Here is a 230,686-nt window from a genome sequence, read left to right as displayed (position 1 = left end):
CGCGTGTGATCGGCGATGGCGACCGCAGCACGCTGTTCAACATGCAGACGAATCTGCGATTCGGGTGTTCCATCCTGCGCATGTATCTGGACATGGAGAAGGGCAATCTGTTCATGGCGCTGGGCCGCTATAACGGCAGTCGCGGTCGTTCCGAATATCCGAATGCCGTGCTGGCGGCATGGCGCAAGTGGGAACATAAGCCGGAGCGCAAGCCTGAACTCGGACCAATACCCAAGCCGATACTCGAACAGGAGCCCGTGCAGAATGTCCGGTCGGACAGTACGGTGCAAAAGCAGGCGGTAGCGATGCCGCTGGATGTGCGGTGATTTCTGATTAAGAAACAGGGACGGCAGAAACAAAAACGCCCGCGCGATGCGGGCGTTTTTGTTTGGCACAATGGAAGAAGATTATTTCAGGTGGCCGGAGATGAGTTTGGTCATCTCGAACATGGACACTTGCTTCTTGCCGCCAAAGACAGCTTTCAGTTTGTCGTCTGCATCGATCATGCGCTTGTTGGTCGCATTCTGCAGCTTGAACTTCTTGATGTAATCCCAGACTTTCTTCGTGATTTCCGTACGCGGAGCCGGATTGCCACCGATCACAGCGGCCAACACTGCGGACGGGGTGACAGGTTTCATGAAGGCGGCGTTTGGCTTGCGCGGAGCGGCTTTCTTCTTGGCGACTGCTTTTTTAGCGACGACTTTCTTGGCAGGCGCTTTTTTCGCTACGGCTTTTTTAGCGACGGCTTTCTTGGCCGGTGCCTTCTTGGCGGCGGCTTTCTTGGCAGGCGCTTTTTTCGCTACGGGTTTCTTTGCTGCGGCTTTCTTGGCGGCCGGTTTCTTGGCTGCTGGTTTCTTGGCTGTTGCCATTTCAAAACCTCCTTCACATTGTTTGGGAAATTGCGTCAATTCACGCAACGCTAATAGTGGTGCGGTTTTCCCCGCCGTGCAAGTGTTTTTGTGCGGTTTTCCCCACGTGTGTATGCTGCCCGCCACGCGGTGTCGTCAGAGGGGAAAACGGTGAATTCGCAAGGTGAGTGAGTTCGCGTTTCGTAGACCTGTCGTTCCGACTGCCGAAGCGGCAGCGAAATTCGCTTGCGGTCGACGGCGCCGGCGACGTTTACGGAGTGCGGCGAGAGAGGGAAATCCCGCTTCGAGCCGGGAAGCGCACGCAATAAAAAAGCCGGGAATATCCCGGCTTTTTCGTCTCGCGCATGCGTTTGGCGCAGCGAAGCGTCTAGCGCATTCCCGGCAGCATGCCTTTCATGCCGCGCATCATCTTCGCCATGCCGCCGCCCTTGAGCTTCTTCATCATCGATTGCATCTGCTCGAACTGCGCCAGCATGCGGTTGACTTCCTGTACCTGTACGCCGGCACCGGTGGCGATGCGGCGCTTGCGGGACGCCTTGATCAGCTCCGGCTTGGCGCGCTCGGCCGGCGTCATCGAATTGATGATGCCTTCCATGCGGGCGACCTGCTTGTCGGCCATGCCCATGTTGGCGTTGCCGGCCGCCATCTGCATCTGGGCCGGCAGCTTGTCCATCAGGCTAGCCATGCCGCCCATTTTCTTCATCTGCGTGAGCTGAGACTTGAAGTCGTTCAGGTCGAACTTGCCGCCGCCCTTGATCTTCTGCGCCAGATCCTGCGCGGCTTCCATATCCACGCCTTTGCGCGCTTCCTCGACCAGCGCCAGGATGTCGCCCATGCCGAGGATACGGTCTGCCATGCGCGCCGGGTCGAAGGCTTCCAGCCCGTCCATCTTTTCGGCCACGCCGGCGAACTTGATCGGCTTGCCGGTGACGTGGCGTACCGACAGCGCCGCACCGCCGCGCGAATCGCCGTCCAGCTTGGTCAGCACGACGCCGGTCAGCGGCAGCGCGTCGCTGAAGGCCTTGGCGGTATTGATCGCATCCTGGCCGAGCATGGCGTCGACGACGAACAGCGTCTCGATCGGTTTGACGGCGGCATGCAGCGCGGAGATTTCCTGCATCATCGCCTCGTCGATGCCGAGACGACCGGCGGTATCGATGATCAGCACGTCGTGGTAGTGGCGCTTCGCATGGTCGACGGCGGCCAGTGCGATATCGACCGGCTTGTCGGTCGGCTTGGACGGGAAGAAATCGGCGCCGACCTGCTCGGTCACCGTCTGCAACTGGCCGATCGCGGCCGGACGGTAGACGTCGGCGGAAACGGTCAGCACTTTCTTTTTCTTCTGTTCGCGCAGATATTTGGCCAGCTTGCCGACGGTGGTCGTTTTACCCGCGCCCTGCAGGCCGGCCATCAGGATGATCGCCGGCGGTTGCGTAGCGAAATTCAGCTGTGCAGCTTCGGGGCCGAGATCGGCGCCCATCAGCAACGCCAGTTCGCGCTGGACGACGCCGACCAGTGCCTGGCCCGGCGTCAGCGAACCGATGACGTCCTGGCCCATTGCCCTTTCCTTGACCCGCGCGATGAACTCGCGCACGGCAGGCAAGGCGACGTCGGCTTCGAGCAGCGCGAGCCGTACTTCGCGCAGCATTTCGGCGGTATTGGATTCCGTCAGGCGCGCTTCTCCGCGCATGGTCTTGACGGCCTTGGCTAGGCGTTGGGTGAGGTTGTCGAGCATGTTGGAAGGAAAAATCGGGGTGGGCCGCAAACGTTTGCGCGTCATTGACGTCATTGTCATGAGGCAGCGGCGAAATATCCGCCATTTTACCCGATGCGCGCGGCGGGATTCGCAGCCGAGCAGAGGAGAGGTTTGCGGGGTGGCAAGTGCGAAAATCGATGGGCCGGATGCCGTTCAGTCATGGAAAAATCGACCACAGCGAGGCGCAGAAGACCGCGATCTGAGCTGTTCATGCCCGCGGGCGTGAAAGACAGTTGGTGTAAACTCGAACGATGGAAATTTATTTCTTTGTCTTGGCTGCGCTGTGCTACCTGTGTTGCGCTTTCCTGCCGTCGAAAAACAGGCTGGCGATCTCGCTTGGCACGCTGATCGGCTGGTTGCTGCACGGCGGTGCGTTGTGGGCCGATGTCGCCGCGGCACCCGATTCGCTGCGGCTGGGATTCGCCATCATGCTGTCGGCGACGCTGTGGATTTCGGTTGCGGCCTATTGGCTCGAGAATCGCAATTTCTCCCTGGACGGCATGCGTATCTTGGTGCTGCCCTGCGCGGCGCTGGCGGTACTGCTGCCACCGATTTTTCCCGGCAGCGTCATTCCGCTGCAAGGCAAGACGGCGTTGTTTCCCTGGCATATCGCGATTGCCACGCTGGCCTATGCGACACTGACGATCGCGGCTTTTCACGCGGTGCTGATGGCGTTGCAGGAATCCAAGCTGCACGCGTTGAGTGCGCAGAAGAAGGGATGGTTCGCGCTGGCGATCGAACGTCTGCCCGCCTTGCTGACGATGGAGAAACTGCTGTTCCGCCTGATCGGCTTCGGGTTCCTGCTGCTGACGCTGACCGTGGTTTCCGGTGTAGTTTTTTCCGAGGAATTGTTCGGCAGGGCATTCACCTGGGATCACAAGACGATCTTCACCATACTGTCGTGGGTGCTGTTCGGCGTGCTGCTGGCAGGGCGCCGCTGGCAGGGATGGCGCGGCCGGACCGCACTCGGATTCACGCTGGCCGGTTTTGCCTTGCTGCTGCTGGCCTATGTCGGCAGCCGTTTTGTACTGGAAGTCGTCCTACACCGGAGCTTCATATGAAATTCCTGCTGTGGGCGATTCTGATCTTCGCCGTCATCTGGGTGTTGCGTAACAAGGCACAGGCGCAATCCCGAGCGCAATCCCAATCTCGGCCGCAATCACCTTTTCCAAGCCAACCCTCCGCGCCCGGCGGCGAAATTGAAACCATGCTGAGCTGCGCGCATTGCGGCACGCATTTCCCGGCATCGGAAGCGGTGTTCGACGCCGCACATGCGGCTTTCTGCTGCAGCGAACACCGGCAGCGGCATGCCGGGCGCTGACAACTGCTGATCCGATTCATGGCGCGTTCCCGATCCGTCTACGCAGATACGCGCGAAACCTTCTGGCGTACGCTGCAAACCTTTGCCTTTACGCGCATGGTGATCATCGCCGTGCTGCTCGGTTATTTCGGCTGGGCCGGCAGCAAGGTGATGCGCTACCAGCAGGAATTCTGGACGGCCTGCATCGTGTACCTGTTGCTGGCAATGGGCTTCGTGCTGCTAGCGACCTATCTGCGGCGGCGCTTCCTGTTGCAGGTTGCGGTGCAGATTTCGGTGGACCTGGCCGCGATCACGCTGCTGTATCTGTCGGCGGGCGGTATCAAGAGCGGGCTGGCCATCCTGTACCTGTTCCCGCTCGCTGGCAGTGCGATCCTGGCGCCGCTGGTGCTGGCATTGTTCTTCGTCTCGGTGGTGACGCTGGTGATGCTGGCGGAGAACGGCTACCAGATCCTGAACGCCGGTTCGGACATTTCATCGACGCAAGCCGGGCTGTACGGCGCGGCATTCTTCATCGTCATCTTTGCGATCAATCGTCTGGCTGATCGCCTGATCAAGCAGGAATCGCTGGCGCAAGGGCGGGGCAAGGCGCTGCACATCCAGCAGGCGATCAACCGGCTGGTAATTGCGGACATGGACGACGGCGTGCTGGTGCTGGATCGCAAGGGACGCGTGCTGACCAGCAATCCGGCGGCAGCGCGCATGCTGGGATTGACGTTCCCGCATGAAAAGGCCTACGGCAAACTGTCGGACATGCTCTGGCTGGCGCCGATCGCCGAAGCCTACGTCGCATGGAGCACCAATGCCGGATTGCGGGCGACGACGCAGGGCGGCGCGCAGGGCCGGCCGACGTTCGTGCATATCAAGCACAGCGAGGAAAGCACGCTGCAGGGCGGCACCACGATCTGGGGCGGCCGGCGCGAACTGGCGACGCATCTGCGGTTGCGCTTCGTGCGTGTCGATACCAGCGGCATGCAGGACGAACGCGTGGTGGCGTTCCTGCAGGACGTGACCGAAATCGAGAACCAGGCGCAGCAGCTGAAGCTGGCGTCGATGGGACGGCTGACGGCCAGTATCGCGCACGAAGTGCGTAATCCCCTGTCCGCCATCGGCCATGCGGCCTCGTTGCTGAACGAAGACGAAACCGACGCCGCGCGCCAGCGCATGCTGAAGATCATTGCCGACAATGTCGCGCGGCTGAACCGGATGATCGAAGATATCCTGAAACTGTCGCGCAAGGCGCATCAGCATCCGGAGCCGATCGCGCTGAAGCCGCTGCTGGATGAATTGCTGACGGAATTGCATGAAACGCATGCAGTGAAGGACGGCGTGATTGTGGCTCTCGACACGCGGACGTACAGGGTGCGTTTCGATCCGTTGCATTTGCGTGAAATCATCTTGAACTTGCTGACAAATGCGTTACGCTACGCAAGCGGCGCGCCGGGCAGCATCCAGATTCGTGTCGTGGCCGGCATCGGACATCGGCTCGAACTGCATGTGAAGGACGACGGACCGCAAATCAGTTCCACCGTGCGTGCCCATCTGTTTGAACCGTTCTACACGACGTCGAGCAAGGGAACCGGTTTGGGACTGTATCTGGCACGTGAACTGTGCCTGAACAATGGCGCGATGCTGAACTACGAATACCGCAGCGACGGAGAGAACAGTTCTCCGTCGGGACGCTTCGTCATTACCTTTGCCGCTGACGAAGCGGCATGATGGCCAGCGCATCCGCCCAACTATTGATGAACCGAATATTCTGCAAGCAATGACTGCACCTCGCATCCTGATAGTCGACGACGAAGCCGATCTGCGTGAATTGCTCGAAATCACGCTGGTCAAGATGGGGCTGGACGTCGATAGCGCGCAGAACCTGTCTACCGCCCGCGAGCATCTGGAGCGTACCGAGTATGCGCTGGTGCTGACCGACATGCGATTGCCGGACGGCCTTGGCATCGATCTGGTGCAGGAAATCAATACACAATACAAAAATACGCCGGTGGCCGTCATTACGGCATTCGGCAGCGCCGAAAATGCGGTGGCAGCATTGAAGGCTGGCGCGTTCGATTATCTGTCCAAGCCGGTCGGACTGGAACAGTTGCGCGTCATGGTGCGTTCCGCATTGCGTATCAGTCAAACCGGGCAAACCGGCGGAGCCGGCGAAGCCAGTGAGAGCGCGGTGTGTGGAGAGAAGAGCACGGCAGAGTTATCGTTGCCGCGCCTGATCGGACAATCGGAAGCGATGCAGGCGCTGCGCGCGCAGATCGCACGGTTGGCGCGCAGCATGGCGCCAGTCGCCATCAGCGGCGAATCGGGCAGCGGCAAGGAACTGGCCGCGCGCGATATCCATGCGTTGAGCGCGCGCAGCGACAAGCCCTTCATCGCCGTCAATTGCGGCGCAATTCCGGAAGCGCTGATGGAGGCAGAGTTCTTTGGCTACCGCAAGGGCGCTTTCACTGGTGCGAACGACGACCGCGACGGTTTCTTTCAGGCAGCCAACGGCGGCACGCTGATGCTGGACGAAGTCGCCGATCTGCCGCTGGCAATGCAAGTCAAGCTGCTGCGCGCGATTCAGGAGCGGCGCGTGCGCAAGGTCGGTGCGACGACGGAAGAGCCGGTCGACGTGCGCATCATCAGCGCCACACACCAGAATCTGCACGATTGCGTCGGCAAGGGCGCTTTCCGTCAGGATCTCTATTACCGGTTGAACGTGATCGAGCTGCATCTGCCGCCGTTGCGTGAACGGCTGGACGATATCGGCTTGCTGGCGGACGTCATCCTGGCGCGCCTGGGCGGCGGTCAGACGGCGGCGCTGACGCCGGAAGCACTGGAGGCACTGCGTACTTATCCGTTCCCCGGCAACGTACGGGAACTGGAAAACATCCTGGAACGCGCGCTTGCATTTGCCAACGATGGTGTGATCGAAGTCGGCGATCTGGTGTTGAAGGCGTCGCTGCCGGTAACGTCCGTCTCGGAAGAGGTCATCGTCGCGCCGACGGATACAGTGGCGCCGACGACAACTGCCGTACAGGCTGCGTCGGCATCGACCGATGCCGACTTGCCCGAATCGCTGCCCGATCATCTGGACGACGTCGAGCGCGAAATCATCCGCCGTGCGCTGGCGAAGACGCATTTCAACCGGACGCAGGCGGCGGAACTGCTGGGCATCAGCTTCCGGCAGTTGCGTTACCGGATGCAGCGATTGGATATCCATGCACCGGACTGAGGCGACGGCCAGCGCACCGGTTTTCCATATCGGTGTCGATGGCTGGGCGAAAGGGGCGCAGCACGAACCGTCGCCGAACTGCGATTCGCGCGCCGACGGCACGGCCGTCGACTTGCTGGTCATTCACAACATCAGCCTGCCGCCCGGTCGTTTCGGCGGCCCATACATTGCCGACCTGTTTCTGAACCGGCTCGATTACACGGCCGATCCATATTTCGAGCAGTTGCGACCATTGCGGGTGTCTGCTCACTTTCTGATTCGGCGCGACGGCGCAGTTGTCCAGTTCGTTTCGGCCAACGATCGGGCCTGGCATGCGGGAGCATCGAACTTCTGCGGACGCGAGCGCTGCAACGATTTCTCGATCGGTATCGAGCTGGAAGGAACGGATCATGAACCGTTCGAAGCAGCGCAGTATGCAGCGCTGGCTGCGCTGACTCTTGCATTGCGGCAAGCCTATCCACTCAAAAGCGTCACCGGGCACGAGCACATCGCGCCGGGGCGCAAGACCGATCCCGGCCCTTTTTTCGACTGGGCGCTGTATCGCGAGCGGTATTGTCGCGCTGCCGGAACCGGTACAAAAAAAAGCAAAATCGCTGCAGATCTCGCTTTTTGTCCCATGTAAAAGAATCTATATCGCCGGTGCCGGATTTGTTAAAAAAATATATCTCAAAGCGGTGATAAAACGATTGCATGTCCCGAATCGAGCTACTAGAATTAGGTGCAAATCCTGGTTTCCTTACTAGATGTAGTAGGTTATCAAAAAGTGATTTCTCCCCCGGCTTTGTCCGGCAGCCATCGCAATGTAAGTGTGTATACATATATAGTGGGGACGCCGAATAAACGCACTTCTGCGGGATCGGCATGAAGTTTGCAGTAATGCAATCCTGCGCATCATCAGAATTTTCGCGAAACCGGCACGACCCGGTTTCCCTTTAAAAAACAAGGCAAGTATTGCCGGCAACCGTCACAAAGGAGCCTTCTTCATGCACTCTGCACAAGAAATCCCAGCCAAGTCATCATCGGCCGACATCGGTAACATCGCGTCTCACTCGGTTGCCTCTTCGACCTCCGCACCGGCCGCTTCCGGCCTGGGTGACTATCGCATCATTCGCCGTAACGGCGCCGTCGTCGGTTTCGAACCGTCGAAAATCTCGATCGCCGTCACCAAGGCCTTCCTCGCCGTCAACGGCGGACAGGGGGCGGCTTCCGCGCGCGTGCGCGAACTGGTCGAGAATCTGACCAACAGCGTCGTCAATGCGCTGGTACGTCGCCAGCCGGCGGGCGGCACCTTCCATATCGAAGACGTGCAGGATCAGGTCGAACTGTCGCTGATGCGTTCGGGCGAGCACGACGTCGCGCGCGCCTATGTGCTGTATCGCGCCAAGCGCAATGAAGAGCGTGCGCAGCAGCAGGCCGCCAAGCCGGCCGCGCAGGAGCATCAACTGCACGTGGTGGAAAACGGTCAGCGCCGTCCGCTGGATTTGGACGAAGTGCGCAGCCTGATCAACGCAGCCTGCGAAGGTCTGGAGCAGCACGTCGATGCGTCGGCCATCATCAACGAAACGATCAAGAACCTGTACGACGGCGTGCCGGTCGAGGAACTGCACAAGTCCGCCATCCTGGCTGCGCGCGCACTGATGGAAAAGGACCCGGCCTACAGCACCGTGACTGCCCGCCTGCTGATGCACACAATCCGCAAGGAAGTGTTCGGTCAGGAAGTCGCGCAGGCCGATGCGCCGACGCACTATCTCGAATACTTCCCGAAATTCATCAAGAAGGGCATCGAAGCCGAACTGCTGGATGCCAAGCTCGGCCAGTTCGATTTGAAGAAACTTGCTGATGCGCTGGTGCCGGAACGCGATCTGCAGTTCGGCTACCTCGGTCTGCAGACGCTGTACGACCGTTACTTCCTGCACATTCGCGACGTACGCATCGAAATGCCGCAGGCGTTCTACATGCGCGTGGCGATGGGCCTGGCGCTGAACGAGATCGACCGCGAAGCGCGCGCCATCGAGTTCTACAATCTGCTGTCGACTTTCGATTTCATGAGCTCGACGCCGACGCTGTTCAACTCCGGCACACAACGTTCGCAGCTGTCGTCCTGCTATCTGACGACGGTAGCCGATGACCTCGACGGCATCTACGAAGCGATCAAGGAAAACGCGCTGCTGGCCAAGTACGCCGGCGGCCTCGGCAACGACTGGACGCCGGTGCGCGCGCTGGGCTCGCACATCAAGGGCACGAACGGCAAGTCGCAAGGCGTGGTGCCGTTCCTGAAAGTGGTCAACGACACCGCCGTTGCGGTCAACCAGGGCGGCAAGCGCAAGGGTGCGGTCTGCGCCTACCTGGAAACCTGGCACATGGACATCGAGGAATTTCTCGACCTGCGCAAGAACACCGGCGACGATCGCCGTCGTACGCACGACATGAACACGGCGAACTGGATTCCCGATCTGTTCATGAAGCGCGTGATGGAAAAGGGCGAATGGACGCTGTTCTCGCCTGCCGATTGCCCGGACCTGCACGACAAGGTCGGCAAGGCTTTCGAGGAAGCCTATCTCGGTTACGAGTCCAAGGCTGCACGCGGCGAATTGCGCCTGTTCAAGAAAATCCAGGCGCTGGACCTGTGGCGCAAGATGCTGTCGATGCTGTTCGAAACCGGCCATCCGTGGATCACGTTCAAGGATCCGTGCAACATCCGTTCGCCGCAGCAGCACGTCGGCGTCGTCCACAGCTCGAACCTGTGCACGGAAATCACGCTGAACACCAACGATTCCGAAATCGCGGTCTGCAATCTGGGCTCGGTCAACATGCCGGCCCACATGAAGGACGGCAAGCTCGACCACGCCAAGCTGCAGAAAACCGTCCGCACCGCGATGCGCATGCTGGACAACGTGATCGACATCAACTACTACGCAGTCAAGAAAGCGCGCGATTCCAACCTGCGCCACCGTCCGGTCGGCATGGGCATCATGGGTTTCCAGGACTGCCTGCACATGATGCGCGTGCCGTACGCATCGGATGAAGCGGTGAAATTCGCCGATACGTCGATGGAAGCGGTCTGCTATTACGCCTACCTGGCGTCGACCGAGCTGGCTGAAGAGCGCGGCCGTTACAGCTCCTACCGCGGTTCGCTGTGGGATCGCGGCATCCTGCCGCAGGATTCGCTGAAGCTGCTGGCCGAGGAGCGCGGCGGTTATCTGGAAGTCGATACGTCCGAAACGATGGATTGGCCGGCATTGCGCGCACGCATCAAGGAACACGGCATGCGTAATTCCAACTGCGTGGCGATCGCGCCGACGGCGACGATCTCCAACATCATCGGCGTGTCGGCCTGCATCGAGCCGACGTACCAGAACCTGTACGTCAAATCGAACCTGTCCGGCGAATTTACCGAGATCAACGAATACCTGGTGCGCGACCTGAAGGCACGCGGTCTGTGGGATGAAGTGATGATCTCCGATCTGAAATACTTCGACGGCAGCCTGGCCAAGATCGACCGCATTCCGCAGGACTTGCGCGACATCTATGCCACCGCCTTCGAAGTCGAGCCGAAGTGGCTGGTTGAAGCCGCATCGCGCCGTCAGAAGTGGATCGATCAGGCGCAGTCGTTGAACATCTACATGGCAGGCGCGTCCGGCAAGAAGCTGGACGAAACCTACAAGCTGGCCTGGCTGCGCGGCCTGAAAACCACGTATTACCTGCGCACGATCGGTGCTACCCACACCGAGAAGTCGACGACCAAGGCCGGTGCGCTGAATGCCGTCGATGCGAATGCCGTTTCGTCCGCCGCGTCTGCAGCGCCGCAACAGGATGGTCCGGCGTGCATGCTGCGTCCAGGCGATCCGGGCTTCGAGGAATGCGAAGCCTGCCAGTAAAGCTGAAATGCCGGCCAAATGAAGGCTGGCATCAATCAGAAAACAACCCATCCGTGGTGCTGCACTGAACTTGAACCGATAAATGCGGACAAAGTGAAAGAAGGCAGTGCCGCGGAGATGAAAGAGGAATTGAATATGCTAAGTTGGGATGAAGACCAGACGCCGAAGGCCGTGCCGCAACCAGCGTTGCAGCCGGTGCGCGATGCGCACGCGGACGTCGCCCTGAATCCGGCACTGGTGGCTAAACCTGCGGCCGCTGCCAATCCGGCACATCGCATGGATGCTGCCGACAAACGCGTCATCAACGGCCAGACCGACGTCAACCAGCTGGTCCCGTTCAAGTACAAATGGGCTTGGGACAAATACCTGGCCGGCTGCGCCAACCACTGGATGCCGCAGGAAATCAACATGCAGCGCGACATCGAGCTGTGGAAGAACCCGAACGGCCTGACCGAAGACGAGCGCCGCATCGTCAAGCGCAACCTCGGCTTCTTCGTGACCGCCGATTCGCTGGCCGCCAACAACATCGTGCTCGGCACCTATCGCCACATCACGGCACCGGAATGCCGCCAGTACCTGCTGCGCCAGGCGTTCGAGGAAGCGATCCACACGCATGCCTACCAGTACATCGTCGAATCGCTCGGCCTGGACGAAGGCGAGATCTTCAACGCCTACAACGAGGTCGCCTCGATCCGCGACAAGGATCAGTTCCTGATCCCGTTCATCGAGACGCTGACCGATCCGGAATTCAAGACCGGTACGCTCGAGACCGATCAAAAACTGCTGCGCTCTCTGATCGTGTTCGCCTGCCTGATGGAAGGTTTGTTCTTCTACGTCGGCTTCGCGCAGATCCTTGCGCTCGGTCGTCAGAACAAGATGATGGGTGCGGCAGAACAGTATCAGTACATCCTGCGTGACGAGTCCATGCACTGCAACTTCGGCATCGATCTGATCAACACGATCAAGATGGAGAACCCGCATCTGTGGACACCACAATTCCGCGAAGAGATCAAAGCGTTGTTTTTACGTGCAGTAGAGTTGGAATATCGCTACGCTGAGGATACAATGCCGCGAGGCGTGCTTGGTTTGAATGCACCGATGTTCAAGAGCTATCTCAGGTTCATCGCTAATCGTCGAGCACAGCAAATCGGTTTGGAACCGATGTTCGAACAAGAGGAAAATCCCTTCCCTTGGATGAGCGAGATGATCGATCTGAAAAAGGAACGCAACTTTTTCGAGACGCGGGTCATCGAATACCAGACAGGTGGTGCGCTCAACTGGGAGTAAAAGTTTGGACGTGCGATCTGCCTAAAAATAAGGCAGTCGCATTTGGCAGCCGGGGATAGAAAAAATGCCTGCCCGGCTTGCAGAAAAAATGAAAGGCAACAATCCAAATTAATGAACAGTAGACGACCGACAAGTTCTCTCCTGGCCGAACCGCTTTATCCGATTCAATCGGGTAAGGCGGTTTTTTCTTTGGAAAAAGGTTTGTCCTTTCAGAAACAAGTTTCCGACGCCGGCCCGAAGGCTGGCGTCATTTAGACGGTCGATCGCTGCAGAAGCGGCGAAAACGTACCGGGAGTTTGGCTGAAGTGCTGCATAAGTGAGGGGATGCAGCAGTTCAGCTGGTGCCGAATTCATTAGCGCAAGCGCCGCTTCAAGCTTGCGCCGATGAATAATCCGCCTGCTTCATCGCGCGCGATGGGCAGGAGGGTTTCCAATTAGCTTGTATTTTTCCATCACGTGAAGGAGAAAAGAAATGGCAACAGCAAAGAAAGCAGCAAAGAAACCCGCTGCAAAGAAAAAAGTCGCATCCAAGAAGCCGGTCGCTAAAAAAGCAGCTGCCAAGAAAACCGTAGCGAAGAAAGCTACGGCGAAGAAGGCAGTCAAGCGTCCAGTCGCCAAGAAAGCTGCCAAGAAATCGGTAGCGAAGAAGGCCGTCAAGAAAACCGTAGCGAAAAAAGCTGTCAAGAAAACGGTCGCCAAAAAAGCTGCGAAGAAAACCGTAGCGAAAAAAGCCGCCAAGAAAACGGTCGCTAAAAAAGCTGCGAAGAAAACCGTAGCCAAGAAAGCTGCCAAGAAGTCGGTAGCTAAAAAGGCCGCCAAGAAGCCGGTAGCGAAGAAAGCAGCCAAGAAAGCAGCCAAGAAACCGGCCGCTAAAAAAGCTGCTAAGAAGCCGGCTGCCAAGAAAGCTGCCAAGAAACCGGCTGCTAAAAAAGCTGCTCCGAAAAAGGCCGCTGCCAAGAAACCGGCTGCCAAGCCTGCTGCCGTTGCAGCGCCTGCAGTGAAGACGGTTCTGAATCCGGCAGCGGCATGGCCGTTTCCGACGGGTTCTCGCCCGTAAATCCAGCGCTGACTGGATGGGCCTGACGAAAGTCGGGCACAATCCCGCTGTGCGGCTTGCGTCGCACAGCGTTTTTTTTTAAGGAAAGACAGTGGATAGCATATTCGTCCTGATCATCGATACGGCCGCCGTGGTGCTGGCCGGCGCCTTGCTGCTCAGATTCTGGATGCAGGCCGTGCGCGTGCGCCCGCCGATGGAGATCGCGCAATTCATCTATCAATTGACGGATTGGCTGGTGCGGCCGCTACGTCGCGTGCTGCCTGGCGCTGGAGGATATGACTGGGCGAGCCTGATCGGCGCCTATCTCGTTGCGCTGATCGCGACCGTGTTCGATATATGGTTGAGCGGTTTGTTGGCGCCGCATGCTGCCTTGCTGCTGGCGTTGCTGCGGGTTTGTCAGTGGGCGTTATACGGCCTGATCGGCTTGATCCTGATCGAAGTGGTCTTCAGCTGGGTCAATCCGCATGCGCCGCTGGCGCCTTTCGTGCGTGCGCTTAACGATCCGTTGATGCGCCCGTTGCGCCGCGTTGTTCCGCTGATCGGTACCATCGATCTGTCGCCGCTGGTCGCGCTGATTCTGTTGCAGATCGCGATCCGGCTGGTGACGATGGTCATCACGTCTTTCCTGTAACGGCAGGCCGGCCCGAAGGCCGCCTTGCCGTCACATCGGTACCCCAAAACTCAGAAGCGATAACCGAAAGCCTGCTGGAATCGATCCTCGATTTCCGCACGGCTTGGCGCGTGGTTCTGCGGTCCTTGCGAAGCAATCTTGATGGAACCCATCAGGCTCGACAGGCGTCCGGTAGTGGCCCAGTCGAAGCCGTTCGTCAGGCCGTACAGCAGGCCGGCGCGGAAGGCGTCGCCGCAACCGGTAGGATCGACGACTTTCTCGGCTTTAACGCACGGAATTTCCAGGCGTTCGTTGCCGGTGAAAATTTCCGCGCCCTGTTCGCCACGCGTGACGATCAGCGCCGAAACGCGATCGGCGATATCGCCCAGCGTCAGGCCGGTACGCGAGGTCAGCAGCTCGGCCTCGTAGTCGTTGACGGCGACATAGGTGGCTTGCTCGATGAAATTCTTCAGGTCATTGCCATCGAACATCGGCAGCCCCTGACCCGGATCGAAGATGAACGGCACGCCGAGCTCGGCGCAGTCTTTCGCGTGCTGCAGCATGCCGTCGCGGCCGTCCGGCGCGACGATGGCGATCTTGACTTCGCCTGCGTCGGCCACCTTGTTTTCATGCGCAAACGACATGGCACCCGGATGGAAGGCGTTGATCTGGTTGCCGCCTACATCGGTCGTGATGAATGCCTGGCCGGTGTACGACTGAGGAATCGTCTTGATGCATTGCTGCGAAATGCCCAGCTGCGTCAGACGTTCGCGATACGGTTGATCGTCCTGGCCGATGGTTGCCATGATCAACGGTTCACCGCCGAGCAGTTTCAGGTTGTAGGCGATGTTGCCGGCGCAGCCGCCGAATTCGCGGCGCAGGCTGGGAACGAGAAAGGAGACGTTGATCTTGTGCAGCTGGTCGGCCAGCAGGGATTCGGAAAAGCGGCCCTCGAACAGCATGATCGTATCGAAGGCAAGCGAACCGCAGATGAGTGATTTCATGAGTGGAAGTCGATGATGAAAGTTGGCCGCCATGATACACGCATCGGCGCGGGCAGCGGCAAAGCGTCGACCGGGACGGTGAGGCAGGGAACGGTTACGGATAGAACAGATAAACGCGGTAGCCGGATGCCTTGATCTGCTGCAGCTGGAAGGCAAGTCGCGCGGTTCGTTCGCTGCTCGGTCCGAACCCCTGGCGAATCTCCTCGCCGGCGACATAGTCGGACGGCCGGAACACGCGGCGCAGCAGCGGCTTCTCGTTGCCGTCGTTGAGCGTCAGTTCGATGTGTGGCCATTCCTGCGGCGTCGTGCTGTTGTTGCGCAGCAGCGTAGTGAGTACAAACATGTCGCCATTGTTCGCGACTGTCTGCAACTCGCTGGACTCGATCGAGACGGCGGAAATTTGCGCCGGCAGGCTGATATGGCAACCGACCAGGTTGCAGGCTTGCGTCAGCAGAGGTTTGGCCTGCGGGAACAGACCGCCAAGCTGATTGCGGAAAACATAGATGCCCTGCAGTACGGCGGCGGCGAACAGGATGCATGATCCTGTGATCAGAAAATTGCGTAATTTCCGGCCGATTCGTTGCCTGCGGCGGCCATGTCGGATGAAGCTGGGCTCTTCTTCCACAGCGTCGGGCGTTTCCTCTTCATCCAGTTCATCGTCCTTTTCTTCGCGCCGGGCCTTGCTTTTGTTTCGCGCGGAACGTCGCCAGGGTTTACGCTGCAGATCCTCGATGGCTTCGTCCAGCTCGTCGGGCGCATGTGGATCGAAAGCCGTCGCACCGCCTTCGGCGCGGCTGTATCGCTGTTCGCCATCGATCTCTTCGTCTTCGTTCGTATCGATGGCAAAATCCATCAATGTCATGCGCTGCAGCGGATCGACCGGTGTGTCGTCTTTTGTATCGTCCTCTCTATCGTTCTTTATCGGGGCAGGAAATTCACGTTCGAAGTGAGAGGGAATCTCGAAAGCCAGCCGGCTGGCGGGAACAGGCGGATCGACGGCGTCGTTTTCTTCTTCCGATGCGGATGCTTCTTGTTGTTGCGCATCGTCTTCAGCGGGTTCGTGCGCTTTGTCGATGTCGTCCTGCGTAGATGTGTCAGATGTTTGCTCTGTCGTCACCTGCGGCGAAACGTCGGCGAGCGATGCGGGAGGTGCCGCAATAGGAGATGCAGAAGGAGGCGCAGCTTCGGTTTTGGCACCGGGTTTTTCGGGCGGCAGCAAATGCTCGATACCGTTGAAGATTTCCTTGCAGTGGCCGCAACGCACGAGGCCGGCACGCAGTTTCAACTGATCATGAGCGACGCGAAACGTCGTCTGACAGTGCGGGCATTTCGTTGCGAGCGCCATGATGCGGATTATCCGGTGACGGTCAAGCTGCCGGCCAGCGCGACCCAGCCTTCCTGTTCACGCCATACGTTCAGCTTGATGAAGGGCGCATAGGTCGCGATCACGTCGTCGGCTTGCGTTGCCAGTACGCCGGAGAGCAGCAGCGTGCCGCCAGGTCCAACACGTCCCGACAGCATCGGCGCCATCATTTTCAGCGGATTGGCGAGGATGTTGGCGACGACCGCATCGAATGTTTGCGATTGTCCGGTCGCGGCAAAATCGTCCGGCACGTAATAGTCGACCTCGCAGCGATTGCGCGCGGTATTGGCCTGTGCGGCTTCGACTGCCTGCGGATCGATGTCGATGCCGATGACATGAGCGGCGCCGACTTTCTTCGCGACCATCGCCAGAATGCCTGAGCCGCAGCCGTAATCGAGTACTGTTTTGCCGATCGGCGGATGTGCTTCCAGCCATTCCATGCACAGCCGCGTGGTTGGATGGCTGCCGGTGCCGAAGGCGAGGCCGGGATCGAGTTCGAGGACCAGTGCCGAAGGATCGGGCGCATCATGCCAGCTCGGTACGACCCAGATGTTCTTGCCGATGTGCATCGGTTCGAATTGCGATTGCGTCAGGCGGACCCAATCCTGTTCGGCGACGGGACGCAGCGCATATTTCAGTTTTGCGGATTGCAGGCCGACGGCTTGGGCGGCTTCATCGATCATTGCTGCCTGATCGGCATCCTCGGCGGTCAGCGCGACGACACGACTGTTTTCCCAGGCTGTCTCCGTCGGCTCCATGCCGGGTTCACCGAACAGCGGCTGTTCGGCGTCAGTGCCGAGATCGGCATCTTCGACCGAGACGGATAGCGCGCCGGCATCGATCAGCGCATCGGACAGAGCCTCCGCATGCGTACGTGCAACTTCGATGACGATTTCGGTCCAGCTCATGCATACCTCGGTTGGTTAGATTGCGCAGCCCGGCAAGTATCGCCGATTTGTCTGGCGCAAGGAAGAGATGATAATGCCGTCACGGCAGGCTTGCTGCGGTGACGGCATCGGATGGTTGAAACGAGAGAATAGCCGGTCAGTTGTTTACAGGTTTTTCCGCCAGTTTCTGTTCCAGGTAATGAATGTTGGTGCCGCCTTCGATGAAGCGCGCATCGACCATCAGTTCGCGATGTAGCGGAATGTTTGTTGAAATGCCTTCGACCACCATTTCCGACAACGCGATCTGCATGCGGCGGATTGCCTGTTCGCGCGTCGCGCCGTATGCGATGACCTTACCGACCATCGAATCGTAGTGCGGCGGCACGAAGTAGCCGGCATAAGCGTGCGAATCGACGCGGATGCCCGGACCGCCCGGTGCGTGCCACGCATTGATCTTGCCCGGCGACGGCGTGAACTTGAACGGATCTTCTGCATTGATGCGGCATTCGATCGCGTGGCCGCTCAGGATCACGTCGCGCTGGCGGAAGCGCAGTTTCTCGCCGCAAGCGATACGGATCTGTTCCTGCACGATGTCGATGCCGGTGATCATCTCGGTGACCGGATGTTCGACCTGCACGCGTGTGTTCATCTCGATGAAGTAGAACTCGCCGTTCTCGTACAGGAATTCGAACGTGCCGGCGCCACGGTAGCCCATCTTGCGGCAGGCTTCGGCGCAGCGGTCGCCGATGCGTTCGATGGTCTTGCGCGGAATGCCTGGCGCCGGCGCTTCTTCCAGCACCTTCTGGTGGCGGCGCTGCATCGAGCAGTCGCGCTCGCCCAGCCAGACCGCATTGCCGTGTTCGTCGGCCAGGATCTGGATTTCCACGTGGCGCGGATTCTCCAGATACTTCTCCATATAGACTTCGGGATTGCCGAAGGCCGAGCCGGCCTCCGTCTTGGTCATCGTGACCGCATTCAGCAATGGCGCTTCGGTATGCACGACGCGCATGCCGCGCCCGCCGCCGCCGCCCGCTGCCTTGATGATGACCGGATAGCCGATACGGCGCGCAATCTGCACGATTTCCTTTGGATCATCCGGCAATGCGCCGTCCGAACCCGGCACGCAAGGCACGCCGGCCTTGATCATGGCCTGCTTGGCCGAAACCTTGTCGCCCATCATGCGGATCGATTCCGGACGTGGGCCGATGAAGACGAAGCCCGATTGTTCGACGCGTTCGGCGAAGTCGGCGTTTTCGGAGAGGAAACCGTAGCCCGGATGAATCGCTTCAGCGTCGGTGACTTCGGCTGCGCTGATGATGGCCGGCATGTTCAGATAGCTCAGCGACGAAGGTGCCGGCCCGATGCAGACCGATTCGTCGGCCAGCTTGACGTACTTCGCATCGCGGTCCGCTTCGGAGTGGACGACGACGGTCTTGATGCCCAATTCGCGGCAGGCGCGCTGAATGCGGAGCGCGATCTCGCCGCGGTTGGCAATGAGAATTTTTTCAAACATAGTGAAAGCGGTGCTCGTCGTGATGAGGAAGAGGCCGGTCTGGCGACAGGGGCGGCCGGCTGCATTGCAGCGTCGGCACAGCCCCTCTCATCAGCCGATGATGAACAGCGGCTGGCCGAATTCGACCGGCTGGCCGTTTTCGACCAGGATTTCCTTGATGACGCCGGCCGTGTCTGCATCGATTTCGTTGAGCAACTTCATCGCTTCGATGATGCACAGCGTATCGCCTTCCTTGACGCTGGCGCCGACTTCCACGAATGCCGGGGCGCCCGGAGCGGACGAACGGTAGAAAGTGCCCACCATCGGCGACTTGACGACATGGCCCTGGATTTCCGGGGCTGCGGCGGCAGGTGCAGCGGCGGCGGCTGCTACCGGGGCGGCAGCTGGCGCAGCGGTATATTGCGGCGCGCTCGGCGGCATCATCACGACCTGATTTTGCGGAGCTGCGCCAGATTTGACGATGCGTACCTTGCTTTCGCCTTCGGTCACTTCCAGTTCGGCGATATCCGATTCGGCAACGAGGTCGATCAGTGTCTTGAGTTTGCGTAAATCCATGTGAATTCCTTGGAAGGTCTTATTTTTAAGAATGAGAATTGGCGGCAATTATACGATTTTTGCCGTTAAATGGAAGAAATTAAAGCTTTTTGAGTGCGAAGGCGATGGCGGCTGCGTATCCCTCGGTTCCCAGTCCGCAGACGACGCCGATGGCAATGGCGGACAGGTAGGAGTGATGACGGAAAGCTTCGCGCTGGTGGATATTCGAAATATGAACCTCAATGAACGGGATGTCGACGGAGGCCAGCGCGTCGCGCAATGATACGCTGGTATGCGTCAGGCCACCCGGATTGATCACGATCGCATCGACACCTTCCTTCTTGGCCGCCTGAATGCGGTCGATCAAGGCCCCTTCATGATTGCTCTGAAACGCGTTCAGGCGGGCACCAGCCTGACTGGCCTGTTCGATGGCAGCGCGTTCGACGTCGGCAAGTGTTGTGGTCCCGTAGACCTCTGGCTCGCGCGTGCCGAGCAGGTTCAGGTTCGGGCCGTTCAACAGAAGAAGGTTTCTTGCCATGGAGATAAAACTCCGTTTGCCGATGATCGCGGCATTTTGCCGCTGAATGGCGTGGATTGGCAAGAAAAATCCATTGCCTCGCTTTTATCCGGCGTTTCCCGCGACGGCCGGCAGCAAGCCAAGGTCCGTGCGCAGTTGTTCCATTTTCAGCCTGCCCAGATAGGTTTTACGGACGTCGCCTTCCGGGCCGATGACGACGGTGAACGGCAGGCCGCCGGTCTTGTTGCCCAGATTGCGCGAGAGATCGGTGCCTGCCATGCCGCCCATGAAGAGCGGATAGGCGATCTTGTACTTGGCGGCAAACTCCCGGATATTGCTCGGCGAATCGATGCCGATACCGATGATCTGGATGTTTCGGGATGAGACTTCCTGTTGTAATGCTGTTAACTCAGGTATTTCTTCGACGCAGGGCGCACACCAGGTAGCCCAGAAATTGACGATGAGCGTCTTGCCATGAAAATGAGATAACGCTTGCGTCTTGCCGTCGACATCTTCAAGTTGCTGGGTGAACAACGCGGCAACAGCCGGCGATTCCGGCACGGCGGGTGTGTGATGGCGAACGCCGAACCAGATGCCGATGCCGGCGAAGATCAGTGCGATGAGGCCGAATAGAAGAGGACGTTTCATTGAAGTCGGAGGTAGAGTTTGCGATCAGGTGTCGGGGGTGCCGGCATCGGCTTCGATCAACATGCGTACGGCCTGCAGCGGCGCACGATCCGGCTTGCCGTCCGCGCCTTTCCGGCCACTGCGTAAATCCGACGGATCGTAGAGTGCCAGATGGATGCCTTCGTTCTGCCAGACGAAGCTGACGGTTTCGATCGCATCGCCGCGGTCGTCGAAATGCGCGCTTTCCGATACGTCGAAGTCAATGCCCTTGTTCAGCAGATAGATTTCGACATCCTTGGCGCTTTCCGTAAATAGCTGCAAATAGATATCGGAATGGTCGCCGGCGGTGCCATTCAGCACGGCGCCGGTCAGATATGGCTGGAACGGTTGCAGCTCTTCCATCACGCGCAGCGCCAGCTTGCGCAGGTGCAGCAGACGGGCCGGCTGGGTATCGGCGAAAAACAGTTCGTTATAGATACGGACTTCGTCCTCGATCTGCTGATTGTCCGGCAGGATATCGCCGCGCACGCGGTTGTTGCCGAGAATCTGTTTGGCTGCCTTGCGCTTGGCGGTGGCGTAGTCGACGCCGTCCTCGGCGATCATGCGCGCGGCGGCTGCCGCGATTTCGGCACGCAACTGTTCGGTATCGGAAGAGAAGAATGAAGGCATGGCGCGAATGATACTCCGCCGTCAATCGGGCGCGGTCGGGTAAAATCCCGGCATTGCAAACCGAAATTCTACAATGCACATCCATATCCTCGGCGTCTGCGGCACCTTCATGGGCGGACTGGCCGTGCTGGCGAAAGCCGCCGGCCATACGGTGACCGGTTGCGATGCCAACGTCTATCCGCCGATGAGCACGCAGCTCGAGACGCAGGGCATCCAGTTGATCGAAGGCTATGGCCCCGAACAGATCGCCCTGAATCCCGACCTGTACGTGATCGGCAACGTCGTCTCGCGCGGCAATCCGCTGATGGAGGAAATCCTCAATCGTGGTCTGCCGTATACGTCCGGCCCTCAGTGGATGGGCGAGCACATCCTGCGTAGCCGCTGGGTGCTGGCAGTGGCCGGCACGCATGGCAAGACGACCACCTCGTCGATGCTGGCGTGGATACTGGAAGACGCCGGCTACAACCCGGGCTTTCTGATCGGCGGCGTGCCGATGAATTTCGGCATCTCGGCACGGCTGTCAGGCAACGGCAAGGATTCGCCGTTCTTCGTCATCGAGGCCGACGAATACGACACGGCCTTCTTTGACAAGCGCAGCAAGTTCGTGCATTACCACGCGAAGACGGCGATCCTGAACAACCTCGAATACGACCACGCCGATATCTTCCCCGATCTGGCGGCGATCGAGACGCAGTTCCATCATCTGGTACGCACGGTGCCGGGCGTCGGGCGCGTCGTCGCTAATGCACGCGAGGCGTCACTGCAGCGCGTGATTCAGCGCGGCTGCTGGAGCGAACAGGAATGGTTCGGCGTTGATGACGAACGCGGCTGGTCACTGCGCGAGCGCAGCGATGGCAGTTTCGATGTGCTGTTCTACGGCGACGTGCAGGGATCGGTGCAATGGTCGCTGACCGGTGAACACAACCGCATGAATGCGCTCGCTGCGATTGCTGCTGCGCGCCACGTCGGCGTGCCGCCGGCACAGGCGATCGAATCGCTCGGCCGTTTCATCAACGTCAAGCGCCGCATGGAATTGCGCGGCGTGGTCAACGACATCGCGGTGATCGACGATTTCGCGCATCATCCGACGGCGATTGCGACCACGGTGGAAGGCTTGCGCAAAAAGGTCGGCGACGCGCGCATCCTCGCCGTGCTGGAACCGCGTTCGAACACGATGAAGCTGGGCACGATGAAGGAAGCGCTGCCCGGCAGTCTGCGGGACGCCGATCTGGTATTCGGCTACGGCGCGCCGAATGGCAAGGATGCGCTGGGCTGGGATCTGGGTGAAGCGCTGGCGCCGTTGGGCGGCAAGGCAAGCGCCTATGACGATCTGACCAAGCTGGTGGCGGCGATCACCGCTGCCGCGCGTCCCGGTGACCACGTTCTGGTGATGAGCAACGGCGGTTTCGGCGGCGTGCATCAGAAAATCCTGGATGCGCTTGCGAAATGATTCTGTATCTGCACGGTTTTCGTTCGTCGCCGCTGTCGTTCAAGACTGGTTTGCTGGCGCAGCGTATGCAGCAGCTAGGGCGTGGCGACGAATACATTTGCCCGCAATTGCCGGCCTCGCCGCGTGAGGCGGTGGAACTGGCGATGAATATCGCGCGTCGCATAGATCCGTCGGAACTGACTTTGATCGGTTCGTCGCTCGGCGGTTATTACGCGACGTGGATGGCGGAGCAGCTCGGCTGCCGCGCCGCAATGCTGAATCCCGCTGTGCACGCGGCGCGCGATCTGGCGAGTCAGGTCGGCGTGAAAACGCAATACCATTCGAACGAACCGTTCGAGTTCAAGGCCGAATACATCGATGAATTGCAGGCGCTGGTGGTCGAACGCATCACGCGGCCGGAGCGGTATTTCCTGATTGCGGCCACCGGCGACGAATTGCTGGACTGGCGCGAGATGGTGGAGCAGTTCGCCGGTGCACGGCACAAGGTGATCGACGGCAGCGATCATGGCCTGTCGGATTTTGCCGATTACGCGGATGAAGTGCTGGCTTTCTGCGGCGTGGATGCCGGCAAGCCGGCGTGAGTGATGAATGAGCGGTAGAGAGAGCAAGGAATTCTCGATGTGCGGATTGGCGACGGCGCGCTGGTTCTCGCACGTCAATCATGTCGATGCGCCACAGGCGATGCGGCACTGGCTGACCGACCAGCGTTCGCTGACGCTGAAGCTGAAGGAGCGCTGCCATCATTTCCGCGTGCAGCCGCTGGCGCAGCGTCCGGCGATGCCGCTGGCGGATGAGTACGGCGAAATCGATTTGCCGCGCCGCACGCTGGTGCAGGAGCGCGACGTATTTCTGCGCTGCGACGAACGGCCGATGGTATTCGGTCATACGATCGTGCCGTTGACGGCAACGACGACCGACTGGCCGTTCTTCAGCAGTCTCGGTTCGCGTTCGCTGGGCACGACGTTGTTCGGCGATCCGCGCGTGTGGCGCGGCCAACTGGAATATGCGCGGCTCGGATCGCGGCATCCGCTGGTATTGCGTGCTTCTGCTGCATTGCAGGGCGAATCGCAAAAGGAATCGCCAAAGGAATGGCAAAAAGAATTGAAGGGCCCGCTGTTTGCGCGGCGGTGCCTGTATCGACGACACAAGGGTTTGCTTCTGGTGACGGAAGTGTTCCTGCCGGGGATAGAGACGATCTGAACGGCAGCGGTGGAAGACGAACCGATTGATGAACAACGCGCGCAAGCGCATGTGCCGCACGATGCCGGATGACACAAGGCAGCGGCGGACGACCAAGACAAGGCAGCATGAATCTCTTTTTTGATGAATCCGGCGAGTTCAAGGCCGGCGTGGCGATGTCGCAGCAGGGCGAGGCGTATCAGGTCGAACTGCCGTCGGGCAAGCGGACCAAGGTGCGCGCACGCGACGTGCTGCTGCAATTCAATGCTCCGGAGCCGGTCGCCTTCATGGCGGAAGCGCAGGCGATCGCCGACGACATCGACGCCGATTTCCTATGGGAAGTGGCAGGGCAGGATGAGTTCGGTTTTGCCGATCTGGGCAGCGAATACTTCGGCCACGAACCCAAGCCGCACGAAGCGGCCGGCCTGGTGCTGAAGCTGCATTCGGCGCCGATGTATTTCTATCGCAAGGGCAAGGGCCGCTACAAGGCGGCGCCGGAAGAATCGCTGAAGGCCGCGCTGGCCGGCATGGAGAAGAAGCGCCAGCAGGCGCTGGTGCAGGCGCAGTACGTCGAGGAACTGAAGGCGCATCGTCTGCCCGATGCGATGCGTCCGCTGGTGCAGCAGTTGCTGTTCAAGCCGGACAAGAACAGCATCGAATACAAGGCACTGGATGCAGCCTGCAGCGAGATGCAAATCGCGCCGCAGCGCCTGATGCTGGCGACCGGCGGCATCCGTTCCGCCAAGGAACTGCACTTCTCGAAATTCCTGTTCGAATCCTTCCCGAAAGGCATCGGCTTCCCGAACGTGCAATTGCCCGCTCTGCCGGATTTGCCGGTGGCCGATGTGCAGGCATTCTCGATCGACGATGTGACGACGACCGAGATCGACGATGCGATGTCGGTCACGCGCCTGCCGGACGGCAAGGTGCGCATCGGCATCCATATCGCGGCGCCGGCGTTGGGCATCAAGCGCGACGATGCGCTTGATGTGATCGCGCGCCAGCGCATGTCCACCGTCTATATGCCGGGCGACAAGATCACGATGCTGCCGGACGAACTGGTCGATGTGTTTACGCTGGCCGAAGGCGATGCGCGGCCGGCGGTGTCGCTGTACGCGACGCTGGAGCCGAGCGACTGGTCGGTCGTCTCCACCGAGACACGCGCCGAACGTGTGCCGATCACGGCCAACCTGCGGCACAACGATCTCGACATGCTGGTGACGGAAGAGAATCTGGCCACCAATGCTGGCGACTATCCGCACAAGGAAGACATCGCCCTGCTGTGGCAATGGGTGCAGGTGCTGGAAAAAGGCCGCATGGCCAAGCGCGAAGCCTTCGGCTTGCGGCCGGAGCAGACCAACCGCGTCGATTTCAACTTCTATGTGGAAGACGACGTCGTCACCATCCTGCGTCGCAAGCGCGGCGCGCCGCTCGACAAGATCGTGGCCGAACTGGCGATCTTCGCCAACAGCAGCTGGGGCAAGCTGCTGCACGATCACGGCGTGCCGGGCATCTACCGTGCGCAGGGTGCGTCCGGCAACGGCTGGGCGGCAAAGATGCAGGTACGCATGCTGACGCACGCCGCGCCGCATCAAGGACTGGGTGTCGATCAATACGTCTGGGGCACATCGCCGCTGCGCCGCTATACCGATCTCGTCAATCAATGGCAGATTCTGGCCTGCGTCGAGCATGGCGTGACAGCGCCGCTGGCCGCACCGTTCAAGCCGCGCGATGCCGATCTGTTCGCGATCGTTTCCGCTTTCGACGCCGCCTACAGCGCCTACGCTTCCTTCCAGTCCGACATGGAACGCTACTGGTGCCTGCGCTGGCTGGTGCAGGAAAAAGGCGAGGCGGAAACGATAAAGGTCGAGGCGACCGTCCTGAAGGACGAGATCGTGCGACTGGCAGACATCCCGCTCGTCATCAAGCTGCCGGGCATGCCGCAGATCGCGCGCGGTGCGCAGGTGCGGCTCGATCTGCTGCGCTGGGATGAAGTCGATCTGACGGTTGAGGCACGTCTGCTCGACGTGACGCAACATGCCGATGCTGGCGCAGAACAGGCGCTGGATGCACTGGACGAGGAGGATATGTCCGACGATCTGCAGGAAGGCGATGCCGAACCGGTGCCTGAGGCTGAAGCCGGAAGCGAAGCTGCTGCCGAATCCGACAAGAATCCTGCGTCTGCCGAAAATCCTGCTTCGGAATGACGCATGCGCATTAAATTCGGACATCCTTTGCCGTAGAATGCAGCCATCCGAAACTTGCCATCCGTCATCCCGCGCGTGAAGTCCATTCTTCAGAACCGTACGTTGAGCATCGCCATCACGATTTCCGTGCTGGCGCATGCGGTTCTGCTGGCGATCCGTTTTACTGCGCCGGAAGCTTTCAAGTTCAAGCCTGCCGATCCCGGGCTCGAAGTCATCCTCGTCAACGCCAAGCATGACAGGAAGCCGCTGAAGGCCGATGCGCTGGCGCAGGCCAATCTCGACGGCGGCGGCAATGCCGATGCCGGCCGCGCCAAATCGCCGCTACCCGATATGCGCAGGAGCGAGGATGGCGACAGCGCCAAGACGGCGCGCCGCAAGGTCCAGGAGCTGGAACAGCAGCAGCGCCAGTTGCTGGCGCAGATGAAGAGCGACAGCCAGTTCCGCGCCGCGAAGACGAACGACGTCGAACGGAAGGAGCCGCCACAGCCGAGCGCGACCGACATGCTCGACAGTGCCAAGGCATTGCTGCGCCGCGAAGCGGAAATTGCGCGCAGCATCGAGGATTACAACAAGCGGCCGAAGAAAACGCAGGTGACGCCGAGCACACGCGAAGTCGGCTACGCCGCCTATTACAAGGCGCTGCAGGATCGTATCGAACGCTTCGGTACGCTGAATTTCCCGCAGAAGGACGGCAAGAAGCTCTATGGCCAGATGGTCATCTATATCCCTATTTATCAGGATGGCACGCTATATATGAAGGAAGGCGGCCCACGCGTCGAACGCACATCCGGCAATCCTGATCTGGATGCGGCAGCGCTGTCGATCGTGCGCCGTTCTGCACCGTTCGGACGTTTCCCGGACAATATGCGCTCGACCGGCCGTGACGACGTGTGGGAAGTCATTACGCGCTTCAGCTTCACGCGCGACAATGCGCTCGAAACCGAAACCAGGGGGCAGTAAGTGACGAAACCGGATCAGTATGCAGTGATCGGCAATCCGATCGCCCATAGCAAATCGCCCGACATCCATGCGCGCTTTGCCGCCCAGACGAAGCAGAGCATGACGTACGACAGATTGCTGGCGCCGCTGGACGGTTTTGCCGAAGCGGTGCATTCGTTCGTTCAGGCGGGCGGCAAGGGATTGAACGTGACGGTGCCGTTCAAGCTGGAAGCCTTTGCGATGGCGACGACGCTGACGCCGCGCGCGCGTGCGGCGGGTGCCGTCAATACACTGAAATTCGAGAACGGCGGCATGCTGGGCGACAACACGGACGGGTTCGGTCTGGTAACCGATATCGTGCGTAATGCGGGTGTCGCGATCGCCGGCAAGTCGGTGCTGCTGCTTGGTGCCGGTGGCGCGGCGCGCGGTGCGTTGCTGCCTTTGCTGGACGAGCGGCCAGCGCGCCTCGTGGTTGCCAATCGCACGCATGCGAAGGCGGTCGAGCTGGTGCATCGTTTCGATAACAATCCTTTCCTGCATGCCGGCGATTTCGGCGAGCTGGAAGATGTCTTCGATATCGTCATCAATGCGACGGCAGCCAGCCTGTCGTCCGAAGTGCCGCCGGTTTCTCCGCGCGTCTTCGGTCCGCACACGCTGGCCTACGACATGATGTATGCCAGCGAACCGACCGCTTTCATGCGCTTTGCGACACAACATGGCGCGAAGGCACGCGACGGACTTGGCATGCTGGTCGAGCAGGCGGCCGAATCGTTCAACCTGTGGCGTGGCGTGCGACCGGAAACGGCTGCCGTCTTTGCTGAATTGCGGGCGCGCATGGAAGCTACCTGAGTGCACGCCATCGCTCCCTTTATTCGTCTTTATCCGTCTTCATCGTTTTTCCGTAACAGCATATGAAAACCCTGCGCAGGCTGCTGCTCTGGCTGATTCTGGTGCCGGTCGCCCTGATCGTGCTGGTGCAGCTGTATTTTTTCCTGCAGATCGGCTGGTGGGTCAATCACGATCCGGAATCGACCAGCTTCATGCGGCATCAGCTATCCGTCATGCAGGAAAAGAATCCGAACGCGAAGCTGAAGCAGAAATGGGTGCCGTACAACCGGATTTCCAAGAACTTGAAGCGCGCGATCATCGCGTCGGAGGATGCGAATTTTTCCGATCATGAAGGCATCGACTGGACTGCCCTGGAGAAGGCATACGAAAAGAATCTGAAGAAGGGCAGGGTGGTTGCCGGCGGCTCGACGATCACGCAGCAACTGGCGAAGAATCTGTTCCTGTCGGGCGATCGCAGTTATCTGCGCAAGGGACAGGAAGTCGTCATCACCTACATGCTCGAATTCTGGATGGACAAGGAACGCATCTTTGAAATCTATCTGAACGTGGTCGAATGGGGCGTCGGCGTCTACGGCGCCGAGGCGGCAGCACGGCATTATTACGGCGTGTCGGCAGTGCAGCTCGACGCGGTGCAGGCGGCGCGGCTGGCTGTCATGCTGCCCAACCCACGCTACTACGATACGCATCGCGGTTCGGCCTATCTGGCGCGTCGTACCGATTTGATCCTGCGCCGCATGAGTTCGGCGGCCTTGCCGTGATCCAGCCTTCGGGCGTTTGGTTGTCTGTCGGTTATCCGTTTCATCTGTTCGTCATATTTCGTTCCGCATGTATTCCGGCGTGGCTTCGTGTCAACGAACCCTGCCTCAAGGCGTTGAATGGGCAGATGCGGCTTGCGGGTATGGTGACTTATCAGTAAACTTGCGCTGTTTTTATTAACGGAGACCCGACTTGGGTAGTCCAACTTCATGTTGTCAGCCGTTTCTTGACGGTCGATCCGCGAGATAGCGCTTTTGCGCTTGTTCCAAAGCGTCTCTCGCCGATCCGGGTGGGAGGTCGCGTCTAGGCTGCTTGTCGGCCGCGTTCCCCTGAAAAATTCGATATGCCTGCAGCAGAAACTGCAGGACGGGTTGTGTGTGTCATCAGCAAAGGTTGGTGTCTCTAACGCGGCTGGGAGAGCTTATGATCAACGTATTCGTATTACAAAATGGCCGCCTGAACCAGGTCAATATCGAGAGTCGCGCCGATCTTGAAAAGAGCCGGCCGATCTGGGTAGACCTGACCGATCCGAACGAAGAAGAGCGCAGCTGGGTGAGCAGCATCTACGGTGTCACGCTGCCCGGTGAGGACGAGGTCAAGGACATCGAGGCGTCGGCCCGCTACTACGAGGCGGAAAACGGCGATCTGCATCTGCGCACCGACTTCCTGCTGGAAGAGGGCGACGGACCGTCGAGTGTCGTCACGGTCGCTTTCATCCTGACAACAGACATGCTGTTCTCCGTGCATTCGGACGATCTGCCGATCTTCCGGTTGGTGCGCATGCGTGCACGTTCGCGTCCCGGTTCCATCAACGACTATAAAGACGTGCTGCTGGATCTGTATGCGACCGATGCCGAATATTCAGCGGATTCGCTGGAAGGTATTTACCAGACGCTGGAAGAAGTCAGTCATCGTGTGCTGCAGAAGGACGTGACCGACCAGGACGCGGCATCGATCCTGAACGCGATCGCGCACGAGGAAGACTTGAACGGCCGCATCCGCCGCAACATGATGGATACGCGGCGCGCGGTCAGCTTCCTGATGCGTGGCCGCCTTCTGAACCCGGAACAGTTCGACGAAGCGCGCCAGATCATGCGCGATATCGAATCGCTGGATGGTCACACCGCATTCCTGTTCGAGAAGATCAACTTCCTGATGGATGCGACGGTTGGTTTCATCAATATCAACCAGAACAAGATCATCAAGATCTTCTCGGTCGCCAGCGTGGCGTTGCTGCCGCCGACGCTGATCGCCAGCGTATATGGCATGAACATGAACGTGGGCTTTCCGGAGCTGAAGTTCTTCGGCAACTTCGAGTATCCGTATACGCTGATGCTGATGCTCGCCAGCGCACTGGTGCCGATGTGGTACTTCCGCCGTCGCGGCTGGCTGCGGTAATACGGGGAGTGTAGGCAATGCGTTGCGCCGCCGGAACCGGCGGCGCATGAGGTCAGATCAGCCTGCTTTCAGTTGCGCGAAGGCGCGGCGTGCTGTCTGAATCGTTGCGTCGATGACGGCATCGTCATGTTGCGCAGAGACGAATCCTGCTTCGAAAGCAGAAGGCGCCAGATAGACGCCACCATCCAGCATCGCATGGAAGAAGGCGTTGAAGCGCGTCTTGTCGCATTCCATCATCGTCGCGTACGACACCGGCAGTTCTTTCGCAAAATACAGGCCGAACATGCCGCCGACCGCGTCGGCGCAGAAGTCGACGCCGGCTTCGCGTGCGGCTTCCGCCATTCCCTGTGTCAGCTTCGCCGTTTGCGCGGTCAACTGTTGATAGAAGCCAGGAGCCTGAATCAGCTGCAGCGTCGCCATGCCGGCAGCGACCGTAACCGGATTGCCGGACAGCGTGCCTGCCTGATAGACGCCGCCTAGCGGTGCCAGATGCTTCATCAGATCGGCACGACCGCCGAATGCCGCCACCGGCAGGCCGCCACCGATCACTTTGCCTAGCACCGTCAAGTCCGGTGTGATGCCGTACAGCGACTGCGCACCACCGAGTGCGACGCGGAATCCCGACATCACTTCGTCGAAAATCAGCACGGCGCCATGCTGCGTGCACAGGCGGCGCATCGCCTGCAGGAATTCCGGCGTGGCGCGCAGCAGGTTCATGTTGCCAGCGACCGGCTCGACGATCACGCAGGCGATGCGGTCGCCCATCTCGCGGAATGCATCTTCCAGTTTCTGCACATCGTTGTAGTCGAGCACCAGCGTGTGCTTGGCGAAATCCTCCGGCACGCCGGCTGACGTCGGATTGCCGAAGGTCAGCAAGCCGCTGCCGGCCTTCACCAACAGTGAGTCGGCATGGCCGTGATAGCAACCTTCGAACTTGACGATCATGTCGCGTCCTGTTGCACCGCGCGCCAGGCGCAATGCGCTCATCGCCGCTTCGGTGCCGCTGGAGACGAGCCGTACCTGTTCGATCGACGGCACCAGCTTGCAGATCAGTTCCGCCATCTCGATCTCGCCTGCGGTCGGCGCGCCGAACGACAGGCCGCGCGCGGCCGCTTCCTGCACGGCCTGCACGACTTTCGGATGCGCATGGCCGACGATGGCCGGGCCCCACGAGCCGATGTAGTCGATGTAGCGCTTGTCGTCGGCATCCCAGAAGTATGGGCCTTCGGCGCGCGTGATGAAACGCGGCGTGCCGCCGACCGAACGGAAAGCGCGCACTGGCGAGTTGACGCCGCCCGGCGTGCTCAATTGCGCGCGGGCGAACAGGGTATCGTTGTTGGATGTCATGCGGTAATCGTGAGCGGAGAAGTAAAGGGCATTACTGGATGGGCGGATCGACATCGCCGACCGAGCCATCCGATTCGCGCGCCCAGAAATAGCGATCGGGCACGAGCTTGCCCATGCCGAGGCGCTGGGCGTTGGCAATCGCGGCGATGGTGAATTCCTGCGCCTCGAAGGCAGCTTCCGGGACATCGATGCCGTTGGCCAGCAGTGCGGCGATGGTCGCAGCCAGCGTCGAGCCGGCGCCGCTGTACGAGCCGGAAATGCGTTGCCAGTTGTCGTGGCGCACGATGCCGTTCTCGTCGAACAGCGTATTGGCGACATCAGTCAGGTCGGACGGTGTGCCGGTGACGAATACATATTCGCAACCCATTTCGATCAGTCGCATCGCATCGATCGCCATCATGTCTTCGTCGGAAGGCTCGCGCCAGGTTTCGGCCAGGCGCGACAGTTCCACCGCCGACAGCACGAGCAGCGTGGTCTGCGGAATCAGCAGTTCGCGTGTTGCCATCAGCAAGTCTTCGCCTTCGGGCCCTTGGTCGGGCAGCGAGGACAGGAAAGGATCGAAAACCAGCGGAATGTCCGGATAGTCGGAGACGATTTCGGCAATCGCCGAGACGTTCTCGATGCTGCCGACGGCGCTGATCTTGAAGGCCGCGACGGGCATGTCTTCCAGCACGACGCGCGCCTGGTCGATCACCCAGTCCGAATCGACCACCTGCGCATCTTCGATGCGCGCGGTATCGCCAATGAACAGCGATGTCACGACCGACAGGCCGTGGCAGCCCATCGCGGCAAAGGCCGCCAGATCGGCCTGGATGCCAACCGCGCCGACCGGATCGGTCGGCCCGAAAGTGAGAATCAGCGGTGAAGTTTGGTTTTGCACGACGGGTATATTAAGATAGCTGACTGTGCATTTTAACTTGAAGGACTCTCTGCCGTGAGTAATAACGAAGCATCAACTGAACCGTTCAAAACGTGGATGTGCCTGATCTGCGGATGGATTTACGACGAAGCTGCCGGCCTGCCGGAAGAAGGCATTGCGCCGGGGACACGCTGGGCCGACGTGCCGATGAACTGGACCTGTCCGGAATGCGGCGCGCGCAAGGAAGACTTCGAAATGGTCGTGGTCTGATTGCCGTTTGATGGTGCTGTGATGGCGTTGATGCCGTCAAATTTCTGCATTATGAGTTTGGCAATTTTTGGTTGAAAAACCACGACGCATACATTCACATCGTCGGCGCTCGTCTGAAGAATCTTGCTTTTTGTTACTGATGGGCCGTATATTGTGGACACAGTTTAATCAGGAATCATGACGACAATGGCACCAGATAATGCTGATATGAAAATCATGGTGATCGACGACAGCAGCACGATTCGTCGGTCGGCAGAGATTTTTCTGGGCCAGGCCGGCTACAAGGTTGTACTCGCGGACGACGGCTTTGATGCCCTCGCCAAAATGAACGACCATAAGCCGGCGCTGATCTTCTGCGACATCCTGATGCCGCGTCTCGATGGTTACCAGACCTGCGCGCTGATCAAGAAAAGCGCCAAATTTCATTCCACGCCGGTGGTCATGCTGTCGTCCAAGGACGGCCTGTTTGACCGGGCGCGTGGTGCCATGGTGGGTTCCGATGCCTACCTGACCAAGCCGTTTACCAAGGACAGCCTGCTAAAGACCGTGCGCGAATACACGGCGGCGGAAGCCCTTGCAAAATAATTTCGATTCAAAGGTTTTAGATGGCCATTCAGAAAATCCTTATCGTTGACGATTCCCCGACCGAACGCTATTTCCTTACCGATATCCTCGTCAAGAAAGGCTACTCCGTTTCCACCGCGGAAAACGGCGAAGAAGCGCTGCAGAAAATCAAGGCGGACAAACCGCAACTGATCCTGATGGATATCGTGATGCCGGGCCAGAACGGCTTCCAGGTTACGCGCGCCATCACCCGCGATCCGGAAACGCAGGACGTGCCTATCATCATCTGCACCAGCAAGGGCCAGGAAACCGATCGTATCTGGGGCCTGCGCCAGGGAGCGCGCGACTACATCGTCAAGCCGGTCGATCCGGCCGAGCTGCTCTCCAAGATCGCGGCGCTCGGATAACACGCCAGCTGACCATGAGCCAGCCTTCGTCGGATTCTCAAGCTCTCCAGAAGCCGGAGATCACCACGCGGCGTACTCGTCTGCGGGAGTTCCAGGCGCAATTGGTCGAGCGCATGCACACCGCGCGCAGCGAAGGCGCGCATGCTAATCTGCTCGGCGTGATGATGGGCGACAGCCGCTGGCTGCTTGATTTGCAGTCAGCCGGCGAAATCGTGCCGATCGGCACGATCACACAAGTTCCGCTGACCCAGCCGTGGTTTCTCGGATTGACCAACATCCGCGGCAACCTGATCAGCGTCATCGATTTTCCCTGCTTCGAAGGCGGCCGTTCCACTACGGTGGACAAGGACAGCCGCATCGTCGCCTTCGGTTCCGCACTGTCGTTCAACAGCGGCCTGTTGGTGTCGCGCGTGCTCGGTCTGCGCAATGTCGACGACATGCAGCCGTATGACGGCGACGACAATAACGGAGGTGGGGAGAAGCCGGCATGGGCCGGTCGGCGCTATCTGGATCGGGATTCACAGGTATGGACGGAACTCGATCTTTCCTCGGTCATTCAACATCCCAGGTTTCTGCAGGTCGGTCTGTAACACACAGCGACCATCGATGAACCCGGACGCATTATAAAAACAGAGTCAGGAGAATCAGTATGGCGTTTAAATTACCGCTCTTTTCGCGTAACGAAAAGGATGCAGCGGATCAGGGAGGCAACGCCAGCAACGACATTCAAGCCGTTGCACCGAATACGCAGGCGCGTGTGGAAGCTGCCGTCCGTACGATCAATCCGAACGCGACCTATATCGGTGACGTTCTGGAAAAAAGCGGCGACATCCGTCTTCCGCTGATCGGCAATCTTCCGCTGCAAACGCAGGTCCGTATCCTGCTCGCCGCGCTCGGCGGTTCGCTGATACTGAGTGCCGTATTCGTCTGGCTCAACGCCGATTACTCCGAACTGACTTCCACGCAGACCCAGATTGCCGGTGACGCGCTGATGCACTCGCAGCGTGTCGGTAAGGCGACGCCGAACGCGATTCAGGGTAACAAGGAAGCGTTCAAGCAACTGGCCGACAGCCGCAAGGAATTCAACAACGATCTGGCCGTGCTGTCCAAGGGCGGCGTCTATCGGGGCCGCAAGATCAGTCCGCCAGACGCGAAGATGGACGCGATGCTGAAGGAAACGCAGAAGTTGTGGACCGGTTCCGACAAGGCTGCTGCATCGATCCTGAAGCTGGAAAAGGAACTGACCGGTTTCGGCTCCACGCTGGAAGTCATGAACGGCATTTCGCCGAATCTGCTGGAACTGTCCGAACAGATCGCCAACCTGAAGGCGCAGGGCGGCGCGTCGCCGCGCGAGATCGCGGCAGCCGGTACGCTGGTGATGCTGACGCAGCGTCTGGCGCGTAGCGCGAACGAATTCCTGAGTTCCGAAGGTGTGGACCCGGAAACCGCCTTCCTGTTGGGCAAGGACACCAATACTTTCCGCGAAATCACCGATGGCTTCCTGAACGGTAGCGAATCGCTGCGTCTGTCGAAGACGACCGAACCGGATACGCGCGACAAGTTGCTGGAACTGCAAACGGCTTTCGGCGAATACCAGAAATCGATTGCGCAGATTCTCGGCAACCTGCAGAACTTCATTGCGGCAAAACAGGCCGAGGAACTGATCTTCAAGGAAAACGAGGCATTGAAGCAGCGTCTGTCCGACGTGCAGCAGGCCTATCGTACCGAACAGGATTCGCTGACGCTGCCGTTCTGGCTGATGCTGGCTAGCGTGCTGGCTGCGCTGTTGTCCGCGGCGGGCATTGCACTGGTTCTGCTGCAGGACAGCCGCAACAGGACGAAGGAAGCGGATGCGCGACGGATGGAAGCGGAAGGCCAGCGTCTGGAAGCGCAACGCCAGGAAGAAGAAGCCAAGAAGGCAAACGATCAGAACCAGGCCGCAATTCTGCGCCTGATGAACGAACTGCAGGAAGTGGCAGACGGTGACTTGACCGTGCAGGCGACGGTGTCGGAAGACGTCACCGGCGCGATCGCCGACTCGGTCAACTACACGGTGGAAGAACTGCGCGGCCTGGTCGGACGCGTGACGCGTACTGCGGAACAGGTGACCTCGGCATCCAATCAGGCGCAGAACATTTCCACCGAACTGCTGGAAGCATCGCAGAAGCAATCGCGGGACATTCAGGAAACCGGTCAGGCGGTGCTCAGCATGGCGACGCAGATTACCGACGTTTCCAAATCGGCCAACGAATCCGCTGCGGTTGCAAGGCAGTCGGTGACGGCGGCGGAACAGGGCGCGCGCGCGGTGGAAAACGCGATCAAGGGCATGAACGAGATTCGTGAACAGATCCAGGAAACCTCGAAACGAATCAAGCGTCTCGGCGAATCGTCGCAGGAGATTGGCGAGATCACCGAACTGATTTCCGACATTACCGAACAGACCAACGTGCTGGCACTGAACGCGGCAATTCAGGCAGCATCGGCCGGCGAAGCAGGGCGCGGTTTCTCGGTGGTTGCGGAAGAGGTGCAGCGTCTGGCGGAACGCTCCGGCGAAGCGACGAAGCAGATCGGCGCACTGGTGCGCACCATTCAGACCGATACGCACGATGCGGTCGCCGCTATGGAAAAGTCGACGCAGGGTGTGGTCGAAGGTGCGAAGCTGTCCGATGCGGCCGGTGCCGCACTGGCCGATATCCGCCGCGTGTCGAATCGTCTGGCGGAGCTGATTCAAAGCATTTCGTCGGCCACCGAACAGCAGGCGACATCGGCCAACGGCGTGGCGCAGAACATTCAGGGCATTCTGAACATTACCGAGCAGACGCAGCAAGGTACGCAACAGACCGCGCACTCGATTCGCGAACTGTCGAAACTGGCCGAAGAGCTGAAGAACTCGGTGTCGCGTTTCCGCGTCACGGCCTAAGTCGGTCAGGCGCCATTCAGAAGTTTGTTTGCAGGCCTGTCGACGGCAGGTCTAACAGCAATCGAAGCAGCCGATCGCTGATCGGCTGCTTCCGCACCGCGAGGCAGTCATGCATACCCCTTCCTCTCCCGCGTCGCAAGGCGGCAGGGATAACTTCGATACCGGTCCGCTGTCCTGGGTCATCGGTGAAATCCGCGAAGCGCTGACACGCTCCCGGGTAGCACTCGGTGAAGCACTGGTGCAGCCGGATGCCGAGACCCGTTCGACTACGCTGCGTCATGCCAAAGCTTATCTGCATCAGGCACATGGCGCTTTGCAGATCGTCGATGTCGACGGCGTCGTCATCATCACCGAAACGGTGGAAGACTTGTTCGACCGATTCGAAACCGGTCAGCTCGAACTTTCTGACGACAGCGTGCAGGCGATCGGCCATGCCTATCAGGCGCTGATCGAATATCTGGAGGAATTGCTGGCCGGCTTGCCGCATCAGCCGGTGCGCCTGTTCCCTTACTATCGTGCGTTGCTGCAGGTGCGCGGCGCGGAACGCATTCATCCGGCTGATCTGTTCTTCCCGAATCTGGCGATTCGCCCGCAATTGCCGCCGGGCACGCAACTTCTGGCGCGCGACGAATACGTCGCACTGCGCAAACGCTTCGAACGTGCATTGCTGCTGTTCCTGAAAGGTGGTGACGGTACTCTGGCCAGTGCAGCCGCGATGCGCGACATCGTGCAGCGCATCGAATATGCGCAGGTGACACCGCAGGTACACAGCTTCTGGTGGGTCATGCACGGCTTTGCTGATGCGGTGGCGGCGGGGCAGGTACCGGTCGAGCTGTATGTCAAACAGTTGTTCGCTCGTATCAATTTGCAGATTCGTCGCCTGAGCGAAGGCTCGTCCAGTATCGCGGAACGTCTGCTGCGTGACGCATTGTTCTTCATTGCGCGTGTCGAGCAACCGTCTGCATTGGCGCAGCAGATTCGCGCTGCCTATCAGCTGGACGGTGCAGTGCCGTCCGACTATGAAAAGAAACGCTACGGACAGGTCGATGCGCAATCGCTGACGACGGCCAAGGAAAAACTGTCGCAGGCGAAGAATCTGTGGAACCGTATCGCCGGCGGTGATGCCAGCGTGGCGCAGGCGTTCGAGAAGGAAATGGCGGCGCTGGCCGATGCCAGCAACAGGCTCAATGCGCCGTCGCTGGCGAAACTGTTGCGCGAACTGAGCGGTATTGCGCGCCACGCTGCGCATTCCCGGCCGGGCGACAGCCTGAGTCTGGAAATCGCGACCAGTCTGCTGTTCGTCGAAAATGCCCTGCAGCAGATCGGTCATCTGTCCGACGATTTTGCCGAGCGGGCCGATGCGTTGACGACGCGCCTGCTGTCCGCCGTTGCCGGCGAACCTGTCGCGCAATCGGCGCAATGGCTGGACGACATGTCGCGCGAGGCGCAGCAGCGTCAGACGATGACTGCTCTGTCGAGTGAACTGCAATCCAGCTTGCGGCAGGTCGAGAAGCTGCTGGACGAGTATTTCCGCGATCCGCAGCAGCGCGATGGCCTGGCCGATATCGACAGTGTCCTGTATCAGATCAGCGGCGCGTTGTCCGTGCTCGATCAGCAGGATGCAGTACGTGCCGTGCAGCATACGCAGCAGGCCGTGCGGCGTTTTATCGATGCGACCGAACTGCCCGACGTGAAGGAATTCGAGCAGGTGGCGCAGAACGTCGGCGCGCTGAGTTTCTTCATCGAGACGTTGCAACTGCACCCCGATGCGGCAAAAAGCCGTTTTTCATTCGATGAAGGGAGTGGCATCTTTCGTGCCAGTCTTACCGAACGTAACGACATTCCCGAAGACGGACTGAACGTCGATGTTCCGCAGATGCCGTCGGCCGATGTCGACGAAGCGTCGCTGCCGACCGTCGAGGCAGAACTGGCCTATCACCAGAAGCAGTCGGAAGAGCTGGCAATGTCGCTGATGGACGAGCCGACCAATCCGCTGTTGCAGGAACAACTGAAAGAATCGCTGGAACAGGTGCGACTGGATGCGACGCTGGTCGACAATCCGGAAGCGAACGATCGTGCACGCGCCGTGATCGATATGCTGGAAGCGCCCGATTTCGTGCCGTCGCCGCAGGCAATGGAAGACATTGCATTGGCGACTGGCGCACAGGTCAGATCCACGGAGCCGGAGATGTTCGGAACACCGGAGATGCCACAATCCGCAGCGCCTGTTTCGGAAGAGGCGATCGATGCCGAGTTGCTGGAAATCTTCCTCGGCGAAGCGGTCGAGGTGCTCGACTGCGTACGGCAGACGTTGCCGATGTCGCGCAACGCGCCACACAACCAGGAATATCTGACGACGCTGCGCCGCTCTTTCCATACATTGAAAGGCAGCGGCCGCATGGTGGGCCTGATCGCGCTGGGCGAAGCGGCATGGAGCATCGAACAGGTATTGAACCTGCGCCTGTCCGAAACGCGGGGCGGCGATGCCGATCTCTATGCGTTGCTGGAAAAGGCGGCCGACGTGCTGGAAGCTTGGGTCGATGATTTGAATACGAAGGGCAATTCGGAGCGCACTGGCCTGGCGCTGATTGCCGCGGCGGAAGGTGTGAAGAATGGCGAGCCGTTCCGCTATGACGAAAGTGCTCAGGTAGCTGCGGCTGTTGAAGAAATTGAGGCGCTCGATGCATCTGTCGGAGTTCAATCAGAAGCACAGGCCACGACACCATCCGAATCGTCGCTGATCGACAACCCCGAAGAGGAAGTGCCGGCCGCCGTGGCCGAAGCGGAAGAGGTGGAATTGAGCGACGAGGAACTTGCACAATTCCACCGTGCCGATGGCGAACCCTCGTCGGCGGAGGAAATCCCGGCCGCTGAACTGGAGGCACCTGCGGAAGCGGTTGCCGCGCCGGTTGCCGACGTCATCGACTTCCCGGGCAAGCCGGCACCGGCAGCGCGGGCCGACGACAACATCAAGCGCGTCGGCGATCTGGAAATCAGCCTCCCTCTGCACAACATCTATCTGGCGGAAACGGACGAGCTGGTGCGTCTGCTGTCACAGGATTTTGCCGAATGGCGCCATGAATCCGATCGACATGTCAGCGTGCAGGCCGTACACGCGGCGCATTCGCTGGCCGGCAGTTCCGCTACCGTCGGGTTCAAGCCGTTGCACCAGATCGCCTATGCGCTTGAAATGGTGTTGCAGTATCTGGCGCGCAAACCGGTCAAGCTGCTGCTGAGCGAATACGACACGCTGGAGCAGGCGGTCGAGCGCATCCGTTACATGCTGCAGATGTTCGCGCTGGGAGAAATGCCGGCCGAGGAACCGGATCAGGTGAAGATGCTGGAAAGCATGCCGGAAGATCTGGAAGCGCGCGCCGTGGCACGCAAGACGATGCCGGCTGCATCCATCGAAGTGCCGGTGGCTTTTGATCCGGCTGCAGGCATGACGGCAAGTATGGAAGAGTCGGCACCGGAACACGCACCTTTCGAGGAGCCGGTCTATCCACGTCATGGCGAGGAACTGGCCGATCCGGCATTGGCGATCAAGGATGAACTGGATGCCGACCTGCTGGCCGTCTTCATCGAGGAAGGGCAGGACATGCTGCCGCAGATGGGGCAGATGCTGCGCGCATGGCAACAGAATCCGTCGGACGCATCGTTGCCGCAAGGCGTGCTGCGCACGCTGCATACCATCAAGGGCAGTGCGCGCATGGCCGGTGCGATGACGCTGGGTCAGCATTTGCACGAGATGGAAACGCGTATCGAGAACATCACGCATGCGGGCCATCCTTCGGCGCTGGTACTCGACGATCTGCTGGCGCGTTACGACCACGGCCTGTATCTGTTCGAAAAGCTGCTGGCGCCGGATGCGGTTGAACAGTCGGCTTCAGAATCGGCTTCACATTCGGCATTGCAATCGCCAGCGCAATCGTTTGCAGGTAATAACGAGACAGTACAGACCGCGGCAGCAACCACCGAAACCGCGTTCGAATCCGTACCAGTGGTATCCAGCCTGATGCCGACGGCGGAGCGATCTACCGTACCTTCCGTCCCGGCAGACGCCAACACGCGCTCGCTGGCGGCGCCGTCTTCGACACCGCTGGTGCGGGTGCGCGCCGACATCCTCGATCGTCTGGTTAACCAGGCCGGTGAAGTATCGATCTCGCGTTCCAAGCTGGAAACCGAAGTTGGCACATTGAAGCAGTCGCTGGGCGAATTGTCGGAAAACGTGACGCGCCTGCGCGATCAGTTGCGCGAAATCGAGATGCAGGCCGAATCGCAGATCAGCTCGCATATGGGCAGCTCTGCCGACCGCGAATTCGATCCGCTGGAATTCGACCGCTTCACGCGTCTGCAGGAACTGACGCGCATGATGGCTGAAAGCGTCAGCGACGTCGGCACCGTGCAGCAGAACCTGAACCGTACGCTCGACAGCGCGACCACCGATCTGTCGGTGCAGGCACGGCTCACGCGCGATTTGCAGCAGGACCTGATGCGCGTGCGCATGGTGCAGTTCGCCAGCATCTCCGAACGGCTGTTCCGCGTGACGCGCCAAGCGGCAAAGGAAATGGACAAGCGCGTCAACCTCGATATTCGCGGCAGTGCGGTGGAGATCGATCGCAGCGTGCTGGAGAAGATGGCCGGCCCGTTCGAACATCTGCTGCGCAATGCGATCGTGCATGGCATCGAATCGCGCGAGCGGCGTCTGGCTGCCGGCAAGAGCGAAACCGGCGAACTGCTGGTGGAAATCCGTCAGGAAGGCAACGAAGTCGTCATTCATTTCTCCGACGATGGCCAGGGATTGAATCTGGAAGGCATACGCCGCAAGGCAATCGCGAACGGTCTGTTGACGAACGATGTGGAAGTGTCCGATGCCGAAGTCACCGATCTGATTTTCCATCCGGGCTTCTCGACGGCGGAACAAATTACCGAACTGGCTGGCCGCGGCGTTGGCATGGACGTGGTGCGTTCCGAAGCGGCATCGCTGGGGGGGCGCGTGTCGACCGTATCGGAACCGGGCAAGGGTGCGCAGTTCACGATTCACCTGCCGCTGACGCTGGCGGTGACGCAGGTCGTGCTGCTGTCCACCGGTGGCAAGACCTATGCGGTGCCGTCGGTGCTAGTCGAACAGGTGCAGCAGCTGAAGACCGGTGCGCTGGCAGCGGCCTACAACGAAAGTGCCGTGATGTGGCAATCGCAGCGTGTGCCCATGCATTATCTGTCGGCTCTGTTGGGTGACCGTGACGCGACGCCGGTCACGCAACATTATTCTCCGCTGCTGATTCTGAAGAGCGGCAACGATCGCGTGGCCCTGCACGTCGACGAAGTGATCGGCAACCGCGAAGTCGTCGTCAAGAACATCGGCCCGCAGCTGTCGCGGATGATCGGCATTGCCGGTGCGACCGTGCTCGGTTCGGGCGAGATCGTGCTGATCCTGAATCCGGTACCGCTGGCGCAGCGTGTGGCACAGGAAAACATTCGCGCGCCGCGCCTGACGCCGTCCGATGCGCCGGACAACATGGGCGCGGTGGCGGAAATGGCCTCGCCTGGACGGGCGGAGCGGCATGCCGCTCCGGTACAGGGTTTGCGCACGCAACCGATCGTGATGGTGGTCGACGATTCGCTGACCGTGCGCCGCGTCACGCAGCGTCTGTTGACTCGTGAAGGCTATCAGGTCGTGCTGGCGAAGGATGGTGTCGATGCGCTCGAACATCTGCAATCGATCACGCCGGACGTGATGCTGGTGGATATCGAAATGCCGCGCATGGACGGTTTCGATCTGACGCGTAACGTGCGCGACGACGAGCGTACCCGCGACATTCCGATCATCATGATCACATCGCGCACGGCGGCCAAGCATCGCAATTACGCGATGGAGCTGGGCGTCAACGAGTATTTGGGCAAGCCCTATCAGGAAGATGCATTGCTGGCGCTGGTAGCGGGTTTTGCTGGCAAGGCGGCTATGGTCGAGCGTTAGGCTGAGCTGGCCATTTCCCTGAAAAATCCCGCAAGCGTTGCGGGATTTTTTATGCGGGTGGCGGTGCGTTAATGTACCGGTGCACGTCGCGCGATCAGGAAGAAACCTTTTTGACGATGCCGTAGCGTTGCAGCGTACGTGCGCGTGCTTCCTCGTGCGACACGATCGGCTCCGGATAGTCCCGGCCTAGCACGATGCCGGCGTCTTCCAGTCCGGTTGCGGGGAGCTTCCATGGCGCATGGATATGCTTGTTTGACAGCCTGTCCAACTGCGGCAGATAGCGGCGGATGAACTTGCCGTCGGGATCGAACTTCTCCGATTGCGTGACCGGGTTGAAGATGCGGAAATAGGGTTGCGCATCGCAACCGGTCGAAGCCGCCCATTGCCAGCCGCCATTGTTCGCGGACAGGTCGTAATCGTTCAGCTTTTCGGCGAAATAGCGTTCGCCACGCCGCCAGTCGATGCCGAGATCCTTGACGAGAAAGGACGCCGTTACCATGCGCAGGCGGTTGTGCATGTAACCGGTTTGATTGATCTGTGCCATTGCCGCATCGACCAGCGGATAGCCGGTGCGGCCGGCACACCAGGCATCGAACAGGCGATCCGCATGCGCGCCTTTTTCCCAGGCGACGGCATCGTATTCGGGCTTGAAGCTGCGGTCGACGACATGCGGATGACGGGCAAGGATCATGAAATAGAAATCCCGCCAGATCAGTTCGTTCAGCCACGTCGCTGCGCCGCTGCCGCCCTGGCCGGTACGCATGGCCTCGATTGCATAGCGGACTAGGCCGCGAATCGACACCGTGCCGAATCGCAGGTGAACGGACAGATAGGACGGGCCTTTCACAGCCGGGAAGTCGCGCGTCCGGTCGTATTGCGGCAGACGTTCCGCAAAATCCGCGAACAGCCGTTGCGCGCCGGACATACCGATCGGCAGTTGCAGTTCCTTCAGATTGGTTGTGCTGAAACCGAGGTCGGCCAGAGTCGGCAAGCGCGCATGACGGCTTTGCGCGGGATTGGCAAAATGCGCGGCGAAGGAATCGATGTCGTACGATTGCAGAATGTCGGTGCCGGCTTGCAGCTTTTTCATCCACGCATTCCGGTACGGTGTGAAAACCGAAAACGGTGTGCCGGATTGCGTCAGTATTTCGCCTCCTTCGAAAACGACCTGATCTTTGAGGCGATGCAGAATGCGTCCGCCTTCGGCCAGTTTTTGCGCCACGTCGTCGTCGCGGGCGATCGCGGCGGGTTCGTAGTCGCGGTTGACGAAGACGGCATCGGCTTGCAATTCCTCGGCCAGCGCCGGAATGGCGGTGCGCGCATCGTCGTGCAAGACCAGCAGCCCGCCGCCGAGCTGGCGCAGGCTGGCGTCGAGTTCGGCGACGCTGTCGCGGATGAATTCGATACGGCGGTCGGCGCGTGGCAGTTCGGCGATGATGGCACGGTCGAAAACGAAGACGCAAAAGACCCGACGACTTGTCGCCAGCGCATGGTGCAGGGCGGCATGGTCGAAGCTGCGCAGGTCGCGCCGGAACCAGACCAGGGCGGTATCGGAACGGGAAAAACGGGACATCGATATTGCCATGTTGTCCATCAGAGGAATTGCCGCCACTATGCCGTAAAACCGCGCCGGCATGCGTCCGGCGGCGAAAAAAAACCGGCGAAAACGGCGGGGCAAAACTGTTAAAATAGCGGCCATGTCGAAGCAACGTAAGACCAGCAACCCTGCCAGCGATCCCGGCTCTCCCTGGGATTCACTCGATTTTTCCTCCGCTTCCGATACTCCCCAACGCGACGAACTGAGCCTCGCCGATCATTTCCTGATCGCGATGCCGTCCATGCTCGACCCCGTATTTGGCGGTACCGTCGTCTATCTGTGCGAGCACAATGCCAACGGCGCGCTGGGTGTCATCATCAACAAGCCGACCGACATGACCGTCGAGACGCTGCTCAACCGCATCGATCTGAAACTCGAAATTACGGTGACGCAGATGGAAAGCAAGCCGGTGATGTTCGGCGGTCCGGTGCAGTCGGATCGCGGCTTCGTACTGCATGCGCCGATCGGCGATTTTTCGTCGACGCTGCCGGTGACCGACCAGATTGCGCTGACGACGTCCAAGGACGTGCTGGAAGCGGTAGCGACCGGGCGCGGCCCGGAACGCATGCTGGTCAGCCTGGGTTGCGCCGGCTGGGGCGCCGGCCAGCTGGAAGAAGAAATCACGCGCAACGGCTGGCTGACGGTACGCGCCGATCCCGGCATCCTGTTCGATCTGCCGCTGGAACAGCGTTTCGTCGCCGCGCTGAAGCTGCTGGGCATCGATCCGATGATGCTGAGCGGAGAGGCAGGGCATGCCTGACGGAGCGCGGCGCTAGTGGAAACCGTACTGGGTTTCGATTTCGGCTTGAAGCGCATCGGCGTGGCAGTAGGCAATACCCTGTTGAAGCAGGCGCAGCCGCTGACCGTCATCCATGCCGCCACCAACGACGAGAAATTCGCAACGATTGCCAACTTGATGCAGCAATGGAAGCCCGCCTTGTGCGTGGTCGGTCTGCCCTTGCATCCCGATGGCGCGGAGCACGAGATGACGGCGCGCTGCCGGCGTTTTGCGAACCAGTTGCATGGCCGTTTCGATGTGGAAACGGTACTGGTGGATGAGCGCTACTCATCCGCGGTGATTTCCCACCAACGCGGCGACACGATCGACGATCGGGCCGCCGCGATCATCCTGCAGCAATATTTCGATGGTATTTCGCAATGACACTACCGAATCCTGAACTCGACGCCGAAGCGCTGTACCAGTCGCTGGCAGCGCAGGTGAAAACCGCATTGGCCAAGGCCGAGAACGTTGGCATCGTCGGCATCCATTCCGGCGGCGCCTGGCTGGCCGAACGGCTGGCGATGGAGATGCAGCTGGGCGAACGCCTCGGCTTCATCGACGTTTCCTTCTATCGCGACGATTTCGCGGAAAAAGGTTTGCGCACCGACGTCAAGCCGACGCAGATTCCGTTCGACGTCGATGGCGCGACGATCCTGCTGGTCGACGACGTGCTGTACACCGGTCGCACCACGCGCGCGGCGATCAACGAACTGTTCGACTACGGGCGCCCGGCGCGCATCCTGCTGGCGGCGCTGGTCGATCGCGGCGAGCGCGAACTGCCGATCGCCGCCGATTTCGTCGCAACCACGATTTCCATACCGGACCGGCAGCAGCTGGTTCTGCAACGGGCCGAAGACGGCCGCTTATCCCTGACGGTGGACCATGCTTAATCCGCAATTGAACAAGAACGGCGAGCTGCAGCACCTGCTCACCATCGAAGGCCTGTCGAAGGCGCACATCCTGCACATCCTCGACACCGCGTCGTCGTTCGTCAGCATCGGCGACCGCGAGGTGAAGAAGGTGCCGCTGATGCGCGGCAAGAGCGTGTTCAACCTGTTCTTCGAGAATTCGACGCGCACGCGCACGACTTTCGAGATCGCATCCAAGCGCCTGTCGGCCGACGTGATCAACCTGAACATCGCGGCTTCCAGCTCGAGCAAGGGCGAATCGCTGCTGGATACGATCGACAACCTGTCGGCGATGCACGCGGACATGTTCGTCGTACGCCATGCGCAATCGGGCGCGCCTTACCTGATCGCCAAGCACCTGAACGACACGATGCAGCCGCACGTGCACGTGGTGAACGCCGGCGACGGCCGCCACGCGCATCCGACGCAAGGCCTGCTCGACATGTACACGATCCGCCACTACAAGAAGGATTTCAGCAACCTGAAGGTGGCCATCGTCGGCGACATCCTGCACAGCCGCGTCGCGCGTTCGGACATCCACGCACTGACCACGCTGGGCGTGCCGGAAGTGCGCGCGATCGGCCCGCGCACGCTGCTGCCTAGCGGTCTGGAGCAGATGGGCGTGCGCGTCTTCACCGACATCAACAAGGGTTTGAAGGACGTCGACGTCATCATCATGCTGCGCCTGCAAAACGAGCGCATGAGCGGCGCGCTGCTGCCGTCGGCGCAGGAATTCTTCAAGAGCTACGGCCTGACGACCGAGCGTCTGGCGCTGGCGAAACCGGATGCGATCGTCATGCACCCGGGGCCGATGAACCGCGGCGTCGAGATCGAATCGGCAGTGGCGGACGGTACGCAGGCCGTGATCCTGCCGCAGGTGACCTTCGGCATCGCGGTGCGCATGGCAGTGATGAGTATTCTGGCGGGAAATTAAAAGAGATGAAAATCCACATCAAGAACGGCCATCTGGTTGATCCGGCCAACGGCGTCGATGCCAAACAGGATCTGTACATTGCTGCCGGCAAGATCGTCGGCGTCGGCAGCGCGCCGGCCGACTTCACGGCGACCAAGACCATCGATGCGAGCGGCCTCGTCGTCGCACCGGGTCTGGTCGACCTGAGCGCGCGTCTGCGCGAGCCAGGTTACGAACACAAGGCGACGCTGGAATCCGAAATGCAGGCGGCAGTGCAGGGCGGCATCACCAGCCTGGTCTGTCCACCGGATACCGATCCGGTGCTGGATGAACCGGGCCTGGTCGAGATGCTCAAGCATCGCGCGCGGCTGCTGAACCAGGCGCACGTCTATCCGCTCGGTGCGCTGACGATGAAGTTGCAGGGCGAAGCGCTGACCGAGATGGCGGAACTGACCGACGCCGGTTGCATCGGCTTCTCGCAGGCCGATCATCCGATTCTGGATACCACGGTGCTGCTGCGCGCATTGCAGTATGCGAAGACCTTCGACTACACGGTATGGCTGCGTCCGCAGGACCCGCATCTGGGCCGCAACGGCGTTGCGCACAGCGGGCCGGTCGCTTCGCGTCTGGGTTTGTCCGGCGTGCCGGTAATGTCGGAAACGATCCCGCTGTATACGATCTTCGAACTGATGCGCGTGACGGGTGCTCGTGTTCACCTGTGCCGCATGTCGTCGGCTGCCGGTCTGGAACTGGTGCGCGCGGCGAAGAAGGAAGGCTTGCCGGTCACCTGCGACGTCGGTGCGCATCACGTGCATCTGACCGAGATCGACGTCGGCTTCTTCGATGCCAATGCACGCCTGACGCCGCCGTTGCGCGGCCAGCGCGACCGCGACGCTATTCGCGCCGCGCTGCTGGACGGCACCATCGATGCGATCTGCTCTGACCATACGCCGGTTGACGACGACGAGAAACTGCTGCCGTTCGGCGAAGCGTCGCCGGGCGCAACCGGACTTGAACTGCTGTTGTCGCTGGCGCTGAAGTGGGGCGAGGAATGCGCGGAGCCGAAGCAGGCATTGTCGCGTGCGATTGCCAAGGTCACCACCGATGCGGCGCGCATCATCGGTGCGCCGGCCGGCCAACTGGCAGTCGGTGCGATTGCCGATATCTGTGTATTCGATCCGGCGGCGCGCTGGACGGTGGCTGCGCCCGTGCTGGCAAGCCAGGGCAAGCACACGCCTTTCCTCGGCTATGAGCTGGCCGGCCAGGTGAAGGCGACGGTGGTGGCAGGTCATATCGCCTTCCAGCGCTGATTGCCCGGCATTGATCGTTCATCGATGAAGCCGACGGTTTTCGAGACGGTTTCCAGCCGGGCGGCGGCATGATCGCGTGGACTTTCCTGCGTGTGCTGCTGCACCTGCTGGCCGGATTGGCGACGTCCGCTTTCGTTTTTCCTTTCCTCGACGATGCCGGACGCGAGCGCCGCATCCGCCGTTGGTCGAAAGGCCTGCTGAACATTCTGCATATCAAGGTCGAGCTGCGCGCGCACAACGGCGCGCAGTTGCAAGGACGAGAACTGATCGTCGCCAATCATGTCTCGTGGCTGGATATCTTCGTCATCAATTCGCAGCAGCCTTGCCGTTTTGTCGCAAAAGCGGATATCCGCAACTGGCCGGTGCTGGGATGGCTGTGCGCAAAGTCCGGCACCATCTTCATCGCGCGCGGCAAGCAGCGCGAGATCCGGCGCGTCTACGAAGGGCTGGTGACCAGCCTGCGCAAGGGCGAGCGCATCGCCTTCTTCCCCGAAGGGACGACCGCGGCGCAGGGCACGCTATTGCCTTTCCATCCGAATCTGTTCGAAGCCGCGATCGAGGCGCAGGTGCCGGTGCAGCCGGTCGCCTTGCGTTATGTCGATGCGGAAGGAAATCTGCATCCTGCCGCCGATTTCGTCGGCGACATGACCTTCGTCGGCAGTCTGCTGACGATCATGCGTTCATCGCCTATGCACGTGCAGTTGATGCCACTGGCGGAGATCAATTCAGATGGCGCGCACCGGCGCGAATTGTCACTGGCGGCGCATCGCGCGATCGGCGTCCGACTCGGTTACGTGAAAGAAGCCGAACGCGCTGCCTGATTCCAGACAGGTTAGCGTTTGCCCGGCTGTTGGTGCTGCGGGCAATCGACCTGAACGACGGAACGATCCTGCAGATTGACGGCCGTCAGCTTGCCGCCCCATACGCAGCCGGTATCCAGCCCGACCAGATTCGGGCGCAGCGTCAATCCCAATGTCGACCAGTGGCCGAACACGATGGTGGCGTCCTCGGTCTGCCGATTGGGCACGTCGAACCATGGCTGCAATCCGGGTGGTGCATCGGCCAGGCTTTCCGAGACTTTCAGTTCCATGCTGGTATCGGCGCGGCAGTAGCGTATGCGCGTCAATGCGTTGACAATGCAGCGCAGCCGATCCGCACCTTGCAGTGCGTCGTCCCAGCGGTCCGGCATGTTGCCGTACATCGTTTTCAGGAATTCTTTCCAGTCTGCGCTACGCAGTGCGGCTTGTACTTCCTGCGCGAGGGAAAGCGTCTGTTGCATGTTCCATTGCGGCAGCACGCCGGCATGCACGCACAGGCAGCCGTCGGCTTCCAGCGCCAGCGGCTGCTGCCGCAGCCAGTCGATCAATTCGTCGCGATCGTCTGCTGCGAGAATGTCGTCCAGCGTATCGGAAGCATGCGGCTGGCGCAGTCCGCAGAAAACGGCCAACAGGTTCAGATCGTGATTGCCAAGTACGACGCGCGCGCGGTTTCCCATCGATCGCACATGCCGCAGCGTCGCCAGCGATTGCGGACCACGATTGACGAGATCGCCGACGAAGACGAATTGCGCATCCGGCGACACGGCTTCGATTTTTTTCAACAGCGCGACAAATTGCGTGTGGCAACCTTGCAGGTCGCCGATGGCGTAGGTGGTCATGAAGAAGTTTCGGTCGGATGCGCCGCATGCGGCATAGTGCGCATTATAAAGAAGGCTAAAGAAGGCGCCTCTCGGCAAAGAGAAAGTGCCTTTCCGTAAAGCCTGCCGGCATCGCATGTAAAGCTTGCCATGGCTGAAACTTCCGTCGCCGTCGGCTGGTCATATTGGCGGCACACGATACGATGGCCTCTGCTTCTGTCGTGCAGTGAGTTGCACGGTTCGGCAGGAATTGAAGGCCAATACGAGCCATCGTCTTTCCCTGGAACAGTGGGTAAAGCGCAGAATGGCTGTTAAAGTATTTCCTTCCTGCATTTTTTGCATTCCATCGGGTCACGAATCGGATCGCTGCATGGATTGCGGTTTTGGTGAAATTCTCTGAAAGGTTCAAGGTTGCATATGGCGGCTCTCACGCAAGGCATCTTCAAGGCTTATGACATTCGCGGCATCGTCGGCAAGACGCTGGATGCCGGCATCGCGCGCGACATCGGACGGGCCTTCGGCAGCGCGGCGCGCGACAAGGGCGAAACCACAGTCGTGATCGGCCGTGACGGCCGCCTGTCCGGCCCCGAGCTGACGGCTGCGCTGGCCGAAGGCCTGCAGGCTGCCGGTGTCGACGTCATCGATCTGGGCGTGGTCGCCACGCCGGTGCTGTATTTCGCCACGCATGAACTGGATGCGCGTTCCGGCATCATGGTCACCGGCAGCCATAATCCGCCCGATTACAACGGTTTCAAGATGGTGCTGGCCGGCGAAGCGATCTATGGCGACGCAATCCAGGCGCTGCATCAGGCGATCGTCGACGGCAAACTGACCGAAGGCAAGGGCAGCTATCGCACGCACGACATTCGCGATGCCTATCTGAAGCGTATTACCGGCGACGTCAAGCTGGCGCGGCCGATGAAGGTTGCCGTCGATTGCGGCAATGGCGTGGCCGGCGCATTTGCCGGCGATCTGTATCGTGCGCTGGGTTGCGAAGTGATCGAACTGTTCTGCGACGTCGACGGCAATTTCCCCAATCACCATCCCGATCCCGCACATCCGGAAAACCTGCAGGATCTGATCAAGTGCTTGCGCGAAACCGATGCGGAAATTGGCCTCGCATTCGATGGCGATGGCGATCGTCTCGGCGTCGTCACGAAGGACGGCCAGATTATCTATCCGGACCGCCAACTGATGCTGTTCGTCAAGGATGTGCTGACGCGTCATCCAGGCGAACAGATTTTGTACGACGTCAAATGCACGCGCCATCTGTCGCCGTGGATCGAACAGTACGGCGGCAAGCCGGTGATGTGGAAGACCGGCCATTCGCTGGTCAAGGCTAAGATGCGCGAAACCGGTGCGCCGATCGGCGGCGAGATGAGCGGCCATATCTTCTTCAAGGATCGCTGGTACGGCTTCGACGACGGCCTGTATGCCGGCGCGCGCATGCTGGAACTGCTGAGCCGCGAGAAGGACCCGTCGGCCGTGCTGAATGCATTGCCGCAATCGACGTCCACGCCGGAGCTACAGCTGAAACTGGCGGAAGGCGAGAGCTTCCCGCTGATCGCCAAGCTGCAGAGCGAAGCCAAGTTCCCCGGCTCCGATCGCACGATCACGATCGACGGTCTGCGCGTCGAATATCCGGACGGCTTCGGCCTAGCGCGTTCGTCGAATACGACGCCGGTGATCGTCATGCGCTTCGAAGCGGAATCGCAACAGGCGCTGCAGCGCATCCAGGCGGAATTCAAGCGTGTGATTACCGCAGCAAAGCCGGATGCGGTGATGCCGTATTGAACGGCGCACACGTCGATTCGTTTAGACATAGCCGGCTTCATGCCGGCTGTTTTCATTTGTGCCGGCCGAAGAATTCGCCGTGACCGGTATCGGGCGACGCGGCATAATACGCGGCATGCGATGCTTCTTCCTTTCTCCTGACGCCGACTTTGTGCGCGGCCCGCTGCCATGCGTGTGATCTATTCTCTTGCCTGGTGGTTCGCCTTGCCGCTGGTGCTGTTGCGCTTGTGGTTGCGCGGACGGCAGGAGCCCGGATACCGGCAGCATGTCGCGGAACGGTTGGGTTTCTATGGCGGTGTGCGGGATGCAGGCAGCGGTCCGATGTTATGGGTGCACGCGGTATCCGTCGGTGAGACGCGTGCCGCGCAGCCGTTGATCGAGGCGTTGCTGCAGACCTATCCCTCGCACCGCATCCTGCTGACGCACATGACGCCGACCGGCCGCGCCACCGGCAAAGCGCTGTTCGGCAACGAAGCGCGCGTGACGCAGTGCTATTTTCCCTATGACACTGGCTGGATGATCGGGCGTTTTCTACGCCGTTTTCGTCCGCAATTGTGCGTGCTGATGGAAACCGAAGTGTGGCCGAATGCGATGGCACAATGCCGGCGACGCGGTGTGCCGGTTGCGCTGGTCAATGCGCGCTTGTCCGAGCGTTCGCTGGCGCGTGCGATGCGCTTTCCGGGCCTGTTCACCGAAGCGGCTGCCGCCATGTCCTGCGTAGCGGCGCAGACTGACAGTGATGCCATGCGCATCCGCCGGCTCGGCGCTCCGAATGTGCAGGTGACCGGCAGCATCAAGTTCGATGCCGTACCGCCGGAAGAAATGCTGGCGCGCGGTGCCGCGCTGCGTGCGCGCTTCGGCGCGCGCCCCGTTCTGGCATGCGCCAATACGCGCGACGGAGAGGAAGCGTTGATCCTGTCCGAACTGGCGCAGCTCGATATTCCCGACGTGTTGCTGTTGATCGTGCCGCGTCATCCGCAACGCTTCGACGAGGTTGCACGACTGGTGGAGGAATACGGTTTGCCGCTGGCGCGCCGCTCGACCAGCGGCGACGAAGCGCTGGCACCGGATGTGCGCGTTTTCCTTGGCGATACGATGGGCGAGATGTTCGCCTACTATGCGGCGGCGGATGTCGCCTTCGTCGGTGGCAGCCTGCTGCCGCTGGGTGGACAGAACCTGATCGAGGCGTGTGCGGTGGGCACGCCGGTGCTGATCGGTCTGCATACCTTCAATTTCGCCGATGCGGCGCAGAATGCGATCGAAGCGGGTGCGGTGCTGCGCGTGACCGATGCAGTGGAGTTGATGCAGCAGGCAACACGGTTGCTGTCGAACGCGAACCTGCGCAACGAGATGGGGCAGAACGCACGACGTTTCTCGCAGCAGCATCGCGGTGCTACGGCGCGTACGATGGCCTTGCTGGCTCCTTTTGTGAATGGCTGATCGGGACGAGGCAACATGAAAATCAATACCGAAGACAAGATGCAATCGTCTGGCTTGCAGGAAACCGAGGCCTGCAGCAACGCGATCGAGGAAGCAGAAAAGAATAGGAAGGAAGCGGCTGAGGATATCGCCGTCATGGCAGATGAAAAGCCGATCGATTACCGTTATGTTCGCCATGGGCAAGGGCCGTGCGATTGCTGCGGTCCGCACAGCGAATGAATGCAGATACAGAATGAAAAAATGCCGGTTATCTGACCGGCATTTTTATTGGGCGAATCGGAAAGCGATTTTTTATCGCTGCCATCGCTTTGCTGTCATTGATTCCGATTTTCTTCGATCGGAGCGACTGAGCTCATCAAAGTTCTAATCAAAGCCCTATCTTGCGCTGCCGGATTTCATCCGCATGTTCTTCGCCGGCCAGCGTGATTGCGATGCGCACGATCCAGCTTTCGGTAGGCGCCGGCTTCAGTATCAGCAACGGCAGCAGGAACAAGGTTGCAAGCGCCAACGAGCGGCGATCGAAGGTAATCGTCGGGTGATGTGTGCAAAAGCGGATGAACAGCCAGGCGACGGCAAAGCCCAGCATCCAGCCTGTCACGACTTCCGATACCGAATGCACCTGCAATACAAGTCGTGAAATGCCGATGCCAAAGGAAAACAACACACCGAACGTTACACCGGCAACCAGAACGCCGCGTGAACGGCGTTGCAGCAGCACGTGCATCAGTACCGGCGCCAGCGATGCCGCGCGCATCGCATGACCGCTGAATCCCTTGAAGTCGATGGCGGCAATACCGATGCCCCAGCCTGCATAGGCGATCTTGGTTACGGCAACGAGGAACAGTCCGCCACCGAACAGAATGCACCACAGCAGGCAGGTGCGCCATGTGCGGGCGCACAGCAGCCAGACTGTGAGGACGGCTGCGGCGGGAATTGTGAGGTTGGTGTCGGCGAGGCGGGTGAAGGCAATCCAGAAATCCATCATCCTGCCCGCTTCTCCGATGCAGGAGCCGGTGCGCGATCAGGCGCATGCACGGGGCGGCGATATGCGACGATCAGCAGCACGATGCCGAGCGCGATCAGCGGCAGCGACAGCATCTGTCCGGCCGAGATCATGAAGCCGGCGACGTGGACTTCATAGTCCGGCACGCGGAAGTATTCGGTGATGAAGCGTCCCATGCCGGACAGCAGGCAGAACATGCCGCCGACCGCCATGCGCGGGCGTTCCTTGCGCGCGAAATACCACAGCAGGATGAATTCGACCAAGCCTTCCAGCGCCTGGTACAGCGGCGACGGATGGCGCGGCAGGTTATCGACGTTCGGCCAGATCATCGCCCACGGCAGCGTCGCATCGGCGATGCGGCCCGGCAGTTCGGCGTTGATGAAATTGCCGAGGCGGCCGAAGGCATAACCGAGCGGCACCATCGGTGCGATGAAGTCCAGCACGTCCCACGCATTGCGCCGGCGCTTGTAGGCCCAGACGCTCATCGCCAGCAGCACGCCGAGAAAGCCGCCATGGAAGGACATGCCGCCGTTCCATACCTTGACGATTTCCAGCGGGTTCGCGAAATAGAATTCCGGGTGATAGAACAGCACTTCGCCGAGCCGGCCGCCGATCACCACGCCGAGCACGCCGTAGAACAGCATGTCGTCGATGTCTTCCTTCGTCCAGCCCTGCCGCGCGATCTGCGGCTGCTTGATGCGCAGACGCGCCAGCGCGACGAACTGGATGAAGGCGGCCAGATACATCAGGCCGTACCAGCGGATGTGCAGCGGACCGATCGACAGCGCGACCGGATCTGGCATCGGATGAACCCACATAACTCTATTTCTTTCGTAACAGTTCAAGAAAGGCGCGCAACACCGGCGAGGCATTGTCACGCCGCCAGGCCAATCCGGTTTCCACCAGCGGCGTCCTGTCCGCCAGCGGCCGGTAATCGACGCCGGGCCGCTTCAGGTTCGACACGGATTGTGGCACAAGCGCGATACCCATGCCGGCGGAAACGAGGCCGATGATGGTCTGCATCTGGATCGCTTCCTGCCCGATGCGCGGCGTCAGTCCTGCGTCGTGATAGCAGGCGAGGATGGCATCGTGCAGCGCCGGCGCGATACGCCGCGGGAAGATTACCAGCGGCTGGTCGGCCAGCGCCTGCAATGCGACCTTGGTCTTGCCGCGCAGCACGGACAGTCCTTTGGGTACGGCCAGGATCAAAGGTTCCGTCAGCACCGTCAGATAATCGAGCTGGCCGCGCGCACGGTCCGGCAGCGGCGGGATCAGCAGGCCGACATCGACGCGCCCCTGCAGCAGTTCCTCGATCTGCACGTCGGTGGTTGCTTCGCGCAGATCGATCTCGACATCCGGATACGCCTCGCGGAATTCACGCAGCACCGGTGGCAGCACGCTGTAGTCGGCGGTCGAGACGAAGGCCAGCGACAGCCGGCCCGAGGCGCCGGACGCCGCGCGCCGTGCCAGTTCCGGCAGGGCTGCCGTCTGCTGCAGGATGCGGCGCGCCTCCAGCAGCAGCGCTGCGCCGGCCGGCGTCAGCGCCACGCTGCGGCTGGTGCGTGCGAACAGCGGCACGCCGCCGAGCGCCGCTTCCAGCTGCTGGATCGCCTGCGACAGCGGCGGCTGCGTCATGTGCAGCCGCTGCGCCGCGCGGCCGAAATGCATCTCGTCCGCCACGGTGACGAAATAGCGCAATTGCCGCAATTCGATGTTCATTCTTCCGCCTGTCGGTTGTGCGTGATTGATATGTAATACGTATTGATTTGTATTGAATCATATATTTGACACGCAGCGCGGCGCAAGGCAATCTAGCCGCTCTTTACAGCTTTTCAAGGAATTGCCCTGTTACCGGGCAGGCAACCGCCGCAGCCTCTGTTCCGTTTTCAAATTGCGGCGCATTACCGACTTCTGGAGTCACCATGTCATTCAACCGCCGTTCCAAGAACATCACGCAGGGCGTGTCGCGCAGCCCGAACCGCTCCATGTATTACGCCATGGGCTACGAGAAGGAAGACTTCGACAAGCCGATGGTCGGCATCGCCAACGGCCACTCGACGATCACGCCGTGCAACTCCGGCCTGCAGAAACTGGCCGACATCGCGATCAAGACCATCAAGGAATCCGGCGGCAACCCGCAGGTGTTCGGCACGCCGACGATTTCGGACGGTATGTCGATGGGCACCGAAGGCATGAAGTTCTCGCTGATCTCGCGCGAAGTGATCGCCGACTGCATCGAGACCGCGGTCAACGGCCAGTGGATGGATGGCTGCGTCGTCATCGGCGGCTGCGACAAGAACATGCCGGGCGGCATGATCGCGATGCTGCGCACCAACGTGCCGAGCATCTACGTCTATGGCGGCACCATCAAGCCGGGCAACTGGAAGGGCAAGGACCTGACCATCGTCTCCGCATTCGAAGCCGTGGGTGAATTCACCGCCGGCCGTATGTCGCAGGAAGATTTCGACGGCATCGAGCGCAACGCATGCCCGTCGTCCGGCTCCTGCGGCGGCATGTACACCGCGAACACGATGTCGTCGTCGTTCGAAGCGCTCGGCATGTCGCTGCCATATTCGTCGACGATGGCAAACCCGGACGACGAGAAGGTCGGTTCCGCCGCCGAATCGGCACGCGTGCTGATCGAAGCGATCAAGAAAGACCTGAAGCCGCGCGACATCGTCACGCGCAAATCGATCGAGAATGCTGTCGCCGTCATCATGGCCACCGGCGGTTCGACCAACGCCGTGCTGCATTACCTGGCGATCACGCACGCCGCCGAAATCGACTGGACCATCGACGACTTCGAGCGCATGCGCAAGAAGATTCCGGTCATCTGCGACCTGAAGCCTTCCGGTAAATACGTCGCTACCGACCTGCACAAGGCCGGCGGTATTCCGCAAGTGATGAAGATCCTGCTGGATGCCGGCCTGCTGCATGGCGACTGCATGACGATCACTGGCAAGACCATCGCCGAAACGCTGGCCGATATCCCTTCCGTGCCGCCGGCGGACCAGGACGTGATCCGTCCGATCAAGGATGCGCTGTACGAGCAGGGCCACCTCGCGATCCTGAAGGGCAACCTCGCCACCGAAGGTTGCGTCGCCAAGATCACCGGCCTGAAGAACCCGGCCATCACCGGCCCGGCGCGCGTGTTCGACGACGAATACTCGGCAATGGACGCCATCATGGCGAACAAGATCAAGGCCGGCGACGTCGTCGTGCTGCGTTACCTCGGCCCGAAAGGCGGCCCGGGCATGCCGGAAATGCTGGCGCCGACTTCCGCACTGGTCGGCCAGGGCCTCGGTGAATCCGTCGGCCTGATCACCGACGGCCGTTTCTCCGGCGGCACCTGGGGCATGGTGGTCGGCCACGTTGCACCGGAAGCCTTCGTCGGCGGCACCATCGCATTGGTGGAAGAGGGCGATTCGATCACGATCGATGCGCACAAGCTGCTGGTGCAACTGAACGTACCGGAAGAGGAAATCGCGCGTCGCCGTGCGGCATGGAAACAGCCGGCGCCGAAGTACACGCGCGGCGTGCTGGCGAAGTTTGCGGCGCTGGCGGCACCGGCCAGCAAGGGCGCTGTGACTGGCTGACCAGATTAATTTCAAATAAAAAAGCCGGACAACGTCCGGCTTTTTTTCGAGTTGTTTCGACGCATTGATGCGTATCGCGGTTTCCTTCAGAACGAATCTGTCAAAATAATCCGCAATGAAAACATTACCTCCTGTCGAAATTGCGCAGCAGCTAGCAAATGCAAGTGCAGTACTTGAGCGTAATCTGTCCGGTACGTTGCTGGCTATTCACTTGTTCGGATCGGCAGTCGATGGCGGTCTCAAGCCGCATAGCGACATCGATTTGTTGGTAACCGTGAGTGCGCCGTTGACGGAATCTACCAGGCGCTCGCTAATGATGGACCTATTGTCGGTCTCGGCGTGGCCCGGTACGAGTGCATCGTGTCGGGCGCTTGAAGTGACAGTCGTCTTTCAAAAGGATGTCGTGCCTTGGCGATATCCGCCGCGGCGTGAAATTCAATTCGGTGAATGGCTTCGGGAAGAACTGCTGGCCGGTCGCATTGAATCTCCGACATTCGACCCCGATCTGGCGATCCTGCTGACCAAGGCCAGGCAGCACAGTGTTTGCCTATTGGGAGTTCCTGCTTCCGAGTTGTTCGAACCCGTCCCAAGAGAGCACTTCTCAAAGGCACTTTCTGACACCATTGCGCAATGGAATGAGGAATCGGATTGGCAAGGTGACGAATTAACGGTGGTGCTTGCTCTTGCGCGCATCTGGTTCAGCGTGTCTACAGGTGGAATTGCACCCAAGGATGTTGCTGCCGAATGGGCGCTTGAGCGTCTGCCGAAGGAATATCGACCGGTCCTTGAACGGGCGCGGGAAGTTTATCTGGGTAAAGCTTCGAATGATTTGGCTAATCGGACAGAACAGCTTTTCGCCTTTGTGCATTACATGAAAACAGTGATTGCATCTGCTAATCATCTCGAATGATGAAGGCATATAAAAGAATGTGCGGGAAGTTCTATTTTTTTATCTTTTGCAGATCGTTCGCTAGCGTCGCTTCCGATAACCCTCCTACATGCGTTGCCATCAACTCTCCATTCTTTGAGTAATACAAGGTAGTCGGCAACACACGCGCACCGAACATTCGCATCAATCCGAAGTCGTAATCGGCGACGATGCTTTTGGTCGACAGTTTCATCTGATCGGCAAAGAACAATGCCTCATCCGGATCGTTATCTTCGTTGACAAAAACGAAGGTGATGTTCTTGTACTTCTTCTGTGCTTCGACCAGTAGCGGCATTTCACGGCGGCAGGGCGGACACCAGCTGGCCCACAGGTTGATGACCAAGGGCTTGCCTTGGGCGAGTTCCTTGAATGTCGTGAGCTTGCCATCGAAGGTCTTGACGGCCACGGTGGGCAATGCGACTTCACCTGCAATCGAATCGGCGGAAGGAACCACAACGCTCCAGGCCAGCAGAAAGGTCAGCGTGCCGGCAGCCAGTGGCGCACGCAGCATCGGTTGACGCCAGCCGCGCCATGCGACAAGCACGCATCCGGTAGTGATGCCGGCAACGACATTGAAACCACCATCGCGAATATCCAGTATCGACAGCGGCGCCTTCCAGTATTGCTCGAACCATGTAGCAACAAAGGCGATACGCGCGATGACCATGGAGACCAGAACGATTTGCAGCGATGTATCGGCGATCCTGATCTTTCTGCGCCAGGAGACGATCAGTGCGATTGCTAATGCGGCGAGAAAGCAGAGGGCGAGAAGCAGTTGCGAAGTTTTGATCGTGAAGATTCCGAAGGAGAGACTGGACATGGCGGTGGTAGGTCGGTTGGAAAGGAGAGAAGACCTGTGTAATTCGCCGAAGATCGGGGATTGGTTACATCCTGGGTTGCATATCCGTACGGATTGCTATGACATTGGCCCGTAGTTTTCCCAAATAAAAAAGCCGGACGATTGTCCGGCTTTAATCTGATTGGCAAGCTTGCTCCAAGGGAGCGCAGTAATCGCCGTGCCGATATGGCGTGGCGTAACTCTCGTTACGGATTTACGTACAGGGAAATTGCCGAGATGGCGACGACGAAGATCGTCACGATGATTTTCCACTTCGTATTCATGTTTTCTCCATAAATGGTATGCGAGCCGGATCTTGCGACTGCCGGCTCGGTGATACTTAATACTTAGGCCATCGCGTCCAGTGCTTTTTCCAGATTCGCGACGGTGCGTTCGATGTTGTGCAGCTTGTCCAGGCCGAACAGGCCGACGCGGAAGGTTTTGAAGTCCGGACGTTCATCGCATTGCAGAGGTACGCCGGCTGCCGTCTGCAGACCGACCGCAGCGAATTTCTTCGACGACTGGATGCCGTCGTCCGTCGTGTAGCTGACGACCACGCCCGGCGCTTCGTAGCCTTTTGCGGCGACGCTCTTGAAGCCACGTTGGGCCAGCAGCTTGCGTACGCGGTCACCCAGTTCCTGCTGTTCGTCGCGCACCTTGTCGAAACCGTAGTCTTCGGTTTCTTTCATCGTGTCGCGCAGGATGGTCAGCGCGTCGGTCGGCATCGTCGTGTGATAGGCGACATTGCCTTGCTCATAGGCTTCCATGATCTGCAGCCATTTGCGCAGGTCGCAGGCGAAGCTGGTGCTTTGCGTGGAATCGATGCGTTCGCGCGCGAGCTTGCTCAGCATGATGAAGGCACAGCCGGCGGAGCCGCTCCAGCCTTTTTGCGGCGCGCTGATCAGGATGTCGGTGCCGGTCTTTTCCATGTCGACCCAGATCGTGCCGGAGGCGATGCAATCCAGCACGAACAGGCCACCGACCGAATGCACAGCATCGGATACCTGGCGCATGTAGTCGTCAGGCAGCAGGATGCCGGAAGCGGTTTCGACATGCGGCGCGAAGACGATTGCGGGCTTGGTTTCACGGATGGTGGCGACGACTTCGTCGATCGGCGCCGGCGCATAGGCAGCTTGCGCGGAATCGTCTTCCGGACGCGCCATCAGGATGGTGGTGCTGGACGGAATGCCGCCGGTTTCGAGAATCTGCGTCCAGCGGAAGCTGAACCAACCGTTGCGCAGCACGAGGCAAGGCTTGCCGGTGGCGAACTGGCGGGCGACGGCTTCCATGCCGAAGGTGCCGGAACCCGGCATGACGATGGCCGAATGCGCGTGATAGACCTGCTTCAGCGTCCGGGAGATGTCGCACATGACGCCCTGAAAGCGTTTCGACATGTGATTGACTGCGCGATCCGTGTAGACGACGGAATATTCGAGAAGGCCGTCGGGATCGACGTTGGGAAGTAGACCAGGCACAGTGGCTCCAGCAAGTGTGAAAAGTAAACCGGCCCGGCTGCGCATGCGCGGCCAGGCCCCAAAAAAGTGCAAATCTGCGAAACCGTGATTTTACCGCTTGTGCGGCAACTTGGCTTGCCTGCCGGCCGTTCAGGCGGTCTGATCGGGCACCACGCGTACCGAAAATGCCTCATCGATGTAGAAACCGTCGTCCGGGAAGCCTTTTTCGTCGCTGAAGCCGAACCAGCTGAAGTTGCCCTTTGGCTCGATGGTCAGCATGATTTTGCGTACCGTCAGCGTCTGGTCCAGCGTTTCGCTTTGTTCCCAATCCCTCAGGAGTTGCTCGATTGTCAAGAGTTGCTTGGTCCAGGCGCTGTTGATACGCAGGAAACGGTCGTACAGGTCCTGAAATGCTTCAAGCGTCAGCGTGCCGCCCGGCGACAGCAACATCAGGAAGGGCGGGATGATGCGGGCGATGTTGTCCGGTTCCGTCATCAGCACTTGCTGCAGATACGGGAAGGTATCCTTGTCGCTGTCGTGCTGGAACTGTTCGGGCGTGAAGCCGAGTGCGAGAAAGCGTGCGTAGATCTTGTGCCGCTGCAATTCGTGATTCAGCACGTTGATGAAGGTCGGCATCGCTTCCTGATCGAACACGGAAGAAATGCCGAGACGGATCGTGCGGAAGCCGGACAGGAGCAGGTCGATGGTCAGCAGTTCCTGCGCCAGCGCCGCGCTCGGATGACGGCAGCTTGCGTATTCGATGACGGCGCGTGCGTCTTCCACGCTGGAGAGCCAGTGTTCGCTGCCGGATTTTTCGAACTTGAGTCGCGTGCGCTGCTGCACGCTTTGCAACAGCGCGGCGATGCGGCGGTCGCTGCGGGCCTTGTCGATGACGCTCATGGATAGGGTAAGAACGGGAGAAGAGGAAAGCCGGCATTATGCCGCATGCCTGCATCGCTTCGTCTTCGTGCCTGCTTTCGTGTTCGTTTCAGTGTCTGATTTTCCGGCAGTATTCAGTCGCAGCGCAGCGGAATGTTGGATACCACGATCTTCTTACACGGGTGGCGCACGCCGGCACGTTCCAGCAGCGCGACGAATTCTTCCTTCAGCGGCTGCGGATCGGCGTTCGGGCCGATGATGATGCGGTTCAGCAGATGCGGCAGGCCCAGCCCGTGCAGGCCGTTCTGCGGATCGTCGCGGAACTTGATCTTCTGCACCTTCTGCGGGATGTCGCGTATGGTTTCGATGGCCGACGTGCGTACCGCGACTTCCGGCCATTGCGCGTTGGTGATGATGCGCTATTCGCGCTCTTCGTGAAATCCGGGATGCTTGATGCACAGCACGGCGAAATGCAGCATCGACAGTACGTTGTCGCGCACGCGTTCGCGGCCGAGACTGCAGAGCAGTTCGCGCGCGTCTTCCATGTTGCGCACGACGGCGCGCAATTCCTTGCGTACCTGGCTGGCCGTCATGTAGGCGATCGGACTGGAATACGCGCCCAGTGCCTGCGAGGAAATCTTCAGCATCGCTTCTGCGTTCAGGATTAGCGCGACGCCGGAGCGGCCGCCGTAGGCACGCCACATCGACAGGCGGCCGTGATGGTTCTCGCACGAGCGGTGCTTGGAGACGCAGGCGATGAAGGTATGCGTCTTCAGGTGGGGCGACCAGTTATCGAAACGCTGCAGCACTTCATCGGCAAGGTCGTCTGCGCAATCGTCGAGCACGGCCATGAAGCGGCTCTTCAGCGCGGCATCGCCGAACGCGCGGTGCAGGCAATCGAAACCGTATTCGATCTCCATTGCATCGTTCATGTCGTAAGTGTCGCGCATCCAGATTTCCTCGTTGGCGAGGATGCGGCGCGCGGTCTCGGCGTTGGTGTAGTAGGCGAAGCGGGATTTTTGGCTGACGCGCTGCAGCTGCCGGTCGGCGTAGGGGAAGAAGATGCGGTTGAGCCTGCTCTTCAGCGCGTTCGGAGAGGGCGAATCGGCGAATGTAGCGGAAAGCGGATCGGAAAAAGCATGATTGGCCGGCATGCCCCGTCATTATCCACGGCTATATGACGTGGGCATGACGGAATTGTTGCGATCACTTGAAGGTCTTGTTCACGCGTTCCTTGCGCGCCTTTTCCAGTTGCTCGTGCGCCTTGCGCTTGTCCAGTCCGAACATGCGTTCGATGAATTCGAACCAGATGAAGGCAACGCCGAACAGTCCGACGATCCACCACCAGGACAGTTTTCCCAGCGGGCCGACTTCGAAGTATTTCAGTACGGCCAGCAGGACGATCGCGATAATCAACGGCATGGCTTGCTCCCTGTTTTTTCCGGTGCAGCATAGGAGGAAACCGGGCAACGGTCAATTGTGTTGTCGCGCGTGCAAGACGCGGTTGCGCAACGAAACGGAAGGGCGAAACAGGATAGAATGGCCGCGGTCCTTTTCGGGAGAACGAGCATGAAGCGTTTGATGTTGGCGTGTCTGTTGACGATGGGCGTATCGGGCGCCGCGATGGCGAATGCCGATCTGGCGAAGGCGAAGAATTGCATGGCCTGCCATTCGGTCAACAACAAGATCGTCGGTCCGGCCTTCAAGGATGTGGCTGCGAAGTATGCCGGCCAGAAGGGCGCGGAAGACAAGCTGGTGCAGAAGGTGATGAAGGGCGGCGGCGGCGTCTGGGGCGCAGTGCCGATGCCCGCGAACACGCAGGTCAGCGAGGCCGAGGCGCGTACGCTGGTCAAGTGGATCATGACCTTGAAATAATGCGTCGCTCGCAATAAAAAAAGCGCTTCGATCGAAGCGCTTTTTTTGTGCCCGTCTGCCGGCATTATTTGGTGACGGCCAGCAGTTCGCGTTTTCCGTTGCGATAGGTATACAGCGTCAGCATGCCGTCCTTGATGTCGCCATTGGCGTCGAAGGCGATATTGCCTGTCACCCCTGGGAAATTGCTTTTCTTCAGTTCCGGCAGGTATTTGGCCGGTTCGGTGGAGTTGGCGCGCTTCATCGCATCGACCACGGTATAAGTTGCGTCGTATGCATAGGCGGCGGTGTAAACCACATCGATCCCGAAACGTTTTTTGTACTTGGCACGGAAGTCATCGACTGCCTTGCGGCGTTCTTCCGGGACGCCGCCTGCTTCGGCGCAGACGACTTGATCATTGCCGAGCCCTGAGCCTGCCAAGCCGGGCAACGAACCGGTGCAGATGCCATCGCCGCCCATGAACTTGGCGTTGATGCCGAGTTGATGCATCTGGCGCAGCATCGGGCCGCCGACTGCATCCATGCCGCCGAAGAAGATGATGTCCGGCTTCTTCGACTTGATTGAAGTCAGGATGGCATTGAAGTCGGTCGCCTTGTTGTTGGTGTACTGATTCGCGATGATCTTGCCGCCGGCTGCCTTGACGGACTTGGCGAACTGGTCAGCTACACCTTGTCCGTAGGCGGTGCGGTCGTCGATGATGGCGAAGGTCTTTCCTCCCATGGTCTTGACCGCATACTGACCGAGCGCGCCGCCCAGTTGGGCGTCATTGGCGACGAGGCGGAAGGTGGTCTTGAATTTCTGTTGCGTGTATTTGGGATTGGTGGCCGACGGCGATAGCTGCGGAATGCCGGCATTGGCATAAATGCGCGAGGCGGGAATCGTGGTGCCTGAATTCAGGTGGCCGATGACGGCAGCAACGTGTGCATCGACCAGTTTTGTGGCGGCGTTGGTCGCCTGGCGCGGATCGGCGGCATCGTCTTCGGCCATCAGTTCCAGCTTGATCTTCTTGCCGCCGATAGTCAGGCCCTTGGCATTGATTTCCTCGACCGCCAGGCGTGCGCCGTTTTCATTGTCCTTGCCCATGTGCGAATCGGAACCGGTGGTCGGCGCGACGCTGCCGATGAGCACGACCTGTTCCTGTGCCGAAGCAGTCCCTGCCAGCGCAAGCGCCATCACGCCTGCCAGTGAAATCATCTTCAACTGCATTATTTGTCTCCTGAGGATTGTAAAACCTGGACTTAGCTGCAACACTTGGACCGTGAGATCCCTAATAACGGGACCATACAACATCGGAAAACGGTAAGCCAAGCGTTTTGTTCGGTTTTTACGCCAGAGACGATTCCATGCCGAAAGCACATACCCTAGACAAAGTCGACCGCAAGCTGCTGAATCTGCTGCAGAAGGACAACCGGATGTCGACCAGCATGCTGGCCGACAAGGTGCACATTTCGCAACCGACCTGCCTGCGCCGCATTCGGGACATGCGCGAGGCCGGCATCATCAGCGCCGACGTGGCGATGATCGATCCGTTCGCGCTTGGCTATGGGATGCTGGCTTTCCTCGAGGTGTCGCTGGAAAATCAGGCGGACGAACGCATGCAGGAATTCGAGGCGCGCATGAACAAGGAGCCGGAAGTGATGCAGTGCTACTTCGTTTCCGGTGACTACGACTACTTCCTCGTCGTGCACGTGGTGGACATGGATGCCTACTATCAGTTTGTGCGGCGTGCGATTTCCGGCTCCGGCAACGTGCGGCATTTCCAGTCGCGTTTTCCGATGAAGCGTGCGAAGTTCGATACGCGCATCGCGTTCGACGAGAAGGCGGCAGAGGTGCAGGTCAAGGTCGGTAAATGATGCGTTGATTCCTGACTAGGCCTGGATGAAAAACGGCGCAGCGATGGAAGTCGCTGCGCCGTTTTTTCTGATGGGATGCTATCCGGCGATGCCGGAATGCTCAGGCCGTAATGGAACGCGGTGCGCCTGACTGGTTGGAGTTGAATTCCGGCCCGGTGAAGCGGAAATCGATTTCCGGGCGGATGCCAGACACGATGTCGGCGATCGCGCGGCCGGAGCCGCAGCCCATGGTCCAGCCCAGCGTGCCGTGGCCGGTGTTAAGGAACAGGTTGGCGTAACGCGTCCTGCCGATGTAGGGCACGTTCGATGGCGTCAGCGGACGCAGGCCGGCCCAGTAGGCAGGATTGTCGTAGTCGCAGGCGTCCGGGAATAGTTCTCGCGTGCGGCGCGTGATCGCTTCGCAACGCGTCGGATTCAGTTCGCGCGTGTAGCCGTTCAGTTCGCAGGTGCCGGCCACGCGCAGGCGATCGCCCAGGCGCGACAGCACCAGCTTGTAGCCGTCGTCGGTCAGCGAGACGGTCGGCGCGGTATCCGGATTCGTCACCTTGTAGGTGGCCGAATAGCCTTTGCCCGGATAGACCATCAGGTCGATGCCGAGCGGCTTCAGCAACTGTACGGAAAAACTGCCCATCGCCATCACGAAGGCATCTGCGTACAGGGTCTGGTGACGGCCGTGTGCATCGATGACTTCGACGCCGGTGATCTTTGCATGCGCGCCGCTGCCGGAAGTCAGCAGGCGCGTGACCGTCGTGCTGAAACGGAAATCGACACCGGCCTCTGCAGCGCGCGCGGCGAGGCCTGTGGTGAACTTGTAGACGTCGCCCGATTCGTCGGTCTGCGTGAAATCGCCGCCGACAATGCGATCGCGCATGTGCGCCAGCGCCGGTTCGATACGCACGACTTCGTCGGCCCCGATCGATTCGCGCGGACAGCCGAGTTCGCGCATCAGCTTTGCAGCCGGCAGCGAATCCTCGAACTCTTTTGCATCGGTGTAGAAATGCAGGATGCCCTGCGTCAGATGATCGTATTCGATGCCGGTTTCGGCGCGTAGCGCCTGCAGCGTCTGGCGGCTGTATTCGGCGATGGCGACGATCTGGCGGATGTTGTCGTTGGTGCGCGCTTCCGTGCATTCGCGCAGGAAACTCAGGCCCCATTTCCACTGCAGCCATTCGGGACGGAAGCGGAACAGCAGCGGCGCATCTTCCTTGCCCAGCCATTTCAGGATTTTCTTCGGCGCAGCCGGATTGGCCCACGGTTCGGCATGCGAGACGGAAATCTGGCAGCCGTTGGCGAAACTGGTTTCCTGCGCGGCGCCGGGCTGGCGCTCGATGACGGTCACGTCATGACCGGCCTTGTTCAGGAACCACGCGGACGCGGTACCGACGATGCCCGAACCCAGAACGATGACTTTCATTGGAAATCCCCAGCTTTATATTCGATACCTAGAATTTTACGGACTTCCTGCTTTGCTGAGGATTCAATCTCGCGGCGAATATTTGCGATTTGTTGAGAAAAATCGCGGTTTGCGTACAGGAATGAAAAATATGGTTGAGAAACTTAATTTTTCGAAAAACGCATGTTTTCGATTTCTTCCGCCACGGCCTCGCGCACCAGTTGTTCCAGTGTCTGCTGCAGTTGGCGGCGCAGATGGCGCTGCATGTCGGCCAGCGCCGTTTCCACCGCGACGGCCACGCTGTCGGCAATCTGCTGTTCCATGACGGGATCGATGCGCTCCTGCAACTGCGCCAGCGTGCGTGCCGCCACTTTTTGTTCGAGACGCGTCCATTCCTCGTCGAGCCAGCCGTCTATCGGTTCCGGTTCGACCGGCTGCGTCAGAACAGGCACTTCCTCGTCGAACGAGGGAGTTGCCGCCAGCGGTTCCGCTTCGGCGGGTGCCGGCGGCGGCTGAATGACTTCCGTCAGCATCGGGATGCCGGCGTCTTGTGCGGATTTGTTCATGCGTTGTCGGCCACGAAATGGGTCAGCGGATAGCCGCGCTGCTTGTAATAGCTGTAGCGCTCGCGACCGGCGGATTTATCCGTTTCGTCGGACGAGACGATTTCGAACATCCGCTCGAAGCGGGCGAAATGCTCGGGCGGCGTATCGGACAGGTTGATCAGGATCTGGTGATGCGGCGATTCCATCTTCGGATCGGCGGTCAGCAGGATGGGCGTCTGGGCGGCAAGCGCATCGTTCGCCATCACGTGCGGCAGGAAATCCTGCTCGGAGAACGTCCACAGCAGCGCATCGAGCCGCGCAAGTTGCGAACGGTCCTGCGTCAGGATCACGATGCGGAAATCGGCATTGCGCGCCTTGCGCGTCAGGCGGCAGGCGTAGGCGAGCTTGTCGGGAACGTTGCTGTGGAAATCGATGCGTGTCATTGGATGCAGCGGGATCAGAAACGGAAGCCGGGCGGCGCATTGCCTGCGGCGGGCGGGCGTTCGGCTGGCGCCTGCGGTACCGGTTCTTCGGCGGCAGGCTTCGTCTCGGTTTTCTTCGGCGCTGCGGGTTGCGGTGCCGGATTGCGATAGCTTGATGGCAATTTGCTGGCGGCCGGATAGCCGGCTGCAGTCAGCGCGGTATTCCATTCATCGGGATCTGCGCCGGTCAGCTTGCTCTTGCCGATCGTCACGAAAGGCAGCTGACGTGTGCCGCCGGCCTGTTTCAGGCGGGTGATATCTTCTTCGCTGTGGACGGTCTTCTCGGTAAACGGAATGCCGCGCGCATTCAACAGATCGCGTCCGCTGCTGCAGCCTTCGCAGTTGTTCGTGGTGTAGAGCGTGACCGGATTGTTGCGTACGGCCTCGGCGAGTTCGAACGGCAGGCCGCTGGTGGCGACGCTGCCGGTTCCGATGGATTTTTCCTCGACCTTTTTTGCCGATGCAGGCGGTGGCGTATCGCTGTAGGTAACCTTGCCGTCCGGCCCGACCCATTTATAGAGTTGGGCGTGCGCGCCGGCTGAAACCAGCAGCGACAGCAGCAGCCATGACCATCGGTTTTTCATTTCATCGTTCCCTTCAGCGCATCTTTTCAGTGGTTCCGCTATCGTCTCTTTATCGGGTGCGCATCAATACGAAAATACGAATAGGTAGTGGCTGCTACATCAAGCCGCCATGCCGCTGTGGCGCAGCAGCGCATCGATTTCCGGTTCGCGGCCGCGGAAGGCCTTGAACGATTCGATCGCCGGACGCGAGCCGCCCATCGCGAGAATCTCGCGCAGGAAACGCGCGCCGGTCGATGCCGACAGCACGTTGCCGTCCGCCTTGCCGGCTTCCTCGAATGCGCCGTAGGCGTCGGCCGACAGCACTTCCGCCCACTTGTAGCTATAGTAACCGGCCGCATAGCCGCCGGCAAAGATGTGCGAGAACGAATGCTGGAAGCGGTTGAACGCCGGCGGCGGCATGACGGAAACCTGCGCGCGCACGCTGTCCAGCACATCCTGCACCGATTGCGAACCGGCGGCGTCGTAGCCGTTGTGCAGCAGCATGTCGAACAGCGCGAACTCGACCTGGCGCAGCGTCTGCAGGCCGGACTGGAAATTCTTCGCGGCGATCATCTTGTCGTACAGCGCGCGCGGCAGCGGCTTGCCGGTCTCCGCATGCGCGGTCATGTGCTGCAGCACATCCCATTCCCAGCAGAAGTTTTCCATGAACTGCGACGGCAGTTCGACCGCATCCCATTCGACGCCGTTGATGCCGGATACGCCCAGTTCGCCGACCTGCGTCAGCATGTGATGCAGGCCGTGGCCGAATTCGTGGAACAGCGTGATGACTTCGTCGTGCGTGAACAGCGCCGGTTTCGTCTTGCCGTCGACGGTGATCGGCGAGCTGAAGTTGCAGGTCAGGTAGGCGATCGGCGTCTGCACGCGCTCGCCATCCTTGCCGGCGAAGACGCGACGGCCGCGCGCATCGTCCATCCATGCGCCGCCGCGCTTGCCGTTGCGTGCGTAGAGATCGAGATAGAACTGGCCGATTAGTGCGCCGTTCTTTTCGATGCGGAAGAATTTGACGTCCGGGTGCCAGACCGGCGCATCGTCCGGCTTGATCGAGACCGAGAACAGCGTCTCGACGGTGCGGAACAGGCCGGCGACGACTTTCGGTTCCGGGAAATACTGCTTCACTTCCTGTTCGGAAAACGCATAGCGTTGTTCGCGCAGTTTTTCCGATGCGTAGGTCGCATCCCAGGCTTCGAGTTTGGCGATGCCGAGTTCCTTGTCGGCGAAGGCGCGCAGTTCGGCCAGGTCTTTTTCCGCGAACGGGCGAGCGCGTTTGGCCAGGTCTTCGAGGAAGCCGATGACCTGTTCCGGCGTCTGCGCCATCTTCGGCACCAGCGAGACTTCGGCGAAGTTCTTGTAACCGAGCAGCTTTGCTTCCTCGTCGCGCAGCTTCAGGATGTCGACGATGTTCTGCGTGTTGTCCCATTCCGGATGGTCGGCCGCCTGATCGGATGCCTTGGTCGCGTTGGCACGGTAGATCGTCTCGCGCAGCTTGCGGTTGTCTGCGTATTGCAGGATCGGGAAATAGGACGGGAAGTGCAGCGTGAATTTCCAGCCGGGTTTGCTGTCCGCTTCGGCGGCGGCACGCGCGGCTTGTTTCACGTCGTCCGGCAGGCCGGCGAGTTCGGCTTCGTCGGCGACGAACAGTGCGTAATCGTTGGTGGCGTCGAGAATGTTTTCCGAGAACTTGGTCTGCAGCGCCGCCTGTTTTTCCTGGATTTCGGCGAAGCGCGGTTTCTTGTCCTCGCTCAGTTCGGCGCCGCCGAGGCGGAAATCGCGCACGGCGTTCTCGATGATCTTCTTGCGCGCCGGCGAATAGCTGTTGTAGTCGGGGCCGAGCTGCAGCGCCTTGTATTTGGTGAACAGCACGAGGTTCTGTGACAGCGCGGTCCAGAATTCGGTGATCTTCGGCTGGTTTTCGTTGTAGGCGGCGCGCAGTTCCGGCGTATCGACGACGGCATTCATGTGGCCGACGGCGCCCCAGGCGCGGCCGAGCTTTTCGGTGGCGTCTTCCAGCGGTTCGACGAAGTTTTCCCACGTCACCTGATCCGTGCGCGATTCGAGTTCCTTGACGACGTCGCGGCATTGCTCGAGCAGGCTGTCGATCGCCGGACCGACATGCTCTGGCTTGATGGCGTCGAAACGCGGAAGATCGGAAAAATCCAGCAACGGGTTCAGGGCGATATTCATCAGAGTTCTCTTTCCGCTGCCTCGACGGTATTGACGAGCAGCATGGTGATGGTCATGGGGCCGACGCCGCCCGGTACGGGCGTGATGTGGCCGGCCACTTCCTTCGCATTGGCAAAATCGACATCGCCGCACAGCTTGCCGTTGTCGTCGCGGTTGATGCCGACGTCGATGACGATGGCGCCCGGCTTGATCATGTCGGCCGTCAGCGTATTGCGGCGGCCGGTGGCGACGACGACGACATCCGCCTGCCGCGTGTGATGACCGATATCCGGGGTACCGCTATGGCAGATGGTGACGGTGGCGTTGGCTTGCAAGAGCAGCAGCGCCATCGGCTTGCCGACCGTGTTGCTGCGGCCGATGACGACGGCATGCTTGCCTTTCAGATTGGTGCCGGTGCTTTCGATCAGTTTCATGCAGCCGTACGGCGTGCAGGGGCGAAAACCGGGCAGGCCGGTCAGCAGTTCGCCGGCGCTCAGCACCGAATAGCCATCGACGTCCTTGCGCGGCGAGATGGCTTCGATGACCTTTTGCGGATCGATGTGCTTGGGCAAGGGCATCTGGACCAGGATGCCGTTGATCTTCGGATCGTTGTTCAGTGCATCAATGCGCGTCAGCAATTCGGCTTCGGTCAGCGTTTCTTCGTATTTTTCGAGCAGCGAGTACAGACCGTTGTCTTCGCAGGCTTTGACCTTATTACGTACATATACTTGCGAAGCCGGATCGGCGCCGACCAGGATCACGGCCAGGCCGGGCTGTTTGCCCTTGGCCGCCAGCGCGGCGGCACGTTTGGCGACGTCGGCGCGCAGTTGTTGGGAAAGCAGGTTGCCATCGATGAGTTGTGCGGTCATGGGAAGCGAAGTAAGTGAAAACGGAAAAGGCCTGATTATATAGAAGAGCCTGCAGCGGTCCGGAACGGTCGGACGGAGGGAACGAAAGAGCGCGAAGTCAGGCGGCAAATGTCTGTGAATTTCACATTATAAAAAATGATATCGTAATTTGGTAATAGTAAAAACTGCTGTTAAACTCCGTGCCGTTCACATGACAATGTGCAAATCGGATTCAAATATCGTCCGCCTTTACAAAAGGCGGCTTCAGGAAAAATCAGGAGACTTATTATGTCAGCCCAGCTCGACCAGGTATTGGCGCAAGCCGCCAACGATCCCGATGTAATGGAAACGCAGGAGTGGCTGGATGCCCTCGAAGCGGTGATCGAAACGGAAGGCCCGGACCGTGCCCATTATCTCGTCGAGCGCATGATCGATCTGGCGCGCCGTCGCGGCTCGCAGATCCCGTTCTCGCCCACCACGGCCTATGTCAACACGATTCCGGCCGACATGAGCGAGCCGTGCCCGGGCAATCTGGAATACGAAGAGCGCCTGCGTTCGTGGATGCGCTGGAATGCGATGGCGATGGTGGTCAAGGCCAACCGCGCCGACGGCGATCTGGGCGGCCACATTTCCAGCTTCGCTTCGCTGGCGAACATGCTAGGCATCGGCTTCAACCACTTCTGGCACGCGCCGACCGAAGATCACGGCGGCGACCTGCTCTATATTCAAGGCCACTCGTCGCCGGGCGTCTATGCGCGCGCTTTCCTCGAAGGCCGCCTGTCCGAAGAACAACTGGTCAACTTCCGTCGCGAAGTCGACGGCAACGGCCTGTCCTCGTATCCGCATCCGAAACTGATGCCGGAATTCTGGCAGTTCCCGACCGTCTCGATGGGCCTGGGTCCGTTGATGGCGATCTATCAGGCACGCTTCCTCAAGTACCTGCAGGCACGTGACGTTGCCAAGACTGACAACCGCAAGGTTTGGGTCTTCTGCGGCGACGGCGAGATGGACGAAGTCGAATCGATGGGCGCGATCGGCGTGGCCGGCCGCGAGGAGCTGGACAACCTGGTCATGGTTGTCAACTGCAACCTGCAGCGTCTGGACGGCCCGGTGCGCGGCAACGGCAAGATCATCCAGGAACTGGAAGGCGAATTCCGCGGTGCCGGCTGGAATGTCATCAAGATCATCTGGGGTTCCAACTGGGATCCGCTGCTGGCCAAGGACAAGGAAGGCATCCTGCAGCGCGTGATGATGGAAACGCTGGACGGCGAATACCAGAACTACAAGTCGAAGGATGGCGCTTACGTGCGCAAGCACTTCTTCGGCAAGCATCCGAAGCTGCTGGAAATGGTGTCGCGCATGTCGGACGACGACATCTGGCACCTGCTGCGCGGCGGTCACGATCCGCACAAGATCTACGCCGGCTTCAAGGCTGCGCAGGAACACAAGGGCCAGCCGACTGTGCTGCTGGTGAAAACCGTCAAGGGCTACGGCATGGGCAAGTCGGGCGAAGCCCGTAATACCGCGCACCAGACCAAGAAACTGGACGACGAAGCCGTGCGTGAAATGCGCGACCGCTTCTCGCTGCCGATCGCCGACGACAAGTTGCCGGAAGTGCCGTTCTTCAAACCGGACGAAGACACGCCGGAAATTAAATACCTGCACGAACGCCGCAAGGCGCTGGGCGGCTACCTGCCGCAACGCCGCATGCAGGCTGACGAAAAACTGCCAGTGCCGGAATTGTCCGCATTCAAGGCGATCCTCGATCCGACCGCAGAAGGCCGTGAAATCTCCACCACGCAAGCCTACGTGCGTTTCCTGACCGTGCTGCTGCGCGACGCCAACCTCGGCAAGCGCGTGGTGCCTATCCTGGTCGACGAATCGCGTACCTTCGGTATGGAAGGCCTGTTCCGCCAGATCGGCATCTACAACCACCAGGGCCAGCTGTACGAACCGGTGGACAAGGATCAGGTCAGCTATTACCGCGAAGACAAGGCCGGCCAGATTCTGCAGGAAGGCATCAACGAAGCTGGCGCAATGGCATCGTGGATTGCAGCGGCAACGTCGTATTCGACGAACAACCGCGTGATGCTGCCGTTCTACACGTTCTACTCGATGTTCGGTCTGCAGCGTATCGGCGATTTGGCATGGGCAGCAGGCGACATGCGCGCACGCGGCTTCCTGCTCGGCGGTACCGCCGGCCGTACAACGTTGAACGGCGAAGGCCTGCAGCACGAAGACGGCCACAGCCATCTGCTCGCATCGACGATCCCGAACTGCCTGCCGTACGATCCGACCTTCGCGCACGAAGTCGCCGTCATCATGCACGATGGACTGAAGCGCATGGTCGAGAATCAGGAAGACGTGTTCTATTACATCACCGTGATGAACGAGAACTACCCGCAGCCTGGCCTGAAAGCAGGGCAGGAAGCGGACATCCTGAAAGGCCTCTACCTGCTGCAGGATGGCGGAAAAAAATCGAAGCAACGCGTACAACTGATGGGCTCCGGCACCATCCTGCGCGAAGTGATCGCCGCTGCCGAACTGTTGAAGAACGACTGGGGCGTGACGGCCGACATCTGGTCTGCGCCGTCCTTCACGCTGCTGGCGCGCGACGGACAGGACGTCGAGCGCTGGAACATGCTGCATCCGACCGCGGAACCGCGCCAGGCGCACATCACCAAGTCGCTGCAAGGCACGAGCGGCCCGATCGTGGTCGCTACCGACTACATGCGTACGTTCGCCGAACAGGTGCGTGCGCACATTCCGAAAGGCCGCACGTACAAGGTGCTCGGCACCGACGGTTTCGGCCGTTCGGACAGCCGTGCGAAACTGCGCGAATTCTTCGAGGTCAATCGCTACTTCGTGACGGTTGCCGCACTGAAGTCGCTGGCCGACGAAGGAGCGATCTCGGCCGATGTCGTCGCGCAGGCGATCACGAAGTACAGCATCAATCCGGACAAAGCCAATCCGGTCACGCAGTAATTCCAGTTAGAGATTCTTCCTCTGGCTGAACGGGGAATGCAGTGCGCGTTACACGTCTGGCGCCTGCTTCCCCGCAGTCATTGATGGCAGTACGCAAACAAGCGGAGAAAAATAATGAGCATGGTGGAAGTCAAGGTCCCGGATATCGGCGACTTCAAGGAAGTCGAAATCATCGAGCTGCTGGTCAAACCTGGCGATACGGTCAAGGCCGATCAGTCGCTGATCACTGTCGAATCGGACAAGGCCAGTATGGAGATTCCGTCGAGCCACGCTGGCGTCGTCAAGGAATTGAAAGTCAAGCTGGGCGACAAGGTCGGCGAAGGTTCGTTGATCCTGCTGCTGGATGCGGCGGAAGACAAGGCAGCTGCTCCGGCAGCAGCAGCTCCGCAGGAAGCGCCAGCAGCGCCGGCCGCTCCTGAGCCGGCAGCGCCGAAAGCGGAGCCGGCGCCGCAACCTGCGCCAGCACCGGCGGCTGCACCGCAACCCGCCGCTCCTGCGTCTGCTCCTGTCGCAACAACTCCGGCACCGCAGGCAGCGCCTGCAGCCGAATGGAGCGCGGGCGCAAGCAAGGCCCACGCTTCGCCGTCGGTGCGCAAGTTCGCACGTGAACTCGGTGTCGATCTCGGCAAGGTTGCCGGTTCCGGCCCGAAAGGCCGCATCACGCAACAGGACGTGCAGAGTTATGTAAAGGGTGCGTTGGCTGCCGGTCCGGCTGCTGCAGCCCCTGCAGCAGCATCGGCAGCAAAAGTCGAGGGCGGCGGACTGGGTCTGCTGCCATGGCCATCGCTGGATTTCTCGAAGTTCGGCCCGACCACCATCGAACCGCTGTCGCGCATCAAGAAGATCAGTGGCCCGAACCTGCATCGCAACTGGGTAATGATCCCGCACGTCACGCAATACGACGAAGCGGATGTCACTGAACTGGAAGCGCTGCGCAAGGAAAGCAACGACAAGCTGGCCAAGTCCGGTGTCAAGCTGACGCTGCTGGCTTTCGTCATCAAAGCCTGCGTCGCCGCGTTGAAGAAACAGCCGGAGTTCAACTCGTCGCTCGATGAGAAGGGCGAGAACCTGATTCTCAAGCAGTACTACCACATCGGCTTTGCAGCCGACACGCCGCATGGCCTGGTAGTGCCTGTTGTGAAAGACGCCGACAAGAAATCGGTTACCGAGATCGCGCGCGAAATGGGCGAACTGTCGGCACAGGCACGTGAAGGCAAGCTGAAGCCGGCCGACATGCAGGGCGCGACCTTCACGATTTCGTCGCTGGGCGGTATCGGCGGCACCTACTTCACGCCGCTGATCAATGCGCCTGAAGTGGCGATCGTCGGCCTGTCGAAGACGCAGATGAAGCCGGTCTGGGACGGCAAGCAGTTCGTGCCGCGCCTGATCCTGCCGCTGTCGCTGTCGTACGACCATCGCGTGATCGACGGTGCGCAGGGTGCACGCTTCGTCACCTACCTGAGCGAGGTGCTGGGCGATCTGCGCAAGTCGCTTCTGTAAAGGGGTTGCGCATGACTACCTGCGTCGTCGTCAAGAAGAACAACGAGATTGCGATCGCCTGCGATTCGCTGGTCACCTTCGGCGATACGCGTCTGTCGTATGCGTACGAAGAGAACAACAAGATGTTCCAGATCGGCGATTCGTACGTCACGCTGGCAGGTACCGCTGCGCACTTTCCGGTCATGCGCAAGCTGCTGACCGGCATGGGCGAGGATTGCAAGCTTGATACGCGCGATGAAGTTTTCGATACGTTCAGCAAAGTGCACCAGATCCTGAAGGAGCAATATTTCCTGAACACGAAAGAGGAAGAAGACGACCCGTACGAATCGTCGCAGATTGCCGCACTGGTCGCCAATCCGCACGGCATCTACGGCGTCTATTCGTATCGCGAAGTCTTCAGCTTCGATCGTTTCTGGGGCATCGGCAGCGGCCGCAATTTTGCATTGGGCGCGATGTATGCAGTGTACGAAGGCAAGGCCACTGCGCGCGAAATCGCCGAGATCGGCGTGCATGCCGGCGCGGAATTCGACAAGAGTTCGGCAGGGCCGTTCCAGATCGTCAGCTTCCCGATAAAGGCCTGAGTGCCGTACGGGAAAAGAGAATCAAACAACATCAGACTGTCGGTTCGCGAGCGAAACGGCAGGACAACAACGGAGCAAAAGCGATGAGCACGATTGAAGTGAAAGTCCCCGATATCGGCGATTTCAAGGACGTGGAAGTGATCGAAGTGCTGGTCAATGTCGGCGATACCGTCAAGGCGGATCAGTCGCTGATCACCGTCGAATCCGACAAGGCCAGCCTGGAAATTCCGTCCAGCCATGCGGGCGTCGTCAAGGAACTGAAGATCAAGCTCGGCGACAAGGTTTCGGAAGGCTCGTTGCTGCTGATCCTGGAAGGCGAGGAAGCGGCAGCAACTCCGGCGGCGCCATCTGCGCCTGCTCCGACTGCTCCGACTGCTGCTGCACCGCAGGCCGCTGCCGCTGCGCCCGCAACGACACCGGCTCCCGCCCCAGCGCCCGCATCGCCTGCGGCGCCAGCACAGGCTGGCGGCACAGTCGAAGTCACGGTGCCGGACATCGGCGACTTCAAAGAAGTGGAAGTGATTGAATTGCTGGTCAACGTCGGCGATACGATCAAGGCAGATCAATCGCTGGTAACGGTTGAGTCCGACAAGGCCAGCATGGAGATTCCGTCGAGCCATGCCGGCGTCGTCAAGGCATTGAAGATCAAGTTGGGTGACAAGGTTTCCGAAGGTTCGCCATTGCTGACGCTGGAAGTCGCAGCAAGCGCGCCCGCTGCCGCTGCACCTGCGGCTGCTTCAGCCGCGCCGGCCCCGACGGCAACGCCGTCGGCTCCTGCCCCTGCACAACCGAAAGCAGCCGAAGCAGCGCCTGCGCCGGCCAATTTCAGCGGCAAGGCCGATATCGAATGCGACATGATGGTGCTCGGTGCCGGTCCTGGTGGCTATTCGGCTGCCTTCCGCTCCGCGGATCTCGGCATGTCCACTGTGCTGATCGAGCGTTACTCGACGCTGGGTGGTGTCTGCCTGAACGTCGGTTGCATCCCGTCGAAGGCATTGCTGCACGTCGCAGCCGTCATCGACGAGACGGCTTCGATGGCTGCGCACGGCGTCACCTTTGGCAAGCCGCAGATCGATATCGACAAGCTGCGCAGCTACAAGGAAAAAGTCATCGGCAAGATGACGACGGGCTTGGCCGGCATGGCGAAGATGCGTAAGGTCAACGTGCTGCAGGGCGTCGGTACCTTCGTTGGCACCAATCACATTGAAGTCGCGATGGCCGACGGCAGCAAGAAGACCGTGCAGTTCAAGCAGGCGATCATCGCTGCCGGCTCGTCGGTCGTGAACCTGCCGTTCATTCCGCAAGACCCGCGTATCGTCGATTCGACCGGTGCGCTGGAATTGCGCACCGTGCCGAAGCGCATGCTCGTCATCGGCGGCGGCATCATCGGCCTGGAAATGGCGACTGTCTATTCTACGCTGGGTGCACGCATCGACGTCGTCGAAATGATGGACGGCCTGATGCAGGGCGCGGATCGCGACATGGTCAAGGTCTGGCAGAAATTCAACGAAAAGCGTTTCGACAAGGTCATGCTGAAGACAAAGACCGTCGCTGTCGAAGCGCTGAAGGAAGGCATCAAGGTCAGCTTCGAAGCAGCCGATGCGTCCGTCACCGCGCCGGAGCCGCAACTGTACGACATGGTGCTGGTTGCAGTCGGCCGCAGCCCGAACGGCAAGAAGATCGGCGCGGAGAAGGCCGGTGTGGCAGTCACCGATCGTGGTTTCATCGAGGTCGACGCGCAGATGCGTACCAACATCCACCACATCTACGCGATCGGCGATATCGTCGGCCAGCCGATGCTGGCACACAAGGCTGTGCACGAGGCGCACGTGGCCGCTGAAGCCGCTGCCGGCGAAAAGTCCTACTTCGATGCACGCGTGATTCCGTCGGTTGCCTATACCGATCCGGAAGTCGCCTGGGTCGGCATCACCGAAGACGAAGCCAAGATCAAGGGCATCAAGCTGGAGAAAGGCCTGTTCCCGTGGGCAGCTTCCGGCCGCGCCGTGGCGAATGGTCGTGACGAAGGTTTCACCAAACTGTTGTTCGATGCCGAGACGCACCGTATCGTCGGCGGCGGCATCGTTGGCACGCATGCCGGCGACATGATCGGCGAGATCGCGCTGGCGATCGAGATGGGTGCTGATGCAGTCGATATCGGCAAGACGATTCATCCGCATCCGACGCTGGGGGAATCGATCGGGATGGCGGCGGAAGTGTTCGAAGGCGTGTGTACCGATTTGCCACCGGCAAAGAAGAAGTAAGAGCGAGAATGATGAAGAAAGCGGCGCAGATGCGCCGCTTTTTTATTGCGGCGTGGCTAGAAGATAATCGAGTGGGTTCATACTCTTCGGACCGTGAGCTAGCATGGAAAAAAAGCCATCATGCATGGGCAGTGCTACAGCAAATAGGGTGAGACTCGTCCCGGCTTGCCATATAGCCTCGCCTTAGTACTTCAACGAGCTGTCAATACAGTGCAGACTAAGCAATTTGGTATCCGGACTTAATCAATCCCGATTTCAGGAGTGTCGTATGTCGCCAAAGCAACTGGTGCAGGAATGGGTATCTCGCTTCAATTCGGCAGATATTGAAGGGCTGGCTTCGCTTTACGCTCCCGATGCCACGAATCATCAGGTGGTCATGGAACCACTGTTGGGGCGCGAGGCAATCCGGCAGATGTTTCTGACGGAATTCAGTCGCGCACAGATGACCTGCATCGTGGAAAATATCTTTGAAGATGGCGAATGGGCAATTCTGGAGTGGCGCGATCCAACCGGCCTTCGCGGTTGTGGATTCTTTCATGTTCAGAACAACCAGATCGTCTTTCAGCGTGGTTATTTCGACCAACTGTCATTCTTTCGGCTTCAAGGCATTCCCGTTCCGGAACGTTACCTTGGATCTGGCAACGCACTGGGATGACACTTCAACGTTAGAAGGAAAGAGATGAAGCAGTTACCCAATCATGTTGTTCCATACAAGAGGACGCCTGAATTCACGGAGGAAAGCGTGCCTGCAGGCCTTCTACATGCACACCAAACCAAAGATTCGGTATGGGCAAAAATAGTGGTGCTCGAAGGTCGACTGCAGTACACAATCAACGAGCCTGAGCCGGAAGTGATCGTTCTTGATGAATCCGTCCATGGTGTTGTTGAGCCCACCGTTTTGCATGAGGTGAAGCCGCTTGGAAAAGTACGGTTTTACGTGGAATTTCATCAGTAGTCGTTTCCAGCAGTGTCGTCAGTGGATTCCTGCGAAGATGAAGATTTCATCAGGCTGCTATTCATGTCGGGATGCGTCGCATCGTTGGTCTGCATGCAGATGACATGATCGGCGGATTGCACTTCGATATGGCACCATGTTTCATGCTTCGACCGCTGCTGCAATGATATGTCGCATCAACTTGTTGCACTTCTTTTACTTTTGAAAAAGGAGCAAAGTGATGGCTATCCCCCGCCTGATTTTTTGCAGCCTGACGTTTCTCGTTCTATGTGCATGCTCTCGACCGCCGATTGAAAGCAAGTCTGTCGAGATGGCGAATCCTGCATCGGAATACTGTGCCAAATTGAATGGCCGCGTTGAAATATTGAAGCACAAGGATGGAAGCGAATACGGCATGTGCCATTTGCCGGATGGAACATCAATTGAAGAATGGCAGCTCTTCCGCAGAGATCACAAGGAATAATTTCATAATCCTGGATCGACAATGACAAAAGGCAGCGCAGCATCTCGATTCGAGGCAAGATTGCTTCGCCCGGCGGCATCGAGCGACGATAATTCCTGGGCTTTTGTGATTTTGCCCAAGGATGTCAGCGCCACACTTCCCCGGCGTGGCAGGACGACTGTGAATGGCGTTATCAACGATTATGCTTTCCAAGCCACTCTTGAACCGGATGGGCAACGCAGTCACTGGCTGCGATTGGATCAGGAATTGCTTGATGCTGCCGGTGTGCATGCCGGAGATGTTGCGACGTTTGCGATGACGCCTGTGGAGTGTGAGCCGGAGCCGGAAGTCCCGCCGGATTTGCAGCAGGCATTGGATGCTTCACCTGAAGCGCTGGTCGGCTGGAGTGCCACTACGACGATTGCGCGTTTGGATTGGATACACTGGATTACTTCGGCTAAGCAGGCGAAAACGCGTGTGCAACGAATCAATAATGCCTGCAGCATGCTTGCCTCTGGCAAGCTACGGGTTTGCTGTTTTGATCCGTCCGGCTACTACAGCAAGGCGTTCGGCGCTCCCAAAGCGGCGGGCTAAGGCGATCAGTCACGGTTTTCTATACGTACAATTTCGTCGCTTATTCTTTTATTTTTAACGTTATGCACAAGCAGTCACCGTTGAAACCGGTTATTCAGGAAGAACCGACAGGATGCGGCATTGCAGCTGTTGCCAATCTTTTGGGAAAGACCTATTCGGAGATGAAGACCGTCGCAAATGCGATGGGTATTCATGCCTCCGATAAATCGCTGTGGTCGGATACGCAATATGTTCGGCGCATGCTGTCCAACGGTGGCGTTGAAACCTCCGGGAACGAAATACCTTTTGTTTCCTGGAGTGCCTTACCCGATTTGGCATTGTTATCCATCAAACATCATCAGGAAGAGGGCCGAAATTTCTGGCATTGGGTTGTGTTCAAACGTGTAGATGATCGATCTTTCGTGCTGGATTCAGCCAGTTACCTTCCTTCGAATATTCGTACGGACTTCGATGCAATGCAGCCCAAGTGGTTTATAGAAGTCGAGGCTGCATGATCATTCAATCCGGTCGATCTGCATAAATAGACGCGGTATTTCCAGCGGTAGACACTATGAGAAAGCAATACCACTTTCGACACAGCGATGAAGGGTTGCGTGCCTGGGATGTCGATAAACTGATTCGCCTGACGAAAGGAATGAAAGCCGACGAAGTCTTGCTAAGCGCCATCGGCGAACTGGATGAGCCTTATTGGTACGACGCCGAGGGCGACACACCCACATGCAGATCGATTACAGATCACATGCGCCTGGTTCAAGCCGCAAATCTGGCCTACCCGATTATTCTTTGCCCCGAAGGGAGGGTAATGGACGGCATGCATAGAGTGGTGAAAGCGCTGCTGGAAGGCCATGACTTTGTCCGTGCTTATCGCTTGCCGATACTGCCGGAGCCGGATTACATAGGCGTTCATCCGGATGATTTGCCGTACGATGAAGCGTGACATTCAGGCGATGCCAATCGCCGCTCTGCCAAGTGAATCATCGGCAAGATATCTCAACGCATCTTTCGAATATCGAGGCATTCTATGGCAACACTCAGACCATTTCTGATGTTTCAGGATGGAACCGCGCAGGCTGCGCTGGATCTGTATTTCGCCACGTTTCCTGATTCCCGCGTGGTACAGGCCGAGCGTTATGTTGAAGGCGAATCGGGACCCTCGGGAACGATCAAGGTTGCTACATTCTCGCTTTGCGGACGGGAGTTCATGTGCTCCGATAGTCCGGTCAAGCACAACTTCTCCTTTACGCCTTCGAGTTCCATTTTCGTGGAGCTTGATTCGGTAACTGAGCTGGAGCGTGTATTCGGTATCTTGTCGGAAGGCGGCCAAATCCTGATGCCACTGGACAATTATGGCTTCAGCCAGCGATTCGGCTGGATCAATGATCGGTTTGGTGTTTCCTGGCAGCTTAACTACGCCGGTTAGACTGTCATGTAAAAAGTGTTTGGCGCTCTTCCGCAGTTCTACATCACGTGAAGCGTTGAATGTTCAGTAGAAATACGTACGCGCCATTTCGAATCGCTTCGCAAAGTAGCGGTTGTCCATGCGTTCGATACGCACCTTGCCGCGGCTGGATGGCGCATGAATGAACTTGCCGTCGCCGATATAGATGCCGACGTGCGAGAACGAGCGGCCCAAGGTATTGAAGAAAACGAGATCGCCGGGACGCAGGTCGCGCTTTTCGATCTCGCGTCCACGCTTGGCGATATCTGCCGCGCTGCCAGTGACGCGCAGGTCGGCGGCTTCACGAAAGACATACGACACCATTCCGCTGCAATCCAGTCCCGCTTCCGGATTCTTGCCGCCGAAGCGGTAGCCGGTATCGATCAGGCCGAGTGAGAAGAAGATGATGTTGTCGCGTTTGGCGGCGATTTCCGGCGTGTCGGGTGGTGGCGCCAGCGGTGCGGTGCCGCAGGCGGCGACGAGAAGGGCGACCGCCACGCTCAGCAACGTGGCACGCAGGCGGAGCAGGGCGGTCATGAACGTCATCGGATCAGCAGCCCAGATCGGTCAGCACGCCGGACAACAATGCAATCATCTGATCCAGCTCTTCGGTCGTCACGTTCAGCGACGGCATGAAGCGCAGCAGGTCGGGACGCGGTGAGTTCAGCAGCAGGCCGACCGGCTGCAGATCGCGCGCCTTGTCGACGATCTGCGGGCCGATATCCTTGCCGAGTTTCAGCGCGCGTAGCAGGCCTTCGCCACGTTCGCCGGCGAGGCCGTGCTTGTCGGACAGTTTCGTCAGTTCGCGGCCCAGGTAATCGCCCTTGTCCTTCACCGATTGCAGGAAGCCGGGCGCCAGCAGCGTGTCGGTGACGGCGACACCGACGGCTGTCATCAGCGGATTGCCGTTGTAGGTGCCACCCTGTTCGCCGGCTTCGAAGACGGCGATTTCTTCCTTCGCTAGCAGCGCGGCCAGCGGCACACCGCCGCCGATGCCTTTGCCCAGCGTCATGATGTCCGGCTCGATGCCGGAGAGCTGATAGGCGAACATTTCGCCGCAGCGGCCCATGCCGGTCTGCACTTCATCGACGATCAGCAGCAGGTTGTGTTTTTTCGTCAGTGCGCGCAATGCCTGCATGAATTCGCGCGTGGCGGGTAGCACGCCCGCTTCGCCCTGCACCGGTTCCAGCATCACGGCGACGGTCTTGTCGGTGATGAGTTGTTCGACGCTGGCGATGTCGTTCAACGTCGCTTTCAGGAAGCCCGGCACCTGCGGCGCGAAGATCGTATCCCAGCCGGCCTTGCCGCTGGCGGACATTGCGGCGATCGTGCGGCCGTGGAAGCTGTGGTCGAAGGTGATGATCTCGTAGCGGTTTTCGCCGGCGGCGTTCTTGTTGACCTTGCCCCATTTGCGCGCGAGCTTGAACGCGCCTTCGTTGGCTTCGGCGCCGCTGTTGGCGAAGAACACGCGATCGAAGCAGGAATGGTCAGCCAGCAGCGTGGCCAGCTTGATCGACGGTTCGTTGTAGAACGCCGGCGACGGGTTGATCAGTTTCTTCGCCTGCGCGTTCAACGCATCCTGAATGCATTGCGGCGAGTGGCCGAGGCAGTTGACGGCCCAGCCCTGCAGGTAGTCGAGATAGCGCTTGCCGTTGTTATCGGTCAGCCACATGCCTTGCCCTTCGACGCAGACGAGCTGCGGGCGGTTGGTGATGTACATCAGGTTGTCGACGGCATACTGGCTGAATTCCATTACGGATACTCCTGAGCGAATGAGTGAGAGCGAAACTACTGAAAAACGATACTAAAAAAAAAGCCACAGGATTGCCTGTGGCTTCGTGATCGGCAAATGCTTACACGCACGGCATCCAGTGCTGAGGCAGCGGGAGACGGCGTCGCAAGTGTCTGGCGGTCATGTTCATGCAGGCATGGTAAGGCGTTTCCCACGGGGCGTCAAAAGGTTTCCCCGCAAGTGTTGCAGATGACCGTTGCGTTACTTTGGCGGGGTTACTTTCTTCTGTATTACTTCTTCCGCATTATTTCTTTATTGCTCGTCCGAGACCACGCCTTGTGCCATGTCGGCTTCCGACGTGAAGGCATCCGCGTAGAACTCTTCGGCCGGTAGCTTGCATTGCGTGGCGAAGTCGTTCCGTGCGGCATCGACCATGGCTGGTGCGCCGCAGGCGTAGACCTGATGGCCGGACAGATCGGACAGGTCTTCCATCACGGCGTAGTGGACGAAGCCGACGCGGCCGCTCCACTGGTCTTCCGGCTGCGCGTTCGAGATGACCGGCACGTAGCGGAAGCCCGGAATCGTGCGTGCCCACTCCTCGCACAGCGCATGCATGTAGAGATCCTTTGGCCGGCGGCCGCCCCAGTACAGCGTCATCGGCCGTTTGCTGCCGGCATGCTGCGCCTGCTCGACGATGGCCTTGATCGGTGCGAAGCCGGTGCCGGATGCAAGCAGCACCATCGGCTTGTCTGATTCCTCGCGCAGGAAGAAGGTGCCCATCGGGCCTTCGAAGCGCAGGATTTCGCGCTCCTTCATCGTGTTGAAGACGTGATCGGTAAAGACGCCGCCCGGCATATGGCGGATGTGCAGCGTGATCTGTTCGTCCAGATGCGGCGCATTCGCCAGGCTGTAGCTGCGGCGCTTGCCGTCCTTCAGCATGAATTCGATGTACTGGCCGGCGCGGTATTGCAGGCGCTCGCTGGCGGGAAGCTGCAGCGAAATCACCATCACGTCGTCAGCGATTTTCTCCATTTTGGCGACGCGCGTCGGCAGTTTCTTGATCGGGAATTCACCGACGCCGAGCACCTCGCGCGCTTCGAGTTCGATGTCGCTGTGCGGATGCGCACAGCAGAAGAGGGCGAAGCCCTGCTTCACATCGTTCGGCGGCAGGGCTTTCTGCTGATGCGGTGCGTGCGTCACGTCGCCGGACAGCACCAGCCCCTTGCAGGTGCCGCAAGCGCCATTCTTGCAGCCGTAGGGCAGGCCGACGCCGGCGCGGATCGCGGCATCGAGGATGGTTTCGTCTGCTTCGCAGGGGAATTGCCGACCGCTCGGCTTAACGGTGATCTGGAACGTCATACAATCCGGTCATGAAAATGCAAAACAAAAACATTGCGGGGAAAACAGGCAAGCCGCGGCTGCTGGTTCTCGGTTGCGGCGATGTCGGCATGCGCCTGCTGCCGCTGTTGCGGGACAGGTTTCGCATCTTTGCCGTGACGACGCAGGAAGAGCGCCGTCAGGCTTTGCGCGACGCCGGTGCAATCCCGGTGATCGCCGATCTGGACCGGCCGGCGACGCTGGCACGCATTGCACGCGTGGCGCCGGCGATCGTGCATCTGGCGCCGCCGCAGTCGGACGGCAGCATCGATCGCCGCACCCGCAATCTGGCCGCCATTTTACCTGACGGGGCGAGGCTGGTTTATGTCAGCACGTCGGGCGTGTACGGCGATTGCGCCGGTGCGCGAGTGGATGAGACTCGTCAGCCGCATCCGCGCAACGCGCGTGCTGTGCGGCGTGTCGATGCGGAAAAGGTCTTGCGCGCCTGGGCAAAGCGTGCGCACGGACGGCTGGCGATCCTGCGCGTGCCGGGCATTTACGGCGAGGATCGCCTGCCTGTGGAGCGTCTGAAGAACGGTACGCCGGCATTGCGACAGGAGGATGATGTCTATACGAACCATATCCATGCGGACGATCTGGCGCGGATCATCGTCGCAGCGCTGTTCCGGGGTGCGCCGTGTCGCGTCTACCACGCCGTCGACGATTCCGAGATGAAGATGGGCGACTATTTCGATGCGGTGGCCGATGCAAAGGAGCTGCCGCGGCCGCCGCGTTTGCCGTTCGACGCGTTGCGGCAACAGGTGTCGCCGATGATGCTGTCTTTCATGTCTGAATCGCGGCGCCTGTCCAACCGGCGCATGAAAGAGGAGCTGGGCGTGCGTTTGCTTTACCCAACGGTTTGTAGTGCCCTGCAGAAACAATAAGAATTCGTTAAAAAATTATTATAAAAATAACGAATCTCACTTCTGATTTCTTCAAAAAATATTCCTCCTTATACGAGGAATACCTCATCTTTTTCTTCCTTCTGCACAGCTTCTGGACTATGCTGAATCGACGGATTGAGGATTCAATATATTGAATTTATTGATATTTTTTGTTGTTTGGTGAATGGTCTGACCCTGTAATTGCTCTGTTTTTATCCTGAATAGCTCTTAAATTATTCGGTTTTTATGGATAAAACTAACGCTAAAATCGATTTTCTACGAAGTTAAGATTGCGTTAAAGTTTCCCCGTCTGCCGAGTGCAGTGATTCATGGAAAGCAAGGAGGGGCGATGTAGGAGTCGGCTTGTTGCGATCGAGTGAATGAGGAGACCCGACAGTCTTGCCGCGATATCACCTATGCGGCCAGCAAAGATCGGTGGCAGGAATAGGGCGCAAAACAGAAGGGCACAAGCAGAGGCATAAAACACGTGTTCTTCATCAGCGTCCTTCATCAACCAATTAAATAGAGAGCATTATGGAATTTCTACAAGTTTTCACCACGCCGGAAGCATGGATTGCACTGGCAACCCTCGCGATGCTGGAAATCGTGCTGGGTGTCGACAACATCATCTTCATTTCGGTGCTGGTCGATCGCCTGCCGAAACATCAGCAGCAAAAGGGCCGCATCATCGGTCTGGGTCTGGCGATGATCACGCGTATCCTGCTGTTGCTGAGCCTGTCCTGGATGATGAGTCTGGTCGAACCGGTCTTCACGATCGGTGGAATGGGCTTCTCCGGACGCGATCTGATTCTGTTCTTCGGTGGTCTGTTCCTGCTCTATAAAGCTGCCGTTGAAATCAAGGAACTGATGGCTGGCGGCCATGAAGAAGAGAGCAGCAAGGAGGTCTCTGTCAAGAAGGCAACGTTTGGCATGGTGCTGCTGCAGATTGCGATCATCGATATCGTGTTCTCGCTGGATTCGGTGATTACCGCAGTGGGCATGGTCAAGGAAGTCGAAATCATGATCGTTGCCATCATGATCGCGGTCGGTATCATGATGTTCTCGGCCAAGGCGATCGGCGAGTTCGTCAATAAATACCCGAGCATCAAGATGCTTGCACTGTGCTTCCTGGTGATCGTGGGTGCCGTGCTGGTGGCTGAAAGCCTCGAGTTCCACATCCCGAAAGGCTACATCTACGGTGCCATGGCCTTCTCGCTGGTGGTTGAACTGTTCAACATCCGCATGCGTCGCAATCACAACCTGGCTGTGTGCGATGTGCCAGAACATCAGGTTGGCCATCAACAGAACGTGCCTGCGTAATGCAGTAACGCATGAGTTTGTTGTCTCTTGAGTGACGCGCGGGATCGATTCCCGCGCATTGAAAGGCACCTCGCATGAGGTGCTTTTTTTTCGCCTATTTATTGGAAGAAACGGCGTTATCTCATTCGCCGTAGCGGTGCTAGAGACTGGGTTCGGCTGCTGCTGATGCCTGGCGCGGCACAGCGTGAAAATGAACTGATGCAGCAGCGCCGTACGGCGGCACTATCAGCCGGATCGATCTGCTGAAGGATTTCGTCTTCCTGCATGAAGGCCTGGGCCCGGGATGGAAAGCGGCATCGACAGGCGCCAAGCCGGCCGATGCTCCCTGATACTGATTCAAATGACATGCTTAACTGTGCTGCGGTTTCAGAAACGGCGCAGCCGCCAGCATCAGCAATGCGACGCCGACCAGCAATGCAAACGGAACGGTGAAGCTGCCGGTCACGTCACGCAGATAACCGGTCAATAAAGGGCCGGTTGCTGCAATCAGATAGCCGACCGTCAGGTTGAAGGCATTCCAGCGATTGGCTTCGTCGGCGGTGTGCGTATTGTCCAGCGGCAGCGTCATCGCCAGCGTGAAGGCCGCACCGAGTCCGATCGCGCACAGCGGCAGCCAGACAAACGGCAGCGCATCGGGGGCGGCGACGAGGCCGATCAGGCCGATGGTCGTCACTGCCGCTGCGCCGGCCAGCCACAGGCGGCGATCCGTCGATTTGCTGAAGATGCCAACCAGCGGACTGGAAAACATGAAGGCGATCGTGAAGCTCGCCAGCACAAGTCCGGCCGTGGCGGCACTCAGGCCGGTTTCCTGATACATCGGCGCAGTCCACGTCAGCACCGAATAGAAGAGGAAATTGACACCAGCGAAATACAACGCAATCAGCCATGCCGTTTTGTTGCGGAACGGCAGGCCGGCGAAAATCGATTTCGCGGGCGCCGTGCTGACGACTTTCTGTTCATGCCGTGTCGCAAACCACCAGACGATCATCGCGACGATGCCGAAGATGCTCCAGATGCCGGTCGATGTCCGCCAGCCGAGACCTGCAGTCTGTGCCAGCCAGCCTGTCGTGCCGGCCGACAGTGCGCTGCCGACGGAAATCGCCGTTGTGTAAAGTCCCATGATGAATGCCACGCGCGTGGCGAAGCGTGTCTTGATCAGGCCCCCGAACAATGCACCGGCAATCGCGATGCCGGCGCCGACGCCGACCGTGCTGCCGAGCAGCGTGGCGGTGTTCGGCGAGAAGGCGCGCGCAATCATCGCGATGCACAGCACGCCGAGAGCCAGCTGCAATACCGGGTTGACGCCGAAGCGGCGCACCAGCCACGGCGTCGGCAAGGCCAGCATTCCCATCATCAGATCGGGAATCGATGTCATCAGCGACGCAATCGTATGCGACAGGCGGAATTCGTCGATGATGGTCGGCAGTACCGGACCGATTGCGGTGATGCCGGGGCGCAGATCGATGGCGACCAGAATGATGGCAAAGATCAGCAGCAGCTGGCTGCGTGCCTTTGTCTGGTCACCCGCAGCGACTGCCGTGTGCGTGGAAGGTTGAATATCGGACTGCATGTTGTGCTCCCTGTTGATCGTGATTGGCAAGCCGCACAAAGAGGCGGATGCCGTCGATGGCGACGACATGCAAGCATTTCAACAGGCGTGCGTATCAAGGATATGTCGGGAAAGGCGCTCGGATACACGACGATACAAATCGGATATGAACAAAAAAGGCAGGCTTCACCAAGGAGCCTGCCTTTTTTCGACGTTATGTGATGCGCGTCTTGTACAGCCGGATTGTGTTCAGCGAAGCATTAGCCTTGCGCCGACGTCACCTTCAGCACTTCTTCCACCGTCGTCACGCCTTCGACGACCTTCAGCGCGCCGGCCAGCCGCAGCGGTTTCATACCGTCGGCGATGCTTTGCTTCTTCAAGGCATGAATGTCGGTCTCGGCCTTGATCAGTTTCGAGAACGGCTGCGTGACCGTCAGCAGTTCGTACAGGCCGGTGCGGCCGCGGTAGCCGGTCTGCCGGCATTCGGGGCAGCCGACCGGGCGATAGATGGCGGCCGGCTTCGGGATATCCCAGCCTTCGACTAGGTTGGTCCACACGTCGTCGAGAATTTCGCCATCCGGCGTCTTGCAGTGCACGCACAGCGTGCGCGTCAGACGCTGCGCCATGATGCCGATCAGCGTCGATTCCAGCAGGTAGTAGGGCACGCCCAGTTCCAGTAGCCGCATCACGGCCGATGGTGCGTCGTTGGTATGCAGCGTGGACAGTACGAGATGGCCGGTCAATGCGGCCTGGATCGCCATCTCGGCGGTTTCCAGATCGCGGATCTCACCGACCATGATGATGTCCGGGTCCTGCCGCATTAGCGCGCGCACGCCGTCGGCGAACGACAGGTCGATGCCGTGCTGTACCTGCATCTGGTTGAATGAACCTTCGACCATCTCGATCGGGTCTTCCACCGTGCAGACATTGACTTCGCTGGTCGCCAGCGCCTTCAGCGTCGTGTACAGCGTGGTCGTCTTGCCGGAACCGGTCGGACCGGTGACGAGAATGATGCCGTGCGGCTGCTTGGTCAGATGATCCCAGCGCGTGGCGTCATCCGGCGGGAAGCCGAGTTCCGGCAGCGATTTGACGACGACGTCCGGATCGAAGATGCGCATCACCAGCTTTTCGCCGAAGGCGGTCGGCATCGTCGACAGTCGCAGTTCGATTTCCTGTCCGCTGTTGGTGCGCGTCTTGATGCGACCATCCTGTGGACGGCGTTTCTCGATCACGTCCATGCGGCCGAGCAGCTTGATGCGGGCGGTCATCGCCAGCATCACCGACGGCGGCACCTGATAGACCTGATGCAGCACGCCGTCGATGCGGAAGCGGATCGCGCAGAATTCGCGCTTGGGCTCCAGATGAATGTCGGAAGCGCGCTGCTCGAATGCGTACTGCCACAGCCAGTCGACGATGTTGATGATGTGCTGGTCGTTGGCATCGACTTGCTTGCTGTTGCCGAGCTCGACCAGCTGTTCGAAATTGTTGCGCAGTGCGACGTCCTGGCCGTTCAGCTTCTTCGCACCCTTGATCGATTTTGCCAGCGCGAAGAACTGTGTCGTGTACTGCGCGATGTCGAGCGGATTGGCGATCACGCGGCGGACGGCGCGGCGCGAAATCTTCGCGATCTCCGGTTCCCATTCGTTCATGAACGGTTCGCAGGTGGCGACCACCAGTTCGGTCGGCGTCAGCTCTACCGGCAGGATGTGGAAGCGCGTCGCATAGGAGGCGGACATCACGTCGGCCACCTTGGTGAAATCGATCTTCAGAGGATCGATGCGGAAGAACGGCAGCTTCACTTTCCTGGCCAGCCATTCGGTCAGCCAATCTAGCGTCAGCGGGCGCGGTGGCTCGGTGATCGATGTCAGCTTGCACTGCGCGACGGCGACCAGCGGATGCATGCCGGTCGGCGCATTCTTGTAGATCGCCTGTGCTTGCGTGTAGAAGCCCTTGACGTCATCCTTCGCAAGGATGCCGTCGGCCAGCAGCCAGGTGAAGATCTGCTGCAGATCCAGTTTCTTTGCGACGGATTTGCCGGCGGATGCCGGTACGGTGGAAGCGGTGGGCATGGCGGACCTGCGGAATGAACGGTTCGGCCGATGCTAGCACATGGCCTGCGCGGCGTGCAGTCCGTTGCGGCGAGCGCGGCAGCCTATTGTTGCGCTTGCCACGCCTTGATGCCGTTGACCCAGGACTTGGCCGGCAGCTTGGTAGCGGCGGTGATCTGCGCGGCGCGTTCGTACAGCGCGGGAATGTCCAGCGTCGGCGTCGTGTTGAAGGCGATCGCGACCACGTTGCCTTCATGGACTTCCGGCAGCGTGATGACGGTATCGAACGCATAGTGCATCGCGCTCAGGTTCTTCGCATAGCTCGGATGATCGCCGAACAGGTTGACCGTCATGATGCCATCCGGTGTCAGGCAGTTCGCGCAGGCTTGGTAGAACTCGGGCGTATCCAGCACCGGGCCGCGTGCGGTGGCGTCGTACAGATCGACCTGCAGCGCATCGACGCGGCCGTGGTTGGCGGCGTCGTTGACGTATTCCAGCGCATCCATCTCGATCACGTTGAGCCGTTCGTCATTCGGCGGCAGCTTGAACATCGACGCGCAGATCATGAGGACGGCCGGATTCAGGTCGATCGCGGTGACGCGCGCTTCCGGAAAACGCCGATACGCGAACTTGGTCAGTGCACCGGTGCCGAGGCCGAGCTGCACGACATGCTGCGGTTTTTCGGTGAACAGCATCCACGCCATCATCTGCTGCGCGTATTCCAGTTCGATCCAGTCCGGCTTGGAGACGCGCATCGCGCCCTGTACCCATTCCGTGCCGAAGTGCAGGTAGCGCACGCCGAACTGCTCCGACAGCGTCACCGGTGCGAATTTCACGGTGCGCGGTGGCTTCATGGGAACGGGTTTCTTGCCGGGGCCGCTCTTGCGGTTGGCGTCTGCTTCGATGGACTTGCGTTTGATCAGCATGGAATCGGTGGAGATTTGTTAAACAACGTTCAAAACTGCGCGATGATACCGCGCCATTGCACCAGCTTGTTTTCAAAGTTCATCGCCGCATAGGCCGGCGACGAGGATGGCAGGACCAGCGTGTCGAATCCTGCCACCGCGAACAGCGGCGCCTGTTTGCCGGATGTCTTGCCGTTGAAACAGACGCGGCGCAGCGCCGGACACAGATGCTTCAGTTGCGCGAAATCGTTGTGCTGCGCCTCGCGGATCGCGCTGTCGAGGCTGCCTTCGCGCGCGCAGGCGGCGATCACGTCCCACAGGCCGATGCGATGCGCACGCAAGCGCACAAGCCTTTCTTCGTATGGCAGGGCGACGAGGTTTTCGTCCAGTATCGCGGACAGCAGCGGCCAGAACTGGTTGCGCGGATGCGCATAGTATTGCTGTGCAGCCAGTGAAGCCTCGCCGGGGAAGCTGCCGAGAATCAGGATGGCAGTGTGGTTATCGATGACAGGCGGAAAGCAGACCAGCGGGGAAGCAGGTGACGACGGTTGGCGGGCGGCAGGCATGCTGGTATTTTAATGCAGGCATTACCGTGCCAGACCGCCCATGCGGACAGCGGAGAATACCCTTCACTCGGAGACTACATGGACAGGAAAATCATCATCATCACCGGCGGCAGCCGCGGCATCGGCGCGGAAACCGCGGCGCTGGCGGCCAGCGACGGCTATGCCGTCTGCATCAGCTATCTGCACAACCGCGATGCCGCCGAAGCGGTAGTGGAAAGCATCACGCGCGACGGTGGCGATGCGATGGCAGTGCGGGCCGACGTGGCGGTCGAAGCGGACATCCTCAACATGTTCGACAAGGTCGACCGCCAGTTCGGTCCGCTGACGGCGTTGGTCAACAATGCCGGTATCCTGGAAAAGCAGATGCGCGTGGACCAGATGGATGTCGCGCGCATGCAGCGCATCTTCACCACCAACATCATCGGCAGCTTCGTCTGTGCGCGCGAAGCCGTCAAGCGCATGTCCACCCGTCATGGCGGCAAGGGCGGTGCCATCGTCAATATCTCATCGATAGCAGCGCGTGCGGGCGGCCCCGGCGAATACGTCGACTACGCAGCGTCGAAAGGCGCGATCGACACGCTGACCATCGGTTTGGCGAAGGAAGTCGCCACCGAAGGCATCCGCGTCAATGGCGTGCGGCCCGGCGTCATCTACACTGAAATTCATGCCAGCGGCGGCGAACCGGATCGCGTCGAACGTGTCAAAACGGCAGTGCCGATGCAGCGCGGCGGCCAACCGGCGGAAATCGCCGAAGCCGTCATGTGGCTGCTGTCGGACAAGGCCTCCTATACGACGGGCGCGCTGCTGGATGTGACGGGCGGCCGATAAAAATAATCGGCCGGGAGCGGGCAATGGCGTTGGCGGCCGATTTCTTGTTGGGTTTTGCGCAGGCATTCTGATTCAGGATAAAACGGAGGCGGAATATCATGAAACGAATCACTTTCCTGTTCCGCCTGATCCATGGCCTGATGGCACTGTTCTTTGCCTGTGCGGCGCTGATGCTGATCGCCATTTCCGGTCGGCTCGGCTGGATTGCATTTGCCGGCAGCCGCGATGCCGCTGCAGCGCAAGTCATTATCGAAGCGGTCGGCTGGCTTGCCGCTGCGGTCGTGGCGCTGCAGATTGCTGAAACCATTCTCGAGGAAGAAGTCGTCCGCAATGCGGATATCAGCGCACCGACTCGGGTGCGTCGTTTCCTGTCGCGATTCTTCGTCGTCGTCATCGTCGCGCTCGCGATCGAAGGACTGGTTGCCACGTTCAAGGCGCTGCATGACGATCCGACGCACTTGCCATATGCCGCCAGCATCATCGTCGGCACCGGTGTGTTGTTGGCCGCATGGGGATGGTTCGTCTATCTGAATCGTGCGGTGGAAAAGCTCGAGCCGGAAGCGATGGAAGAAGCGAAGAGGGAAGACAGTAAACTCAAATAAGCGAGGGAGCGATGGAAGACGACGCATTCAAACCAGTCACGCCTGCCGCCTGCAAGGCTGTGATGGACGAACTGTCCAGGCACGAGCCGGTTTTTCATCGACCGGAGTTCGGCACGACGCGCAGCGATTTCGAAGCGATCATCACCGACGATTTCTGGGAGATCGGCGCATCGGGCAATATCTACAGCCGCGACTACATTCTGGATGTGCTGGAAAAGCGGCACGGCGATGGAGAATACAAAGAGGATTGGGAAACGAACGATTTTCACTGCAGCCGGATCGCAGAAAACCTGTATCTGGTGAGCTATACGCTGAGGCTGCATGGCCGCTTCAGCAGAAGAACGACGCTATGGCATCGCACGCAAGACGGCTGGAAAGCCGGTTTTCATCAGGGAACGCCTGTTAAAGAACAAGGAGAAACACAATGATCAGGCTGATCGGCATTGCACTCATCGTCGCCGGCACGCTGGGGCTGGTATACGGCAGCTTCAGTTACACGAAGGAAACGCATCAGACCAAGATCGGACCGCTCGAGTTTTCGCTGAAGGAAAAGGAAACGGTCAACGTGCCGGTGTGGGCTGGCGCGGGTGGAATTGCCGTCGGCGTGCTGCTGTTGCTGGTCGGCGGCAGGAAACGATAAGACAGAAAGCGGGGGACGCCGGCCGATCTGCGGCGTTCCTCTTCAATGAAAATGCGTGTAGCGTCTAACCCTGAATATCCGGCTCGACCAGCGTGGCGAGCTGCGCCAGCGATTCCTGCCAGCCCAGGTAGCACATCTCCACCGGAATGACTTCGGGAATGCCGGCCTGCACGATGTGCAGTTCCGTGCCGCACGATACAGATTTCAATTTCACGGTCACTTGTATTTCGCCCGGCAGATTCGGATCATCGAACTTGTCGGTATAGCGCAGCAGTTCGTTCGGCACCAGTTCCAGATATTCACCTCCGAACGCGTGTTCCTGCCCGTTGGAGAAATTGCGGAACGACATGCGGAATGTGCCGCCTACCTTTGTATCCATCTGATGCACCGTGCAGGTGAATCCGTATGGCGGTAGCCATTTTGCGACGGCAGCCGAATCGAGGAATGCTCGATAGAGCTTCTCGGGTGTCGTTTTCAGAACGCGATGCAGTTCGACTGTTCCTGTTGCCATGATGAAGCCTCCTGTGATGAAGAGCGATCAGCCTGCATGATGAAGCGGCAGCGGGCCTTTCACAAGTATTTCGCGCATTTTCCGAATTCGGCTTGCCGGGCGGCAGCGTTTGTCCGTCATCAATGTTGGATAGAGCGTTGCAACTCGTTGCGTTATCAGGCGCGAATGGAATACCACGCACGGATCAAACCGGCCTGGAAGAGCGGAAAGGACGACCGGAAGCCGCCATCCGCAATGATGGCTTCGATATCCTGCGCCGTTGTGACGGCGACGTCCCTGCCGTAGCCGGCGCGCAGGCGTTCAACGTCTTCGGGTGACACGTTCGCACCGCGCATCAGGCGCAGCCATACCTTCAGCATGTCTGCATAGGCAGACGACCGGATATCGGCCGACAGATCGGAACTGACCAGAATGCCGTCGGGATGCAGCCTTTGTGCGATCGCGCGGAAGAAGTCCGTTCGCGTCTTGCGTTCCAGTAGAAACTGCGAGACCAGCAGAGCCGTGGCGCAATGAAACGATTGCGTGCCGGAAAGCGAGTCGAGATAGCCTTCATGGAAGGTGCAGCGATTCGTCATGCCGAGCTCTTCAGCGCGCTGTCGGCATACCGCCAGCATGCCGGATGACGGTTCGACGGCAGTAAAGTGCCATTCCGGGAATTGCCGTGCCAGCGAGAACATCTCGCTGCCGGTTCCGACGCCTACGCACAGCATGCTGGCATCTTCCGGCAAATCGGCAAACACCGCAGCCATCAGCAGATGCAGCGTTTCCCGCAGTGGCGCCAGCTTGTGCCATTGCTGATCGTACGACGCCGCCTGTTGATCGAAAATTTTCTGTATTTCTTCCGGTTGCATTGGCTCTCCTGACAGGGGATGTTTTCAAGGCGATTGCAGGCAAACGGAATCTCTACGATTCTTCCATGTTGTCTGTCTGAATGTTGCGCTCCCGCCATTTCTGAAACTGCACATATACCGCTCCCTGCAGCAGCGCCACGATGCTGCCGATAATGACTTCCGCCACGCGCAACAGCGCCAGATGCAATTCCTCATGTACGCCGCTACCGGTGAAGGCAGCGGACAGCAGGATCACGACGGTGATGGGGCCCAGCCGCCAGTTGCTCGGATAGTTCTGCCACAGCATCGCGATGGCGACGGTGACGATCATCGCGATCAGCATGGCATGAAAAGTGGGGCCGAACACCAGCAGCGAGAGGCAGGCGACGATGGCGCCGGTGATGGTGTTGATCAGGCGCGCCTTGAAATTGGCACGCGCGAGATTCATGTCCGGTTCGGTGACGATGATCAGAGAGATCATTGCCCAGTACGGTTCCTCGAAGCCGAGCCGGGGCAGGCCGTACCAGAGGATCAGCGAGCCGCACAGGATCTTGATGATGTAGACCAGTGCGTTCTTTTTCGGGCTGATGAATTCAAATGACATGCCTGAAATGATGCTTCTATGGGAGAAGATGGATGTCGGAACCGTATTGTCGCAGGAATTGCCGGTGTTTATCTCTACTTGTCCGCGGCGGAGGCATCCAGCTTCATGTGCAGGATGGGATAGGGTTTCCCCTGGCTGTCGAGCGGCGAACGATCGATGACGATGAATCCGACATGCCGGTAGAAGTCGACGGCCTGAGAATTCTGTTCGTTAACGTCGACCAGCGAACACTGCAGTTCAGCAATTGCATGGGCGACCAAAGCCTTGCCGATGCCTTTGCCGCGCATGGCGGGATCGATGAACAGCATTTCGATTTTGCCGTCGTATGTGCCGATGAATCCCCTGATCACATTCTGTACATCGACATACGCGCGCAAGGTGACGGCGGGAAGCCATTCATTCAGCAGGCGAGGCCGCAGTTCGTCGATATACGCTGCCGGCAGAAAATGATGCGTCGCCTTGACCGAGGCTTCCCATAACTCGATCAAAATGGGGAATTCGGTGATGGAAACTTCACGAATAGACATGTGATGACAAGAAACAGTGATTGATGTAATTGACGGGATGTCGAAATAAAAAACCGCGCCTTATGACGCGGTTTTTGCCACCATGGAAGCGATTATTTCCCCGCCATGCCGAGCAGCATGTCGTTCAATCGCTTCACGAATCCCGCCGGATCGGCCAGATTGCCGCCTTCCGCCAGCAGCGCCTGATCGAACAGGATGTTGGACCAGTCGTCGAACTTCGTGTCTTCGTATTTAAGGCGTTGCACCAACGGGTGGTCTGGATTGATTTCCAGAATGGGTTTGCTGTCCGGTGCATTCTGTCCTGCTGCCTTCAGCATGCGCACCAGATTAGCGGACAGTTCGTGCTCTTCCGCAACCAGGCAGGCGGGCGAATCGGTCAGGCGGAAGGTGATGCGTACATCCTTGGCCTTGTCGGCCAGCGACGTTTTCATCTTCTCGACCAGTTCCTTGTACTGCTCTTCGGTTTCCTGATGCTGTTTTTTCTCGGCTTCGTCTTCGAGCTTGCCAAGATCGAGATCGCCTTTGGCGACAGACGTCAACTCCTTGCCGTCGAAGTCTTCGAGGAAGGACAGCATCCATTCATCGACGCGGTCGGTCAGCAGCAGCACTTCGATGCCTTTCTTGCGGAAAATTTCGAGATGCGGGCTGTTCTTCGCGGCGGCATAGGTTTCGCCGGTGACGTAGTAGATCTTGTCCTGGCCTTCCTTCATGCGGCCGACGTAATCGGCGAAGGAGACGTTCTGCACGTCGCTGTCGTTATGCGTGGAGGCGAAACGCAGCAGCTTGGCGATGCGTTCCTTGTTGGTGTGGTCTTCGCCGATGCCTTCCTTCAGCACCTGGCCGAATTCGGTCCAGAAGGTGGCGTACTTTTCCTTCTGCTCCTGTTCGTCGCTGTTGGCGAGTTCTTCCAGCATGCCGAGCACGCGCTTGGTCGAGCCTTCGCGGATGACTTTTACGTCGCGCGATTCCTGCAGGATTTCGCGCGAGACGTTCAGCGGCAGGTCGGCAGAATCGATCACGCCCTTGACGAAGCGCAGATAGACCGGCATCAATTGTTCCGCATCGTCCATGATGAACACGCGCTTGACGTAGAGCTTGATGCCGCCGCGCTTGTTGCGATCCCACAGGTCGAACGGCGCTTTCGCCGGGATGTACAGCAACTGCGTGTATTCGCTGCGGCCTTCGACGCGGTTGTGCGTCCAGGTCAGCGGCTCGCCGAAATCGTGCGAGACGTGCTTGTAGAACTCGACGTACTGTTCCGGTGTGATGTCGTTCTTGCTGCGTGCCCACAATGCGCTGGCCTGGTTGACGGTTTCGAGTTCGTCCTTGACGACGGTGTCTTTCTTTTCCTCGTCCCATTCCTCTTTCTGCATCACGATCGGCAGCGAGATGTGGTCGGAATACTTGCGGATGATGGATTTGATCTTCCACGACGACAGGAAATCGTCCTCGCCTTCGCGCAGGTGCAGCGTGATATCGGTGCCGCGGTTCGGTTTGTCGATTGCTTCGACGGTGAAGTCGCCGGCGCCGGTCGATTCCCAGCGCACGCCTTCATTCGCCGGCAGGCCGGCGCGGCGCGATTCGACGGTGATGCGGTCGGCGACGATGAAGCCGGAGTAGAAGCCGACGCCGAACTGGCCGATCAGCGCCGCATCCTTTTGCTGGTCGCCGGAGAGTTTGGAGAAGAATTCCTTGGTGCCCGATTTGGCGATGGTGCCGAGATGCTCGATGGCGTCTTCGCGCGACATGCCGATGCCGTTGTCGCTGATCGTAATCGTGCGCTTTTCCTTGTCGAAGGTGACCTTGATCTTCAGGTCGGGATCGTTCTCGAACAGCGCGCCGTTGTTGATCGCTTCGAAGCGCAGCTTGTCCGCCGCGTCGGACGCATTGGAGATCAGTTCGCGCAGGAAGATTTCCTTGTTGGAATACAAGGAGTGGATCATCAGTTGCAGCAGTTGTTTTACTTCCGCCTGGAAGCCAAGGGTTTGCTTTTCGGATGCAGCCATTTTTTCCTCAGAGAGTTTGTTAAGTGATTGCGGGAATGTTTCGAGAACCGCTGGTTTTGAAGTCGATGTTGAAACCGATTTCCAAGCCGTTTCTGAAGCCGCTATTGTAGGCGAGGCCGGATGGCCGCCTGCATCGGAGGAAATACGGCAAGGCGGAAACGAAACGTTGCGTGGGAAGATAAGGACGGCAGCGGCGATTTTCAAGGCCAAGCCTTGCAGGCGTCGCCGCGGCTGTTGTGAGGACGTTGCTGCGGCCGGTCAGCGGATTTCGCGTTCCAGGAAGCGGATCAGGCCCGGATCGGCCATGGCGGCGACATTGAAGCGCATATCGGTCGTGGGCAACTGCTTCGGCGAGAACAGGCTGCCGGGCGCCAGCAGCCAACCTTCGGCCATCGCCTTTTCGGTCAGTGCGTTGCTGTCGCAGCCGACGTTGGCCCAGACGAACATGCCGGCCGGCGTGGAAACGTTGATGCGGATGCCGATGCGTTCGAGCTGGCGCACGTTCTTCTCGCGCACGTCGTCGAGCTTGCCGCGCAGCCGGTCGACGTGCTTGCGGTAATGCCCTTCGGACAGGATGCGGTAGACGATGCGTTCGGCCAGTTCGTTGGTCGTCAGCGACGTCATCATCTTGCGATCGGCCAGATGCGGTGCGATGTCGTGCGGTGCGGCGATGAAGCCGACGCGCAGGCTGGCGGCCAGCGTTTTCGAGAATCCGCCGAGATAGATCACGCGGTTCAGTTGATCGAGCGCGGCGATGCGCGTGGCCGGCTGCACCGCGGCACCGGGATGCATGTCGCAGTAGATATCGTCTTCCACGATCATGAAGTCGTGCTGCTCGGCGATCTTCAGCACCTGGAAAGCCTTGGCGGCTGACAGCGAGGTCGATGTCGGATTGTGCAGCACCGAATTGATGACGAACAGCCTGGGCTTGTGCACGGCCGCCAGTTCGGCCAGCTTGTCGATATCGGGACCGTCCGGCAGGCGCGGAATACCGACGACCTTGATGCCTAGCATCGAGAACGAGGCGAACATCAGGTACCAGGCAGGATCATCGACGAAGATCGTGTCGCCGGGCTGCGTGAAATGGCGCGCGACGATATCCAGTGCTTGCGTCACGCCGCAGGTGGTGACGAACTGTTCGGGCGCAGCGGCGATTTCCAGTTCGGCCAGTTTCAGCCGAAGTTGCTGGCGCAACGGCAGGAAGCCTTGCGGATTACCGTAGTGGAGCAGCGCGCTCTGGTTTTGCCGGCCGATGCTGCGCATCGCGCTGGTGATCAGTTCGCTGTCCAGCCATTCGGCCGGCAGCAGGCCGCTGCCCGGCACTTTCTGCGACGGCATCTGGCGGAACATGTTGCGCACCAACCAGACGACATCGATTTGCGGTGCAGGCCGGTTTGTCGGCTTCGCATGCCGTGCCAAGGGTGTTTGCATCGGCGCGCGATCGCGCACGTAAAAACCGGAGCCGCGGCGCGATTCGAGAAAACCCTGCGCGACCAGCCGGTCGTAGGCTTCAACGACGGTGAAGCGCGAGACGCGATGCTGGTCGGCGAATTGCCGGATCGACGGCAGGCGGCTGCCGGTGCGCAGCAGGCGATCGTCGATGCGCGATGCGATCGACTGCACGATCTGTTCGACCAGCGAACTGCCGGCCTCGCGCGATAGCGATGCAGCATGCGGGGAGAGGGTGTGATCCGTATCGGTCATTTCACCATGACAGTCGATGAATTAAATGAAAAGTGTACTGGTACTGTACTGGTTTTGTCGATTAGCATAGACCATCGAAAAGGAACCGGCAAATTGCCCGTTCCGAAACCGGATAAAACGACGCGCCTTTCATGGATTCCCCTCTTATGGCTTCCCTTTTCCCGCTCGCGCTGTTCGCCTTTGTTTCGTCGGTCACGCCGGGGCCGAACAACATCATGCTGACCTCGTCCGGCATTCGCTTCGGCTTTCGCCGGACTTTCCCGCACATGCTGGGCATCTCGTTCGGATTCGCGACCTTGATCGCGATCTGTGCGATCGGCGTCGGCAGTGTGATCATTGCGCTGCCGGCGGCGCATACGACACTGAAGGTTGCCGGCTCGGGCTATCTGGTCTGGCTGGCGTGGCAGTTGCGCGGCATGGCATTCGATCGCGAGGCCGAGGCGCATGCCCGGCCGATGTCGTTCTTCGGTGCGGCCCTGTTCTAGTTCGCCAATCCGAAGGCATGGGTGATGGGCATTACCGGCGCTTCGGCCTTCCTGCCGCCGGTGCAACCGGTCGCGCTGGCGATTCTGCTGTTTTGCGTCATCTTCGTGCTGGTCGGCTTTCCCTGTCTGATGCTGTGGGCGGGAGCAGGCGCCGCACTGCGGCAGTACCTGACGCAACGCAAATGGCAATTGCTGTTCTGCGGCGTGATGATCGTGCTGACGCTGTATTCGGCGCTGGCAATCTGGCTGTAACAGGGAAGGATACGGGGAGTGGCCAGAGGCTCTTGAAGATGTTGAATATTCTTCCCCGTTTTGTTCAATATTTGTCCTTTTCAGCCGATATATAAGATATCCGTCAATATGGATTCAATCGCTTCGTAGCCAATTTGCGCATTCGGCCTGCACGTGGCAATCAAAGCCGATGATGGCTATATGGCGACGATCGAATTTTGTAAGAAAATTTCAAGGCAATTCGTCATTACGCACGATAAAAACTTTCTTCAACACGCTGAACAGAAGAGGGCGACATTGGGACATTCAACTGAGTCTACAAAGCTTCCAGCACTTCAAGATACTGATTTTGCATACCGGTCCAATATCGGGGAGAACGGTAATGAATAAATACGTTTATGAAACGTTGCGCTCTACGTCTTGCGGCGTCATGCAGCGCGAAAAAAACCTCTTCTGTTATCGCCGTTCTCTGCTGCTCTCGACCGCGGTGGCTGCACTTGTCTGTGCGACAGACGGTATGCAAACGGCAGGCGCGCAATCAGTGACGGCCACCGGCAACTTGAATTACACCCCTCCCGGAGGAACGCAGAACTGGCCGGTTGGTGACGAACTGATCGTTGGAGATACGGCTGCGGGCACCCTGCTTATTGACGCAGGCAGTACGGTGGATAACAACTCGGGCTACGTCGGTTATCAGGCCGGTGGCGTGGGAACGGTTACCGTCCAGGGGAGCGATGGCAGTGGAAATGCTTCGAGCTGGACCAATGACGGTCAGCTTGTCATCGGTGTTGAATCCGGCAGCAATGGCACGCTCAATATTCTCGATGGCGGCCGGGTGACGAACACCACCGATGTTTCTATCGGCCGCGACAACGGCAGTACCGGGAATGTGATCGTCTCTGGATCGGGATCGACGTGGGAGAGCCCTTCCGGGTTTGGATTTCGAATCGGCGATGGCGGCACCGGTACGCTTGATATCAATGATGGCGGCGTGGTACGTAGCGGTCAGGGTTTGATCGGTGTGCAGAGCGGCAGCGATGGGCGCGTTACCGTTTCGGGGGCGGGGTCGATCTGGGATCCATTGGATAACATCTATGTGGGTTTCGAAGGCACCGGCACACTGGAAGTCCTGAATGGCGCTGCGGTGAGCACCAAGGCGAACGGTGGCGGTGCCGCAACGATCTATATCGGCTTATACGACGGTAGCCAGGGCACGGTGACCGTGTCGAGCAGCACTGGCGATATCTCGACATTGAGCGTTAACGATGATCTGCGTGTCGGCGTTGGTGGTGCAGCCGTGATGAACATCGAAAAAGGCGGCTTGGTCCGGGTTGGAGACAATGTGCATATTGCCGATACGGGTACGAGCAGCGGCACGCTTCATCTCAACGGTGATGGCACCGGGCGCGGCATTCTTGAAACCGGCTCCGTAGTCAGCGGAATCGGCACTGTCGATCTCGATCTCAATGGCGGCATTCTGCGTGCGAACCGCAATGAAGCCAACTTTCTGAACGGTTTCACGGCACTGACCGTCGGAGCCGAAGGCGCGTGGGTCGATACCAATGGGCATAATATCGGTATCAGCACCGCCTTTACCGGCACTTCCACCTTCAACAAACTGGGTGCGGGTACGCTGACATTGACCGGAGACAGTTCTACCTTTACCGGCAATACCGAAGTGCAGGCCGGAACATTGCAAGTTGACGGCATTCTGGGTAGCCCGACCGACGTGTTGGCAGGTGCGCGGCTGACCGGTATCGGCCAAGTCGGCGTGACGACCAACCGCGGCGTGATCGCGCCGGGTCACGTCGGCAGCCTTGGTACGCTTACTATCGCCGGCAATTACACGCCTGCCGGCGGCAGCATCGCGATCAGAACCCAATTGGGCGACGACAGTTCGCCGACGGATCGTCTCGTCATCACGGGAGCGACCTCCGGTACGACGCCTGTCTCGGTGACGAACTTCGGCGGCGCCGGTGCGCAGACCACGGAAGGTATCAAGATTATCGATGTCGCTGGCGCGTCCAGCGGCACATTCACGCTGCTGGGTACGACGACCTATGAAGGCGATCAGGCAGTGGTGGCAGGTGCGTATGCGTATCGGCTTTATCAGGGCGGAGCCTCCACACCGGCAGATGGCGATTGGTATCTGCGCTCGGTGTTGCGGAGCGTATCCGCGCCACCGGGCACACCGCTTTATCAACCCGGTGTTCCCAGCTACGAAGCCTATCCGCAAATCCTGCTGGGGCTGAATGGCGTGCCGACGCTGCAACAGCGCGTCGGCAATCGTTTCTGGAGCGGTGGAAATGCATCGTCTTCAACGGGCAACGGTAATGGTGCCGGCGGTGCGCTCACCGAAACGAACGGTATGTGGGTACGCGTGGAAGGCGGACATAGCCGGATCGATCCAAAATATTCGACTTCCGGCAGCGATTATGAATACGACATGGTCAAAACGCAGGTCGGTCTCGATGCATTACTCTCGCAGGACGATAGCGGCAAACTCGTTGGCGGCCTTTCGGTTCATTACGTACATGGCAGTGCCGAGTCCAGCTGGCGTTACGGTACCGGCAACTATGGCGCCGGCGATATTTCCACCGATGGTTACGGCCTTGGCGGCACGCTGACCTGGTACGGAAACAACGGTTTCTATCTGGATGGCACGGCACAGGTGACCTGGTACAGCAGCGACCTGTCTGCCCATCCGGTGCGCAGCCTTGAAAACAGCAACGACGCCTTCGGCTACGCGCTATCGGTCGAAGGCGGCAAGCGCATTGCGATGAATCAAGGCTGGTCTCTCACTCCGCAGGCGCAGTTGATCTATTCCAAAGCGCGTTTCGACAATTTCAGCGACGTATTTGGTGCCTCCGTGCGTCCGGGGCGCGACGATAGCCTGCAAGGGCGTCTCGGTATCAGTCTCGAACGCCAGATCAACCGGACGCATCTTTACGGCATTGCCAACGTGTACAACGAGTTCTTCGATGGCACATCGGTCACTGTCGGTAATCAGTCTTTCAGTAGCCGCAAGGACCGCCTTTGGGCTGGAATCGGATTCGGCGGTTCGCACAATTGGGATAACGACAGGTACTCCATTTACGGAGAGGGCATCCTCAATACGAGTTTGGCTGACGGTGATTCGCATGGATACGGCGCGACCATCGGCTTTCGTATGAGGTGGTGAAGGTAAAACGGTTTGTTGTGTTCCTCCCGCTGCTTGGCAGCGTCGATTTTTAGCATTGTGAGGAAGGTGAAGATTGTATGAGGCATCAGCTCAAGTATTTCGAAGGAGATGTCATCAATCCTGAGAGCCTGCGATGACGCAGGAAACGAAGGGCATGTGGCTGGGCGTGCTGGGCATTGCGATGTTCAGCCTGACGCTGCCTTTTACACGCATCGCCGTACTGGAGATGGACCCGGTGCTGGTGGCACTTGCGCGTGCCGTCGTGGCCGCGCTGTGCGCCGCGCCGCTGTTGTGGTGGGAGCGGGCGGCCATGCCGAATGCGGCGCAGGTGCGTTCGTTGCTGATCACGGCAGCCGGCGTGGTGGTTGGCTTCCCTGTCTTCATGTCGATCGCGATGCATGATGTGCCGGCGTCGCACGGTGCAGTCGTGTTGGGCATCCTGCCGTTGATGACGGCGCTGTTCGCTGCGTTGCGTTTCGGTGAGCGGCCATCGACCGGATTCTGGATTGCGGCGCTGTTCGGTAGCGCGCTGGTCGTCGCGTTCGCATTGCGGCAGGGCGGCGGCGAACTGCACATGGCCGATCTGCTGCTGTTCGCGGCCGTGGTTTCCGCTGCGATGGGCTATGCAGAGGGCGGACGCCTGGCGCGCACGATGGGCGGGCCGCATGTGATTTCGTGGGCCTTGCTGTTGTCGATGCCGATCATCCTGCCGGCGACCATTGTGCTGTTGTGGCGTCACGGCATGCACGGATCGCCGATGGCGTGGGTGTCGTTCGGCTACGTGTCGCTGTTCTCGATGTTCATCGGGTTCTTCTTCTGGTATCGCGGGCTGGCGCTGGGCGGCATCGCCCGTGTCGGGCAGGTGCAGTTGATCCAGCCGTTCCTGACACTGCTGGGTTCGGCGCTGCTGCTCGGCGAGGTATTGGAGGCGGACAACTTCCTGTTCGCGCTGGTCATCATCGCTGTGGTGGCGATCGGCAGAAAGATGCCGATTGGGCGGCAGGGTTGAGCAGGGTTAGCGATAAATTTGAGATAATCGCGGTTTCCCTTCCAATCTGCCCGGCCGATTTTCGGCCGATGTGGCGCGCCAGCCGGCGAAGCCGCCGGCAACCGACCTGGAGCGCCGCATGTCCTTCTACGACAAACTGAAAGCACTGAACATCGAACTGCCGTCCGTATCGTCACCGGCCGCCGCCTACGTGATGTATGTACAGACCGGCAATACCGTCTTCATCTCCGGCCACATCGCCAAGAAGGACGGCAAGCCGTGGGTCGGCCAGCTCGGCAAGAACATGACGACCGACGAAGGCAAGCAGGCTGCGCGCGGCGTGGCGATCGATCTGATCGCGACGCTGCAGGCAGCCTGCGGCGGTGATCTGAACCGCGTCAAGCGTATCGTCAAGCTGATGAGCCTGGTCAATTCCACCGCCGATTACACCGAGCAGCATCTGGTGACGAACGGTGCTTCCGAACTGTTCGGCGAAGTATTCGGCGAGCAGGGCAAGCATGCGCGTTCCGCATTCGGCGTGGCGCAGATTCCGCTTGGCGCCTGCGTCGAAATCGAACTGATCGCCGAGATCGGCTGATGACATGACGCGGTATTTCGCGTCTGTCCCGTATCCCTCACGAACCAATTCATGAAGATCAACAACCCGAAGCCGATAGCCTGGCAATTCTCCCGACGTGCGCAGCAATTGCAGAGTTCGGTCATCCGCGAAATCCTGAAGGTCACGATGCGGCCGGAAATCATCTCGTTCGCCGGCGGCTTGCCGTCGCCCGAGACGTTTCCGATCGGGCGGATGAAAGCGGCTTTCGATACCGTGCTGTCGCGCCAAGGCAAGGTCGCGCTGCAATACGGCCCGACCGATGGCTACGGTCCGCTGCGCGAATGGATCGCGCAATCGCTGTCGACGCCGGATAATCGCATCGCGATGGAACAGGTGCTGATGGTGTCCGGTTCGCAGCAGGCGCTGGATCTGCTCGGCAAGGTGTTGATCGACGAAGGCAGCAAGGTATTGGTGGAAACGCCGAGCTATCTGGGTGCGCTGCAGGCGTTCTCCGTCTATCAGCCGGAATTCGTCTCGGTGCCGACCGACGACGACGGCCTGCTGCCGCAGGAAGTCGACCGCATTGCCGACGGCGCGCGCCTGTTGTATGCGCTGCCGAATTTCCAGAATCCGACTGGCCGCACGATGCCGGTGGAGCGCCGCCTGCAACTAGTGGAAACCTGCGCGCGTCTCGGCCTGCCGCTGATCGAGGACGATCCCTATGGTGCGCTCAGCTATCGCAACGAGCCGCTGCCGAAAATGGTGGCGATGAATCCGGACGGCGTGATCTACATGGGCTCGTTCTCCAAGGTGCTGACGCCCGGCATCCGTCTTGGTTATGTGGTTGCGCCGGTGCCGCTGATTCGCAAGCTGGAGCAGGCCAAGCAGGCGGCCGATCTGCATACGTCGCAGCTGACGCAGATGGTGGTGTACGAGACGATCAAGGACGGTTTCCTGTCGCAGCACATTCCGTCGATCCGCACGCTGTATGCGAACCAGTGCCAGGCGATGCTGGATGCGATGGACGAATTCTTCCCGGCCGGCGTGACGTGGAACAAGCCGGAAGGCGGTATGTTCATCTGGGTCAAGCTGCCGGCGGATATCGACAGCATGCAGTTGCTGGAAGAGGCGATCGAGCATCACGTTGCCTTTGTGCCGGGTGCACCGTTCTATGCGAACGAGCCGGAAAAGAACACGTTGCGTTTGAGTTTCGTCACGGTGCCGCCGGCGAAGATACGCGAAGGCGTGGAAAAGCTGGCGCAGCTGATTGCGGCGAAGATGAAATAACGTCCAGATTGTCGTGTCGATTGGCGACACGGCGCATGCGAAGAAAAAAGCGGACCGATGGTCCGCTTTTGTTTTTGGTAAGTGCTCTCAGAAAATTTTTGCGCTTCCTGAAGCGAGGCCATGCATCAGAAGCGTATTGTTTCGCCCAGCTTCAACGTGACGAATCGATCGGTCGGAATAGCGGCTTCCTGCAACGCTTGCGCCAAGGCCTTCGGCGGGTCGTCCAGCGACTCGTCAGCCATCACGAAGGTGCCCCAGTGGATCGCGATGGATTTATCCGCACGCACGATCTGGTGGATTTGCACGGCCTGTGCCGGGTCGACGTGTTGCGCTTGCATGAACCAGCGCGGTTCGTAGGCGCCGATCGGCAACAGCGCCAGATCGAATCGGCCGAAGCGTTTGGCGATGTCGTCGAAGTCCTTCGACAGGCCGGTGTCGCCGGCGAAGAGGAGCGAGAATGGCGTCTTCTTATCGGCGGCAATGTCGGCATCGGTCGCTTGCACGGCCCATCCGCCCCACAGCGTCTCGAAGCTGTCCCGCAAACTGCGCGCCGACCAGTGCTGCACCGGTACGAAATGAAAATCCACATCGCGTAACGTCGTCTGTTGCCACCAGTCGAATTCCTGCACGTTGGTGATACCGAGATCGCTCATCCACGGCTTGATGCCGAGCGGCACCAGGAACAGCGGCGCACCGCCGGCCTGTTCGTTCAGCTTCAGCACCGTTGCGCGATCCAGATGATCGTAGTGGTTGTGCGAGATCAGGACGACGTCGATGTGCGGCAATTGCTCCATCGTCAGGCCCGCTTGCGCCTGGCGTTTCGGGCCCATGAAGCTGAATGGAGAGGCGCGCTCGGACCAGACCGGATCGGTCAGGATGTTCAGGCCGCGCAGTTGCACCAGTACGGTCGAATGATTGATCCATGTTGCGGACGTAACCTGCGTATTGGATTTCAGCCATTCTGCATCCGGTTCGGTGCGCGGCGTCGCATAACCATCGGATGGAGGTTTCGGCAGGCCCTTCGTCAGCCGCTCCCATTGCCATTTAAGGAAGGAAGCGTCGCCCTTGCCTTCGATGTAGTTGTTGCGAAAGCCGTCCGGCGTGTGATGGCGCTTGGCCGGATCGTAGTAGGGATTGCCGCCGCTGCAGCCGGCGAGGAAAGCAGTGGCTGCCAACAGCAGATGCAGCAGGCCCATCTTGCGTTTGGCGGTTCTTGCTGCACCTGATGTGTCGGGCATCGTTGCCTTAACCCTGCGGCGCCAGTGCTGCCGGCTTGATCTTCGCGTCCAGTGCCTTGCCCTTGCGCGCGCGCTTGCCGATGTGCGGCGCGAGTGCGGAAGCGGACAACGTCACCTCTTGCGCCTTGCCGCCGCGTCCGGCACCGGCGACGATCACGCCGCGCTGGCTGATCGCCTGCGCCGCCTGCAGCTTCTCGCCTTTTTCCAGATCCATCAGGATCACGCCACGGCCACCGGCCGACAGCGACTTGATTTCGTCGAGACCGAACACCAGCAGGCGGCCTTTTTCAGACAGACAGGCGATCGCGCTCGCATCGGCCATCAGCGGTGCCGGTTTCAGCGGTTCGTCGCCATCGTCCAACGTGATGAAGGATTTACCGCCACGCGTGCGTGCCGTCATGTCGCCAGCCTTGGCGATGAAGCCGTAGCCTGCGGTGGACGACAGCAGCAGCGTCGTCTCCGGCGTGCCGGCAAAGTAATGCAACACGCGCGTGCCGCTGGCGAGTTCGATCAGCGTGGTGATCGGCACGCCGTCGCCGCGCGCGCCGGGCAGTGCGGAAACCGGCACCGAATAGATGCGGCCGTTGGAGCCGAACGCCAGCAGCGTCTCTACCGTGCGGCATTCGAAGGTGCCGTACAGCGCATCGCCGGCCTTGAACGTGAATTGCGCCGGATCGTGGCCGTGGCCGGTACGCGCACGCACCCAGCCTTTCTGCGAGATGACGACGGTAACCGGTTCGTCGATCACCTTGGTTTCGGCCACTGCACGTTCGGCGACTTCGATCAGCGTGCGGCGATCGTCGCCGTACTGCTTCGCGTCGGCTTCGATTTCCTTGATGATCTGGCGTTTCATCGACGATGGATTGTCGAGCAGGTCATGCAGCGTCGCTTTCTCGCTGCGAAGTTCCGACAGTTCCTGCTGGATCTTGATCGTCTCCAGCCGCGCCAATTGACGCAGACGGATTTCGAGGATGTCTTCCGCCTGGCGGTCGGACAGCTTGAACGCATCAATTAGCGCGGGTTTCGGTTCGTCCGATTCGCGGATGATCTTGATGACCTTGTCGATGTTCAGCAGGATGGCTTCGCGGCCTTCGAGGATGTGGATGCGATCGTCCACTTTCTGCAGGCGGAACTGTGTGCGGCGTGTGACCGTCTCGAAGCGGAAGGTGATCCACTCCTGCAGGATTTCGGTCAATGCCTTCTGGCGCGGACGGCCGTCGCCGCCGATCATCACGAGGTTGACGGACACGCTGGTTTCCAGCGACGTATGCGCCAGCAGCATGTTCATGAACTCGGTCTGGTCCTGGTTCTTCGATTTCGGTTCGAACACCAGACGCACCGGCGCATCGCGGCCGGCTTCGTCACGCACCGCATCCAGCATCGACAGCATTGTCTGCTTCATCGCGGTCTGTTCAGGCGATAGCGATTTCTTGCCGAGCTTGACCTTGGGATTCGTCAGTTCCTCGATTTCTTCCAGCACGCGCTGCGCGGAGACGCCGTGCGGCAGTTCGGTGACGACTGCCTGCCACTGGCCGCGTGCGAGGTCTTCGATCTTCCACGTCGCGCGCACTTTCAGGCTGCCGCGGCCGCTTGCATACATTTCGCTGATGGCGGACGGCGCGGTGATGATCTGGCCGCCGCCGGGGAAGTCCGGTCCCGGAATCAGCGCCATCACTTCATCGTGCGACAGCTTCGGATTGCGGATCATCGCCACCACCGCCTGCGCCACTTCGCGCAGGTTGTGCGACGGGATTTCAGTCGCCATGCCGACCGCGATGCCGGATGCGCCGTTCAGCAGCACGAAGGGCAAGCGGCCCGGCAGCAGCGTCGGTTCGTCGGTCGAGCCGTCGTAGTTCGGCTGGCGTTCGACGGTGCCCATGTCGATCTCGTCGAGCAACAGCTTGGCGATCGGCGTCAGGCGTGCTTCGGTGTAGCGCATCGCTGCTGCGCCGTCGCCGTCGCGCGAACCGAAGTTGCCCTGGCCATCGATCAGCGGATAGCGCAGCGAAAAATCCTGCGCCATGCGCACCAGTGCGTCGTACACCGACTGGTCGCCGTGCGGATGCAATTTACCGAGCACGTCGCCGACCACGGCGGCGGATTTACGCGGCTTGGCCGTTGCGTTCAGGCCGAGCTCGTTCATCGTGTACAGGATGCGGCGCTGCACCGGCTTCTGGCCGTCGCTGACGTCCGGCAGTGCGCGGCCCTTGACGACGGATATCGCATAGTCAAGATAGGCGCGCTCGGCGAAGGTGGCCAGCGTCAGCGATTCGCCGTCGTCGGCGGGTGCGGTTTCTTCAAACAGGTTGGCTTGGTCGGTCATCGTGATCTTGCTGGGTTTAATGGTGACGCAAATTTTTAACGATTAAGGTTTCGGCATCGAGGCGAGGACAAGGCGTGCGGCAGACAGTGCCGGGGCACGGCAAGGCCAAGCAACGCCGTCATCGCCTCGATGGCGGAACCGTTAGATGTCGGCTTCGACTTCGTTGCCATGTTCTTCGATCCATGCACGGCGCGCGGCGGCTTCGCCCTTGCCCATCAACATGTTGAAGCGTGATTCCGAAGCGGTTTGGTCGAACTCTCCGAGCGAGACCGGCAGCAGGCGGCGCGTGTCCGGATTCATCGTGGTTTCCCACAGCTGTTCGGCATTCATCTCGCCCAGACCCTTGAAGCGCGAGATGCCCCATGCCTTGTCCTTGACGCCATCCTTGCGCAGCTTGTCTTCGATCGCTTCCAGCTCGCCGTCGTCCAGCGCATAGAACTTCTGGATCGGCTTCTTGCCGCGTGCCGGCGCATCGACGCGATACAGCGGCGGACGTGCGATGCAGACATGGCCGCGCTGGATCAGTTGCGGAAAATGCTTGAAGAACAATGTCAGCAGCAGCACCTGGATGTGCGAACCGTCGACGTCCGCATCGGACAGGATGCAGACGCGGCCATAGCGCAAGCCGCTCAGGTCGACATCGTCGCTGATGCCATGCGGATCGACGCCGAGCGCGACGGCGATGTCGTGAATCTCGTTGTTGGCGAACAGGCGATCGCGTTCGGTTTCCCACGAGTTCAGCACCTTGCCACGCAGCGGCAGGATGGCCTGGAATTCCTTGTCGCGGCCCATCTTGGCGGAGCCGCCGGCCGAATCGCCCTCGACCAGGAACAGTTCGTTGCGCGAGATGTCGGTCGATTCGCAATCGGTCAGCTTGCCCGGTAGCACGGCGACGCCGGACGATTTCTTCTTCTCGACCTTTTGCGCGGAACGCAGCCGCGACTGTGCCTGCTTGATGACCAGTTCGGCCAGCTTCTTGCCGTAGTCGACGTGCTGGTTCAGCCACAGTTCCAGCGCAGGGCGCGAGAAGGTGGCGACCAGGCGCACCGCGTCGCGCGAATTCAGGCGTTCCTTGATCTGGCCCTGGAACTGCGGATCGAGCACCTTGGCCGACAGCACGAAGGAGACGCGCGCAAACACGTCTTCCGGCAGCAGCTTGACGCCCTTCGGCAGCAGCGAATGCAGTTCGACAAAACTTTTCACCGCGCCGAACAGGCCTTCGCGCAGACCGGATTCATGCGTGCCGCCGTTCGAGGTCGGGATCAGGTTCACATACGATTCGCGCACCACCGGGCCGTCTTCGGTCCATGCCACGACCCAGGCCGCGCCTTCGCCTTCGGCAAAACCGTCCGAATCGTTACCCGCGTACTGCTCGCCTTCGAACAGCGGAATCAGCGGTTCGGAATGCGAGGTTTGTCCCAGCATTTCGTTCAGATAACCGCGCAGGCCCTGCTCGTACTGCCAGCTTTGCGATTCGCCGGTCTTGCCGTTGACCAGCGTGACTTTTACGCCGGGCAGCAGCACGGCCTTGGAACGCAGCAGGCGCTGCAGTTCAGCCTGCGGGATCGCCGACGAATCGAAGTATTTCGGATCGGGCCAGGCGGTCACACGCGTGCCGTTGCGTTTTTCGTCGCGATTGAGCGGACGCGATTTCAGTTTCTCGACGACCTCGCCGTCGGCAAAGGCCATCATGTGGAAGGCGTTGTCGCGCCAGACGCTGATCTCCAACCGCTTTGACAGCGCATTCGTTACCGAGACGCCGACGCCGTGCAGGCCGCCGGAGAATGCATAGGCGCCGCCCGAACCCTTGTCGAACTTGCCGCCGGCGTGCAGGCGGGTGAAGACGATTTCCACCGTCGGCACTTTCTCTTCCGGGTGCAGGCCGACTGGAATGCCGCGGCCGTCATCCTCGACGCTGACGCTGCCGTCGGCGTTCTGCGTAACGATGATGTTCCTGCCGAAGCCACCGAGCGCTTCGTCGGAGGCGTTGTCGATGACTTCCTGGATGATGTGCAGCGGATTTTCGGTGCGGGTGTACATGCCCGGACGCTGCTTGACCGGTTCGAGTCCCTTGAGGACGCGGATGGAGGATTCGCTGTAGTCGGATTTTTTGGTGGCCATGCGGTCGCTGGTGAGATCGTGTGCTGTATTCGTGGTCTGTATGACAGGTGGAACGTTACAGGATCAAAGTGTCAAAAGTGTCTGCATTCTAATGAAAAATACGCTGGCGTATGTTCACGGCTCAGGAATTGTCGAAAAGATAATGTGGCAAAAGCAGGCGATCAATTGTTAAATATGGTTAGATTTGCAAGGCGTTACTGGCGCTTTTCCCGCAAACACGCTCCAATGTCGGGCAACGCGGTGTTTTTAACATTGCGATGAGACAGGGGAGTGAACCTGGTCCGCGGCTGGAAATCCGCGGCACGGCGCGTCGTTGCGTTTCCGGGTAAAGTTCATGATTTACTGTCAACAGCACTGGTTCCCCATGTCTTCTTCACATCCGACCGTTCAACCGTCCCAACCGATCCAGCCCATCGAGAAAATCGTGGTGATCGCATTGCTGCTGTTTTCGGCAATGCTGTTCTTCATCATCTATACGATCGATGTTTCCGTGACCCACAAGCTGACCAGCGAATCGGGCTTCTTCGAGGTGGTGTCGCCGCCGCTGTGGATTGCGCTGGCGGTGCTGTGCCTTTACAAGCTCGGCTTCCACAAGTGGGGGGTGGGAACGGCGGCCTTGAGCCTGATCTTCGCCGCGCGTGAGGCGGACCTGCACAAGGCCTTCACCGCGCAAAGCATCTTCAAGCACCATTTCTACAAGATGGACGGCGTGCCGTTCGCGGAGAAATTCTGGGGCGGGCTGGTGGCTCTGATCTGCATCGGCATCATGCTGTGGATGCTGATCGCCTTCATCCTGTATCTGTATCGTACGAAAGGCTGGCGCCAGGCCTGGGGCCGGTTGACGATCCTGTCGATCGGTCTCGTGATCTTCACCAAGATCTGCGATCGCCTGGAAGCGACGCTGAATGTCGATTACCACATCTATCTGACTGAAGTGCAGGGAGAGATCTGCAATATGCACGAAGAGGGCTTCGAAATGCTGCTGCCCATCGTGTTTGCGATCGCGCTGCTGGTCTGGTGCCGCCACGTACGCGGCGACAGATAGCACTCCGTACTGAAGCCGGGAGATCAACGAGCAAGTTTTTGCCTTCGCTATCCGAACGATGACGAACAGTTTTCCCTTTGCTGTCCGCCTGATCGGCTTCAGTCCGCAGGAAACCGAAATTTTCGATGCCACCTTTTCCCTCGGTCAGGGAAAAGGCTACGGCTATTTCCGGCTCGACGACGACAATCTGCAGGATCCGGACATGTACATCGCCAACGCTTCCGAGCTGAAGGCGCTGTTGACGCTGTCCGACCTGCGCCCCAGCGACGTGCGGCCGGCATTGCTGGTCGGCGAGCCGCTGATCGACGTGCCGTATGCGCGCGTCGAACGGCCGATCCGCTGGCATCGCATGTTCGAGGCGCTTGATCAATTGGTCGAGAAGCGCGCCGATGCGCTGTCCAAGCTGGAAGCTTCCGACGTCGTTGCCGTGCCGGAGCGCCGCCGCCGCGACCGCGTCGACATCGACCTGACCGATCCCGCCGAATACCGCAAGATGCGCGCCGAACTGATCCACGGCGGCGCCGTGCTTGTGGTCGACAAGACGTCGGCCTTCCGCGATTTCGTCGCCGAGCTGCTGGTGCGCAGCAAGGTCGAAGTGCTGTGGGCCAGCGGCGAAGCGGAAGCGGAGGGCGCCTGCGCGCGGCAACGCGTGGCGGTGGTCATGATCAATACCTCGATGACGGAGATCGATCCGTACCGCCTGTGTCATGCGGTCAAATCGGTGCGGCCGAACGATCGTACGTCCGTCGTCTTCCTGACGCCGCGCCTCAACGGCTACGATCCGGTGCGCGCGAAGCAGGCCGGTTTCGACGGTTTTCTGACCAAGCCGGTGGCGGGCCATCATCTGGTCAGCGCGCTGAAGAAATTCATGCATCTCTCGCGCTGACGTTCGATGTCGGGCATTTGACGCCGGGCATCCGATATCGGGCGGCCGGGCCGTATTTCTTGAGTGTTTTTTCGGCTGTCTTTTCTTGCCGTCTTTTTTCTATCTTTCTCGCTGTTTTTTCTGCGGTCTTTTCCGCCTTATTTGGCGAGCAGCCGCATTCCCCGTTCCAGCCCTTCCAGCGTCAGCGGCACCATGCGATCGTGCATCTGTTGCCGGATGATCGCGATCGACTGCCGGTATTGCCACAAGTGTTCCGGTTCGGGATTGAGCCACACGTAGCTGGGAAAGGCCTTCGTGAAGCGTTGCAGCCATGCGGCGCCGGCTTCGTCGTTGTGATAGTCGATTGCGCCGCCGGGTCGCAGGATTTCGTACGGGCTCATCGTCGCATCGCCGACGAAGATCAGCTTGGTATCCGGCGGATAGGTGCGCAGCACGTCCCACGTCGAAAAGCGTTCCGATTGCCGTAAATGATTGTTGCGCCACAGGTGATCGTAGACGCAGTTGTGGAAGTAGTAGAAATCGAGATGCTTGAACTCGGCCTTCGCCGCCGAGAACAGTTCTTCGGTCTGCTGGATGTGATCGTCCATTGAACCGCCGACGTCCAGCAGCATCAGCACTTTCACGCTGTTGCGACGTTCCGGCCGCATGCGGATGTCCAGCCAGCCGGCGTTGTTGGCGGTCGAGCGTATCGTTTCATCGAGCGCGAGTTCGCTGGCTGCGCCCTGGCGCGCGAAACGGCGCAGGCGGCGTAGCGCGACCTTGATGTTGCGCGTGCCGATTTCGCACGATGCGTCGTAATCGCGATAGACGCGCTGCTCCCACACCTTGACCGCGCTGCGGTGCCGGCTCTCGCCGCCGATGCGTATACCTTCCGGGTTGTATCCGCTGTTGCCGAACGGCGAGGTGCCGCCGGTGCCTATCCACTTGCCGCCGCCTTCGTGGCGTTCCTTCTGTTCCTTCAGTAATTCCTTCAGGCGGTCCAGCAGTTTGTCGTAGCCGAATTTCTGCAGTGCGGCTTTCTGTTCGTCGCTCAGTTCGCGCAATGCTTTCTGCATCAGCCAGTCGAGCGGAACGGTTTCCTTGTCGATCGCGGTTTCGATGCCGTGGAAGTATTGCGCGAAGGCGCGGTCGAACTTGTCGAAGTTGGCTTCGTCCTTGACCAGCGACAGACGCGCCAGATAGTAGAAATCGTCGAACGAATAATCGATGACTTCGCGCTCCAGCGCCTGCAGCAACAGCAGGAATTCCTTGATAGAAACCGGAATGCCGGCATCGCGCAGGCTAAAGAAGAAATCGATGAGCACGGTGAAATCCGAAGAGGTGCCTAGCGATTGGTGCGCGACATGAAGACCAGCCGTTCGAACAGTGCGATATCCTGTTCGTTCTTCAGCAGCGCGCCATGCAGCGGCGGAATCGATACGCGCGCATCGCCGCTGTGCAGTGCTTCCGGCGGAATGTCTTCGGCCAGCAGCAGTTTCATCCAGTCCAGCAGTTCGGAGGTCGACGGTTTTTTCTTCAGGCCGCCGACGTCGCGCAGCTGATAGAACACTTCCAATGCCTTCGCGAGCAGTTCCTGTTTCAGGTTAGGGAAATGCACGGCGACGATCTGCTGCATCGTCTCGCGATCGGGAAAGCGGATGTAATGGAAGAAGCAGCGGCGCAGGAAGGCGTCCGGCAATTCCTTTTCGTTGTTCGACGTGATGATGACCAACGGGCGATGCTTTGCCTTCACGATCTCGCGCGTTTCGTAGACATGGAATTCCATGCGATCCAGTTCGCGCAGCAGATCGTTCGGGAATTCGATGTCGGCCTTGTCGATCTCGTCGATCAGCAGCACGACTTGCTGTTCCGCCGTGAAGGCTTGCCACAGCACGCCCTTGACGATGTAGTTGTCGATGTTCTTGACGCGTTCGTCGCCGAGCTGCGAATCGCGCAGGCGCGATACCGCGTCGTATTCGTACAATCCCTGCTGCGCCTTCGTGGTCGATTTGATATGCCATTGCAATAATGGCATGCCGAGCGCCTCGGCAACTTCTTCGGCCAGCATTGTCTTGCCGGTGCCGGGTTCGCCCTTGATCAGCAGCGGGCGTTGCAATTGCAATGCGGCGTTGACGGCCAGTTTCAGATCGCCGGTGGCGACGTAATTGCGGGAACCTTCGAAACGTGTTGCTTGTCGCATGCGTGTCACTGGAAAGAAAAGAAACCGGAGTATAAGCGAAACGTCTTGTGGCTCGGACGGGAGCGCCGAAGCGATTGCTCCGTTCCACTGCGTTCGCCGTATCCGCCGTATCGCCGATTGCTGCACCGTTGCCGCGTTGTTGCCATACTATTGCCGCTGTTCAAAAAATCTTCCCATTACAAGAAATACAATGAAGCTTTCCTTTTCACGAATCTGCGCGATCTGGCGCAGGTTCCGTCGCGGCGCGTTGCGGCATCACACCGATCATGCGCGTTATCTGCCGCAGATCGAATCGCTGATGCGTCGCGCTGATCCGAACGCGCATTGGCATGTGCGCGCCAACTGGATGATCGATCTGGCCGAATGGGTACGCCGCGAACCGAAGGTGTCGCTGCTGGGCGACGACAGATGGCGACGCGTCAAGCATCAGCGCATCCGTTTTCTGCTCGATTGGCTGGATGCGCATCGCGACGTGCGGCAGAACGTGCAGGCGACGCTGCGCAAGACCTTGCGCGAAGCGACCGGGCACGAACTGTTTTCCGCCACCGGCATGCCGCGCGAATCGGCATTCTTTTCCGAGTTGTCCGAGCGCATCGCCAAGCTGGTGTTGCCGCGGCCGGTCGGCCAGCAGGATCTCTCTGCATTGTTCACCGCGATGTTTCCCGACGAATCCGATGCGGCCTGGCTGATGTCGCTGGACGACAGGACGCTGCTGCGCCTGTGGAAGCTTGGCGGCGACGACGGCATTGCGCACGGCTATCGCCAGCAGATCGACGAGGCGATGCTATATCTGGTGACGATGGTGATTTCGGTCGGCATCAGTCCCGCCTTCCGGCAACGACTGGAACCGCGCATGCCGTTGCTGGCGACGCCGTTCATGGCGCTGCGCCGCGAGCTGGAAGTCTGCCTGATGATCAAGACGCACGATCCGGCGGCGCTGCGCAGCGTGCGCATGCTGGTTGCCGTTTGCCAGGCACAAACCGACAAGATTTACGCGCACCTGGACGAACACGGCGTATCCGTCAGTCTCGTCTATCACGTCGAACGCATGCGCGCGCAACTGGCGCGCATCGCCCGTCTGCTGGATTTGCGCAGCGCACAGGCCGAGCAAGGGTCGGGGCAGGTGCAGGCGGTGCTGGCCGATCTGATCGTCGCCAATCATCATCGTTCGTCTGTGCGCGAATTGCTGAGCCGCAGTTTTGCGCTGCTGGCGCGCAAGATGGTCGAGCGCAATGCCGATCACGGCGAACTCTACATCGCGCGTAATCGCATCGAATACAAGACGGTCTGGAAGGCGGCGCTGCTGGGCGGCTGCGTGGCGGGTTTCGTTGCGCTGGCGAAGCTCGGCATCGATACGATCGGTCTGGCGAAATTCTTTTCGGGCTTGTTCCAGTCGGTTGTCTTTGCTGCAGGTTTCCTGTGTATCTCGGCGATCGGCGGCGTGCTGGCGACGCGGCAGCCGGCGGTAACGGCACCGGCGCTGGCGGCGGAAACCGCTGCGCTCGATACGCCGGAAGGATTGCACGCGCTGCTGTTGCGCGCAACCGCCATCCTGCGCGCGCAGGCGGCGGCGATCTTCGGCAACCTGCTGACGGTGGTGCCGGTGATGGCCGTGTTGTGCGTCGTGGTGCTGCCGATTTTCCATCGTCCGCTGATCCTGCCGGCCAATGCCGAAGTCGTGCTGCACAGCCTGTCGCTGGTCGGCTTCACACCGCTGTTTGCGATCGTCACCGGCGTGCTGCTGTGGATGGCAAGTCTGGCCGCCGGTTTTGCCGACAACTGGTTCACGCTGCGCGGCCTGAAGCTGGGGCTGGCGCATCACCGCCGGCTGGTGCATGCGCTGGGCGCCAATCGCGCGCAGCGGCTGGCGGCCTGGCTGGAGCGCAATATCGCCGCCATTGCCGGCAATCTGGCGCTGGCAGTTTTGCTCGGCATGACGCCGGTGATCGCGGATTTCTTCGGCGTGCCGCTTGCCGTGCGGCAGGTGACGCTGTCGGCTGCGACGCTGACGGCGGCTGCCGGCAGTCTGGGCTGGGAGGTCTTCTCGATGCCGCAGTTTTGGCTTGCCTGCGCGGGTGTGCTGGTGACGGGTTTGCTGAACGTGGCGACAGCGTTCGGCTGCGCGCTGGTGCTGTCGCTGCGTGCGCGGGATGTGCCGCGTGGCCGCCGCCGCATGGTGTTCCGCGCGGTACTGCGCCGTTTCGTGCTGTCGCCGGCAGCCTTCTTCTGGCCGATAGCGGTGCGTAGCGAAGAGACGGCACGGCAACAGGAAATGGACGCGCAAATGGTCGAACAAACACAAATGGAAGAGGCGGAATCCGTGCTCGAAAAGAAAGAGGAACGGGAAGAAGAAGGAAGATAACGGCAAGTTGCCATCAACAGGCGGCCGATGGCGCGGAAAATTTCAACGTGACGCGCGTGCGGTCTTCAGTTAGAATCGAGCGGTTTTTGGTGTGGCTTGGCAATATTTTTACGTAACAAAAGCTGTTTCATGCGGCGTTCCGGTTACCGGGATTCGTATTAATCTTCCACAGACATCATGAAAAAACTCTTTGCACTCCTCGTGCTTGCGGGTGTGGCCAACGCTGCCGTTGCGGCAGAAATCGTCGGTGACGCCAAGGCGGCAGCCAACAAGGTTGCGATGTGTATCGGATGCCATGGCATCGCCGGTTACAAGACATCCTTCCCTGAGGTCTATCACGTGCCGATGCTGGGCGGCCAATCAGAGAAATACATCATCGCCGCCCTGAACGCCTACAAGAAAGGCGATCGCAATCATCCGACCATGCACGGCATCGCGGCCAGCATGTCCGATCAGGACATCGCCGACGTGGCGGCCTATTACGCACAGCAGAAATAAGGGGAGGCCATCATGAAGAAGCTCATCGCGCCGGCCATCGTCCTGCTGTCGGCTGCCGTTTCCTTTCACGCATCGGCGAATGACCGTGTTGCAGCCGGCAAGGCGGCCGTCACCAAGTTCAACTGTGCATCCTGCCACGGCGCCGACTACAACACGCCGATCGATCCGGTCTATCCGAAGCTGGCCGGCCAGCATCAGGATTATCTGGAGCATGCGCTGATTTCCTATCGCCGCGGTGCCGGCGGTCCGAACAGCCGCAGCAATCCGATCATGGGCCCGCTGGCCAAGCAGTTGTCCGATGAAGACATCAAGAACATTGCGGCCTATCTGCACAGCCTGCCGGGCACGCTTGTACTGCGCAAGTAAGGTGTAAGCGAGACGCGAGGCTATCGGACTTGCCGCCGATGTGCGGCGTAATGGTTCAACAAAAAAGCCACGGTTGCAGCCGTGGCTTTTTTGTTGTGCTGCCAGTTTGCCGAGCTGAAGGCAATCAGCAGCGTTTCCTGATGCATTCGATATAGGCCGCGCCGTCCGGCGGCAGGCCGCTGCGCTGCGACGCCCAGATCATTTCGCCCAGGCATTCCATCACCTGATGATGCGCATCGTGTTCGCCGATGCGTTGCGCCAGCGTCTGGTAGGCGGCACGGATGCCGGGTGGCTGGTCGATCGAGATCTGCTCGGCGATAGACAGGTGCATCGACAGATGCAGGAACGGATTGCTCTGTCCCGATTCCACCGAATAGTCGGCGGCCAGCGCCGCTTCCACGTCCTTCAGCGCATCGGCATATTCGGGATGCTGGACGATCCAGTCGCGCGCGATCGCTTCCAGCGGCGTCAGGATTTCATTGGCCTGCTGCTTGCGGAAGGTTTCGCAGAAGAATCGGCGGACGTCGTGCTGTGACGGGGTAAACATCGGAAACAGGAGTATTCGCTAGGGACAATCCGGTATTGTACGTGGCTTGCCGGCTACCCGCATGGCCGCTTTCCGCTACCATAGCTGCCTTTATCCGGCACTGCATGCGGCTTCGCATCCGCGCCGGCCCGAGAAACAGAACAGAATGGATACGCCATGTTGAACCAGGAAGCGATCGAAACTCTCTTTACCCACGCCCACACCAACCACGCATGGTTGGACAAGCCGGTGACCAACGGCCAGTTGCGCGAAATCTACGAACTGATGAAGTGGTGCCCGACGGCGTTCAATTGCTCGCCGATGCGTATCGCCTTCGTCAAGTCGGATCAGGCCAAGGCACGGTTGGCAGCCTGCGTTTCGCCGGGCAACGTGGAGAAGGTGAAGTCGGCGCCGATCACCGCGATCATCGGCATGGATATGGCGTTCGGCCGCAAGATGCCGCAACTGTTTCCGCATGCCGATGTGCAGGGCATGATGGAAGCCAATCCCAAGCTGGCGGAGGAAACCGCGTTCCGCAATTCGTCGCTGCAGGGCGGTTACTTCATTCTGGCGGCGCGTGCGGTCGGCCTCGATTGCGGACCGATGTCGGGCTTCGATGCGGAAAAGGTCAATGCCGAATTCTTCGTCGGCACGCAGGTCAAGGCCAATTTCATCTGCAGCATCGGCTACGGCGATCACGACAAGATCAAGCCGCGCCTGCCGCGTTTGACCTTCGACGCTTCCTGCGCGATCGTGCTGTAAGAAACAGAAAGACAGAAGAAATCAGACGCCCTTGGCCGGCAGCGGCGTCTTCGCCTTGTATTCGCACAGGTCGGCGATCAGGCAATTCCAGCACTTCGGTGCGCGTGCGATGCAGGTATAGCGGCCGTGCAGGATCAGCCAGTGATGCGCATCCTGCTTGAATTCGTCGGGCACGAACTTCATCAGCTTTTGCTCGACGATGTCGACGTTCTTGCCCGGCGCGATGCCGGTGCGATTGGAGACGCGAAAGATATGCGTGTCGACGGCGATCGTCGGTTCGCCGAACGCGGTGTTCAGCACGACGTTCGCAGTCTTGCGACCGACGCCCGGCAGCGCTTCCAGTTCCTCGCGTGTACGCGGCACTTCGCCGTTGTGCCGTTCCAGCAGGATCTGGCAGGTGGCAATCACGTTCTTCGCCTTGGTGCGGTACAGGCCGATGGTCTGGATGTAGGGCTCCAGTCCTTCGACGCCGAGCTTCAGCAGCTTCTTCGGCGTATTGGCGACCGGATACAGGCGGCGCGTGGCCTTGTTGACCGAAACGTCGGTCGCCTGCGCCGACAGCAGCACTGCGATCAGCAGTTCGAACGGCGTCGTGTATTCGAGTTCGGTGGTGGGATGAGCATTGGCGGCGCGCAGCCGCTCGAAGATTTCGCGTCGCTTTTGCGCGTTCATTCCTTGTCCTTTTCTTCTTTTTCTTTTTCCGCCTGTTCCTTCTTCAGCCTTGCGCGCTCGATGGCGGCCTGGATGATGGCCTTCTTGCGTGCCTGTTCCGCCTTCTCCGCTTCGGTCAGCGCTTCTTCGTTCTGCACAGCCTGCAGTTTGGCGGCCGCCTTGGCAGCGAGGCGTGCGTCGTTTTCTTCCTTTTCTCGTTTCAGGCGCAACGTACGGAAGTCGTGGCGCGCGCGTGCATCGTCGGCTTGCGGTTGCGACCACGCCTGCCAGCCGGTCTTGCCGGGCGTGACCTCGACCATCGCAATGCAGTCGACCGGGCAGGGCGCCACGCACAGGTCGCAGCCGGTGCACAGCTCGGCGACCACCGTGTGCATCTGTTTGGCCGCACCGACGATGGCATCGACCGGGCAGGCCTGGATGCACAGCGTGCAACCGATGCAGATCTGCTCATCGATCAGCGCGATCGGACGCGGGCGCACGACGCCGTTGTCCGGATTGATCGGGATGACGCGCTTGCCCAGCGCTTGCGCCAGCCGTTCCACGCCCTCGACGCCGCCCGGCGGGCACTGGTTGTGTTCCGCGCGGCCTTCGGCCATCGCTTCCGCATAGGGACGGCAGGCCGGATAGCCGCATTTCGTGCATTGCGTCTGCGGCAGCAGATCTTCAAGCTGATCGGCAAGCGTGCGGGAGTCGTTGGAAGGCAAGGCGGATCGAGATGTTGTGGCGGAAAACCGAATTATCGTCCAAGGCGGGCTTGCGCGCCAAACGAAAACCGGTCGGAAATCAGTCGAGCATCAGTTGAGATTCGGCCAGGAATCGGTCGGAAATCGGCGGGGAACGGTTGAAACGGCAGAGCACGATGATGTGAAAACGCCCCGGGAGAAAGTCTCGCGGGGCGTCGTGTGCAGATGAGATCGGCGTCGATTCAGTGCGTCTGGATCAACGTGCCAAAATCAACGTGCCAGATGCGGCAATTTGTTCTGCTTGTCTTTCCATTCTTCGGCTTCCGGCAGCGCGGCCTTGGTCTTCGTGATCGACGGCCAGTCGCGCGCCAGTTCGGCGTTCAGCGGGATGAACTGCTGCTGATCAGCCGGCACGTCTTCCTCGGCATAGATCGCATTGACGGGGCATTCGGCCACGCAGACGGCGCAGTCGATGCATTCGTCCGGATCGATCGCCAGAAAATTCGGGCCTTCGCGGAAGCAATCCACCGGGCACACATCGACGCAGTCCGTATAACGGCAGAGGATGCAGGAATCGGTTACTACGTGGGTCATACCAGTCCTAATTCTGAAATAGTCGGGAGCGGGACAGCCAACAGCCAGGAAAAGGCGCAACGGAAGTGGGCGCAGCAGGGCAGTTGGCAGCCGCAGAAACCCTGCATTTTAATGCATATCGGCCGGCCTCACAAACCTGGCTTATATGGATTTGGAATAAGCAAATGCGGGCGGCAGCCGAGGAAAAACGCCGGAAAGCGCTTCCGCGTTAGAATCCCGTCCTTTTGACGACGGGAAGAAGGGCATGGCGGACATCAGTATTCGGCGCGAACATGGGCTTTCGCTGCAGCAAGCGAAGGAGGCGGCGCAACAGATTGCCGACCGAATGGCCGACGAATTCCAGATGGCGACGCAGTGGTGCGGCGATGTGCTGACGTTTCGTCGCAGCGGTGTGGCCGGCACGCTGGCGTTGCAGGAGTCCGCGGTGCAGGTCGACGTGACGCTGGATTTCCTGTTCAAGGCGTTTTCCGCCACGCTGGAGGAAAAGATCGCACGCAATCTCGACAAGGTGTTCGGCACGCCGGTGTGATGCGGCTTTCGGCATGCAAAATCGGGGCGAACAAGCGGGTCGAATAACCGGATCGAACAAGCGGACCGAACAATCCGACGCCGAATGCACCCGAAAGCGTGCCGCATGAAAAAAGCCCCGGTCGCAGGACGCGGGGCTTTTTTGTCGGTTTTGCCGCCAGTTGGATCAGACGCCCAGCAATTCCACTTCGAAGATCAGCGTGGCGTTTGGCGGAATCACGCCGCCTGCGCCGCGCGCGCCGTAGCCCAGCGATGCCGGGATCGTCAGCACGCGGGTGCCGCCGATCTTCATGCCTTGCACGCCTTCATCCCAGCCCTTGATCACGTGGCCTGCGCCCAGCGGAAAGGCGAACGGATCGTTGCGGTCCTTGCTGGAATCGAATTTTGTGCCGGCGCTGCCATCCGGATTCTGCAGCCAGCCGGTGTAGTGCACGGTGACATAGTTGCCAGCAGCCGCTTCCGCGCCGTCGCCGACGATCTTGTCTTCGTACTGCAGGCCAGAGGAGGTCGTAGTGGTCATTGTCTTGTCCTTCAAGGAAAGTGGTGTCGGAAAACGAAAGATTGTAGCAGGCGACATTGGTTCCCGATGCGTTCCGAAGCGTTGCCGCCGTGCATTGTCCTGCCGTCCGCGCCGTATCGGCACGCACGGTAAAATGCGCCGACTGTCTCGAAAGGATTTTCTCTTGATGCGACCGATATTGAACGCCTTCGGCAAAGCGCTGCTGTCGCAGATGCATGTGCGCATGCTGATGCTGACGGTCGTGCCTTTCATCTTGTCTGTCGCGGTCTGGGGATTCGTGCTGTGGCTTTACCTGCAGCGGATGATCGACTGGCTGCAGCAATGGTTTGTGCAGAACGATGCCTTCAGCGTCGCCGGCGGCGTGCTGGCGATCATCGGCATGGGGGCGCTGAAGGCGGTGGTGGTGCCGCTGCTGGCGATGTGGGTATTGCTGCCCTTGATGATCCTGACTGCATTGCTGTTTGTCGGCACGATGGCGATGCCAGTCATCGTGCGCCACGTCGGCCGGCGCAGCTACGGGGAGCTGGAGCTGCGCCGCGGCGGTACCTTCGTCGGCAGTCTGTGGACCTCGCTGTCGTCGTTCGTCGTGTTCCTCGTGCTGTGGCTGGTCACGTTGCCGCTGTCGCTGTTTCCGCCGCTGACCTTCGTCGTGCAGCCCTTGCTGTGGGGCTGGCTGACCTATCGTGTGATGGCCTACGATGCGCTGGCCGATCATGCCGACGCGGAGGAGCGCCGGATAATCCTGAAAACGCATCGCTGGCGGTTGCTGGCGATCGGCATCGTCACCGGCGCGATGGGCGCGGCGCCGACGTTGCTGTGGCTGGGCGGCGCACTGTCGGTCATTTTCTTCCCGGTACTGGCAGCCGGCGCGATCTGGCTTTATGTGCTGGTGTTCGTGTTCACCGGATTGTGGTTCCAGCATTACTGTCTGGAAGCGCTGCGGCGATGGCGCGCCCTGCAGTCGGCGGCGGCGGTCGGGGAGGCGCCGCTGCAACTGACGGAAAACGTCTGATTTTTCGCTCTTCCATTTCGCTTTTCCATTCGATTCGACGCAAGGTAAACCGCATGGCATTCGGACTCATCATCATCGGCGACGAAATCCTGTCCGGCAAACGCACCGACAAGCATTTTGCCAAGGTCGTCGAACTGCTCGCTGCGCGCGGTCTGTCGCTGTCGTGGGCCGAATGCATAGGCGACGATCCGGCGCGCATCACGGCGACGTTGCAGCGTACCTTCGCCAGCAATGACATCGTGTTCAGCTGCGGCGGCATCGGCGCCACGCCCGACGATCACACGCGGCAATGCGCCGCCGCTGCATTGGGTGTGCCACTGGTATTGCATCCGCAGGCGAAAGAGAAGATCCGCGAACGCATGCTGGACATGGCGCGCGAGGCGAACGTGGATTTCGATCCCGACCGGCCGGAAAATCTGCATCGGCTGAAGATGGGCGAGTTTCCGCAGGGCGCGGAGATCGTGCCGAATCCGTACAACAAGATTCCTGGCTTTGCGATCCGGCACGGCAATGGCGGCGCGCATTATTTCCTGCCGGGATTCCCGGTGATGGCATGGCCGATGATCGAATGGGCGCTCGATACGCATTACGCGCACCTGTTCCACCAGCGGCCGCATCTGGAAAAATCAGTGCTGGTGTTCGAGGCGATGGAATCGGCATTGACGCCGCTGATGGAAACCATCGAGCGCGCGTTTCCGGCGGTGAAGGTGTTCAGCCTGCCCAGCGTCGGCGATGCGCAGACGCGCCGCCATATCGAACTCGGCGTGAAAGGCGAACCGCAGCAGGCAGAAGAGGCGTTTGCAGCATTGCTGGCCGGACTGGAAAGCCGCGGCTGCGAAATCGGCGCTGCCTGATTTCACGCCGGCGTATTGCATGCAGGTCGCGTCATGCCTGCATCGGTGCGCATGGCGTTGTTTGCATGGCCGCCATTCCTTCGTTTTTCCTTTCGCCGATGTCTTTTCATTGACGCTTTTCATCGGCACTTTTCATCGATACCTCATCGACATTCAACGTTGCCTTTTTCATCCTGCGCATTGCACATCGCGCATGCGTGAAATTTGCGTTGCATACGATGCTTCGCAGGAAAATTTCATCGCTGCATCGGCATGAATTGCCGTATTGCACGTCCAGCACATTTTCCGCAGATGGCTCACAATGCGGGTGCGCCGGGTGACAGCACGACAGGATGTCTCTAGCAGCGCCACTGCACGACCTTCCGATGCGGTGCTTCTCATCGGAACATCATGCGCGCTACCTGCAATACCTTTTCTTCCACCGCCGTTTCCTCCAGCGGCAATCCATGGCTGGCTTCCGTTCCCTGGCTGTTCGTCGTGCTCTGGAGCACAGGCTTCATCGCAGCTAAGTACGGCCTGCCGTATGCGCCGCCGCTGACTTTCCTGTCGCTGCGTTTTCTCGGTGTGCTGCTTTTGCTGTTGCCGATGGTGTTGATTATGCGGGCGCCGTGGCCGGTAGGAACGATGCGCCATATCGCTGTTGCCGGCATCTTGCTGCAGGCGGGTTACTTGGCCGGAGTCTGGTGCGCGATCAAGCTCGGCATGCCGGCCGGGCTGTCGGCGCTGATCGTGGGCATGCAGCCGGTACTGACGGCGTTTGCCGCGCCGCTGGTCGGTGAACGTGTGCGCGGCAGGCAATGGATAGGACTGATATTCGGTTTGTGCGGTGTCGCGCTGGTGGTGGCGAACAAGATTTCGCTGATCGGCCTGACGTGGGAAAGCATCGCGCTGTGCGTGATGGCGCTGCTGTCGATCACGATCGGCACGCTCTATCAGAAACGTCATTGCCCGCATTTCGATCTGCGCACCGGCACCACCATCCAGTTTGCGGCTTCGCTGGTCGTGGTACTGCCATTTGCCGTGTTCTTCGAAGATATGTCGCCGTCGTTGTCCACCGTACAGTGGACATGGGCGTTTATCGGCGCGTGGGCATGGTCAGTGCTTGCCTTGTCGATCGGCGCGATCTTCCTGTTGTTTGCACTGATCCGCAAAAGCGCGGCGACGCAGGTGACCAGCCTGCTGTACCTGACGCCGCCGACCACGGCACTGATGGCCTGGGCGGCATTCGGCGAGGCGTTCAGCCTGATCGGCATGGCCGGCATGGTGCTGGCCGTGGTCGGGGTGGCGTTCGTCGTGCGGAAATGACGTCGATGTCAGGTTCGGAGCCCGGCGTGGCTGAAAACTGACAAAATGATGACAGCTAGTGAAGAAAAAGGATTAATGAATAACGCTAACTACCTAATTATCTTGCACATTTTCGGTGATTTGCTACACTGCAAGCAATTTTGTTGGTCCGAATCGGGAGTCGCAGATGATTAAATCCGCGCTGGGGATATGCTTATCCTTGTTGGTCATGTGCAATGTTTCTGTGGTGCAAGCCAAGGAGCCGACCACTTCCGTCAAAAAAGCGACCGTAAAAAAAACGACCGCCAAGAAAGCGACAGCCAAAAAGGCGGCGGTCAAGAAAACAGCGGCAACCAAAAGCAGCAGCAAGAAAAAAGTCACCGCGAAGAAGTCTTCGCGCAGCAACGGTCGTCGAACCGTTTCGCTCAATTCCAAGGAAAAACTCGTCAAGAAAGTGGTCATGGTGCGCGGCAAGCGCAAGGTGATCTATGAGCGCGTCGCCAAGCCGGCGGTAGCGGTGGTGCCGCCGGTGATGTCGGCCGGCGATCTGGCCGGCCTGAACCTGACGCGCGATCCGCTGGACCTGGCGTCGAACGTGGCGCTGGTGCTGGACCAGTCGACTTCCGAAGTGCTGCTCGAAAAGAACGCGAACGTGACGCTGCCGATCGCGTCGATCACCAAGCTGATGACGGCGATGGTGGTCGTCGAATCGAATCAGGACATGGACGAGATCCTGCAGGTAACCGACGACGACGTCGATCGCATCAAGCACAGCTCGTCGCGTCTGCGCGTCGGCTCGCGCCTGTCGCGCGCCAACATGCTGCATATCGCGCTGATGAGTTCGGAAAACCGTGCTGCTTCGGCGCTGGGCCGCAACTATCCGGGCGGCGTGCGTGCCTTTGTCGCGGCGATGAACGCCAAGGCACGCGAGCTCGGCATGACTGGCACGCATTACGTCGATCCGACCGGCCTGTCGAGCGACAACGTGGCGACAGCACGCGATCTGGCCAAGCTGGTGATGGCGGCGCTGCATTATCCGGTGCTGCGTCAGTATTCGACCGATACGCAATATGTCGTCGAACCCAGCGGCCGCTCGCTGCACTATGCGAATTCGAATCGTCTGGTTGCCAATGCGGACTGGGACATCGGCATCCAGAAGACCGGCTACATCACCGAAGCGGGACATTGCCTCGTCATGCAGGCGAATATCAACGAACGTCCGATCGTGATGATCTTCCTGGATTCAAAGGGAAAATATTCCCGTCTCGGCGATGCGCGGCGTATCCGCAAGTGGCTGGAGCAGGAGCCGAAGAACGCGGTTATCGCGCACGCATCGCATACGGTCGAAAGCTGATTGCTGCGACAGAAGCGAAAGCAGGCGACAACAAAAAAGGCGAACCGCGGTTCGCCTTTTTTCATGGCGTGTCACAATATGCGACATTGCATTGAATGATTGCATTGTGCGGTGCATTGCAACCCGTCTGCAGATATGTCGCAAATCCGCTTTTCAGTCGCGCCCCGTGCCGCCGCTTTCCTTGTAGCCGAGCGCCGATGAAATCTCCTTGGCTGTCGTCATCAGATCCTGCAGCCAGGCATCCTGCAAGCGATCGGCCGGCGCGGAAATCGACAGTCCCGCGATCAGCTTGCCGCTGTCGTCGTAGATGCCCGCCGCCATGCAGCGCACACCCAGTTCCAGTTCCTCGTTGTCGCGCGCATAGCCGTGCTTGCGCACCGCGCCGAGTTCGTTTTCCAGCTGGGTCAGATCGGTGATCGAATTTCTGTTGTGGCCGGCCAGGCCGGTGCGGCGCGCGTACTCGGCAACCATCTTCGGTTCGTCGATCGACAGGAACAGTTTGCCGGTCGAGGTCAGATGCAGCGGCGCACGGCCGCCGACGGCGCGCACCACCTGCATGCCGGAGCGTTCGGAAAACGCGCGGTCGATGTAGATGATCTCGTCGTTCTGCCGTACCGACAGGTTGACGGTTTGGTCGGTCTTGCGGTGCAGTGCGCGCATCAGGTCCATTGCGGCATCGCGCACGTTGAGCCGGCTCTTGACGATGTTGCCCAGTTCCAGCAGGCGCATGCCGAGCCGGTAGGCGCCAGGTTCGGAGCGGTCCACGAAGCGCTTGAGGACGAGATCGTTCAGGATGCGGTGGGCAGTCGACGGATGCAGGCCGGTGGTGCCGGCAAGTTCCTTCAGGCTGACGGGATCGGGGCAGGCGGCCAGGGCATCCAGCAGCGAGACCATGCGCTCGATGACCTGAATGGAGGTTTTGTCGTCAGTGGTTTTCATGTTTCGTTTGTTGCAAGGCCGTCGCCACGTTATATCACATTGTGAAAGATCGAAAAAGGCCGTAATACTTTGGCAATTGCTGATGATGGCGATTCAATCCCGTTCAATCCCGAATCGGTAGCGGAAATCGGCGTCGGCAGGACGTGCGTTTTTAACGCGGCGTTCACGCGAAACCTTGATAATTGCCTCATCCGTCCACCGTCATTCGTTTTGACGCGGTATGTCAGCCGCGCGGCGAAATCCTTTTGGGTACGTAATAAAGATGAATATCGATCATTCCGCCGACCGTCCGGTCGACCAGCCCGTCGGCGTACAGCCGATCAGCGAGTTCAAGAGCAAAAGCGGACTCGGGCGTCTGTTTCCTGCGCTGCGCTATTCGATGGCGGGGCTCTGTGCCGCATGGCAGGGCGAGCATGCGTTCCGTCAGGAAGTGTGCGTATTCGTCGTCGCGGCGCTGATTGTCTTCATGCTGCCGGTCACGCCGTGGGAGCGGCTGCTGATGATCGGCGTCTTCGTGCTGGTGCTGATCGTCGAACTGATCAATTCGGCGATCGAGGCCGTCGTCGATCGCGTGTCGCTGGAACGCAATGCCTTGTCGAAGAATGCAAAGGACTTCGGCAGCGCGGCCGTGCTGCTGACCTTGTTGCTGGCGGCCGCAACGTGGCTGGTGATCCTGTGGCCGCATTTTTTCGGGCCATGATGCAGATCACGAATTGCTGTAGCGAAAAACAAAAAGCCGGTGATGTATTCACCGGCTTTTTTCATGTCCATCCAGGGTTTCTCTCTTACTTGTTCCGTTCGATCCATTGCACGAATGCATTGAGGAACTTGCCCATGAACTGGATCGTGGAAGCATTGGTCAGCTCGCCCTTGTCGTCGAATTGGTCGCCGGCATTGCCGATGTAGGCTTCCGGCTGCGCCATCGTCTTGATGCCGACCGCCGTCATCACCTGACGCAGATGATGGTTGGCGCCGAAGCCGGCCAGCGGGCCTGGCGAAACGCTGACGACGGCGCCCGGCTTGCCTATCCATACGCCTTGTCCGTATGGACGCGACGCAATGTCGACCGCGTTCTTCAATACGCCCGGCACCGAACGGTTGTATTCCGGCGTCAGCAGCAGCACGGCGTCGGCCGCCTTGATCTTTTCGCGGAAAGCCAGCACGTTCTGCGGCGGATTTTCTTCCCAGTCCTGATTGAAATGCGGCAAGTCGGCGATCTCGACGATGGACATCGACAGCGACGGCGGGGCGATCTTGATCAGCGCGTTGGCCAGCTTGCGGTTCAGCGAATCCTTGCGGAGGCTGCCGACGACGATGGCGACGGTATGCGTGGTGCTCATGAATGTCCTTTCAGTGGATGGAAAAACAATTGGCGAGGCGTCGATATTTCAGTGCGATGTTCGGCGCAATTTTTCAGCAGAGCCAGTCTAGCAATAAAAGCAAAAACATTGCGACAGGCCGCATGACGACGATGTTATGCGTAAACCGCATATGCAACGGCGAAACAATTCGTTCTGTTTTTTTTGACCGCCCCTTAATCTGCATTTCTCGAAAACGAAACACTCAGGGGAATGAAACATGCTGATCAAGAAACTTACGGCCGTCGCATTTGCATTGACAGTGATTGCACCGAGTCTGCACGCAGCGGAAATCTCGCTGCTGAATGTCTCCTACGATCCGACGCGCGAACTGTATCAGGAATATAACAAGGCTTTCGCCAAGGAGTGGAAAGCCAAGACCGGTGACGATCTGAAGATCAAGGCATCGCATGGCGGCTCCGGCAAGCAGGGCCGTTCGGTGATCGACGGTCTGGAAGCGGACGTCGTCACGCTGGCACTTGCCTACGACATCGATGCGATTGCCGATCGCGGCCTGATCGCGAAGGATTGGCAGAAGCGCCTGCCGCACAACAGCGCACCGTATACGTCCACCATCGTGTTCCTCGTGCGCAAAGGCAATCCGAAACACATCAAGGATTGGAACGACCTGATCAAACCGGGCGTTTCCGTCATCACGCCGAATCCGAAAACCTCGGGCGGCGCGCGCTGGAATCACCTCGCCGCATGGGGTTATGCATTGAAGCAGCCGGGCGGCAATGAGAAGACGGCGACCGAATTCCTGTCGAAGCTCTACAAGAACGTGCCTGTGCTGGATTCCGGTGCGCGCGGTGCGACGACGACCTTCGTCGAGCGCGGTATCGGCGACGTGCTGCTGGCCTGGGAGAACGAAGCAATTCTGGCATTGAAGGAACTCGGTCCGGACAAGTTTGAAATCGTCGCGCCGTCCGTCAGCATCCTGGCCGAACCGCCGGTTGCCGTCGTCGACAAGGTGGTTGATCGCCGCGGTACGCGCAAGGTGGCCGAAGCGTATCTGCAATACCTGTATTCACAGGAAGGCCAGGAAATCGCCGCACAGAACTACTACCGTCCGATCGACGAAAAGGTGGCGAAGAAGTATGCCAGCCAGTTCCCGAAGGTGAAGCTGTTCACGATCGATGAAGTCGCGGGCGGCTGGACCAAGGCGCAGAAGGATCATTTCGCGGATGGCGGTGTCTTCGATCGAATCTATCAACCCGGTAAGTAATTCGGGCAAATAAATCGGTCAAATAAATCGGTCAAATAATTCGGACGGATGATCGTCCGTCATCGAAAGATTCAGGAAACCGTATGGACACCCGCATGAATATCCTGTTGCTCGCCGGCAGTCCCTCCTTGTCTTCGCGTTCCACGCGGCTGCTGCATCACGTTGGCGAAAAGCTGGCGCTGCTCGGCCACCGCTACGCAAAGCTGAACGTGCGCGATCTGCCGGCGCTGGCGCTGCTGCAAGCCGATTTCGGCGACGAAACGCTGAAGGCGGCACGTGAACAAGTGGCCGATGCGGATGCCGTCGTGATCGGCACGCCGGTCTACAAGGCGGCATACAGCGGCATCCTGAAAGCCTTTCTCGATTTGCTGCCGCAGGATGGATTGAAGGGTAAGTTGGTGCTGCCGTTGGCCACCGGCGGCAGCCAGTCTCACATGCTGGCGCTCGACTATGGTCTGCGCCCGGTGCTGTCGGCGCTGGATGCGCGGCACGTGCTACCCAGCATCTATGCGACCGAACAGCAGATCGTATGGTCGGAAGAAGCGGGCCTGGCGCTTGATCCGGCAATCGCCAAACGCGTGACCGACGGCGTGGAAAACCTGTCCGCCAGCCTGATTGCGCTGCAGGAAGCGGCAGCGGCCGGCTTCGAACCGATTCCGTTTTCCAGCGTGCGTTGTAGCGTCTAGCGCTGTTTGCGCGGCATGCGTTGCATGTGCCGCGCTTAAGAAATCATCCCGTCGATTTTTGAAACGGCATGCGATGCCGGCTGGATTCCTGTTGCCGAAAATCTTGAAGAAGTCTTGAAGAATGGAGAAACGTCGATGAGCGATCCGAAGCAGAAACATGCCGCCAGAAGGCGCACGCTGGGTTACCTGTCTGCCGCGGCACTCGGTGCCCTGAGTGCAGGCTTGCCGAAGCTGGCTGTGGCGCAGGAGAAAAAAGTCGTGCGTATCGGTTATCAGAAATACGGCACGCTGGTCATTCTGAAAGGCAGCGGCGCACTGGAGAAACGTCTGGCAACCGAAGGTGTGGATGTGAAGTGGAGCGAATTCCCGGCCGGCCCCACACTGCTGGAAGGATTGAATGTCGGCAGCATCGATTTCGGCACGGCCGGCGAAGCGCCGCCGATCTTTGCGCAGGCGGCCGGCGCCGATCTGGTCTATGTCGGCAACGAACCGCCGTCGCCGACGGGCGAGGCGATCATCGTGCCGAAGGATTCGCCGCTGAAAAGCGTGGCCGATCTGAAGGGAAAAAAGGTCGCGCTGAATCGCGGCTCCAACGTGCATTACCTGCTGGTGAAGGCACTGGAGAAGGCCGGCATCAATTACCGTGACGTCAACGTTTCCTATCTCGCGCCGGCCGATGCGCGCGCCGCCTTCGAGCGCGGCAGTCTCGATGCATGGGTGATCTGGGACCCGTTTCTTGCCGCTGCAGAAAAACAGCTGGGTGCACGCGTATTGGCCGACGGCACGGGGCTGGTTGCCAACCATCAGTTCTTCCTTGCTTCGCGCTCCTATGCCGAAAAGAACGCCCGCATCGTATCGATCGTGCTCGACGAGATCGACAAGATCGATCAATGGAGCAGCCGCAACCTGTCGGAGGTCACGACGATTCTGACGAAGCAGACTGGGCTGGATAGCGGCGTCGTCGAACTGGCGGCGAAGCGCCTGGCGTACGGCGTGCGTCCGGTGACGCCGTCGGTGATCGCCGATCAGCAGAAGATTGCCGACGTGTTTGCCGAGCTGAAGCTGATCCCGAAAAAAATCCATGTCAGGGATGCCGTGATCGTTACCCGTTCCTGATGCAGATACGCACTATAGGTGCGTCGGAACATCGTATTGCCTTCAAGGATTGATGATGAGTTTGAATGTTTTCTGGTTTATTCCCACGCACGGCGACAGCCGCTACCTTGGCACGTCGAAAGGCGCGCGCCAGGTGGATTTCGATTACATGAAGCAGGTGGCGGTCGCTGCCGATACGCTGGGTTACGACGGCGTGCTGCTACCGACTGGCCGCTCCTGCGAAGACCCGTGGGTTGCCGCGTCCAGCCTGATCGGCGTGACGCAAAAATTGAAATTTCTGGTGGCGATCCGTCCGGGGCTCAGCACGCCGGGTTTGTCGGTGCGCATGGCATCGACCTTCGATCGCCTGTCGAAAGGGCGTTTGCTGATCAACGTCGTCACCGGCGGCGATCAGGCGGAACTGGAAGCGGACGGTCTGTGGGCCGATCACGCGGAACGTTACGAAATCTCGTCCGAATTCCTGAAGATCTGGCGCGGTTCGATTTCCGGCGAAGGCGGCGAGGCCGGTTTCGATTTCGACGGCAAGCATCTGCAGGTGAAGGGCGGCAAGACGCTGTATCCGCCGTTGCAGAAACCGTATCCGCCGCTGTACTTCGGCGGCTCGTCGGAAGCGGCGCATGAGCTGGCGGCCGAGCAGGTCGACGTCTATCTGACCTGGGGCGAACCGCCGGCGGCGGTGGCAGAGAAAATTGCGGACATCCGCAAACGTGCCGCAAGACATGGCCGCACGCTGAAGTTCGGCATCCGCCTGCACGTGATCGTGCGCGAGACGAACGAGCAAGCATGGAAGGCCGCCGACGAACTGATCCAATACGTGGACGACGATCTGATCGCACGCGCGCAGGCGTCGTTCAACAAGATGGATTCTGAAGGACAGCGCCGCATGGCGGCATTGCACGGCGGTCGCAAGGACAAGCTGGAAGTCTCACCCAATCTGTGGGCTGGGGTCGGCCTGGTGCGCGGCGGTGCTGGTACTGCGCTGGTCGGCGATCCGACAACGGTGGCGGCGCGCATGCGCGAATACGCGGATCTCGGCATCGAGACCTTCATCCTGTCCGGCTATCCGCATCTGGAAGAGTCCTACCGCTTTGCCGAACTGGTGTTCCCGTTGCTGAACAAGGGCAAGGATCGTGCGGACGAGCCGGCGCTGACCGGACCGTTCGGCGAAGTGATTTCCAACGACATCCTGCCCAAGGTGTCACAAAGCTGAGGAAATGTAATGAGCGCAGTGTTATCCGATACCGCGGCGGCGGCCGCTGAACCGTCGGCGAAGCGTGTGACGTCTGGCGATGCATGGAAGCGCGTGCTGCCGTGGATCGTGCCGATCCTGTTGCTGACGGCATGGCAGATCGCTTCGCATTTCGGTTGGCTGTCGAATCGCGTATTGCCGGAGCCGTTCGCGGTGGCGAAAGCGGCATGGAGTCTCGCGGAATCCGGCGAATTGTGGATGCATGCCAAGGTCAGCCTGTGGCGTGCGCTGATCAGCTTCGGCGTCGGCGGCGGCCTCGGCCTGCTGTTCGGTCTGCTGACTGGCACGTTCAAGACGGCGGAGACGCTGTTCGACACCACCTTCCAGATGGTGCGCAACATTCCTTCGCTGGCGCTGATTCCGCTGGTGATCCTGTGGTTCGGTATCGAAGAGTCGGCGAAGATTTTTCTGGTTGCGGTCGGCGTGTTCTTTCCCGTCTATCTGAATACCTTCCACGGCATCCGTTCGGTCGACAAGGGGCTGATCGAAATGGCGAAGAGCTACGGCCTGTCCGGCTGGGCGTTGTATCGCGACGTGATCCTGCCGGGCGCGCTGCCGTCGATCCTGGTCGGTGTGCGTTTTTCGCTGGGCCTGGTGTGGGTGATATTGATCGTGGCGGAGACGATTTCCGCGCAATCCGGCATCGGCTACATGACGATGAATGCGCGCGAATTCCTGCAGACCGATGTGGTGCTGGTCGGCATTCTGCTGTACGCGCTGCTGGGCAAGCTGGCCGACGTGGTGTCGCGCGGGCTGGAGCGTTACTGGCTGCGCTGGCATCCCGGTTACCGACATTGAGATAGCGAGAGGAGCAGCATCATGCAGGGCAACGCCATCGAACAGAAAACATTGAATGCAGCGGCACGGCGCGGCGTACGCGTGCGCATCGGCAGTCTCGTCAAATCCTATGGCGGGCGCGAAGTGCTGAAGTCGGTTGACCTGACGCTGGAGCCGGGCGAATTCGTTGCAGTCGTCGGCCGCAGCGGCTGCGGCAAGAGCACGCTGCTGCGCCTGATCGCGGAACTGGAAACGGCGGATCGCGGCACGCTGGTGTTCGCCGACGGTGAGAAGAAACCGGAGACCCGCATCATGTTTCAGGATTCCCGCCTGCTGCCGTGGAAAAAGGTGCTGCACAACGTTGCCCTCGGCCTGCCGAAACGCAGCGGCAAGGCGGATGCGTTGCATGCGCTCAAGCAGGTCGGCCTGAACGACCGCGCCGGCGAATGGCCGGCGGTATTGTCCGGCGGCCAGCGTCAGCGCGTGGCCCTGGCGCGCGCGCTGGTGCATGACCCCGAACTGCTGCTGCTGGACGAACCGCTGGGGGCGCTCGATGCGTTGACGCGCATCGAGATGCAGCAGCTGATCGAATCGCTGTGGCAGCAGCGTGGCTTCACTGCCTTATTGGTCACGCACGATGTGCAGGAAGCGATCGCACTGGCGGATCGCGTCGTGCTGATCGAAGAAGGACGCCTTGCGCTGGACGAACACATCGCATTGGCGCGTCCGCGTGCGCGCGGTAATGCGGCGTTTGCGCAGCTTGAAGAACGCATCCTGGCGCGCGTGCTGCAGCAGCCGGTGCCGAAAGACAGTCCGGATGCCGAGCTGGGCGACGTATCGCTGCTGAAGGCGGTTGGCCAGTTTGCATGGGCGGTGTGAACTTCACGGATCCATTTATCTTTTTATTCAACCTGCAAGGAAAACCATGAGCATCGAAAAAATCAACGCCCGCAACCAGTTCAAGGGCCGCATCAGCAACATCATCCTCGGCGACGTGCTGTCGGAAGTCGACGTCGAAACGCCGGGCGGCACCGTCACTTCGGTCATCACCACGCGCTCGGTCAAGGATCTGGAGTTGCAGATCGGCACCGAAGTCGTGGCGCTGGTGAAGGCGACCGAAGTATCGCTGGCCAAGTTGCTGTAAGCGATGCTGTTGCGCGACATCGCCTGCATGGCGGCGCGCGCAGCGGTGTTCGCGGAAAGGAAAACGATGAGCTTCCCCGACTTGCAGGATTATCTGGCGCGCCTGCGCACTGCTCCGGTCGATACGTCCCTGTGGATGGACCGGGAGGGGAAGGCGCATGGACGCTATCTGAACGCCACGCTGACCAGCATGTTCCAGCCGATCCGCGAAATCGCCACGGGGCGTGTCGCCGGCATGCAAGGCTTCATGCGCAGCCAGTCGCACAGCGACGATGGCCTGAGCGTCTGGAAACTGCTGGACACGACTGCCACCGACGAGCAGTCGATCGAACTGGATCGTCTGTGCCGATTGCTGCACACCGTCAATTTCTACCGGCAGCCGCCGTTGGCGGATATCGATCTCTATCTCAGCGTCCACGCGCGCTTGCTGGCTGCGGTGGACAGCAATCACGGCATGTCGTTCCGCCGCGTGCTGGACCTGCTCGGCCTGCCGTGGACGAACGTCGTGCTGCAACTGCCGGTGATACGCGAGGATCAAACGTGGATCGCGCATTACGTGGCCGACAATTACCGGCGCAACGGCTTCCGTCTCGCAATCAACGTGGCTGATGCGCGCTAGGGGCTGGAGCAATTGCGCCAGGTCGGCCCCGACGTCATCAAGCTGGATGCACGCGAGTTGAATGACGAGGGCGCCGTGCTGCAGTTGCTGGAAGAAGCGGAGGCCGGTAATGCAAGCGTCATCTTCAAGCGGGTCGAATCGGCCGTCGTGCGCGACAAGCTGCATGCGTTGCAGGCGCGGATACAGCGACCTGTCTTTGCGCAGGGTTTTCTGTGGGATGTGCCGACGGCTGTTCCACGAATTACGGAGGCCCGCTCTGACGCCATTCGCGACGATGTGTCGGCGGCGATCGCATCATGACGCTGCCGGACCTGTCCGACTATCGCGTGCTGATCGTTCCGGGGCTGAACGATAGTGGTCCCGCCCACTGGCAGACGCGCTGGCAGGCGCATTACCCTGCGTTCGAACGCGTCCGGCAGGATCACTGGGATCGCCCCGATCTGGCGCGCTGGTCGCAACGGCTGGCGGAAAGGTTGCAGCAGTCGACGCAGCCGGCCATTCTCGTCGCGCACAGTTTTGGCTGCCTGGCTTCAGTGCATGCGTCGCGGCGTTTCCCGCATGTGGTCGCGGCATTGTTGGTGGCGCCGGCCGATCCGGAAAAATTCGGCGTCGCTCATCTGTTGCGCGATGCGCGCATGCGCTGCCCGACGATCATGGTGGGCAGCGAAAACGATCCGTGGATGGTGGCGCATCGCGCGGCATACTGGGCCGATTGCTGGGGCTGCGGTTTCATCAATGCCGGCGCGCTCGGTCATATCAATGCGGAATCGGCATTGGACGATTGGGAACAGGGGCTGCAGCAATTGGGACGGTTGCGGGCGCTGGCGGACGTTTGCCAGCCGGCGCTTCGCGCATCCTGCTGAAGTCCGGCCATCTGCTGCAATACCTGATACCTGATGCAATAGGTGGCCCCCAATATCAGGCGCAATACGACGCAATGCCGGCACAATCCGATGCCATCCCCACGCAAAGCGCAAGCTCAGTACACTAGCCGTTACTGCAACGATTGCGGAGGCGATGGTGCGCTATTTCGATTTCAATTCCTGGCATGGCGTATTGACGACGATCCTGGGGCTCGCCGTATTCACGCTGATCGGCGTCGGTGTGCGTGTGCTGATGATGCAGACCATCCAGCAACGCCGCGAACGGATGAACCGGCAGATCAACGAGCGGCTCAGAACATTGATCGCCGCATACAAGACGCTGGGCGGTTCCTTTACCGGGCAACTGACGGTCGATCCCACGCATTTGCGCGATTTGCGGCTGACTGCACGGGAAGAGAACGAGGACGCCGCGGAACCGGATGAGCTTTCCGGATCCGATCGCGCACGCCGCATCCGCGACGCTGTGGAAGCGGCGTTGTCGGACATCATTCTTCTCGGCACCGAGGAACACGTGCGTCTGGCGAGCCGGGCCGCAACCGACATGGCCGCCGGCCGCCCGATTCATACAGCCGAACTGGTCATGTCGCTGCGCAACTTCATCCGTGCGGCGCTTGATCTGAGCCCGGTACCGGACGACGTCGAGATACCGTTACAAGGACCGACGCGAACGCAGGGCGGCAGCCGTGGCAAGGGCAATGACGGCGGCAGGGAAGGCAGCAAGAATGCGGGACGCGGCGGCAACATGGGCGGCGCCAGTGCCGGCATGGGTGTGGGAATCGGCCTCGGCATGGGGCACAAGGACAACGACGGGGCGGGCTAGCTTCCTCGTTCCCCTTGTTTGATTCGGCAATGGATGGCAGCAATTGCCCGATGTTGCGCTCCGAACATCAAAGCCGATTTCGATTGCATAAGAAGAAACGAAGTACTTATGCAATTTCCTTCTAAAGACATGCAAAAAGATTCGTTCTCTTTATAACGACAGGGTGCAATTATGGCGACCTGTTAGCTGGATTTGTAATAAAGAGCCCGTCATGTCCGCCGTATTTCCTATTGAACAAAAGAAACTGAGAGTGACCAGAGTGCTGCCCGGCTTCCATCTGTCACTGGGTTTCACGCTGTTCTATCTGAGCCTGATCGTGCTGATTCCATTGTCGGCCGTGTTCCTGAAGACGTTCACGATGAGCTGGGATGCTTTCGTTGCGGCGGTGACCTCGGATCGCGTGATGGCGTCGTACCGCCTGACGTTCGGCGCGGCACTGATCGGTGCACTGCTGAACGTGCTGTTCGGCGGCATCGTGGCCTGGGTGCTGGTGCGCTACGAATTCCCGGGCAAGAAGATCGTGGATGCGCTGGTCGATCTGCCGTTCGCCTTGCCGACCGCGGTGGCCGGCATTGCGCTGACGGCGCTGTATTCGGCCAACGGCTGGATCGGACAATATCTGGAAGCCATCGACATCAAGGTGGCGTTCACGCCGCTGGGCGTAATCGTCGCGCTGACTTTCATCGGCCTGCCGTTCGTCGTGCGAACCGTGCAGCCGGTGCTGGAAGATGCGGAGCGCGAACTGGAAGAAGCGGCCGTCAGCCTGGGCGCGAGCCACTGGCAGACCTTTGCAAGGGTGATTTTCCCGACCGTGCTGCCGGCGCTGCTGACCGGTTTTGCGCTGGCCTTTGCGCGGGCGACCGGCGAATACGGTTCGGTCATCTTCATCGCCGGCAACATGCCGATGGTGTCGGAAATCACGCCGCTGTTCATCGTGACCAAGCTGGAGCAGTACGACTATGCGGGCGCGACGGCGATTGCGGTCGTGATGCTGCTGGTGTCGTTTGCGATGCTGCTGACGATCAATCTGTTGCAGGCATGGACACGCAAACGCGGCCGTGCGGAAAGGAACTGACATGTCCGCAGTTGCTGCTTCTCCTGCCTTGCAGACATTGGCCGCGCCGCGCGCGGCAATAGTACCGCCCGCGACAGTGGAATCCTGGTGGGTGCGGGCCTTGCTGATCGGCGTTGCGCTGGGATTCTTGACGCTGTTCCTGTTCGTGCCGCTGGTCGCGGTATTTGCCGAAGCGTTGAAGAAAGGCTGGGATGCCTATCTGGCTGCCATTGTCGAAGAGGATGCGCTGGCCGCGATCAAGCTGACCTTGCTGACGGCGGCGATCGCGGTGCCATTGAACCTGGTGTTCGGCGTGGCTGCATCGTGGTGCATCGCCAAGTTCGATTTCCGCGGCAAGAGCATCTTGCTGACGCTGATCGATCTGCCGTTCTCGGTATCGCCGGTGATTTCGGGTTTGATCTATGTGCTGCTGTTCGGCGCGCAGGGCTGGTTCGGCGCATGGCTGCTGGATCACAACATCAAGATCCTGTTCGCGGTGCCGGGCATCGTGCTGGCGACGGTGTTCGTGACCTTTCCATTCGTGGCGCGCGAGCTGATCCCGTTGATGCAGTCGCAGGGCAGCGAAGAGGAAGAGGCCGCGCTGGTGCTGGGTGCATCGGGCTGGCGCATGTTCTGGCACGTGACGCTGCCGAACATCAAGTGGGGCTTGCTGTACGGCGTGATCCTGTGCAATGCGCGGGCGATGGGCGAATTCGGCGCGGTGTCGGTGGTGTCGGGCCACATCCGCGGCCAGACCAACACGATTCCCCTGCAGGTGGAGATTCTGTATAACGAGTACCAGTTTTCGGCGGCTTTTGCGGTCGCGTCGTTGCTGGCGCTGCTGGCACTCGTTACACTGGCGCTCAAATCATTCATCGAGTGGCGTTTGCGTGATGCGCGCGCCGTGCAGGAAGAACAGTTTCAGGAGCAGGGATCATGAGTATCGAAGTCAAGAACATCCACAAGCAGTTCGGCAGTTTCGTCGCGCTGAATGACGTATCGCTGAGCTTTCCGGCTGGCGAACTGACAGCATTGCTGGGCCCGTCCGGCTGCGGCAAGACCACGCTGCTGCGTATCATCGCCGGCCTCGAACAGCCGGACAACGGCCAGGTACTGCTGGATGGGCAGGATGCATCGGCGCGCCACGTGCGAGAGCGCCAGGTCGGTTTCGTGTTCCAGCACTATGCGCTGTTCAAACACATGAGCGTGTTCGAGAACATCGCGTTCGGCCTGCGCGTGCGTCCGGCGGCAACGCGTCCGTCGGAAGCGCAGATCAAGGAAAAGGTCATGAAGCTGCTGGAGCTGGTGCAGCTGGACTGGCTGGCCGACCGTTATCCGCCGCAACTGTCCGGCGGCCAGCGTCAGCGTATCGCGCTGGCGCGTGCGCTCGCAGTGGAGCCGCGCGTGCTGCTGCTGGACGAACCGTTCGGTGCGCTCGATGCCAAGGTGCGCAAGGAACTGCGCCGCTGGCTGCGCCGCCTGCATGACGAGCTGCACGTCACCAGCATCTTCGTCACGCACGACCAGGAAGAAGCATTGGAAGTAGCCGATCAGATCGTGCTGATGAACAAGGGCAACGTCGAACAGATCGGCGCACCGCGCGACGTCTACAACAATCCGGCTTCGCCGTTCGTCTACGGCTTCCTCGGCAACGTCAACCTGTTCCACGGTCGCGTGCATGAGGGCGTGCTGCAGTCGGAAGGATTGTCGTTCGCCGCGCCGGATTATGCGCAGACACAGGATACGAAGGGTATCGGCTACGTGCGACCGCACGATCTGGAAGTCGAACGCTATGCGCAGGATGCCGACGGCATCGACGGTATTGTCGTCAAGCTGCTGCGCGTCCACGCGATCGGGCCGCTGGCGCAACTGGAGCTGGAACGCGAGGATAACGGCGGGTTGATCGAAGCCGTGATCTCGAACGATCGCTTCACGCAATTGCAGCTGAAGGAAGACGAGATGCTGGTCGTCCGTCCGAAGAAGCTGCAGGTATTTATCGACGATTCCATCTGATTGATCCGGACGCGCCGTCATTGTCATCGGCGCAGTCGGATCATCGGGGAATCGCACAGAGATTTCCGCCGATTCGACGGCGTTTTGACGGGGTGTCCCACGATGAATTTTCAGCAATTACGTTCGATACGCGAAACCGCACGCTGCGGCTACAACCTGACCGAAGTCGCCAATGTGCTGTACACATCGCAGCCGGGCGTGAGCCGCCAGATCCGCGAACTGGAAGAAGAACTCGGCGTCGACATCTTCGAGCGCAACGGCAAGCGCCTGACCGGCCTGACCGATCCGGGACGCGGCATCCTGCAGATCATCGACCGCCTGCTGCTGGAAGCGGAGAATCTTCAGCGCGCCAGTCGCGAATACACGGCGCAGGAAATCGGTACGCTGGCCGTCGCCACCACGCACACGCAGGCACGCTACATGCTGCCGAAAGTCGTGCAGGCATTTCGAGCGGCTTTTCCTAAAGTGCGCATCGCGCTGCAGCAGAGTTCACCGGAGCACATCGCCGAATGGGTGATTTCCGGCAGGTCGGATGTCGGCATCGCGACCGAAGGCCTGAGCCAGTTTGATGAACTGGTTTCCTTCCCGTGCTATCGCTGGCATCACGCGATCGTCGTGCCGGACGGCCATCCGCTGCTGGAAAAGAATCCGGTCACGCTGGCCGATCTGGCCGAATATCCGCTGATTACCTACGACCTCGGCTTTACCGGTCGCAGTCACATCGACGATGCCTTCCGTCAAGAAAACATCACGACGGATATCGTGCTGACCGCAATGGATTCCGACGTGATTCAGCAATACGTTGCGCTCGGTCTTGGCGTCGGTCTGGTGGCGTCGATGGCGCTGCAGCATCGCAACGGCAATACGCTGACCGGTACGGGATTGAAGGTGATCGATGGTGCGCATCTGTTCGCGCAGAACGTCACGCGGCTGGCGGTACGGCGCGGCGCCTATTTGCGCAGCTACACCTACGATTTCATCCAATTGTTTGCACCGGAACTGTCGCGCGCCGATATCGAGAAGGCGGTGAAGGCAGGCACGTGATCCACCATTGTTGATGCAGAAACAAAAAACGCCCCGATATCGGGGCGTTTTTATTTGATGAAGCAGCGATTTATTTTGCGCTCATCAATGCCGTCGTCGTATCCAGCATGCGGTTCGAGAAGCCCCATTCGTTGTCGTACCACGACGAGACTTTCACCAGGCGGCCGGAGACTTTCGTCAGCGTCGCATCGAAGCTGCTCGATGCCGGATTGTGGTTGAAGTCCACCGACACCAGCTGTTCCGTCTGATAGGTCAGGATGCCTTTCAGCGCGCCTTCCGATGCTTCCTTCATGATCGCGTTGACTTCATCGACCGTCGTGTCGCGCGCGGCGATGAAGGACAGGTCGACGATCGAAACGTTGATCGTCGGCACGCGGATCGCGAAGCCGTCCAGCTTGCCGTTCAGTTCCGGCAGCACGAGGCCGACGGCGGCAGCGGCGCCGGTCTTGGTCGGGATCATCGAATGCGTGGCCGAACGCGCGCGGCGCAGGTCTTCGTGCATGACGTCGGTCAGCACCTGGTCGTTGGTGTACGAGTGCACGGTCGTCATCAGGCCGTTGACGATGCCGAGCTTGTCGTGCAGCGGCTTGACCAGCGGCGCCAGGCAGTTGGTCGTGCACGAGGCGTTCGAGATCACGGTGTCGGTCGATTTCAATACCGTGTGGTTCACGCCGTAGACGATGGTCGCGTCGACATCCTTGCCGCCCGGTGCGGAAATGATGACTTTCTTCGCGCCGCCTTTCAGGTGAGCCGAGGCTTTTTCCTTGGTGGTGAAGAAGCCCGTGCATTCCATCACCACGTCGACCTTCAGGTCGCCCCACGGCAGTTTGGCTGGATCGCGTTCGGCGAAGACCTTGATGCGGTCGCCGTTGACGACCATGCAATCGCCGTCGACTTCGACGGTGCCGGGGAACTTGCCGTGTACCGTGTCGTAGCGGGTCAGGTGCGCGTTCGATTCGGGTTTGCCGAGATCGTTGATGGCGACGATTTGAATGTCGTTCTTCTTGCCGCCTTCATAGTGCGCACGAAGGACATTGCGGCCGATGCGGCCGTAACCGTTGATTGCGACGCGGATGGTCATCTTCTTCTCCAGAAAGGGTTCAACTCAGTTTCAACTGCAAAACATTCTTTTCGCTGCCGCAATCCTGCAACAGCCGGTCCAGATCGTGCCAGGCGTAGCCGGCTTCGGTCAGTTCGAGGTCGTCCCACGAAAACGGTTGTTCGACCAGCAACGCGGCACCGAGTTCTTCGAAAAACTGGCGCGCGGGTTTGTTGTCGGCAAGCACCCACGTCAGCAGCGACGATGCCTTGTGTTGCTGCATCGCCTGCACGACCAATGCCAGCAGGCGGCGTCCGACGCCGCCGCGCTGCGCGATCGGCTTCAAATAAATAGCGGTGAGTTCGGCATCGCAGTCCAGCTTGGCCGGCGACAGCAGCATGCCGGAAGCAAAGCCGACGATCTCGTCGTCGGCAGTGGCGACGAAGACGACGATGCCGGGGCGTTCCGCCTGCAACACTTGCGACCACATCGATGCGCTGTCTTCGGCACGCATGTTGTCCAGATAGCTTTCCGGAATCACGCCGCGATAACTGGTGCGCCAGCTGTCGACGCGCAGGGCGGCGATGGCCGACGCATCGGCGGCCGTGGCGTGGCGGAAAGTGATTTCGGTCACGTGCGTTTTCCGTTACGCCAGCACTTTTTTGACGGTGGCGATCACGTTGTCGACGGTGAAGCCGAAGTGCTTGAACAGCACGCCGGCCGGCGCCGATTCGCCGAAGGTGTCGATGCCGACCACGCCGCCTTCGAGACCGACGTACTTGTGCCAGAAATCGGTGACGCCGGCTTCGATTGCCACGCGCGGCACGCCCTTGGTCAGCACGCTGGCCTTGTAGGCATCGTCCTGACGGTCGAACACGTCGGTCGACGGCATCGAGACGACGCGTGCAGCAACGCCGTGTTCGGCGAGTTGTTCGGCGGCTTTGACGGCCAGTTCGATTTCGGAGCCGGTCGCGATCAGGATCACTTTCGCATCCTTCGCATCGCGCAGCACATAGCCGCCGCGCGCGATGTCGGCGATCTGTTCGGCCGAACGTTCCTGGAACGGCAGGTTCTGGCGCGAGAAGATCAGCGTGCTCGGGCCGTTGTGGCGCTTGATCGCCTGTTGCCATGCGACGGCGGATTCGACGGTGTCGCATGGACGCCAGTTGTCCAGGTTCGGAATCAGGCGCAGGCTGGAGACGTGTTCGACCGACTGGTGCGTCGGACCGTCTTCGCCGAGGCCGATCGAGTCGTGCGTGAAGACGAACAGCGAGCGTACCTTCATCAGCGCTGCCATGCGCAGCGCATTGCGGCTGTAGTCGGAGAAGGTCAGGAAGGTCGCGCCGAACGGCAGATAGCCGCCGTGCAAGGCGATGCCGTTCATGATCGCGCTCATGCCGAATTCGCGCACACCGTAGTTGATGTGATTGCCAGGCTGGTTGGCGCGCACGGCCACGCTTTCTTTCCAGTTGGTCAGGTTGGAGCCGGTCAGGTCGGCCGAGCCGCCGAGGAATTCCGGCAGCACTTGCGCATACGCCTGAATCGCGTTCTGGCTGGCCTTGCGGGTGGCGATGGTTTCCTTCTTGTCGACGCAGACAGCGATGTAGGCATCGACGGCCTTGTCGAAATCGCCCGGCAGCTCGCCCTTCATGCGGCGCGTCAGTTCGCTTGCCTGTTGCGGGAATTGTTTCGCGTAGCCTTCCAGCTTCGCGTTCCAGTCGCCTTGCGCCTTCAGACCTTTAGCCTTCGCATCCCAGGCGGCGTAGACGTCGTCGGCGATGACGAAAGGCGCATCGCTCCAGCCCATTGCTTCGCGCGTGGCGGCGATTTCCTTGTCGCCCAGCGCGGCACCGTGCACGTTATGCGTGCCGGCCATGTTCGGCGAGCCCTTGCCGATGACGGTCTTGCAGCAGATCAGCGTCGGCTTGCTCGATTGCTTCGCTTGCGTGATGGCAGCATTGACGGCGTCTACATCATGGCCGTCGACGGCGCGGATCACGTTCCAGCCGTAGGCTTCGAAGCGTTTCGGCGTGTCGTCGGCGAACCAGCCTTCGACATGGCCGTCGATCGAGATGCCGTTGTCGTCGTACAGTGCGATCAGCTTGGAAAGGCCCAGCGTGCCGGCCAGCGAGCAGGCTTCATGCGAGATGCCTTCCATCAGGCAGCCGTCACCGAGGAAGACGTAGGTGTGGTGATCGATGATGTCGAAACCGGGGCGATTGAATTCGGCCGCCAGCAGTTTTTCGGCCAGCGCCATGCCGACCGCGTTCGTGATGCCCTGGCCGAGCGGGCCGGTGGTAGTTTCCACGCCCGGCGTGATGTCGACTTCCGGGTGGCCCGGCGTCTTCGAATGCAGCTGGCGGAAGTTGCGCAGCTCGTCCATCGGCAGGTCGTAGCCGGTCAGGTGCAGCAGCGCATAGTGCAGCATCGAGCCGTGGCCGTTGGAAATGATGAAGCGATCGCGGTTGACCCATTTCGGATCGGCCGGATTGTGCGAATAGTGATTTGCCCACAACGCGACGGCGATTTCCGCCATCCCCATCGGCATGCCCGGATGTCCGGAATTGGCCTTTTGTACTGCGTCCATTGCCAGCGCGCGGATCGCGTTGGCCATCTTGTTCGTTGGGAGCGTGGAAGTCATGTTCGATTAGGTGGCGGATTAGGTGGCGAGTCGAATGAAACCGGGTCGATGTGATCGATTTGCAGGCATGGGCGCAACAAAAACAACCTTGAAAAACAGCCCTGCTGCGGAGCCGACTATTTTACCAGACCGGGGCCTCGGACTAAAATCGGAATCGTTGTCCGGATCGCTGCCCGTTCCCACCGATCGGGGTCGGCTCGGACATGTCGAATCGACAACCTTGCGAGCCCTTACGCTGTAAACCTGTAACCCTTTCTTTACGAACGCCTACATGCCCCGTTTCTACTGCCCGCAAGCGCTTGCCCTTGGCGCCGTCGTCACCTTGCCGGAAGTCGTCGCCCACCATATCCAGGTCGTGCGCCTGACGGTTGGCGACCGCATCACGCTGTTCAACGGCGAGGGCGGCGAATATACGGCGACCATTTCCACCATCGAAAAGAAGCGGGTGACGGCGGAGATCAAGCTGTTCGAGCCGCACGAAGTCGAGCTGCCGTACGCGATTACGCTGGCGCAGGCGTTGCCGGAAGCATCGAAGATGGACTGGATCGTCGAGAAGGCGGTCGAACTGGGCGTGCATGCAATCCAGCCGCTGGCGGCGCAGCGCTGCGTGGTGCGGCTGTCCGCCGAACGCGCGGGAAAACGGCTGCAGCACTGGGCCGGCATTGTCGTGGCAGCGTCCGAGCAGAGCGGGCGCAACCGGCTGGCAACGGTGGCCGGGCCGGTCGATTTCACGCAATGGATTGCGCAGCAGGATCTGCATCCGCGCATCATGCTGAGCCCGCGTTCCGAGCAGTCGCTGTCGGACTGGGCGCGCCATCATCCGCCGCAATCGGTCGCGCTGATGATCGGTCCTGAAGGCGGTTTTACCGAGCAGGAAGAAGCGCAGGCGCAGGCCAAAGGCGTGCTGCTGCTCGGCATGGGACCACGCGTGCTGCGTACCGAAACCGCCGGACTGGCGGCGGTGGCAGCGCTGAATGCGGTCTGGGGCGCGCTGTAAGAGGCTCGCTGCCGTCCGGATGGACGGGAAAGCATCTATAATTCAAGGTTTTGCGACGGTTTTCCCGTCAAATCCACACGATTCGATGAAGGTATTTCGCGGACTTCCCAATGCTGCGTCGCGCGCACCCTGTGCGCTGGCGATCGGCAATTTTGACGGCGTGCATCGCGGCCATCAGGCGCTGCTGGCACGCCTGCGCGAAGTGGCGTCCGGCATGGGCATCGAATCGGCGGTGATGACGTTCGAGCCGCATCCGCGCGAATTCTTCGCGGCGCGGGCCGGCGATCCGTCGCGCGCGCCGAAGCGCATCGCCAGTCTGCGCGACAAGCTGGTCTCGCTGTCGCACGCCGGCGTCGATCGCGTCATCGTCGAGCATTTCAACGAGCATTTCGCTGCGTTGCCGCCCGAGGAGTTCGTTGAACGCATTCTGGTGCAGGGCTTGCACGTGAAGTGGCTGATCGTCGGCGAGGATTTCTGCTACGGCGCCAAGCGCGCCGGCAACGTGCAGACGCTGATCGAGGCCGGCAAGCGGTACGGCTTTACCGTCGAGACGCAGCCAACTGTGACGAACGATGGTTTGCGCGTGTCGTCGTCGGCGATCCGTGAGGCGCTTGCCGATGGCGATTTCGTCCGTGCCGAAGCCTTGCTCGGCCATCCGTATTCGATTTCCGGCCATGTCGTGCACGGCAAGAAGCTGGGGCGCACGATCGGCTTCCCGACGCTGAACCTGCGCGTGGTGCACAAGCATCCGGCCGTGTCCGGCATCTATGTCGTGCAGGTGCGGGGGTTGGAAGACACGCCATTGCCCGGCGTGGCCAGCATCGGCGTGCGACCGACGGTGGATGATAGCGGCCGCGTGCTGCTCGAGACGCATCTGTTCGATTACAACACGCCGTGCTACGGCAAACGGGTGCGCGTGGAATTTTTGAAGAAGCTGCGCGATGAAGAAAAGTATGTGGACCTGCCGACGCTGACCGCTGCGATCGAACGCGATGCGGAGCAGGCGCGCGCGCATTTCCGCCAGCTGGCAGATGCGGCGACATCCGCCACCGACCGAATTTGACGATCGAACGTCACGCACCTCATTCGTTCGTTTGATCCACAGAATCCCAGAAAAAGAAATTTCCCATGTCCGACAAGCCAAACAAACCGGCCGACAAGGCAGCCAGCAAATATCCGGTCAACATGACCGATACGCCGTTCCCGATGCGCGGCGATCTCGCCAAGCGCGAACCGCAATGGGTCAAGCAATGGCAGGAGCGCAAGATCTACGAAAAGATCCGCGCCGCGTCGAAAGGGCGTCCGAAATTCATCCTGCACGACGGTCCGCCGTATGCGAACGGCGACATCCACCTTGGTCATGCGGTCAACAAGATCCTGAAGGACATCATCGTCAAGTCCAAGCAATTCGACGGCTATGACGCGCCTTACGTGCCGGGCTGGGATTGTCACGGCATGCCGATCGAGATTCAGATCGAAAAACAGTTCGGCAAGAACCTGCCGACCGCGGAGGTCATGACCAAGGCGCGCGCCTATGCGAACGAACAGGTCGAACGCCAGAAGGCCGGTTTCATTCGCCTCGGTGTGCTGGGCGAATGGGATAACCCGTACAAGACGATGAACTTCGGCAATGAAGCCGACGAAATCCGCGCGCTCGGCACGCTGATGGAAAAGGGCTACGTCTATCGCGGCCTGAAGCCAGTCAACTGGTGCTTCGATTGCGGCTCGGCATTGGCGGAAGCGGAAGTCGAATACCAGGACAAGCGCGATCCGGCGATCGACGTCGGTTTCCCGTTCGCGGAACCGGAAAAGGTCGCGAAAGCGTTCGACCTGCCGAAGCTGCCGGTCGATAAAGGCTACATCGTCATCTGGACCACGACGCCATGGACGATTCCATCCAACCAGGCGCTGAACGTGCATCCGGAACTGCGCTACGCGCTGGTCGAAACCTCGCGCAACAATGCGCCGCTGTTGCTGATTCTGGCAGCCGATCTGGTCGAGGATGTGCTGAAACGTTATGGCTTCGAAGGCAAGGTCGTTGCCACCTGCGATGGCGCGGCGCTGGAAGGCATTCGCTTCAAGCATCCGTTTGCCGATGTCGATCCGGGCTATAACCGCACGTCGCCGATCTACTTGGCCGACTACGTGGCCGCCGACAGCGGCACCGGCATCGTGCATGCCGCGCCGGCCTACGGTATCGACGACTTCATCTCGTGCAAGAAGCACGGGCTGCGCGACGACGAAATCATCGCGCCGGTGATGGCCGATGGCAAATACGCATCGTGGCTGCCGCTGTTCGGCGGCATGACGATCTGGGAAGCATCGAAGCCGATCTGCGCGAAACTGGACGAAGTCGGCTCGCTGTTCAAGCTGGTGATGTTCGATCACAGCTACATGCACTGCTGGCGCCACAAGACGCCGATCATCTATCGCGCAACCTCGCAGTGGTTTGCCGGCATGGATGTGATGCCGAAAAATCAGGGCGCGACGCTGCGCGAAACTGCACTGGCCGCGATCGAGGAAACGCAGTTCTTCCCGAGTTGGGGCAAGGCACGTCTGCACGGCATGATCGCCAATCGACCGGACTGGACGTTGTCACGTCAGCGCCAGTGGGGCGTGCCGATGGCCTTCTTCGTGCACAAGGAAACGGGCGATCTACATCCGCGCACACCGGAGTTGCTGGAGCAGATCGCGCAACGCGTCGAGAAGGATGGCATCGAAGCATGGCTGTCGCTCGATCCGAAGGAATTGCTGGGTAACGACGCCGACCTGTATCTGAAGAATCGCGACACGCTGGACGTGTGGTTCGATTCCGGCTGCACGCACCAGACCGTGCTGGGCGGGCCGCAAGGAAAAGGCTCGCATGGAAAGGAGCTGGGCTTTCCGGCCGACCTGTATCTGGAGGGTTCGGACCAGCATCGCGGCTGGTTCCATTCTTCGCTGCTGACATCGTCCATGCTGAACGGCCGCGCGCCGTACAAGGCGCTGCTGACACACGGCTTCACGGTCGACGGTGAGGGCAAGAAGATGTCCAAGTCGCTCGGCAACACGCTGGCGCCGCAGAAGATTTCCGACACGCTGGGTGCCGATATCCTGCGCCTGTGGATCGCCTCGACCGACTATTCGGGCGAACTGTCGATCTCCGACGAAATTCTCAAGCGCGTGACGGAATCCTATCGCCGCATCCGCAACACGTTGCGCTTCCTGTTGTCGAACACGTCCGATTTCGATCCGAAGAAGGATCTGGTCGCCGTCGACGACATGCTGGAAATCGACCGTTATGCGATCGCGCAGATGGCCGAGCTGCAGCGCGAGCTGATCGATCATGCGCGCGCCTACGAATTCCATCCGGTCGTGGCACGTCTGCAGGGCTATTGCTCGGACGACCTCGGCAGCTTCTATCTCGATATCCTGAAGGATCGCCTGTACACCAGTGGCGTGACGTCGCATGCGCGCCGTTCGGCGCAGAGCGCGATCTGGCACATGACGCATGCGCTGCTGCGCCTGATGGCGCCCATCCTGTCGTTCACGGCGGAAGAGGCGTGGGCCGTGTTCGTCGGCGACGAAGCGGGCGATACCATCTTCACACAGACGAACTATGTGCTGCCGCCGGTGTCCGATGCTGCGGCATTGCTGCAGAAGTATGCGGCGTTGCGCACGATCCGCGACGATGTGATGAAGCAACTGGAAGAAGTGCGCGGTACCGGCGCGATCGGTTCGTCGCTGCAAGCGGAAGTCGAGTTGAAGGTCAGCGGCGACAAGTTCGATCTGCTGAATGGTCTCGGCGACGACCTGAAATTCGTGCTGATCACGTCGCAGGCGAAGGTCGTCAAGGTCGCGTCGGAGCAGGAAGAGGGCGTGGTTGTCACGCCGTCCGCCGCGCAGAAATGCGAACGCTGCTGGCACTATCGTCCGGCGGTCGGCACGCATGTCGATCATCCGGGTCTGTGCGACCGTTGCGTGGACAATCTGTTCGGCAACGGCGAGGCGCGTCGTTTCGCCTGATTGCCGGCGTAATTACCAACGTCATTGCTGACGTAACGTAATATCCGGCGTGCAATGCAAATGCGGTTCCGCTGCATGCGGAACCGTTTCCCGTGACATCGCAACGAAAACAATCGATGGCTAAGAAAATCTTCGGCAGTTCCTGCAGCATGGCGCCCTGGCTCGGCATCGCAGCGATTGTGGTTCTGATCGACCAGATCACCAAGATCGCGATCGAACGCCTGTTCTTCTATGGCGAATCGCACACGGTCACGTCGTTCTTCAACCTGGTGCTGGTCTACAACAAGGGCGCGGCGTTCAGTTTTCTTGCCACCGGTGGCGGCTGGCAGCGCTATTTCTTCACCGTGATGGGCATCGCCGCGGCGTTGTTCATCATCTGGCTGCTGCACCGGCATGCCGGCCAGCGTCTGTTCAGCTGGGCGCTGGCGCTGATTCTCGGCGGTGCGGTCGGCAATGTGATCGACCGGCTGATATACGGCCACGTCATCGACTTCCTCGATTTTCATGTCGGCGGTTGGCACTGGCCGGCTTTCAATATCGCCGACAGTTCGATCTGCATCGGCGCGATCCTGTTCATCTACGACGAATTGCGCCGCGTCGGCAAATAGCGGCAGGGCGGGTTGAACTGTTACACTAGCCCGCGACATCTTCCAGGAGTCTTCGATGGATCTTGCCGGTAAAAAAATCGTGCTGGGACTGACCGGCGGCATTGCCTGCTACAAGGCAGCCGAACTGACGCGCGCGCTGGTCAAGGCCGGCGCATCGGTGCAGGTGGTGATGACGGATGCGGCCACGCACTTCATCACACCGGTCACGATGCAGGCGCTGTCCGGCCGGCCGGTCGTCACCGACCAGTGGGATGCGCGCGTAGCCAACAACATGCCGCACATCGATCTGACGCGCGATGCCGATGCGATCGTCATCGCGCCGTGTTCCGCCGATTTCATTTTCAAGCTTGCGCATGGCGCCTGCAACGATCTGCTGTCCACCTTGTGCGTGGCGCGCCCGATGTCGGTGCCGCTGATGGTCGCGCCGGCGATGAACGTCGAGATGTGGCAGAACCCGGCCACGCAGCGCAACGTCGCACAACTGAAAAGCGACCGTATCGCCGTGCTCGGTCCCGACGCCGGCGAGCAGGCTTGCGGCGAGACCGGCATGGGCCGCATGCTGGAGCCGGCGCAGCTGCTGGAAGAAATCGTCGCCAGCTTTCAACCCAACCTGTTGGTCGGCAAAAGCGTGCTGATTACCGCCGGCCCGACTTTCGAACCCATCGATCCGGTACGCGGCATTACCAATCTGTCGTCCGGCAAGATGGGTTACGCGATTGCGCGCGCGGCGCGCGAAGCGGGCGCCGACGTGACGCTGGTTTCCGGCCCGACCGCGCTGGATGCGCCGTACGGCGTGCATCGCATCAACGTGCAGACCGCCGAGCAGATGCACGACGTCGTGATGTCGCGCATCGCATCGCAGCACGTCTTCATCGCAGTGGCCGCGGTCGCGGACTGGCGCGTGAAAAACGTCAGCGGACAGAAGATCAAGAAGGACGCCGAAGGCAAGTCGCCGGCGCTGGAGTTCGAGGAAAACACCGACATCCTCGCTGCCGTCGCTGCGTTGGACAAGCGGCCATACTGCGTCGGCTTTGCTGCCGAGTCGGAAAACCTGATTGAATTCGGCGAAGCCAAGCGCAAGAAGAAAAATATTCCTCTGCTGGTCGGCAATATCGGTCCGCAGACTTTCGGCCGCGACGACAACGAGCTGATGCTGTTCGACGAAAAAGGCCATCTGCCGCTACCGCATGCCGACAAGCAGTCGCTGGCGCGCCGGCTGGTCGTCGAGATTGCGCAGCGCCTGAAGGACTGATCTGATCGTCACGTATCCATTTCAAGCATCTATTCAAATATCCCCACGACTTTCCCTACATGAAGAACATCGACGTCAAAATTCTCGACCCCCGCATGAAAGAGCAATTGCCGGCTTACGCAACGTCGGGCAGCGCGGGCCTGGATCTGCGCGCCTGCCTCGATGCACCGCTGGTGCTGAAGCCGGGAGAGACGCATCTGGTGCCGACCGGCCTGGCAATCCACATCGCCGATCCCGGCTATGCAGCGATGATCCTGCCGCGCAGCGGCATGGGCCACAAGCACGGTATCGTGCTTGGGAACCTCGTCGGCCTGATCGACTCCGATTACCAGGGCCAGCTGATGGTCTCCACCTGGAACCGCGGCCAGACCGAATTCACGCTGAACCCGATGGAACGCCTGGCGCAACTGGTCATCGTGCCCGTGATGCAGGTCGGCTTCAACATCGTCGACGATTTCGATGCCAGCACGCGTGGTGCCGGCGGTTTCGGCAGTACCGGTAAACACTGAAACGGCAAACACTGATTCACCAGGAGAAATCCATGCAAGACTTGCTTCGTCCCTTCCTGTTTTCCGTGAAGCGCGCACCAATGCGCCTCGCCCTGATTTCCGCTGCGTTGGCCCTGGCCGGTTGCAGCACGGTGCCGCTGGATGCGCCGGGCGGAGCTTCTGCCGGCGGCGAGTCGACGCAAGCGCAGGCACTGCGTACGATCACGACGCAGCAGGATCGCCTGTATCGTGTCGCCGCGCCGCTGCTGGTCAACAACACGCCGCTGTGCAAGGGCAATGTGCGCAACCTGATCGGTTTCAGCGCTAAGAACAAGTATTCATATTCGGAAGACTATGTGACGGCAGCCAGCGCGCTCGGCTACGAAGAGCGGCTGCAGGTGACCGGCGTGCTGAACAACAGCGGCGCAGCGCGTGCCGGCATTCGTCGCGGCGATCTGCTGACGTCGGTTCAGGATCAGCCGATGCCGCAGGGACCGAACGCCGAACGTCAGGCCGCCGCGATTCTCGGTCCAATGGTGGGGCGTTCGTCCAGCGTCAAACTCGGCTTGCAGCGCGACAACAACCCGCTGACTGTGAATGTGCCGCTGACGCAGGCCTGCGGCTTCGGCATCGAACTGGGCAATGTGGACAACGTCAATGCCTATTCCGACGGCCGCCGCGTGCTGATCACGCGCGGCATGCTGAATTTCGCGCGCAACGATACGGAGCTGGCCTATGTGATGGCGAAGGAGCTGGCACATACTGCGCTAGGTCATCCGACGCGTCAGCAGATGAATGCGACGATCGGCGGCATCATCGACAACATGACCCGCGTGACGCCGGATACGACGATGCTGAGCGGCACGGCCGGCGTGAAGGCGATGCCGCAGGAACTTGACGAGGCAGCCGACACGCTGTCGTTGTACATGCTGGCGCGCGCCGGCTACAGCATCGATGGTGCGGCGGCATTCTGGCAGCGCCTGGCGAATCAGTATCCGGCCAGCGTACTGAATGGCTATACGGCGATCCATCCGGATACCGATGCCCGTCTTGCCGCGATCCGCAAGACGGCCAGCGAAATCAAGGCCAAGCAGAGCGCGAAGAAGACCTTGCTGCCCTGATCGTTACGCTTCACGGCACGATAAAAAGCCGCCCTGTTTGGGCGGCTTTTTTCATGGCGGTGCGACTGGCGTGATCAGCCGAAGACCTGTTGCCACAATGCCGTGACGGCATTGATTTCCGTCATCACCTTGTCTTTCTCGACGCGTGCGCGTTCCTCGCCCTGCAGCCGGATATGGTGCTGCATGCGGCGGAAGGTGCGGTAGGCATCGGCGCATTGTTCCGACAGATCGCGCGCAATCAGTCCCAGTTCGCCGCACAGCTTCAGCAGCGCGATGTTGCCGATGTCGCCGGTCAGGCGCGGTTGTTCTGCGGCATGACGCAGCACCAGGTACTGCACGATGAATTCGATGTCGATCATGCCGCCGGCATCGTGCTTCAGGTCGAACAATTGCGTGCGATTCGGATGTGCGTCGTGCATCTTCTTGCGCATTTCCAGCACATCCTGTTTCAGCTTGCTGTCGTCGCGCGACTGGCGCAGCACCTTTTCGCGTATCGCCTCGAACCGTTCGCCGATACGTGCATCGCCGGCGCAGAAGCGCGCGCGTGTCAAAGCCTGGTGTTCCCACAGCCAGGCGGACTGGGTTTCGTATTTCTCGAACGAGGCGACTGTCGTGACCAGCAGGCCGCTGGCGCCGTCGGGCCGCAGCGCGGTATCGATGTCGAACAGGATGCCGGCCGGCGTATGCGACGTCATCCACGTGATGAAGCGTTGCGCGAGCTTGGCGTACAGCGCCGGCGCATCGGGATGATCGTCGTCGTACAGGAAGATGACGTCGAGGTCTGACGCGTAGCCGAGTTCCTTGCCGCCCAGCTTGCCGAAAGCGATGACGGCGAACTGCGGCGCATCGCGATGGCGGTTCGGCAGCATTTTCCAGATCGCATTCATCGTCAGCGCGACCAGCCGGTCGGCCAGTTCGGACAGATGATCGGCAAGGCGCTCGACAGTCAGATCGCCGACCAGATCCTGCGCCAGCAGGCGGATCAGTTGCGCGTGGTGCATCTCGCGCAGGATGTCCATCTGCCGTTCGGTATCGCCCGGCACTTCGTCGAGCTGGCGCTGGCAGTTCTGCACGAAGGCGTCCCAGTCGGGCGCCGCCTTCAGCGTGCGGTCGTCCAGCAATTCATCGAGCAATAGCGGATGGCGCGTCAGATAGGTCGCAGCCCAGTTGCTGGCGGCGATCATGCGGATCACGCGTTCCAGCGCATGCGGATATTCGGTCAGTAGCGCGAGATAGGCGGCGCGGCGTGCAATCGCTTCGAGGAAATCGAGTAGGCGGCCGAGCGTGGCGGCGTGGGCCTGCGTGACTTTCGCGATGAGCGGCAGTGCGGCGTTGACGAGGGCGACCAGCTTGTTGCGGCTGGCTTCCGGCAACGATTGCAGGCGCGGAGAATGCCAGGTGGCGAGCATGCGGCGCGCGGCTTCTTCCGGATGATCGAAGTTCAGCGTCTGCAAAAAGGCCGCGATCGCTTCCTCGCTGTCGGAGGCGGACAGCACGGCATGCAGTTCCGCGCTGACTTCGGCCTGTTGTTGTTCGCTTTTTCTGTCGTCGAAAATCTCGTCGAACTGCAGCGCGACCAATGCGCGCTGTTCTTCCAGCGTAGTCAACAGCGTAGTCGTGTCGTCATAACCCATCATCCGCGCGACAGTCAGCCGGTCTTTTTCGTTGGCCGGCAGTGTGTGTGTCTGCGCATCGTCCAGGTATTGCAGCCGATGCTCTAGGTTGCGCAGGAAGGTATAGGCATCCAGCAGTTGTTCAACGACTTCGGGCTTGAGCAACTGCTTTTCCGCCAGTGTGTGCAGCGTATGGCGCGTGGAACGGTCGCGCAGCACGGCATCGCGTCCGCCGCGGATCAGCTGGAACACCTGCGCGATGAATTCGATTTCGCGGATGCCGCCGCGACCGAGCTTGACGTTGTTGCTGCGGTCCGGATGGCGCGCTTCCTGCCGCGTGACTTCGGCGCGGATCTGTGCATGCATGTTGCGGATCGCGTCGATCGAGCCGTAGTCGAGATAGCGACGATAGACGAAGGGGCGCACGATCTGGTCCAGCGCGGCGATGTCGTCCGGATGACCGGTCAGCGCACGCGCCTTGACCCAGGCGTAGCGCTCCCACTCGCGGCCCTGCACGATCAGGTATTCCTCGACCATGGCGAGGCTGGCTGCCAGCGGGCCGGAAGCGCCGTTCGGCCGTAGCGCCATGTCGACGCGGAAGGTGAAGCCGTCTTCGGTGATCTCGGACAGCGCGGCGATCAGCTTGCGGCCGGTGCGGACGAAGAATTCGTGGTTGGACAGCTGTTTCTGTTCGGGCGAGGTCGTTGCCGTCTCGCCGTCTTCCGGGTAGACGAAGATCAGGTCGATATCGGACGAAACGTTCAGTTCGCCACCGCCGAGCTTGCCCATGCCGAGCACGATCATTTCCTGCGGGCGGCCCGATTCGGCACCGATCGGCGTGCCGTGCAGGGCGATCATGTCGTCGGTGATCGCAGCCAGGTGCCGCTGCACGGCAAAGTCGCCGAATGCCGTCATCGTATCCAGCACTTCAGCCAGATCGGCCTGTCCGCCCAGATCGCGCCGGATCAGCGTGCAGATTACCAGGTTGCGCAGGCGGCGCATGGCGGCCGGTAGCGGGGCGCCGGCATCGGCCTGCTCTTGTAAAATGCGAGCGAAAACTTCGGTGTTCAGGGATAATCTGCCGGTTTCGGCCACCTTTTGCGCGCGCGATGCATCTGCATTGATCCATCGGGTGTAGAACCGTGAGGCGGAGATGTCGGATTGGGGCATGTTCGTCAAGGCAGGAGTTCCAAGGTTGTCGAGGATGGTTGGTCGAGCCGATTCTTGGAATCTTGAACCAAGCCATCTTGATGTTGTCAGCACCGAGCAGTGCGCCGAATTTATTCTACGCGATGTCGACCTACCGACTCTTTGATTGATGCCTACCGAGCAACGCCAACCCGAACGGATTTCCCTGGCTGACAGGCTGCAGACAGGCTGGCGTTCCCTCCGGATATCCTGCCGCCAGACGGGTGGCGCAGGCTGCCGCGCGCTGAAGTGGCTGTTGCGGCTGGCGGTCGTTTTCTATTTCATCTTCTGTGCGCTGTTCCTGACGCTGCGCTACGCGGTGCTGCCGCAGATCGCCGATTACCGCGCCGATGTCGAACGGGTGGCAACGCATTCGCTAGGCCGCCCGGTGACGATAGGCGCCATCGCCGCCTCCTGGCGCGGCCTGCGGCCTGAACTTGCGCTCACCGACGTCGCCATCTACGACAAGAACGACAAACCTGCACTGCGCTTGCCTGAGGTATCCGCCACCGTCTCATGGTGGTCTCTGCTGGTGGCCGATCTGCGGCTGCACCGGCTGGAGATCGACCGGCCCGACATGGACGTGCTGCGCGATGCAGGCGGCAATTTCTACGTAGCCGGCCTGCCGCTTGATCTGAAGCAAAGCAGCGACGGCCGCGCGGCTGACTGGGTGCTGTCGCAACACGAGATTCGCATCCACGGCGGCCGGTTGCGCTGGCGGGACGATCTGCGCCAGGCGCCCGAACTGCAGTTGAACGACGTCGACATCGTGCTGCGCAATAGCGGCAACAACCACTATTTTGCGCTGAAGGCGACACCACCCGAGGCGATTGCCGCACCGCTCGACGTACGTGCCAGTTTCGATCATCCTTTGTTTGCCGACAAGATTTCCGACGCGACGCAATGGACGGGCGAAATCTATGCCGATCTGCGCAACACTGATCTGACGGCTTGGAAGACCTACCTCGACTTTCCGTTCGATCTGCAGACGGCCAGGGGATCGGTGCGGGCCTGGCTTGCATTCGATCATGCGCGCGCGGCCGACCTGACTGCCGACTTGTCCCTGTCCGACGTGCGGCTGCAGCTGCGTGCCGATCTGGCGCCGCTGGATCTGGTCAGCGCGAATGGCCGCGTTGCGGTGCGCGAATCGCTGGAGACGGCGGCCACCGGCCTGCCGACCTTAGGTATGCAGGGTCATACGATTGCTGTCACCGACTTGACGTTGCACGGGCGCGATGGTTTGACGCTGCCGAAGACGACGATGAGCGAGCGTTACGTGGCGGCGAAGAACGGCAAGCCGGCATCGACCGAAGTGCAGGCGACGCTGCTCGATCTGCGTGCGCTGGCCGATTTCGTCGGCCGCTTGCCGTTGCCGGCCGAGCAGTTGCGGCTGCTGGAGGATTTTGCGCCGCGCGGGCAGCTGAAGAATTTTTCCGCGCAATGGCAGGGCGATTATCCGAACATTGCGTCGTACAAGGTCAAGGGCGATTTCCTCGGACTGGCGCTGAATGCCCAGCCGGCGCGCGCGGCACGTCCGGCGACCGCGCGCAGGCCGGCGCAGGCGGCGGTGCCGGCGATTCCCGGTTTCGAGAACCTGACCGGCCATATCGACGCCAACAGCGAGGGCGGCGCATTCGTGCTGGCATCGAACAATGTGAAGCTGTCGCTGCCGACGTATTTTTCCGAACCGGAGGTCTTCTTCGATGCGCTGAAGATGGACGCGAAATGGGATTTCCGTCCGAACGATCAACTGTTCCTCGATGTGCGCCGGCTCGATGTGGCGCAGGGAGGATTGAACGTCTCGCTGTCCGGCACGCACCTGATGCCGCTGGATCGCAAGGGGCATGTGCCGGGCGTCATCGATGTCAGCGGCAATATCGACGGGTTGGCGTTGGACCGCGTCGGCGACTATCTGCCGACGGCGATGGATGTGCATGTGCGCGATTGGCTGACCGGCGGACTGGTCGGCGGCACCTTGCGCGACGGCCGTATCCGTATCAAGGGCGACTTGGCGCAATTCCCGTTTCACACCGCCAAGCCGAATGAAAAGCCCAAGGGCGAATTCACCTTCAGCGGCCGCATCGATGACGGCGCACTGAACTATGCGCCGGGAGAGTTCGGCCGCGACGGCCAGATGCCGCTGTGGCCGATCCTGGACAAGATCAAGGGCACGATCCGTTTCGACCGCACGCGCATGGAAATCCTCGCCGACAGCGGCCACACGCATGGCGCGATGGTATCTGACGTGAAGGCCGTCATTCCCGATCTGCTGTCGGACAACCTGATGCTGGAAATCGATGGCGACGCTTCCGGCCCGCTGCAGGATCTGGTGCAGTACACGGTGGATAGTCCGGTCGCGGGATGGATAGGCCATTTCACCGACGAGACGAAGGCGACTGGCGATGCCACGCTGGACCTGAAGCTGCACCTGCCGCTGAATCATCTGGACGATGCGAAGGTGGAAGGCCGCCTGAAGTTCGCCAACAACGGCGTGACGCTGATGAACGCGATGCCGCAGATGACGCAGACCGGCGGTGTGGTTGCCTTCAATGAAAAAGGCGTGACGCTGGAAGGCGTGAAGACGAATTTCCTCGGCGGTCCGCTGACCCTGAGCGGCGGCTCGCAGAAGGACGGCAATATCCTGATCAAGGCCGACGGCAGCCTGACAGCCGCCGGTTTGCGCAAGAGCTATGCTTCGCCGGCGATGCAGAAGTTTGCCGATCGCGTTAGCGGCAGCACGAAATTCACGGCGGCGGTGGCCGTCAAGGGCAAGCTGGTCGACGTGACGGTGGAATCCAACCTGCGCGGCCTCGGCCTCGATTTGCCGGCACCGTTGCGCAAGGCGGCGCGTGATGCCTTGCCGCTGAAGTTTGCACAGAGCGGCGTGGCTTCTGACAATGCGGCGTTGTCGCGCGACACGATACAGATTTCGCTCGGCAGCATGATCGCCGCCAGCTATCAGCGCGAACGCAATGCCAACGATCCCGCCGCAGCATGGCGCGTGGTGCGCGGCGGCATCGGCGTCAACGTGCCGCCGCCGATACCGGACGATGGCCTGATGGCCAATGTCAACATGCGATCGCTGAATGTGGACGACTGGCTGGATCTGACTTCGTCACTGGGCGGTACGGCAAAGAGCGGCAAGAAAGCGGCAGCGGACGGGCCGGATGTGGCGCAGTATGTGGAACCGAATGTGGTAGCGGTACGCGCCAACGAACTCTATCTGCTCGGCAAGAAGCTCGATAACGTCGTGGTCGGCGTGTCGCGCGATGAAAACACCTGGCAGGCCAATATCGATTCGCAGCAGGCTTCTGGCTACCTGACGTGGGTCGAATCGTCGTCGGGACGTGGCCTCGGCAAGGTGACGGCGCGGCTGGCGTCACTGGTGGTGCCGAAGTCGGCCAGTTCCGACGTCAAGACCCTGTTGGCCGATACCGATAAAACGACCGAGATGCCGGCACTCGATATCGTCGCCGAGGATTTCCAGTTGTTCGATCGCAAGCTGGGGCGTCTTGAGTTGCGCGCGCATTATGTGCGTGCCACGGAAGGGCGCGAATGGAAGATACGTAATCTTGCGCTGAAGAATACGGATGCGACGTTGACGGCAAGCGGCAGCTGGTTGGCGAAAAACGGCAGCAATACATCGAGCCTCGATTACAACCTGGACATTGCCAATGCCGGCGGCTTGCTGAATCGTTTCGGCTTCGTCGACGTGGTGCGCGGCGGCAAGGGCAAGATGAGCGGCGCCATCAACTGGAAGGGGTTGCCGTTCTCCATCGATTTTCCGACGCTGTCGGGCAATCTCGATCTTGACATCAGCAGCGGCCAGTTCCTGAAGGTGGAACCGGGTGCGGCCAAGTTGCTCGGCGTGTTGAGCCTGCAATCGTTGCCGCGCCGTCTGACGCTGGATTTCCGCGACGTATTTTCCGAAGGGTTTGCGTTCGACGGCATCAACGGCAACGCGCAGATCGCCAACGGCGTCGCGCATACCGACAACCTGAAAATGCGCGGCGTCAGTGCTACCGTATTGATTACGGGCTCGGCCGACATCGACAAGGAAACGCAGGATCTGCGCGTGGTTGTTGTGCCGGAAATCAACGCCGGCGCGGCGTCGGTCGCTTATGCACTGGCTGTCAATCCGGTGATCGGCGCCGGCACTTTCCTGGCGCAACTGTTCCTGCGTGCGCCGTTAGCGAAGGCTTTCACGTTCGAATACGCGATCACCGGGCCTTGGAGCGATCCGAATGTCGTGAAGGTGGAACGCAAACCGGAAGCCGCGTCGACTACACCGGAGGGATGAACCATGCATGATGCTGTCACGCGAATTGCCGCGATCCAAATGGTATCGACGCCGGTCGTCGAAGAAAACATTGCAACGGCAACGCGGCTGATCGCCGAGGCGAAGCAGCAGGGTGCACAACTGGTGCTGCTGCCCGAATACTGGCCGGCGATGGGCATGCGCGAAACCGACAAGATCGCGCTGGCCGAGCAGATGAACGGCGGGCCGATCCAGGATTTCATGTCGCGTGCGGCAAAGGACTTCGGCATCTGGCTGATCGGCGGCACGCTGCCGATGGCGGCGGCGTGCGCGGACAAGGTGCTGAATACGACGATGGTCTATGGCCCCGATGGCCAGCGCGCGAAGCGTTACGACAAGATTCATCTGTTCAGCTTCACCAAGGGCGAGGAATCGTACGACGAGGCGCGCACCATCGTGCAGGGCAGCGAGGTCGCCACTTTCGATGCACCGTTCGGCCGTGTCGGTTTGTCGGTCTGCTACGACCTGCGTTTCCCGGAACTGTATCGCGCGATGGGCGATTGCATGCTGATCGTGGTGCCGGCCGCATTCACCTATACGACCGGCCGCGCGCACTGGGAAATCCTGCTGCGCGCACGCGCGATCGAAAACCAGTGCTATTTACTGGCAGCAGCGCAGGGCGGCCGCCACGTCAACGGCCGCACGACCTGGGGCCATAGCATGCTGATCGATCCGTGGGGCGAGATCGTCTCCGTCTGCGCCGAGGGCGAAGGTCTTGCAATCGGCGACATCGATCCCCAACATTTATTGCGTATCCGCGAGAATCTGCCGGCGTTGCGCCATCGCAAACTGTAACGGCAACCGTTGCACATCTGGCATATGGTTTCTCCTGCAACAACGGAGCCGCGCCGGAGGCATGGCCGGCGGATGTTTTACAATGCACTATCCGAACCCGAATTCATCCAATGCGCCGCCTGACTGCGCTTCCGAAAGACCATGACGCCATTCGAACCCAATCTGAAAACGCTGGCCGCCGCGCGCGACATCCTGCTGACGCCGTTCGGCCTCGACGAATCCGTGCTGCTGAAGACGCTGGGCACGATGTTCACGCACCGCGTCGATTACGCCGACCTGTATTTCCAGTTCACCAAGAGCGAGGGCTGGAGCCTGGAGGAAGGCATCGTCAAGACCGGCAGCTTCTCGATCGACCAAGGCGTCGGCGTGCGCGCGGTTTCCGGTGACAGGACGGCATTTTCGTATTCGGACGAAATTTCCGAACGCGCATTGATCGAAGCGGCAACGGCCACGCGCACGATTGCGCGTCAGGGCGCCGGCAAGATCAAGGTTGCATCATCTATCCAGCCAAGCGGCGGCCGTTCGCTGTATCTGCCGAACGATCCGCTGACGTCGCTGGACGCGACCGAAAAGGTCAAGCTGCTGGAGCGTATCGAACGCATCGCGCGCGCCAAGGACCCGCGTATCGTGCAGGTGATGGCAGGATTGGCAGGCGAATACGACGTCGTGCTCGTCGTGCGTAGCGATGGCGTATTGGCGGCCGATATCCGTCCGCTGGTGAGACTGTCGATCACGGTGATCGCCGAACAGAATGGCCGTCGCGAGGTTGGCACCAGCGGTGGCGGTGGTCGCTACAGCTATGGCTACTTCAGCGACGAATTGCTGGAGAAGTATGCGAGCGAGGCAGTGGCTTCCGCACTGGTCAATCTGGAAGCGCGTCCGGCGCCGGCCGGCCCGATGACGGTCGTGCTCGGCCCAGGCTGGCCCGGTGTGCTGCTGCACGAAGCGATCGGCCACGGCCTCGAAGGCGATTTCAACCGCAAGGGTTCGAGTGCGTTCTCCGGCCGTATTGGCGAGCGGGTCGCTGCCAAGGGTGTTACCGTCGTCGACGACGGCACGATCGCCGATCGCCGCGGTTCGCTGAACATCGACGACGAAGGCAATCCGACGCAATGCACGACGCTGATCGAGGACGGCATCCTGAAAGGCTACATCCAGGACACGATGAACGCGCGCCTGATGAAGATGCCGGTGACCGGCAATGCGCGCCGCGAATCGTATGCGCATCTGCCGATGCCGCGCATGACGAACACCTACATGCTGGCCGGCGACAAGGACCCGGAAGAAATTCTGGCATCGGTGAAGAACGGCCTGTATGCAGTCAACTTCGGCGGCGGCCAGGTCGATATCACCAACGGCAAGTTCGTGTTTTCGGCCAGCGAAGCCTACATGATCGAAAACGGCAAGCTGAGCTATCCGGTGAAGGGCGCGACGCTGATCGGCAACGGCCCCGACGTGTTGAACCGCGTGGCGATGATCGGCAACGACATGCGTCTGGACAGCGGCGTCGGCGTCTGCGGTAAGGAAGGCCAGAGCGTGCCGGTGGGTGTCGGCCAGCCGACACTGCGTCTGGATGGCGTAACGGTGGGCGGCACGGCCTGACCTGAGCGGTTGTTGTTGACAATCAGGCCATTGTTGTCGCCCAGGCCACGAAAGCAACGCCAAACTTGCCAAACCGGGCCGATTGCTGCAATATTGTTCGGAAATCTCGTTTTTTCGGTACTGAAATGACCTTTTTGCGCTTTTCGTTTTATTTTTACTTTAGCTATTCCAGCCCGATGGCGGTGGAGAAGCGGTAAGCGCGCAGACTGAAAAAGCTTAAACCGAATATCTGACAGAACCGCCAGTGATGGCGGTTTTTTTGTTTCATCGAAAAGTTTTGATTGGAGAAGAAACCATGCCGCGCACCGACGATTTACGGATCCGAGAAATGAAGGAACTGACTCCCCCCTCGCATTTGATTCGCGAGTTCGCCTGCTCCGAAAAGGCGGCGACCACCGCAGCCAATGCGCGCACGGCATTGCATCGCATCCTGCACGGCCAGGACGACCGTCTGATGGTCGTTATCGGCCCGTGCTCGATTCACGACACCAAGGCCGCGATGGAATACGCGAACCTGCTGGTCAAGCAGCGCGAGCGCTTCGCCGGCGAGCTGGAAATCATCATGCGCGTCTACTTCGAGAAGCCGCGTACCACGGTCGGCTGGAAGGGCCTGATCAACGATCCGTACATGGACAACAGCTTCCGTATCAACGACGGCCTGCGCATGGCGCGCGAACTGCTGCTGAACGTCAACGAACTCGGCCTGCCAGCCGGCACCGAATTCCTCGATGTGATCAGCCCGCAATACATCGCCGACCTGATCAGCTGGGGCGCGATCGGCGCACGCACGACCGAATCGCAGGTGCATCGCGAACTGGCGTCCGGCCTGTCGTGCCCGGTCGGCTTCAAGAACGGCACCGACGGCAACGTCAAGATCGCGGTCGATGCGATCAAGGCGGCATCGCAGCCGCACCACTTCCTGTCGGTGACCAAAGGCGGCCACTCGGCGATCGTGTCGACCAGCGGCAACGAGGATTGCCACGTGATCCTGCGCGGCGGCAAGGCGCCGAACTACGATGCGGCTAGCGTCGACCAGGCATGCAAGGACATTGCTGCAGCCGGCCTCGCATCACGCCTGATGATCGATACCTCGCACGCGAACAGCTCGAAGAAGCCGGAAAACCAGATTCCGGTGAATGCCAACATCGCTGCGCAGATCGCCGGCGGCGAAACGCGCATCGTCGGTGTGATGGTCGAATCGCATCTGGTCGGCGGACGTCAGGATCTGATTCCAGGCAAGGAGTTGACCTACGGCCAGTCGATCACCGACGGCTGCATCAACTGGCAAGACAGTCTGGGCGTGCTGGAAACGCTGGCGGAAGCTGTCAAGCAACGCCGCCATGTGAAGGACCCGGATGCGTGATCCGCATTTTGCATCATGACTTCGCCATGAAAAAAGCCCCGGCATGCCGGGGCTTTTTTCATGTCAGGATTTCAAGCGGTCAGTACCGTTTCGTCAGCACCATCTGTTCGCCGTCGCGCCGCATTTCCACACGCCGCAGAAAGGACATGCCGAGCAGGACGACCGGCAAGCCGCTTTCCTGCACGACGCCATCCACCTGGTTCAGCACGATGTCGCCGACTTTCACCGTATCGAGCCGGACCTGATAGGCGCGTACCGTGCCGTTTGCGGTATTGATGAAAATCGGCCGGCCTTTCGTGTAATCGATGCCGAGACGCTGCGCATCGGAAGCAGGTAATGCGATCATCGACGCACCGGTATCGACCAGCATTCGCAAGGTGCCGCCGTTGATCTGGCCCTGTGCCACGAAATGTCCGCGGCCGTCCGCCTGCAGCGTGACGCTGGCGCCGGCAGATGGCGCGATTCGGCTGACGTAGCCGCCCAGTTCGATCGTCTGGCGTTTACCGTTCGTATCGAAGACGGCACCGTTCTTGCCGACGGAAACCAGCTTGATGCCACTGACGACCGTGTTGCCGACCGAATAGGTTTTGGGCATGCCGCCGTCGACGACCAGCACCGCTTTGTCGGGAAAGACGCCGACGACACTGATGTCCGCCGCAAAGGCCTGCAGCGAAGTCATGCAAAGTGCGCAGGCAAACAGACGCATGTTCATCGGACGATCTCCGCGAAGTGGTTGGCGGCCGGTGCCGTTGGGCAATCAGTGGGAATTGCGGGTAGTTATTGTGAGTAGTCGATTGCAGTGCTATCAGTCGCGGAAGTTGTTGAATTCCAGCGGCAGGTCCTTCACTTCCTTGCGCAGCATCGCCATGGTCGCCTGCAGGTCGTCACGCTTGGCACCAGTCACACGTACTGCATCGCCCTGGATGCTGGCTTGCACCTTCATCTTGCTGTCCTTGATGATGCGCACGATCTTCTTGGCGTCATCGGTCTCGATGCCGTTCTTGACCTTGATCACCTGCTTGACCTTGTCGCCGCCGATCTTCTCGATCTTGCCGAGATCGAGGAAGCGCACATCGACGTTACGCTTGGTCATCTTGTTGGTCAGCACGTCGCGTACCTGGCCGAGCTGGAATTCCGAATCGGCGTAGGCGGTCAGGTCGCGTTCCTTCTGCTCGACGCGCGCATCGCTGCCCTTGAAATCGAAGCGAGTCGAGATTTCCTTGTTGGCCTGGTCGACGGCATTCTTGACTTCGACCATGTTGGCTTCGGAGACGGTATCGAAAGAAGGCATGTTTGATTCCTCTATAAATGGTGCGGCCGCACGGAAGCGGCCTGTTGACGGGCCATTCTAGCGGACAAAAAACCGGGTGAACAGTCGCGCGATTATAATCGCCGGCTATGGCTGATTCTCTTTCCGTCCGGACCGTTGTGCAGGCCGATTTCCCGTTGCGCGCGCTGAATACCTTCGGCGTCGAGGCGACCGCCCGCGCTTATCTGCCGGTGACGGACGTCGCACAGCTGAAGGAGGTACGTCGCGACCCGGAACTGGCCGGATTGCCGCGCCTGGTGCTGGGCGGCGGTTCCAACATCCTGCTGACGCGGGATTTCCCCGGCCTCGTGCTGCACATGCAGTCGAAGGGGGTAGCTGTCATCGGCGAAGACAATGACGCAACCTACGTCCGCGCTGCCGCTGGCGAGAACTGGCATGGTTTCGTGCAATGGACGCTGGCGCAGGGGCTCGGCGGGCTGGAAAACCTGTCGCTGATACCCGGCAGCGTCGGTGCCGCGCCGATCCAGAACATCGGCGCCTACGGCATCGAGATCAAGGACCGTTTCCATGCGCTGACCATCTTCGATTTCGAAACCGGCGAAACCGCCGTGCTCGACAAGGCGGCGTGCGCATTCGGCTATCGCGACAGCATCTTCAAACATGCATTGCGTGAGCGCGCCGTCGTGCTAGACGTGACGTTTGCGCTGCCGAAGCGCTGGCAGGCGAATGCCGTATATGCCGACGTCGCGCAGGAGCTGGCGACGTGCGGCATTACAGAACCGACGGCGCGCCAAATCGGCGATGCCGTCATCGCCATCCGCACGCGCAAATTGCCCGATCCGGCGGCGATCGGCAATGCCGGCAGCTTCTTCAAGAATCCGGTGGTCACGTCAGCGCAACGCGATGCATTGCTGGCACAGCATCCTCAACTGGTCAGCTATGCGCAGCCAGACGGCAGCTACAAGCTGGCGGCAGGCTGGCTGATCGATCAGTGCGGCTGGAAGGGCAGGACCGCAGGCGCGGCCGGCGTGCATGACAGACAGGCTCTGGTGCTGATCAACCGCGGCGGCGCCAGCGGCAGCGACATCGCGCGGCTTGCGCAGGCGATACAAGCCGACGTCGCGCAGCGTTTCGACGTGTTGCTGGAGCCGGAGCCGGTCTTCCTGTGATGGGTTTGCACGAAACCGCCTGGCTGTTCGTGCCGGCGGTCTATGGCGTGCTGAGCGCGATCACTTTCATCGTCTACGCGCGAGACAAACTTGCTGCGCGCCAGGGTGAACGCCGGATTGCCGAACGCCTTCTGCATTTTCTCGATCTGATGGGTGGTTGGCCGGGCGGCTGGCTGGCGCAGAAGGTCTTGCGCCATAAATGCAGCAAGCGTGCGTTTCAGCGTGTGTACGGGCTGACCGTGTTGCTGAACCTGATCCTGGTGGGTGCCGTGCTGCTTCGTCTGTAGGTTCGACGGTCGTATTGGCGTCTTCTGCATCCTGCCATCGCTTCATGCGAAGCGATGGCAGCGATGCAGTATTCCTTAGACAGATTTACTTGGATAGATAGCGATCGTTGTCCTTATCCTGCAGGAATACCTGCGTATATTCCCCACGCCCGGTTTTCGCCTTTTCGTATTCCGCTTCGCCGTGACTGCGGCAGGCCGCACATGCGTAACGCGGAATCTGCACGGCCAGGATATGGCTGCGCGTATCTTCGCATTGCGAATCGATGACGACCGTGCCACCGCATTCCGTGCACGAACGCACGGTTTCGTTGATGTGTTCACGGATGCCGGCGGTGTCGTAATACACGTCCTGCGTGCGATGGTGGAATTCCTGCTGCGGATACACTTGCTCGCGCAACGCTTCCCGGTTGTTCCAGTGATAGAAGGTCGCATCCTTCAGCTTTTCCAGATAGGCGCCGATTGCGGCCGGCTGCTTCTGGTCTTCCGCGTCGTAGTCCGGTTCCTTGATGTGGCTGAAATCCATGCCGGCCATCGCGAGGATGATGCCGGTGTTGATGTAGGGCAGCGCGGTCTCGATCGAGTAGCCGCCTTCCAGTACCGCGAGGTCCGGCTTCAGGCGCTGGTTCAGCACTGCGTAACCATGCGCGGTGAATTTCATGTTGGTGATCGGATCAGAATAGTGGTTGTCCTGGCCGGCCGAATTGATGATCAGGTCCGGTTTGAACTCTTCCAAAATCGGCATCACGATTTCGTCGAGCACGTACAGGAAGCCTTCCTCGCAGGTGTCCGGCGGCATCGGCAGGTTGATCGTGGTGCCGAAGGCGTTTGGTCCGCCCAGTTCGCTCGGGAAGCCGGAGCCTGGATACAGCGTGCGGCCGTCCTGATGCAGCGAGATGAACAGCGTGTTCGGATCGTGCCAGAAGATGTCCTGCGAGCCGTCGCCGTGGTGGCAGTCGGTATCGACGATCGCGATCTTCTTCACGCCGTACTTGTGGCGGATGTACTCCACCATGATCGCTTCCATGTTCAGCGTGCAGAAGCCGCGGCTGCCATGCACGACACGGAAGGAGTGATGGCCGCAGGGACGCACCAATGCGAACGCGTTGTCGACTTCCTTGGTCATTACCTTGTCGGCCGCGGTGATGCAGCCGCCGACGGCGATCAGGTGCGAGGCATGCACGATCTCGTCGATGCCGGGCACGCAGAAATGCACGCGCTGGATGTCTTCCTTGGTCGCGAGTCCCGGCTTGAATTCCTTGATGTTGTCGAAGTCCAGCAGGCCTTCCTCGAACACCTGGTCCTGCGTGTACAAAAGACGCTCTTCGCGTTCAGGATGCGTCGGCGAAATCGCGTAGTCGAATGCCGGGAAAAATACCAATCCTGTTTTGTTGGTCACGATGTCACCTCTCAAACTTGTTTCTGTTGCGTTGGTTCGTGCTTGATCAGTCCGGGCTTGATCTGCAAGCGGACGCGGATGTTCTTGCCGGTGGTCGAATAGCCGTGGATCACGTTGAACGACTGGCAGTCCGCGACTTCGACTTCCACGTCTTCGTCCTGTGCGCCGGCGGCTTTCGCGATTTCGATCAGCCGTTCGCGGCCGATGTCGACCACGTCGTCGACCGTGGTGCGCGACGAAATCTGCATCTTCCTGCCATCCTCGGCGAAGGTCAGTTCCTGCGATTCGGTATCGGCCAGCAGGTTCAGCTCTACGGTTGTGCGTGCGGTGGCGGCGCCGGTGGCGTTGATCACTTCGGAGTTGTCCGGCACCACGGCCGGCATCGCCAGCAATTCGCCGATCTGGTTTGCCACGTAAGGCGCCGGTCCGCCGACGGCGATCAGTTGCTGCGGATGCAGCGTCTTGCCTTCGAGCAGTTCGTGGATCGTGTAGACCGGCTTGCTGTTGACATCGGCGATCATCTGGCGAACCTTGGCGGTAATGCTGGCGCACATGGCGTCGATGACGGCTTGCGCGACCTGTTTCGGCGTTAACTTCAGCGCGGCGGCAAGACTTTCCATTGCGCGCAACGCCTTGGCCTTGTCGCCGATGGTGGCGCGTCCCAGCACGATCAGTGCATCGGTCGGCGTCGGCACCGGGCCGTCGAATGCCATTGCCGCGCCCTTGCGTTCCGGGCCGACCTGCAACTTTCCATCGACGACTTGCACATGGCTGTCGCCGCCAAGCGCCATCGAATGCGTGAGCAGGCCGCGGATCAGCGTCTTGTGGCCTTCAATCTCCACGCCTTTCGGTTCCAGCAGCGGTGCGCCGTCGGCGAACAGTGCGATGTCGGTGGTGGTGCCGCCGATATCGATCGATACCGAATCGCCCGTCGAAGAGACGAAGGGCAGCACGCCCATGATGGTGGCGGCGGGTCCGGACAGGATGGTTTGTACCGGATAGAGGCGCGACTGCTTGACGCCGATGGTGCCGCCGTCGGCCTTCAGGATGAATAGCGGTACATCGGCGCCGAGTTCGTGCAGATAGCTTTCCAGCTGGTCGATCATGCGGCTGTGCAAACGCCAGATGGCGGAGTTCAGATAGGTGGTCGCAATGCGGCGCGGGAAATTCAGCACGCCGGACTGGTGATGGCCGAGCGAGACATGCGCTGCTTGGTCGGCAAAGAAGCCGCTCACTTCCTGTTCGTGTACAGGATTACGCGTAGAAAACTTGCCGATGATGGCGAGGTTGTCGATCTTGTCGGCGGCGAACTGCTGTTTCAGCGCGGCCAGTTCATCTTCGTCGATCGCTTCGGCTTCGATACCGCGATGGTTCATGTAGCCGGTGATGAAATGCGCCTGATCGAACAGCGGCAGATCCTTGGGCGATACACCCGGTCCGTTCATGACGATCAGACCGACCGGTTCGAGCTGGTTCTGCGCGACCGCGTTGGTGGAAATCGTGGTGCTGAGAACGATGCGCTTCAGCTTCTTGATGTCTTCCGGCGTCACGACAGCCTGCGTTGCACGCATTACGCAGCCGAGGATGTCGTTCTTGTCGGTCAGTACTTTGGATTTACGGATGATTTTACGGTCTTGCATCAATACCGAATCGGTATGCGTGCCTCCCACATCAATGCCAAGGATCATGCTTTTCCTTCCTGCGAAGAAGAGACGGCAACTGCCGGGACGGGCAGAAGCGTGATGGGTAAATTAACTCGAACGGATCGGCGTCATCCGGCCTTCAACAACATCCATTATAGGCGGTAGGACTGCATCGGATTCTTGCTGACCTTCTGCTGCTGCGATGGCGCGATATGCATTGCGCGAGGTATGCGGCGAAGATGAAAGCAAGTCCTGCCAAATGTCCCGCCGCCCGTAAAAAAAGCCCGGACAACCGCCGGGCTTTTTCGATCTGCGGTACGGGTGTCGCGTTACAGGTAATAGCAGACGTAATCCAGCATTTCGATGGTTTCGATATCGAAGCTGGAGTTGGCCGGCACGTCGAACTTCTGGCCGCCTTCGTAGATTTTCCAGTCGGATGCGCCTGCCAGCTTGATGCGGCATTTGCCGGCGTTCAGTTCCATGATCTCGGCGGCGCCGGTGTTGAACTTCAGCGTCGAGGGGAAGATCACGCCGATGGTTTTCTTGCTGCCGTCCGGGAACAGCACCGTGTGCGAGACGCATTTGCCGTCGAAGTAGACATTGGCCTGTTTGATGACGGAGACGTTGTCGAATTGAGTGGTCATGATTTCTTCGTAATGAGTAATGGGTGAATTACTTCTTGTTGCCATCCTTGTTCGGACGCGGTAGCGCGACGGACGAATTGCCGGACAGCAGGCCGACCTTGCTGTAGATGCCGAGCTTGTCGCGCGTGTCGCTGATGTCCAGATTGCGCATCGTCAGTTGGCCGATACGGTCGGCCGGCGAGAACGGTGCATCTTCCACCTTCTCCATCGACAGGCGTTCCGGCGCGTACGTCAGATTCGGCGATTCGGTGTTGAGGATCGAGTAGTCGTTGCCGCGGCGCAGTTCGAGCGTGACTTCGCCGGTGACGGCGCGCGCGACCCAGCGCTGCGACGCTTCGCGCAGCATGATGGCTTGCGGATCGAACCAGCGGCCCTGGTACAGCAGACGGCCCAGTTTGCGGCCGTTGTCGCGATATTGTTCGATCGTGTCTTCGTTGTGGATGCCGGTAACGAGACGTTCGTAGGCGATGAACAGCAGCGCCAGTCCCGGCGCCTCGTAGATGCCGCGGCTCTTGGCTTCGATGATGCGGTTCTCGATCTGGTCGCTCATGCCGAGGCCGTGACGGCCGCCGATGCGGTTGGCTTCCATGATCAGGTCGACCAGGCTGGAATAGGCCACGCCGTTCAGTGCGACCGGACGGCCTTCCTCGAAGCGCACGGTGACTTCTTCGCGCTTGACTTCAACGTCGTCGCGCCAGAACGCGACGCCCATGATCGGCTGCACGATCTTGATGCCGCTGTTGAGGAATTCGAGATCCTTCGCTTCGTGCGTCGCGCCCAGCATGTTGGAATCGGTCGAGTAGGCTTTTTCGACGGACATCTTGTAGTCGAAACCGGACTTGATCAGGAATTCGGACATTTCCTTGCGGCCGCCGAGTTCGCGAATGAAGGCATCGTCCAGCCACGGCTTGTAGATGCGCAGCGCCGGGTTGATCAGCAGGCCGTAGCGGTAGAAGCGCTCGATGTCGTTGCCCTTGAAGGTCGAGCCGTCGCCCCAGATGTCGACGTTGTCTTCCTGCATGGCGGCGACCAGCATGGTGCCGGTGACGGCACGGCCCAGCGGCGTCGTGTTGAAGTAGGTGATGCCGCCGGTCGAGATGTGGAAGGCGCCGCTTTGCAGCGCAGCGATGCCTTCGGCAGCCAGCTGTTCGCGGCAGTCGATCAGGCGCGCTTTTTCTGCGCCGTACTGCAGGGCTTTCTTCGGAATCGCATCGTAGTCCGGTTCATCCGGCTGACCGAGATTGGCGGTGTAGGCATAAGGCTGTGCGCCTTTCTGCTTCATCCAGTGCAGTGCTGCGCTGGTATCGAGGCCGCCGGAAAAGGCGATGCCCACTTTCTGGTTGACGGGAACGGATTGAAGAATGGTCGACATGATTGCCTGATGTGCTGATTGATGTTGGGGGAATGAGTAAATCGGGAATGGAGCGATGTCTTTCGGCGGCGGTGTTCAGTCGAGCTTGCCGAGCACCAGATATTCGAGCAACGCCTTCTGTACGTGCAGCCGGTTCTCGGCTTCATCCCAGACTACCGACTGCGGGCCGTCGATGACTTCGGCAGCGACTTCCTCGCCGCGATGCGCGGGCAGGCAGTGCATGAACAGGGCGTCCGGCTTGGCGCGTGCCATCTTGGCGGCATCGACGATCCAGCCGTCGAAGGCCTGCAGGCGTGCGGCGTTTTCCTCTTCGAAGCCCATGCTGGTCCAGACGTCGGTCGTGACCAGATCGGCATCAGTGCAGGCTTCGGTCGGCGTCGCGTGTACGGTGTAATGCGTGTTGCCCGGCGCGACCAGCGACGGATCGATGTCGTAGCCGCGCGGCGTGGAAACCTTGACGTGGAAGTCGAACACTTCGGCTGCCTGCAGCCACGAGTACAGCATGTTGTTGGCGTCGCCGACCCAGGCCACGGTCTTGCCCTTGATCGAACCGCGCTGCTCGATGTAGGTGAAGACATCGGCCAGTACCTGGCAGGGATGATGTTCGTTGGTCAGGCCGTTGATGACCGGCACGCGCGAATTGGCGGCGAAGCGGTCGATGATGTCCTGGCCGAAGGTACGGATCATGATGACGTCGCACATGCGGGACATGACTTGCGCTGCGTCTTCCACCGGTTCGCCGCGGCCGAGCTGGCTGTCGCGCGTGTTCAGATAGATGGCGGCGCCGCCCATCTGATGCATGCCGGCCTCGAACGACAGGCGGGTGCGCGTGGAATTCTTTTCGAACACCATCACCAGCGTGCGATCGGCCAGCGTGTGGTGCGGCTCATAGTTCTTGAATTTTCGTTTGATGAGGCGCGTGCGTTCGATCAAATATTCGAACTCGTCCAGCTTCAGATCCGAAAACTGCAGAAAATGTTTGATTGCCATAATGAAAACGGCGGCGAGGTTGGCGCCTGCCGCCGATTGTTCTAACTTCTTCAATTATAAGGGAATTTACCCCCAAAAACTACGCCGGACCGGGAGAAAGGCCGATACCGGAGGCGATCCGGGGCAGATGCACGGTCGATTCATGGCCGATTTCCGTTGCTTGTGGGGAGGAACCGAAGGGCGGCAGGCGAGGTTCACTATCGGCATTGCCCGGTTTCGAGCGGGGAGGCGGGTGAAGGGCGAAAATACAGGACTAGGGCCTGCGACAGTCGTCAGTACAGCTTCTGCGACGATTCGTGCAGCAATTGCAGATACAGCTCATGCCGCATGGCGCTGATTTCGCCGTGTTCGACTGCCGTGCGGATCGCGCAGTCCGGTTCGTTGACATGATGACAGTTGTAAAACTTGCAATGACCGAGATGCGGACGGAATTCGGGGAAGGCGCGTTCCAGCATGCCTTCGGTCAGATGGTAGAGGCCAAATTCCTGGAATCCCGGCGAATCGATGACGGTGGTGTCGGCATCGATTGTGTAGAGCCGCGTGAAGGTCGTTGTGTGCTTGCCGGTATCGAGCGCGGCCGAAATCTCGCGCACGGCGGCGTCGGCGTCCGGCACGATCAGGTTGATGATCGACGATTTGCCCATGCCGGACTGGCCGATCAGGATCGTCGATTTGCCTTGCAGCAGCGGCATCAGCAGGGCCTGCGTGGCATCCGGTTCGGCGCGCGCCGAAATGGCATGCACCGGATAACCGAGATTGCCGTAGAAATCGACACGCTGCCGCGCCTTGTCCAGCGCTTCGGTCACGTCGGTCTTGTTCAGGATCAGGTGCGCTTCGATGCCGGCGGCGTCGGCCGCGACCAGCGCGCGCGACACCAGATCGTCGGAAAAGCCCGGCTCGGTGGCGACGACGATGAACAGTTGCGTGACGTTGGATGCCAGCAGCTTGGACTTGTACTGGTCGGAGCGGTACAGCAGCGTCGCGCGTTCGTTGATCGCTTCGATGACGGCCTGGTCGGCCGACGTGCGTTTCAGCGCAACATGGTCGCCGACCGCGACGTCGCTCTTCTTGCCGCGCGTGACGCACTGCAGCTTTTCGCCATCGACGTCGGCCACGTAATGCCGGCCGTGCGCCGCGATGATAGTGCCGACGCTGTCGTGCGATTGCGATGAATTGTCAGGCTTGCGGTTGCGCGGTGAGGGCATCGATCTTGGCGGCGCAGATGAAATCGTTGAGGGAAATGCCGTTGGCGGTGTGCGTCTCGTAACGCACCGTGCAGCGGTTGTAGCCGACCGTCAGTTCCGGATGATGATCCTGCTGGTGCGCGATCCATGCGACGGCATTTACGAAGGCCATCGTCCGGTAGTAATTGTCGAAACGGAATTCGCGCACCAGACGTTCATCCTCGATGCGCCACTCCGGAACCGCCGGCAGCAGTTGCGCGCGTTCCGCAGCGGACAGTGCGCTGTGCTGCGGTGCGCATTGTCCATTCTGCAGATCGGCGACATTCATGGTCTTTAGCCTGCAGCCAGCAGACGGTTAATGCGCACGGTAGCCGGCGGATGCGAATCGTAGAAGGCCGAGTGCAGTGGATCGGGCGTCAGCGTCGACGCATTGTCTTCGTACAGCTTGACCAGTGCCGATACTAGGTCCTGCGAATTCGTGTACTGCGCCGCGAAAGCGTCCGCTTCGAATTCATGCTTGCGCGAGCCGAGCGACGTCAGTGGCGACAGCAGGAAGGAGAACACCGGCAGCACCAGCGCGAACAGGATCAGCGCCATTGCGTCGTTGCTACTGGCGCCAGCGCCCAGCAAAGGCTCGACGCCCAGTCCGGTGTAGAACCAGACCTGGGTTTTCAGATAACCGAGCAGCGCGAGGAAGGCGAGCGACGCGGCGAACATCAGTCCGATGCGCTTGGCGATGTGCTTCAGCTTGAAGTGGCCGAGTTCGTGCGCCAGCACCGCCTCGATCTCGTTCGGTGCCAGACGTTCCAGCAGCGTATCGAAGAACACGATGCGCTTGGCTGCGCCGAAGCCTGAGAAATAGGCATTGCCGTGCGCGCTGCGGCGCGAGCCGTCCATCACGAACAGGCCGCTTGCCGAAAAGCCGACGCGCACCATCAGGTTCTCGATGCGCGTCTTCAGGCTTTCGTCTTCCAGTGGCTTGAAGTTGTTGAACAGTGGCGCAATGAATAGCGGGCCGATGACCAGCATCAGCAACTGGAAGGCGCACCAGACGATCCACGTGTACAGCCACCAGAGGTCGCCCGACTTGTCCATCAGAATCAGTACGATCCACACCAGGCCGAGGCCGATCGCCAGCGAGATCACGGAGCTCTTGAGCGTGTCGGTCACGAACAATGCCGGCGTCATCCGGTTGAAGCCGAAGCGCGCTTCCAGCACGAACTGGCGGAAATAGTCGAACGGCAGTTCGACCAAACCGGAAATCACGGCGAACGCCAGCACCAGCGCCAGCTGATAGCGATAGCCGGGTCCGAAGATATCGAATGCATGCACGGACAGCCATTGCAGCCCGCCCAGCAGCGTGAAACCGATCAGTACGGCAGCGTTCAACAAGTGGATGAACAGCGTGAACTTGGTCTTCGCGATCGTGTAGGCGGCGGCGCGGCGATGCGCGTCCAGTGGGATGCGGTCGGCGAATTGTGCCGGTACTGCGCTTGCATGTGCGAGGATATGGCGGATGTGGCGCGATGCGAGCCAGAAGCGCACGAGCAGGGAGACGACCAGAAAGCCGACGAACAAAACGGTGAACGCGTGTGATGACATGCTTTTCCTGTGAGAAAATGGCGGACTGCGCTGTATTAGGGAAACAATTATGTCACAAGCTATCGAACAAACGCCTCAGCCTTCCGCCGCTCCGGCGCGTCCGAACGAATTCAATCTGGTCTGGGTCGACATGGAAATGACCGGCCTGGACCCCGACAAGGACCGCATCATCGAGGTCGCCGTCGTCGTGACCGATTCCCAATTGAACATCTTGGGCGAAGGCCCGGTGCTGGCGATCCACCAGTCCGACGAAATCCTCGACGGCATGGATGCCTGGAACAAGGGCACGCACGGCCGCTCCGGTCTGATCGACCGCGTCAAGGCGTCGACGGTCGATGAGGCGCAGGCGGAAGCCGTGCTGGTCGAATTCCTGAAGCAGTACGTTCCGGCCGGCAAGTCGCCGATGTGCGGCAACACGATCTGCCAGGACCGCCGCTTCATGGCGCGCGGCATGCCCAAGCTGGAAGCCTTCTTCCATTACCGCAATCTGGACGTGTCGACGCTGAAGGAATTGTGCCGCCGCTGGAAGCCGGATCTGGTCAACGGTTTCAAGAAGCACCAGAAGCACACGGCACTGGCCGACATTCTCGAATCGATCGAGGAATTGCGATACTACCGCGAGCACTTCATCAAGGAGTGACGAAGAGAAGCAGTAAAAAGAAAAGGCGTTCGATTGAACGCCTTTTTATTGCCGTGGCTGCGGAAGGGGAAGATTCAGCAGCTCAGTTCATTCGATTATTCCTCACTGCCGTCCGCGCCGCAGCACTTCTTGTATTTCTTGCCGCTGCCGCAAGGGCAGGGATCGTTGCGGCCGGTCTTCGGCGTTTCGCGCTGCACCGTCTTTACCGACGATTTGCGCAGCGGCAGCCAGAACTTGTGGATCGCCGGAATTGCGGCTTCCATCTCGATCGCCAGTTGATGCGTCTTCAGCGGCGTGTCGACCAGCGGCAATTCCTCTTCCTCGATTTCTTCGGCGCCGAGCAGATAGATCGGGCGCAGCAGCGGCGCGACTTCCGATTCGTAGATCGGCTGCCATGCATCGGCGCGCAGATTCATTCCTTCGGTAAAGCCCCAGGCCCAGGCTTCGCCGTCGAGCACCGGCTTGCCTTCCCATTCGTGTTCGCAGAACAGCGGTTCGAATTCCTTCGGCGCGACTTCCAGCGTGATCGCGATCTCGTTCATGAAGCGCGCGATCAGGCCGATGATGCGTTCGTATTCTTTTTCGGTCTTGAATTTCGGCGCGGCCTTTTCGTCGGTGCCCCAGATCGACGGCAGCCATTCGAGCAGCGGCACTTCTTCGGGGCCGATTGCCAGCGCGGTCAGGTAACCATGCAGCGCGTCCATCGTCATGCAATCGTCGGCGGTGCGGTCGGAAAGCAGGAACTTGTCGAGTTCGTCGAATTCCTTGTCGGAAAGAGGCTGGTCGAGATGCATGGCGGTCTGTTCTATGCGGCTGAGGGAAGGGCGACAGTGTAGCAGCATGCGCGAGCATGGCTGCAACGGTGTCGCCGTACAATGCTGCTCCATGAATGACGATTCCGATTCCCTGTTCCAGGACCAGGCGCCACCCGCCGCGCCGGCTTTTTCCTTTGCCGCGCTGACGCCGGACTGCGTGCTCGATGCGCTGGAAAGCGTCGGCCTGTACAGCGACGGCCGCCTGCTGGCGCTGAACAGCTACGAAAATCGCGTCTATCAGGTCGGCATCGAGGATGGCCCGCCGTTGGTCGTCAAGTTTTACCGGCCCGAGCGCTGGAGCGATGCAGCGATCCGCGAGGAACACGCTTTCGTCGACGAACTGGTCGCCGCCGAAATTCCCGCAGTGCCGTCGATGCAGATTGCCGGCAGCAGCCTGCACACTTTTGCCGGTTACCGCTTTGCGGTATTCGAGCGTCGCGGCGGCCGCGCACCGGAACTGGACGATGTCGCCACGCGCGAATGGCTGGGCCGCTTCATCGGCCGCATCCATGCGGTCGGTATGGCGAAGCCGTTCGCGGAACGGCCTGCACTGGATATCGCCAGCTTCGGCGAGGAGCCGCGCGACTGGCTGCTGGCGCACGATTTTATTCCCGCCGATCTGCGCGAGACGTGGCAGAGCGTAACGGCGCAGGCGCTGGACGGCGTGCGTCGTTGTTACGATCGTGCGGGCGATGTGCGGTTGCTGCGCCTTCACGGCGATTGCCATGTCGGTAACGTGCTGTGGACGGACGCGGGGCCGCACTTCGTCGATTTCGACGACAGCCGCACCGGACCGGCGATCCAGGATCTATGGATGCTGCTGTCGGGAGAACGCGGCGAACAGCGGCTGCAATTGACCGACCTGCTGGCCGGTTACGAGGATTTCGCCGAATTCGATGCGCGCGAACTGCATCTGATCGAGGCATTGCGCACGCTGCGGCTGCTGCATTACTCGGCGTGGCTGGCGCGACGCTGGGACGATCCGGCGTTTCCGGCCGCCTTCCCGTGGTTCAACACGCAGCGCTACTGGCAGGATCGCGTGCTGGAAATGCGTGAGCAGATTGCACTGATGGACGAGCCGCCGCTGTGGCCGACCTGAACCGGCTGTAACGATTTCAGTTGCGGTCTTGGTGGCTGCGGCGACAACTTCGGACGCAACTTCAGATTTGACGTCGACGTAACTTCAAACAGCTCAGGCGTCGCCGTGAGTGGCAGCCAGATGGCCGAAACGCTGCAATAGGGATGCGGCTTCGGCGGTCGGCACCACTTCGCGCCGCTTGGCAGCGACATCGACGCCTTTCGCAGCCAGATCGTCTGCCAGCCGTTCGACATAGCAGCGCATCGCTTCATCGTCGAATTCCGGATGGAACTGCACGCCCCAACTGCTGCGGCCGACGCGGAAAGCCTGATGTGGTTCGAATGCATTGTTTGCCAGCAATGTCGCATCCGGCGGCAGGCGGCGCACGCTCTGGCTATGCACGACATTGGCCATGAAGTGCTGCGGCAGATTGGCGAACAGCGGATCATTGTCGGCTGCCGCCGTCTTGTCGATGGGCACGCTGCCGATTTCCATGCCCTGTGGGCGGTAATCCACTTCGCCGCCGAGCGCATGGGCCAGCAACTGATGGCCGTAGCAGATACCGAGCAGCGGGATGCCGCGCCGGTGCGCTTCGCGCAGCCAGTCGGCCAGGCGTTCGCTCCATGCCGCGCGATCGGTCACCATCGCATGCGAACCGGTCACGATGGCGCCGGCCGTCTCGTCGAATACGGGCAGCGATGCGGCCTTGCGCGCATCGACGACGCTGATCGGCAATGCATTACCGATGCCGTCGGCGATCCAGTCCTCGAAATCGCCGTGTGCCTGCGCGAGATCGGTGAAGGTGCTGCCGGCCTTGAAAATGATCAGGGTCTTCATGGGAAATGGGAAACAGCGGGGAAACAGTGAAAAACAGCGAAAAACAGCGATGAAACAAAGGCAGGGCTAGCGTAAAGAATGGAGCGTGAACGAATCAGACCTTCTGCGCGTTCTTTGCCAGTTCGTCCAGCGCGGCGATGATGTTGTCGTCCGAGGCATCGCTGTTGGCGATCAGCACCGCGCGTTCGATGGCGGCATCGCGGCCGTTCCTGCCGTAGTAGCCGAGCAGGTAGTCGCCGTTGTCGGTGCCGCTGGCATTGCGCGCATCGTCCTTCGCCAGGCGCCGCGCATACCACACCGCATAACCGTTCGACTCTTCGCAGCAATAGACTTCGACCGAATGATGCGGGCCGAGCGGGGCGATTTCAGGATCGGTGTACCAGATGGTCTTGCGCCACAGGTGGTTCTTCTTCGATTCGGGAATCTGGTTCATATGTTGCAGGCTTTCCTGTTCCGGTGGGATCACGATGCAGATCGTAGCGTGTTTGCGGAAAACGTTCAGCGGACCGGCGATTGCAGCATGCCGTGTAGCCGCGTTTCTATCCGCGCGTATTCGAATGCGATGGCGTCCAGTCGTACGCGTGTTTCGTGCAGTGCGCCGTTGCGGGCGGTCACTTCCAGTTCGCGGCAGAGTGCGGCCAGCAGTGTGGCACCCAGCGAGGCCGAACTGCCGCACAGCACGTGTGCAAACTTGGCGATCGCAATAGCATCGTCGCGCGCTATGCCGTCGCGTAGCGCCGTCAGCCGCTGTGGACTGTCGGCGAGGAACAGCCGTGCCAGTTCGGGAAAATCGTCGCCGAACATCTGCCGCGTCGCATCGAGTTCATCGTCCTGCTTCGCCGGCGTTTCCTTCGCGGTGCGTTGCAGCCAGCGCACCAGCATGGCGCTCAGTTCGCGCATGCGCATCGGCTTGGCGAGAAAATCGTCCATGCCGATGGCAAGACAGGTATCGCGTTCGTTACGGTTGGTGCGCGACGACCAGCCGATGATCGGCGTGTGCTTCAGCCCGCCTTCGGCCGCGCGCAGCAAGGCAGTCGCCTGATAACCGTCGACGCCGGGCATCTGGCAATCCATCAGGATCAGGTCGTAGCGGCGGGCATCTGCCAGCTCCAGCGCCTGTTCGCCGCCGGCCGCAGTGTCGACCAGGCAGCCGAAACGCGTCAGCATGCGTTCCGCGACTTCGAGGTTGACGGGGTTGTCGTCCACCACCATCACGCGCGCTTCGGCAAAGGAATCGGCAAAAGAATTGGCTAAGGAATCGACGGTATCGGGCACAGGCTGTTCGAGCAGCGCCTGCACGCCGGCGCAGATGAAGCGCGGCGCATCCTTCTTCGCGATGCAGCCGCACAGCATCGCCAGCGTATCGACCAGCATCGGGCGTGGAGCGGGTTTCGGCAGCCATGCGGAGAAGCCGGCTGCTGCGAGCCGCTCCGCATCGTGGCGACCGTGTTCGCTGCTGACCAGCACGATCAGCGTGTCGCGATGCGTTGGCGCGTTGCTGATTGCTGTGCCCAGCGTCTCGCCGTCTATGCCCTGGATATCCTGGTCGAGCAGCGCAATGCGGTAGGGATCGCCGGCTGCGGCGGCCTGTTCCAGCGCAGTCAATGCCGCATCGGCGCGTTCCACACCGGTGGCGCGCATGTCGCGGTGCATCAGTTCGTTTTCGATTTGCGTGCGCAACCTGGCGTCTGGCGTGACGACCAGCACGCGGATATCGCGCATGGCATCGTCGACGTGCATCGACGCATCATCGTTGTCGCCGGTCTCTGCGTCGAATAGCCGTCCGGCATCCGACAGCAGCGTATTGGCGCTGCGTTGCGCCAGGCCGATCAGCTCGCGCTGGTCGGACGTCAATTCGTGCTGGCGGATCATTTCCAGCACGCCGACGATGCCGTTCAATTGCGTATTGATTGTGCGTTGCAGCCTGTCGAGCAGGCGCGCATCCGGTTGCGCATCATGCGCCGCTTTTTTGCGACGCCTCGCAATGCGCGCGCGTTGCGCATCGGTGCGTCGGGCGGAAAGAAAAGTATGAATTGAATGAAATGAAGGCATGACATCCCGCATGGTTGATGGTCTTGCTGCCAGTTCGGTTCAAGCATATCGCAAAGCCTTGCGCAATTGAATCGCAATCCGTGTCTTGCGGGAAATATATTTGCCAGAAATATATCGGCTCGGGTACGCTTGCGAGCTGCCGACAAAGAAAGAACGGGAGCGTCCGCATGCAGCAAGCTGCGGACGACGGCAGCGGAGATGAACAGGCGATTCCCATGCAGGTCGCCGAATCCGCTGCCGAAGAATGAAAAGACAAGGGGAGTGCAATGTCCAATATTGCAGGCAAGGCGTATGCGATGAACGTGATCACGCCGATCCGCTGGTACATGACGTGGATCAATAAGGTGATCTTCTGGTTCGCGCTGAAATTTCCATCCACGCTGAGCGGGCTGATCACGCTGTCGCTGATCCATTACGCGCGTTGGGTGATCGTCGGCCGCAAGCAGTTTCCGCATCTGGACGAGCAGCAGCCGAAGGAAGATTTGCATTACTCGTACATGCTGTTCTTCAGCAATTTCAACGGCAGCTGGGCGCAATACGTCGATTCGTTCACGTTCGCGATTCCGGCTGGCCTCGACCTGTTCTGGAAGTGGAACATCCGCTATCCGCGCTCGGTGCCGCTGACGCCTTTCCACTCCTATATCACCTACAACCAGATCCAGACCGATCATTACTACAACGCCTATCCGATGGCGTCGTCGAACGACATCAAGTCGGCTAAGAAGCTGAAGGCGGCGCTGATCGATTTCGATGCGAAGCACAGTAATGCAGCGCCCGACGATTTCATCAGGCAGTACAACGCGCTGCTGCGCAGCCTGCAGCACGACATGGGTACCATGCAGCCGCTGCCGATCGTCAGCCTGGCCGACCAGGCGAAGGGAGAATGAGATGGCATCGAATGTGAACGGCAACGCATACGCCTTGACCTGCCTGTGCCCGATCATGAAAGGGCATTTCGACGGAACGGCCTACAGCGACGAAGTGCGGCACCGGCTGCAGAACTGGGGCCTGCTGGAACACAGTCCGATGGCGAAGGTGCCGCAGACCTACCTGTGCCGCTTCTTCGTGTTGGACGACGTCTATTACGAATCGCTGCCGGGCACCGAGTTCGGCGGCACCTTCTTCGATTTCCTGTCGATCTTTTCCGACCGTTTCCGCCGTCGCGCCTTGCCGCGCGAGGATCATCTGAAATCCAAGTACATCGTCTTCTCGTGCAATCTGCATGGCGATCTGGACAGTTACCTGCGCACGATGTGGAACACGATCAGCGACGACATCCGCCACATCTGGCAGTTCTGCTACGGCTTCGATCTGGTGCACGATGCGGCATCGTTCGCTGCCTACATCCGCAAATGCCAGCTCGACGTGTCGCTGTTTTTCGTCGGTTCGACCGACGATCCATTGCCGGAACAATTGAAGTCGCTGTACATCAAGCAGGAATTCTCCCGCTTCGCCGAAGAGCATCAGGGTTTGCCGGCGGCTGAACTGCAGAAGGCGTATCAGGCATTCATCCAGCGCGTGCAGCCGCTGAACGTCGAAGGCCCGAGCTGGCGTGCCGGCCAGTCGCACCTGCAGAACGGATAGGAGAATCATCGTGCAAAAGGAACTCGACCTGCTGGACATCCAGGGCAACGTGGTGCGCGCATACGGCCGCTACAACTTTCCGTTCGCCCGCTACGTCTTCCTGAACATTCGCGATCATCGTCGCGGCCGCGAATTCGTCGGCAGCGTGACCGAGGAAGTCACGAGCGCCGTGCGCTGGAACGACGGCCCGAATCCGATCAAGAAGCCGCTGTCGACCGTCAACATCGCGTTCACCTATGCAGGACTGAAAGAACTGGAACTGCCGCGCGCTTCGCTGATCGGTTTTCCGATGGAATTCGTGATGGGCATGAAGAAGCGCCGCGACATCCTCGGCGACGACGGTAGCAGCGCGCCCGAGCATTGGGACCCGATCTGGCGCGACAGCCGCGAGAAGGACAGGCACAAGGATGTGCACGTCTGGATTTCGATCAACGGCCAGTCGAAGGAAGACGTGCAGCATCGCTACGAATGGCTGCAGCAACTGGTGACGCACAGTGCCGGCGGCGTGGCGATCCTTTCCGGCCATCGCGGCGACGACGGCCAGGAGCATCTGCCGTTCCAGGATGTGCATGCGCTGTTCGAGAACGGCCGACCGACGCCGAAGGAGCACTTCGGCTATACCGACGGCATAGGCGATCCGGTATTCGAGGGATTGCCGGGACGGCCGGAACGCGTGGTCGGGCGCGGCAAGCAGATGAAGAACGGCGAATGGCTGCCGCTGGAGACCGGCGAATTCATCCTTGGGCACAAGGACGAGGCAAACGAGTATCCGGCCGCACCGCTGCCGCAGCTGCTGTCGCGCAACGGCACCTACATGGTCTATCGCAAGCTGCACGAAAACGTCGGCACCTTCAACGCTTATCTGGAAAAGGAAGGCGCGAAATACCCGGGCGGCAAGGAATTACTGGCGGCGAAGTTCGTCGGCCGCTGGCGCGACAATGGTGCGCCGCTGGTATCCGCGCCGGATGCGCAGAGCAAGGTCGAGTGGGATGCGAAGTTTGCCGCCGCCAATCCGGCCGAGCGCGATCGCATGCTGAGCGGCTTCACCTTCGACAGCGATCCGCACGGCGCGAAGTGTCCGTTCAGCGCGCATCTGCGCCGCATCAATCCGCGCGCCGCGCTGGAATTCAATCCGAAGGCGTTCGAGACGCCGGGCGCACTGTCGAACCGCCGCCGCGTGCTGCGGCGCGGCCTGCCGTACGGCGAGGTGCAGGACCCCGCACGCGACGACGGCAATCATGGCATCGTCATCATGATGCTGAACGCCAGCATCAGCCGTCAGTTCGAATTCGTGCAGCAGCAGTGGGTCAATTACGGCAACGACTTCAAAGCCGGCAACGACAAGGAAATCATTCTGGGCAATCACGACGGCAGCGCGGCAAGCCGGGCCGTGCTGGAAGTCGAGCCGGACAGCGACGGCGCGCCGTATTTCCTGTCGAAGATTCCGCGCTTTGTCGAGACGCGCGGTGGCGATTACTTCTTCGTGCCGAGCCTGACGGCGCTGCGCATGATCGCGAAAGGCATTGTCGATCCGACCTGATGCGTGATCGATTCGGCGGCGACCTTGGATGCCTTGAATGGGGTGATTGCGATAGATCGTGATGGATGCGGCCGCGTCAGATATCCCAGCTCGTCGGCTCGCGACGCGGTACGCCGTTGCGTTCGTGTCGGAATCTTGAAATCGCGTCGTAGACGACCTTACGTGCGCGGTTGATGCCGCCCAGCGGACGATGCGCCGGCAGACTGTGCCACGGCGTGAACGACAGGTTTTCGCCGAAGACGCGTTGTGCGTCGCTGTCGAATTCCTGCTGCAGGATGCGGATCGTGGCGACCTTGCGGAAAGGCGATTCGGCTTCGCGCCATTCCCTGCCCGGGTCCTCGATCGGCATGCTGTTGGCGTTCTTCTGCAGTTGCACCGTGAAATCGAACAGCGCTTCACCTTGCGACAGCTGGCGAACCATCGCTTCGCGCAGGAAGTCGGGGCCGGCGCCGGACGACGGTGCGGCATGGTCGAAGCGGTGCGGGATGGCCGAATACTTGACGGCGGTGTCGCCGAACAGATAGGGCGTGGTGCTCCAGTAGCGCATCTGCAGCGGATTGGCGAACTTCTTCAGCGACAGCAGCAGGTTCCAGATCACGCGCCAGTGCGTGCCAAAGAACAGAATCTTGGCCAGCAGGCTGCCGGTCATCGCCTTGATCAGCGCATCGAATTCGGCGACGTCGCGCGTGACGAAGACATTGGTGCTGATGACGATGAAATCCTGCGTCTGTTCATCGCGCTCGGCTTCCAGCAGCTTTTCGCCGGGCACGTCCATCAGTTTGATCGCCATGCCGCGGATGTCGCGTTTGTGATCGTCCTGGATGATGGCGTCCTGATTGGAAAAGCGTATCCAAGCGCGGTAGGTCTTCGGTTCGGCGAACAGGCCGATTCGCAGCTCTGGCGGCAGGTTCGGTTCGATGCTGAATTCCGCCTTGACGACGCCATGCATCTTCGGATGCGCGTCGCGCCGCATGATGCCGGTCCGGTTGTCGTGGATGATCTTGGCCTGCAGGCGCGCGGCGAGGTCGCGCGTGCATGCGGTTTCGTTGGCAGGGATGTGTTCTTGGGCGAGTTGCTTGGCAGACCGGTTTTCAGACTGATTTTCAGGTTGATTTTCGGATTGATTGTCAGGCATGAAGGACGATGGATTTAACGTTACATCGTTGCCGCACGGAAGGAGTTTCAACTATATTACGCGGGTGGCGGAAGCCCCGGCAATGTTGCCTATCATTAACTGCAATGCCTGCTTTTAGCAAGGGAAAACCGGTGCGACGATGCGCCGGCCGCGATTGAACCGGAGCCTCAAATCAAACTTCCCCAACAAACGGACTGGACCCCGGCAAAGCGGGCAACGCCGACGAAGAATCATCTGCATCGCACGATGTTCTTTCGTCTGGCGTCGGTCGGCGATGCCGCCGCGTCTGCGCCGCCGGCCGCTTCCTACGATCTGGAAGGCGCGCTCGCGCTGTTCGCCGCGCTGATACGCGGCTTGCGCGAAGTGCATGCGCATATCGATCTGCATCAGGCGCTGTGCCTGGCGAACCTGCGCGTGCAGTCCGACGGCGCGATCGAGTTCCGCAACGACGCCACCGTGCCGCTGGCCTACAGTTCGCCGGAACAGACCGGCCGCATGAACCGTCAGGTCGATTACCGCAGCGATTATTATTCGCTCGGCATCGTCATGTACGAACTGCTGACGGGACAATTGCCGTTTGAATCCGACAGCGTGATGGAACTGGTGCACAGCCACATTGCGCGGCGCGCGGTGCCGCCGAGCCGGCTCAATCCGGCGATTCCCGACGTGCTGGGCGATATCGTCCTGAAGCTGCTGGCAAAAAACGCCGAAGATCGCTACCAGAGCCTGGACGGCTTGCTGGCCGACATCGAAACCTGCCGCCGTGCGCTGACGGAAACCGGCGTCATCGAATCCTTCCCGCTGGCGCGCAACGACGTTTGCGACCGCCTGCAGATTTCGCAGAAGCTCTACGGTCGTGACGTCGAGTGCGGTCGCCTGCTGCAGGCATTCAGGAACGTGACGGCGGGCAGTGCGGAGCTGGTGCTGGTGAGCGGCTATGCCGGCATCGGCAAATCGTCGCTGGTCAACGAAATTCACAAGCCGGTGGTGGCACAGGGCGGCTACTTCATCTCCGGCAAGTTCGATCAGTTCAAGCGCGCGATTCCATATTCGGCATTCAATCAGGCTTTTCGCGAGCTGATCCGGCAGATTCTGACCGAGAGCGAGACTCGCATCACGCAGTGGCGCGGCAAGCTGATGAAAGCGCTCGGCGCCAATGGCCAATTGATCATCGACGTGATTCCGGAACTGGAATTCATCATCGGCAAGCAGCCGGAAGTGTCGCCGCAGAGCGGCACGCGCAACAGCTTCAATTATGCGATGCAGAATTTCGTCAGCGTCTTCACGCAGTCGGACCATCCGATCGTGCTGTTCCTGGACGACTTGCAGTGGGCCGATACCGCTTCGCTCAAGCTGATTCCGCTGCTGATGAAGAATCTCGATACGTCGCGCCTGCTGCTGATCGGCGCCTATCGCGACAACGAGGTGGATGTCGCACATCCGCTGGGCATGACGCTCGACCAGATCCGTAAAGAGACGACGGTGACGACGGTGGAAGTCAGCCCGCTCGGCAAGGACAGCATCGTTGAGCTGGTGGCCGATACGCTCAAATGCGATCCGGCGGAGATGCAGCCGCTGGCGCGCCTGATCTACCGCAAGACGCTTGGCAATCCTTTCTTCATCAACCAGTTCATCAAGAGCCTGCACGGCGACGGCCTGCTGCGTTTCGAAGGCGGCCGCTGGCAATGGAACATCGGCCAGATCGAGGCAGCCGGCATCACCGACAACGTCATCGAGCTGCTTACGCGTGAACTGCATCGTTTGCCACCAGGGACACAACGTCTGCTGACAATCGCGGCCTGCATCGGCAGTCGGTTCGACGTGCATACGCTCAGCATCGTCAGCGAAAAGTCGGAACTGGAAATTCAGGAAATGCTGCACGAGGCGATGCAGTCGGCACTGATTCATCCGGCCGAGGCGCGTGTGGCGGCGTCGACGATCGTCTCGCATGCCTATCAGTTTCAGCATGACCGCGTGCAACAGGCGGCATACGAAGGCATCCAGCGGCAGGAAACGGATGCGATCCACCTGCAGATCGGACGCCTGCTATTGAGCAGCCTGACGCCGGCCGAACAGGACGAACACATCTTCGACATCGTCGATCACCACAATCGCGGCCGCGCGTTGCTGACGCGCCGGCATGAGAAGGACGAACTGGCCGAGCTGAACCTGAAGGCGGCACTGCGTGCGCGGCAGTCGGCGGCATTCGACGTGCATCGCGAATGCATTGCCATCGCCGGTGAATACGGCAGCGTGGAAGACTGGCGCGACAAGCAGGCCTTCATGCATGCGCTGTACATGGAGCGCATCAACGAAGCCTTCGCGCGCGCCGACTACCGCGAGATGGAACGCCTGTGCCAGGTCGTCTGCGACAACAGCGCGACGCCGCACGAGATGATCGCCGCCAAGGATTACCTGATCCGCTGCTACGGCGCGCTGTACCGACCGCAGGATCTGATGAAGACCGGCATCGAGATGCTGGAGATTTCCGGCATCCGGCTGCCGCACAACCTGAACGAGAAGCACATCCTGCTGGCGCGGCTGCGCCTGAAGGCGGCGCTGCGCGGCCGCGATCCGCTGGAACTGGCGGACATGCCGCCGGCCACCGATCCGGAATATCTGCTGCAGGTGCAGGCAACGATGGCCTTCCTCGCCTATGGTTTCACTTATCTGGCCGATTCCATCGTCGTGCTGTGGGTCGCGATGGAGATCGTGCGGCGCTCGGTGCGTCACGGTTCGTCGGCCTATGCAGCCTATGCCTATGCGGTGTGGGGACGCACGCTGGCCGGCCGGCTGGGCGGCGTCGAAGACGGCTATAAGTTCGGCAAGGTGGCGTCGCTGCTCGGCGGCAGCAAGCCGATGCTGGGCGCGGTCGGCATTTTCCACGGCATCATCCGCCATCGCTGCGAGCATCTGCGATTGTCGCTGGAGCCGCTGCAGGATACCTATGCCAAGGCGATGGAAATCGGCGACCGTCCCGGCGCGATGGTGGCGCTGTCGTTCTCCGATGCGGTGCGTTTCCAGTCCGGCAGCAATGTGCGCGATGCGCTGACTGCGATCCGCAAGGACATCGTCGTCTATCGCAAGATGGATTACGCGGCGCTGCTGGGCGTGATGATCCCGTGGGCCTTGCTGTTCTCGCGGCTGGTCGGCGAGCCGATCGACGACGTGGCGCAAGGTACGCACGAAGAATATGCGCAGGCGCGGCGCAAGGCGTCCGATCCGTGGGGCGTGTTCTATGTGCGCGCGATCCAGGCGATCGGCGAATGCTTCTTCGGCGACTTCGACGAAGCGCGCATGCACGCGGAAGAAGCGATCGGCCTGCCGGGTTTCGATTTCGGCACGCCGTCTTCCGGTTTCCTGATGTGGGTGCATTCGCTGGCCGCACTGGCGCCACTCGCGCCGCATGCCCCCGGCTCTGCGCGCATCCTGACCGGCGTGCGTGCGATGCAGCGGCGTTTCCGGCCATGGGCCGAACATGCGCCGATGAATTATCAGCACAAGTGGCAACTGGTCGAAGCCGAACGCCATCGCGTCGCCGGCCGAGCCGGCCGTGCCGAACGGTATTACGAGCAGGCGATCAAGAGTGCGCGCATGCACGGTTACGTCAACGACGAGGCGCTGGCCCACGAGCGTGCCGGCATGTTCTATCTGGCCAGAGGGCGCGACGTCAATGCGCGCATGCATCTGGAGCAGGCGCATGCGAAATACGAGGAATGGGGCGCGTTCGCGAAGGCGCAGCAGCTGGAGGAACGGCATTCCGCATTGCTGGAACAGATCGTCGCCCGCAAACGCGCAGGGCGATACGGCGACCTCGGCCTGCATGAAAAGCAGGTGGACGTGCAGACCGTGATCCGCGCATCGCAGACGCTGTCCGGCGAGATCCAGCTCGACAAGCTGCTGGCGCGGCTGATGAATCTGCTGATCGAGAATGCCGGTGCGCAGAAGGGCTCGTTACTGCTGATCGAACATGGCCGCCTGTATGTGCAGGCGGCGCTGGCCGACGACGAAATCGCCGTGCAGCAGCATCTGCCGCTGGAACGCAGCGAAGGCATCAGCCTGGCAGTCGTCAATTACGTGCGGCGCACCGGCGAGAAGATCGTGCTGGGCGATGCCGCCGCAGACACCCGCTTCAGCGGCGATCCTTACATCGAACGCACGCAGCCGAAATCCATTCTGTGCCTGCCGTTGCAGAAACAGGGGCAGCTGGTCGGCATTCTCTATCTGGAGAACAGCCTTGCCGTCGATGCGTTCACGCCGCAGCATGCGGAACTGCTGCAGATCCTGTCCACGCAGATCGCGATCTCATTGGAGAACGCCGGGCTGTACAACGATCTGGAACAGAAGATCGAAGCGCGTACGCGGGATCTCCAGCTGGCGAAGGAGGAAGCGGAACGAGCCAACCGCATCAAGTCGGAATTCCTCGCCGTGATGAGCCACGAGATCCGCACACCGATGAACGGCATGCTCGGCATGATGCAGCTGGCACTGGCCGAGGCCACGCATCCGGTGCAGCGCGAGCGGCTGGAAACGGCGCAGTATTCGGCCGAGGCGCTGCTGGCCATCCTCAACGACATTCTCGATTTCTCCAAGCTGGAATCCGGCAATCTGCAACTGGACGAAGCCGAATTCGATCTGCGCAAGACGGTCGACAGCGTCATCGACCTGATGGCTTCGCGCATGCAGGAAAACCGGGTCGCGCTCGGCGTGGAGTGGCGGGATGATGTCGAGCGCATGCTGGTCGGCGATGCAGGACGATTGCGTCAGGTGTTGCTGAACCTGATCAGCAATGCGCTGAAGTTCACCGAACGAGGCAGTGTCGTGCTGCAGATCGAGCAGCTGGCACGCGGTGAACATGACGTGACGCTGCGTTTCGCCGTCGTCGATACCGGCATCGGCATCGCACCGGAAGCGCAAGCGCGGCTGTTCCAGTCGTTCTCGCAGGCCGACAGTTCGATTTCACGCCGGTTCGGCGGTACAGGGCTGGGCTTGTCGATTTGCCGCAAGATCGTCGAAATGCAGGGTGGCCGCATCGGCGTGGACAGTACGCCGGACGTCGGCAGCCGTTTCTGGTTCGAGCTGGCGTTTGCCTTGCCGGAAACCATGCCGCAAGTGCAATCGACAGACGTGCCGATGTCCAAAACGGACGATGCGCAAAGTGTGCGCAGCATGCACATCCTGCTGGCCGAAGACAACGAGATCAATCAGAAGGTCGCCGTCGCACTTCTGACGAAATCCGGCCACACGGTCGAAGTCGCCCAGAACGGCCATGAAGCGGTGCTGGCGGTACAGCGGCAGGCATTTGATGTCATCTTGATGGACATGCACATGCCGGAAATGGACGGTCCGGCCGCGACGCGGGCGATCCGCTGCCTGCCGGCACCGGCTTCGACCCTGCCGATCGTCGCGCTGACGGCGGCCGGATCGTTATCGGATATACAAACCTGCATGGATGCCGGCATGAATTATTTCCTCGTCAAGCCGTTCCGCATGGAACGCCTGCAAGGCATCCTGCAGGGATTGCCGGCTGCGACCTCCCAAACCTGATTTCTCTGTTGTTCATATAGTCAACTACGGCCGCCGGCCGCCGCATATTGCCGAAATGGCTCGGCTTTTCCCCTCTTTTCCAAGTCTGGTTTGACTTGCAGCCCCCGATAATGCCTATCAGGAAGAAGTCCGGTCGGCATGCTATCGACCGGAACGGAACAGTCAACGAGGAGCCATGATGGCAACGAACGAGGCGCAACGCAAAACCTTATCTCTGCAGGGCGCAGGAGCGGAAAACGACGACTTCATCGACAGCGTGCTACACGCGCCGCGCAATGGCGGCCGTGTCGGCGGCATGGACCTGAAGGCGATCCGCGAAGCGATTGCGCGCGTCGAAGCCGAGGCCAAGGCCACCGTCAATGCGGAGAACCGCGCAGCCGCCGAAGCGCAGGCCCGTTCGCTGGCCGAAGAACGCGCGCAGGCGGATGCCGCCGCCGCGGCCGAGGCCCAGCGCAAGGCCGCGGCGGCGGAGGAAGCGATCGCCGCCAGCCGCGCCCGTCTCGAAGCCGAACGCGAAGCACGCGCTGCCAGCGAAGCGCGCGCCCAGGCCGTCAACAAGGAAATCGCCGAACTGCGCGCCCGTGCGGAAACGGATGAACACCTGAGCCGCATCGCCAGCGAGCGTGCGCAGGCCGAAGAGCAGGCGCGCAAACTGGCTGAAGATCAGATCGAACAGGAACGCGAACTCGAAGCACGCGCCCGCGATGCCGAAGCGCGTCTGAATGAACGGATCGCCATCACCGAACGCGCCACGCGCGCTGCCGAAGAAGAAGCGATACAGCGCGGCCAGCTCGAAGCGCAGGTGGCCCGCATGGCGCGCGAACTCGAACGCCGCGAAAAGGAAGCGCAGGAAACCAGCAAGCTGCTGCTGAGCGCCAAGCGCGATTCGATGCTCCTCGCCCAGCAGCGCGAAGAAGCCGAAGGCAAGGCACTGAGCCTCATGCTCAGCCGCGTGCCGTCCGAAGTGCGTGCGCGCGAAGAGGCGCTGGAACGCGCCGCGATCGAAACCGAACAGCAGCGCATCGCCGAAGCACGTATCGAATCCGAACAGCGCGCACTGGCAGCCGTGCAGCAACGCCTGCAGGCCGAAGCCGAGATGCGCGCGGCCGCCGAACGCCGCGAACACGTTGAACAGATGGCTGCCGTCGCCGCGCAATCGCGCCGCGAAGCCGACGAACGTGTGCGTGTCGCCACCGAGGCGCGCATCCACGTCGAAAAACAGTTGCAGGATGCTGCCGTCGCGCGAGTGGAAGCAGAACATCAGGCGGAAGAACAGGCACGTGCACGCGTCCTTGTGGAAGCACGCGCAGCGGAAGAAGCACAGCGCCGCGAAACGGCCGAACAGCAGGCGCTCGCTGCCGCACATGTCCGTGCTGAAGAAGAAGAACGCGCACGTGCATTGGCCGAACAGCGTCTGCATGCCGAACGTGCCGCTGCCGACATGGAAGCCGGCCGCGCCGTCGCAGAGCAACTGGCGCTCGACAAGGCGGCCGAATACCTGACATTGCAACAGCAGCTGGCCGAAGCTGCCGAACAGAAGGCACAGCAGGCGCTGGCATTGGCCGATGCCGAACAGGCGCGCATCGTCGCGGAACAGAAGGCGATGCAGGCGCTTCACGAAAAGATTCGCGCCGAGGGCATGCTCGCCGTCACGGCGGCAGCACGCGCCGAAGCCGAAAAGGAAGAAGCTGCGCTGCTGCGGATGAAGGACGAAACCGAACAGAAGGCATTGGCGGCACAACAAGCCGAGCGCGAAGCTGCGCGCGTGACGCTGGAACAGACGATGGCGCAGGCCGATCTGAAGAGCGCCGCCGCCGAAGCCGCCGTCGCCAAGGCAAAGGAAGCCGTGGCCCTGGCCAAGGTGCAGGCGCAGCGCTTGCAGGACGAACAGGCCGCATTGGCGCTGATGCAGGAAAAGCTGGCAGCCGAGCGTCGCCATGCCGCCGCCGTGCAGCAGGAAATGGAAAGCCATCGCGCCCGCATCGCGCAGGAAGAAAAAGCGCGCGTCGAAGCCGAGGCGCGTTCCCGTGCCAACGACGAACAGACTGCCTTGCTGGCGGAACAGGAAAAAGCCGATCGCGAACTGCGTGCCGCCTGCGAAGCCGAGCAGGTTGCGCAGCAGCACATTCTTGCGCAGGCGCGTGCCAAGACGGAATTGCAGCGCAAGACCACTCACGTCTCGTTGACGAAGGTGCGCCGCATGATCGAACTGACGCGTGCCGAGCGTGAGCGCGTCGAGGCGGAAGAAATGGCGGTGCAGGCCGTCGAGGAAAAATGTCAAATTGAAGCCGCGGCACGTGCGGAAGCGGAAGCACGAACGCAGGCCGAACTGCAGCAGATGGAATTGCTGCGCGAACGTGAGTTGGCGGAACGCAGCATTCGTGAAGCGACCGAAGCCGAATGCAATGCCACACGCGTGCAACTGGAGCAGACGCGTGCACAGGCGGAATTGCAGCAGGCGACAGCGACGGCAGCGGAGCAACGTGCTGCAGAAGCGGTGGCGCTGGCACAGGCGGAACGCGCGCGCAGCGATGCCGAACAACAGGCGTTGCAGGCTGTGCGCAACAAGTTCGCGATGGAGCAGCTGCTGCACGCGGAAACCATAGCCCGCCAGCAGATCGAACAGGAACAGGCCGAACTGCTGCAGGCGCGCACGGAAAACGAACGCACATTGCATGCAGCTGCTGCTGCCATCGTCGAAGCCGAAAAGCAACAGCTGGAAGAGCTGACGCGGCAGGTGAACCTGCAATGCGCGACGGCGGAAATCGCCGAAGCCAAGGCGCGTCGCGCTGTCGAACTGGCGCAGAAGGAGCGTGCTCGCGCGGAGCTTGAACAGCGCGCGATGGATGCTATCGAGCAGAAGCTGATTGCCGAGCAACAGCGTGCCGATGCTGCCGAGATCATGCTGCGCGCCACGCAGGAAAAACTGGCAGCCGAACAGGCAGCATTGGAAGCGACCGAAGCGCGCGTGCGTACCGAGCAGGAACAGGCCGCCGTCATGCGCAGCCGTGAACGTGCGCAACAGGCATTGTGCGCTGCCGCTGCCGCGGCGATTGCTGCCGAACAGGAAACGCTGGCACAGGAAGCGGCGCAGGCCGAGGCGCAACGTCTTGCGACCGAAACGATTGCGCTTCAGGCGCAGCAGGCGACGCAATTGGCGCAGGCCGAAGCGCAGCGTGCAGAAGCCGAGCAACAGACGCTGGCCATGCTGGAAGAACGGGTTGAGGCGGAACTGCAACGCGTCGAAGCAAATGAAATCGCCATGTACGCCGCACAGGAAAAACTGCTCGCCGAGCAACAGGCACGCACTGAAGCCGAGCTCGCTGCGATCGCGGAAATGGAAGCAGCCGAGCTGGCGCGTCAGATCGCTGCAGCCGAGGCCGAACTGCGTGCGGCACAGGAAGCGAAGACGGCAACGGAGCGCGAAGCTGCAGAACTGGCGCAACAGCATGCGCGTGCTGCCGCAATGGCGCTGGAGCTGTCGCAATCGGATCGCGATCGTCTCGAGCGCGAACGCATCGAGGCACAGAAACTGGCCGATGAACTGATCACGCGCATCGGCGAGCGTGGCGCGCAACACGAGGCGTGGCAATCGCGTGCGGCGGCAGTGCTGGCCGAAGCGCCTGTGGCGATAGCGTCACGCAAGCCGGCGGCTGCCCGTACGTTTGCTGCGCTGGCTGCGGGTATTGCGCTGTTCGTCGGTGTGGCTGCATGGAATGTGCAGGATGTCGCAGCGCCGGTGCAGTTACAACCGGCAGCAATGCAGCAGAATGCCACCGAATGGAATGCACAGCAGCCGGTCATGACGCCGGCCCGTTTGCAGATGTCGTACGAACTCGCTGCACGGCCTGTCGATGCGGACAAGGCCGGTACGGTTGGCGCTGCAACGGCTGCAGATGCAGCAACGGCATCGACGGATATTACCGTAGCGGATGCCACTTCCGCGATGCGTGCGGCACAGGCAAGATAAAATGGACAGAGGAGAAGCAAAAAAAGCGCGGTCATCGACCGCGCTTTTTATTTGGGGCAGCGAGCCCCGCAAAACGTATTTACTGGAACGAGCCGGTTTTGGTCGTGCTGAAAGGAACGATTGTGATGTGGCTGGGCAGCGCCTCTTCTGAGTTGGCGTCGGCGACGATATCGCGTTCTTCCACCGGGATGTCTTCCCGTTCGTCATCCTGGCGGCTGGCGTGCAGCGGAGAGGCGAGGTCGTCCTGATTCTTGTACATGTCGTTTCCTTTCTCGAAATGGAAATCGGTGCGCGGACTGCAAGCTGCTGCCGTCACACTTCAATCCCGGACAAACAATTTCTGCGCGACTGTCGAGTTGCGAGAATAGAGGAGCCTTCGTTCGATGGCGATCGGTCATTTCCCCATGTTGGCGTAGGAAAATGCCGACAAATTGTGCGAACCGCGAGGTTCGACTGCTGTGGATGGGGGGCGTACGCCCTTACCGGCAGTGACGGAAGTCTAACATCATTCCGCCGAAAAACGTGACGGAAAAACCTGACAGAAAAGTCGGTACCAATATGATAAGAAGATCAGGCCGCGCGTACGTCGACCGGTTCGCTTTCGCGTTTTTCCTGACGCCATTCCATCAGCGTCTTTAGTATCAGTGTGACGAGCGCCATGCAGGCCAGTAGCGCGGCCGCGGTGAAGGCGGCGGCGGTCTTGTAGTCGTTGTTCAATTGCTCGACCAGCAGCGGCAGCGTCAGCGTCTGGTTCATGATGGTGCCGGAGACTACGGCCACCGCACCGAATTCGCCGACCGCGCGCGCATTGGTGATGACGGCGCCGTACAGCAATGCCCATTTGATGTTCGGCAGCGTCACGTGCCAGAAAATCTTCCAGCCGCCGGCGCCAAGCGACAGCGCAGCAATCTCTTCCTCGGTGCCCTGTTTCTGCATCAGCGGTATCAGGATGCGTGCGATGTAGGGAGCAGTGACGAATACGGTGACCATGATGATGCCGGGCCAGGCGAACATCAGCTGAATGTCTTCCGCGTACAGCCATTTGCCGATCGCGCCTTCCAGGCCGTAGACGACCAGATAGCAGAAGCCGGCCACGACCGGCGACGTCGCATAAGGAATTTCGACCAGTGTGATCAGCAGCCGACGGCCGAAGAAATCGTAGCGCGTGACGCACCATGCGAGCAGGATGCCGAACACGAGATTGATGGGCACCGTCATGACCGCAGCCAGCAGCGTCAGCTTCAGCGCATGCTGCATGAAGTCTTCGCTGAGGTTGGCGCGCAGCAGTTCGATGCCGCCTTGCAGCGCCTGCGCGAAGATCAGGATCAGCGGCAGCACCAGCAGCATGATCGCCAGCGCGATGCCGGCGGCGATCAGCAGCCATTGATGGGTTTCGCCGGGGCGTTTCATCTTGCGTGCCATCTTCGCGCTCCTTACGATTTGTTGAACAGCTTGCCCTGCGCCAGTTGCAGCAGGAACAGCAGCGTCAGCGATGCGAACAGCACGACCGAGGCGATGGCGGCGGCGGCGGGGTAGTTGTACTCCTGCAGACGTACGAACAGCATCAGCGAGGTGACTTCCGTTTCGTACGGAATGTTGCCGGCAATCATGATGACCGCGCCGAATTCACCGAGGCTACGGATGAAGGCTTGCGACGAGCCCGTGATCAGTGCCGGCAGCAGCGTCGGCAGGATTACGCGCGAGAAGATCTGCCATTTGTTCGCACCCAGCATCAGCGCGGCTTCTTCCAGTTCGGCATCCATGTCTTCCAGCACCGGCTGCACCGAACGCACGATGAACGGGATGCTGGTGAAGATCATCGCCACCACGATGCCGGGAAAGGCGTACGAAATCTTCCAGCCGAAGACATCGAACCAGCGGCCGAGCCAGCCGCTCGGGATGAACAGCGCCGACAGCGTGATGCCGGCGACCGACGTCGGCAGTGCGAACGGCAGATCGACCAGTGAATCGAGCAGGCGACGGCCCGGGAAGTTGTAGCGCGTGATGATCCACGCCCACAGGAAACCGATCATCGTCACGATGACGGTCGAATAGAAGGCGGCGGTGATCGTGACCTTGTAGCTCTGGATCATGCGCGCATCGCTGATAGCGAACCAGTATTGCGACCACGTCATGCCGCTGATATAGATCAGCAGCGCGGAGATCGGCAGCAGGATGACGAGGCTGATATACAGCGTCGAAAAGCCGAAGCTGAGCGAAAAGCCCGGCAGGACCGGCGTGCTGCGGAAGAAGCGGAGCGGTGAAGTCACGATAGGGGGCGGTTTTCAGAAACGACCGCGCAGCGCCGCGAACGGCCTTGCGCCAAAACAAACGACCATCCGGTCGGGATGGTCGTGTGAACGAGCGGCATTGTAAACCACCGTGATGCGGTCTGCCAGATTGGCAGCGCCATGTCGGTCAGCGGCCGATCAGTGGCGCTGTGCCAGCAACTGGTCGAGGATGCCGCCGCTGCTGAAGTGCGCCGCCTGGATGTTGTCCCACGAACCCAGCACCTTGGTTGGATCGATCAGGCGAACTTTCGGATACTTGTCGGCCACGACCTTGGCCACGTCCGGATGATTGACGCGGTAGTTGAACGTCGTCAGCAGCAGCTGGATTTCACGCGTGTATTCATAGTTCAGGTAAGCAGTGGCGACCTTGCGAGTACCTTTTTCATCGACCACCTTGTCGACCACGGCAACCGGGAATTCAGCCAGCACGGAAACCGGCGGCACCACGATTTCATAACCGCCGGCCTTGAATTCGTCGCTCTTGGCGATGTTGATCACTTCCGATTCGAAGGTCAGCAGCGCATCGCCCTGATTGTTCTGTGCAAAGGCCACCGTCGCGCCGCGGCCGCCGGTCGGGAAGTTCACGACGTTGTGCAGCAGCTTGCCGACGAATTCCTTGGTCTTGGCTTCGTCGCCCTTGTACTTTTCGTTCGCATACAGCCATGCGGCCAGATAGGTGTAGCGTGCGTTGCCGGAAGTCTTCGGATTCGGGAACACGACCTTCACGTCGCTGCGCACCACATCGTCCCAGGTATGGATGTTCTTCGGATTACCCTTGCGCACCAGGAAGGCGATCGTGCTGTAGTACGGCGAACTGTTGTTCGGGAAGGCTTTCTGCCAGTCCTTGCGCACCAGGCCGCGCTTGGCCAGGATGTCGATATCGGTGACTTGATTGAAGGTGACGACGTCGACCTTCTTGCCCTGCATGATGTCCTGTGCCTGGCGCGAGGTGCCGGCAAACGACTGGTCGATCTTCAGATCCTGGCCGGTTTCCTTTTTCCAGTAGGCCTGGAATTTCGGGTTGATCGCAGCGAAGGTTTCGCGCGCGACGTCGAACGACGCGTTCAGCAGCGGCTTTTCCTGTGCATGTGCAACACCGGACAGCAGGGTCGCAGTAGCGGCCAGCAGGACGATTTTCTTGAACATTTATTCACTCCATGTTGGTGAAAGCGGCGCGAACATCCGCTTTTTATTGTCTTGACGCAAGTCGATGCAGAAGCGAACCGACTATAACAAAGTTCCTTATACGCTCAAACGATAACTTTTGTATTTGATCATGCGAAAAAGAAATATAGAATTTGCGCGCTCTTGCTTTCTTGCTAATGTGCTTGTGTCGTGGCTGCCGCACAAACAAAAAGCCCCTGCCGGTGAAGGCAGGGGCTTTTGCATGGCGTGACGCGAAAGAATTACGCGAGGTTCTTCGACGCGAAATCCCAGTTCACCAGCGCCCAGAACGCTTCCAGATATTTCGGACGTGCGTTGCGGTAGTCGATGTAGTAGGCGTGTTCCCAGACGTCGCAGGTCAGCAGCGGCTTGTCGCCGGTCGTCAGCGGGGTGGCGGCGTTCGACGTGTTGACGATGTCGAGCGAACCGTCGGCCTTCTTCACTAGCCAGGTCCAGCCGGAACCGAAGTTGCCGACGCAGGACTTGGTGAATTCTTCCTTGAACTTGTCGAAGGAACCCCATTTCGCATTGATCGCATCGGCGATTGCGCCGGTTGCCGCGCCGCCACCGTTCGGCTTCAGGCCGTTCCAGTAGAAGGTGTGGTTCCAGACTTGCGCTGCATTGTTGAAGATGCCGCCGGAAGATTTCTTGACGATGTCTTCAAGCGACAGGTTTTCGAATTCGGTACCTTTGATCAGGTTGTTCAGATTGGTCACATAGGTCTGATGATGCTTGCCATAGTGGAATTCAAGCGTCTCTTTCGAGATGTGGGGAGCAAGCGCATCCAACGCATAGGGCAGTGCCGGCAGGGTATGTTCCATGGTCGTCCTTTGTGGGGTTGAAAGTAAAACTGCAACGATTGTTGTTTTTGAAAGGGCCTTATTGTAAAGCGGTTATGCCTTGCCTGCATACCCGTCGGGAATTTCCTGCCGACATGCAGGTTTATCAGTCTTCGTCCAGTTGCTGCTGCACGCTGGCGATGCCGATCTGCGCGGTGCCGTCGGCCAGCCGCAGCGTGACGTGCCTGTGCGGCTGCAATTGCCGGGGCGTGCGCACGATCTGGCCTTTCTCGTCGGTGACGATCGCATAGCCGCGTTCCAGCGTGCGTTGCGGATTGAGCATCTCCAGTTGCGCGCTTAGCGCGGCCAGATGCCGCTGCCGGCGATCCAGATGGGCGCGCACGCAGCTCGTCAGATGGTGCGCATGGGCGGCGATGCGGATGCGCGGCGCACGCGTATCCGGCAATTGGGCCTGCCAGCGCTGGCGCAATTGTGCGAGTGCGAAGCGTGCGGTATCCAGCGGCATTCGATGGGCATGATGCAGCCTCGTCTGCAGATTCTGCAACTTGACGCGCTCATGAGCGATGTAGGCCGACGGACTGATCAGGCGGCGCGACAGCCAGTCCAGCGTTTGCGATGCGTCGGACAGGCGGCGGCGCAACGCGTACTGCAGGTCGTCGGCATGCGCTTCCAGTTGCGTCAGCCAGTCGGCGCGTGGCAGCGTGGCGAGTTCGGCGGCGGCGGTCGGCGTGGGCGCGCGTAGGTCGGCGGCGAAATCGGCGATCGTGAAATCGGTGTCGTGGCCGACGCCGACGATGATCGGAATATCGCAGCCGACGATGGTGCGTGCGACGATTTCGTGATTGAACGACCACAGGTCTTCGATACTGCCGCCGCCGCGACAGACCAACAGCACGTCGCACTCGTTGCGGGCCGATGCGGTGGCGATGGCCTGCGCGATCTTCGATGCCGCGCCTTCGCCTTGTACCGGCGTCGGATACAGGATGACCCTGACATGCGGCGCGCGGCGGCGCAACGTGGTCAGTACATCGCGCAGTGCAGCGGCCTGCGGGCTGGTGACGATGCCGATGGTGCGGACGAAATCCGGCAACGGACGTTTGCGTGCAGCGTCGAACAGGCCTTCGGCAGCGAGCTTTTCTTTCAGTTGCAGGAAGGCTTCGTACAGATTGCCGACGCCGGCGCGGCGGATCGCTTCGACGTTTAATTGATAATCGCCGCGCGGCGCATACAGCGTGACGAGTGCACGCACTTCGACGCGATCGCCTTCACGCGGCGTGAAATCCGCATATTGCGCGCGGCCGCGGAACATCACGGCGCGCACCTGCGCCGCATCGTCCTTCAGCGTGAAATACCAGTGGCCGGACGCGGCGCGCGTGAAATTCGAAATTTCGCCCGAGATCCACGACAGCGGAAAACCGCGTTCCAGCATGCGGGCCACCGCCTGATTCAGGGCGGAGACGGTGAGAACGGTGGAAGCGGAAGAATCGGTCATGAAGATGTACAGGGCAAAGTCCGGCTCGTGCTGCCGAGGCGGCGACGTGAAGTCCGATGTGAAGCCAGATGGTAAAGCAAAATGCTTAGTTTGCTTAGTCGATGGCGCTGCTGCGCGGCAGGCGCAGCGCGCGCATGCCTTCTGTAGCCAGCAGCGCCACGGCTATCCATACCGGGATATAAGTCAGCCATTCGCCGCCGCGTATGGTTTCGCCGAGCAGCAACGCCACCAGCACCAGCAGCACCGGTTCCACGTAGCCGAGCAGGCCGAACAGACTGAGCGGCAGCATCTGACTCGACAGCATGTAGAACACCAGCGCCGTCGAACTCAGCACGCCGAGCAGCGGGACCAGCAGCAGCAAGGCGCGATGCGAGTCCAGCGCTTCCATGCCGACGTTGCCTGTGACGATGAAATACAGTCCCGCCGGCAGCAGCAGCGCCATGTCGAACCACAAGCCGCCCAGATGATTGGCATCCATGCGACGGCGGATGACGAAATAGAACGGGTAGCCGAGGGCGACCGCCAGCGTTTCCCACGACAGGCTGCCGACCTGGATGAAGGCGTTGGCCACGCCGATTGCAGCGCAGACTGCAGCTGCATTCTGCAGGCGCGACAGCCGTTCGCGATAGAGCAGCCGGCCGGTCAGCAGCATTGTCAGCGGCAGCAGGAAATAGCCGAGCGAAACCTGCAACGCGCGGCCGTGCAGCGGCGCCCACATGAACAGCCACAACTGCAGGCCGAGGAAGGCGGAAGTCGCCAGCGCGCCGATGATGATGCGCGGATCGCGCCGCATGCGCTGCGCCAGGCCGATGACCATCTGCTGTTTGCCGCGCCACCAGATGAAGGCGGTCAGGCAGGGAAAGGTCAGCAGCGTGCGCCAGCCGAAGATCTGCTCGCCGTCCATCGGAGCCAGCAGCGTCGAATAAAAGTACAGCACGGCGAACAACACCGAGCCGATGATTGAAAAAAGGACACCTCTGGACACGCAAACTCCCCACGAATTGACAATGGCAGACAAGGGCGACGTCCTGCCGTCAGCCGGGCTTTATCCGCAGGATATGGCTTCTTCCTCGGAAAAACGGCTTTTCGGCAGTATCGAAAAAGCATGTCCGTATTTGCGCGAACCGATGTCCGTAATTGCGTGCATGTGCGTCTGCGGGACGCCGGACTTGCCTTTCCTCGTGCTGCGTATTGCATTATGATGGTCTCGCGATGAAGCAGGAACCTCTCTTCAGCGATGAATTGGAAGCAAGGAGTTGATGAGAGGTGGCAGGAATCGCCCGCAGGGCGGCATTCCGGTCTTGGCAGCGACAAGGTACGGCTTCCCACGATGGAGGCCGTTTTCTTTTGCCGTTCCTGCAACGGACATCGCATGCGACAGGAAAGCGGCGCGATTGAAATACGGCCCTCCGGCTGCATCTGATAACTATTCTCACAATCCCGATGCCGCTAAGCGGGCACGATACTGGAGTTGTAATGGATTTTGAAATACCGGAATCGCTGGTCAACGTATTGTTGGAGATGGTCGAATCCGACACGCCGCTGGCGAAACGCCTGTCCGAACATGGCGTCTGCCACGGCCGCATGATCGTCTCCAGCAAGCTGTTCGACGCCAAGTCGCTCAATACGCTGTACACCCTCAGCAAGTCGCACGAGGACCGCTCGCTGATGTTCCAGATGCTGGCGCTGGACAACATCTACAACGCGCCGCAGGCACGCAAGATTCCCGATCTGGAAAAACTGGTGCCGGGCCTGGCCGCCTATCTGGCGCGCGACGTGATCGACGGCTGGTTGTATCGCCGCAACAAGGACGGTGTGATGCTACCGTGGCTCGTGCATCGGCTGCGCTACGTGGTGCCCGATCAGGGCGCACCCTATGTCGTGGTCGATCTGCTGGCCAACACGATGCAGGCTGCCACGCGCGAAGAAGCGTCGGACATGCGCATGCGCCGCGCCGGCATGACTAATGCGATCGTCATCAATCGGCACGACATCGTCAATCGCACGATTCCGGAATTGCTGAGCGAGTTCGGCTACTTCAAGGAATGCAAGGAATTCAAGCAGGAATACGAGAAGCAGGCCAAGCGTTTCTTGGCGTACCAGCGCCAGTTCGGCAAGCAGTTCATCGCCTCCAACGCGGCATTCATCATGGACGACAAGGGCCGTCCCACGATGCTGCCGCTGAAGAGCGGCGTCGCTGCGCGCTGCGTGAACGACGAGGAAATCCTCGAACGCCGTTTCGAGATGATGACCGATGCCGAATTCTGGCGCGATGCCGATTACGATACGTCGTTCGACCGCATTCCGCTGCATTGCTATCTGCATCTGTTCCATCTGGAGATGCACCACAACGTCTGGGTGCATGTACAGAACGTCACGCCTTATGAATACAAGCCGGAACTGCGCGAGAAGCTGATCCTGCCGGGACACCACCGCGATCTGATCGATATTCTGACGGCCGACATGAGCGCGTTGATGGAGGACATCGTCGAAGGCAAGTCCGGCGGCACCACCATCCTGTGCAAGGGCGCGCCTGGTCTTGGCAAGACGCTGACGGCAGAGGTCTATTCGGAAGTAGTGGGCAAGCCGTTGTACCGCGTGCATTCGGGTCAGCTTGGTATCACGGCGGCTTCGGTCGAGCAGAACCTGTCGTCCATCCTGCGCCGTGCCGCGCGCTGGGATGCGATTCTGTTGCTGGATGAAGCCGACGTCTACATCCGTTGCCGCGACAACGATCTGCAGCACAATGCGATCGTTGCCGAATTCCTGCGCACGCTCGAGTACTTCAAGGGTTTGCTGTTCATGACCACGAACCGTATCGAGGACGTGGACGATGCGATCCTGTCGCGTTGCATCGCGACGATCCAGTACGAGCTGCCGCCGAAGGACGATGCCATGCGCCTGTGGAAATCGCTGTCCACGCAGTTCAATGCCGACCTGTCGGACGAACTGATCGACAGGCTTAGCGACATCTATGCGAAATGCAGCGGCCGCGACATCAAGGAACTGCTGAAGCTGACGACCAAGTATTGCAAGCGCAAGCAGATTCCATTCTCGGAGGAAGCCTTCCGCCAGTGTGCGGTGTTCCGCGGTATCAAGTGACGCGTAAAAAATGATGCACAGATAACGCACGTATCCAGGTACGTTTCAGATATACCGCCGCTGCGCATTCCGCGTCGCGGCGGTTTTTTTATGCACACCTATTCCTGTTTCTGTGCACGGATGTGCACCGCCTGTTTTGCGAGCAGAAGAAAAAATTTCTTTGAAATCAAACGCTTCGATGTTTTCTCATCGGTTGCACACAATGTTATCCACAGAAAATGTGCACAACCGCGGCAGTTGTGCACATGAAGAAAACGTCAAGGAAGCGCTACTTGCTCTCGCTGCGTCAAACCGTTACATTTCTCCATCCGTAACGCTTCCAACTCTTCACCGAATCGACCAAGGAGCCCGTTTTGCTCTCCATTATTCATGCGGCTGGCTGGCCGATCTGGCTTCTGCTGATTTCTTCCATCATTGCCCTCACGCTGATCATCGAACGTTCGCTGTATCTGCGTCGTCGCCGTATTTTGCCGCCGACACTGCTGGATGAAGTGATCCGCGTCTATCACAACGGCAAGATCGATACCAACGTGATCGCCACGCTGGAACAGAATTCGCCGCTGGGCCGTGTGCTGGCTGCCGGCCTGCGTAACGTCAACGCGCCGCGCGACGTGATGAAGGAGTCGATCGAGGAAGCCGGGCAGGGTACGGCGCATGAACTGGAACGCTTCCTGACCACGCTCGGCACGATCGCATCGCTGGCGCCGCTGATGGGCCTGTTCGGTACCGTGGTCGGCATGATCGAGATCTTCGGTTCGCAGAATGCCAGCGGCACCGGTTCCAATCCGGCGCAACTGGCGCACGGTATTTCGATCGCGCTGTACAACACCGGCTTCGGCCTGGCGATCGCGATGCCGTCGCTGGTGTTCTACCGTCACTTCCGCGCACTGGTCGACAGCTTCGTGGTTGACATGGAGCAGCAGGCGGTCAAGTTCGTCGACATCGTGCACGGCGCGCGCCGGTAAGCGGGGACACGCATGAATTTCCGCAGAGGGCAGGGGCGCGAGGAACCGGAGATCAACCTGATCGCCTTCATCGACGTGCTGATGGTGATTCTGATCTTCCTGATGGTGACGACCACCTACAGCAAGTTCACCGCGCTGCAGATCACGCTGCCGACCGCCGATGCCGAGAAGGCGATGGAGCGGCCGCTGGAGATCAACGTCGGCGTCGACGCGCAGGGTCACTATTCGATCAACAATGCACGCGTCGCCGTGCAGAATCCCGATGCGCTGGCGGCCGAGCTGACGGCGGCGGCCAATGCGTCCGGCAAGACGAATCCCGATCCGGTCGTCATCATCGCCGCCGATGCGACGGCCGCGCACCAGACAGTGATCAATGTGCTGGAAGCGGCGCGCATAGCCGGTTATGCGAAAGTAACCTTCGCCGCGCAAAGCAAGAAGTAGATACCGATCGACGGCCGCTGTGGCGGCCTTTTTCTTGGACTGAATAACTCCGCCTTGGCTCTGCAGCATTCCACTCTCGAAGAATTCTTCGCCCGCACCTGGATGCGGCGTGGCGTGGCGGCATGGTTGCTGCTGCCGCTGTCGTGGCTGTTTGGCGCACTGTCGGCGCTGCGCCGCCTGGCCTTTCGCTGTGGTCTTGCAAAAACACATCGCCTGCCGGTGCCGGTGGTTGTCGTCGGCAACATCTTTGTCGGCGGCACAGGCAAGACACCGCTGACGATCTGGCTTGCGCAATCGTTGCGCGAGGCGGGTTTTCATCCGGGCGTGGTGTCGCGCGGTTATGGCGCGGACAATGACGAAGCTCGCCCGGTCCTACCGCAATCGCGTGCGCAGGACGTCGGCGACGAACCGCTGCTGATCGCGCACCGCGCGCAATGCCCGGTGTATGTCGGGCGTGACCGCGTGGCGGCGGCGCAGGCGATGCTGGCGGCGCATCCGGACATCGATATCGTGATCGCGGACGACGGCCTGCAGCATTACCGGCTGGCGCGCGATATCGAGATCGTGTTGTTCGACAGCCGTGGCGTCGGCAACGGCTGGCTGCTGCCGGCCGGTCCGCTGCGCGAACCGGCGACGCGCCGCCGCGATTTCACCGTCGTCAACGGCTCCCACGAAGAAACCGAAATCATGCCCGGCGCGATCCGCATGCGTCTGGCCGGGCTGCTTGCCGAACATCTGGTGTCGTCGGGCGATTCGTCTGGAGATATGCCGCGAGCGCTGCGTTCGTTTGCACCAACGGTCAGCGGCTATTCGCCGGCGCGCATCGTGGCGGCGGCCGGCATCGGCAATCCACGACGCTTCTTTACGCTGCTGCGCGAGACCGGCTTGCAGTTCGATGAAATGGCGCTGCCCGACCATTACGATTTTGCCGACAATCCGTTCGCTGACGTAGCGGCGGACGTCATCCTGATCACGGAGAAGGATGCAGTAAAATGTCGGCAAATCGATGCATTGAAAAACGATCCACGCCTGTGGGTCGTACCCGTGACGGCGCAATTCGATCGCGCCTTCGCCGAACATATTGTGGAGAAACTCCGTGGACACTCGACTGCTTGATATTCTGGTTTGCCCGATCTGCAAAGGTCCGCTCGAGCACGACAGGAAGGCGCAGGAACTGATCTGCAACGCCGACAAGCTGGCCTATCCGATCCGCGACGGCATTCCGATCATGTGGGCCGATCAGGCGCGCGATCTGCAGGCTGCGCCGTCGTCGAACTGAAGTACGACTGACGCAGCTGTTGCGTTTGCCCCGTTTGCCTTTTCGGAAGTCTGCATGTCCTTTACCGTCATCATTCCTGCCCGTCTCGCTTCCACCCGCCTGCCGAACAAGCCGCTTGCCGACCTCGGTGGCAAGCCGATGATCGTGCGCGTCGCGCAACGCGCGGCGCAGTCCGGTGCGCAGCAAGTGGTCGTCGCCACTGATCATGCAGACATCTACGACGCTTGTCGCAGCAATGACATTGACGTGCAGATGACGCGCGCCGATCATCCGTCCGGCACCGACCGCATCGCCGAAGTGGCGGCAAAGCTGGGTTTGCCTGACGATGCGGTGGTGGTCAACGTGCAGGGTGATGAACCGCTGATCGATCCATCGCTGATTGCGGCGACTGCAGCACTGGTCGCACGCGACGTGCCGATGGCGACTGCTGCACACGCGATTCACGATGCAGCCGATGTCTTCAATCCGAACGTGGTGAAGGTCGTGCTCGACAAGAACCATCGCGCATTGTATTTCTCTCGAGCAACGATTCCATGGCATCGCGATGGTTTCGCGCAAGGCAAAGACGCCTTGCCGAAGAACTATGCGCCGCTGCGCCACATCGGCCTGTACGCATTTCGCAATGGCTTTCTGCAGGATTACCCGCAACTGCCGGTATCGCCGCTGGAACAGATCGAGGCGCTCGAGCAGTTGCGCGTGCTGTGGCACGGTTTTCCGATCGCCGTGCACGTCACCGAACATGCGCCGGCAGCCGGTGTGGATACGCCGGAAGACCTGGAAAGGGTGCGTCGCCACTTTCACCAATGATGCGCCGCATCAAAGCCGAAACGCGGATTTGCGGTCATTTTGTGGTAACTTTCGGGCTCTGCTCATAAGCCAAATCCGACAATTCACGATTGTCACCGCGGCGCCGATCCGACGCGCGCCCTTCGGTCAATAGCATTTCAATTCGTTTTTTAGGGAAATTTCATGCGCCTCATCCTCCTCGGAGCGCCTGGTGCCGGTAAAGGCACGCAAGCTGGTTTCATCAAGGAAAAATTCAACATTCCGCAAATCTCGACGGGCGACATGCTGCGCGCCGCCGTCAAGGCAGGTACGCCGCTCGGCCTTGCCGCCAAGAAAATCATGGACGAAGGCGGTTTGGTGTCGGACGACATCATCATCGGTCTCGTCAAGGATCGCCTGAAGCAGCCGGACTGCGCACAAGGTTATCTGTTCGACGGTTTCCCGCGCACGATTCCGCAAGCCGACGCCATGAAGGAAGCCGGCGTTGCGATCGACTACGTACTCGAGATCGACGTGCCGGACGCAGCCATCGTCGAACGCATGAGCGGTCGTCGCGTGCATCCGGCATCGGGCCGTACCTATCACGTCACCTTCAATCCGCCGAAAGCGGAAGGCAAGGACGACGTCACTGGCGAAGAGCTGATTCAGCGTGACGACGACAAGGAAGAAACGGTCAAGAAGCGTCTCGCCGTCTATCACGATCAAACCGAAGTGCTGGTCGACTACTACAACAAGTGGGCCGCATCGGGACAGCCCGGTGCGCCGAAGTACCGGAAGATCGCCGGTGTCGGACCGGTGGAGCAAATTCGCGACAGCGCCTTCGCTGCGCTGCAAGGCTAAAGAGCAAAGCAAGCGGACCATGTGTCCGCTTTTTTCTTGCCTGCTTGTTTGAACCTGCAACTCGATATAGCATCAAATCAGCCAGCCCTGGCACGCACGACACAATAAAAAGGGCGACGGAAGTCTTGCAGTACGCAGCACGGCGGACGACTTTGATGTCCGCCGGAATGTCGTAGCGGTCAATTCTTTGTCGTGATAACAAGAGGAGTCGATATGTCCATCTCCATATGGCTGGTCATTGCGTGCGGTATTGTTGCGGTGGTCTACGGGCTGGTGTCGCGCAGCTGGATTCTCGGACTCGATCCGGGCAATGCGCGTATGCAGGAAATCGCATCGGCCGTGCAGCAGGGCGCAGCGGCCTATCTTGCACGGCAATATCGAACCATCGCCATCGTCGGCGTCATCCTGTTCATCATCATCGCTTTCGCACTCGGCTGGCTGACTGCGGCAGGCTTCCTGGTCGGTGCAGTGTTGTCCGGCGCCTGCGGGTTCATCGGGATGAACGTCTCGGTACGCGCCAACGTGCGTACCGCGCAAGCTGCGACCAAGGGAATGAGCGAAGCGCTGGACGTGGCATTCAAGGGCGGTGCGATCACCGGCATGTTGGTGGTGGGCCTCGGCCTGCTCGGTGTGGCGATCTTCTTCCTGATACTTATCCTGTCTGCACAGCACGGTTCCTTCGTCGGCACATTGCACGATGCGATCGTACCGCTGGTCGGCCTCGCATTCGGCGCATCGCTGATCTCGATCTTCGCGCGTCTCGGCGGCGGCATCTTCACGAAAGGCGCGGACGTCGGCGCCGATCTGGTGGGCAAGGTCGAAGCCGGCATTCCTGAAGACGATCCGCGCAACCCGGCCGTGATCGCGGACAACGTCGGCGACAACGTCGGCGATTGCGCCGGCATGGCGGCCGATCTGTTCGAAACCTATGTCGTCACGCTGATCGCGACCATGCTGCTGGGTTCGCTGATGATGACCGGCATGGAATTCACCGCCGCGATCTATCCGCTGCTGCTGGGCGCCGTATCCATCATCGCTTCCATCGTCGGCTGCGCGATGGTGAAGGCGAAGGAAGGCAAGAAAATCATGTCGGCGCTGTACACCGGCTTGTGGTGGGCGGCGGGCCTGTCGCTGATCGGCTTCGCGATCGTGACGTGGCTGGTGATGCCACCGCCGCTGTTCGTGCCGATGTTGTGCGCCGCGGCGACCGGTATCGTGCTGACGGCGGTGATGGTCTACGTGACCGAGTACTACACCGGCACCGACTACAAGCCGGTGCGCCACGTCGCGCAGGCATCGACGACCGGCCACGGCACCAACATCATCGCCGGCCTCGGCGTCTCGATGAAGGCGACCGCGTGGCCGGTGGTGGCGGTCTGCATCGCGATCTTCGTTTCCTACTGGTTCGGCGGGCTGTACGGCATCGCGATTGCCGCGACGGCGATGTTGTCGATGGCCGGCATCATCGTCGCGCTCGATGCCTACGGCCCTATCACCGATAACGCCGGCGGCATCGCGGAAATGGCAGGGATGCCGGAATCGGTGCGCGCAATTACCGATCCGCTGGATGCAGTCGGCAACACGACGAAGGCCGTCACCAAAGGCTATGCGATCGGTTCGGCAGGTTTGGCTGCACTGGTGCTGTTCGCCGATTACACGCATGCGCTCGATTCGGTCGGCAAGGGCACGTTCTTTGATCTGTCGAATCCGATGGTCATCATCGGCCTGTTCATCGGCGGCCTGATTCCGTATCTGTTCGGCGCGATGGCGATGGAAGCGGTCGGCCGTGCTGCGGGTGCCGTCGTCGTCGAAGTGCGCCGCCAGTTCAGCGAGATCAAGGGCATCATGGACGGCAGCGGCAAGCCGGAATACGACAAGGCCGTCGACATGCTGACCTCGGCGGCGATCCGCGAAATGGTGATTCCGTCGCTGCTGCCGGTGGTGATCCCGATCGCGGTCGGCGTGCTGCTCGGCCCGGCTGCATTGGGCGGTCTGTTGATGGGCGCGATCGTCACCGGCATCTTCGTTGCAATCTCGATGACAACCGGCGGTGGTGCGTGGGACAACGCGAAGAAATTCATCGAGGACGGCAATCATGGCGGCAAGGGTTCCGAAGCGCACAAGGCGGCGGTGACCGGCGACACCGTCGGTGATCCTTACAAGGACACCGCCGGCCCGGCAGTCAATCCGCTGATCAAGATCATCAACATCGTCGCATTGCTGCTGGTACCGTTGCTGCCATTGTCCGGCATGGACGTGTCTGCCATTCATCAGGAAACCAAGACCGCGATGGTGGTCGCCGTGCCGAACGCTCTAGCGCAACAGCAGGAGGATACGTCGCAGAATGCCCAGTGAGGCAGGTGTCGCATCGTCATCTGTAAAGCAAGATGATTTTGGGAAGGCAGCTTCGGCTGCCTTTTTGTTTGTGTCGGCATGGACGTACATCGCCGGGCGCGCTGCGGAGTATGCGTAACGCGATTACACTGCTGCTGGTTATCTTGAGGCCCTTTCTGCGGAGCATCTGCATGTCCCGATTCGTCGTTGTCGTCATTCTGTGTGCAGTCTTTGCAGGAGCACGGGCCGAAACCGCTCTGCGCGAACCACTGCCGGTCACGCCGGAAGCGGCCAGCGGCTACAGCGCCAAGCCGGGATGGACCGCGAAGAAGTTCATGGTTGCCGCCGCCAATCCGCTGGCGGTCGACGCCGGATATCAAATGCTGAAGCAGGGTGGGTCGGCCGTCGATGCGGCCATTGCCGTGCAGATGGTGCTGACGCTGGTGGAACCGCAGTCGTCTGGCATCGGCGGCGGTGCATTCCTGCTGCATTTCGACGGCAAGGATATGCGTGCTTTCGATGGGCGCGAGACCGCGCCCGCGTCAGCCACCGAGAAACTGTTTCTCGATGCTGACGGCAAGCCGATGCCGTTCTTCGATGCTGTCGTCGGTGGCCGCTCGGTCGGCGTGCCGGGCGTGTTGCGCATGCTGGAGCTGGCGCATCGCCAGTATGGCAAGTTGCCGTGGTCTACGCTGTTCGTACCGGCGATCCGGCTGGCTGAAGACGGTTTCGCTGTTAGCCCGCGGCTGGCGATGTTGCTGAAGGGAGACCCGTACCTGAAGAAGGATGCGACAGCGGCTGCCTATTTTTACGACAGCAACGGTCAGCCATGGCCGGCCGGACATCGTTTGAAGAATCCCGCGCTGGCACAGACGCTGCGGCAGATTGCCGAAGGCGGTGCCGATACTTTTTACAAAGGCCGCATCGCGCGCGATATTGCCGACAAGGTTGCGCGTCATCCGACCAATCCCGGCGGCATGACGGCGGCCGATCTGGACGACTATCGCGCGAAGGTGCGCGCGCCGGTCTGCAGCGCTTACCGGATCTGGGTGGTCTGCGGCATGCCGCCGCCGTCGTCGGGCGGCATCGCGGTTGCGCAGATGCTCGGCATTCTGGCGCAGACGAACCTCTCGGCGTTGAGGCCGGAAGGCGGCGAGTGGAATGCGCAAGCAGTTCATCTTTTTACCGAGGCAGGCCGGCTGGCCTATGCCGATCGCAACCGCTATGTTGGCGATACTGATTTCGTGCCGCTCCCTGGCAATAGCTACGCGCCGCTATTGGACAAGACGTATCTGGCACAGCGTGCCGCACTGATCGGTGAACGTTCGATGGGCCATGCTGAAGCTGGCGTGCCGCAAGGCTGGCAGCTGGTATGGGGCGATGATGCATCGCCGGAACTGCCGTCGACCTCACACATGTCGATCGTCGATGCGGACGGCCATGCGGTCGCGATGACAACGACGATCGAGAATGCATTCGGCTCGCGGCTGATGGTGGATGGTTTTCTGCTGAATAACGAGCTGACGGATTTCTCCGCAGTGGCAGAAGACGAGCACGGACCGGTCGCCAATCGCGTGCAGCCTGGCAAGCGGCCGCGCAGCACGATGGCGCCGACTTTCGTCTTCGACAAGTCGAATCGGCTGATTCTGGCGATCGGTTCACCGGGTGGTTCATCCATCGTCAATTATGTGGCGAAGGTGCTGATCGGTACGCTGGACTGGGAATTGGATGTGCAGCGTGCGATCGATCTGCCGAACGTCGGTAGCCGCAACGGCCCGACCGAACTGGAGAAGGGGCGCGTATCGCCGGCGCTGGTTGCCGCATTGCAGGCGCGCGGTCATGAAGTGTTGATCGAAGAGCAGACTTCAGGGCTGCACGGCATCATGCGCATGCGAAGCGGCGATGCCTGGTTCGGTGGCGCGGACCCGCGCCGCGAAGGAATTGCGCGCGGCGACTGAACGCCGCAATCAATGCAGCAGCCAATGCAGCGATAGCCGCCGCTTGCTTGCCCGAAACCGCAAACGCCTTAATAATGGATCGTATGCAAGATCGGAAAAAAATCGCATTGATCCTCACCGGCGGCGGCGCGCGCGCTGCCTACCAGATGGGCGTTCTGCAGAGCGTGTCCGCGATTCTGCGCGAGGCGGGATGGTCGCCCGACCGCAATCCCTACGACATCATCTGCGGCACGTCTGCAGGCGCGATCAACGCCACCGCATTGGCCTGTCATGCCGATGATTTCAGCATTGGACTGGATCGTATTACCAACGTCTGGGAAAACTTCACGGCAGAACAGGTCTATCGCGCCGATTCGCTGGGCGTGTTGCGATCCGGCGCACGCTGGCTGTCGCTGCTGTCGTTCGGCTGGCTGATGCGGAAGTGGCGGGCGAACCCGCCGATGTCGCTGCTGGACAATACGCCGCTGGTCAATCTGCTGAATCGTATGCTGAATCTGCCGAAGCTGGACAAGGCGCTGGCGGAAGGCAAGCTGCATGCGCTGGCGGTGACAGCATCGTCTTATACGGCTGGTCAGCACATCACTTTTTACCAGAGCGAGGCCGACATCGAGCCGTGGGTGCGTACGCAACGCAGCGCAGTGCGTGCGCAGATCGGCATCGAACATCTGCTGGCGTCGTCAGCGATTCCGCTGATTTTCCCGGCCACGCCGATTTTCTGTGCCGGCCGCCGCGAATATTTCGGCGACGGATCGATGCGTCAGTTGGCGCCAATCTCTCCGGCCATCCATCTCGGTGCAGACAAGGTGCTGGTGATCGGCTCCGGCCGTTTGCTGGAGCCGGCGATCGATCCTGCCGCGCATGCGCAGTATCCGACGCTGGCGCAGATTGCCGGCCATGCGATGTCCAGCATTTTCCTCGACAGTATCGCCGGCGATGTCGAACGCCTGAACCGGATCAACGAGACGCTGTCATTTTTGACGCCGGAGCAACTGGCCCGCACGCCGCTGCGGCCGATCCAGATGCTGTCGATTTCGCCATCGGAACGGCTGGACACGATTGCCAGCCGTCATATCGGCAGCCTGCCGCGACCGGTGCGCATGCTGTTGGCCGGTATCGGTGCAACTGAAGTGCGCGGTGCGGCGCTGGCGTCTTATCTGTTGTTCGAGAAAAGTTACACGTCGGAGCTGATCGCGCTCGGCCGCCAGGATGCATTGGCTCACAAGGCGGAGATACTTGCCTTTTTCACACAAGAACAGGGCGATAGCGTGACACCGGTGCTGCGCGCCGCCAGTTGAGCGGTGCTCGTCCGCTGATATTACGGCTCTGCGATTGATCTATTGCTTCCTTGCCAACAACACGGTACGCTCGATGCCGAAATGTGGCTGAATTGGTAAAAGCAGCCTTGAAACGAGGGAAATATTTGTGCAAACCAAATTTATTCGGCCTTTTTGGCTGTTTTTCGCTACATTACTGCTTTCTTTTAACGTTTTTGCCTTCGATTCGGGCAAATTAGGCGTTATTTCGTTCACCGAGCTGCCGCCGGAGGCGCAGCGAACGATCGCACTCATCCGCCAAGGCGGTCCGTACCCTTATGAAAAGGACGGAGCGATATTCGGAAATTACGAAAAGGTTTTACCGCAGCGAAAGCGCGGGTATTATCGCGAATTCACCGTAAAAACGCCGCGTGCGCGCAATAGGGGCGCCAGAAGGATCGTTACGGGCGGCGAGAAGCAGCCAATCGAGCAGCCAAGCGAATACTATTACACCGCCGATCACTATAGAAGTTTCAAACGTGTCGTAGAGTAAATATGGCCCTGTCGCCGATGAAAAATTTCCTGGAGGTAGAGGAACCGATGAGTTTGCTTAAAACCGTGCCGCCGAACGTGGTGCAGTCGATCCGCGCTTTCCGCGTGACCGATCTGCAGGCAGAGGCTGCGCAGCTTGGGCAGCATTTTCTGTACGCGCATTGCGCACATGCGGTGACGAAGCAGCAGGTGCTGACGACGATCGCCGAAGCGTTCCATTTCCCCCGCCATTTCGGCAAGAATTTCGATGCACTGTCCGACTGCCTGACCAGCCTGCCGCACAAGGCCGGCGTGCAGCCCGGTTTTCTGATCGTTCTGGAACAACTGCCGAACACCCCGAAATTCGACAAGGAAGCGCGCGAAACACTGCTCGACGTGTTCCGCGATGCTGCCGAATTCTGGGCTGACAAGAAAATCGCCTTCCGCGTCTTCTATTCCTTCCAGTAGTTCTCCCCGGCAGTTCTTTTCCGGCCGTCGTGAGACGGCTGTTTCCCCTGAATCCTTCCGTTTCGTCCGGCTCCTCTTGGCGAGGCGGAATGCCGCATCTTTGCTTGCATCCGCCGGATCGGCAGGGCGGCGGTACGGTACAATGCGCGCCATGAAAAAGATCGTCATTTTGATTTCCGGGCGCGGCAGCAACATGGAAGCCATCCTGCGCGCCGCCCGGGAGGAAAAATGGCCGGTACAGATTGCCGCCGTCATCAGCAACCGTGCGGATGCGCCTGGTCTGGCGATCGCACAGGTGCAAGGCATTCCTGCCATCGTGATCGCCAGCGGCGCCTATCCGACACGCGAGGCATTCGATGCCGAACTGCAGCGTACGATCGACGGCTTTGCGCCCGATCTGGTCGTGCTGGCCGGGTTCATGCGCATCCTGACTGCCGAATTTGTCGCGCATTACGCAGGGCGTATGCTGAATGTTCATCCGTCGCTGCTGCCAAGCTTCACCGGCCTGGCGACGCACCGTCGTGCGCTGGAAGCCGGCGTCAAGATCCACGGCGCGACCGTGCATTTCGTCACGGCCGAACTGGACCATGGGCCGATCATCGCGCAGGCGGCCGTTCGTGTCTTGCCGGACGATGACGAGCAGACATTGGCGGCGCGCGTACTGGCGCAGGAACACATCATTTATCCGCACGCGATCCGCTGCTTCCTTGAAGGGCAACTGTCGGTGCGCGACGGCATTGTCCGTATCGCCGATAAGTAATAAGTCGAGCAAATCCGAACAAACCTGAAGAATAGAACCGAAGGAACTGGCATGAGATTGTCCCCCGTCGTCATCGGCGGCACTGAAGAAGTGCTGCGCGAGGTCATGCGTTTTACCGGCCCGGCCGATGTCACGCTGTCGCATTATTTCCGCGCCCATCCGAAGCTGGGTTCGCGCGAGCGCGGCGTGATCGCCGAAGCGGTTTATGCGATCCTGCGAAACCGCGCGGTCTATACCAATTTTGCAGAATCGGGCAGCGGTCCGGCGATGCGGCGCATGGCACTGCTGGGCCTGGCGGAGGCAGTCGGTGCGGAATCGCTGGGTGGATTGACGGAAGAGGAGAACGGCTGGCTGGCGCGCGTGATGCAGATCGATCGCGACACCTTGCCTGTCGCCTTGCGCGCCAATCTGCCGCAATGGCTGTTCGATAAACTGGTCGAGCGCGACGGTGAAGCTGTGACGCTGGAACTGGCACACAGCATGAATCAGCCGGCGCCACTGGATCTGCGCGTCAATGCATTGAAAACCGGGCGTGACGATGTGATCGCCGAACTGGCAAAGGCACCCATCCAGTGCGAGCCGACGCCTTATGCGCCGCTGGGCATTCGTGTGCGCAAGAAGCCGGCGCTGCAGAACATGCCGTTGTTCAAGGATGGCGCGATCGAAGTGCAGGATGAAGGCAGCCAGTTGCTGTCGCAACTCGTTGGCGCCAAGCGCGGCGAGATGGTTGTCGATTTTTGCGCCGGCGCCGGCGGCAAAACGTTGTCGCTGGGCGCGGCGATGCGCAATACCGGCCGGCTATACGCATTCGACGTTTCCGACAAGCGTCTGGCGAAGCTGAAGCCGCGGCTGGCGCGCAGTGGCCTGTCGAACGTGCATCCGGTCGTGATCGCGCACGAGAACGATGCCAAGGTCAAACGCCTGGCCGGCAAGATCGACCGCGTGCTGGTTGACGCGCCGTGCAGCGGACTCGGTACACTGCGCCGCAATCCGGATATCAAGTGGCGGCAGACGCCGCAGGCGGTGACCGAACTGAACGAGAAACAATTGTCCATCCTGAACGGCGCGGCACGACTGGTGAAACCGGGCGGCCGGCTGGTCTATGCGACCTGCAGCATTCTCGATGAGGAAAACGAAGCGATCGTCGCGAAGTTTCTTGCGTCGCGCGACGATTTTGTGCTGGTGCCGATGAAGGATGTGCTGGCAGAACAGAAGATTTCGCTGGAAATGGACGACTACCTGAAGCTGCTGCCGACCCGGCACCAGACCGACGGTTTCTTTGCCGCAGTGCTGGAACGCAAGGGAAAGGCGTGACGCAATGAATCCGAATCTGCTTTCAACCTTCTGGGCCGATCTGTCGACCGATCTCGGCAATCCCGGATTGCGCTGGCAGATAGGAGCGCTGCTCTTGTGTATCGCAGTCGGCTGGCTGCTGGCACGCCTGATACGCGGCATGTTCGTCGCAGAGGGCGAGAAGCAGGGCGTGCGCCGGTTCGGTGTGGCGAGCTTTTCGCGCGTGCTGTGGCCGCTGCTGACGCTGGTGCTGATCGTGATCGCCAGACTGATCCTGGAACCGCTGATCGCGAATGTGGACTTGCTGCGCATTGCGATCCCGCTGATCGGTTCGTTTGCGTTGATCCGTCTGTCCTTCTACGTCATGCGGCGCATCTTTGCCAAGGGCGGCAGGGTCGGCAATTTCGTCCTGCTGTTCGAAAAGAGCTTCGCGCTGCTGGTTTGGGGCATTGTGGCGCTGCATATCACCGGCTTGCTTCCGGATCTGGAAGCCTTCCTGGAGCAGACGACGATACCGCTGGGCACGAACCGGGTGTCGATCATGACGGCGTTGCAGGCGGCGCTGTCGGTCTGCGTCACCATGATTGTCGCGCTGTGGGCTTCCGCACTGCTGGAAGAACGGTTGATGCATCTCACTACCGTGCATTCGTCGATGCGTGCCGTGCTGTCGCGCATGGCGCGCGCGGTGCTGGTGCTGCTGGCGCTGCTGATCAGCCTGTCGATGGTCGGCATCGACCTCACCGTGCTGTCGGTTTTTGGCGGTGCTCTGGGCGTTGGTCTCGGTCTCGGTTTGCAGAAGATCGCCAGCAGCTACGTGTCTGGATTCATTATTTTGTTGGAGCGCAGTCTGTCGATTGGCGACATGGTGTCGGTCGATCGTTTTTCAGGTCGCGTTGCGCAGATCAATACGCGTTATACGGTGCTGCGTACAGGCGACGGTTCGAGCGCCGTGGTACCGAACGATCTGTTTGTCTCCGGTTCCGTGCAGAATTTCTCGCTGATGGACAGTGTGGTGCAGATGTCGACGACCGTCGGCGTCGATTACCGCACCGATATCGATCTGGCGTTGCAATTGCTGGAACAGGCAACGCAGGACCAATCCCGCATTCGTCGTGACGGCGATCGCGCGCCGAAGGCCTTGATGATGGGATTCGGCGCCGACGGCATCAATCTGCAGTTGAATTTCTGGGTGAATGAAAGCGAGCGCGGCGGCGTGCTTTCCGATGTCAATCGAACAATCTGGAAACTGTTTCAGGCGCATCAGATCAACGTTCCTTTTCCGCAACGCGAAATCAGGTTGGCGGATGAGCAATATACGGTGGTAAAAGAGCGCCTAAATGTGCAACAAGCGGTTGCAAAACCCGATTTGCCGACCTAAAGGCGGTACAATTCTCTATTGTTTTGGGTAATTTCTCGCCGGTTACCCCTCGTATTTCGAAAAGGCGACCCCACTTGAGCGCCATGCCGATTTTCGGCATTTGATACGGAGACACAATGATAGACGCAGTACTCGACTTTTTTTCCAACGGCCTGACTCACGCCAGTGGCTGGGAAGTCTTCATTTTCACGGCGGTGATGACGCATATCACCATCGCCGCGGTCACGATTTTCCTGCATCGTTCGCAAGCGCATCGCGGTTTGGATCTGCATCCTGTGATGATGCACTTCTTCCGCTTCTGGCTGTGGATGACGACCGGCATGGTTACGAAGGAATGGGTCGCGATCCATCGCAAACACCACGCGAAGTGCGAGACCGAAGAAGATCCGCACAGCCCGGTTACGCGCGGCATCAAGAAGGTTTTCTTCGAAGGCGCGGAACTGTATCGCGAAGAAGCGAAGAACAAGGAAACGCTGGAGAAGTACGGTCACGGTACACCGGACGACTGGATGGAGCGTAATGTCTACACGAAGCACAGTGCGCTGGGCGTTACGATCATGCTGTTCATTAACATCATGCTGTTCGGCGTGATCGGCGTCACCGTGTGGGCGGTGCAGATGATCTGGATTCCGCTGACCGCGGCTGGCATCATCAACGGTATCGGCCACTACTGGGGCTATCGCAACTACGAATGCAACGATGCTGCGACCAACATTTTCCCGATCGGCATCATCATCGGTGGTGAAGAGCTGCACAACAACCACCATACCTACGGTACGTCGGCCAAGTTGTCGTCGAAGTGGTACGAGTTCGATATCGGCTGGATGTACATTCGTATCTTGGAATCGGTGGGATTGGCCAAGGTAAAGAAGGTTGCGCCAGAGCCGAAGTTCGAACATGGCAAGTCGCATCTTGATTTCAACACCTTGCAATCGGTGATCGCGAACCGTTACGACGTGACGGCCAAGTATGCAAAATCGCTGAAGAAAACCTGGCGCGAAGAGCGCGAGCATCTGCAAGAGAAGGCCAAGCTGGAATCCGGTTTCCTGCGTTCGACGAAGAAACTGCTACATCGCGAACCGGCCAAGCTGGAAGAGCCGCACAAGGCACAGCTGACCGAATTGTTCGCGCACAGCAAGGCGCTGAAGACGATGCACGAGATGCGTATTGAACTGGGTGCATTGTGGGAGCGTTCGCATGCGAGCCGCGAGCAGTTGCTGCATCAACTGCAGGACTGGTGTGCACGCGCCGAGGCTTCCGGCATTTCGGCATTGCGCGAGTTCTCGCTGAGATTGCGTAGCTACGCTTGATCTAGTGATTTTTCATGAAAAAGCCCGGCTTACAGCCGGGCTTTTTTGTTTCCATATGCATTGATGAGCGACTTTGTGCAGGCGTGATTTGTCGGGAAATTTGCCTCGATACGCGACGTCCATCAGGCTCGGCATGAATGGGAGCGACCTTTCGATTGGTGTCGCAGAATTACAAAAACTGCCACGGCGCCATGCCGGTCGATATCGTTGTGACTCCGCTTTTTTATATGGTAGTCACGGATCGTAGGTGGGTGGCGCTCCAACAAACGCCAATAAAAAAGCCGCTCGATGAGAGCGGCTTTCTTGCAACCAACAGATCAATCACTTGATCTTGGTTTCCTTGTATTCGACGTGCTTGCGAGCTTTGGGATCGAACTTGATGATCGCCATTTTTTCGGGCATCGTGCGCTTGTTCTTGGTGGTGGTGTAGAAGTGACCCGTACCTGCGGTCGACTCCAGCTTGATTTTGTCGCGGCCAGATTTCGCCATGATGGTTCCTCGTTATTCTGCTGGTTAGATTTTTTCGCCGCGTGCGCGCATGTCGGCCAGAACGGCGTCGATGCCGATCTTGTCGATCACGCGCAGGCCGGCGTTGGACAGGCGCAGGGAAACCCAGCGGTTTTCGGATTCAACGAAGATGCGGCGGTTTTGCAGGTTAGGCAAAAAGCGGCGTTTCGTCTTGTTGTTTGCATGGGAAACGTTGTTGCCGACCATCGGCCCCTTCCCGGTGACTTGGCATACACGTGCCATGATGCGCTCCTAAAAGATTCCAGAATTGGAAAAACAGCGAGTATAGCAAAAAAGACGCGATTATTCAATGACTTGTGAAAAACAATTGTGTCTTTGTTGATTCAATAATTTAACAATTCGAGACAAGCTAGGAAAAGATTTTCTCAGTGCTTTTCCGTCACAGTTCGCCATGCTCGGCGAACGAATGGACATGCCGGCCGGCGACGACGAAATGATCTAGCACGCGGACATCGACCAGTGCCAGCGCCTGTTTCAGGGCCTGCGTCAGCATATGGTCGGCCTGGCTGGGCTCAGGCGTGCCGGACGGATGATTGTGCGCAAGGATGACTCCGGCCGCATTGTGCGCCAGCGCGACCTTGACCACCTCGCGTGGATAGACCGACGCATGCGTCAGCGTGCCGCGGAACAGTTCGTCGCAGGCAATCAGGCGATTCTTCACGTCGAGGAACAGGACAGCAAAGGATTCATAGCTGCGGCCGCCGAGCAGCAGTTGCAGATACTGTTTGACCGCCTGTGGCGAACCGAGCGTGACGCCGTTCTGCAATTCTTCGGACAGCGAGCGCCGCGCCAGTTCCAGCACGGCTTGCAGCTGCGCGTATTTGGCCGGGCCAAGACCGTTGATGCTGGAGAAGTCCGTCAGTGAGGCGGAAAACAGGCCGCTCAGCGAGCCGAAATGCGTGACCATGTCGCGCCCGAGATCGACGGCACTTTTGCCGGCCACGCCGACGCGCAGGAATACCGCCAGCAGTTCGGCATCCGAAAGCTTGGCTGCGCCGTGCCGGATCAGCCGCTCACGCGGACGCTGGTCCGCCGGCCAGTCTGTAATCGCCATGTCTATCCTGTCGAGAAGGGAAAAAGCGGTCGCGGTCGGGGTGTTTCGCCGCGGATTTTTATCGTTCGCCCGGCAAGCCGATACAGGCAACGTGGCTTAAAATGACGCCTGTCGTGCAAACCGGAAATGTCATGTCAAATTTACCACATCCCGTCGTCACCGAATCCGCGCACCTGACGCTGCATTACCGGTTGGCTTCGGAAGAGGGTGAAGACATCGTCAGCACCTTCGCCGACAATCCGGCGACGCTGCAGTTGGGACAGGGGCAACTGGCGCCTTTTCTGGAGCAATGTCTGATCGGCCTGGAAGAAGGTGTACACCGCACGTTCGAATTGCCGCCAGAGCGCGCCTTCGGCCCGCGCAATCCCGAACTGCTGCAGCGCATTTCGCGTGCGACGCTGGACGATCGCTCCGGCCCGGGCGAGGAATATGCGATCGGCGATCTGGTGGAATTCGCAGCGCCGGGCGGCGGACAATTCGCCGGCGTGCTGCGCGAACTGGATGACGATACGGCGCTGTTCGACTTCAATCATCCGCTGGCTGGCCGGCCGCTGCGATTCGAAGTCAGGATCATCGGCATACTGTAATGACCGCATCGGCTGTGCACGCATTGCACGCTGTGGGACATGAAGAAACGAAACAGGAACGAAATGGAAAGTGAAATCCTCTTGGCCCAGCCGCGCGGTTTTTGCGCAGGTGTCGATCGGGCAATCGAGATCGTCGAACGCGCGCTGGTCGAATTCGGTGCGCCGATCTACGTGCGCCATGAAATCGTGCACAACGCCTATGTGGTGACCGATCTGCGCAGCAAGGGCGCGATCTTCATCGAGGAACTGGCCGACGTACCAGCCGGTAATACGGTGGTGTTTTCCGCGCACGGCGTTTCGAAGGCGGTGCAGCAGGAAGCCGAACAGCGCGGCCTGCGCGTTTTCGATGCAACCTGCCCGCTGGTGACCAAGGTGCACATCGAAGTCGAGAAGATGCGCCGCGACGGCCGCGAGATCGTCATGATCGGTCATGCCGGCCACCCCGAAGTGGAAGGCACGATGGGGCAGACCGAGGACGGCATGCATCTGGTGGAAACCGTCGACGATGTCGAAAAGCTGCAGGTGAAGGATCCGGATCTGCTGTCCTACGTGACGCAGACGACGCTGTCGATCGACGATACGCGCGACGTGATCGCCGCATTGAAGAACCGGTTTCCGAATATCTCCGAGCCGAAGAAGGCCGACATTTGCTACGCGACGACGAACCGCCAGGAAGCCGTGAAGTTCATGGCGCCGCAGGTTGATCTGGTGATCGTCGTCGGCAGTCCGAACAGTTCCAATTCCAACCGCCTGCGCGAAGTGGCCGAAAAGCGCGGCGTGCCGGCGTACATGGTCGACAATGCAGCGCAGATCGATCCGGCATGGCTGGCCGGCAAGCGCCGCATTGGCGTGACGGCCGGCGCTTCGGCGCCCGAGGTGCTGGTGCAGGCCGTCATCGACCGCCTGAAGGAATGCGGTGCGAAAAATGTGCGCACACTGGAAGGCGTCGAGGAAAACGTCACCTTTCCGTTGCCCAAGGGGCTGAAGAAATAACGGTGCGTCGCCATTCTTCATGCGGCGGTGGAACGCAGGCATTCCACGCCGGTCGAAGCAACGGAAACGACGGACGATGTGCCGCAATCCAATGATGCAGCCAGGCAGCCTTCGTCCAATACGTGTATTCGCGAAGGTATTCTGTATAATCCGGCCCGATTTGCCGTGGCATCGCGTTGCGGCACCAATACAGAGACAAGAATGGAGACCATGAAGATGACGCACTTTCGCCTTTCCGCCATTTTCGCGTTCGTCATTCGTCTCGCCGGATAAGCGGCAGACACACGATGCGGCACTCTGACTGATCAGAGTGCCGTTTTGTTATCCGGAACGATCTTTGCGTGTGACGCGGCTGTATAACGTTGTAATAACGTTGTTTGCGGCAATCTTCTTCTGAGAGCGGATTCGACATGGATATTTTCATCCAGCAGATCATCAACGGCCTGGTACTCGGCAGCATGTATGCGCTGGTGGCGCTTGGCTATACGATGGTCTACGGTGTGCTGAACCTGATCAACTTTGCACATGGCGACGTGCTGATGATCGGCGCGATGGCGGGGCTGACGATTCTGCACATGCTGGAATCGGTGGCGCCGGGCCTGCCGGGCATCGTCAAGATGATCATCGCGATTCTGGGTGCGATCCCGGTCTGCGTGATCGTCAACATCGTCATCGAACGCGTCGCCTACCGTCGCCTGCGCAATGCACCGCGATTGGCACCGCTGATCACGGCGATCGGCGTGTCCATCCTGCTGCAGACGCTTTCGATGATGATCTGGGGCCGCAGCCCGATTCCGTTTCCGCAAGTGATGCCGTCCGATCCGATGCACGTCATGGGGGCACTGATTTCGCCGACGCAGGTGATGCTGCTGATTCTTGCCGCTGTGGCGATGGGTTTGCTGGCCTTGCTGGTCGAGAAAACGAAAATGGGAAGGGCTATGCGCGCGACTGCCGAAAATCCGCGCGTGGCGGGATTGATGGGCGTCGATTCGAATCGCGTGATCGTGATGACCTTTGCGATCGGTGCGACGCTGGCGGCGATCGCCGGCGTGATGTGGGCCGCCAATTATTCATCGGCGCAGTTTGCGATGGGATTCGTGCCGGGATTGAAAGCTTTTTCGGCTGCTGTGCTCGGCGGCATCGGCAATATCTACGGTGCGATGCTGGGCGGCATCCTGCTCGGCCTGATCGAAAGCCTGGGGGCGGGTTATATCGGGGATCTGACCGGCGGCTTCTTCGGCAGCAACTATCAGGATATCTTCGCGTTCGTCGTGCTGATCATCGTTCTGACGCTGCGGCCGTCCGGCATCATGGGCGAGCGTGTGCCCGATCGTGCATGACGACGTGAAGGAGCCGCCATGTCCCGCTATTTTGATCTGACCAATCATCCACGCCAGGCGCGTATCAGTATTGCAGCGATTTTCATCCTCGCACTGATCTTCCCGTTCGTCGCGCAGCACTTCGGCAATTCCTGGGTGCGCATCATGGATCTGGCGCTGCTGTACATCATGCTGGCGCTTGGCTTGAACATCGTTGTCGGTTTTGCCGGCCTGCTCGATCTCGGTTACATCGCGTTCTACGCGATCGGCGCCTACCTGACCGGGTTGCTGGCTTCGCCGCAGTTCGCCGCCGTGCTGGAATCCTTTGTCAACCAGTATCCGGTCGTAGGCGAGACGCTGTTGGCGATCTTCGGGCCGGAAATCGCGCAGGACGGCATCCATCTTTCGCTGTGGGCCATCGTACCGTTGGCGGCGCTGATCGCGGCGCTGTTCGGCGCCTTGCTCGGTGCGCCGACGCTGAAATTGCGTGGCGATTATCTGGCGATCGTCACGCTCGGTTTCGGCGAGATCATCCGCATCTTCATGAACAACCTGAATGCGCCGGTCAACATCACGAACGGCCCGCAAGGCATCAACCTGATCGATCCGATCCGCATCTTCGGCGTGTCGCTGGCCGGCGAACCGGGTTCCGGTTCGATAGTGAAGATCGCCGGCTTCAGCATGCCGTCGGTGAATGCGTATTACTTCCTGTTCCTTGCCTTGTGCATTGCGATCATCTTTATTTCCGTACGCCTGCAGCATTCGCGGCTCGGCCGCGCTTTCGTTGCCATCCGCGAAGACGAGATCGCGGCCAAGGCGATGGGCATCAACACGCGCAACGTGAAACTGCTGGCCTTTGCGATGGGCGCGTCGTTCGGCGGCGTGGCTGGCGCAATGTTCGCCTCGTTCCAGGGTTTCGTGTCGCCGGAATCGTTTTCGCTGACCGAATCGATCGCGGTACTGGCGATGGTGGTGCTGGGTGGCATGGGACACATTCCTGGCGTCGTGCTGGGTGGCGTATTGCTGGCAGCATTGCCGGAAGTGCTGCGTCACGTCGTTGAGCCGGCGCAGCGCCTGTTGTTCGGCAAGGTGCTGATCGACGCGGAGATTCTGCGGCAACTGCTGTACGGACTGGCGATGGTGCTGATCATGCTGAATCGTCCTGCGGGATTGTGGCCGTCGCCGAAGGTCGAAGACAGGCCGGTTACAGATAACGACATCGAAAAGGAATCGAACGATGTGGTTGCAGCGTAAGAGGGCAGGGGAATGACGGAAGCGCAGATCATGCTCGAGATCGCCGGCGTCAGCAAACGCTTCGGCGGCCTGCAGGCGCTGTCGGACGTCAGCGTGCGCATCCGGCGCGGCCAGATCTACGGATTGATCGGCCCTAACGGCGCGGGCAAAACGACTTTCTTCAATGTGATTACTGGCTTGTACCAGCCGGACGACGGCACCTTCGAACTGGCGGGCAAGCCGTATTCGCCATCTGCGCCACACAAGGTAGCAAAGGCCGGCATTGCGCGTACCTTCCAGAACATCCGCCTGTTCGGCGAGATGACGGCGCTGGAGAACGTGATGGTCGGCCGCCATGTGCGTACGCACCAGGGTTTGCTGGGTGCGGTACTGCATCACCGCGCTGCGCGCGAGGAGGAAGCCGGCATCCGCAAGCGTGCGATGGAATTGCTGGAATTCGTCGGCATCGCACAATTCGCCGAGCGTACCGCGCGGCATCTGTCCTACGGCGATCAGCGCCGTCTGGAAATCGCCCGTGCGCTGGCGACCGATCCGCAACTGCTGGCGCTGGACGAACCGGCGGCCGGCATGAACGCGACCGAAAAGCTCGGGCTGCGTGATCTGCTGCAGCGCATCCGCGAAGCCGGCGTCACGATTCTTTTGATCGAACATGACGTGAAGCTGATGATGGGTTTGTGTGACCGCATCACGGTGCTCGATTACGGCCGCATCATCGCGGAAGGCACGCCGGCTGAAGTGCAGAACGATCCCGCGGTGATCGAAGCCTATCTGGGAGGAGCGCACTGATGGCGAAACCTCTGCTGCAGATCGCCGGTCTGAAAGTGGCCTACGGCGGCATCCAGGCTGTCAAGGGCATCGATCTCGACGTGTGTGAAGGCGAGCTGATTGCGCTGATCGGTGCCAACGGCGCAGGCAAGACGACGACGCTGAAGGCCGTCACAGGAACCTTGCCTGGCAGCCGCGTCGAAGGGCATATCGAATATGACGGCAAGCCGATCAAGGGTTTGCATTCGTTCCAGCTGGTCGAGCGCGGCATGGCGATGGTGCCGGAAGGGCGTGGCGTATTCACGCGCATGTCCATCCACGAAAACCTGCTGATGGGCGCCTACATGCGCAACGACAAGACCGGTGTCGCGGCCGACGTCGACAAGTGGTTCGATATCTTTCCGCGCTTGAAGGAACGCTCGGCCCAGATGGCCGGTACGCTGTCCGGCGGCGAGCAGCAGATGCTGGCGATGGCGCGTGCACTGATGAGCCATCCGAAGCTGCTGTTGTTGGACGAGCCGTCGATGGGACTGGCACCGATCATGGTGGAGCGCATCTTCGAGGTCATTCGCGATGTGGCATCACAAGGCGTGACGATTCTGCTGGTCGAGCAGAATGCGAAACTGGCGCTGCAGGTGGCCAATCGTGCCTATGTGATGGAATCCGGACTTGTCACGATGCAGGGCGATGCAAGGCAGATGCTGAGCGACCCGCGCGTCAAGGAAGCTTATCTCGGCGAGGGGTGATGATCGCCAAGGTCATCGGCCTTGCTCCTTGATGCCATCGCCGCGTCATTGCGCATTTTCTCCGTCGGTTTTTATCCTCCCATTTCTTCGCAGATGCCTGCTTTGCACCTTGGCTGTGCAAGGCGGGCATTTTTGCTTTCTGCCTGTGCTGTGCGGGCATCGAAAGATGCATGCTGTCGCACTTCCATTTGCCGCTATCGTTTTCATCTGACTGAACGATAGTGCGGTTCTTCTCTGTAGCTGCATGTCTTCGCGTATCTCGCGGCGTGCATGGCACCAAGCTTGCTTAGTGTGGGGTGGTTTGTAAAAACTACGGATTTCTACGATCCGTTTCCCATCTTTCTCCCCCTTTTTCTTGACAAGTGTATTTATTCGGCCTAACTTGCACCAAAACTGACATGTCAGTAATCGTCATGTGATGTGAGGCGTAGTTGGACCCTGATTATTGGAGGCTCTATGAATCATGCAAATACCCATCCCGCAACGATGACGGCAGCAATGGCGACCAGTACGCGATGGTGGCAGCTTTTCTTTGGCGTGGTGGCGATGATGGCGATCTCCAGCCCGCAGTACGTCTGGGCGCTGTTTACGACGGAATTGACGTCGATGCTCGGTGCGACGTTGCCAGAAGTGCAGGTGACGTTTGCGATCCTGATCGTCGCGCAGACTTTTCTCTCGCCATGCCAGGGATTCCTGATCGACAAGTTCGGGCCACGCCTGCTGCTTTCGGCGGGTGCGATCCTGACGGCGCTGAGCTGGATCCTGGCATCGCAGGTGACTAGCGTCTGGGGTCTGTATCTGACCTACGGCCTGCTGGGCGGTGTGGGTACCGGCATCATCTACGTCGGCGTCGTCGGCCTGATGGTGCAATGGTTCCCTGATCGGCGCGGTTTCGCGGTCGGCATGGTGGCAGCCGGCTACGGTTTTGGCGCGATCCTGACGACGTTTGCGATTTCGTCGCACATCAAATCGTCCGGCGTGCCGAGCACGCTGATCACTTTCGGTCTGATTCTCGGCGTGGTCGGCTTCCTGGCTGCGCAGGGCATGCGCCGTCCTCGGGGCGGTGAAGTCACGGAGCTGGCCGAGCGGTTCAAGCCTCCTGTGACCAATACGGAAAGCGCGCACAGCTACCAGCCGGCGGAGATGCTGAAGAAGCCGATTTTCTGGCTGCTCTTCATCATGATGACGATGATGTCCACGTCTGGCTTGATGGTCATTTCGCAGATGGGTGCGTTTGCGAAGGATTTCGGCGTGCATGATGCGATGGTGTTCGGCATGGCCGCGCTGCCGCTGGCATTGACGAT

213 protein-coding genes and 1 pseudogene (2 of these 214 cut by a window edge) are annotated in these 230,686 nt (G+C 60.1%); 130 read left to right on the top strand and 84 right to left on the bottom strand.

The annotated features are described in order from the left end of the window. Positions 1-326, top strand: partial view of a lytic transglycosylase domain-containing protein gene (locus ACO1VH_RS04170; protein WP_486242853.1) — the end only. It extends 361 nt beyond the left edge of the window; 326 of the gene's 687 nt are visible here — the last part of the coding sequence; the start codon falls outside the window, past its left edge; its stop codon occupies positions 324-326. A gap of 81 nt (positions 327-407) precedes the next feature. Here the strand turns inward: ACO1VH_RS04170 and ACO1VH_RS04165 are convergent, their stop codons facing one another. Together ACO1VH_RS04165 and ffh are read right to left on the bottom strand one after the other, a co-directional pair. Then, on the bottom strand, positions 408-869 hold the full coding sequence (locus tag ACO1VH_RS04165; RefSeq protein WP_486242851.1) for an SWIB/MDM2 domain-containing protein: 462 nt from the start codon (positions 867-869) through the stop codon (positions 408-410). A 367-nt stretch (positions 870-1,236) separates the two neighbouring features. Then, positions 1,237-2,604 carry a signal recognition particle protein gene (gene ffh, locus ACO1VH_RS04160; protein WP_486242690.1) on the bottom strand — a complete coding sequence of 456 codons (1,368 nt, stop codon included), beginning with the start codon at positions 2,602-2,604 and terminating at the stop codon, positions 1,237-1,239. 272 nt (positions 2,605-2,876) lie between these two features. Between ffh and ACO1VH_RS04155 the strand changes: the two genes are divergently transcribed. The 9 genes from ACO1VH_RS04155 (at position 2,877) to ACO1VH_RS04115 (ending at position 14,022) form a co-directional block, all read left to right on the top strand. Then, positions 2,877-3,686 (top strand): cytochrome C assembly family protein, encoded by an 810-nt coding sequence (locus ACO1VH_RS04155; RefSeq protein ID WP_486242689.1) that lies wholly within the window; start codon positions 2,877-2,879, stop codon positions 3,684-3,686. Further along, positions 3,683-3,946, top strand: coding sequence for a PP0621 family protein (locus ACO1VH_RS04150; protein ID WP_486242687.1), 264 nt, complete (start codon positions 3,683-3,685; stop codon positions 3,944-3,946). Before ACO1VH_RS04155 ends, ACO1VH_RS04150 begins: the two co-directional genes overlap by 4 nt. Before the next feature lie 18 nt (positions 3,947-3,964). Further along, on the top strand, positions 3,965-5,662 hold the full coding sequence (locus ACO1VH_RS04145) for a sensor histidine kinase (protein ID WP_486242686.1): 1,698 nt from the start codon (positions 3,965-3,967) through the stop codon (positions 5,660-5,662). Between the two features lie 49 nt (positions 5,663-5,711). Continuing rightward, positions 5,712-7,169 (top strand): sigma-54-dependent transcriptional regulator, encoded by a 1,458-nt coding sequence (locus ACO1VH_RS04140; RefSeq protein ID WP_486242684.1) that lies wholly within the window; start codon positions 5,712-5,714, stop codon positions 7,167-7,169. Beyond that, positions 7,156-7,791, top strand: coding sequence for a 1,6-anhydro-N-acetylmuramyl-L-alanine amidase AmpD (gene ampD / locus ACO1VH_RS04135; protein ID WP_486242682.1), 636 nt, complete (start codon positions 7,156-7,158; stop codon positions 7,789-7,791). The genes ACO1VH_RS04140 and ampD overlap by 14 nt, the downstream gene beginning before the upstream one ends. A 361-nt stretch (positions 7,792-8,152) precedes the next feature. Then, positions 8,153-11,047: a ribonucleoside-diphosphate reductase subunit alpha gene (locus ACO1VH_RS04130; RefSeq protein WP_486242681.1), complete on the top strand. Its 2,895-nt coding sequence runs from the start codon at positions 8,153-8,155 to the stop codon at positions 11,045-11,047. A gap of 135 nt (positions 11,048-11,182) precedes the next feature. Next, the gene (locus tag ACO1VH_RS04125) at positions 11,183-12,334 is read left to right on the top strand and encodes a ribonucleotide-diphosphate reductase subunit beta (protein ID WP_486242679.1); all 1,152 of its coding nucleotides are present in this window, start codon (positions 11,183-11,185) and stop codon (positions 12,332-12,334) included. A 472-nt stretch (positions 12,335-12,806) separates the two neighbouring features. Further along, positions 12,807-13,391 (top strand): histone H1-like DNA-binding protein, encoded by a 585-nt coding sequence (locus tag ACO1VH_RS04120; RefSeq protein WP_486242677.1) that lies wholly within the window; start codon positions 12,807-12,809, stop codon positions 13,389-13,391. A 91-nt stretch (positions 13,392-13,482) separates the two neighbouring features. Then, positions 13,483-14,022, top strand: a complete 540-nt coding sequence (locus tag ACO1VH_RS04115) for a YggT family protein (RefSeq protein WP_486242676.1) — start codon at positions 13,483-13,485, stop codon at positions 14,020-14,022. Between the two features lie 50 nt (positions 14,023-14,072). Here ACO1VH_RS04115 and ACO1VH_RS04110 read toward each other — a convergent pair whose 3' ends face one another. The 8 genes from ACO1VH_RS04110 to ACO1VH_RS04075 all read right to left on the bottom strand — a co-directional run bounded on the left by ACO1VH_RS04110 (position 14,073) and on the right by ACO1VH_RS04075 (position 21,115). Beyond that, on the bottom strand, positions 14,073-15,005 hold the full coding sequence (locus ACO1VH_RS04110) for a carbohydrate kinase family protein (protein WP_486242674.1): 933 nt from the start codon (positions 15,003-15,005) through the stop codon (positions 14,073-14,075). A 94-nt stretch (positions 15,006-15,099) separates the two neighbouring features. Then, positions 15,100-16,350 (bottom strand): DUF3426 domain-containing protein, encoded by a 1,251-nt coding sequence (locus ACO1VH_RS04105; RefSeq protein ID WP_486242672.1) that lies wholly within the window; start codon positions 16,348-16,350, stop codon positions 15,100-15,102. An 8-nt stretch (positions 16,351-16,358) separates the two neighbouring features. Continuing rightward, positions 16,359-17,276: a 50S ribosomal protein L11 methyltransferase gene (prmA, locus tag ACO1VH_RS04100; RefSeq protein WP_486242670.1), complete on the bottom strand. Its 918-nt coding sequence runs from the start codon at positions 17,274-17,276 to the stop codon at positions 16,359-16,361. Positions 17,277-17,412: 136 nt separating this feature from the next. After that, positions 17,413-18,768: an acetyl-CoA carboxylase biotin carboxylase subunit gene (gene accC, locus ACO1VH_RS04095; RefSeq protein WP_486242669.1), complete on the bottom strand. Its 1,356-nt coding sequence runs from the start codon at positions 18,766-18,768 to the stop codon at positions 17,413-17,415. Positions 18,769-18,858: 90 nt separating this feature from the next. After that, positions 18,859-19,323, bottom strand: coding sequence for an acetyl-CoA carboxylase biotin carboxyl carrier protein (gene accB, locus ACO1VH_RS04090; protein WP_486242667.1), 465 nt, complete (start codon positions 19,321-19,323; stop codon positions 18,859-18,861). Positions 19,324-19,402: 79 nt separating this feature from the next. After that, the gene (aroQ, locus tag ACO1VH_RS04085) at positions 19,403-19,840 is read right to left on the bottom strand and encodes a type II 3-dehydroquinate dehydratase (protein WP_486242849.1); all 438 of its coding nucleotides are present in this window, start codon (positions 19,838-19,840) and stop codon (positions 19,403-19,405) included. A gap of 84 nt (positions 19,841-19,924) precedes the next feature. After that, positions 19,925-20,467 (bottom strand): TlpA disulfide reductase family protein, encoded by a 543-nt coding sequence (locus ACO1VH_RS04080; protein WP_486242665.1) that lies wholly within the window; start codon positions 20,465-20,467, stop codon positions 19,925-19,927. 24 nt (positions 20,468-20,491) lie between these two features. Beyond that, positions 20,492-21,115, bottom strand: coding sequence for a hypothetical protein (locus ACO1VH_RS04075; protein ID WP_486242664.1), 624 nt, complete (start codon positions 21,113-21,115; stop codon positions 20,492-20,494). Positions 21,116-21,188: 73 nt separating this feature from the next. Here ACO1VH_RS04075 and mpl point away from each other — a divergent pair, with 73 nt between their 5' ends. From mpl to corA, 8 genes are all read left to right on the top strand, one after another. Next, a complete protein-coding gene (gene mpl, locus ACO1VH_RS04070; protein WP_486242662.1) occupies positions 21,189-22,565 on the top strand; it encodes a UDP-N-acetylmuramate:L-alanyl-gamma-D-glutamyl-meso-diaminopimelate ligase in 1,377 nt (458 codons plus the stop codon). Further along, positions 22,562-23,146 (top strand): YqiA/YcfP family alpha/beta fold hydrolase, encoded by a 585-nt coding sequence (locus ACO1VH_RS04065; RefSeq protein WP_486242660.1) that lies wholly within the window; start codon positions 22,562-22,564, stop codon positions 23,144-23,146. The genes mpl and ACO1VH_RS04065 overlap by 4 nt, the downstream gene beginning before the upstream one ends. A 7-nt stretch (positions 23,147-23,153) precedes the next feature. After that, on the top strand, positions 23,154-23,765 hold the full coding sequence (locus ACO1VH_RS04060; protein WP_486242658.1) for a chorismate--pyruvate lyase family protein: 612 nt from the start codon (positions 23,154-23,156) through the stop codon (positions 23,763-23,765). Between the two features lie 107 nt (positions 23,766-23,872). Continuing rightward, positions 23,873-25,951 carry a ribonuclease catalytic domain-containing protein gene (locus tag ACO1VH_RS04055; protein WP_486242656.1) on the top strand — a complete coding sequence of 693 codons (2,079 nt, stop codon included), beginning with the start codon at positions 23,873-23,875 and terminating at the stop codon, positions 25,949-25,951. A gap of 75 nt (positions 25,952-26,026) precedes the next feature. Next, positions 26,027-26,911 carry a TonB C-terminal domain-containing protein gene (locus ACO1VH_RS04050; protein ID WP_486242654.1) on the top strand — a complete coding sequence of 295 codons (885 nt, stop codon included), beginning with the start codon at positions 26,027-26,029 and terminating at the stop codon, positions 26,909-26,911. Then, positions 26,912-27,739, top strand: a complete 828-nt coding sequence (aroE, locus tag ACO1VH_RS04045; RefSeq protein WP_486242652.1) for a shikimate dehydrogenase — start codon at positions 26,912-26,914, stop codon at positions 27,737-27,739. It begins immediately after the preceding gene. A gap of 62 nt (positions 27,740-27,801) precedes the next feature. Then, positions 27,802-28,497 (top strand): monofunctional biosynthetic peptidoglycan transglycosylase, encoded by a 696-nt coding sequence (mtgA, locus tag ACO1VH_RS04040; RefSeq protein ID WP_486242651.1) that lies wholly within the window; start codon positions 27,802-27,804, stop codon positions 28,495-28,497. 421 nt (positions 28,498-28,918) lie between these two features. Further along, positions 28,919-29,893, top strand: coding sequence for a magnesium/cobalt transporter CorA (gene corA, locus ACO1VH_RS04035; RefSeq protein WP_486242649.1), 975 nt, complete (start codon positions 28,919-28,921; stop codon positions 29,891-29,893). Between the two features lie 57 nt (positions 29,894-29,950). On the opposite strand, the gene hemL is transcribed toward corA, so the two are convergent. Together hemL and thiD are read right to left on the bottom strand one after the other, a co-directional pair. Next, positions 29,951-31,240 (bottom strand): glutamate-1-semialdehyde 2,1-aminomutase, encoded by a 1,290-nt coding sequence (gene hemL / locus ACO1VH_RS04030; protein ID WP_486242647.1) that lies wholly within the window; start codon positions 31,238-31,240, stop codon positions 29,951-29,953. Positions 31,241-31,271: 31 nt separating this feature from the next. Beyond that, positions 31,272-32,120 carry a bifunctional hydroxymethylpyrimidine kinase/phosphomethylpyrimidine kinase gene (thiD, locus tag ACO1VH_RS04025; RefSeq protein ID WP_486242646.1) on the bottom strand — a complete coding sequence of 283 codons (849 nt, stop codon included), beginning with the start codon at positions 32,118-32,120 and terminating at the stop codon, positions 31,272-31,274. A gap of 96 nt (positions 32,121-32,216) precedes the next feature. On the opposite strand from thiD, the gene ACO1VH_RS04020 reads away from it, so the two are divergent. The 6 genes from ACO1VH_RS04020 (at position 32,217) to ACO1VH_RS03995 (ending at position 42,237) form a co-directional block, all read left to right on the top strand. Continuing rightward, positions 32,217-32,369, top strand: coding sequence for a rubredoxin (locus tag ACO1VH_RS04020; RefSeq protein ID WP_188419999.1), 153 nt, complete (start codon positions 32,217-32,219; stop codon positions 32,367-32,369). A gap of 177 nt (positions 32,370-32,546) precedes the next feature. Further along, entirely contained in the window at positions 32,547-32,954 is a 408-nt protein-coding gene (locus ACO1VH_RS04015; protein ID WP_486242645.1) for a response regulator, read from the top strand. Positions 32,955-32,974: 20 nt separating this feature from the next. Further along, positions 32,975-33,340 (top strand): response regulator transcription factor, encoded by a 366-nt coding sequence (locus tag ACO1VH_RS04010; RefSeq protein ID WP_486242643.1) that lies wholly within the window; start codon positions 32,975-32,977, stop codon positions 33,338-33,340. 14 nt (positions 33,341-33,354) lie between these two features. After that, a complete protein-coding gene (locus ACO1VH_RS04005; RefSeq protein ID WP_486242642.1) occupies positions 33,355-33,930 on the top strand; it encodes a chemotaxis protein CheW in 576 nt (191 codons plus the stop codon). A gap of 59 nt (positions 33,931-33,989) precedes the next feature. Beyond that, positions 33,990-36,260: a methyl-accepting chemotaxis protein gene (locus ACO1VH_RS04000; RefSeq protein ID WP_486242640.1), complete on the top strand. Its 2,271-nt coding sequence runs from the start codon at positions 33,990-33,992 to the stop codon at positions 36,258-36,260. 109 nt (positions 36,261-36,369) lie between these two features. Beyond that, positions 36,370-42,237, top strand: a complete 5,868-nt coding sequence (locus tag ACO1VH_RS03995; protein ID WP_486242638.1) for a hybrid sensor histidine kinase/response regulator — start codon at positions 36,370-36,372, stop codon at positions 42,235-42,237. A gap of 94 nt (positions 42,238-42,331) precedes the next feature. Here the strand turns inward: ACO1VH_RS03995 and ACO1VH_RS03990 are convergent, their stop codons facing one another. Then, positions 42,332-43,810 carry a cryptochrome/photolyase family protein gene (locus ACO1VH_RS03990; RefSeq protein ID WP_486242636.1) on the bottom strand — a complete coding sequence of 493 codons (1,479 nt, stop codon included), beginning with the start codon at positions 43,808-43,810 and terminating at the stop codon, positions 42,332-42,334. A gap of 124 nt (positions 43,811-43,934) precedes the next feature. Between ACO1VH_RS03990 and ACO1VH_RS03985 the strand changes: the two genes are divergently transcribed. From ACO1VH_RS03985 to ACO1VH_RS03960, 6 genes are all read left to right on the top strand, one after another. After that, positions 43,935-44,594, top strand: coding sequence for a YqgE/AlgH family protein (locus ACO1VH_RS03985; RefSeq protein ID WP_486242635.1), 660 nt, complete (start codon positions 43,935-43,937; stop codon positions 44,592-44,594). Positions 44,595-44,609: 15 nt separating this feature from the next. Next, on the top strand, positions 44,610-44,996 hold the full coding sequence (ruvX, locus tag ACO1VH_RS03980) for a Holliday junction resolvase RuvX (RefSeq protein WP_486242633.1): 387 nt from the start codon (positions 44,610-44,612) through the stop codon (positions 44,994-44,996). Then, positions 44,993-45,505, top strand: coding sequence for a bifunctional pyr operon transcriptional regulator/uracil phosphoribosyltransferase PyrR (gene pyrR, locus ACO1VH_RS03975; protein WP_486242632.1), 513 nt, complete (start codon positions 44,993-44,995; stop codon positions 45,503-45,505). The genes ruvX and pyrR overlap by 4 nt, the downstream gene beginning before the upstream one ends. Continuing rightward, positions 45,498-46,457 (top strand): aspartate carbamoyltransferase catalytic subunit, encoded by a 960-nt coding sequence (locus ACO1VH_RS03970; RefSeq protein WP_486242630.1) that lies wholly within the window; start codon positions 45,498-45,500, stop codon positions 46,455-46,457. The genes pyrR and ACO1VH_RS03970 overlap by 8 nt, the downstream gene beginning before the upstream one ends. Before the next feature lie 5 nt (positions 46,458-46,462). Then, the gene (locus tag ACO1VH_RS03965; protein WP_486242628.1) at positions 46,463-47,746 is read left to right on the top strand and encodes a dihydroorotase; all 1,284 of its coding nucleotides are present in this window, start codon (positions 46,463-46,465) and stop codon (positions 47,744-47,746) included. A gap of 68 nt (positions 47,747-47,814) precedes the next feature. Further along, positions 47,815-48,567 (top strand): lysophospholipid acyltransferase family protein, encoded by a 753-nt coding sequence (locus tag ACO1VH_RS03960; protein ID WP_486242627.1) that lies wholly within the window; start codon positions 47,815-47,817, stop codon positions 48,565-48,567. Positions 48,568-48,578: 11 nt separating this feature from the next. Here ACO1VH_RS03960 and ACO1VH_RS03955 read toward each other — a convergent pair whose 3' ends face one another. Beyond that, positions 48,579-49,403: a symmetrical bis(5'-nucleosyl)-tetraphosphatase gene (locus ACO1VH_RS03955; RefSeq protein WP_486242625.1), complete on the bottom strand. Its 825-nt coding sequence runs from the start codon at positions 49,401-49,403 to the stop codon at positions 48,579-48,581. A 396-nt stretch (positions 49,404-49,799) separates the two neighbouring features. Here ACO1VH_RS03955 and ACO1VH_RS03950 point away from each other — a divergent pair, with 396 nt between their 5' ends. The 3 genes from ACO1VH_RS03950 (at position 49,800) to ACO1VH_RS03940 (ending at position 52,835) form a co-directional block, all read left to right on the top strand. After that, entirely contained in the window at positions 49,800-51,176 is a 1,377-nt protein-coding gene (locus tag ACO1VH_RS03950) for a phosphomannomutase/phosphoglucomutase (RefSeq protein ID WP_486242623.1), read from the top strand. 168 nt (positions 51,177-51,344) lie between these two features. After that, positions 51,345-52,616 (top strand): lipid IV(A) 3-deoxy-D-manno-octulosonic acid transferase, encoded by a 1,272-nt coding sequence (gene waaA / locus ACO1VH_RS03945; RefSeq protein ID WP_486242621.1) that lies wholly within the window; start codon positions 51,345-51,347, stop codon positions 52,614-52,616. 15 nt (positions 52,617-52,631) lie between these two features. After that, positions 52,632-52,835: a hypothetical protein gene (locus tag ACO1VH_RS03940; RefSeq protein WP_486242619.1), complete on the top strand. Its 204-nt coding sequence runs from the start codon at positions 52,632-52,634 to the stop codon at positions 52,833-52,835. A 148-nt stretch (positions 52,836-52,983) separates the two neighbouring features. On the opposite strand, the gene ACO1VH_RS03935 is transcribed toward ACO1VH_RS03940, so the two are convergent. Genes ACO1VH_RS03935 through ACO1VH_RS03925 form a run of 3 tightly spaced genes read right to left on the bottom strand, consistent with a single transcriptional unit; the run spans position 52,984 to position 55,338 of the window. Further along, positions 52,984-53,601, bottom strand: a complete 618-nt coding sequence (locus ACO1VH_RS03935; protein WP_486242618.1) for a phosphatase PAP2 family protein — start codon at positions 53,599-53,601, stop codon at positions 52,984-52,986. Continuing rightward, on the bottom strand, positions 53,598-54,437 hold the full coding sequence (gene lgt, locus ACO1VH_RS03930) for a prolipoprotein diacylglyceryl transferase (protein ID WP_486242616.1): 840 nt from the start codon (positions 54,435-54,437) through the stop codon (positions 53,598-53,600). The genes ACO1VH_RS03935 and lgt overlap by 4 nt, the downstream gene beginning before the upstream one ends. Positions 54,438-54,441: 4 nt before the next feature. After that, complete coding sequence (locus tag ACO1VH_RS03925) at positions 54,442-55,338, bottom strand: LysR family transcriptional regulator (RefSeq protein WP_486242614.1); 897 nt, start codon at positions 55,336-55,338, stop codon at positions 54,442-54,444. 203 nt (positions 55,339-55,541) lie between these two features. On the opposite strand from ACO1VH_RS03925, the gene ilvD reads away from it, so the two are divergent. Further along, entirely contained in the window at positions 55,542-57,215 is a 1,674-nt protein-coding gene (ilvD, locus tag ACO1VH_RS03920; RefSeq protein WP_486242612.1) for a dihydroxy-acid dehydratase, read from the top strand. 115 nt (positions 57,216-57,330) lie between these two features. Beyond that, positions 57,331-58,125 carry an AadA family aminoglycoside 3''-O-nucleotidyltransferase gene (locus tag ACO1VH_RS03915; RefSeq protein WP_486242611.1) on the top strand — a complete coding sequence of 265 codons (795 nt, stop codon included), beginning with the start codon at positions 57,331-57,333 and terminating at the stop codon, positions 58,123-58,125. Positions 58,126-58,156: 31 nt separating this feature from the next. Here ACO1VH_RS03915 and ACO1VH_RS03910 read toward each other — a convergent pair whose 3' ends face one another. From ACO1VH_RS03910 to ACO1VH_RS03885, 6 genes are all read right to left on the bottom strand, one after another. After that, complete coding sequence (locus ACO1VH_RS03910; protein WP_486242609.1) at positions 58,157-58,963, bottom strand: TlpA family protein disulfide reductase; 807 nt, start codon at positions 58,961-58,963, stop codon at positions 58,157-58,159. Between the two features lie 365 nt (positions 58,964-59,328). After that, positions 59,329-60,456: an aminotransferase class V-fold PLP-dependent enzyme gene (locus ACO1VH_RS03905; protein ID WP_486242608.1), complete on the bottom strand. Its 1,128-nt coding sequence runs from the start codon at positions 60,454-60,456 to the stop codon at positions 59,329-59,331. 129 nt (positions 60,457-60,585) lie between these two features. Further along, complete coding sequence (locus ACO1VH_RS03900) at positions 60,586-61,335, bottom strand: hypothetical protein (RefSeq protein ID WP_486242606.1); 750 nt, start codon at positions 61,333-61,335, stop codon at positions 60,586-60,588. Positions 61,336-61,448: 113 nt separating this feature from the next. Further along, a complete protein-coding gene (locus tag ACO1VH_RS03895; protein ID WP_486242604.1) occupies positions 61,449-61,652 on the bottom strand; it encodes a hypothetical protein in 204 nt (67 codons plus the stop codon). Positions 61,653-61,733: 81 nt separating this feature from the next. Then, positions 61,734-62,468 carry a DUF2971 domain-containing protein gene (locus tag ACO1VH_RS03890; protein WP_486242603.1) on the bottom strand — a complete coding sequence of 245 codons (735 nt, stop codon included), beginning with the start codon at positions 62,466-62,468 and terminating at the stop codon, positions 61,734-61,736. A 52-nt stretch (positions 62,469-62,520) separates the two neighbouring features. Continuing rightward, positions 62,521-62,736, bottom strand: coding sequence for a TIGR04438 family Trp-rich protein (locus tag ACO1VH_RS03885; protein ID WP_486242601.1), 216 nt, complete (start codon positions 62,734-62,736; stop codon positions 62,521-62,523). A gap of 147 nt (positions 62,737-62,883) precedes the next feature. Between ACO1VH_RS03885 and ACO1VH_RS03880 the strand changes: the two genes are divergently transcribed. After that, positions 62,884-63,189 (top strand): c-type cytochrome, encoded by a 306-nt coding sequence (locus tag ACO1VH_RS03880; RefSeq protein WP_486242599.1) that lies wholly within the window; start codon positions 62,884-62,886, stop codon positions 63,187-63,189. A gap of 64 nt (positions 63,190-63,253) precedes the next feature. On the opposite strand, the gene ACO1VH_RS03875 is transcribed toward ACO1VH_RS03880, so the two are convergent. After that, positions 63,254-64,393: a branched-chain amino acid ABC transporter substrate-binding protein gene (locus ACO1VH_RS03875; RefSeq protein ID WP_486242597.1), complete on the bottom strand. Its 1,140-nt coding sequence runs from the start codon at positions 64,391-64,393 to the stop codon at positions 63,254-63,256. A 137-nt stretch (positions 64,394-64,530) separates the two neighbouring features. On the opposite strand from ACO1VH_RS03875, the gene ACO1VH_RS03870 reads away from it, so the two are divergent. Continuing rightward, positions 64,531-65,040: an Lrp/AsnC family transcriptional regulator gene (locus tag ACO1VH_RS03870; protein ID WP_486242595.1), complete on the top strand. Its 510-nt coding sequence runs from the start codon at positions 64,531-64,533 to the stop codon at positions 65,038-65,040. A gap of 100 nt (positions 65,041-65,140) precedes the next feature. On the opposite strand, the gene ACO1VH_RS03865 is transcribed toward ACO1VH_RS03870, so the two are convergent. From ACO1VH_RS03865 to folD, 6 genes are all read right to left on the bottom strand, one after another. Then, positions 65,141-66,454 (bottom strand): D-amino acid dehydrogenase, encoded by a 1,314-nt coding sequence (locus ACO1VH_RS03865; protein WP_486242593.1) that lies wholly within the window; start codon positions 66,452-66,454, stop codon positions 65,141-65,143. A 143-nt stretch (positions 66,455-66,597) separates the two neighbouring features. Then, positions 66,598-66,999 carry a hypothetical protein gene (locus ACO1VH_RS03860; protein ID WP_486242591.1) on the bottom strand — a complete coding sequence of 134 codons (402 nt, stop codon included), beginning with the start codon at positions 66,997-66,999 and terminating at the stop codon, positions 66,598-66,600. Then, a complete protein-coding gene (locus tag ACO1VH_RS03855; protein WP_486242590.1) occupies positions 66,996-67,421 on the bottom strand; it encodes a DNA polymerase III subunit chi in 426 nt (141 codons plus the stop codon). Before ACO1VH_RS03855 ends, ACO1VH_RS03860 begins: the two co-directional genes overlap by 4 nt. Positions 67,422-67,435: 14 nt before the next feature. Continuing rightward, positions 67,436-68,044 carry a glutaredoxin family protein gene (locus tag ACO1VH_RS03850; protein WP_486242588.1) on the bottom strand — a complete coding sequence of 203 codons (609 nt, stop codon included), beginning with the start codon at positions 68,042-68,044 and terminating at the stop codon, positions 67,436-67,438. Between the two features lie 99 nt (positions 68,045-68,143). Further along, positions 68,144-70,225 carry a M3 family metallopeptidase gene (locus tag ACO1VH_RS03845; protein ID WP_486242586.1) on the bottom strand — a complete coding sequence of 694 codons (2,082 nt, stop codon included), beginning with the start codon at positions 70,223-70,225 and terminating at the stop codon, positions 68,144-68,146. Next, a complete protein-coding gene (gene folD / locus ACO1VH_RS03840) occupies positions 70,225-71,073 on the bottom strand; it encodes a bifunctional methylenetetrahydrofolate dehydrogenase/methenyltetrahydrofolate cyclohydrolase FolD (protein WP_486242584.1) in 849 nt (282 codons plus the stop codon). The genes ACO1VH_RS03845 and folD overlap by 1 nt, the downstream gene beginning before the upstream one ends. Positions 71,074-71,340: 267 nt before the next feature. Here folD and aceE point away from each other — a divergent pair, with 267 nt between their 5' ends. The 11 genes from aceE (at position 71,341) to ACO1VH_RS03785 (ending at position 81,790) form a co-directional block, all read left to right on the top strand. After that, a complete protein-coding gene (gene aceE, locus ACO1VH_RS03835) occupies positions 71,341-74,037 on the top strand; it encodes a pyruvate dehydrogenase (acetyl-transferring), homodimeric type (protein ID WP_486242582.1) in 2,697 nt (898 codons plus the stop codon). 114 nt (positions 74,038-74,151) lie between these two features. Further along, complete coding sequence (gene aceF, locus ACO1VH_RS03830) at positions 74,152-75,537, top strand: dihydrolipoyllysine-residue acetyltransferase (protein WP_486242580.1); 1,386 nt, start codon at positions 74,152-74,154, stop codon at positions 75,535-75,537. An 11-nt stretch (positions 75,538-75,548) separates the two neighbouring features. Further along, positions 75,549-76,118: an MFS transporter gene (locus tag ACO1VH_RS03825; RefSeq protein WP_486242579.1), complete on the top strand. Its 570-nt coding sequence runs from the start codon at positions 75,549-75,551 to the stop codon at positions 76,116-76,118. An 83-nt stretch (positions 76,119-76,201) separates the two neighbouring features. Then, the gene (gene lpdA / locus ACO1VH_RS03820) at positions 76,202-78,379 is read left to right on the top strand and encodes a dihydrolipoyl dehydrogenase (RefSeq protein WP_486242576.1); all 2,178 of its coding nucleotides are present in this window, start codon (positions 76,202-76,204) and stop codon (positions 78,377-78,379) included. A gap of 268 nt (positions 78,380-78,647) precedes the next feature. Further along, entirely contained in the window at positions 78,648-79,034 is a 387-nt protein-coding gene (locus tag ACO1VH_RS03815; protein WP_486242575.1) for a nuclear transport factor 2 family protein, read from the top strand. A 24-nt stretch (positions 79,035-79,058) separates the two neighbouring features. After that, a complete protein-coding gene (locus tag ACO1VH_RS03810; protein ID WP_486242573.1) occupies positions 79,059-79,334 on the top strand; it encodes a TehB family protein in 276 nt (91 codons plus the stop codon). A 220-nt stretch (positions 79,335-79,554) separates the two neighbouring features. After that, positions 79,555-79,797: a putative hemolysin gene (locus tag ACO1VH_RS03805; protein ID WP_486242571.1), complete on the top strand. Its 243-nt coding sequence runs from the start codon at positions 79,555-79,557 to the stop codon at positions 79,795-79,797. Positions 79,798-79,818: 21 nt separating this feature from the next. Beyond that, a complete protein-coding gene (locus ACO1VH_RS03800; protein ID WP_486242569.1) occupies positions 79,819-80,370 on the top strand; it encodes a YdeI/OmpD-associated family protein in 552 nt (183 codons plus the stop codon). A gap of 80 nt (positions 80,371-80,450) precedes the next feature. Then, the gene (locus ACO1VH_RS03795; RefSeq protein ID WP_486242568.1) at positions 80,451-80,864 is read left to right on the top strand and encodes a hypothetical protein; all 414 of its coding nucleotides are present in this window, start codon (positions 80,451-80,453) and stop codon (positions 80,862-80,864) included. Positions 80,865-80,920: 56 nt separating this feature from the next. Further along, positions 80,921-81,307: a hypothetical protein gene (locus ACO1VH_RS03790; protein ID WP_486242566.1), complete on the top strand. Its 387-nt coding sequence runs from the start codon at positions 80,921-80,923 to the stop codon at positions 81,305-81,307. An 84-nt stretch (positions 81,308-81,391) separates the two neighbouring features. Beyond that, positions 81,392-81,790: a VOC family protein gene (locus ACO1VH_RS03785; RefSeq protein ID WP_486242565.1), complete on the top strand. Its 399-nt coding sequence runs from the start codon at positions 81,392-81,394 to the stop codon at positions 81,788-81,790. 63 nt (positions 81,791-81,853) lie between these two features. Here ACO1VH_RS03785 and ACO1VH_RS03780 read toward each other — a convergent pair whose 3' ends face one another. The 3 genes from ACO1VH_RS03780 to ACO1VH_RS03770 all read right to left on the bottom strand — a co-directional run bounded on the left by ACO1VH_RS03780 (position 81,854) and on the right by ACO1VH_RS03770 (position 84,899). Then, the gene (locus tag ACO1VH_RS03780; RefSeq protein ID WP_486242563.1) at positions 81,854-82,354 is read right to left on the bottom strand and encodes a C40 family peptidase; all 501 of its coding nucleotides are present in this window, start codon (positions 82,352-82,354) and stop codon (positions 81,854-81,856) included. A gap of 4 nt (positions 82,355-82,358) precedes the next feature. Continuing rightward, complete coding sequence (locus tag ACO1VH_RS03775; protein WP_486242561.1) at positions 82,359-83,561, bottom strand: acetylornithine transaminase; 1,203 nt, start codon at positions 83,559-83,561, stop codon at positions 82,359-82,361. Positions 83,562-83,852: 291 nt separating this feature from the next. Beyond that, a complete protein-coding gene (locus ACO1VH_RS03770) occupies positions 83,853-84,899 on the bottom strand; it encodes a CDP-6-deoxy-delta-3,4-glucoseen reductase (RefSeq protein WP_486242560.1) in 1,047 nt (348 codons plus the stop codon). A 17-nt stretch (positions 84,900-84,916) separates the two neighbouring features. Here ACO1VH_RS03770 and ACO1VH_RS03765 point away from each other — a divergent pair, with 17 nt between their 5' ends. Then, positions 84,917-85,801 (top strand): SDR family oxidoreductase, encoded by an 885-nt coding sequence (locus ACO1VH_RS03765; protein ID WP_486242558.1) that lies wholly within the window; start codon positions 84,917-84,919, stop codon positions 85,799-85,801. A gap of 534 nt (positions 85,802-86,335) precedes the next feature. Continuing rightward, positions 86,336-87,121, top strand: a complete 786-nt coding sequence (locus ACO1VH_RS03760; protein WP_486242557.1) for a TerC family protein — start codon at positions 86,336-86,338, stop codon at positions 87,119-87,121. A gap of 349 nt (positions 87,122-87,470) precedes the next feature. Here ACO1VH_RS03760 and ACO1VH_RS03755 read toward each other — a convergent pair whose 3' ends face one another. The 4 genes from ACO1VH_RS03755 to ACO1VH_RS03740 form a co-directional block, all read right to left on the bottom strand. Then, positions 87,471-88,691 (bottom strand): MFS transporter, encoded by a 1,221-nt coding sequence (locus tag ACO1VH_RS03755; protein ID WP_486242556.1) that lies wholly within the window; start codon positions 88,689-88,691, stop codon positions 87,471-87,473. 239 nt (positions 88,692-88,930) lie between these two features. Further along, complete coding sequence (gene tfpB, locus ACO1VH_RS03750; protein ID WP_486242554.1) at positions 88,931-90,739, bottom strand: type IV pilus assembly ATPase TfpB; 1,809 nt, start codon at positions 90,737-90,739, stop codon at positions 88,931-88,933. An 83-nt stretch (positions 90,740-90,822) separates the two neighbouring features. Beyond that, on the bottom strand, positions 90,823-91,644 hold the full coding sequence (locus ACO1VH_RS03745; protein ID WP_486242552.1) for a spermine/spermidine synthase domain-containing protein: 822 nt from the start codon (positions 91,642-91,644) through the stop codon (positions 90,823-90,825). A gap of 29 nt (positions 91,645-91,673) precedes the next feature. Continuing rightward, the gene (locus ACO1VH_RS03740; protein WP_486242551.1) at positions 91,674-92,189 is read right to left on the bottom strand and encodes a DNA-deoxyinosine glycosylase; all 516 of its coding nucleotides are present in this window, start codon (positions 92,187-92,189) and stop codon (positions 91,674-91,676) included. 78 nt (positions 92,190-92,267) lie between these two features. Between ACO1VH_RS03740 and ACO1VH_RS03735 the strand changes: the two genes are divergently transcribed. The 4 genes from ACO1VH_RS03735 (at position 92,268) to ACO1VH_RS03720 (ending at position 94,259) form a co-directional block, all read left to right on the top strand. After that, positions 92,268-93,017: an SDR family oxidoreductase gene (locus tag ACO1VH_RS03735; RefSeq protein WP_486242549.1), complete on the top strand. Its 750-nt coding sequence runs from the start codon at positions 92,268-92,270 to the stop codon at positions 93,015-93,017. Between the two features lie 98 nt (positions 93,018-93,115). Further along, positions 93,116-93,619 (top strand): hypothetical protein, encoded by a 504-nt coding sequence (locus tag ACO1VH_RS03730; RefSeq protein WP_486242548.1) that lies wholly within the window; start codon positions 93,116-93,118, stop codon positions 93,617-93,619. 11 nt (positions 93,620-93,630) lie between these two features. Next, the gene (locus ACO1VH_RS03725) at positions 93,631-94,047 is read left to right on the top strand and encodes a nuclear transport factor 2 family protein (RefSeq protein WP_486242546.1); all 417 of its coding nucleotides are present in this window, start codon (positions 93,631-93,633) and stop codon (positions 94,045-94,047) included. Next, positions 94,044-94,259, top strand: a complete 216-nt coding sequence (locus ACO1VH_RS03720; protein ID WP_486242545.1) for a hypothetical protein — start codon at positions 94,044-94,046, stop codon at positions 94,257-94,259. Before ACO1VH_RS03725 ends, ACO1VH_RS03720 begins: the two co-directional genes overlap by 4 nt. A gap of 64 nt (positions 94,260-94,323) precedes the next feature. On the opposite strand, the gene ACO1VH_RS03715 is transcribed toward ACO1VH_RS03720, so the two are convergent. The 6 genes from ACO1VH_RS03715 to ACO1VH_RS03690 all read right to left on the bottom strand — a co-directional run bounded on the left by ACO1VH_RS03715 (position 94,324) and on the right by ACO1VH_RS03690 (position 100,441). Continuing rightward, complete coding sequence (locus ACO1VH_RS03715) at positions 94,324-94,770, bottom strand: SRPBCC family protein (protein ID WP_486242543.1); 447 nt, start codon at positions 94,768-94,770, stop codon at positions 94,324-94,326. A 155-nt stretch (positions 94,771-94,925) separates the two neighbouring features. Next, positions 94,926-95,621, bottom strand: coding sequence for a class I SAM-dependent methyltransferase (locus tag ACO1VH_RS03710; protein WP_486242541.1), 696 nt, complete (start codon positions 95,619-95,621; stop codon positions 94,926-94,928). A gap of 52 nt (positions 95,622-95,673) precedes the next feature. Then, positions 95,674-96,204, bottom strand: coding sequence for an FUSC family protein (locus ACO1VH_RS03705; protein WP_486242540.1), 531 nt, complete (start codon positions 96,202-96,204; stop codon positions 95,674-95,676). A gap of 74 nt (positions 96,205-96,278) precedes the next feature. Continuing rightward, a complete protein-coding gene (locus ACO1VH_RS03700; protein ID WP_486242538.1) occupies positions 96,279-96,731 on the bottom strand; it encodes a GNAT family N-acetyltransferase in 453 nt (150 codons plus the stop codon). A gap of 92 nt (positions 96,732-96,823) precedes the next feature. Further along, entirely contained in the window at positions 96,824-98,737 is a 1,914-nt protein-coding gene (gene htpG, locus ACO1VH_RS03695) for a molecular chaperone HtpG (RefSeq protein ID WP_486242537.1), read from the bottom strand. A 258-nt stretch (positions 98,738-98,995) separates the two neighbouring features. Further along, positions 98,996-100,441 (bottom strand): aminotransferase-like domain-containing protein, encoded by a 1,446-nt coding sequence (locus tag ACO1VH_RS03690; RefSeq protein ID WP_486242536.1) that lies wholly within the window; start codon positions 100,439-100,441, stop codon positions 98,996-98,998. Positions 100,442-100,587: 146 nt separating this feature from the next. Between ACO1VH_RS03690 and ACO1VH_RS03685 the strand changes: the two are divergent. From ACO1VH_RS03685 to ACO1VH_RS03665, 5 genes and pseudogenes are all read left to right on the top strand, one after another. Further along, positions 100,588-101,178: pseudogene (locus tag ACO1VH_RS03685) on the top strand (LysE family translocator). A 361-nt stretch (positions 101,179-101,539) separates the two neighbouring features. After that, a complete protein-coding gene (locus tag ACO1VH_RS03680; RefSeq protein WP_486242534.1) occupies positions 101,540-104,338 on the top strand; it encodes an autotransporter family protein in 2,799 nt (932 codons plus the stop codon). 133 nt (positions 104,339-104,471) lie between these two features. After that, complete coding sequence (locus ACO1VH_RS03675; RefSeq protein ID WP_486242532.1) at positions 104,472-105,347, top strand: DMT family transporter; 876 nt, start codon at positions 104,472-104,474, stop codon at positions 105,345-105,347. A gap of 118 nt (positions 105,348-105,465) precedes the next feature. Further along, entirely contained in the window at positions 105,466-105,924 is a 459-nt protein-coding gene (locus ACO1VH_RS03670) for a RidA family protein (protein WP_486242530.1), read from the top strand. Positions 105,925-105,975: 51 nt separating this feature from the next. Next, positions 105,976-107,172: an aminotransferase-like domain-containing protein gene (locus ACO1VH_RS03665; RefSeq protein WP_486242528.1), complete on the top strand. Its 1,197-nt coding sequence runs from the start codon at positions 105,976-105,978 to the stop codon at positions 107,170-107,172. 125 nt (positions 107,173-107,297) lie between these two features. Here ACO1VH_RS03665 and ACO1VH_RS03660 read toward each other — a convergent pair whose 3' ends face one another. The 3 genes from ACO1VH_RS03660 to ACO1VH_RS03650 all read right to left on the bottom strand — a co-directional run bounded on the left by ACO1VH_RS03660 (position 107,298) and on the right by ACO1VH_RS03650 (position 112,854). Next, entirely contained in the window at positions 107,298-108,410 is a 1,113-nt protein-coding gene (locus tag ACO1VH_RS03660; protein WP_486242526.1) for an MBL fold metallo-hydrolase, read from the bottom strand. 7 nt (positions 108,411-108,417) lie between these two features. Further along, the gene (gene parC, locus ACO1VH_RS03655) at positions 108,418-110,733 is read right to left on the bottom strand and encodes a DNA topoisomerase IV subunit A (RefSeq protein WP_486242524.1); all 2,316 of its coding nucleotides are present in this window, start codon (positions 110,731-110,733) and stop codon (positions 108,418-108,420) included. Positions 110,734-110,874: 141 nt separating this feature from the next. Next, positions 110,875-112,854, bottom strand: coding sequence for a DNA topoisomerase IV subunit B (locus ACO1VH_RS03650; protein ID WP_486242522.1), 1,980 nt, complete (start codon positions 112,852-112,854; stop codon positions 110,875-110,877). A 364-nt stretch (positions 112,855-113,218) separates the two neighbouring features. Between ACO1VH_RS03650 and ACO1VH_RS03645 the strand changes: the two genes are divergently transcribed. Together ACO1VH_RS03645 and ACO1VH_RS03640 are read left to right on the top strand one after the other, a co-directional pair. Beyond that, positions 113,219-113,899, top strand: coding sequence for a hypothetical protein (locus tag ACO1VH_RS03645; protein WP_486242520.1), 681 nt, complete (start codon positions 113,219-113,221; stop codon positions 113,897-113,899). A 58-nt stretch (positions 113,900-113,957) separates the two neighbouring features. Continuing rightward, on the top strand, positions 113,958-114,785 hold the full coding sequence (locus tag ACO1VH_RS03640) for a response regulator (RefSeq protein WP_486242519.1): 828 nt from the start codon (positions 113,958-113,960) through the stop codon (positions 114,783-114,785). 137 nt (positions 114,786-114,922) lie between these two features. Here the strand turns inward: ACO1VH_RS03640 and ACO1VH_RS03635 are convergent, their stop codons facing one another. Together ACO1VH_RS03635 and ACO1VH_RS03630 are read right to left on the bottom strand one after the other, a co-directional pair. Then, positions 114,923-116,089: a vWA domain-containing protein gene (locus ACO1VH_RS03635; protein ID WP_486242517.1), complete on the bottom strand. Its 1,167-nt coding sequence runs from the start codon at positions 116,087-116,089 to the stop codon at positions 114,923-114,925. 20 nt (positions 116,090-116,109) lie between these two features. After that, a complete protein-coding gene (locus ACO1VH_RS03630; RefSeq protein WP_486242516.1) occupies positions 116,110-116,964 on the bottom strand; it encodes an AAA family ATPase in 855 nt (284 codons plus the stop codon). Positions 116,965-117,154: 190 nt separating this feature from the next. On the opposite strand from ACO1VH_RS03630, the gene ACO1VH_RS03625 reads away from it, so the two are divergent. The 3 genes from ACO1VH_RS03625 to ACO1VH_RS03615 all read left to right on the top strand — a co-directional run bounded on the left by ACO1VH_RS03625 (position 117,155) and on the right by ACO1VH_RS03615 (position 120,190). Beyond that, positions 117,155-119,326, top strand: coding sequence for a preprotein translocase subunit TatB (locus ACO1VH_RS03625; RefSeq protein ID WP_486242514.1), 2,172 nt, complete (start codon positions 117,155-117,157; stop codon positions 119,324-119,326). A gap of 177 nt (positions 119,327-119,503) precedes the next feature. Beyond that, on the top strand, positions 119,504-119,824 hold the full coding sequence (locus ACO1VH_RS03620) for a c-type cytochrome (protein ID WP_486242512.1): 321 nt from the start codon (positions 119,504-119,506) through the stop codon (positions 119,822-119,824). A 12-nt stretch (positions 119,825-119,836) separates the two neighbouring features. Next, positions 119,837-120,190, top strand: coding sequence for a c-type cytochrome (locus ACO1VH_RS03615; protein WP_486242510.1), 354 nt, complete (start codon positions 119,837-119,839; stop codon positions 120,188-120,190). 124 nt (positions 120,191-120,314) lie between these two features. Here the strand turns inward: ACO1VH_RS03615 and ACO1VH_RS03610 are convergent, their stop codons facing one another. After that, on the bottom strand, positions 120,315-120,737 hold the full coding sequence (locus tag ACO1VH_RS03610; RefSeq protein ID WP_486242509.1) for a DUF1841 family protein: 423 nt from the start codon (positions 120,735-120,737) through the stop codon (positions 120,315-120,317). Between the two features lie 156 nt (positions 120,738-120,893). On the opposite strand from ACO1VH_RS03610, the gene ACO1VH_RS03605 reads away from it, so the two are divergent. Then, the gene (locus ACO1VH_RS03605) at positions 120,894-121,478 is read left to right on the top strand and encodes a malonic semialdehyde reductase (RefSeq protein ID WP_486242507.1); all 585 of its coding nucleotides are present in this window, start codon (positions 120,894-120,896) and stop codon (positions 121,476-121,478) included. A gap of 21 nt (positions 121,479-121,499) precedes the next feature. On the opposite strand, the gene nth is transcribed toward ACO1VH_RS03605, so the two are convergent. The 3 genes from nth to fdxA all read right to left on the bottom strand — a co-directional run bounded on the left by nth (position 121,500) and on the right by fdxA (position 123,427). Next, on the bottom strand, positions 121,500-122,150 hold the full coding sequence (gene nth, locus ACO1VH_RS03600; RefSeq protein ID WP_486242505.1) for an endonuclease III: 651 nt from the start codon (positions 122,148-122,150) through the stop codon (positions 121,500-121,502). Further along, positions 122,147-122,854, bottom strand: coding sequence for an electron transport complex subunit RsxB (gene rsxB / locus ACO1VH_RS03595; RefSeq protein ID WP_486242503.1), 708 nt, complete (start codon positions 122,852-122,854; stop codon positions 122,147-122,149). Before rsxB ends, nth begins: the two co-directional genes overlap by 4 nt. 249 nt (positions 122,855-123,103) lie before the next feature. Next, entirely contained in the window at positions 123,104-123,427 is a 324-nt protein-coding gene (fdxA, locus tag ACO1VH_RS03590; protein ID WP_486242502.1) for a ferredoxin FdxA, read from the bottom strand. A gap of 244 nt (positions 123,428-123,671) precedes the next feature. Here fdxA and ACO1VH_RS03585 point away from each other — a divergent pair, with 244 nt between their 5' ends. After that, complete coding sequence (locus ACO1VH_RS03585) at positions 123,672-123,956, top strand: polyhydroxyalkanoic acid system family protein (protein ID WP_486242500.1); 285 nt, start codon at positions 123,672-123,674, stop codon at positions 123,954-123,956. A 165-nt stretch (positions 123,957-124,121) separates the two neighbouring features. On the opposite strand, the gene ACO1VH_RS03580 is transcribed toward ACO1VH_RS03585, so the two are convergent. Beyond that, complete coding sequence (locus ACO1VH_RS03580; protein ID WP_486242499.1) at positions 124,122-124,475, bottom strand: FKBP-type peptidyl-prolyl cis-trans isomerase; 354 nt, start codon at positions 124,473-124,475, stop codon at positions 124,122-124,124. Positions 124,476-124,641: 166 nt separating this feature from the next. Between ACO1VH_RS03580 and ACO1VH_RS03575 the strand changes: the two genes are divergently transcribed. The 4 genes from ACO1VH_RS03575 (at position 124,642) to pbpG (ending at position 128,979) form a co-directional block, all read left to right on the top strand. Then, the gene (locus ACO1VH_RS03575; RefSeq protein WP_486242497.1) at positions 124,642-125,487 is read left to right on the top strand and encodes an EI24 domain-containing protein; all 846 of its coding nucleotides are present in this window, start codon (positions 124,642-124,644) and stop codon (positions 125,485-125,487) included. Between the two features lie 53 nt (positions 125,488-125,540). After that, positions 125,541-126,341 (top strand): competence/damage-inducible protein A, encoded by an 801-nt coding sequence (locus tag ACO1VH_RS03570; RefSeq protein ID WP_486242496.1) that lies wholly within the window; start codon positions 125,541-125,543, stop codon positions 126,339-126,341. A 390-nt stretch (positions 126,342-126,731) separates the two neighbouring features. Beyond that, entirely contained in the window at positions 126,732-127,646 is a 915-nt protein-coding gene (locus ACO1VH_RS03565) for a DMT family transporter (RefSeq protein ID WP_486242494.1), read from the top strand. Between the two features lie 166 nt (positions 127,647-127,812). Further along, a complete protein-coding gene (gene pbpG / locus ACO1VH_RS03560) occupies positions 127,813-128,979 on the top strand; it encodes a D-alanyl-D-alanine endopeptidase (protein ID WP_486242493.1) in 1,167 nt (388 codons plus the stop codon). A 153-nt stretch (positions 128,980-129,132) separates the two neighbouring features. Here the strand turns inward: pbpG and ACO1VH_RS03555 are convergent, their stop codons facing one another. Next, entirely contained in the window at positions 129,133-129,918 is a 786-nt protein-coding gene (locus tag ACO1VH_RS03555) for an IclR family transcriptional regulator (RefSeq protein WP_486242490.1), read from the bottom strand. A gap of 262 nt (positions 129,919-130,180) precedes the next feature. Here ACO1VH_RS03555 and ACO1VH_RS03550 point away from each other — a divergent pair, with 262 nt between their 5' ends. Then, the gene (locus ACO1VH_RS03550; protein ID WP_486242489.1) at positions 130,181-130,618 is read left to right on the top strand and encodes a diacylglycerol kinase; all 438 of its coding nucleotides are present in this window, start codon (positions 130,181-130,183) and stop codon (positions 130,616-130,618) included. 85 nt (positions 130,619-130,703) lie between these two features. On the opposite strand, the gene ACO1VH_RS03545 is transcribed toward ACO1VH_RS03550, so the two are convergent. Then, positions 130,704-131,258 (bottom strand): NADPH-dependent FMN reductase, encoded by a 555-nt coding sequence (locus ACO1VH_RS03545; protein ID WP_486242487.1) that lies wholly within the window; start codon positions 131,256-131,258, stop codon positions 130,704-130,706. Between the two features lie 238 nt (positions 131,259-131,496). On the opposite strand from ACO1VH_RS03545, the gene ACO1VH_RS03540 reads away from it, so the two are divergent. From ACO1VH_RS03540 to ACO1VH_RS03470, 15 genes are all read left to right on the top strand, one after another. Then, entirely contained in the window at positions 131,497-132,501 is a 1,005-nt protein-coding gene (locus ACO1VH_RS03540; protein WP_486242486.1) for a sulfate ABC transporter substrate-binding protein, read from the top strand. A gap of 95 nt (positions 132,502-132,596) precedes the next feature. Then, the gene (gene ssuE / locus ACO1VH_RS03535; protein WP_486242484.1) at positions 132,597-133,187 is read left to right on the top strand and encodes an NADPH-dependent FMN reductase; all 591 of its coding nucleotides are present in this window, start codon (positions 132,597-132,599) and stop codon (positions 133,185-133,187) included. Positions 133,188-133,322: 135 nt separating this feature from the next. After that, positions 133,323-134,303 carry a sulfonate ABC transporter substrate-binding protein gene (locus tag ACO1VH_RS03530; RefSeq protein ID WP_486242482.1) on the top strand — a complete coding sequence of 327 codons (981 nt, stop codon included), beginning with the start codon at positions 133,323-133,325 and terminating at the stop codon, positions 134,301-134,303. Positions 134,304-134,364: 61 nt separating this feature from the next. After that, positions 134,365-135,513, top strand: coding sequence for an FMNH2-dependent alkanesulfonate monooxygenase (ssuD, locus tag ACO1VH_RS03525; RefSeq protein ID WP_486242846.1), 1,149 nt, complete (start codon positions 134,365-134,367; stop codon positions 135,511-135,513). Positions 135,514-135,522: 9 nt separating this feature from the next. Next, complete coding sequence (gene ssuC, locus ACO1VH_RS03520; protein ID WP_486242481.1) at positions 135,523-136,350, top strand: aliphatic sulfonate ABC transporter permease SsuC; 828 nt, start codon at positions 135,523-135,525, stop codon at positions 136,348-136,350. 21 nt (positions 136,351-136,371) lie between these two features. Then, entirely contained in the window at positions 136,372-137,208 is an 837-nt protein-coding gene (locus tag ACO1VH_RS03515; RefSeq protein WP_486242479.1) for an ATP-binding cassette domain-containing protein, read from the top strand. A 46-nt stretch (positions 137,209-137,254) separates the two neighbouring features. Then, the gene (locus tag ACO1VH_RS03510) at positions 137,255-137,473 is read left to right on the top strand and encodes a TOBE domain-containing protein (RefSeq protein WP_486242477.1); all 219 of its coding nucleotides are present in this window, start codon (positions 137,255-137,257) and stop codon (positions 137,471-137,473) included. A gap of 66 nt (positions 137,474-137,539) precedes the next feature. After that, a complete protein-coding gene (locus tag ACO1VH_RS03505; RefSeq protein WP_486242475.1) occupies positions 137,540-138,091 on the top strand; it encodes an EAL domain-containing protein in 552 nt (183 codons plus the stop codon). 12 nt (positions 138,092-138,103) lie between these two features. Then, a complete protein-coding gene (locus tag ACO1VH_RS03500; RefSeq protein ID WP_486242474.1) occupies positions 138,104-138,391 on the top strand; it encodes a hypothetical protein in 288 nt (95 codons plus the stop codon). Continuing rightward, positions 138,388-138,954 (top strand): RBBP9/YdeN family alpha/beta hydrolase, encoded by a 567-nt coding sequence (locus ACO1VH_RS03495; RefSeq protein ID WP_486242472.1) that lies wholly within the window; start codon positions 138,388-138,390, stop codon positions 138,952-138,954. Before ACO1VH_RS03500 ends, ACO1VH_RS03495 begins: the two co-directional genes overlap by 4 nt. Before the next feature lie 154 nt (positions 138,955-139,108). Beyond that, the gene (locus tag ACO1VH_RS03490) at positions 139,109-139,795 is read left to right on the top strand and encodes a hypothetical protein (RefSeq protein ID WP_486242470.1); all 687 of its coding nucleotides are present in this window, start codon (positions 139,109-139,111) and stop codon (positions 139,793-139,795) included. Positions 139,796-140,006: 211 nt separating this feature from the next. Next, positions 140,007-140,870 (top strand): sulfate ABC transporter permease subunit CysT, encoded by an 864-nt coding sequence (cysT, locus tag ACO1VH_RS03485; RefSeq protein ID WP_486242469.1) that lies wholly within the window; start codon positions 140,007-140,009, stop codon positions 140,868-140,870. A gap of 1 nt (position 140,871) precedes the next feature. Beyond that, positions 140,872-141,789 carry a sulfate ABC transporter permease subunit CysW gene (gene cysW / locus ACO1VH_RS03480; protein WP_486242467.1) on the top strand — a complete coding sequence of 306 codons (918 nt, stop codon included), beginning with the start codon at positions 140,872-140,874 and terminating at the stop codon, positions 141,787-141,789. Beyond that, positions 141,786-142,862 (top strand): sulfate/molybdate ABC transporter ATP-binding protein, encoded by a 1,077-nt coding sequence (locus ACO1VH_RS03475; RefSeq protein WP_486242465.1) that lies wholly within the window; start codon positions 141,786-141,788, stop codon positions 142,860-142,862. The genes cysW (ACO1VH_RS03480) and ACO1VH_RS03475 overlap by 4 nt, the downstream gene beginning before the upstream one ends. A 102-nt stretch (positions 142,863-142,964) precedes the next feature. Next, positions 142,965-143,906: a CysB family HTH-type transcriptional regulator gene (locus tag ACO1VH_RS03470; protein ID WP_486242463.1), complete on the top strand. Its 942-nt coding sequence runs from the start codon at positions 142,965-142,967 to the stop codon at positions 143,904-143,906. Positions 143,907-143,976: 70 nt separating this feature from the next. Here ACO1VH_RS03470 and gap read toward each other — a convergent pair whose 3' ends face one another. Genes gap through tkt form a run of 3 tightly spaced genes read right to left on the bottom strand, consistent with a single transcriptional unit; the run spans position 143,977 to position 147,586 of the window. After that, on the bottom strand, positions 143,977-144,987 hold the full coding sequence (gap, locus tag ACO1VH_RS03465) for a type I glyceraldehyde-3-phosphate dehydrogenase (RefSeq protein ID WP_486242461.1): 1,011 nt from the start codon (positions 144,985-144,987) through the stop codon (positions 143,977-143,979). Between the two features lie 19 nt (positions 144,988-145,006). Next, on the bottom strand, positions 145,007-145,579 hold the full coding sequence (locus ACO1VH_RS03460) for a GNAT family N-acetyltransferase (RefSeq protein ID WP_486242460.1): 573 nt from the start codon (positions 145,577-145,579) through the stop codon (positions 145,007-145,009). Positions 145,580-145,591: 12 nt separating this feature from the next. Further along, a complete protein-coding gene (tkt, locus tag ACO1VH_RS03455) occupies positions 145,592-147,586 on the bottom strand; it encodes a transketolase (RefSeq protein ID WP_486242458.1) in 1,995 nt (664 codons plus the stop codon). 271 nt (positions 147,587-147,857) lie between these two features. On the opposite strand from tkt, the gene ACO1VH_RS03450 reads away from it, so the two are divergent. From ACO1VH_RS03450 to ACO1VH_RS03420, 7 genes are all read left to right on the top strand, one after another. Further along, the gene (locus tag ACO1VH_RS03450; protein ID WP_486242457.1) at positions 147,858-148,583 is read left to right on the top strand and encodes a 16S rRNA (uracil(1498)-N(3))-methyltransferase; all 726 of its coding nucleotides are present in this window, start codon (positions 147,858-147,860) and stop codon (positions 148,581-148,583) included. Positions 148,584-148,668: 85 nt separating this feature from the next. Further along, positions 148,669-149,646 carry a bifunctional riboflavin kinase/FAD synthetase gene (locus tag ACO1VH_RS03445; protein WP_486242455.1) on the top strand — a complete coding sequence of 326 codons (978 nt, stop codon included), beginning with the start codon at positions 148,669-148,671 and terminating at the stop codon, positions 149,644-149,646. Between the two features lie 65 nt (positions 149,647-149,711). Beyond that, positions 149,712-152,588 carry an isoleucine--tRNA ligase gene (ileS, locus tag ACO1VH_RS03440; RefSeq protein WP_486242454.1) on the top strand — a complete coding sequence of 959 codons (2,877 nt, stop codon included), beginning with the start codon at positions 149,712-149,714 and terminating at the stop codon, positions 152,586-152,588. 116 nt (positions 152,589-152,704) lie between these two features. Next, positions 152,705-153,196, top strand: a complete 492-nt coding sequence (gene lspA / locus ACO1VH_RS03435; protein WP_486242452.1) for a signal peptidase II — start codon at positions 152,705-152,707, stop codon at positions 153,194-153,196. Positions 153,197-153,251: 55 nt separating this feature from the next. Then, entirely contained in the window at positions 153,252-154,448 is a 1,197-nt protein-coding gene (coaBC, locus tag ACO1VH_RS03430; RefSeq protein ID WP_486242451.1) for a bifunctional phosphopantothenoylcysteine decarboxylase/phosphopantothenate--cysteine ligase CoaBC, read from the top strand. 59 nt (positions 154,449-154,507) lie between these two features. Further along, positions 154,508-154,957, top strand: a complete 450-nt coding sequence (gene dut / locus ACO1VH_RS03425) for a dUTP diphosphatase (protein ID WP_486242449.1) — start codon at positions 154,508-154,510, stop codon at positions 154,955-154,957. Positions 154,958-154,989: 32 nt separating this feature from the next. Beyond that, positions 154,990-156,057, top strand: a complete 1,068-nt coding sequence (locus ACO1VH_RS03420; RefSeq protein WP_486242448.1) for a M48 family metalloprotease — start codon at positions 154,990-154,992, stop codon at positions 156,055-156,057. A 74-nt stretch (positions 156,058-156,131) separates the two neighbouring features. On the opposite strand, the gene glnE is transcribed toward ACO1VH_RS03420, so the two are convergent. Next, complete coding sequence (gene glnE / locus ACO1VH_RS03415) at positions 156,132-158,840, bottom strand: bifunctional [glutamate--ammonia ligase]-adenylyl-L-tyrosine phosphorylase/[glutamate--ammonia-ligase] adenylyltransferase (protein WP_486242446.1); 2,709 nt, start codon at positions 158,838-158,840, stop codon at positions 156,132-156,134. A 148-nt stretch (positions 158,841-158,988) separates the two neighbouring features. Here glnE and ACO1VH_RS03410 point away from each other — a divergent pair, with 148 nt between their 5' ends. The 4 genes from ACO1VH_RS03410 to aroG all read left to right on the top strand — a co-directional run bounded on the left by ACO1VH_RS03410 (position 158,989) and on the right by aroG (position 166,936). Next, entirely contained in the window at positions 158,989-163,158 is a 4,170-nt protein-coding gene (locus tag ACO1VH_RS03410; RefSeq protein WP_486242444.1) for a YhdP family protein, read from the top strand. A gap of 3 nt (positions 163,159-163,161) precedes the next feature. Continuing rightward, the gene (locus ACO1VH_RS03405) at positions 163,162-163,971 is read left to right on the top strand and encodes a carbon-nitrogen hydrolase family protein (RefSeq protein WP_486242443.1); all 810 of its coding nucleotides are present in this window, start codon (positions 163,162-163,164) and stop codon (positions 163,969-163,971) included. A gap of 141 nt (positions 163,972-164,112) precedes the next feature. After that, entirely contained in the window at positions 164,113-165,573 is a 1,461-nt protein-coding gene (gene tldD / locus ACO1VH_RS03400) for a metalloprotease TldD (RefSeq protein ID WP_486242441.1), read from the top strand. 295 nt (positions 165,574-165,868) lie between these two features. Further along, on the top strand, positions 165,869-166,936 hold the full coding sequence (gene aroG, locus ACO1VH_RS03395; RefSeq protein WP_486242439.1) for a 3-deoxy-7-phosphoheptulonate synthase AroG: 1,068 nt from the start codon (positions 165,869-165,871) through the stop codon (positions 166,934-166,936). A gap of 79 nt (positions 166,937-167,015) precedes the next feature. Here aroG and ACO1VH_RS03390 read toward each other — a convergent pair whose 3' ends face one another. Then, positions 167,016-167,615: a retropepsin-like aspartic protease family protein gene (locus ACO1VH_RS03390; RefSeq protein WP_486242438.1), complete on the bottom strand. Its 600-nt coding sequence runs from the start codon at positions 167,613-167,615 to the stop codon at positions 167,016-167,018. Between the two features lie 126 nt (positions 167,616-167,741). After that, the gene (locus ACO1VH_RS03385; protein ID WP_486242436.1) at positions 167,742-168,227 is read right to left on the bottom strand and encodes a YajQ family cyclic di-GMP-binding protein; all 486 of its coding nucleotides are present in this window, start codon (positions 168,225-168,227) and stop codon (positions 167,742-167,744) included. Positions 168,228-168,334: 107 nt separating this feature from the next. On the opposite strand from ACO1VH_RS03385, the gene murB reads away from it, so the two are divergent. Further along, positions 168,335-169,375, top strand: a complete 1,041-nt coding sequence (gene murB, locus ACO1VH_RS03380; protein ID WP_486242435.1) for a UDP-N-acetylmuramate dehydrogenase — start codon at positions 168,335-168,337, stop codon at positions 169,373-169,375. Next, complete coding sequence (locus ACO1VH_RS03375) at positions 169,375-169,662, top strand: DUF1294 domain-containing protein (RefSeq protein ID WP_486242844.1); 288 nt, start codon at positions 169,375-169,377, stop codon at positions 169,660-169,662. Before murB ends, ACO1VH_RS03375 begins: the two co-directional genes overlap by 1 nt. An 85-nt stretch (positions 169,663-169,747) precedes the next feature. On the opposite strand, the gene ACO1VH_RS03370 is transcribed toward ACO1VH_RS03375, so the two are convergent. The 8 genes from ACO1VH_RS03370 to ACO1VH_RS03335 all read right to left on the bottom strand — a co-directional run bounded on the left by ACO1VH_RS03370 (position 169,748) and on the right by ACO1VH_RS03335 (position 178,493). Further along, entirely contained in the window at positions 169,748-171,058 is a 1,311-nt protein-coding gene (locus tag ACO1VH_RS03370) for a histone deacetylase family protein (protein WP_486242433.1), read from the bottom strand. A gap of 11 nt (positions 171,059-171,069) precedes the next feature. After that, positions 171,070-172,746, bottom strand: coding sequence for a hydantoinase/oxoprolinase family protein (locus tag ACO1VH_RS03365; RefSeq protein WP_486242432.1), 1,677 nt, complete (start codon positions 172,744-172,746; stop codon positions 171,070-171,072). A 284-nt stretch (positions 172,747-173,030) separates the two neighbouring features. Continuing rightward, positions 173,031-173,345, bottom strand: a complete 315-nt coding sequence (gene ppnP, locus ACO1VH_RS03360) for a pyrimidine/purine nucleoside phosphorylase (RefSeq protein WP_486242431.1) — start codon at positions 173,343-173,345, stop codon at positions 173,031-173,033. Between the two features lie 28 nt (positions 173,346-173,373). After that, positions 173,374-174,717: an argininosuccinate synthase gene (gene argG / locus ACO1VH_RS03355; protein ID WP_486242429.1), complete on the bottom strand. Its 1,344-nt coding sequence runs from the start codon at positions 174,715-174,717 to the stop codon at positions 173,374-173,376. A gap of 75 nt (positions 174,718-174,792) precedes the next feature. Beyond that, the gene (gene argF, locus ACO1VH_RS03350; protein ID WP_486242427.1) at positions 174,793-175,707 is read right to left on the bottom strand and encodes an ornithine carbamoyltransferase; all 915 of its coding nucleotides are present in this window, start codon (positions 175,705-175,707) and stop codon (positions 174,793-174,795) included. A gap of 272 nt (positions 175,708-175,979) precedes the next feature. Then, positions 175,980-176,912, bottom strand: a complete 933-nt coding sequence (rsgA, locus tag ACO1VH_RS03345) for a ribosome small subunit-dependent GTPase A (RefSeq protein WP_486242426.1) — start codon at positions 176,910-176,912, stop codon at positions 175,980-175,982. Continuing rightward, the gene (locus ACO1VH_RS03340) at positions 176,884-177,219 is read right to left on the bottom strand and encodes a 4a-hydroxytetrahydrobiopterin dehydratase (RefSeq protein ID WP_486242425.1); all 336 of its coding nucleotides are present in this window, start codon (positions 177,217-177,219) and stop codon (positions 176,884-176,886) included. The genes rsgA and ACO1VH_RS03340 overlap by 29 nt, the downstream gene beginning before the upstream one ends. A gap of 5 nt (positions 177,220-177,224) precedes the next feature. Next, positions 177,225-178,493, bottom strand: a complete 1,269-nt coding sequence (locus ACO1VH_RS03335; RefSeq protein ID WP_486242423.1) for a M48 family metallopeptidase — start codon at positions 178,491-178,493, stop codon at positions 177,225-177,227. A 49-nt stretch (positions 178,494-178,542) separates the two neighbouring features. Here ACO1VH_RS03335 and orn point away from each other — a divergent pair, with 49 nt between their 5' ends. Then, on the top strand, positions 178,543-179,133 hold the full coding sequence (orn, locus tag ACO1VH_RS03330) for an oligoribonuclease (protein WP_486242422.1): 591 nt from the start codon (positions 178,543-178,545) through the stop codon (positions 179,131-179,133). A 95-nt stretch (positions 179,134-179,228) separates the two neighbouring features. Here the strand turns inward: orn and ACO1VH_RS03325 are convergent, their stop codons facing one another. After that, positions 179,229-179,927 carry a UPF0149 family protein gene (locus ACO1VH_RS03325; RefSeq protein ID WP_486242420.1) on the bottom strand — a complete coding sequence of 233 codons (699 nt, stop codon included), beginning with the start codon at positions 179,925-179,927 and terminating at the stop codon, positions 179,229-179,231. Between the two features lie 91 nt (positions 179,928-180,018). On the opposite strand from ACO1VH_RS03325, the gene ACO1VH_RS03320 reads away from it, so the two are divergent. Next, positions 180,019-181,047 carry a serine/threonine protein kinase gene (locus tag ACO1VH_RS03320; protein ID WP_486242419.1) on the top strand — a complete coding sequence of 343 codons (1,029 nt, stop codon included), beginning with the start codon at positions 180,019-180,021 and terminating at the stop codon, positions 181,045-181,047. Between the two features lie 93 nt (positions 181,048-181,140). On the opposite strand, the gene ACO1VH_RS03315 is transcribed toward ACO1VH_RS03320, so the two are convergent. From ACO1VH_RS03315 to ACO1VH_RS03305, 3 genes are all read right to left on the bottom strand, one after another. Then, positions 181,141-181,863 carry a glutamine amidotransferase gene (locus ACO1VH_RS03315; protein ID WP_486242418.1) on the bottom strand — a complete coding sequence of 241 codons (723 nt, stop codon included), beginning with the start codon at positions 181,861-181,863 and terminating at the stop codon, positions 181,141-181,143. Between the two features lie 94 nt (positions 181,864-181,957). Continuing rightward, entirely contained in the window at positions 181,958-182,296 is a 339-nt protein-coding gene (locus ACO1VH_RS03310; RefSeq protein WP_486242416.1) for a hypothetical protein, read from the bottom strand. A gap of 65 nt (positions 182,297-182,361) precedes the next feature. Further along, positions 182,362-183,915, bottom strand: a complete 1,554-nt coding sequence (locus tag ACO1VH_RS03305) for a response regulator (protein ID WP_486242415.1) — start codon at positions 183,913-183,915, stop codon at positions 182,362-182,364. 266 nt (positions 183,916-184,181) lie between these two features. On the opposite strand from ACO1VH_RS03305, the gene ACO1VH_RS03300 reads away from it, so the two are divergent. The 3 genes from ACO1VH_RS03300 to ACO1VH_RS03290 are packed head-to-tail and all read left to right on the top strand — an operon-like array spanning position 184,182 to position 187,039. Then, positions 184,182-184,802, top strand: coding sequence for a hypothetical protein (locus tag ACO1VH_RS03300; protein ID WP_486242414.1), 621 nt, complete (start codon positions 184,182-184,184; stop codon positions 184,800-184,802). A 1-nt stretch (position 184,803) separates the two neighbouring features. Further along, positions 184,804-185,499, top strand: a complete 696-nt coding sequence (locus ACO1VH_RS03295; RefSeq protein ID WP_486242413.1) for a hypothetical protein — start codon at positions 184,804-184,806, stop codon at positions 185,497-185,499. A 10-nt stretch (positions 185,500-185,509) separates the two neighbouring features. Continuing rightward, complete coding sequence (locus tag ACO1VH_RS03290) at positions 185,510-187,039, top strand: Dyp-type peroxidase (RefSeq protein ID WP_486242411.1); 1,530 nt, start codon at positions 185,510-185,512, stop codon at positions 187,037-187,039. Between the two features lie 76 nt (positions 187,040-187,115). Here the strand turns inward: ACO1VH_RS03290 and ACO1VH_RS03285 are convergent, their stop codons facing one another. Beyond that, complete coding sequence (locus ACO1VH_RS03285; protein ID WP_486242410.1) at positions 187,116-188,174, bottom strand: catalase family protein; 1,059 nt, start codon at positions 188,172-188,174, stop codon at positions 187,116-187,118. A gap of 246 nt (positions 188,175-188,420) precedes the next feature. On the opposite strand from ACO1VH_RS03285, the gene ACO1VH_RS03280 reads away from it, so the two are divergent. Further along, positions 188,421-193,721, top strand: coding sequence for a hybrid sensor histidine kinase/response regulator (locus tag ACO1VH_RS03280; protein WP_486242408.1), 5,301 nt, complete (start codon positions 188,421-188,423; stop codon positions 193,719-193,721). A 175-nt stretch (positions 193,722-193,896) separates the two neighbouring features. Then, on the top strand, positions 193,897-197,691 hold the full coding sequence (locus tag ACO1VH_RS03275; RefSeq protein ID WP_486242407.1) for a coiled-coil domain-containing protein: 3,795 nt from the start codon (positions 193,897-193,899) through the stop codon (positions 197,689-197,691). 79 nt (positions 197,692-197,770) lie between these two features. On the opposite strand, the gene ACO1VH_RS03270 is transcribed toward ACO1VH_RS03275, so the two are convergent. The 7 genes from ACO1VH_RS03270 to rarD form a co-directional block, all read right to left on the bottom strand. Then, entirely contained in the window at positions 197,771-197,950 is a 180-nt protein-coding gene (locus ACO1VH_RS03270; protein WP_486242406.1) for a hypothetical protein, read from the bottom strand. Positions 197,951-198,261: 311 nt separating this feature from the next. Next, positions 198,262-199,113 carry a sulfate ABC transporter permease subunit CysW gene (gene cysW / locus ACO1VH_RS03265; RefSeq protein ID WP_486242404.1) on the bottom strand — a complete coding sequence of 284 codons (852 nt, stop codon included), beginning with the start codon at positions 199,111-199,113 and terminating at the stop codon, positions 198,262-198,264. Positions 199,114-199,124: 11 nt separating this feature from the next. Beyond that, the gene (gene cysT / locus ACO1VH_RS03260) at positions 199,125-199,961 is read right to left on the bottom strand and encodes a sulfate ABC transporter permease subunit CysT (protein WP_486242403.1); all 837 of its coding nucleotides are present in this window, start codon (positions 199,959-199,961) and stop codon (positions 199,125-199,127) included. A 159-nt stretch (positions 199,962-200,120) separates the two neighbouring features. Next, positions 200,121-201,128 (bottom strand): thiosulfate ABC transporter substrate-binding protein CysP, encoded by a 1,008-nt coding sequence (gene cysP, locus ACO1VH_RS03255; protein WP_486242401.1) that lies wholly within the window; start codon positions 201,126-201,128, stop codon positions 200,121-200,123. 260 nt (positions 201,129-201,388) lie between these two features. Continuing rightward, positions 201,389-201,967, bottom strand: a complete 579-nt coding sequence (gene sodB, locus ACO1VH_RS03250; protein ID WP_486242399.1) for a superoxide dismutase [Fe] — start codon at positions 201,965-201,967, stop codon at positions 201,389-201,391. Between the two features lie 124 nt (positions 201,968-202,091). Continuing rightward, on the bottom strand, positions 202,092-203,438 hold the full coding sequence (gene xseA, locus ACO1VH_RS03245) for an exodeoxyribonuclease VII large subunit (protein ID WP_486242397.1): 1,347 nt from the start codon (positions 203,436-203,438) through the stop codon (positions 202,092-202,094). Positions 203,439-203,532: 94 nt separating this feature from the next. Beyond that, entirely contained in the window at positions 203,533-204,423 is an 891-nt protein-coding gene (gene rarD, locus ACO1VH_RS03240; protein WP_486242395.1) for an EamA family transporter RarD, read from the bottom strand. Positions 204,424-204,445: 22 nt separating this feature from the next. Here rarD and ACO1VH_RS03235 point away from each other — a divergent pair, with 22 nt between their 5' ends. The 17 genes from ACO1VH_RS03235 to ACO1VH_RS03155 all read left to right on the top strand — a co-directional run bounded on the left by ACO1VH_RS03235 (position 204,446) and on the right by ACO1VH_RS03155 (position 222,136). Then, entirely contained in the window at positions 204,446-204,640 is a 195-nt protein-coding gene (locus ACO1VH_RS03235; protein WP_486242394.1) for a hypothetical protein, read from the top strand. A gap of 274 nt (positions 204,641-204,914) precedes the next feature. After that, a complete protein-coding gene (locus ACO1VH_RS03230) occupies positions 204,915-206,540 on the top strand; it encodes an AAA family ATPase (RefSeq protein WP_486242392.1) in 1,626 nt (541 codons plus the stop codon). A gap of 353 nt (positions 206,541-206,893) precedes the next feature. Then, positions 206,894-207,505: a MotA/TolQ/ExbB proton channel family protein gene (locus ACO1VH_RS03225; protein ID WP_188419500.1), complete on the top strand. Its 612-nt coding sequence runs from the start codon at positions 206,894-206,896 to the stop codon at positions 207,503-207,505. 12 nt (positions 207,506-207,517) lie between these two features. Continuing rightward, positions 207,518-207,946: an ExbD/TolR family protein gene (locus tag ACO1VH_RS03220; RefSeq protein ID WP_188419499.1), complete on the top strand. Its 429-nt coding sequence runs from the start codon at positions 207,518-207,520 to the stop codon at positions 207,944-207,946. Positions 207,947-208,048: 102 nt separating this feature from the next. Next, entirely contained in the window at positions 208,049-209,062 is a 1,014-nt protein-coding gene (gene lpxK / locus ACO1VH_RS03215; protein ID WP_486242843.1) for a tetraacyldisaccharide 4'-kinase, read from the top strand. Then, positions 209,043-209,225, top strand: a complete 183-nt coding sequence (locus ACO1VH_RS03210) for a Trm112 family protein (protein ID WP_188419497.1) — start codon at positions 209,043-209,045, stop codon at positions 209,223-209,225. Before lpxK ends, ACO1VH_RS03210 begins: the two co-directional genes overlap by 20 nt. 54 nt (positions 209,226-209,279) lie before the next feature. Beyond that, complete coding sequence (gene kdsB, locus ACO1VH_RS03205) at positions 209,280-210,032, top strand: 3-deoxy-manno-octulosonate cytidylyltransferase (protein WP_486242391.1); 753 nt, start codon at positions 209,280-209,282, stop codon at positions 210,030-210,032. 162 nt (positions 210,033-210,194) lie between these two features. Then, on the top strand, positions 210,195-210,851 hold the full coding sequence (gene adk, locus ACO1VH_RS03200) for an adenylate kinase (RefSeq protein ID WP_486242389.1): 657 nt from the start codon (positions 210,195-210,197) through the stop codon (positions 210,849-210,851). A 213-nt stretch (positions 210,852-211,064) separates the two neighbouring features. Continuing rightward, positions 211,065-213,206, top strand: coding sequence for a sodium-translocating pyrophosphatase (locus ACO1VH_RS03195; RefSeq protein WP_486242387.1), 2,142 nt, complete (start codon positions 211,065-211,067; stop codon positions 213,204-213,206). Positions 213,207-213,376: 170 nt separating this feature from the next. Further along, positions 213,377-215,143 carry a gamma-glutamyltransferase gene (gene ggt / locus ACO1VH_RS03190; protein WP_486242385.1) on the top strand — a complete coding sequence of 589 codons (1,767 nt, stop codon included), beginning with the start codon at positions 213,377-213,379 and terminating at the stop codon, positions 215,141-215,143. Between the two features lie 83 nt (positions 215,144-215,226). Further along, a complete protein-coding gene (locus ACO1VH_RS03185) occupies positions 215,227-216,438 on the top strand; it encodes a patatin-like phospholipase family protein (RefSeq protein WP_486242384.1) in 1,212 nt (403 codons plus the stop codon). A 127-nt stretch (positions 216,439-216,565) separates the two neighbouring features. Next, on the top strand, positions 216,566-216,949 hold the full coding sequence (locus ACO1VH_RS03180; RefSeq protein WP_486242382.1) for a guanyl-specific ribonuclease: 384 nt from the start codon (positions 216,566-216,568) through the stop codon (positions 216,947-216,949). 47 nt (positions 216,950-216,996) lie between these two features. Beyond that, positions 216,997-217,395 (top strand): barstar family protein, encoded by a 399-nt coding sequence (locus tag ACO1VH_RS03175; protein ID WP_486242380.1) that lies wholly within the window; start codon positions 216,997-216,999, stop codon positions 217,393-217,395. Between the two features lie 151 nt (positions 217,396-217,546). Continuing rightward, entirely contained in the window at positions 217,547-218,155 is a 609-nt protein-coding gene (gene purN / locus ACO1VH_RS03170; RefSeq protein WP_486242378.1) for a phosphoribosylglycinamide formyltransferase, read from the top strand. 51 nt (positions 218,156-218,206) lie between these two features. Further along, positions 218,207-219,469 (top strand): RsmB/NOP family class I SAM-dependent RNA methyltransferase, encoded by a 1,263-nt coding sequence (locus tag ACO1VH_RS03165; protein ID WP_486242377.1) that lies wholly within the window; start codon positions 218,207-218,209, stop codon positions 219,467-219,469. Between the two features lie 4 nt (positions 219,470-219,473). Continuing rightward, positions 219,474-220,826, top strand: a complete 1,353-nt coding sequence (locus tag ACO1VH_RS03160; RefSeq protein WP_486242375.1) for a mechanosensitive ion channel family protein — start codon at positions 219,474-219,476, stop codon at positions 220,824-220,826. A 116-nt stretch (positions 220,827-220,942) separates the two neighbouring features. Next, entirely contained in the window at positions 220,943-222,136 is a 1,194-nt protein-coding gene (locus ACO1VH_RS03155; protein WP_486242374.1) for a DesA family fatty acid desaturase, read from the top strand. Positions 222,137-222,457: 321 nt separating this feature from the next. On the opposite strand, the gene rpmG is transcribed toward ACO1VH_RS03155, so the two are convergent. The 3 genes from rpmG to radC all read right to left on the bottom strand — a co-directional run bounded on the left by rpmG (position 222,458) and on the right by radC (position 223,718). Next, positions 222,458-222,625 (bottom strand): 50S ribosomal protein L33, encoded by a 168-nt coding sequence (gene rpmG / locus ACO1VH_RS03150; protein WP_188379232.1) that lies wholly within the window; start codon positions 222,623-222,625, stop codon positions 222,458-222,460. Between the two features lie 24 nt (positions 222,626-222,649). After that, complete coding sequence (gene rpmB / locus ACO1VH_RS03145; RefSeq protein ID WP_132257685.1) at positions 222,650-222,886, bottom strand: 50S ribosomal protein L28; 237 nt, start codon at positions 222,884-222,886, stop codon at positions 222,650-222,652. 157 nt (positions 222,887-223,043) lie between these two features. Beyond that, entirely contained in the window at positions 223,044-223,718 is a 675-nt protein-coding gene (radC, locus tag ACO1VH_RS03140) for a RadC family protein (protein ID WP_486242372.1), read from the bottom strand. Positions 223,719-223,849: 131 nt separating this feature from the next. Here radC and ACO1VH_RS03135 point away from each other — a divergent pair, with 131 nt between their 5' ends. From ACO1VH_RS03135 to oxlT, 7 genes are all read left to right on the top strand, one after another. Continuing rightward, positions 223,850-224,305, top strand: coding sequence for an FKBP-type peptidyl-prolyl cis-trans isomerase (locus ACO1VH_RS03135; protein WP_486242370.1), 456 nt, complete (start codon positions 223,850-223,852; stop codon positions 224,303-224,305). A 63-nt stretch (positions 224,306-224,368) separates the two neighbouring features. Further along, complete coding sequence (ispH, locus tag ACO1VH_RS03130) at positions 224,369-225,298, top strand: 4-hydroxy-3-methylbut-2-enyl diphosphate reductase (RefSeq protein WP_486242368.1); 930 nt, start codon at positions 224,369-224,371, stop codon at positions 225,296-225,298. A 410-nt stretch (positions 225,299-225,708) separates the two neighbouring features. After that, a complete protein-coding gene (locus ACO1VH_RS03125) occupies positions 225,709-226,638 on the top strand; it encodes a branched-chain amino acid ABC transporter permease (RefSeq protein WP_486242367.1) in 930 nt (309 codons plus the stop codon). 18 nt (positions 226,639-226,656) lie between these two features. After that, positions 226,657-227,871 (top strand): ABC transporter permease subunit, encoded by a 1,215-nt coding sequence (locus ACO1VH_RS03120; protein WP_486242366.1) that lies wholly within the window; start codon positions 226,657-226,659, stop codon positions 227,869-227,871. Positions 227,872-227,883: 12 nt separating this feature from the next. Beyond that, entirely contained in the window at positions 227,884-228,657 is a 774-nt protein-coding gene (locus ACO1VH_RS03115; RefSeq protein WP_486242364.1) for an ABC transporter ATP-binding protein, read from the top strand. Continuing rightward, positions 228,657-229,382: an ABC transporter ATP-binding protein gene (locus ACO1VH_RS03110; RefSeq protein WP_486242362.1), complete on the top strand. Its 726-nt coding sequence runs from the start codon at positions 228,657-228,659 to the stop codon at positions 229,380-229,382. Before ACO1VH_RS03115 ends, ACO1VH_RS03110 begins: the two co-directional genes overlap by 1 nt. Before the next feature lie 456 nt (positions 229,383-229,838). After that, positions 229,839-230,686, top strand: the 5' portion of a protein-coding gene (gene oxlT / locus ACO1VH_RS03105) for an oxalate/formate MFS antiporter (protein WP_486242360.1). It continues 457 nt past the right edge of the window; the window shows 848 of its 1,305 coding nt (coding positions 1-848); it begins with the start codon at positions 229,839-229,841; the stop codon falls past the right edge of the window.

The sequence above is a fragment of the Oxalicibacterium sp. genome (assembly GCF_057353965.1).
Note: the sequence above shows the minus strand (reverse complement) of the source record. Positions and strands in the feature narration are given on the sequence as shown.

Coding starts and splice junctions, on each gene's coding strand:
- ACO1VH_RS03325 (WP_486242420.1), bottom strand. CDS start 179,927: ATGCATCTCGACCAGCCTCTTTCCGACAAGGAATTCGACGAACTCGAC.
- ACO1VH_RS03720 (WP_486242545.1), top strand. CDS start 94,044: ATGATCAGGCTGATCGGCATTGCACTCATCGTCGCCGGCACGCTGGGG.
- ACO1VH_RS03115 (WP_486242364.1), top strand. CDS start 227,884: ATGACGGAAGCGCAGATCATGCTCGAGATCGCCGGCGTCAGCAAACGC.
- ACO1VH_RS03935 (WP_486242618.1), bottom strand. CDS start 53,601: ATGATGGATTTCTGGATTGCCTTCACCCGCCTCGCCGACACCAACCTC.
- ACO1VH_RS04165 (WP_486242851.1), bottom strand. CDS start 869: ATGGCAACAGCCAAGAAACCAGCAGCCAAGAAACCGGCCGCCAAGAAA.
- ACO1VH_RS03850 (WP_486242588.1), bottom strand. CDS start 68,044: ATGAAAAACCGATGGTCATGGCTGCTGCTGTCGCTGCTGGTTTCAGCC.
- ACO1VH_RS03575 (WP_486242497.1), top strand. CDS start 124,642: ATGCGACCGATATTGAACGCCTTCGGCAAAGCGCTGCTGTCGCAGATG.
- ffh (WP_486242690.1), bottom strand. CDS start 2,604: ATGCTCGACAACCTCACCCAACGCCTAGCCAAGGCCGTCAAGACCATG.
- ACO1VH_RS03410 (WP_486242444.1), top strand. CDS start 158,989: ATGCCTACCGAGCAACGCCAACCCGAACGGATTTCCCTGGCTGACAGG.
- ACO1VH_RS03805 (WP_486242571.1), top strand. CDS start 79,555: ATGGCTATCCCCCGCCTGATTTTTTGCAGCCTGACGTTTCTCGTTCTA.
- rpmB (WP_132257685.1), bottom strand. CDS start 222,886: ATGGCACGTGTATGCCAAGTCACCGGGAAGGGGCCGATGGTCGGCAAC.
- ACO1VH_RS04015 (WP_486242645.1), top strand. CDS start 32,547: ATGACGACAATGGCACCAGATAATGCTGATATGAAAATCATGGTGATC.
- cysW (WP_486242467.1), top strand. CDS start 140,872: ATGTCCGCAGTTGCTGCTTCTCCTGCCTTGCAGACATTGGCCGCGCCG.
- aroQ (WP_486242849.1), bottom strand. CDS start 19,840: ATGGCAAGAAACCTTCTTCTGTTGAACGGCCCGAACCTGAACCTGCTC.
- hemL (WP_486242647.1), bottom strand. CDS start 31,240: ATGACATCCAACAACGATACCCTGTTCGCCCGCGCGCAATTGAGCACG.
- ACO1VH_RS03220 (WP_188419499.1), top strand. CDS start 207,518: ATGAATTTCCGCAGAGGGCAGGGGCGCGAGGAACCGGAGATCAACCTG.
- pbpG (WP_486242493.1), top strand. CDS start 127,813: ATGATTAAATCCGCGCTGGGGATATGCTTATCCTTGTTGGTCATGTGC.
- ACO1VH_RS03710 (WP_486242541.1), bottom strand. CDS start 95,621: ATGCAACCGGAAGAAATACAGAAAATTTTCGATCAACAGGCGGCGTCG.
- aceE (WP_486242582.1), top strand. CDS start 71,341: ATGTCAGCCCAGCTCGACCAGGTATTGGCGCAAGCCGCCAACGATCCC.
- ACO1VH_RS03340 (WP_486242425.1), bottom strand. CDS start 177,219: ATGAATGTCGCCGATCTGCAGAATGGACAATGCGCACCGCAGCACAGC.
- ACO1VH_RS04155 (WP_486242689.1), top strand. CDS start 2,877: ATGGAAATTTATTTCTTTGTCTTGGCTGCGCTGTGCTACCTGTGTTGC.
- fdxA (WP_486242502.1), bottom strand. CDS start 123,427: ATGACCCACGTAGTAACCGATTCCTGCATCCTCTGCCGTTATACGGAC.
- ACO1VH_RS03445 (WP_486242455.1), top strand. CDS start 148,669: ATGAAGGTATTTCGCGGACTTCCCAATGCTGCGTCGCGCGCACCCTGT.
- ACO1VH_RS04125 (WP_486242679.1), top strand. CDS start 11,183: ATGCTAAGTTGGGATGAAGACCAGACGCCGAAGGCCGTGCCGCAACCA.
- ACO1VH_RS04080 (WP_486242665.1), bottom strand. CDS start 20,467: ATGAAACGTCCTCTTCTATTCGGCCTCATCGCACTGATCTTCGCCGGC.
- rpmG (WP_188379232.1), bottom strand. CDS start 222,625: ATGGCGAAATCTGGCCGCGACAAAATCAAGCTGGAGTCGACCGCAGGT.
- ACO1VH_RS03825 (WP_486242579.1), top strand. CDS start 75,549: ATGACTACCTGCGTCGTCGTCAAGAAGAACAACGAGATTGCGATCGCC.
- ACO1VH_RS03690 (WP_486242536.1), bottom strand. CDS start 100,441: ATGACCGATACGGATCACACCCTCTCCCCGCATGCTGCATCGCTATCG.
- ACO1VH_RS03335 (WP_486242423.1), bottom strand. CDS start 178,493: ATGTCATCACACGCGTTCACCGTTTTGTTCGTCGGCTTTCTGGTCGTC.
- parC (WP_486242524.1), bottom strand. CDS start 110,733: ATGACCGACCAAGCCAACCTGTTTGAAGAAACCGCACCCGCCGACGAC.
- ACO1VH_RS03880 (WP_486242599.1), top strand. CDS start 62,884: ATGAAGCGTTTGATGTTGGCGTGTCTGTTGACGATGGGCGTATCGGGC.
- ACO1VH_RS04140 (WP_486242684.1), top strand. CDS start 5,712: ATGACTGCACCTCGCATCCTGATAGTCGACGACGAAGCCGATCTGCGT.
- ACO1VH_RS03960 (WP_486242627.1), top strand. CDS start 47,815: ATGATCGCGTGGACTTTCCTGCGTGTGCTGCTGCACCTGCTGGCCGGA.
- adk (WP_486242389.1), top strand. CDS start 210,195: ATGCGCCTCATCCTCCTCGGAGCGCCTGGTGCCGGTAAAGGCACGCAA.
- ACO1VH_RS03385 (WP_486242436.1), bottom strand. CDS start 168,227: ATGCCTTCTTTCGATACCGTCTCCGAAGCCAACATGGTCGAAGTCAAG.
- ACO1VH_RS03950 (WP_486242623.1), top strand. CDS start 49,800: ATGGCGGCTCTCACGCAAGGCATCTTCAAGGCTTATGACATTCGCGGC.
- ACO1VH_RS04105 (WP_486242672.1), bottom strand. CDS start 16,350: ATGGCGCTCGCAACGAAATGCCCGCACTGTCAGACGACGTTTCGCGTC.
- ACO1VH_RS03765 (WP_486242558.1), top strand. CDS start 84,917: ATGCAAAACAAAAACATTGCGGGGAAAACAGGCAAGCCGCGGCTGCTG.
- lgt (WP_486242616.1), bottom strand. CDS start 54,437: ATGTGGGTTCATCCGATGCCAGATCCGGTCGCGCTGTCGATCGGTCCG.
- ACO1VH_RS03755 (WP_486242556.1), bottom strand. CDS start 88,691: ATGCAGTCCGATATTCAACCTTCCACGCACACGGCAGTCGCTGCGGGT.
- ACO1VH_RS03780 (WP_486242563.1), bottom strand. CDS start 82,354: ATGACGTTCATGACCGCCCTGCTCCGCCTGCGTGCCACGTTGCTGAGC.
- mpl (WP_486242662.1), top strand. CDS start 21,189: ATGCACATCCATATCCTCGGCGTCTGCGGCACCTTCATGGGCGGACTG.
- ACO1VH_RS03810 (WP_486242573.1), top strand. CDS start 79,059: ATGAAGCAGTTACCCAATCATGTTGTTCCATACAAGAGGACGCCTGAA.
- ispH (WP_486242368.1), top strand. CDS start 224,369: ATGGAAAGTGAAATCCTCTTGGCCCAGCCGCGCGGTTTTTGCGCAGGT.
- ACO1VH_RS03995 (WP_486242638.1), top strand. CDS start 36,370: ATGCATACCCCTTCCTCTCCCGCGTCGCAAGGCGGCAGGGATAACTTC.
- ACO1VH_RS03965 (WP_486242628.1), top strand. CDS start 46,463: ATGAAAATCCACATCAAGAACGGCCATCTGGTTGATCCGGCCAACGGC.
- orn (WP_486242422.1), top strand. CDS start 178,543: ATGTCACAAGCTATCGAACAAACGCCTCAGCCTTCCGCCGCTCCGGCG.
- ACO1VH_RS03550 (WP_486242489.1), top strand. CDS start 130,181: ATGAATATCGATCATTCCGCCGACCGTCCGGTCGACCAGCCCGTCGGC.
- ACO1VH_RS03735 (WP_486242549.1), top strand. CDS start 92,268: ATGGACAGGAAAATCATCATCATCACCGGCGGCAGCCGCGGCATCGGC.
- ACO1VH_RS03860 (WP_486242591.1), bottom strand. CDS start 66,999: ATGAACAAATCCGCACAAGACGCCGGCATCCCGATGCTGACGGAAGTC.
- ACO1VH_RS03940 (WP_486242619.1), top strand. CDS start 52,632: ATGAAAATCAATACCGAAGACAAGATGCAATCGTCTGGCTTGCAGGAA.
- ACO1VH_RS03280 (WP_486242408.1), top strand. CDS start 188,421: ATGTTCTTTCGTCTGGCGTCGGTCGGCGATGCCGCCGCGTCTGCGCCG.
- ACO1VH_RS03675 (WP_486242532.1), top strand. CDS start 104,472: ATGACGCAGGAAACGAAGGGCATGTGGCTGGGCGTGCTGGGCATTGCG.
- ACO1VH_RS04150 (WP_486242687.1), top strand. CDS start 3,683: ATGAAATTCCTGCTGTGGGCGATTCTGATCTTCGCCGTCATCTGGGTG.
- rsgA (WP_486242426.1), bottom strand. CDS start 176,912: ATGCCCTCACCGCGCAACCGCAAGCCTGACAATTCATCGCAATCGCAC.
- folD (WP_486242584.1), bottom strand. CDS start 71,073: ATGACCGCACAACTCATCGATGGCAACCTGCTTTCCCAACAACTGCGC.
- ACO1VH_RS04055 (WP_486242656.1), top strand. CDS start 23,873: ATGAATCTCTTTTTTGATGAATCCGGCGAGTTCAAGGCCGGCGTGGCG.
- ACO1VH_RS03530 (WP_486242482.1), top strand. CDS start 133,323: ATGAGCGATCCGAAGCAGAAACATGCCGCCAGAAGGCGCACGCTGGGT.
- cysW (WP_486242404.1), bottom strand. CDS start 199,113: ATGGCACGCAAGATGAAACGCCCCGGCGAAACCCATCAATGGCTGCTG.
- ACO1VH_RS03175 (WP_486242380.1), top strand. CDS start 216,997: ATGAGTTTGCTTAAAACCGTGCCGCCGAACGTGGTGCAGTCGATCCGC.
- ACO1VH_RS03630 (WP_486242516.1), bottom strand. CDS start 116,964: ATGCGACAAGCAACACGTTTCGAAGGTTCCCGCAATTACGTCGCCACC.
- ACO1VH_RS03270 (WP_486242406.1), bottom strand. CDS start 197,950: ATGTACAAGAATCAGGACGACCTCGCCTCTCCGCTGCACGCCAGCCGC.
- ACO1VH_RS03730 (WP_486242548.1), top strand. CDS start 93,116: ATGAAACGAATCACTTTCCTGTTCCGCCTGATCCATGGCCTGATGGCA.
- ACO1VH_RS03285 (WP_486242410.1), bottom strand. CDS start 188,174: ATGCCTGACAATCAATCCGAAAATCAACCTGAAAATCAGTCTGAAAAC.
- ACO1VH_RS03135 (WP_486242370.1), top strand. CDS start 223,850: ATGTCAAATTTACCACATCCCGTCGTCACCGAATCCGCGCACCTGACG.
- ACO1VH_RS03185 (WP_486242384.1), top strand. CDS start 215,227: ATGCAAGATCGGAAAAAAATCGCATTGATCCTCACCGGCGGCGGCGCG.
- ACO1VH_RS03910 (WP_486242609.1), bottom strand. CDS start 58,963: ATGTCCAGTCTCTCCTTCGGAATCTTCACGATCAAAACTTCGCAACTG.
- waaA (WP_486242621.1), top strand. CDS start 51,345: ATGCGTGTGATCTATTCTCTTGCCTGGTGGTTCGCCTTGCCGCTGGTG.
- ACO1VH_RS03420 (WP_486242448.1), top strand. CDS start 154,990: ATGCAAGACTTGCTTCGTCCCTTCCTGTTTTCCGTGAAGCGCGCACCA.
- ACO1VH_RS03470 (WP_486242463.1), top strand. CDS start 142,965: ATGAATTTTCAGCAATTACGTTCGATACGCGAAACCGCACGCTGCGGC.
- lpdA (WP_486242576.1), top strand. CDS start 76,202: ATGAGCACGATTGAAGTGAAAGTCCCCGATATCGGCGATTTCAAGGAC.
- ACO1VH_RS03320 (WP_486242419.1), top strand. CDS start 180,019: ATGAATGACGATTCCGATTCCCTGTTCCAGGACCAGGCGCCACCCGCC.
- ACO1VH_RS03700 (WP_486242538.1), bottom strand. CDS start 96,731: ATGTCTATTCGTGAAGTTTCCATCACCGAATTCCCCATTTTGATCGAG.
- mtgA (WP_486242651.1), top strand. CDS start 27,802: ATGAAAACCCTGCGCAGGCTGCTGCTCTGGCTGATTCTGGTGCCGGTC.
- ACO1VH_RS03620 (WP_486242512.1), top strand. CDS start 119,504: ATGAAAAAACTCTTTGCACTCCTCGTGCTTGCGGGTGTGGCCAACGCT.
- htpG (WP_486242537.1), bottom strand. CDS start 98,737: ATGGCTGCATCCGAAAAGCAAACCCTTGGCTTCCAGGCGGAAGTAAAA.
- lpxK (WP_486242843.1), top strand. CDS start 208,049: ATGCGGCGTGGCGTGGCGGCATGGTTGCTGCTGCCGCTGTCGTGGCTG.
- coaBC (WP_486242451.1), top strand. CDS start 153,252: ATGGATCTTGCCGGTAAAAAAATCGTGCTGGGACTGACCGGCGGCATT.
- ACO1VH_RS03120 (WP_486242366.1), top strand. CDS start 226,657: ATGTCCCGCTATTTTGATCTGACCAATCATCCACGCCAGGCGCGTATC.
- ACO1VH_RS03915 (WP_486242611.1), top strand. CDS start 57,331: ATGAAAACATTACCTCCTGTCGAAATTGCGCAGCAGCTAGCAAATGCA.
- ACO1VH_RS04110 (WP_486242674.1), bottom strand. CDS start 15,005: ATGAAATCACTCATCTGCGGTTCGCTTGCCTTCGATACGATCATGCTG.
- ACO1VH_RS03375 (WP_486242844.1), top strand. CDS start 169,375: ATGGGTTTGCACGAAACCGCCTGGCTGTTCGTGCCGGCGGTCTATGGC.
- pyrR (WP_486242632.1), top strand. CDS start 44,993: ATGACACTACCGAATCCTGAACTCGACGCCGAAGCGCTGTACCAGTCG.
- ACO1VH_RS03505 (WP_486242475.1), top strand. CDS start 137,540: ATGAGCTTCCCCGACTTGCAGGATTATCTGGCGCGCCTGCGCACTGCT.
- ACO1VH_RS03725 (WP_486242546.1), top strand. CDS start 93,631: ATGGAAGACGACGCATTCAAACCAGTCACGCCTGCCGCCTGCAAGGCT.
- ACO1VH_RS03230 (WP_486242392.1), top strand. CDS start 204,915: ATGGATTTTGAAATACCGGAATCGCTGGTCAACGTATTGTTGGAGATG.
- ACO1VH_RS03390 (WP_486242438.1), bottom strand. CDS start 167,615: ATGACTTCGCTGCAGGCCTTTGCGGCGGACATCAGTGTCGTCGGCGTC.
- ACO1VH_RS03865 (WP_486242593.1), bottom strand. CDS start 66,454: ATGAAAGTCATCGTTCTGGGTTCGGGCATCGTCGGTACCGCGTCCGCG.
- ACO1VH_RS04020 (WP_188419999.1), top strand. CDS start 32,217: ATGTGCCTGATCTGCGGATGGATTTACGACGAAGCTGCCGGCCTGCCG.
- aroG (WP_486242439.1), top strand. CDS start 165,869: ATGCCGCGCACCGACGATTTACGGATCCGAGAAATGAAGGAACTGACT.
- ACO1VH_RS03990 (WP_486242636.1), bottom strand. CDS start 43,810: ATGTCCCGTTTTTCCCGTTCCGATACCGCCCTGGTCTGGTTCCGGCGC.
- ACO1VH_RS03580 (WP_486242499.1), bottom strand. CDS start 124,475: ATGACCACTACGACCTCCTCTGGCCTGCAGTACGAAGACAAGATCGTC.
- ileS (WP_486242454.1), top strand. CDS start 149,712: ATGTCCGACAAGCCAAACAAACCGGCCGACAAGGCAGCCAGCAAATAT.
- accC (WP_486242669.1), bottom strand. CDS start 18,768: ATGTTTGAAAAAATTCTCATTGCCAACCGCGGCGAGATCGCGCTCCGC.
- ACO1VH_RS03970 (WP_486242630.1), top strand. CDS start 45,498: ATGCTTAATCCGCAATTGAACAAGAACGGCGAGCTGCAGCACCTGCTC.
- ACO1VH_RS03570 (WP_486242496.1), top strand. CDS start 125,541: ATGGCATTCGGACTCATCATCATCGGCGACGAAATCCTGTCCGGCAAA.
- ACO1VH_RS03660 (WP_486242526.1), bottom strand. CDS start 108,410: ATGCCCGACACATCAGGTGCAGCAAGAACCGCCAAACGCAAGATGGGC.
- ACO1VH_RS03800 (WP_486242569.1), top strand. CDS start 79,819: ATGACAAAAGGCAGCGCAGCATCTCGATTCGAGGCAAGATTGCTTCGC.
- ACO1VH_RS03715 (WP_486242543.1), bottom strand. CDS start 94,770: ATGGCAACAGGAACAGTCGAACTGCATCGCGTTCTGAAAACGACACCC.
- ACO1VH_RS04060 (WP_486242658.1), top strand. CDS start 23,154: ATGAGCGGTAGAGAGAGCAAGGAATTCTCGATGTGCGGATTGGCGACG.
- ACO1VH_RS03745 (WP_486242552.1), bottom strand. CDS start 91,644: ATGCTGATCAAACGCAAGTCCATCGAAGCAGACGCCAACCGCAAGAGC.
- ACO1VH_RS03610 (WP_486242509.1), bottom strand. CDS start 120,737: ATGTTTACCCCGTCACAGCACGACGTCCGCCGATTCTTCTGCGAAACC.
- ACO1VH_RS03900 (WP_486242606.1), bottom strand. CDS start 61,335: ATGAGCGTCATCGACAAGGCCCGCAGCGACCGCCGCATCGCCGCGCTG.
- ACO1VH_RS03310 (WP_486242416.1), bottom strand. CDS start 182,296: ATGAACCAGATTCCCGAATCGAAGAAGAACCACCTGTGGCGCAAGACC.
- ACO1VH_RS03855 (WP_486242590.1), bottom strand. CDS start 67,421: ATGACACGCATCGATTTCCACAGCAACGTTCCCGACAAGCTCGCCTAC.
- ppnP (WP_486242431.1), bottom strand. CDS start 173,345: ATGACCACTCAATTCGACAACGTCTCCGTCATCAAACAGGCCAATGTC.
- ACO1VH_RS03875 (WP_486242597.1), bottom strand. CDS start 64,393: ATGCAGTTGAAGATGATTTCACTGGCAGGCGTGATGGCGCTTGCGCTG.
- ACO1VH_RS03365 (WP_486242432.1), bottom strand. CDS start 172,746: ATGATCCTTGGCATTGATGTGGGAGGCACGCATACCGATTCGGTATTG.
- ACO1VH_RS04145 (WP_486242686.1), top strand. CDS start 3,965: ATGGCGCGTTCCCGATCCGTCTACGCAGATACGCGCGAAACCTTCTGG.
- tkt (WP_486242458.1), bottom strand. CDS start 147,586: ATGACTTCCACGCTCCCAACGAACAAGATGGCCAACGCGATCCGCGCG.
- ACO1VH_RS03585 (WP_486242500.1), top strand. CDS start 123,672: ATGGCGGACATCAGTATTCGGCGCGAACATGGGCTTTCGCTGCAGCAA.
- ACO1VH_RS03870 (WP_486242595.1), top strand. CDS start 64,531: ATGCCGAAAGCACATACCCTAGACAAAGTCGACCGCAAGCTGCTGAAT.
- ACO1VH_RS04065 (WP_486242660.1), top strand. CDS start 22,562: ATGATTCTGTATCTGCACGGTTTTCGTTCGTCGCCGCTGTCGTTCAAG.
- ggt (WP_486242385.1), top strand. CDS start 213,377: ATGTCCCGATTCGTCGTTGTCGTCATTCTGTGTGCAGTCTTTGCAGGA.
- ACO1VH_RS03890 (WP_486242603.1), bottom strand. CDS start 62,468: ATGCCGGCCAATCATGCTTTTTCCGATCCGCTTTCCGCTACATTCGCC.
- ACO1VH_RS03450 (WP_486242457.1), top strand. CDS start 147,858: ATGCCCCGTTTCTACTGCCCGCAAGCGCTTGCCCTTGGCGCCGTCGTC.
- ilvD (WP_486242612.1), top strand. CDS start 55,542: ATGTCATTCAACCGCCGTTCCAAGAACATCACGCAGGGCGTGTCGCGC.
- argG (WP_486242429.1), bottom strand. CDS start 174,717: ATGTCGACCATTCTTCAATCCGTTCCCGTCAACCAGAAAGTGGGCATC.
- ACO1VH_RS03405 (WP_486242443.1), top strand. CDS start 163,162: ATGCATGATGCTGTCACGCGAATTGCCGCGATCCAAATGGTATCGACG.
- ACO1VH_RS03645 (WP_486242520.1), top strand. CDS start 113,219: ATGTCTTCTTCACATCCGACCGTTCAACCGTCCCAACCGATCCAGCCC.
- ACO1VH_RS04120 (WP_486242677.1), top strand. CDS start 12,807: ATGGCAACAGCAAAGAAAGCAGCAAAGAAACCCGCTGCAAAGAAAAAA.
- ACO1VH_RS04075 (WP_486242664.1), bottom strand. CDS start 21,115: ATGCCTTCATTCTTCTCTTCCGATACCGAACAGTTGCGTGCCGAAATC.
- radC (WP_486242372.1), bottom strand. CDS start 223,718: ATGGCGATTACAGACTGGCCGGCGGACCAGCGTCCGCGTGAGCGGCTG.
- xseA (WP_486242397.1), bottom strand. CDS start 203,438: ATGACCGATTCTTCCGCTTCCACCGTTCTCACCGTCTCCGCCCTGAAT.
- ACO1VH_RS03705 (WP_486242540.1), bottom strand. CDS start 96,204: ATGTCATTTGAATTCATCAGCCCGAAAAAGAACGCACTGGTCTACATC.
- ACO1VH_RS03490 (WP_486242470.1), top strand. CDS start 139,109: ATGGTGCGCTATTTCGATTTCAATTCCTGGCATGGCGTATTGACGACG.
- ACO1VH_RS03315 (WP_486242418.1), bottom strand. CDS start 181,863: ATGAAGACCCTGATCATTTTCAAGGCCGGCAGCACCTTCACCGATCTC.
- ssuE (WP_486242484.1), top strand. CDS start 132,597: ATGAATATCCTGTTGCTCGCCGGCAGTCCCTCCTTGTCTTCGCGTTCC.
- ACO1VH_RS03640 (WP_486242519.1), top strand. CDS start 113,958: ATGACGAACAGTTTTCCCTTTGCTGTCCGCCTGATCGGCTTCAGTCCG.
- cysP (WP_486242401.1), bottom strand. CDS start 201,128: ATGTTCAAGAAAATCGTCCTGCTGGCCGCTACTGCGACCCTGCTGTCC.
- ssuC (WP_486242481.1), top strand. CDS start 135,523: ATGAGCGCAGTGTTATCCGATACCGCGGCGGCGGCCGCTGAACCGTCG.
- ACO1VH_RS03165 (WP_486242377.1), top strand. CDS start 218,207: ATGAGATTGTCCCCCGTCGTCATCGGCGGCACTGAAGAAGTGCTGCGC.
- murB (WP_486242435.1), top strand. CDS start 168,335: ATGGCTGATTCTCTTTCCGTCCGGACCGTTGTGCAGGCCGATTTCCCG.
- ACO1VH_RS03615 (WP_486242510.1), top strand. CDS start 119,837: ATGAAGAAGCTCATCGCGCCGGCCATCGTCCTGCTGTCGGCTGCCGTT.
- argF (WP_486242427.1), bottom strand. CDS start 175,707: ATGGCAATCAAACATTTTCTGCAGTTTTCGGATCTGAAGCTGGACGAG.
- glnE (WP_486242446.1), bottom strand. CDS start 158,840: ATGCCCCAATCCGACATCTCCGCCTCACGGTTCTACACCCGATGGATC.
- ACO1VH_RS03680 (WP_486242534.1), top strand. CDS start 101,540: ATGAATAAATACGTTTATGAAACGTTGCGCTCTACGTCTTGCGGCGTC.
- ACO1VH_RS03885 (WP_486242601.1), bottom strand. CDS start 62,736: ATGCCGTTGATTATCGCGATCGTCCTGCTGGCCGTACTGAAATACTTC.
- ACO1VH_RS03275 (WP_486242407.1), top strand. CDS start 193,897: ATGATGGCAACGAACGAGGCGCAACGCAAAACCTTATCTCTGCAGGGC.
- ACO1VH_RS03665 (WP_486242528.1), top strand. CDS start 105,976: ATGAAGATCAACAACCCGAAGCCGATAGCCTGGCAATTCTCCCGACGT.
- ACO1VH_RS03625 (WP_486242514.1), top strand. CDS start 117,155: ATGAAGCTTTCCTTTTCACGAATCTGCGCGATCTGGCGCAGGTTCCGT.
- ACO1VH_RS03985 (WP_486242635.1), top strand. CDS start 43,935: ATGTCGAAGCAACGTAAGACCAGCAACCCTGCCAGCGATCCCGGCTCT.
- purN (WP_486242378.1), top strand. CDS start 217,547: ATGAAAAAGATCGTCATTTTGATTTCCGGGCGCGGCAGCAACATGGAA.
- corA (WP_486242649.1), top strand. CDS start 28,919: ATGATCAACGTATTCGTATTACAAAATGGCCGCCTGAACCAGGTCAAT.
- lspA (WP_486242452.1), top strand. CDS start 152,705: ATGGCTAAGAAAATCTTCGGCAGTTCCTGCAGCATGGCGCCCTGGCTC.
- tfpB (WP_486242554.1), bottom strand. CDS start 90,739: ATGCCCACCGCTTCCACCGTACCGGCATCCGCCGGCAAATCCGTCGCA.
- ampD (WP_486242682.1), top strand. CDS start 7,156: ATGCACCGGACTGAGGCGACGGCCAGCGCACCGGTTTTCCATATCGGT.
- dut (WP_486242449.1), top strand. CDS start 154,508: ATGAAGAACATCGACGTCAAAATTCTCGACCCCCGCATGAAAGAGCAA.
- prmA (WP_486242670.1), bottom strand. CDS start 17,276: ATGAGCTGGACCGAAATCGTCATCGAAGTTGCACGTACGCATGCGGAG.
- ACO1VH_RS03540 (WP_486242486.1), top strand. CDS start 131,497: ATGCTGATCAAGAAACTTACGGCCGTCGCATTTGCATTGACAGTGATT.
- kdsB (WP_486242391.1), top strand. CDS start 209,280: ATGTCCTTTACCGTCATCATTCCTGCCCGTCTCGCTTCCACCCGCCTG.
- ACO1VH_RS03775 (WP_486242561.1), bottom strand. CDS start 83,561: ATGGAATTCAGCCAGTATGCCGTCGACAACCTGATGTACATCACCAAC.
- gap (WP_486242461.1), bottom strand. CDS start 144,987: ATGACCATCCGCGTCGCAATCAACGGTTACGGCCGCATCGGCCGCAAT.
- ACO1VH_RS03495 (WP_486242472.1), top strand. CDS start 138,388: ATGACGCTGCCGGACCTGTCCGACTATCGCGTGCTGATCGTTCCGGGG.
- ACO1VH_RS03545 (WP_486242487.1), bottom strand. CDS start 131,258: ATGAGCACCACGCATACCGTCGCCATCGTCGTCGGCAGCCTCCGCAAG.
- tldD (WP_486242441.1), top strand. CDS start 164,113: ATGACGCCATTCGAACCCAATCTGAAAACGCTGGCCGCCGCGCGCGAC.
- ACO1VH_RS03955 (WP_486242625.1), bottom strand. CDS start 49,403: ATGACCACCTACGCCATCGGCGACCTGCAAGGTTGCCACACGCAATTT.
- accB (WP_486242667.1), bottom strand. CDS start 19,323: ATGGATTTACGCAAACTCAAGACACTGATCGACCTCGTTGCCGAATCG.
- ACO1VH_RS04000 (WP_486242640.1), top strand. CDS start 33,990: ATGGCGTTTAAATTACCGCTCTTTTCGCGTAACGAAAAGGATGCAGCG.
- ACO1VH_RS03925 (WP_486242614.1), bottom strand. CDS start 55,338: ATGAACATCGAATTGCGGCAATTGCGCTATTTCGTCACCGTGGCGGAC.
- ACO1VH_RS03295 (WP_486242413.1), top strand. CDS start 184,804: ATGGCATCGAATGTGAACGGCAACGCATACGCCTTGACCTGCCTGTGC.
- ACO1VH_RS03790 (WP_486242566.1), top strand. CDS start 80,921: ATGAGAAAGCAATACCACTTTCGACACAGCGATGAAGGGTTGCGTGCC.
- ACO1VH_RS03125 (WP_486242367.1), top strand. CDS start 225,709: ATGGATATTTTCATCCAGCAGATCATCAACGGCCTGGTACTCGGCAGC.
- ACO1VH_RS03555 (WP_486242490.1), bottom strand. CDS start 129,918: ATGAAAACCACTGACGACAAAACCTCCATTCAGGTCATCGAGCGCATG.
- ACO1VH_RS03770 (WP_486242560.1), bottom strand. CDS start 84,899: ATGACGTTCCAGATCACCGTTAAGCCGAGCGGTCGGCAATTCCCCTGC.
- ACO1VH_RS03785 (WP_486242565.1), top strand. CDS start 81,392: ATGGCAACACTCAGACCATTTCTGATGTTTCAGGATGGAACCGCGCAG.
- ACO1VH_RS03510 (WP_486242477.1), top strand. CDS start 137,255: ATGAGCATCGAAAAAATCAACGCCCGCAACCAGTTCAAGGGCCGCATC.
- ACO1VH_RS03195 (WP_486242387.1), top strand. CDS start 211,065: ATGTCCATCTCCATATGGCTGGTCATTGCGTGCGGTATTGTTGCGGTG.
- ACO1VH_RS03305 (WP_486242415.1), bottom strand. CDS start 183,915: ATGCCTTCATTTCATTCAATTCATACTTTTCTTTCCGCCCGACGCACC.
- sodB (WP_486242399.1), bottom strand. CDS start 201,967: ATGGAACATACCCTGCCGGCACTGCCCTATGCGTTGGATGCGCTTGCT.
- ACO1VH_RS03475 (WP_486242465.1), top strand. CDS start 141,786: ATGAGTATCGAAGTCAAGAACATCCACAAGCAGTTCGGCAGTTTCGTC.
- ACO1VH_RS03845 (WP_486242586.1), bottom strand. CDS start 70,225: ATGAATATCGCCCTGAACCCGTTGCTGGATTTTTCCGATCTTCCGCGT.
- cysT (WP_486242469.1), top strand. CDS start 140,007: ATGTCCGCCGTATTTCCTATTGAACAAAAGAAACTGAGAGTGACCAGA.
- ACO1VH_RS03815 (WP_486242575.1), top strand. CDS start 78,648: ATGTCGCCAAAGCAACTGGTGCAGGAATGGGTATCTCGCTTCAATTCG.
- ACO1VH_RS03155 (WP_486242374.1), top strand. CDS start 220,943: ATGATAGACGCAGTACTCGACTTTTTTTCCAACGGCCTGACTCACGCC.
- ACO1VH_RS03740 (WP_486242551.1), bottom strand. CDS start 92,189: ATGCCTGCCGCCCGCCAACCGTCGTCACCTGCTTCCCCGCTGGTCTGC.
- ACO1VH_RS03565 (WP_486242494.1), top strand. CDS start 126,732: ATGCGCGCTACCTGCAATACCTTTTCTTCCACCGCCGTTTCCTCCAGC.
- nth (WP_486242505.1), bottom strand. CDS start 122,150: ATGAACGCGCAAAAGCGACGCGAAATCTTCGAGCGGCTGCGCGCCGCC.
- ACO1VH_RS03605 (WP_486242507.1), top strand. CDS start 120,894: ATGTTGAACCAGGAAGCGATCGAAACTCTCTTTACCCACGCCCACACC.
- ACO1VH_RS03650 (WP_486242522.1), bottom strand. CDS start 112,854: ATGGCCACCAAAAAATCCGACTACAGCGAATCCTCCATCCGCGTCCTC.
- ACO1VH_RS03160 (WP_486242375.1), top strand. CDS start 219,474: ATGAATCCGAATCTGCTTTCAACCTTCTGGGCCGATCTGTCGACCGAT.
- ACO1VH_RS03760 (WP_486242557.1), top strand. CDS start 86,336: ATGGAATTTCTACAAGTTTTCACCACGCCGGAAGCATGGATTGCACTG.
- ACO1VH_RS03670 (WP_486242530.1), top strand. CDS start 105,466: ATGTCCTTCTACGACAAACTGAAAGCACTGAACATCGAACTGCCGTCC.
- ACO1VH_RS03515 (WP_486242479.1), top strand. CDS start 136,372: ATGCAGGGCAACGCCATCGAACAGAAAACATTGAATGCAGCGGCACGG.
- aceF (WP_486242580.1), top strand. CDS start 74,152: ATGAGCATGGTGGAAGTCAAGGTCCCGGATATCGGCGACTTCAAGGAA.
- ACO1VH_RS03235 (WP_486242394.1), top strand. CDS start 204,446: ATGGCAGACAAGGGCGACGTCCTGCCGTCAGCCGGGCTTTATCCGCAG.
- ACO1VH_RS03300 (WP_486242414.1), top strand. CDS start 184,182: ATGTCCAATATTGCAGGCAAGGCGTATGCGATGAACGTGATCACGCCG.
- ACO1VH_RS04005 (WP_486242642.1), top strand. CDS start 33,355: ATGAGCCAGCCTTCGTCGGATTCTCAAGCTCTCCAGAAGCCGGAGATC.
- ACO1VH_RS03110 (WP_486242362.1), top strand. CDS start 228,657: ATGGCGAAACCTCTGCTGCAGATCGCCGGTCTGAAAGTGGCCTACGGC.
- ACO1VH_RS04130 (WP_486242681.1), top strand. CDS start 8,153: ATGCACTCTGCACAAGAAATCCCAGCCAAGTCATCATCGGCCGACATC.
- ACO1VH_RS04010 (WP_486242643.1), top strand. CDS start 32,975: ATGGCCATTCAGAAAATCCTTATCGTTGACGATTCCCCGACCGAACGC.